The sequence below is a fragment of the Streptomyces sp. NPDC057963 genome, from assembly GCF_042887155.1.
Lineage (GTDB): Bacteria > Actinomycetota > Actinomycetes > Streptomycetales > Streptomycetaceae > Streptomyces.
This window is the reverse complement of sequence record NZ_JBHVPX010000008.1, coordinates 182,943-410,648: the sequence shown is the minus strand read 5'-3', so window position 1 is coordinate 410,648 and position 227,706 is coordinate 182,943. Positions and strand designations below refer to the sequence as shown.

General features: G+C 71.1%; 194 protein-coding genes, 1 tRNA gene and 5 pseudogenes. 81 read left to right on the top strand and 119 right to left on the bottom strand.

Annotated features, from left to right (window positions below; translation table 11 throughout):
• Positions 1-53: 53 nt before the first annotated feature.
• Together ACFVT1_RS21580 and ACFVT1_RS21575 are read right to left on the bottom strand one after the other, a co-directional pair.
• Entirely contained in the window at positions 54-410 is a 357-nt protein-coding gene (locus ACFVT1_RS21580; protein ID WP_389797732.1) for a hypothetical protein, read from the bottom strand.
• 98 nt (positions 411-508) lie between these two features.
• The gene (locus ACFVT1_RS21575; RefSeq protein ID WP_389797730.1) at positions 509-1,462 is read right to left on the bottom strand and encodes a heme o synthase; all 954 of its coding nucleotides are present in this window, start codon (positions 1,460-1,462) and stop codon (positions 509-511) included.
• 445 nt (positions 1,463-1,907) lie between these two features.
• Here ACFVT1_RS21575 and tkt point away from each other — a divergent pair, with 445 nt between their 5' ends.
• The 5 genes from tkt to pgl are packed head-to-tail and all read left to right on the top strand — an operon-like array spanning position 1,908 to position 8,505.
• The gene (gene tkt, locus ACFVT1_RS21570) at positions 1,908-4,010 is read left to right on the top strand and encodes a transketolase (protein WP_389797727.1); all 2,103 of its coding nucleotides are present in this window, start codon (positions 1,908-1,910) and stop codon (positions 4,008-4,010) included.
• 34 nt (positions 4,011-4,044) lie between these two features.
• Positions 4,045-5,163 (top strand): transaldolase, encoded by a 1,119-nt coding sequence (tal, locus tag ACFVT1_RS21565; RefSeq protein WP_362212015.1) that lies wholly within the window; start codon positions 4,045-4,047, stop codon positions 5,161-5,163.
• 5 nt (positions 5,164-5,168) lie between these two features.
• Positions 5,169-6,701, top strand: coding sequence for a glucose-6-phosphate dehydrogenase (gene zwf, locus ACFVT1_RS21560; protein WP_389797724.1), 1,533 nt, complete (start codon positions 5,169-5,171; stop codon positions 6,699-6,701).
• The gene (opcA, locus tag ACFVT1_RS21555; RefSeq protein ID WP_389797721.1) at positions 6,698-7,726 is read left to right on the top strand and encodes a glucose-6-phosphate dehydrogenase assembly protein OpcA; all 1,029 of its coding nucleotides are present in this window, start codon (positions 6,698-6,700) and stop codon (positions 7,724-7,726) included. The genes zwf and opcA overlap by 4 nt, the downstream gene beginning before the upstream one ends.
• Positions 7,723-8,505 carry a 6-phosphogluconolactonase gene (gene pgl / locus ACFVT1_RS21550; RefSeq protein ID WP_389797718.1) on the top strand — a complete coding sequence of 261 codons (783 nt, stop codon included), beginning with the start codon at positions 7,723-7,725 and terminating at the stop codon, positions 8,503-8,505. The genes opcA and pgl overlap by 4 nt, the downstream gene beginning before the upstream one ends.
• Before the next feature lie 187 nt (positions 8,506-8,692).
• Here the strand turns inward: pgl and ACFVT1_RS21545 are convergent, their stop codons facing one another.
• From ACFVT1_RS21545 to ACFVT1_RS21480, 14 genes are all read right to left on the bottom strand, one after another.
• The gene (locus tag ACFVT1_RS21545) at positions 8,693-10,258 is read right to left on the bottom strand and encodes a PH domain-containing protein (protein WP_389797716.1); all 1,566 of its coding nucleotides are present in this window, start codon (positions 10,256-10,258) and stop codon (positions 8,693-8,695) included.
• On the bottom strand, positions 10,255-10,758 hold the full coding sequence (locus ACFVT1_RS21540) for a PH domain-containing protein (RefSeq protein WP_389797714.1): 504 nt from the start codon (positions 10,756-10,758) through the stop codon (positions 10,255-10,257). Before ACFVT1_RS21540 ends, ACFVT1_RS21545 begins: the two co-directional genes overlap by 4 nt.
• 4 nt (positions 10,759-10,762) lie before the next feature.
• On the bottom strand, positions 10,763-12,415 hold the full coding sequence (gene pgi, locus ACFVT1_RS21535; RefSeq protein WP_389797711.1) for a glucose-6-phosphate isomerase: 1,653 nt from the start codon (positions 12,413-12,415) through the stop codon (positions 10,763-10,765).
• A gap of 160 nt (positions 12,416-12,575) precedes the next feature.
• The gene (locus ACFVT1_RS21530) at positions 12,576-12,911 is read right to left on the bottom strand and encodes an RNA polymerase-binding protein RbpA (protein WP_072483070.1); all 336 of its coding nucleotides are present in this window, start codon (positions 12,909-12,911) and stop codon (positions 12,576-12,578) included.
• Between the two features lie 109 nt (positions 12,912-13,020).
• Positions 13,021-13,257: a preprotein translocase subunit SecG gene (gene secG / locus ACFVT1_RS21525; protein ID WP_329816899.1), complete on the bottom strand. Its 237-nt coding sequence runs from the start codon at positions 13,255-13,257 to the stop codon at positions 13,021-13,023.
• A 113-nt stretch (positions 13,258-13,370) separates the two neighbouring features.
• Entirely contained in the window at positions 13,371-14,147 is a 777-nt protein-coding gene (gene tpiA / locus ACFVT1_RS21520) for a triose-phosphate isomerase (RefSeq protein WP_389797708.1), read from the bottom strand.
• Positions 14,148-14,153: 6 nt separating this feature from the next.
• Positions 14,154-15,365: a phosphoglycerate kinase gene (locus tag ACFVT1_RS21515; RefSeq protein ID WP_389797705.1), complete on the bottom strand. Its 1,212-nt coding sequence runs from the start codon at positions 15,363-15,365 to the stop codon at positions 14,154-14,156.
• 108 nt (positions 15,366-15,473) lie between these two features.
• Positions 15,474-16,481: a type I glyceraldehyde-3-phosphate dehydrogenase gene (gap, locus tag ACFVT1_RS21510; RefSeq protein WP_389797702.1), complete on the bottom strand. Its 1,008-nt coding sequence runs from the start codon at positions 16,479-16,481 to the stop codon at positions 15,474-15,476.
• Positions 16,482-16,741: 260 nt separating this feature from the next.
• Positions 16,742-17,731, bottom strand: a complete 990-nt coding sequence (whiA, locus tag ACFVT1_RS21505; RefSeq protein WP_018104603.1) for a DNA-binding protein WhiA — start codon at positions 17,729-17,731, stop codon at positions 16,742-16,744.
• Positions 17,722-18,756: a uridine diphosphate-N-acetylglucosamine-binding protein YvcK gene (gene yvcK, locus ACFVT1_RS21500; protein ID WP_389797700.1), complete on the bottom strand. Its 1,035-nt coding sequence runs from the start codon at positions 18,754-18,756 to the stop codon at positions 17,722-17,724. The genes whiA and yvcK overlap by 10 nt, the downstream gene beginning before the upstream one ends.
• Positions 18,753-19,742: an RNase adapter RapZ gene (gene rapZ / locus ACFVT1_RS21495; protein ID WP_362212047.1), complete on the bottom strand. Its 990-nt coding sequence runs from the start codon at positions 19,740-19,742 to the stop codon at positions 18,753-18,755. The genes yvcK and rapZ overlap by 4 nt, the downstream gene beginning before the upstream one ends.
• A complete protein-coding gene (gene uvrC / locus ACFVT1_RS21490) occupies positions 19,739-21,886 on the bottom strand; it encodes an excinuclease ABC subunit UvrC (RefSeq protein ID WP_389797696.1) in 2,148 nt (715 codons plus the stop codon). Before uvrC ends, rapZ begins: the two co-directional genes overlap by 4 nt.
• 118 nt (positions 21,887-22,004) lie before the next feature.
• Positions 22,005-22,907, bottom strand: coding sequence for a hypothetical protein (locus tag ACFVT1_RS21485; protein ID WP_389797774.1), 903 nt, complete (start codon positions 22,905-22,907; stop codon positions 22,005-22,007).
• A gap of 133 nt (positions 22,908-23,040) precedes the next feature.
• Positions 23,041-23,676 (bottom strand): papain-like cysteine protease family protein, encoded by a 636-nt coding sequence (locus ACFVT1_RS21480; RefSeq protein ID WP_389797694.1) that lies wholly within the window; start codon positions 23,674-23,676, stop codon positions 23,041-23,043.
• 230 nt (positions 23,677-23,906) lie between these two features.
• Between ACFVT1_RS21480 and ACFVT1_RS21475 the strand changes: the two genes are divergently transcribed.
• Positions 23,907-24,833, top strand: a complete 927-nt coding sequence (locus tag ACFVT1_RS21475) for a hypothetical protein (RefSeq protein ID WP_389797692.1) — start codon at positions 23,907-23,909, stop codon at positions 24,831-24,833.
• Positions 24,834-24,851: 18 nt separating this feature from the next.
• On the opposite strand, the gene ACFVT1_RS21470 is transcribed toward ACFVT1_RS21475, so the two are convergent.
• Together ACFVT1_RS21470 and uvrA are read right to left on the bottom strand one after the other, a co-directional pair.
• On the bottom strand, positions 24,852-25,280 hold the full coding sequence (locus ACFVT1_RS21470; protein WP_389797690.1) for a Rieske (2Fe-2S) protein: 429 nt from the start codon (positions 25,278-25,280) through the stop codon (positions 24,852-24,854).
• A gap of 413 nt (positions 25,281-25,693) precedes the next feature.
• Entirely contained in the window at positions 25,694-28,753 is a 3,060-nt protein-coding gene (uvrA, locus tag ACFVT1_RS21465; protein WP_389797688.1) for an excinuclease ABC subunit UvrA, read from the bottom strand.
• A gap of 175 nt (positions 28,754-28,928) precedes the next feature.
• Here uvrA and ACFVT1_RS21460 point away from each other — a divergent pair, with 175 nt between their 5' ends.
• Positions 28,929-29,618: a maleylpyruvate isomerase family mycothiol-dependent enzyme gene (locus ACFVT1_RS21460; protein ID WP_389797686.1), complete on the top strand. Its 690-nt coding sequence runs from the start codon at positions 28,929-28,931 to the stop codon at positions 29,616-29,618.
• A gap of 10 nt (positions 29,619-29,628) precedes the next feature.
• On the top strand, positions 29,629-30,282 hold the full coding sequence (locus ACFVT1_RS21455; protein ID WP_389797684.1) for an MBL fold metallo-hydrolase: 654 nt from the start codon (positions 29,629-29,631) through the stop codon (positions 30,280-30,282).
• Between the two features lie 306 nt (positions 30,283-30,588).
• Here the strand turns inward: ACFVT1_RS21455 and ACFVT1_RS21450 are convergent, their stop codons facing one another.
• Positions 30,589-31,776 carry a serine hydrolase domain-containing protein gene (locus tag ACFVT1_RS21450; protein ID WP_389797682.1) on the bottom strand — a complete coding sequence of 396 codons (1,188 nt, stop codon included), beginning with the start codon at positions 31,774-31,776 and terminating at the stop codon, positions 30,589-30,591.
• Positions 31,777-31,874: 98 nt separating this feature from the next.
• Here ACFVT1_RS21450 and ACFVT1_RS21445 point away from each other — a divergent pair, with 98 nt between their 5' ends.
• Positions 31,875-32,057, top strand: a complete 183-nt coding sequence (locus tag ACFVT1_RS21445; protein ID WP_389797680.1) for a hypothetical protein — start codon at positions 31,875-31,877, stop codon at positions 32,055-32,057.
• 192 nt (positions 32,058-32,249) lie between these two features.
• Here the strand turns inward: ACFVT1_RS21445 and ACFVT1_RS21440 are convergent, their stop codons facing one another.
• The 6 genes from ACFVT1_RS21440 to ACFVT1_RS21415 all read right to left on the bottom strand — a co-directional run bounded on the left by ACFVT1_RS21440 (position 32,250) and on the right by ACFVT1_RS21415 (position 40,157).
• Complete coding sequence (locus tag ACFVT1_RS21440; RefSeq protein ID WP_389797678.1) at positions 32,250-32,768, bottom strand: tyrosine-type recombinase/integrase; 519 nt, start codon at positions 32,766-32,768, stop codon at positions 32,250-32,252.
• A gap of 205 nt (positions 32,769-32,973) precedes the next feature.
• Positions 32,974-33,978 carry a TerC family protein gene (locus ACFVT1_RS21435; RefSeq protein ID WP_389797676.1) on the bottom strand — a complete coding sequence of 335 codons (1,005 nt, stop codon included), beginning with the start codon at positions 33,976-33,978 and terminating at the stop codon, positions 32,974-32,976.
• A gap of 265 nt (positions 33,979-34,243) precedes the next feature.
• Positions 34,244-36,196 (bottom strand): TerD family protein, encoded by a 1,953-nt coding sequence (locus tag ACFVT1_RS21430; protein WP_389797674.1) that lies wholly within the window; start codon positions 36,194-36,196, stop codon positions 34,244-34,246.
• A gap of 160 nt (positions 36,197-36,356) precedes the next feature.
• Positions 36,357-36,935, bottom strand: a complete 579-nt coding sequence (locus tag ACFVT1_RS21425; RefSeq protein WP_362206741.1) for a TerD family protein — start codon at positions 36,933-36,935, stop codon at positions 36,357-36,359.
• 132 nt (positions 36,936-37,067) lie between these two features.
• Complete coding sequence (uvrB, locus tag ACFVT1_RS21420; RefSeq protein ID WP_389797671.1) at positions 37,068-39,203, bottom strand: excinuclease ABC subunit UvrB; 2,136 nt, start codon at positions 39,201-39,203, stop codon at positions 37,068-37,070.
• Positions 39,204-39,266: 63 nt separating this feature from the next.
• Complete coding sequence (locus ACFVT1_RS21415; RefSeq protein ID WP_389797669.1) at positions 39,267-40,157, bottom strand: MHYT domain-containing protein; 891 nt, start codon at positions 40,155-40,157, stop codon at positions 39,267-39,269.
• Positions 40,158-40,371: 214 nt separating this feature from the next.
• Here ACFVT1_RS21415 and ACFVT1_RS21410 point away from each other — a divergent pair, with 214 nt between their 5' ends.
• The 3 genes from ACFVT1_RS21410 (at position 40,372) to ACFVT1_RS21400 (ending at position 43,466) form a co-directional block, all read left to right on the top strand.
• Positions 40,372-41,319 (top strand): glycerophosphodiester phosphodiesterase, encoded by a 948-nt coding sequence (locus tag ACFVT1_RS21410; RefSeq protein ID WP_389797667.1) that lies wholly within the window; start codon positions 40,372-40,374, stop codon positions 41,317-41,319.
• 59 nt (positions 41,320-41,378) lie between these two features.
• The gene (locus ACFVT1_RS21405) at positions 41,379-41,921 is read left to right on the top strand and encodes a methylated-DNA--[protein]-cysteine S-methyltransferase (RefSeq protein WP_389797665.1); all 543 of its coding nucleotides are present in this window, start codon (positions 41,379-41,381) and stop codon (positions 41,919-41,921) included.
• A 141-nt stretch (positions 41,922-42,062) separates the two neighbouring features.
• Complete coding sequence (locus tag ACFVT1_RS21400) at positions 42,063-43,466, top strand: MFS transporter (protein WP_389797663.1); 1,404 nt, start codon at positions 42,063-42,065, stop codon at positions 43,464-43,466.
• A 67-nt stretch (positions 43,467-43,533) separates the two neighbouring features.
• Here ACFVT1_RS21400 and ACFVT1_RS21395 read toward each other — a convergent pair whose 3' ends face one another.
• Positions 43,534-43,896, bottom strand: coding sequence for a cupin domain-containing protein (locus ACFVT1_RS21395; protein WP_362206736.1), 363 nt, complete (start codon positions 43,894-43,896; stop codon positions 43,534-43,536).
• A gap of 154 nt (positions 43,897-44,050) precedes the next feature.
• On the opposite strand from ACFVT1_RS21395, the gene ACFVT1_RS21390 reads away from it, so the two are divergent.
• Positions 44,051-45,031: a pseudouridine-5'-phosphate glycosidase gene (locus tag ACFVT1_RS21390; RefSeq protein WP_389797660.1), complete on the top strand. Its 981-nt coding sequence runs from the start codon at positions 44,051-44,053 to the stop codon at positions 45,029-45,031.
• A 14-nt stretch (positions 45,032-45,045) separates the two neighbouring features.
• Entirely contained in the window at positions 45,046-45,996 is a 951-nt protein-coding gene (locus ACFVT1_RS21385; RefSeq protein ID WP_389797657.1) for a carbohydrate kinase family protein, read from the top strand.
• Positions 45,997-46,406: 410 nt separating this feature from the next.
• On the opposite strand, the gene ACFVT1_RS21380 is transcribed toward ACFVT1_RS21385, so the two are convergent.
• Both ACFVT1_RS21380 and ACFVT1_RS21375 read right to left on the bottom strand, forming a co-directional pair.
• Positions 46,407-47,075: a uridine kinase gene (locus tag ACFVT1_RS21380; RefSeq protein WP_389797656.1), complete on the bottom strand. Its 669-nt coding sequence runs from the start codon at positions 47,073-47,075 to the stop codon at positions 46,407-46,409.
• 10 nt (positions 47,076-47,085) lie between these two features.
• Positions 47,086-47,817 (bottom strand): nucleotidyltransferase domain-containing protein, encoded by a 732-nt coding sequence (locus tag ACFVT1_RS21375; RefSeq protein ID WP_389797654.1) that lies wholly within the window; start codon positions 47,815-47,817, stop codon positions 47,086-47,088.
• A 65-nt stretch (positions 47,818-47,882) separates the two neighbouring features.
• On the opposite strand from ACFVT1_RS21375, the gene ACFVT1_RS21370 reads away from it, so the two are divergent.
• Positions 47,883-48,248 (top strand): nuclear transport factor 2 family protein, encoded by a 366-nt coding sequence (locus ACFVT1_RS21370; RefSeq protein ID WP_389797651.1) that lies wholly within the window; start codon positions 47,883-47,885, stop codon positions 48,246-48,248.
• A 40-nt stretch (positions 48,249-48,288) separates the two neighbouring features.
• Here the strand turns inward: ACFVT1_RS21370 and ACFVT1_RS21365 are convergent, their stop codons facing one another.
• Both ACFVT1_RS21365 and ACFVT1_RS21360 read right to left on the bottom strand, forming a co-directional pair.
• Positions 48,289-48,861, bottom strand: a complete 573-nt coding sequence (locus tag ACFVT1_RS21365; RefSeq protein WP_389797648.1) for a cupin domain-containing protein — start codon at positions 48,859-48,861, stop codon at positions 48,289-48,291.
• 120 nt (positions 48,862-48,981) lie between these two features.
• A complete protein-coding gene (locus tag ACFVT1_RS21360) occupies positions 48,982-49,668 on the bottom strand; it encodes a helix-turn-helix domain-containing protein (RefSeq protein ID WP_362206730.1) in 687 nt (228 codons plus the stop codon).
• Between the two features lie 86 nt (positions 49,669-49,754).
• On the opposite strand from ACFVT1_RS21360, the gene ACFVT1_RS21355 reads away from it, so the two are divergent.
• A complete protein-coding gene (locus tag ACFVT1_RS21355; protein ID WP_389797646.1) occupies positions 49,755-50,966 on the top strand; it encodes a pyridoxal phosphate-dependent aminotransferase in 1,212 nt (403 codons plus the stop codon).
• A gap of 13 nt (positions 50,967-50,979) precedes the next feature.
• Positions 50,980-51,669, top strand: a complete 690-nt coding sequence (locus tag ACFVT1_RS21350; protein WP_389797643.1) for a peptidase — start codon at positions 50,980-50,982, stop codon at positions 51,667-51,669.
• Between the two features lie 320 nt (positions 51,670-51,989).
• On the opposite strand, the pseudogene ACFVT1_RS21345 reads toward ACFVT1_RS21350, so the two are convergent.
• Together ACFVT1_RS21345 and ACFVT1_RS21340 are read right to left on the bottom strand one after the other, a co-directional pair.
• Positions 51,990-52,075, bottom strand: a pseudogene (locus tag ACFVT1_RS21345).
• A 31-nt stretch (positions 52,076-52,106) separates the two neighbouring features.
• Positions 52,107-52,838: a hypothetical protein gene (locus ACFVT1_RS21340; protein WP_389797641.1), complete on the bottom strand. Its 732-nt coding sequence runs from the start codon at positions 52,836-52,838 to the stop codon at positions 52,107-52,109.
• A 151-nt stretch (positions 52,839-52,989) separates the two neighbouring features.
• Here ACFVT1_RS21340 and ACFVT1_RS21335 point away from each other — a divergent pair, with 151 nt between their 5' ends.
• Positions 52,990-53,151 (top strand): hypothetical protein, encoded by a 162-nt coding sequence (locus tag ACFVT1_RS21335; protein WP_389797639.1) that lies wholly within the window; start codon positions 52,990-52,992, stop codon positions 53,149-53,151.
• A gap of 91 nt (positions 53,152-53,242) precedes the next feature.
• Entirely contained in the window at positions 53,243-53,839 is a 597-nt protein-coding gene (locus ACFVT1_RS21330; RefSeq protein WP_389797636.1) for a TetR-like C-terminal domain-containing protein, read from the top strand.
• A 97-nt stretch (positions 53,840-53,936) separates the two neighbouring features.
• Here ACFVT1_RS21330 and ACFVT1_RS21325 read toward each other — a convergent pair whose 3' ends face one another.
• The 3 genes from ACFVT1_RS21325 to ACFVT1_RS21315 all read right to left on the bottom strand — a co-directional run bounded on the left by ACFVT1_RS21325 (position 53,937) and on the right by ACFVT1_RS21315 (position 59,465).
• Positions 53,937-55,277 (bottom strand): SWIM zinc finger family protein, encoded by a 1,341-nt coding sequence (locus ACFVT1_RS21325; RefSeq protein WP_389797634.1) that lies wholly within the window; start codon positions 55,275-55,277, stop codon positions 53,937-53,939.
• Positions 55,274-58,240 carry an SNF2-related protein gene (locus tag ACFVT1_RS21320; protein ID WP_389797631.1) on the bottom strand — a complete coding sequence of 989 codons (2,967 nt, stop codon included), beginning with the start codon at positions 58,238-58,240 and terminating at the stop codon, positions 55,274-55,276. Before ACFVT1_RS21320 ends, ACFVT1_RS21325 begins: the two co-directional genes overlap by 4 nt.
• A gap of 169 nt (positions 58,241-58,409) precedes the next feature.
• Positions 58,410-59,465: an SPFH domain-containing protein gene (locus ACFVT1_RS21315; protein WP_389797628.1), complete on the bottom strand. Its 1,056-nt coding sequence runs from the start codon at positions 59,463-59,465 to the stop codon at positions 58,410-58,412.
• A 275-nt stretch (positions 59,466-59,740) separates the two neighbouring features.
• Here ACFVT1_RS21315 and ACFVT1_RS21310 point away from each other — a divergent pair, with 275 nt between their 5' ends.
• The gene (locus ACFVT1_RS21310) at positions 59,741-60,088 is read left to right on the top strand and encodes a hypothetical protein (protein WP_389797626.1); all 348 of its coding nucleotides are present in this window, start codon (positions 59,741-59,743) and stop codon (positions 60,086-60,088) included.
• Between the two features lie 72 nt (positions 60,089-60,160).
• Here ACFVT1_RS21310 and ACFVT1_RS21305 read toward each other — a convergent pair whose 3' ends face one another.
• A complete protein-coding gene (locus tag ACFVT1_RS21305; protein WP_389797624.1) occupies positions 60,161-60,595 on the bottom strand; it encodes a hypothetical protein in 435 nt (144 codons plus the stop codon).
• A 17-nt stretch (positions 60,596-60,612) separates the two neighbouring features.
• On the opposite strand from ACFVT1_RS21305, the gene ACFVT1_RS21300 reads away from it, so the two are divergent.
• A complete protein-coding gene (locus ACFVT1_RS21300) occupies positions 60,613-61,134 on the top strand; it encodes a tyrosine-protein phosphatase (protein WP_389797621.1) in 522 nt (173 codons plus the stop codon).
• A gap of 61 nt (positions 61,135-61,195) precedes the next feature.
• Here the strand turns inward: ACFVT1_RS21300 and ACFVT1_RS21295 are convergent, their stop codons facing one another.
• Positions 61,196-62,314, bottom strand: a complete 1,119-nt coding sequence (locus ACFVT1_RS21295; RefSeq protein WP_389797618.1) for an ADP-ribosylglycohydrolase family protein — start codon at positions 62,312-62,314, stop codon at positions 61,196-61,198.
• 78 nt (positions 62,315-62,392) lie between these two features.
• Between ACFVT1_RS21295 and ACFVT1_RS21290 the strand changes: the two genes are divergently transcribed.
• Positions 62,393-62,671, top strand: coding sequence for a DUF6343 family protein (locus tag ACFVT1_RS21290; protein WP_389797617.1), 279 nt, complete (start codon positions 62,393-62,395; stop codon positions 62,669-62,671).
• Positions 62,672-62,719: 48 nt separating this feature from the next.
• On the opposite strand, the gene ACFVT1_RS21285 is transcribed toward ACFVT1_RS21290, so the two are convergent.
• The 3 genes from ACFVT1_RS21285 to ACFVT1_RS21275 all read right to left on the bottom strand — a co-directional run bounded on the left by ACFVT1_RS21285 (position 62,720) and on the right by ACFVT1_RS21275 (position 64,737).
• A complete protein-coding gene (locus tag ACFVT1_RS21285) occupies positions 62,720-63,088 on the bottom strand; it encodes a tetratricopeptide repeat protein (protein ID WP_389797614.1) in 369 nt (122 codons plus the stop codon).
• A 68-nt stretch (positions 63,089-63,156) separates the two neighbouring features.
• A complete protein-coding gene (gene coaE / locus ACFVT1_RS21280; RefSeq protein WP_389797611.1) occupies positions 63,157-63,759 on the bottom strand; it encodes a dephospho-CoA kinase in 603 nt (200 codons plus the stop codon).
• A 39-nt stretch (positions 63,760-63,798) separates the two neighbouring features.
• Positions 63,799-64,737 carry a PAC2 family protein gene (locus tag ACFVT1_RS21275; protein WP_362206714.1) on the bottom strand — a complete coding sequence of 313 codons (939 nt, stop codon included), beginning with the start codon at positions 64,735-64,737 and terminating at the stop codon, positions 63,799-63,801.
• 424 nt (positions 64,738-65,161) lie between these two features.
• Between ACFVT1_RS21275 and ACFVT1_RS21270 the strand changes: the two genes are divergently transcribed.
• Positions 65,162-66,127 (top strand): right-handed parallel beta-helix repeat-containing protein, encoded by a 966-nt coding sequence (locus ACFVT1_RS21270; RefSeq protein ID WP_389797609.1) that lies wholly within the window; start codon positions 65,162-65,164, stop codon positions 66,125-66,127.
• A 104-nt stretch (positions 66,128-66,231) separates the two neighbouring features.
• On the opposite strand, the gene rpsA is transcribed toward ACFVT1_RS21270, so the two are convergent.
• The gene (gene rpsA / locus ACFVT1_RS21265; protein ID WP_072483117.1) at positions 66,232-67,743 is read right to left on the bottom strand and encodes a 30S ribosomal protein S1; all 1,512 of its coding nucleotides are present in this window, start codon (positions 67,741-67,743) and stop codon (positions 66,232-66,234) included.
• Positions 67,744-68,142: 399 nt separating this feature from the next.
• Here rpsA and ACFVT1_RS21260 point away from each other — a divergent pair, with 399 nt between their 5' ends.
• Entirely contained in the window at positions 68,143-68,955 is an 813-nt protein-coding gene (locus ACFVT1_RS21260) for a class I SAM-dependent methyltransferase (protein ID WP_389797606.1), read from the top strand.
• Between the two features lie 55 nt (positions 68,956-69,010).
• On the top strand, positions 69,011-71,503 hold the full coding sequence (gene hrpB / locus ACFVT1_RS21255; protein WP_389797603.1) for an ATP-dependent helicase HrpB: 2,493 nt from the start codon (positions 69,011-69,013) through the stop codon (positions 71,501-71,503).
• Positions 71,504-71,660: 157 nt separating this feature from the next.
• Here the strand turns inward: hrpB and ACFVT1_RS21250 are convergent, their stop codons facing one another.
• The 3 genes from ACFVT1_RS21250 to ACFVT1_RS21240 all read right to left on the bottom strand — a co-directional run bounded on the left by ACFVT1_RS21250 (position 71,661) and on the right by ACFVT1_RS21240 (position 74,706).
• The gene (locus ACFVT1_RS21250) at positions 71,661-72,671 is read right to left on the bottom strand and encodes a DUF3068 domain-containing protein (RefSeq protein WP_389797600.1); all 1,011 of its coding nucleotides are present in this window, start codon (positions 72,669-72,671) and stop codon (positions 71,661-71,663) included.
• Positions 72,672-72,708: 37 nt separating this feature from the next.
• The gene (locus ACFVT1_RS21245) at positions 72,709-72,849 is read right to left on the bottom strand and encodes an SPW_0924 family protein (RefSeq protein ID WP_389797598.1); all 141 of its coding nucleotides are present in this window, start codon (positions 72,847-72,849) and stop codon (positions 72,709-72,711) included.
• 162 nt (positions 72,850-73,011) lie between these two features.
• Positions 73,012-74,706 carry a lytic transglycosylase domain-containing protein gene (locus tag ACFVT1_RS21240; protein WP_389797596.1) on the bottom strand — a complete coding sequence of 565 codons (1,695 nt, stop codon included), beginning with the start codon at positions 74,704-74,706 and terminating at the stop codon, positions 73,012-73,014.
• 184 nt (positions 74,707-74,890) lie between these two features.
• On the opposite strand from ACFVT1_RS21240, the gene ACFVT1_RS21235 reads away from it, so the two are divergent.
• Complete coding sequence (locus ACFVT1_RS21235; RefSeq protein WP_389797594.1) at positions 74,891-75,730, top strand: DUF4184 family protein; 840 nt, start codon at positions 74,891-74,893, stop codon at positions 75,728-75,730.
• 57 nt (positions 75,731-75,787) lie between these two features.
• Here ACFVT1_RS21235 and polA read toward each other — a convergent pair whose 3' ends face one another.
• A complete protein-coding gene (gene polA, locus ACFVT1_RS21230; RefSeq protein WP_389797591.1) occupies positions 75,788-78,499 on the bottom strand; it encodes a DNA polymerase I in 2,712 nt (903 codons plus the stop codon).
• A gap of 164 nt (positions 78,500-78,663) precedes the next feature.
• On the opposite strand from polA, the gene ACFVT1_RS21225 reads away from it, so the two are divergent.
• The 7 genes from ACFVT1_RS21225 (at position 78,664) to ACFVT1_RS21195 (ending at position 87,890) form a co-directional block, all read left to right on the top strand.
• Entirely contained in the window at positions 78,664-80,955 is a 2,292-nt protein-coding gene (locus tag ACFVT1_RS21225) for an FdhF/YdeP family oxidoreductase (RefSeq protein WP_389797588.1), read from the top strand.
• 102 nt (positions 80,956-81,057) lie between these two features.
• Complete coding sequence (locus ACFVT1_RS21220; RefSeq protein WP_389797585.1) at positions 81,058-81,528, top strand: PaaI family thioesterase; 471 nt, start codon at positions 81,058-81,060, stop codon at positions 81,526-81,528.
• Positions 81,529-82,197: 669 nt separating this feature from the next.
• A complete protein-coding gene (locus ACFVT1_RS21215; RefSeq protein WP_389797771.1) occupies positions 82,198-83,406 on the top strand; it encodes a branched-chain amino acid ABC transporter substrate-binding protein in 1,209 nt (402 codons plus the stop codon).
• A 104-nt stretch (positions 83,407-83,510) separates the two neighbouring features.
• Positions 83,511-84,440, top strand: coding sequence for a branched-chain amino acid ABC transporter permease (locus ACFVT1_RS21210; protein WP_389797582.1), 930 nt, complete (start codon positions 83,511-83,513; stop codon positions 84,438-84,440).
• Between the two features lie 5 nt (positions 84,441-84,445).
• Complete coding sequence (locus ACFVT1_RS21205; protein ID WP_389797579.1) at positions 84,446-86,242, top strand: branched-chain amino acid ABC transporter permease; 1,797 nt, start codon at positions 84,446-84,448, stop codon at positions 86,240-86,242.
• A gap of 5 nt (positions 86,243-86,247) precedes the next feature.
• Positions 86,248-87,177, top strand: a complete 930-nt coding sequence (locus ACFVT1_RS21200) for an ABC transporter ATP-binding protein (RefSeq protein WP_389797768.1) — start codon at positions 86,248-86,250, stop codon at positions 87,175-87,177.
• Positions 87,174-87,890 (top strand): ABC transporter ATP-binding protein, encoded by a 717-nt coding sequence (locus ACFVT1_RS21195; protein ID WP_389797576.1) that lies wholly within the window; start codon positions 87,174-87,176, stop codon positions 87,888-87,890. Before ACFVT1_RS21200 ends, ACFVT1_RS21195 begins: the two co-directional genes overlap by 4 nt.
• Before the next feature lie 76 nt (positions 87,891-87,966).
• Here the strand turns inward: ACFVT1_RS21195 and ACFVT1_RS21190 are convergent, their stop codons facing one another.
• Entirely contained in the window at positions 87,967-88,626 is a 660-nt protein-coding gene (locus ACFVT1_RS21190) for an ANTAR domain-containing response regulator (RefSeq protein WP_389797573.1), read from the bottom strand.
• A gap of 101 nt (positions 88,627-88,727) precedes the next feature.
• On the opposite strand from ACFVT1_RS21190, the gene ACFVT1_RS21185 reads away from it, so the two are divergent.
• Positions 88,728-88,800 (top strand) — tRNA-Leu (locus tag ACFVT1_RS21185).
• A gap of 111 nt (positions 88,801-88,911) precedes the next feature.
• On the top strand, positions 88,912-89,691 hold the full coding sequence (locus ACFVT1_RS21180; protein WP_389797570.1) for a helix-turn-helix domain-containing protein: 780 nt from the start codon (positions 88,912-88,914) through the stop codon (positions 89,689-89,691).
• A 6-nt stretch (positions 89,692-89,697) separates the two neighbouring features.
• Here the strand turns inward: ACFVT1_RS21180 and pyk are convergent, their stop codons facing one another.
• Positions 89,698-91,131 (bottom strand): pyruvate kinase, encoded by a 1,434-nt coding sequence (gene pyk / locus ACFVT1_RS21175; RefSeq protein ID WP_389797567.1) that lies wholly within the window; start codon positions 91,129-91,131, stop codon positions 89,698-89,700.
• Between the two features lie 125 nt (positions 91,132-91,256).
• Positions 91,257-91,961 carry an SIMPL domain-containing protein gene (locus ACFVT1_RS21170; protein WP_389797564.1) on the bottom strand — a complete coding sequence of 235 codons (705 nt, stop codon included), beginning with the start codon at positions 91,959-91,961 and terminating at the stop codon, positions 91,257-91,259.
• 247 nt (positions 91,962-92,208) lie between these two features.
• Between ACFVT1_RS21170 and ACFVT1_RS21165 the strand changes: the two genes are divergently transcribed.
• Entirely contained in the window at positions 92,209-94,020 is a 1,812-nt protein-coding gene (locus tag ACFVT1_RS21165; RefSeq protein ID WP_389797561.1) for a bifunctional metallophosphatase/5'-nucleotidase, read from the top strand.
• Between the two features lie 290 nt (positions 94,021-94,310).
• Here the strand turns inward: ACFVT1_RS21165 and ACFVT1_RS21160 are convergent, their stop codons facing one another.
• From ACFVT1_RS21160 to pepN, 3 genes are all read right to left on the bottom strand, one after another.
• Entirely contained in the window at positions 94,311-95,729 is a 1,419-nt protein-coding gene (locus ACFVT1_RS21160; protein ID WP_389797559.1) for a lysine N(6)-hydroxylase/L-ornithine N(5)-oxygenase family protein, read from the bottom strand.
• On the bottom strand, positions 95,726-97,123 hold the full coding sequence (locus ACFVT1_RS21155; protein ID WP_389797557.1) for a pyridoxal phosphate-dependent decarboxylase family protein: 1,398 nt from the start codon (positions 97,121-97,123) through the stop codon (positions 95,726-95,728). The genes ACFVT1_RS21160 and ACFVT1_RS21155 overlap by 4 nt, the downstream gene beginning before the upstream one ends.
• Positions 97,124-97,464: 341 nt before the next feature.
• Positions 97,465-99,969 (bottom strand): aminopeptidase N, encoded by a 2,505-nt coding sequence (pepN, locus tag ACFVT1_RS21150; RefSeq protein WP_389797555.1) that lies wholly within the window; start codon positions 99,967-99,969, stop codon positions 97,465-97,467.
• Between the two features lie 369 nt (positions 99,970-100,338).
• Between pepN and ACFVT1_RS21145 the strand changes: the two genes are divergently transcribed.
• Positions 100,339-101,175 carry an alpha/beta fold hydrolase gene (locus tag ACFVT1_RS21145; protein WP_389797553.1) on the top strand — a complete coding sequence of 279 codons (837 nt, stop codon included), beginning with the start codon at positions 100,339-100,341 and terminating at the stop codon, positions 101,173-101,175.
• Positions 101,168-101,722, top strand: coding sequence for a TetR/AcrR family transcriptional regulator (locus tag ACFVT1_RS21140; RefSeq protein WP_389797551.1), 555 nt, complete (start codon positions 101,168-101,170; stop codon positions 101,720-101,722). The genes ACFVT1_RS21145 and ACFVT1_RS21140 overlap by 8 nt, the downstream gene beginning before the upstream one ends.
• Positions 101,723-101,823: 101 nt before the next feature.
• Here ACFVT1_RS21140 and ACFVT1_RS21135 read toward each other — a convergent pair whose 3' ends face one another.
• Both ACFVT1_RS21135 and ACFVT1_RS21130 read right to left on the bottom strand, forming a co-directional pair.
• The gene (locus ACFVT1_RS21135; RefSeq protein ID WP_389797548.1) at positions 101,824-102,153 is read right to left on the bottom strand and encodes a chorismate mutase; all 330 of its coding nucleotides are present in this window, start codon (positions 102,151-102,153) and stop codon (positions 101,824-101,826) included.
• A gap of 77 nt (positions 102,154-102,230) precedes the next feature.
• Complete coding sequence (locus ACFVT1_RS21130; RefSeq protein ID WP_389797544.1) at positions 102,231-103,124, bottom strand: helix-turn-helix domain-containing protein; 894 nt, start codon at positions 103,122-103,124, stop codon at positions 102,231-102,233.
• Between the two features lie 215 nt (positions 103,125-103,339).
• On the opposite strand from ACFVT1_RS21130, the gene ACFVT1_RS21125 reads away from it, so the two are divergent.
• Complete coding sequence (locus ACFVT1_RS21125; RefSeq protein ID WP_389797542.1) at positions 103,340-105,145, top strand: beta-galactosidase family protein; 1,806 nt, start codon at positions 103,340-103,342, stop codon at positions 105,143-105,145.
• A gap of 48 nt (positions 105,146-105,193) precedes the next feature.
• On the opposite strand, the gene ACFVT1_RS21120 is transcribed toward ACFVT1_RS21125, so the two are convergent.
• Positions 105,194-105,970 carry a S1 family peptidase gene (locus ACFVT1_RS21120; RefSeq protein WP_389797539.1) on the bottom strand — a complete coding sequence of 259 codons (777 nt, stop codon included), beginning with the start codon at positions 105,968-105,970 and terminating at the stop codon, positions 105,194-105,196.
• 328 nt (positions 105,971-106,298) lie between these two features.
• Here ACFVT1_RS21120 and ACFVT1_RS21115 point away from each other — a divergent pair, with 328 nt between their 5' ends.
• Positions 106,299-107,180, top strand: coding sequence for a hypothetical protein (locus tag ACFVT1_RS21115; RefSeq protein WP_389797766.1), 882 nt, complete (start codon positions 106,299-106,301; stop codon positions 107,178-107,180).
• A 30-nt stretch (positions 107,181-107,210) separates the two neighbouring features.
• Here ACFVT1_RS21115 and ACFVT1_RS21110 read toward each other — a convergent pair whose 3' ends face one another.
• Positions 107,211-108,188: an SDR family oxidoreductase gene (locus ACFVT1_RS21110; RefSeq protein WP_389797536.1), complete on the bottom strand. Its 978-nt coding sequence runs from the start codon at positions 108,186-108,188 to the stop codon at positions 107,211-107,213.
• Between the two features lie 86 nt (positions 108,189-108,274).
• Here ACFVT1_RS21110 and ACFVT1_RS21105 point away from each other — a divergent pair, with 86 nt between their 5' ends.
• The 4 genes from ACFVT1_RS21105 to ACFVT1_RS21090 all read left to right on the top strand — a co-directional run bounded on the left by ACFVT1_RS21105 (position 108,275) and on the right by ACFVT1_RS21090 (position 111,781).
• Entirely contained in the window at positions 108,275-109,018 is a 744-nt protein-coding gene (locus ACFVT1_RS21105) for an enoyl-CoA hydratase family protein (RefSeq protein WP_389797534.1), read from the top strand.
• A gap of 2 nt (positions 109,019-109,020) precedes the next feature.
• Positions 109,021-109,923, top strand: a complete 903-nt coding sequence (locus tag ACFVT1_RS21100) for a CoA transferase subunit A (RefSeq protein WP_389797531.1) — start codon at positions 109,021-109,023, stop codon at positions 109,921-109,923.
• A gap of 83 nt (positions 109,924-110,006) precedes the next feature.
• A complete protein-coding gene (locus ACFVT1_RS21095) occupies positions 110,007-110,711 on the top strand; it encodes a CoA-transferase subunit beta (protein WP_389797764.1) in 705 nt (234 codons plus the stop codon).
• A complete protein-coding gene (locus tag ACFVT1_RS21090) occupies positions 110,711-111,781 on the top strand; it encodes an NAD(P)H-dependent flavin oxidoreductase (RefSeq protein ID WP_389797528.1) in 1,071 nt (356 codons plus the stop codon). Before ACFVT1_RS21095 ends, ACFVT1_RS21090 begins: the two co-directional genes overlap by 1 nt.
• Before the next feature lie 52 nt (positions 111,782-111,833).
• On the opposite strand, the gene ACFVT1_RS21085 is transcribed toward ACFVT1_RS21090, so the two are convergent.
• From ACFVT1_RS21085 to ACFVT1_RS21065, 5 genes are all read right to left on the bottom strand, one after another.
• Positions 111,834-113,477 (bottom strand): DEAD/DEAH box helicase, encoded by a 1,644-nt coding sequence (locus tag ACFVT1_RS21085; RefSeq protein ID WP_389797525.1) that lies wholly within the window; start codon positions 113,475-113,477, stop codon positions 111,834-111,836.
• Between the two features lie 198 nt (positions 113,478-113,675).
• Positions 113,676-113,879: a cold-shock protein gene (locus ACFVT1_RS21080; protein WP_003969786.1), complete on the bottom strand. Its 204-nt coding sequence runs from the start codon at positions 113,877-113,879 to the stop codon at positions 113,676-113,678.
• Positions 113,880-114,251: 372 nt separating this feature from the next.
• On the bottom strand, positions 114,252-115,409 hold the full coding sequence (locus ACFVT1_RS21075) for an acetyl-CoA C-acetyltransferase (RefSeq protein WP_389797523.1): 1,158 nt from the start codon (positions 115,407-115,409) through the stop codon (positions 114,252-114,254).
• Positions 115,410-115,429: 20 nt separating this feature from the next.
• Positions 115,430-116,041, bottom strand: a complete 612-nt coding sequence (locus ACFVT1_RS21070) for a TetR/AcrR family transcriptional regulator (protein ID WP_389797520.1) — start codon at positions 116,039-116,041, stop codon at positions 115,430-115,432.
• Between the two features lie 123 nt (positions 116,042-116,164).
• Positions 116,165-116,947, bottom strand: a complete 783-nt coding sequence (locus ACFVT1_RS21065) for an SDR family oxidoreductase (protein WP_389797517.1) — start codon at positions 116,945-116,947, stop codon at positions 116,165-116,167.
• Between the two features lie 93 nt (positions 116,948-117,040).
• Between ACFVT1_RS21065 and ACFVT1_RS21060 the strand changes: the two genes are divergently transcribed.
• The 3 genes from ACFVT1_RS21060 to ACFVT1_RS21050 are packed head-to-tail and all read left to right on the top strand — an operon-like array spanning position 117,041 to position 120,095.
• Positions 117,041-117,913: an enoyl-CoA hydratase gene (locus tag ACFVT1_RS21060; protein ID WP_389797515.1), complete on the top strand. Its 873-nt coding sequence runs from the start codon at positions 117,041-117,043 to the stop codon at positions 117,911-117,913.
• Entirely contained in the window at positions 117,913-119,058 is a 1,146-nt protein-coding gene (locus tag ACFVT1_RS21055) for an acyl-CoA dehydrogenase family protein (protein WP_389797762.1), read from the top strand. The genes ACFVT1_RS21060 and ACFVT1_RS21055 overlap by 1 nt, the downstream gene beginning before the upstream one ends.
• Positions 119,058-120,095 (top strand): acyl-CoA dehydrogenase family protein, encoded by a 1,038-nt coding sequence (locus tag ACFVT1_RS21050; RefSeq protein ID WP_389797512.1) that lies wholly within the window; start codon positions 119,058-119,060, stop codon positions 120,093-120,095. Before ACFVT1_RS21055 ends, ACFVT1_RS21050 begins: the two co-directional genes overlap by 1 nt.
• On the opposite strand, the gene ACFVT1_RS21045 is transcribed toward ACFVT1_RS21050, so the two are convergent.
• From ACFVT1_RS21045 to ACFVT1_RS21035, 3 genes are all read right to left on the bottom strand, one after another.
• Positions 120,075-120,581, bottom strand: a complete 507-nt coding sequence (locus ACFVT1_RS21045; RefSeq protein WP_389797510.1) for a pyridoxamine 5'-phosphate oxidase family protein — start codon at positions 120,579-120,581, stop codon at positions 120,075-120,077. The two genes, ACFVT1_RS21050 and ACFVT1_RS21045, sit on opposite strands and share 21 nt — an antisense overlap.
• 64 nt (positions 120,582-120,645) lie before the next feature.
• Positions 120,646-121,209, bottom strand: coding sequence for a HutD family protein (locus ACFVT1_RS21040; RefSeq protein ID WP_389797507.1), 564 nt, complete (start codon positions 121,207-121,209; stop codon positions 120,646-120,648).
• The gene (locus tag ACFVT1_RS21035) at positions 121,206-121,949 is read right to left on the bottom strand and encodes a VWA domain-containing protein (RefSeq protein ID WP_389797505.1); all 744 of its coding nucleotides are present in this window, start codon (positions 121,947-121,949) and stop codon (positions 121,206-121,208) included. The genes ACFVT1_RS21040 and ACFVT1_RS21035 overlap by 4 nt, the downstream gene beginning before the upstream one ends.
• Before the next feature lie 137 nt (positions 121,950-122,086).
• On the opposite strand from ACFVT1_RS21035, the gene ACFVT1_RS21030 reads away from it, so the two are divergent.
• The 4 genes from ACFVT1_RS21030 to ACFVT1_RS21015 all read left to right on the top strand — a co-directional run bounded on the left by ACFVT1_RS21030 (position 122,087) and on the right by ACFVT1_RS21015 (position 129,155).
• Complete coding sequence (locus ACFVT1_RS21030) at positions 122,087-123,022, top strand: rhomboid family intramembrane serine protease (RefSeq protein ID WP_389797502.1); 936 nt, start codon at positions 122,087-122,089, stop codon at positions 123,020-123,022.
• A 76-nt stretch (positions 123,023-123,098) separates the two neighbouring features.
• Positions 123,099-128,366: a caspase family protein gene (locus ACFVT1_RS21025; RefSeq protein ID WP_389797499.1), complete on the top strand. Its 5,268-nt coding sequence runs from the start codon at positions 123,099-123,101 to the stop codon at positions 128,364-128,366.
• A 4-nt stretch (positions 128,367-128,370) separates the two neighbouring features.
• Positions 128,371-128,709, top strand: a complete 339-nt coding sequence (locus ACFVT1_RS21020; RefSeq protein ID WP_389797497.1) for a hypothetical protein — start codon at positions 128,371-128,373, stop codon at positions 128,707-128,709.
• Positions 128,706-129,155, top strand: coding sequence for a hypothetical protein (locus ACFVT1_RS21015; protein ID WP_389797494.1), 450 nt, complete (start codon positions 128,706-128,708; stop codon positions 129,153-129,155). The genes ACFVT1_RS21020 and ACFVT1_RS21015 overlap by 4 nt, the downstream gene beginning before the upstream one ends.
• Before the next feature lie 131 nt (positions 129,156-129,286).
• On the opposite strand, the gene ACFVT1_RS21010 is transcribed toward ACFVT1_RS21015, so the two are convergent.
• The 3 genes from ACFVT1_RS21010 to ACFVT1_RS21000 form a co-directional block, all read right to left on the bottom strand.
• Positions 129,287-130,765, bottom strand: a complete 1,479-nt coding sequence (locus tag ACFVT1_RS21010; protein ID WP_389797491.1) for a glutamate synthase subunit beta — start codon at positions 130,763-130,765, stop codon at positions 129,287-129,289.
• A complete protein-coding gene (gene gltB, locus ACFVT1_RS21005) occupies positions 130,758-135,350 on the bottom strand; it encodes a glutamate synthase large subunit (protein WP_389797489.1) in 4,593 nt (1,530 codons plus the stop codon). The genes ACFVT1_RS21010 and gltB overlap by 8 nt, the downstream gene beginning before the upstream one ends.
• A gap of 413 nt (positions 135,351-135,763) precedes the next feature.
• Positions 135,764-136,498, bottom strand: coding sequence for a VIT1/CCC1 transporter family protein (locus tag ACFVT1_RS21000; protein ID WP_389797486.1), 735 nt, complete (start codon positions 136,496-136,498; stop codon positions 135,764-135,766).
• Positions 136,499-136,845: 347 nt separating this feature from the next.
• On the opposite strand from ACFVT1_RS21000, the pseudogene ACFVT1_RS20995 reads away from it, so the two are divergent.
• The 7 genes and pseudogenes from ACFVT1_RS20995 to ACFVT1_RS20965 all read left to right on the top strand — a co-directional run.
• Positions 136,846-137,952 (top strand): annotated as a pseudogene (locus tag ACFVT1_RS20995) (ADP-ribosylglycohydrolase family protein); the annotation flags it as partial.
• 306 nt (positions 137,953-138,258) lie between these two features.
• Positions 138,259-139,437 carry an ADP-ribosylglycohydrolase family protein gene (locus ACFVT1_RS20990; RefSeq protein WP_389797761.1) on the top strand — a complete coding sequence of 393 codons (1,179 nt, stop codon included), beginning with the start codon at positions 138,259-138,261 and terminating at the stop codon, positions 139,435-139,437.
• Positions 139,379-140,566, top strand: a complete 1,188-nt coding sequence (locus tag ACFVT1_RS20985) for an ADP-ribosylglycohydrolase family protein (RefSeq protein ID WP_389797483.1) — start codon at positions 139,379-139,381, stop codon at positions 140,564-140,566. The genes ACFVT1_RS20990 and ACFVT1_RS20985 overlap by 59 nt, the downstream gene beginning before the upstream one ends.
• The gene (locus ACFVT1_RS20980; protein ID WP_389797480.1) at positions 140,563-141,936 is read left to right on the top strand and encodes an ADP-ribosylglycohydrolase family protein; all 1,374 of its coding nucleotides are present in this window, start codon (positions 140,563-140,565) and stop codon (positions 141,934-141,936) included. The genes ACFVT1_RS20985 and ACFVT1_RS20980 overlap by 4 nt, the downstream gene beginning before the upstream one ends.
• The gene (gene rbsK, locus ACFVT1_RS20975) at positions 141,933-142,817 is read left to right on the top strand and encodes a ribokinase (RefSeq protein ID WP_389797478.1); all 885 of its coding nucleotides are present in this window, start codon (positions 141,933-141,935) and stop codon (positions 142,815-142,817) included. Before ACFVT1_RS20980 ends, rbsK begins: the two co-directional genes overlap by 4 nt.
• Complete coding sequence (locus ACFVT1_RS20970) at positions 142,814-144,013, top strand: CaiB/BaiF CoA transferase family protein (protein WP_389797475.1); 1,200 nt, start codon at positions 142,814-142,816, stop codon at positions 144,011-144,013. The genes rbsK and ACFVT1_RS20970 overlap by 4 nt, the downstream gene beginning before the upstream one ends.
• Positions 144,010-144,822 (top strand): HpcH/HpaI aldolase/citrate lyase family protein, encoded by an 813-nt coding sequence (locus ACFVT1_RS20965; RefSeq protein WP_389797473.1) that lies wholly within the window; start codon positions 144,010-144,012, stop codon positions 144,820-144,822. Before ACFVT1_RS20970 ends, ACFVT1_RS20965 begins: the two co-directional genes overlap by 4 nt.
• A gap of 97 nt (positions 144,823-144,919) precedes the next feature.
• On the opposite strand, the gene lgt is transcribed toward ACFVT1_RS20965, so the two are convergent.
• The 11 genes from lgt to hisI all read right to left on the bottom strand — a co-directional run bounded on the left by lgt (position 144,920) and on the right by hisI (position 153,889).
• On the bottom strand, positions 144,920-145,936 hold the full coding sequence (gene lgt, locus ACFVT1_RS20960; protein ID WP_389797470.1) for a prolipoprotein diacylglyceryl transferase: 1,017 nt from the start codon (positions 145,934-145,936) through the stop codon (positions 144,920-144,922).
• 110 nt (positions 145,937-146,046) lie between these two features.
• Complete coding sequence (locus ACFVT1_RS20955; RefSeq protein ID WP_389797467.1) at positions 146,047-146,874, bottom strand: DsbA family protein; 828 nt, start codon at positions 146,872-146,874, stop codon at positions 146,047-146,049.
• Positions 146,875-146,949: 75 nt separating this feature from the next.
• Positions 146,950-147,762, bottom strand: coding sequence for a tryptophan synthase subunit alpha (gene trpA, locus ACFVT1_RS20950; RefSeq protein ID WP_389797465.1), 813 nt, complete (start codon positions 147,760-147,762; stop codon positions 146,950-146,952).
• Positions 147,759-149,039, bottom strand: coding sequence for a tryptophan synthase subunit beta (gene trpB, locus ACFVT1_RS20945; protein WP_389797462.1), 1,281 nt, complete (start codon positions 149,037-149,039; stop codon positions 147,759-147,761). The genes trpA and trpB overlap by 4 nt, the downstream gene beginning before the upstream one ends.
• Before the next feature lie 129 nt (positions 149,040-149,168).
• Positions 149,169-149,435 (bottom strand): tryptophan biosynthesis modulator TrpM, encoded by a 267-nt coding sequence (gene trpM, locus ACFVT1_RS20940; RefSeq protein WP_389797460.1) that lies wholly within the window; start codon positions 149,433-149,435, stop codon positions 149,169-149,171.
• 8 nt (positions 149,436-149,443) lie between these two features.
• A complete protein-coding gene (gene trpC, locus ACFVT1_RS20935; RefSeq protein WP_389797457.1) occupies positions 149,444-150,253 on the bottom strand; it encodes an indole-3-glycerol phosphate synthase TrpC in 810 nt (269 codons plus the stop codon).
• 115 nt (positions 150,254-150,368) lie between these two features.
• A complete protein-coding gene (locus tag ACFVT1_RS20930; RefSeq protein WP_389797455.1) occupies positions 150,369-150,869 on the bottom strand; it encodes a DUF2752 domain-containing protein in 501 nt (166 codons plus the stop codon).
• Between the two features lie 80 nt (positions 150,870-150,949).
• Positions 150,950-151,198, bottom strand: coding sequence for an HGxxPAAW family protein (locus ACFVT1_RS20925; RefSeq protein ID WP_389797759.1), 249 nt, complete (start codon positions 151,196-151,198; stop codon positions 150,950-150,952).
• Between the two features lie 128 nt (positions 151,199-151,326).
• The gene (locus ACFVT1_RS20920) at positions 151,327-151,986 is read right to left on the bottom strand and encodes a TIGR02234 family membrane protein (protein ID WP_389797453.1); all 660 of its coding nucleotides are present in this window, start codon (positions 151,984-151,986) and stop codon (positions 151,327-151,329) included.
• A 14-nt stretch (positions 151,987-152,000) separates the two neighbouring features.
• The gene (locus tag ACFVT1_RS20915; RefSeq protein WP_389797452.1) at positions 152,001-153,494 is read right to left on the bottom strand and encodes an anthranilate synthase component I; all 1,494 of its coding nucleotides are present in this window, start codon (positions 153,492-153,494) and stop codon (positions 152,001-152,003) included.
• Between the two features lie 11 nt (positions 153,495-153,505).
• Positions 153,506-153,889, bottom strand: coding sequence for a phosphoribosyl-AMP cyclohydrolase (hisI, locus tag ACFVT1_RS20910; RefSeq protein ID WP_389797450.1), 384 nt, complete (start codon positions 153,887-153,889; stop codon positions 153,506-153,508).
• A gap of 84 nt (positions 153,890-153,973) precedes the next feature.
• On the opposite strand from hisI, the gene ACFVT1_RS20905 reads away from it, so the two are divergent.
• On the top strand, positions 153,974-154,606 hold the full coding sequence (locus tag ACFVT1_RS20905) for a TIGR03085 family metal-binding protein (protein WP_389797448.1): 633 nt from the start codon (positions 153,974-153,976) through the stop codon (positions 154,604-154,606).
• Positions 154,607-154,632: 26 nt separating this feature from the next.
• On the opposite strand, the gene ACFVT1_RS20900 is transcribed toward ACFVT1_RS20905, so the two are convergent.
• From ACFVT1_RS20900 to hisD, 10 genes are all read right to left on the bottom strand, one after another.
• On the bottom strand, positions 154,633-155,907 hold the full coding sequence (locus tag ACFVT1_RS20900; protein ID WP_389797446.1) for an MFS transporter: 1,275 nt from the start codon (positions 155,905-155,907) through the stop codon (positions 154,633-154,635).
• A 165-nt stretch (positions 155,908-156,072) separates the two neighbouring features.
• Positions 156,073-156,660, bottom strand: coding sequence for a helix-turn-helix domain-containing protein (locus ACFVT1_RS20895; protein ID WP_362208486.1), 588 nt, complete (start codon positions 156,658-156,660; stop codon positions 156,073-156,075).
• Between the two features lie 212 nt (positions 156,661-156,872).
• Positions 156,873-157,628: an imidazole glycerol phosphate synthase subunit HisF gene (hisF, locus tag ACFVT1_RS20890; RefSeq protein WP_362208483.1), complete on the bottom strand. Its 756-nt coding sequence runs from the start codon at positions 157,626-157,628 to the stop codon at positions 156,873-156,875.
• Positions 157,625-158,023, bottom strand: a complete 399-nt coding sequence (locus ACFVT1_RS20885) for a RidA family protein (RefSeq protein ID WP_389797444.1) — start codon at positions 158,021-158,023, stop codon at positions 157,625-157,627. The genes hisF and ACFVT1_RS20885 overlap by 4 nt, the downstream gene beginning before the upstream one ends.
• Positions 158,020-158,745 (bottom strand): bifunctional 1-(5-phosphoribosyl)-5-((5-phosphoribosylamino)methylideneamino)imidazole-4-carboxamide isomerase/phosphoribosylanthranilate isomerase PriA, encoded by a 726-nt coding sequence (gene priA / locus ACFVT1_RS20880; protein WP_362208477.1) that lies wholly within the window; start codon positions 158,743-158,745, stop codon positions 158,020-158,022. The genes ACFVT1_RS20885 and priA overlap by 4 nt, the downstream gene beginning before the upstream one ends.
• Positions 158,745-159,389 carry an imidazole glycerol phosphate synthase subunit HisH gene (hisH, locus tag ACFVT1_RS20875; RefSeq protein WP_389797757.1) on the bottom strand — a complete coding sequence of 215 codons (645 nt, stop codon included), beginning with the start codon at positions 159,387-159,389 and terminating at the stop codon, positions 158,745-158,747. Before hisH ends, priA begins: the two co-directional genes overlap by 1 nt.
• 37 nt (positions 159,390-159,426) lie before the next feature.
• Positions 159,427-159,594: a hypothetical protein gene (locus tag ACFVT1_RS20870; protein ID WP_176740053.1), complete on the bottom strand. Its 168-nt coding sequence runs from the start codon at positions 159,592-159,594 to the stop codon at positions 159,427-159,429.
• Positions 159,591-160,187, bottom strand: coding sequence for an imidazoleglycerol-phosphate dehydratase HisB (gene hisB, locus ACFVT1_RS20865; protein ID WP_389797441.1), 597 nt, complete (start codon positions 160,185-160,187; stop codon positions 159,591-159,593). Before hisB ends, ACFVT1_RS20870 begins: the two co-directional genes overlap by 4 nt.
• On the bottom strand, positions 160,184-161,332 hold the full coding sequence (locus ACFVT1_RS20860) for a histidinol-phosphate transaminase (RefSeq protein WP_389797439.1): 1,149 nt from the start codon (positions 161,330-161,332) through the stop codon (positions 160,184-160,186). The genes hisB and ACFVT1_RS20860 overlap by 4 nt, the downstream gene beginning before the upstream one ends.
• The gene (gene hisD, locus ACFVT1_RS20855; RefSeq protein WP_389797437.1) at positions 161,329-162,651 is read right to left on the bottom strand and encodes a histidinol dehydrogenase; all 1,323 of its coding nucleotides are present in this window, start codon (positions 162,649-162,651) and stop codon (positions 161,329-161,331) included. The genes ACFVT1_RS20860 and hisD overlap by 4 nt, the downstream gene beginning before the upstream one ends.
• A 139-nt stretch (positions 162,652-162,790) precedes the next feature.
• On the opposite strand from hisD, the gene ACFVT1_RS20850 reads away from it, so the two are divergent.
• From ACFVT1_RS20850 to ybaK, 4 genes are all read left to right on the top strand, one after another.
• Positions 162,791-164,392, top strand: coding sequence for an oxidoreductase (locus ACFVT1_RS20850; protein WP_389797435.1), 1,602 nt, complete (start codon positions 162,791-162,793; stop codon positions 164,390-164,392).
• A 257-nt stretch (positions 164,393-164,649) separates the two neighbouring features.
• Positions 164,650-165,687 (top strand): hypothetical protein, encoded by a 1,038-nt coding sequence (locus ACFVT1_RS20845; RefSeq protein WP_389797433.1) that lies wholly within the window; start codon positions 164,650-164,652, stop codon positions 165,685-165,687.
• A 5-nt stretch (positions 165,688-165,692) separates the two neighbouring features.
• The gene (locus tag ACFVT1_RS20840; protein ID WP_389797431.1) at positions 165,693-166,436 is read left to right on the top strand and encodes an LON peptidase substrate-binding domain-containing protein; all 744 of its coding nucleotides are present in this window, start codon (positions 165,693-165,695) and stop codon (positions 166,434-166,436) included.
• A 48-nt stretch (positions 166,437-166,484) separates the two neighbouring features.
• Positions 166,485-166,988: a Cys-tRNA(Pro) deacylase gene (gene ybaK, locus ACFVT1_RS20835; RefSeq protein ID WP_389797429.1), complete on the top strand. Its 504-nt coding sequence runs from the start codon at positions 166,485-166,487 to the stop codon at positions 166,986-166,988.
• A gap of 156 nt (positions 166,989-167,144) precedes the next feature.
• Here ybaK and ACFVT1_RS20830 read toward each other — a convergent pair.
• Positions 167,145-167,414 (bottom strand): annotated as a pseudogene (locus ACFVT1_RS20830) (FAD-dependent monooxygenase); the annotation flags it as partial.
• Between the two features lie 158 nt (positions 167,415-167,572).
• Here ACFVT1_RS20830 and ACFVT1_RS20825 point away from each other — a divergent pair.
• Positions 167,573-167,796, top strand: a pseudogene (locus ACFVT1_RS20825) (IS5/IS1182 family transposase); the annotation flags it as partial.
• Positions 167,797-167,821: 25 nt separating this feature from the next.
• Here ACFVT1_RS20825 and ACFVT1_RS20820 read toward each other — a convergent pair.
• The 5 genes from ACFVT1_RS20820 to ACFVT1_RS20800 all read right to left on the bottom strand — a co-directional run bounded on the left by ACFVT1_RS20820 (position 167,822) and on the right by ACFVT1_RS20800 (position 173,769).
• On the bottom strand, positions 167,822-169,366 hold the full coding sequence (locus tag ACFVT1_RS20820) for an FMN-binding glutamate synthase family protein (protein ID WP_389797427.1): 1,545 nt from the start codon (positions 169,364-169,366) through the stop codon (positions 167,822-167,824).
• 239 nt (positions 169,367-169,605) lie between these two features.
• Positions 169,606-170,355 (bottom strand): ABC transporter permease, encoded by a 750-nt coding sequence (locus ACFVT1_RS20815; protein ID WP_389797425.1) that lies wholly within the window; start codon positions 170,353-170,355, stop codon positions 169,606-169,608.
• Positions 170,356-170,389: 34 nt separating this feature from the next.
• Entirely contained in the window at positions 170,390-171,118 is a 729-nt protein-coding gene (locus tag ACFVT1_RS20810) for an ABC transporter permease (protein WP_389797754.1), read from the bottom strand.
• 238 nt (positions 171,119-171,356) lie between these two features.
• A complete protein-coding gene (locus ACFVT1_RS20805) occupies positions 171,357-172,331 on the bottom strand; it encodes an ABC transporter ATP-binding protein (RefSeq protein WP_389797752.1) in 975 nt (324 codons plus the stop codon).
• Positions 172,332-172,485: 154 nt separating this feature from the next.
• Complete coding sequence (locus tag ACFVT1_RS20800; protein WP_389797422.1) at positions 172,486-173,769, bottom strand: NYN domain-containing protein; 1,284 nt, start codon at positions 173,767-173,769, stop codon at positions 172,486-172,488.
• 224 nt (positions 173,770-173,993) lie between these two features.
• Between ACFVT1_RS20800 and ACFVT1_RS20795 the strand changes: the two genes are divergently transcribed.
• Positions 173,994-174,173, top strand: coding sequence for a hypothetical protein (locus ACFVT1_RS20795; RefSeq protein WP_362208451.1), 180 nt, complete (start codon positions 173,994-173,996; stop codon positions 174,171-174,173).
• A gap of 100 nt (positions 174,174-174,273) precedes the next feature.
• On the opposite strand, the gene dnaE is transcribed toward ACFVT1_RS20795, so the two are convergent.
• On the bottom strand, positions 174,274-177,813 hold the full coding sequence (gene dnaE, locus ACFVT1_RS20790; protein WP_389797418.1) for a DNA polymerase III subunit alpha: 3,540 nt from the start codon (positions 177,811-177,813) through the stop codon (positions 174,274-174,276).
• Positions 177,814-178,024: 211 nt separating this feature from the next.
• Between dnaE and ACFVT1_RS20785 the strand changes: the two genes are divergently transcribed.
• From ACFVT1_RS20785 to ACFVT1_RS20770, 4 genes and pseudogenes are all read left to right on the top strand, one after another.
• Positions 178,025-179,350, top strand: coding sequence for a DUF2252 domain-containing protein (locus tag ACFVT1_RS20785; RefSeq protein ID WP_389797415.1), 1,326 nt, complete (start codon positions 178,025-178,027; stop codon positions 179,348-179,350).
• Between the two features lie 64 nt (positions 179,351-179,414).
• Positions 179,415-180,137: a hypothetical protein gene (locus ACFVT1_RS20780; protein ID WP_389797413.1), complete on the top strand. Its 723-nt coding sequence runs from the start codon at positions 179,415-179,417 to the stop codon at positions 180,135-180,137.
• 48 nt (positions 180,138-180,185) lie between these two features.
• Complete coding sequence (locus tag ACFVT1_RS20775; protein WP_389797410.1) at positions 180,186-181,001, top strand: DsbA family protein; 816 nt, start codon at positions 180,186-180,188, stop codon at positions 180,999-181,001.
• Between the two features lie 107 nt (positions 181,002-181,108).
• A pseudogene (locus ACFVT1_RS20770) lies at positions 181,109-181,411 on the top strand (PhoD-like phosphatase N-terminal domain-containing protein); the annotation flags it as partial.
• Between the two features lie 301 nt (positions 181,412-181,712).
• Here ACFVT1_RS20770 and ACFVT1_RS20765 read toward each other — a convergent pair.
• On the bottom strand, positions 181,713-182,291 hold the full coding sequence (locus tag ACFVT1_RS20765; RefSeq protein WP_362208435.1) for a dienelactone hydrolase family protein: 579 nt from the start codon (positions 182,289-182,291) through the stop codon (positions 181,713-181,715).
• 37 nt (positions 182,292-182,328) lie between these two features.
• Here ACFVT1_RS20765 and ACFVT1_RS20760 point away from each other — a divergent pair, with 37 nt between their 5' ends.
• A complete protein-coding gene (locus tag ACFVT1_RS20760; RefSeq protein ID WP_389797750.1) occupies positions 182,329-183,468 on the top strand; it encodes a mechanosensitive ion channel family protein in 1,140 nt (379 codons plus the stop codon).
• A gap of 30 nt (positions 183,469-183,498) precedes the next feature.
• On the opposite strand, the gene ACFVT1_RS20755 is transcribed toward ACFVT1_RS20760, so the two are convergent.
• Positions 183,499-185,085, bottom strand: a complete 1,587-nt coding sequence (locus ACFVT1_RS20755; RefSeq protein WP_389797407.1) for a Na+/H+ antiporter — start codon at positions 185,083-185,085, stop codon at positions 183,499-183,501.
• A 241-nt stretch (positions 185,086-185,326) separates the two neighbouring features.
• On the opposite strand from ACFVT1_RS20755, the gene ACFVT1_RS20750 reads away from it, so the two are divergent.
• Positions 185,327-187,642, top strand: a complete 2,316-nt coding sequence (locus ACFVT1_RS20750; protein WP_389797404.1) for a hypothetical protein — start codon at positions 185,327-185,329, stop codon at positions 187,640-187,642.
• A 132-nt stretch (positions 187,643-187,774) separates the two neighbouring features.
• On the opposite strand, the gene ACFVT1_RS20745 is transcribed toward ACFVT1_RS20750, so the two are convergent.
• From ACFVT1_RS20745 to ACFVT1_RS20730, 4 genes are read right to left on the bottom strand one after another with little or no spacing between them, the layout of a single operon-like run.
• Positions 187,775-188,257 carry a GNAT family N-acetyltransferase gene (locus ACFVT1_RS20745; protein ID WP_389797401.1) on the bottom strand — a complete coding sequence of 161 codons (483 nt, stop codon included), beginning with the start codon at positions 188,255-188,257 and terminating at the stop codon, positions 187,775-187,777.
• A complete protein-coding gene (locus tag ACFVT1_RS20740; protein WP_362208424.1) occupies positions 188,254-189,195 on the bottom strand; it encodes an RluA family pseudouridine synthase in 942 nt (313 codons plus the stop codon). Before ACFVT1_RS20740 ends, ACFVT1_RS20745 begins: the two co-directional genes overlap by 4 nt.
• Before the next feature lie 23 nt (positions 189,196-189,218).
• Positions 189,219-189,809: a signal peptidase II gene (gene lspA, locus ACFVT1_RS20735; protein ID WP_389797399.1), complete on the bottom strand. Its 591-nt coding sequence runs from the start codon at positions 189,807-189,809 to the stop codon at positions 189,219-189,221.
• Between the two features lie 58 nt (positions 189,810-189,867).
• Positions 189,868-190,689 (bottom strand): TraR/DksA family transcriptional regulator, encoded by an 822-nt coding sequence (locus ACFVT1_RS20730; RefSeq protein ID WP_389797396.1) that lies wholly within the window; start codon positions 190,687-190,689, stop codon positions 189,868-189,870.
• A 541-nt stretch (positions 190,690-191,230) separates the two neighbouring features.
• Here ACFVT1_RS20730 and ileS point away from each other — a divergent pair.
• The gene (gene ileS / locus ACFVT1_RS20725) at positions 191,231-194,398 is read left to right on the top strand and encodes an isoleucine--tRNA ligase (protein WP_389797394.1); all 3,168 of its coding nucleotides are present in this window, start codon (positions 191,231-191,233) and stop codon (positions 194,396-194,398) included.
• A 272-nt stretch (positions 194,399-194,670) separates the two neighbouring features.
• On the opposite strand, the gene ACFVT1_RS20720 is transcribed toward ileS, so the two are convergent.
• The 16 genes from ACFVT1_RS20720 to rsmH all read right to left on the bottom strand — a co-directional run bounded on the left by ACFVT1_RS20720 (position 194,671) and on the right by rsmH (position 212,662).
• On the bottom strand, positions 194,671-195,816 hold the full coding sequence (locus ACFVT1_RS20720; RefSeq protein ID WP_389797392.1) for a DivIVA domain-containing protein: 1,146 nt from the start codon (positions 195,814-195,816) through the stop codon (positions 194,671-194,673).
• Between the two features lie 49 nt (positions 195,817-195,865).
• Complete coding sequence (locus tag ACFVT1_RS20715; RefSeq protein ID WP_362208410.1) at positions 195,866-196,150, bottom strand: YggT family protein; 285 nt, start codon at positions 196,148-196,150, stop codon at positions 195,866-195,868.
• Between the two features lie 70 nt (positions 196,151-196,220).
• Positions 196,221-196,838: a cell division protein SepF gene (locus ACFVT1_RS20710; protein WP_114244064.1), complete on the bottom strand. Its 618-nt coding sequence runs from the start codon at positions 196,836-196,838 to the stop codon at positions 196,221-196,223.
• 126 nt (positions 196,839-196,964) lie between these two features.
• Entirely contained in the window at positions 196,965-197,684 is a 720-nt protein-coding gene (locus ACFVT1_RS20705; protein WP_389797387.1) for a YggS family pyridoxal phosphate-dependent enzyme, read from the bottom strand.
• Positions 197,685-197,690: 6 nt separating this feature from the next.
• Complete coding sequence (pgeF, locus tag ACFVT1_RS20700; protein ID WP_389797384.1) at positions 197,691-198,443, bottom strand: peptidoglycan editing factor PgeF; 753 nt, start codon at positions 198,441-198,443, stop codon at positions 197,691-197,693.
• On the bottom strand, positions 198,440-199,654 hold the full coding sequence (gene ftsZ / locus ACFVT1_RS20695; RefSeq protein WP_389797382.1) for a cell division protein FtsZ: 1,215 nt from the start codon (positions 199,652-199,654) through the stop codon (positions 198,440-198,442). Before ftsZ ends, pgeF begins: the two co-directional genes overlap by 4 nt.
• 277 nt (positions 199,655-199,931) lie before the next feature.
• Positions 199,932-200,726, bottom strand: coding sequence for a cell division protein FtsQ/DivIB (locus tag ACFVT1_RS20690; RefSeq protein ID WP_389797380.1), 795 nt, complete (start codon positions 200,724-200,726; stop codon positions 199,932-199,934).
• Between the two features lie 50 nt (positions 200,727-200,776).
• A complete protein-coding gene (gene murG, locus ACFVT1_RS20685) occupies positions 200,777-201,871 on the bottom strand; it encodes an undecaprenyldiphospho-muramoylpentapeptide beta-N-acetylglucosaminyltransferase (protein ID WP_389797378.1) in 1,095 nt (364 codons plus the stop codon).
• 6 nt (positions 201,872-201,877) lie between these two features.
• Positions 201,878-203,326 (bottom strand): putative lipid II flippase FtsW, encoded by a 1,449-nt coding sequence (ftsW, locus tag ACFVT1_RS20680; protein ID WP_389797376.1) that lies wholly within the window; start codon positions 203,324-203,326, stop codon positions 201,878-201,880.
• Between the two features lie 113 nt (positions 203,327-203,439).
• Positions 203,440-204,867 (bottom strand): UDP-N-acetylmuramoyl-L-alanine--D-glutamate ligase, encoded by a 1,428-nt coding sequence (gene murD, locus ACFVT1_RS20675; RefSeq protein ID WP_389797748.1) that lies wholly within the window; start codon positions 204,865-204,867, stop codon positions 203,440-203,442.
• Positions 204,864-205,934, bottom strand: a complete 1,071-nt coding sequence (mraY, locus tag ACFVT1_RS20670) for a phospho-N-acetylmuramoyl-pentapeptide-transferase (RefSeq protein WP_362208390.1) — start codon at positions 205,932-205,934, stop codon at positions 204,864-204,866. The genes murD and mraY overlap by 4 nt, the downstream gene beginning before the upstream one ends.
• Positions 205,931-207,337 (bottom strand): UDP-N-acetylmuramoyl-tripeptide--D-alanyl-D-alanine ligase, encoded by a 1,407-nt coding sequence (gene murF / locus ACFVT1_RS20665; RefSeq protein ID WP_389797374.1) that lies wholly within the window; start codon positions 207,335-207,337, stop codon positions 205,931-205,933. Before murF ends, mraY begins: the two co-directional genes overlap by 4 nt.
• A 4-nt stretch (positions 207,338-207,341) precedes the next feature.
• On the bottom strand, positions 207,342-209,066 hold the full coding sequence (locus tag ACFVT1_RS20660) for a UDP-N-acetylmuramoyl-L-alanyl-D-glutamate--2,6-diaminopimelate ligase (protein ID WP_389797371.1): 1,725 nt from the start codon (positions 209,064-209,066) through the stop codon (positions 207,342-207,344).
• A gap of 18 nt (positions 209,067-209,084) precedes the next feature.
• On the bottom strand, positions 209,085-211,067 hold the full coding sequence (locus ACFVT1_RS20655; protein ID WP_389797369.1) for a penicillin-binding transpeptidase domain-containing protein: 1,983 nt from the start codon (positions 211,065-211,067) through the stop codon (positions 209,085-209,087).
• Between the two features lie 4 nt (positions 211,068-211,071).
• On the bottom strand, positions 211,072-211,647 hold the full coding sequence (locus ACFVT1_RS20650; RefSeq protein ID WP_389797366.1) for a septum formation initiator family protein: 576 nt from the start codon (positions 211,645-211,647) through the stop codon (positions 211,072-211,074).
• A 49-nt stretch (positions 211,648-211,696) separates the two neighbouring features.
• Positions 211,697-212,662 (bottom strand): 16S rRNA (cytosine(1402)-N(4))-methyltransferase RsmH, encoded by a 966-nt coding sequence (gene rsmH, locus ACFVT1_RS20645; RefSeq protein WP_389797363.1) that lies wholly within the window; start codon positions 212,660-212,662, stop codon positions 211,697-211,699.
• Between the two features lie 378 nt (positions 212,663-213,040).
• Here rsmH and ACFVT1_RS20640 point away from each other — a divergent pair, with 378 nt between their 5' ends.
• The 4 genes from ACFVT1_RS20640 to ACFVT1_RS20625 all read left to right on the top strand — a co-directional run bounded on the left by ACFVT1_RS20640 (position 213,041) and on the right by ACFVT1_RS20625 (position 218,710).
• Complete coding sequence (locus ACFVT1_RS20640) at positions 213,041-213,610, top strand: beta-class carbonic anhydrase (RefSeq protein ID WP_389797362.1); 570 nt, start codon at positions 213,041-213,043, stop codon at positions 213,608-213,610.
• Positions 213,611-213,852: 242 nt separating this feature from the next.
• Positions 213,853-214,899 (top strand): AAA family ATPase, encoded by a 1,047-nt coding sequence (locus tag ACFVT1_RS20635; RefSeq protein WP_389797360.1) that lies wholly within the window; start codon positions 213,853-213,855, stop codon positions 214,897-214,899.
• A complete protein-coding gene (locus ACFVT1_RS20630) occupies positions 214,899-216,293 on the top strand; it encodes a DUF58 domain-containing protein (protein ID WP_389797357.1) in 1,395 nt (464 codons plus the stop codon). Before ACFVT1_RS20635 ends, ACFVT1_RS20630 begins: the two co-directional genes overlap by 1 nt.
• Positions 216,290-218,710 carry a DUF3488 and DUF4129 domain-containing transglutaminase family protein gene (locus tag ACFVT1_RS20625; RefSeq protein WP_389797355.1) on the top strand — a complete coding sequence of 807 codons (2,421 nt, stop codon included), beginning with the start codon at positions 216,290-216,292 and terminating at the stop codon, positions 218,708-218,710. Before ACFVT1_RS20630 ends, ACFVT1_RS20625 begins: the two co-directional genes overlap by 4 nt.
• A 515-nt stretch (positions 218,711-219,225) precedes the next feature.
• Here the strand turns inward: ACFVT1_RS20625 and ACFVT1_RS20620 are convergent.
• The 3 genes from ACFVT1_RS20620 to ACFVT1_RS20610 form a co-directional block, all read right to left on the bottom strand.
• On the bottom strand, positions 219,226-219,618 hold the full coding sequence (locus ACFVT1_RS20620) for a DUF3040 domain-containing protein (RefSeq protein WP_362204555.1): 393 nt from the start codon (positions 219,616-219,618) through the stop codon (positions 219,226-219,228).
• 321 nt (positions 219,619-219,939) lie between these two features.
• Positions 219,940-220,698, bottom strand: coding sequence for a class I SAM-dependent methyltransferase (locus ACFVT1_RS20615; RefSeq protein WP_389797352.1), 759 nt, complete (start codon positions 220,696-220,698; stop codon positions 219,940-219,942).
• Between the two features lie 102 nt (positions 220,699-220,800).
• Complete coding sequence (locus tag ACFVT1_RS20610) at positions 220,801-221,328, bottom strand: SAV_6107 family HEPN domain-containing protein (protein ID WP_362204549.1); 528 nt, start codon at positions 221,326-221,328, stop codon at positions 220,801-220,803.
• Positions 221,329-221,495: 167 nt separating this feature from the next.
• Here ACFVT1_RS20610 and ACFVT1_RS20605 point away from each other — a divergent pair, with 167 nt between their 5' ends.
• The 5 genes from ACFVT1_RS20605 to ACFVT1_RS20585 all read left to right on the top strand — a co-directional run bounded on the left by ACFVT1_RS20605 (position 221,496) and on the right by ACFVT1_RS20585 (position 227,533).
• Positions 221,496-222,284, top strand: a complete 789-nt coding sequence (locus ACFVT1_RS20605) for an ATP-binding cassette domain-containing protein (RefSeq protein ID WP_389797349.1) — start codon at positions 221,496-221,498, stop codon at positions 222,282-222,284.
• On the top strand, positions 222,256-224,343 hold the full coding sequence (locus ACFVT1_RS20600; protein WP_389797346.1) for a YhgE/Pip family protein: 2,088 nt from the start codon (positions 222,256-222,258) through the stop codon (positions 224,341-224,343). Before ACFVT1_RS20605 ends, ACFVT1_RS20600 begins: the two co-directional genes overlap by 29 nt.
• Positions 224,344-224,372: 29 nt before the next feature.
• Positions 224,373-224,984: a TetR/AcrR family transcriptional regulator gene (locus ACFVT1_RS20595; RefSeq protein ID WP_389797343.1), complete on the top strand. Its 612-nt coding sequence runs from the start codon at positions 224,373-224,375 to the stop codon at positions 224,982-224,984.
• A 383-nt stretch (positions 224,985-225,367) separates the two neighbouring features.
• Positions 225,368-225,985, top strand: a complete 618-nt coding sequence (locus tag ACFVT1_RS20590; RefSeq protein ID WP_389797340.1) for a DUF4126 domain-containing protein — start codon at positions 225,368-225,370, stop codon at positions 225,983-225,985.
• A 30-nt stretch (positions 225,986-226,015) separates the two neighbouring features.
• Positions 226,016-227,533 (top strand): phytoene desaturase family protein, encoded by a 1,518-nt coding sequence (locus tag ACFVT1_RS20585; RefSeq protein WP_389797338.1) that lies wholly within the window; start codon positions 226,016-226,018, stop codon positions 227,531-227,533.
• Positions 227,534-227,706 lie beyond the last annotated feature (173 nt).

Genomic DNA, 227,706 nt, shown 5'->3' with positions numbered 1-227,706 from the left:
GAGTTCGGGGCCGGCCGGCGATCGGCGTATGCGCGGTACGAGGAAGCCTCCGGTCAGGCCTTGTCGGACGGGCCGCCCACCTGGATGCCGGCCATCCGCGTCCATTCGTACGGGCCGGTGCGGACCTTCGCGGCGAAGTCCCCGTCGAAGGACTCGTGCATCGTGATCCCGGCCTTCCGGGTGGCGTTCTCGGCGACCGCGTACGACGGCGCCACCAGATCGCCCCAGCCGCCGTCCTCGCCCACGAGAACGATGCGCGTGCCCATCTGCCCGATGTAGGCGAGCTGTCCCTCCGCACCGCCGTGCGCCTTGGCGAAGGCACCGATCTGCTTGGCGAGCCTCGCCGCCCTGCGCTCCGCGCGGGCCGCCTGCTTGCCGCTCTCCACCTGGGTCTCTGCCGTCTCTGCCATGCCCAGGATGCTACCGACGGGTAGCTCGACGTGCGACGGGCGGGGCACGTGGCGTGGGCCACGTACCCCGCCCGTCGGCGGGAGTCGATGGAGCGGGACTACCTCAGGAAGGGGTCGACCGCCACCGCGACGAAGAGCAGCGAGACATAGGTGATCGACCAGTGGAACAGCCGCATCTCCTTGAGCTTCCCGCCGGTCACCCCGGCCTTGGCCCGGCTGAGCAGGGCGTGTGCCTCCCAGAGCCAGAACCCGCCGGTCAGCAGGGCCACCGCCGTGTAGAACCAGCCCGTGTAGCCGAGCGGGGTCAGCAGCAGCGAGACGGCGACCATCACCCAGCTGTAGATGACGATCTGGCGGGCCACCACGCGGTTGGAGGCGACGACCGGCAGCATCGGGACTCCGACCCGGGCGTAGTCGTCCTTCACCTTCATGGACAGCGGCCAGTAGTGCGGCGGCGTCCAGAAGAACATCACGGCGAAGAGGACGACCGCGGCCCAGGACATCGAGTTGGTCACGGCGGACCAGCCGATGAGGACCGGCATGCAGCCGGCGATGCCGCCCCAGACGATGTTCTGCGAGGTGCGGCGCTTCAGCAGCATCGTGTAGCCGACCACGTAGAACAGCAGCGCGCCGAGCGCGAGCGCGGCCGACAGCCAGTTGACGAGCAGTCCGAACCACACCGTGGAGATCACCGTGAGGGCGAAGCCGAAGGCCAGGCACTCACGCGGGCTCACCATGCCGGTCACCAGCGGACGCTGCGAGGTGCGGTCCATCAGCGCGTCGATGTCGCGGTCGATGTACATGTTCAGCGCGTTGGCACCACCCGCGGAGAGATATCCCCCGATGGTGGTGGTGAGAACGAGCCACAGATCGGGTACACCCTGAGCGGCCAGGAACATCACCGGAACCGTGGTGATCAGCAACAGCTCGATGATCCGAGGCTTGGTCAGCGCCACGAATGCCTTGACACGGGCCCCGAACGGGCGATGGCCCCCTGGGCTGGGAGTCAAGGCGACCCCTGCGGGTCGGGACTCGACGGCCGTCACGCACACCCCTGACAGAGAAATCCCAGCAAGCTCCGGGCGTGAAGGCCCAGTAAAGACTTGCGCGAACCAGACCACTGTAGACGTTGGGGGACAGGCCGCCCTTCGCGGGGGTGGGGTCGTGTTGAAGTGGCGCGGAAGGACGGTTCCCGGTCCATCGGAGTGACCCGGGAACAAGTGATCGCACCCCGGAGTGGCGCGTTCGCGGAAGCGGCACACACGTAAGGAGAGAGGCTCGTCGGCGGGCGCACGAATCGGGCGCAAAAGTAGGGGGCCGCGCTCATCGGAGGGCCCAGAAGTGAGCCGTCGCGCTCATACGGGAGGCGAACTCCGCGAGCCGCCCGCACCCTGGAAAGCAGCCGGAAAATGCTTGTTCCGACGAGGGTAGGCTCGACAACGCCCGGTGCGGTCACAGTCACCGGTTTACAACAGTGGAGAGGAGCCCTGACTCAGGGTGAGCACCAAGCCGACCACCACAGACCTCCAGTGGACCGAATTGGACCAGCGGGCCGTGGACACTGTCCGCGTCCTTGCCGCCGACGCCGTACAGAAGGTCGGAAACGGCCACCCGGGCACGGCGATGAGCCTGGCTCCCGCCGCGTACACCCTCTTCCAGAAGGTGATGCGGCACGACCCCGCCGACGCGGACTGGACCGGTCGTGACCGGTTCGTGCTCTCTGCGGGGCACAGCAGCCTGACCCTCTACATCCAGCTCTACCTGGCCGGGTACGGCCTGGAGCTCGATGACCTCAAGGCTTTCCGCACCTGGGGCTCGAAGACCCCGGGCCACCCGGAGTACGGCCACACCACCGGCGTCGAGACGACCACGGGCCCGCTGGGCCAGGGCGTCGCGAACGCGGTGGGCATGGCGATGGCCGCCCGCTACGAGCGCGGCCTCTTCGACCCGGAGGCGGCCCCCGGCACCTCCCCGTTCGACCACATGGTCTGGGTCGTCGCGGGCGACGGCTGCCTCCAGGAGGGCATCTCCGCGGAGGCGTCCTCGCTGGCCGGACACCAGAAGCTCGGCAACCTGGTCCTGCTGTGGGACGACAACCACATCTCCATCGAGGGCGACACGGAGACCGCGGTCTCCGAGGACACCCTGAAGCGGTACGAGGCGTACGGCTGGCACGTCCAGCGCGTCGACCAGCTGCCCAGCGGCGACCTGGACCCGGCGGGTCTGTACGAGGCGCTGCAGGCCGCCAAGGCCGAGACCGGGCGCCCCTCGTTCATCGCGGCCCGCTCGATCATCGCCTGGCCCGCCCCGCACGCCCAGAACACCGAGGCCTCGCACGGCTCGGCGCTCGGTGACGAAGAGGTCGCCGCGACGAAGAAGGTCCTCGGCTTCGACCCGGAGAAGTCCTTCGAGGTCTCCGACGAGGTCATCTCCCACACCCGCGAGGCGCTGGACCGCGGCCGCGAGGCGAAGGCCGAGTGGGAGAAGTCCCTCGCCGCGTGGCGCACCGCCAACCCGGAGCGCGCCGCCGAGTTCGACCGGATCTCCGCGGGCGAGCTGCCCGCCGGCTGGGAGGACGAGCTCCCGGTCTTCGAGCCGGGCAAGAGCGTCGCCACCCGCGCCGCCTCCGGCAAGGTGCTCCAGGCCCTCGGCGAGACCATCCCCGAGCTGTGGGGCGGCTCCGCCGACCTGGCGGGCTCGAACAACACGACGATCGACAAGACGTCGTCGTTCCTCCCGACGGGCAACCCCCTGCCGGGCGCGGACCCGTACGGCCGCACGATCCATTTCGGCATCCGCGAGCACGCCATGGCCGCGGCCATGAACGGCATCGCGCTGCACGGCAACACCCGCATCTACGGCGGCACCTTCCTGGTGTTCTCCGACTACATGCGCAACGCCGTGCGCCTGTCCGCGCTGATGCACCTCCCGGTGACGTACGTGTGGACGCACGACTCGATCGGTCTCGGCGAGGACGGCCCGACCCACCAGCCGGTGGAGCACCTGGCCTCGCTGCGCGCCATCCCGGGCCTGAACATCGTCCGCCCGGCCGACGCCAACGAGACCGCCATCGCCTGGCGCGAGATCCTGCGCCGCTACACCAAGGTGTTCGGCAAGGGAGCCCCGCACGGTCTGGCGCTGACCCGCCAGGGCGTGCCGACCTACGAGGCGAACGAGGACGCGGCCAAGGGCGGCTACGTGCTCTTCGAGGCCGAAGGGCCCGAGGGGCGGAACGCGGCGCCCGAGGTCCTCCTGATCGGTACGGGCTCCGAGGTGCACCTCGCCGTCGAGGCCCGCGAGGAACTGCAGGCGGCCGGCGTCCCGACCCGAGTGGTCTCGATGCCGTCGGTCGAGTGGTTCGAGGAGCAGGACCAGGCATACAAGGACAGCGTGCTGCCGCCGTCCGTGAAGGCCCGGGTCGCGGTCGAGGCCGGTATCGGTCTGACCTGGCACCGGTACGTCGGAGACGCCGGCCGGATCGTCTCGCTGGAGCACTTCGGTGCCTCGGCCGACGCCAAGGTCCTCTTCCGTGAGTTCGGCTTCACCGGCGAGCACGTCGCCGCCGCCGCGCGGGAATCTCTCGCCGCAGCCACGCGCTGACGCCGTTATACGACTAGTAGGAGATGCAATTCTCATGACAGACGCACTCAAGCGCCTCTCCGACGAGGGCGTGGCGATCTGGCTCGATGACCTGTCGCGCAAGCGGATCACCTCGGGCAACCTCGCCGAGCTGATCGACCAGCAGCACGTCGTGGGCGTCACCACCAACCCGTCGATCTTCCAGAAGGCGATCTCGCACGGTGACGGTTACGAGCAGCAGCTCACCGACCTCGCCACCCGCAAGGTCACCGTCGACGAGGCCATCCGCATGATCACGACGGCCGATGTGCGGGACGCCGCGGACATCCTGCGTCCGGTCTTCGACGCCACGGACGGCCAGGACGGCCGGGTCTCCATCGAGGTCGACCCGCGTCTGGCCCACCACACCGACGCCACCGTCGCCGAGGCCAAGCAGCTGGCCTGGCTGGTGGACCGGCCCAACACGCTCATCAAGATCCCGGCGACGAAGGCCGGCCTCCCGGCGATCACCGAGGTCATCGGCAGGGGCATCAGCGTCAACGTCACGCTGATCTTCTCCCTGGAGCGCTACCGCGAGGTCATGGACGCCTACCTGGCGGGTCTGGAGAAGGCGAAGGCCGCGGGCCTGGACCTGTCCAAGATCCACTCGGTGGCTTCGTTCTTCGTGTCCCGTGTGGACACCGAGATCGACAAGCGGCTCGACGCGGTCGGCACCGACGAGGCCAAGGCGCTCAAGGGCAAGGCGGCTCTCGCCAACGCCCGGCTCGCCTACCAGGCGTACGAGGAGGTCTTCGGCTCGGAGCGCTGGGCCGCCCTGGACAAGGCGCAGGCCAACAAGCAGCGTCCGCTGTGGGCCTCGACCGGCGTCAAGGACCCCGCGTACAAGGACACGCTGTACGTCGTCGACCTGGTCGCCCCCGGCACGGTGAACACCATGCCCGAGGCCACCCTGGACGCCACGGCGGACCACGGGCAGGTCACGGGCAACACCATCGCCGGCACCTACGAGCAGGCCCGCGCCGAGCTCGACGCGGTCGCGAAGCTCGGGATCTCCTACGACGACGTCGTCCAGCTTCTCGAGGACGAGGGCGTCGAGAAGTTCGAGGCGTCCTGGATCGACCTGCTCAACTCGACCGAGGCGGAGCTCAAGCGCCTCGCCCCTTCGGAGGGCTGACCACCTTGTCTGGTGTTCCCGGAGCCAACCCGCTTCGTGACCCCCAGGACCGACGGCTCCCGCGCATCGCGGGACCGTCGGGCCTGGTGATCTTTGGCGTCACGGGCGATTTGTCCCGTAAAAAGCTGATGCCCGCCGTCTACGACCTGGCCAATCGCGGCCTGCTGCCGCCGGGCTTCTCACTCATCGGTTTCGCGCGCCGCGAATGGCAGGACGAGGACTTCGCACAGGAGGTCCACGACGCCGTCAAGCAGCACGCCCGTACCCCGTTCCGCGAAGAGGTCTGGCAGCAGCTCATCCAGGGGATGCGCTTCGTCCAGGGCAACTTCGACGACGACGAGGCCTTCGAGCATCTGAAGGCCACGATCCAGGAACTCGACAAGGCACAGGGCACGGGCGGCAACTTCGCCTTCTACCTGTCCGTGCCGCCGAAGTTCTTCCCCCAGGTCGTCCAGCAGCTCAAGAAGCACGGGCTCGCCGACCAGAAGGAGGGCTCCTGGCGGCGTGCCGTCATCGAGAAGCCCTTCGGCCACGATCTCAAGAGCGCGCAGGAGCTCAACCAGATCGTGCACGACGTGTTCCCGCCCAACGAGGTCTTCCGGATCGACCACTACCTGGGCAAGGAGACGGTCCAGAACATCCTGGCGCTGCGGTTCGCCAACACGATGTTCGAGCCGATCTGGAACAGGTCGTACGTCGACCACGTGCAGATCACGATGGCCGAGGACATCGGCATCGGCGGCCGGGCCGGCTACTACGACGGCATCGGCGCCGCCCGTGACGTCATCCAGAACCACCTGCTCCAGCTGCTGGCGCTGACGGCCATGGAGGAGCCCGGCTCCTTCCACCCGAAGGCCCTGGTCGCCGAGAAGCTCAAGGTGCTCACGGCCGTGGAGCTGCCGGAGGACCTGGGCCAGCACACGGTGCGCGGCCAGTACGCGCACGCGTGGCAGGGCGGCGAGGAGGTCCCCGGCTATCTGGAGGAGGACGGCATCGACCCCAAGTCGACGACCGACACCTTCGCCGCGATCAAGCTGACGATCAACAACCGCCGCTGGGCGGGCGTGCCGTTCTACCTCCGCACCGGAAAGCGGCTCGGCCGCCGGGTCACGGAGATCGCGGTCGTCTTCAAGCGCGCCCCATATCTGCCCTTCGAGTCCGGTGCGACGGAGGAGCTGGGCGGCAACGCCCTGGTCATCCGGGTCCAGCCGGACGAGGGCGTGACCGTGCGGTTCGGCTCCAAGGTGCCCGGCACCTCGATGGAGGTCCGGGACGTCACGATGGACTTCGCGTACGGCGAGTCCTTCACGGAGTCCAGCCCGGAGGCGTACGAGCGGCTCATCCTCGATGTGCTGCTCGGCGACGCCAACCTCTTCCCGCGGCACCAGGAGGTCGAACTCTCCTGGAACATCCTCGACCCGATCGAGGAGTACTGGGACAAGCACGGCAAGCCCGCGCAGTACTCGGCGGGCACCTGGGGCCCGGCCGAGGCGGACGAGATGCTCGCACGAGACGGACGGAGCTGGCGCCGGCCATGAAGATCGATCTCACGGAGACCACTTCCAGCAAGATCAACCAGGCGCTGGTGTCGGCCCGCCGCGCCATCGGCACCCCGGCCATCGGCATGGTGCTGACCCTGGTCATCGTCACCGACGAGGAGAACGCCTACGACGCCCTCAAGTCGGCCGGCGACGCCTCGCGCGAGCACCCCTCGCGGATCATCGCGGTGATCAAGCGGGTCAGCCGCTCGCCGCGCAGCCGCCGGGACGCCCGGCTCGACGCCGAGGTGCGGGTCGGTTCCGACGCGGGCACCGGCGAGACCGTCGTCCTGCGTCTCCACGGCGAGCTGGCCAACCACGCCCAGTCGGTGGTTCTGCCGCTGCTGCTGCCGGACGCCCCGGTCGTGGTCTGGTGGCCCGAGGGCGCCCCCGCCGATCCGGCGAAGGACCCGCTGGGCGCGCTCGCCCAGCGCCGGATCACGGACGCGTACTCGGCGGAGCACCCGGGTGACGAACTCGCGGTGCGTGCCCGGTCGTACGCCCCGGGCGACACGGATCTGGCCTGGACCCGCATCACGCCGTGGCGCTCGATGCTGGCGGCCGCGCTCGACCAGCAGCACGTCGAGGTCGTCTCGGCGACGGTCGAGGGCGAGTCGGAGAACCCGAGCTGTGAGCTGCTCGCCATGTGGCTCGCGGACCGGCTCAAGGTCCCGGTGGAGCGCACCCTGTCCGACGGTCCCGGTCTGACGGCCGTGCGGATGGAGACCAAGAAGGGTGTCATCGTCCTGGACCGGCCCGACGGTTCGCTGGCCACGCTCTCGATGCAGGGCCAGCCGGACCGCGCGGTGGCGCTCAAGCGGCGGGAGACCGCCGAGCTGCTCGCCGAGGAGCTGCGGCGGCTGGATCCGGACAACACCTACGAGGCCACGGTGAAGTTCGGCGTGGAGAAGCTCGGCGGACCGGCGAAGCCGGCCGGCCCCAAGGCTGCCGAGTCCAAGTCGGCCGAGTCCGCCGCCCCGGCCGCCGCGAAGAAGACGGCGACCAAGAAGGCGGCGGCGAAGTGAGTGCCCCTCAGCTTGTCGTGCACCGCGACAAGGAGCTGATGGCGCAGGCCGCCGCGGCCCGGCTGATCACCAGGGTCGTGGACGCCCAGGCCGCGCGCGGCTACGCCTCGGTGGTCCTCACCGGCGGGCGCAACGGCAACGGCCTGCTGGCCGCCCTCGCCGAAGCGCCCGCCCGGGATGCGATCGACTGGTCGCGGCTCGATCTGTGGTGGGGCGACGAGCGGTTCCTGCCGGAGGGCGACCCGGAGCGCAATATCACGCAGGCCCGTGAGGCCCTGCTGGACTCGGTGCCGCTGACCCCGTCCCGGGTGCACGTGATGCCCGCTTCGGACGGTCCCTGCGGCAGCGACGCCGACGCGGCAGCGGCCGCGTACGCCGAGGAACTGGCCGCCGCGGCCGGTCCGGAGGACCACGGTCCGGTGCCGACGTTCGATGTGCTGATGCTGGGCGTCGGCCCGGACACGCATGTGGCGTCGCTCTTCCCGGAACTGCCCGCGGTACGGGAGACCGAGCGCACCGTCGTCGGTGTGCACGGCGCTCCCAAGCCGCCGCCCACCCGCGTCTCGCTCACGCTGCCCGCGATCCGGGCGGCCCGCGAGGTGTGGCTGCTCGCCGCCGGTGAGGACAAGGCGGAGGCCGCGGAGATCGCGCTCTCGGGCGCCGGGGAGATCCAGGCCCCGGCGGCCGGTGCGTACGGACGCAGCCGCACGCTGTGGCTGCTGGACGCGGCGGCGGCCTCGCGGCTGCCGCGCGCGCTGTATCCGCCGGCCTCTCCCTGAGTACTCGTCAGTACCGTGGTGCCCGGGCCCGGTCCGCTCTTCGGAGCGGCCGGGCCCGCGGCGTGCGAGGGCGTGGCGCCGGGCGCGCCGGATCCGCACCCGGACGGCCCGGACGGCGTGGCGGCCGCGGAGACCCGGGGCGCCGGATTCCGCCTCGTCTCCACGGCGGGCGGGCGGCCGCCGCGGCTCACCCGGTCGGCGGGATGCGCTCCAGGAAGGGCTCCAGCAGGCCCGGGACGGCCTGCGAGGCGAAGGCGAGGCCCTCGCTCACGTCCGCGTCGTACACCGTGTACGCGCCTGCTCCGGCGGCCGTCGTCGCGGTGAGGCTCAGCACCCCCGACCGTCGCTGGAAATACGTCTGCCGGACGGTCCAGCCGATGACACCGGCCCGCTCCAGCGCGGCGGTCGAGCGCCGGACCGTGCCCGACCGGACCACCAAGTAGTCACCGCTGATCGTGTGCCCCAGACCGCGGTACGCGTCCCGGGCGAGGAACACCCCGGCGGGCAGCCCGACGACCGCGCAGCCGAGCGCGGTCCAGAGCAGTACGGGTGTCAGCAGCACGCCCAGCGGGACCAGGACGGCCACCGGGACGGCGACCGCCCAGAACGCCCGGCGCAGCCGACGGCCGCGGGCTGCGCGAGGATGCCCGGTCAGCGGGGCACCCGTCGGGGAGGTGGTTTCGCGCAGGACGTCGGCGGCCACCCTGTCGGCGACGGACCGGGGCGCGGCGGGCAGCAGGGTGTTGTGGTCGCCGTGCTGATCCTCGTCGTCCTTGGCCAGTCCGGTGGTGATCGCGTCGACGCGGGCGGCGCCGAACAGCCGGATGCCGAGCGGTTCGACGAGGTCCACGCCGCGCAGCCGCCGCTCCTCGATGGAGACGGACCGGGAGGTCAGAAGGCCGCGCCGGATGCGCAGGGTGCCGCCGGGTTCGCGCTCCAGCCGGTAGCTCCACCACATCTCGATCCACACGCCGAGCGCGCCGACGGCACCGGCGGCCACCGCCGCGGCGGCCAGGATCACGATCATGGCCGTCAGTGAGGTGTCCCGGAACCGGTCGCCGACCCAGTCGATCACCTGCCCCTGCGCCCCGAACCAGTCGCTGACCTGCATCACCGCACCGGCCGCGGCGCCGCCGAGCGCGGGGGCGACGAACGAGACCGGTGCGTAGCGGATCCAGCGCGGGTCGAGGGTCACGAGCTCGCCCTCGCGATGGGTGCCCGGGGTGCCGCGGACCGTGCGCTCCAGCAGTTCGCGGCGGAGCCGCTCGCCCTCGGCCTTGGGGACCGGGTCCAGTTCCAGCGTGGATTCGCCGCCCGCCTGCTCGCCGGTGCCGATGCGGACGGTCACCAGGCCGAGGACCCGTTGCAGCAGATGGGCGGTGAGGTCGACGCTGCGGATGCGTTCACGCGCCAGTGAGCGCTTCTTGACCAGGAGCAGCCCGGTGTGGAGCTCGACCCGTTCGGCGCCGACGCGGTACCGGGTGCGGCGCCACCGAACGTGGTCGCCGACCGCGGCGCAGCCGATCAGCGCGAGCGAGCCCGCCAGTACCCAGGCGACCGCGTGCCCGAGGCCGAACCGGCCGGAGAGTCCGAGCGTGGTGGGAACGGCCGCACCGGCCGCCACCCCGGCCGTGACGAGTGCGCTGACGAGGACCGTACGCCGGTCCAGCCGCCGCCAGTCGGTGGCTGGACCGAGGCCGTCGGCGCTGCCGGCATCCCCGGCGTCCGGCGAGACGGTGGTCCCGGCGCTCATGTGGCGTCCCCGGGGGTGTCCTGGGTGATCCGGGTCAGCCGCTCGGCCAGTTCGGCCGCGAGCTCGTGGCCCAGCCCCTCGATCCGTACCGCGCCCTTGGACGACGCGGTGGTCACAGTGACCGTGGCGAGCCGGAAGAACTGTTCGAGCGGGCCGCGCACGGTGTCCACGGTCTGGATGCGGGACATCGGGGCGATGCGCCACTCCTGACGCAGGACGCCGGTTCTGACGTACACCGCTTCGCCGGTGACCTCCCAGCGGTGGGTACGGAACCACCAGAGGGGGAAGAGGACGGCGCAGCCGATGCCGAGGACCGCGAGGACCGCGGCGGGCAGCAGCAGCCAGAACCGGGCGGGCTCGATGAGCGCGCCCAGCACGGCCAGGACGAGCACCGGCGCCGCGGTCAGCAGCAGCCACTGGGCCCGCCACCAGCCGACCGCCCTCGGGTCCAGTGTGTTGTTCGGCGGCCTCAGCCGCACCGTCCGCTCCCCCGCGGCCATCGGCTCAGCGCCCCCTGCGGACGCGGTACGCCCGGACGAGCGCGGCGGTCGAGCTGTCCAGCGCCTCGCCACCGGCGCCCCGGGTCAGCACCGGCTCGATCTTCTTGGCGAGGACCTTGCCGAGCTCGACGCCCCACTGGTCGAAGGAGTCGATGTTCCAGATGGCGCCCTGGACGAAGACCTTGTGCTCGTACAGCGCGATCAGCTGGCCGAGGACCGACGGCGTCAGCCGGTCGGCGAGGATCGTCGTCGTCGGGTGGTTGCCCTTGAAGGTCTTGTGCGGCACCAGCTCCTCGGGGACGCCCTCGGCACGTACCTCGTCCGGCGTCTTGCCGAAGGCCAGCGCCTGGGTCTGGGCGAAGAAGTTGGCCATCAGCAGATCGTGCTGGGCGACGAGACCGGGCAGCAGGTCGGCGACCGGCTCGGCGAAGCCGATGAAGTCGGCCGGGACGACCTTGGTGCCCTGGTGGATCAGCTGGTAATAGGCGTGCTGCCCGTTGGTGCCGGGGGTGCCCCAGACGACCGGTCCGGTCTGCCAGTCGACCGGACGGCCGTCGCGGTCCACCGACTTGCCGTTGGACTCCATGTCCAACTGCTGCAGGTACGCGGTGAACTTGGACAGGTAGTGGCTGTACGGCAGCACGGCATGCGACTGGGCGTCGAAGAACGCGCCGTACCAGACGCCCAACAGGCCGAGCAGCAGCGGGACGTTGTCCTCGGCGGGGGCGGTACGGAAGTGTTCGTCGACGAGGTGGAAGCCGTCGAGCATCTCGCGGAACCGGTCGGGGCCGATGGCGATCATCAGCGAGAGACCGATGGCGGAGTCGTAGGAGTAGCGGCCGCCGACCCAGTCCCAGAACTCGAACATGTTGGCGGTGTCGATGCCGAAGTCCGCGACCTTCTCGGCGTTGGTGGACAGCGCCACGAAGTGCTTGGCGACGGCGTCCTGATCGGCCTTCAGACCGGTCAGGAGCCAGTTGCGGGCGGAGGTGGCGTTGGTGATCGTCTCGATCGTGGTGAAGGTCTTCGACGCGATGACGAAGAGCGTCTCGGCCGGATCGAGATCGCGCACGGCCTCGTGGAGGTCGGCGCCGTCCACGTTCGACACGAAGCGGACGGTGAGCGAGCGGTCCGTGAAGGAGCGCAGCACCTCGTACGCCATGGCGGGGCCGAGGTCGGAGCCGCCGATGCCGATGTTGACGATGTTCTTGATGCGCTTGCCGGTGTGACCGGTCCACTCCCCCGACCTGACGCGGTCGGAGAAGGCCGCCATCTTGTCGAGCACGGCGTGCACGGCCGGCACCACGTTCTCGCCGTCGACCTCGATCACCGCGTCGCGCGGGGCACGCAGCGCGGTGTGCAGGACGGCGCGGTCCTCGGTGGTGTTGATCTTCTCGCCGCGGAACATCGCGTCCCGCAGCGCCGCCACTCCGGTGGCCGCGGCGAGTTCGCGCAGCAGCCGGAGCGTCTCGTCGGTGACCAGGTGCTTGGAGTAGTCGACGTACAGATCGCCGACCCGGAGGGTGTATCCGGTGCCGCGCTCCGGGTCGTCCGCGAAGAGCTGCCGCAGATGCGTCGTCCCGAGCTGCTCGCGGTGCTTGCCCAGAGCGGTCCACTCGGGCGTCTGGTTGAGCCTGGTTCGGCTTGGTGTGTTCATCCCGGATATCAGCCCACTTCTTCTCGTGCCTGCAGATGCCCCGCTGCCCTTCCAACCTAATTGATCAGCAGGGCCGACGAGGCGAGGGTGGGCTGCGGCACGGCAAAAGCGGTCCGGCCGGACACCTTGTGGGTGCCCGGCCTGATCCAAACGAAAGACCCTAGATCTCGCCCCGGAGTTTCGCCAGGGCCTCGGCGAGAATGGCCTCGCCGTCCGCATCGCTGCGCCGCTCACGCACATACGCGAGATGCGTCTTGTACGGTTCGGTGCGCGGCGGGTCCGGCGGGCTGTCCCGGTCCTGTCCGGCCGGGAAACCACAGCGCGGGCAGTCCCAAGTCTCCGGTACCTGCGCGTCACTGGCGAAGCTCGGCTGCGTCTCGTGCCCGTTCGAGCACCAGAAGGAGATGCGGAGGCGCGGTGCGGACTCGCCCCGCTCGGCCTCCCCCATCGGCCCCGCTCCGACCCGGCTTCCCCGGATCGCGTTGCCACTTGCCACGGTCGTAACTCCCTGCGTGATGGTGCTCGAAGATGCCCCAGTCTACGTAAGGCCCAACGCGCGTCCAGTGAAAGGAGTTACACCCTCACCGGGAATCGCGTACGACGGGTCAGCTGTCCAGCTTGATCAGCAGACCAAGCACAACAATGCACGCGAACCAGGCCAGGCCGACGAAGACCGTGATCCGGTCGAGGTTCCGCTCGGCGACCGAGGAGCCGCCCACGGACGACTGCATCCCGCCACCGAACATGTCGGAGAGGCCGCCGCCCTTTCCCTTGTGCATCAGCACCAGCAGCATCAGCAGCAGGCTGAAGACGATCAGGGCGATCTCGAACGCCAAAATCACGGCTGGTCCCTACTTTCCGGAATTCTCTGGACTGCATGTGCGAACAGCGGGGGCCGGGAGGCTGCCCCTCCTCGGCCCCCGCAAGGGTACGACGGATCCGCGCTACCGCATACTCACTGGTCGCGGAAGCGGACGATCTTGACGAACTCGTCGGCGTCCAGTGCGGCGCCGCCGATCAGCGCGCCGTCCACATCGGGCTTCGACATGATCTCGGCGACGTTCCCGGACTTCACGGAGCCGCCGTACTGGATGCGGACCGCGTCGGCCAGCTCCTGCGAGTACAGCTCGGCGAGGCGGCTGCGGATCGCCCCGCAGACCTCCTGGGCGTCGTCGGCGCCGCAGACCTTGCCGGTCCCGATCGCCCAGACCGGCTCGTACGCGATCACGATCGACTCGGCCAGCTCGGCGGGCACGTCCTTGAGACCGCCGTCGACCTGCGCGAGTGTGTGCGTGACGTGGTTGCCCGCCTCACGGACCTCCAGCTCCTCGCCGACGCAGAGGATCGGGGTCAGGCCGTGCTTGAAGGCGGCCTTCACCTTGGCGTTGCAGATCTCGTCGGTCTCGCCGTGGTACTGGCGGCGCTCGCTGTGGCCGACGGCGACGTAGGTGCACTTCAGCTTGGCGAGCATCGGGCCGGAGATCTCACCGGTGTACGCGCCGGAGTCGTGCGCCGAGATGTCCTGGGCGCCGTACTTGATCTTCAGCTTGTCGCCGTCGACCAGCGTCTGCACGGAGCGCAGGTCGGTGAAGGGCGGCAGGACGGCGACCTCTACGGCGTCGTAGTCCTTGTCGGCCAGGGCGAAGGCGAGCTTCTGGACGTGCGCGATGGCCTCGAGGTGGTTGAGGTTCATCTTCCAGTTGCCCGCCATCAGCGGGGTACGGGTGGTCATGAAAGGTCAGTCCTCCAGTGCGGCGAGGCCGGGAAGCGTCTTGCCCTCAAGGTATTCGAGGCTGGCACCGCCACCGGTCGAGATGTGTCCGAATGCGTTCTCGTCGAAGCCCAGGATGCGGACGGCGGCGGCGGAGTCGCCACCGCCGACGACACTGAAGCCCGAGGAGTCGACGAGGGCCTGGGCGACGGCCCGGGTGCCCTCGGCGTAGTCGGGGTGCTCGAAGACGCCCATCGGGCCGTTCCAGAAGACGGTGGCGGCGTCGGCGAGCTTCGAGGCGTACAGCTTGTTGGTCTCCGGGCCGTTGTCCAGGCCCATGAAACCGGCCGGGATGGCGTCCGCGGGCACGGTGCGGTGCTCGGTCGGTGCCTTCGTCCCGAGGTCCGGGAACCGCTCGGAGACCACGACGTCGACGGGGAGCACGAACTCCACGCCCTTCTCCTCGGCGCGCTTGAGGTACTCCAGCACCGTCGGGATCTGGTCCTCCTGGAGGAGGGAGCCGCCGACCTCGTGGCCCTGGGCCTTGAGGAAGGTGTAGGCCATGCCGCCGCCGATGAGGATGCGGTCGGCGCGCTCCAGCAGGTGGTCGATGACGCCGAGCTTGTCGGAGACCTTCGAGCCGCCGAGCACGACGGCGTAGGGGCGCTCGACGTTCTCGGTGAGCTTCTTCAGGACGCCGACCTCGGTGGCGATCAGGTCGCCGGCGGCGTGCGGCAGCCGGGCCGGGAGGTCGTAGACCGAGGCGTGCTTGCGGTGCACGGCTCCGAAGCCGTCGCCCACGTACACGTCGGCGAGTTCGGCGAGCCGGTCGGCGAACGCGCCGCGCTCGGCGTCGTCCTTCGACGTCTCACCGGGGTTGAAGCGGAGGTTCTCGATGACGGCGACCTTGCCGTCGGTGAGCGCGGCGACCGTGGCCCGTGCGGACTCGCCGACGGTGTCGGTCGCGAAGGCCACGTCGGTGCCGAGGAGTTCACCCAGACGGGCCGCGGCGGGTGCCAGGGAGAAGGCGGGGTCCGGAGCGCCCTTGGGGCGGCCCAGGTGCGAGGCGACGATGACCCGCGCACCGGCCGCGGCGAGTTTCTCCACGGTCGGCTGGACGGCGCGGATGCGGCCGTCGTCGGTGATGGTGGTGCCGCTCAGCGGCACGTTGAGGTCGGCGCGGACGAATACGCGCTTGCCGGTGACCCCTTCGGCGAGAAGTTCGTCGATCGTCTTCATCTTGCTGGACTCCTTGGGAGGGCGGAGAGCATGCAACGGGGCTCGAACGGCGCCGCGTTGCGCTGTTCGAGCCCCGTGCTCACTTCGAAGTTCCTGCCGGTCCGACGGTCAGAGCTGGCTGCCGACGAAGACGGTCAGGTCGACGAGGCGGTTGGAGTAGCCCCACTCGTTGTCGTACCAGCCGATGACCTTGACCTGCGAGCCCTCTGCCATGGTCAGCAGGGAGTCGAAGGTGCAGGAGGCCGGGTCCGAGACGATGTCCGAGGACACGATCGGGTCCTGGGTGTAGGCCAGCTTGCCCTTGAGCGGGCCCTCTTCGGCGGCCTTCTGGAAAGCGGCGTTGACCTCGTCGCGGGTGACCTCGCGGTCCAGCGTGACGACCAGGTCGGTGACCGAACCGGTCGGGACCGGGACGCGCATCGCCATGCCGTCGAGCTTGCCCTTGAGCTGCGGGAGCACCAGGGCGGTGGCCTTGGCGGCACCCGTCGTGGTCGGGATGATGTTCTCCGCGGCGGCGCGGGCGCGGCGCAGGTCGGAGTGGGGGAAGTCCAGGATGCGCTGGTCGTTCGTGTACGCGTGGACCGTCGTCATGAGGCCCTTGACGATGCCGAAGTTCTCGTCGAGGACCTTGGCCATCGGCGCGACACAGTTGGTGGTGCAGGACGCGTTGGAGATGACGTGGTGGTTGGCCGCGTCGTACTTGTCCTCGTTGACACCCATCACGATGGTGATGTCCTCGTTCTTGGCCGGGGCCGAGATGAGGACCTTCTTGGCGCCACCCGCGATGTGCTTCTCGGCGTCGGCCTTCTTGGTGAAGATGCCGGTCGACTCGATGACGATGTCGACGCCCAGCTCACCCCAGGGGATGTCGGCCGGGTTGCGCTCGGAGAGCACCTTGATGGTGTGGCCGTCGACGGTGATGCTGTCGGCGGTGTGACTGACCTCGGCCTTGAGACGGCCCAGGATCGTGTCGTACTTCAGAAGGTGTGCCGTGGTCGCGGTGTCACCCAGGTCGTTGACAGCCACGATCTCGATGTCCGCACCCTGCTCCAGCAGCGCGCGGAAGTAGTTACGACCGATGCGGCCAAAGCCGTTGATGCCTACGCGGATCGTCACGAACCGATCTCCTCGTTAGGTACGCGGGGTTTCCACCCCGGCGAGTTGTATGAGATGTCCCCGACCGCCTCCGACCCTACCTCTCCGAGGGCCCCGGAGTGACATCGAGCGGGGCCGTAGGAACCATCGAGGCCCGTACCCCTCGGTAGGAGTACGGGCCTCCGAACACTCGGCCGTACACGCGGCGACGACTACGGAGAGTCAACAGTCCCGGGAATGCCGCGTGTTCTGGATTCGGCCGATTTCATCGCCTTCGCGGGTCACCCCACCAGACCGTCGGCGAGCTCCTCGCTGAGGGTGGATTCCGTGCCCGGAATGCCCAGGTCCTGGGCCCGCTTGTCGGCCATCGCCAGCAGCCGGCGGATCCGGCCGGCGACCGCGTCCTTGGTCAGCGGCGGATCGGCGAGCGCGCCCAGCTCCTCCAGCGACGCCTGCTTGTGCTCCATGCGCAGCCGCCCCGCGGCCGCCAGGTGCTCGGGCACCTCCTCGCCCAGGATCTCCAGCGCACGCCCCACCCGGGCGCCCGCGGCGACGGCGGCCCGCGCGGAACGGCGCAGGTTGGCGTCGTCGAAGTTGGCGAGCCGGTTGGCGGTGGCGCGGACCTCTCGGCGCATCCGCCGCTCCTCCCAGGCCAGCACCGACTCATGGGCGCCGAGCCGGGTGAGCAGGGCGCCGATGGCGTCGCCGTCGCGGACGACGACCCGGTCGACCCCGCGCACCTCGCGGGCCTTCGCCGCGATGGAGAGCCTGCGGGCCGCCCCTACCAGCGCGAGCGCCGCCTCCGGCCCCGGGCAGGTCACCTCCAGCGAGGAGGAGCGGCCCGGCTCGGTGAGCGAGCCGTGGGCCAGGAAGGCTCCGCGCCAGGCGGCCTCGGCATCGCAGGTGGCCCCCGAGACCACCTGCGGGGGCAGGCCGCGGATGGGACGGCCGCGGCCGTCCACCAGGCCGGTCTGGCGGGCCAGCTGATCGCCGCCCGCCACCACCCGTACGACATAGCGCGAGCCGCGCCGCAGACCGCCGGGAGCCATCACGATCAGCTCCGAGCTGTGCCCGAAGATCTCCAGGATGTCCCGCTTCAGCCGGCGCGCCGCCATCGCGGTGTCCAGCTCCGCCTCGATCACAATCCGACCGCTCACCAGGTGCAACCCACCCGCGAACCGAAGAATCGCCGAGACCTCTGCCTTCCTGCAGCAGGTCCGGGTCACGGGAAGCCGGGAGACTTCGTCCTTCACCGCCGGCGTCATCGCCATGGGCCGATCCTTCCATGCATCCGAAAAATACGGTCGTACGCGGCGGCCAACAGCTCCGGATCATGGATCGGAACGCCGTCGGGTGAGGCCACCGGCGCCAGCTCGACCGCGGCACCGAGCCGCTTGGCGGCATCGGCGAGGGACTCACGATCGGGCACGGCTGCTTCGTCGGCCAGCACCACGTCCATGGCGAGTTTAGGGGCGTGTCGTCCCAAAACCTCCAAATGACGCTGCGGAGAGAAGCCATCAGTTTCACCGGGTTGCGGTGCGAGGTTGAGCGAGAGGACCTTGCGGGCCTTGGTCTCGACGAGCGCGTCGAGCAGTTCCGGCACGAGCAGATGCGGGATCACGGAGGAGAACCAGGACCCCGGGCCGAGCACCACCCAGTCGGCGTCGAGGACGGCGGCGACGGCCTCGGGGACGGCCGGCGGGTCGCGCGGGACGACGTGGACGGACTGCACCTCGCCCGGGGTGAGCGCCACGGTGGCCTGGCCGCGCACCGTGTCCACGTCGTCCGGGCGGGCCGGGTCGTGTCCCCGTACGAGCGCCTGGAGCTCCAGCGGCACGGCGGACATGGGTAGCACCCGGCCGTGCGCACCGAGGAGCCTGCCGACCAGGTCCAGGGCCTGGACGTGGTCGCCGAGCTGCTCCCACAGGGCGACGATCAGCAGATTGCCGACCGCGTGCTCGTGCAGGTCGCCCTTGGACTGGAAACGGTGCTGGATGACCCGGGCCCAGGTCTGGCCCCAGTCGTCGTCACCGCACAGGGCGGCGAGCGCCTTGCGGAGGTCGCCGGGCGGCAGGACGCCGAGCTCCTCCCGGAGCCGGCCGCTGGAGCCGCCGTCGTCGGCCACGGTGACCACGGCCGTGAGGTCGCCGGTGATCCGGCGGAGCGCCGCCAGCGACGCGGACAGCCCCATGCCGCCGCCGAGAGCGACGACCTTGGGCTGCGCGCCGCGCTTACGGGCGGACAGGGCAGAGGTGGCTCTGCGCAGCCGTCGCAGGCGCAGATTACGGCTGGTCACTCGCGCCCCATGTCCCGGTGCACGAGGACGGTCTCGATGCCTTCGGTCGCGAGCCGGGCCGCGAGCTTCTCGGACATGGCGACCGAGCGGTGCTTGCCGCCCGTGCAGCCGACGGCGATCGTCACGTAGCGCTTGCCCTCGCGGCGGTAGCCGGCGGCGATGAGCTGGAGCAGTTCCGTGTACTGGTTGAGGAATTCCTTGGCGCCGGGCTGGTCGAAGACGTAGGCGGAGACCTCTTCGTTGAGCCCGGTGAACGGGCGCAGCTCGGGGACCCAGTGCGGGTTGGGCAGGAAGCGGCAGTCGACCACCAGGTCGGCGTCGACCGGCAGGCCGTACTTGAAGCCGAACGACATCACCGTGGCGCGCAGCTCCGGCTCCTCGTCGCCGGCGAACTGGGCGTCCATCTTGGCGCGCAGTTCGTGCACGTTGAGGCTGGAGGTGTCGATCACCAGGTCGGCGTCGCCGCGCAGCTCGCGCAGCAGGTCGCGCTCGGCGGCGATGCCGTCGACGATCCGGCCGTCGCCCTGGAGGGGGTGCGGACGGCGGACCGACTCGAAGCGGCGGACCAGGGCGTCGTCGGAGGACTCCAGGAAGACGATCCGCCGGGTGACGTGCTTGGCCTCCAGGTCGGCGAGGGACTCGCGGAGGTTGTCGAAGAACCGGCGGCCGCGCACGTCGACGACGACGGCGATCCGGGCCACGTTGCCCTGCGAGCGGGCACCGAGTTCGACCATGGTGGGGATCAGCGCGGGCGGCAGGTTGTCGACGACGAACCAGCCGAGGTCCTCCAGGCACTTGGCCGCGGTGCTGCGCCCGGCGCCCGACATCCCCGAGATGATCACCAGCTCGGGGATGGCCGCGTTCCCGTCGCCCGTGTCGATCGTGGTGCCCGTACTCACGTGTCCCGCTCCGTCTGCTCGGTCGGTGCTGTCGTGCCCGGCTTCGTGTCCGTGCCCGACTTCATGTTCGTGTTCGTGCTCAGTCATGTCGTGCTGCCCCCGTCGTCCTCTTCAATGATCTCTCCTGTCGCCGTGTTCACGGCGGGCGCGGCCGGGGCGGCCGGGGCGGCCGAGGCCAGGGCGGCAACCACTGATTCCGCCGTTCTGCGGCCTATCCCCGGAACTTCGCAGATCTCGTCGATTGTCGCCTGCTTCAGCTTCTTCACGGAGCCGAAATGCTTGATCAACGCCTGCTTCCGGGTCTCGCCGAGACCGGCGACGGCATCCAGGGGGCTGGACCGGATGCGCTTGGCCCGCTTGGCACGCTGGTAGGTGATCGCGAAGCGGTGGGCCTCGTCACGGACGCGCTGGAGGAGGTAGAGGCCCTCGCTGGAGCGGGGCAGGATGACGGGGTCGTCGTCATCGGGCAGCCAGACCTCTTCGAGGCGCTTGGCGAGGCCGCAGACGGCGATGTCGTCGATCCCGAGCTCGTCGAGGGCGCGTTTGGCCGCGGCGACCTGCGGCTGGCCGCCGTCGACCACGACGAGCTGCGGCGGATAGGCGAACCGCTTGGGACGGCCGTCGTCCTCACGGGGCTCGGCCTCCGGATCGGGGGAGCTTTCCGGGACGGAGACGGTGCTCGGGAGGGAAGCAGCGCTCGGGTCGGAGGCGGTGCCTGGGACGGGCAGGGTGTCCTCGCCGGCGGCCGGGCCGGTCGGGGCCGGTGGGGCGGTCTGCGGTGCCGGGACGGGGCCGGTCGGCGCGGGAGTCTCCTCCCACTCCCCCGTCCGCTCCTTCTCCTGGAGGTACCGCTTGAAGCGACGGCCGATCACCTCGTGCATCGACCGGACGTCGTCCTGGCCCTCGAAGCCCTTGATCTGGAAGCGGCGGTACTCGCTCTTGCGGGCCAGGCCGTCCTCGAAGACGACCATGGACGCGACCACGTCGTCGCCCTGGAGATGGGAGATGTCGAAGCACTCGATGCGCAGCGGAGCCGTGTCGAGGCCGAGCGCCTCGGCGATCTCCTCCAGGGCGCGGGAGCGGGTCGTCAGGTCGGAGGCGCGCTTGGTCTTGTGCAGCCCCAGGGCCTGCTGGGCGTTGCGCTGGACCGTCGTCATCAGGTCCTTCTTGTCGCCGCGCTGGGGGATGCGCAGGCTGACCTGGGAGCCCCGGCGGTCGGCGAGCCACTGGGAGACCGCGTCGGGGTGCTCGGGGAGGGCCGGGACGAGGACCTCCTTGGGGACGGAGTCGCCCGTCTCCTCGCCGTACAGCTGTTGCAGGGCGTGCTCGACCAGGCCCGAGGTGTCGACGTTCTCGACCTTGTCGGTGACCCAGCCGCGCTGGCCGCGCACCCGGCCGCCGCGCACGTGGAAGATCTGGACGGCGGCTTCGAGCTCGTCCTCGGCGACCGCGATCAGGTCGGCGTCGGTGGCGTCGGCGAGGACGACGGCGCTCTTCTCCATGGCCCGCTTGAGGGCCTCCACGTCGTCGCGGAGCCGGGCCGCCCGCTCGTACTCCATCTCTTCGGCCGCCGCCATCATCTCCTTCTCCAGGCGGCGGATGTACGTGCCGGTGCGGCCGGCCATGAAGTCGCAGAAGTCGTCCGCCAGTTCGCGGTGTTCCTCGGGGGTGACCCGGCCGACACAGGGGGCCGAGCACTTGCCGATGTAGCCGAGCAGGCACGGGCGGCCGGTCCTGGCGGAGTTCTTGAAGACTCCGGCGGAACAGGTGCGTACCGGAAAGACCCGGAGCATCAGGTCGACCGTCTCCCGGATCGCCCAGGCGTGCCCGTACGGACCGAAGTAGCGCACACCCTTCTTCTTGGCTCCGCGCATGACCTGGACGCGCGGGAACTCCTCGTTGAGCGTGACCGCGAGATACGGATAGCTCTTGTCGTCGCGGTACTTGACGTTGAACCGGGGGTCGAACTCCTTGATCCAGGAGTACTCCAGCTGGAGCGCCTCGACCTCCGTGGAGACGACGGTCCACTCGACCGAGGCGGCCGTGGTGACCATCGTGCGCGTACGCGGGTGGAGCGCGGCCAGGTCCTGGAAGTAGTTGGCCAGGCGCTGGCGCAGGTTCTTGGCCTTTCCGACGTAGATCACCCGGCGGTGTTCGTCGCGGAATTTGTAGACCCCCGGGGAGTCGGGGATCTGTCCCGGCTTGGGGCGGTAGCTGGAGGGGTCTGCCATGTGCCCCACCCTACTTGCGGGCAGTGACAGCGCGGCCTGCCCGGCCGTGGTGCCGTGCTCCGGGGCGCGGGTTGAGGGAGCACGCCCCGGAGCACGGGTCAGGGGGCGCCGCCGCCGGTCACGGGGTCGCCCGGTGGCGGCGGTTGCGCACCGCCGTGACACCGACGACGGCGAGCACGGCGAGGGCGCCCGCTCCGGCGGCGGCGGCGGACGCGGCGGTCGGGGCCGTGCCGGAGGCCGCGTCCGCGGCGGTCACCGGGCGGGGCTCGCCGGCGCCTTCCCGGGGGCCGGGAGCGGTGCCGGAAGGTGCGGACGGTCCGTAGCCGCCCGCCTGGCCGGAGCGGGCGTAGCCGGAGCCGGGGAGCTTGTCGCCGTAGGCCTTCCGCACCCGGGCGCGGTAGGCGGCCAGGGTGGTGCCGCGGGCACCGACCGCGCGGACGGCGTCCCGGTCCAGCGGGAGCACCTCGGTGCCCTTCTGGACGTACCAGGCGTCCGTCTGCGGTTCGCGGAAGACCGTCCCGCCGGGGAGCTTGCGGGCGCCCGCGGCGGCGTACCGCGTCTCGTCGTCGCCGCTGGCGATGTTCACCACCTGCCAGCTCCCGTCCTTCCCTTCCTTCGGAAGGGTCCACAGGGATGCCTTCTGGCCGTCCGAGGAGACGGCCGTGGTGGCGAGGTAGTCCAGCCTGGCGACCGGTGCCCCCGGTTTCCCGGCGACGAAGTCCGGGGCGAGGCTGCGCACGGGGACGGTGGCGCCCTCGACCCGCGGCGCGGCCGCCGACCTCGTGATCGCGCCCTCCCGGGCGAAGAACCGGGACAGGGTGTCCAGGGTCGCGGGGTCGGTGGCCGCTCGACGGGCCGCTGTCAGAGCGGCCGGATCGGCTGCGGGACCGGTGGCGGCGGCCGCCTGCGGGGCTGTGACGGTGAGCAGGGCGGCGCCCGCCAGCACACCGGTGGCGGCCAGGGCGGCAGCCGTGGCACGCGCGGTGCGGCTGGGCCGTGCGGTGTCTGCGGACCGTGCGATGCGGCTGGGCCGTGCGGTGCCTGCGGACCGTGCGATGCGGCTGGGCCGTGCGGTGCCTGCGGACCGTGCGATGCGGCTGGGCCGTGCGGTGCCTGCGGACCGTGCGGTGCGTGCGGTCTTCGAGATCACTGCGTCACGCTCCGATCCGGTAGAGCGAGTGGGTCCAGGAGAACTCGTTGTTGTTCACGTACCAGGCGTGCGAGGCCCAGTTGTAGCGGTTGTTGGAGGGCCAGGGATCGCCCCAGTAGACCCAGCTGTTCGCGTCGTCGTACCCGTACAGGACATGCATGTGGCCGCCGCCCGACGACCACTGGATGCGGGTCTCGACGGGGCGCCCCGCGGCTATCTCGGCCTGCACGGTGGGGTAGCGCAGCCAGCCGGTGACGTACGAGCCGGAGTTGATGCCGGCCCACTGGAGACCGATCTGGACATTGCCGAGCGAGGCCTGCGAGTTGGGGCACTCGTAACCCTGGGCACGGCCGAAGGCGGCGTTGCAGAACTGGTTCTGCGAGTAGGAGCGTCCGAACCAGGTGGCGATGGTGTTGCCGGATGCCGCCCAGCACCAGTTGGTCTTCTGCTGTGCCTGCATGGTGATGTTCAGGCGCTGGGTGGCGGCGATGCTGCTGCCGGTGGTGGTGCTCCGTGCTGCCGAGGCGGTCGTGGTGGGGGTCTGCGCCGCCGAGGCGGTCGCCGTGGGTACGGCGAGCAGTAGGGCGGCGAGGGCGGCCATGACCGGAAGTCGTCCCGGCCGGATTCTTCGGTTGCGCATTGCGTTCCTCCCAATGCAAGGGGGTGTGTGATCGGAGGAGCGCGTCCGGACGCTGTGCGAGGAGCATCGACCGTTGTCGGGGACGGGTCAACACGCTTCAATGCGGGGGAACATCGCGGTGTGAACGGCGTGGCGGATACGTGAACGGATCTCCCCCGGCCACCTGCGACACCGCTCCCGCCGATGCGGTCTCCCCACCCCGCGTCGTGAACGTTCACCTGGAGGACCTCATGCGGCACACGGAGGCCGAACTGGCGCAGGTGCTGCACACCGGCCCGTTCCATCTGGCACTGCGCACCGCGCTCTCGGTGCGTGGGCTTCCGCTCCAGCGGGTGCAGCACCATCTCGCGCACCGCGGCGTCAAGGTCGGGGTGACAAGCCTGAGTTACTGGCAGCAGGGGGCCAGGCGTCCGCAGCGCGCCGAGTCGCTGCGGGCCGTGAAGGCCCTGGAGGAGGTGCTGGAACTGCCCGGGAACTCACTGCTCCGGTTGCTGGGGGCCGCCGGCGGCCGTGCGGACGCCGACCGTCCGGCCGCGCGTTCGTACCGCTCCTTGATGGAGGCGTCCGGCGCTGTGGAACGGCTGCTCGCCACGATGGGCTCGCCGGTGGACGGCGGGCTGCACACGGTGGGGCATCACGAGCGGATACGGATCGGGCCCGGCCGGGAGCTGCGGCAGCGGGAGTCACAGCATGTGGTGCGCGCGCACCGGGACGACGTCGACCGCTATCTCGCCGTCTACCGGGGCGATCCGGGCTGCGATCCGGCGCGAGTGGAGGTGGTGGCCCGGGAGAACTGCCGGACGGGGCGGATCCGCTTCGACCGGGAGACGGGGGTGCTCGTCGCGGAGCTGCTCTTCGACACCCGGCTGCGGGCGGGCGACACCTATCTCTTCGGCTACGGCTTCGACGACGCCACGGGAGGGCCGTGCGGCGAGTACGTGCGCGGCTTCAGTTTCGGCGGCGGACAGTACGTGCTGCAGGTGGGCTTCGACGAGGCCGCGCTGCCGGTACGGTGCCGGAGCTTCGCCCAGGTCTCGGCGGGCGCGCCGCGCGGCACCCGTACGGATCTCACCCTCACCGGCCGGCACCGGACCGTTCACCTGGTGGAGCAGGGGGTGCGGCCCGGCCTGGTCGGCATCGACTGGGACTGGGAGTGATCCGTCGCCGCCGGACGGTCAGGCGTCGGGGCCCGCGATGAGCTTTCCGCCCTTGACCCTGACCGGGACGGAGGGCAGCGGCGCGGTCGCCGGGCCGTGCATCGCCTTGCCGGTCGTCGTGTCGAAGCGGCTGCCGTGGCACGGGCAGTTCCCCACGTTCTCCTCGACCTTGTCCAGCAGGCAGCCCGCGTGGGTGCACTGGGCGCTGAACGCCTTGTACTGGCCCTTGGCCGGGCAGGTGACGATGACCCGCTGGTCGCGGTAGAGCTTCGATCCGCCGACCGGAACCTCCTCCGGCACTCCGAGTTCGACGGGGGCGGTCGGCGTCGGCGTCGCGGCGTGGCCGAGCTTCGACTCGGTCGAACAGGCGGCCGCTCCCAGCCCGGCGACGCCGACGAGAGCGGCGCCCTTCAGCACGGTACGGCGGGGGGCGGGCTGGCCGGGCATGCGGTCTCCACTGGTCAGAGGGCAGGGCGGGGTGCAGAGGGTTGCCGGGGGCGGCTGAGGCACCGCGGGTACCGCGGGTATCAGAGCCATCGGCGACAGAACCGACGATACCGGCGGAGACCGGGAGCCCGGCGGCCGGGCTGCCCAAGGCCCGTTGCCCCTGGTCAGGGGGCAAGGCAGGCCGGGCCGGGGGTGCGGGGGAAGGCGGGGTACGGGTGGGGAGCCCGTCCGGGGCGGGCAAGGCAGGCTTCGGGGCAGGCAGAGCGGGCGCCGGAGCGGGCGGAGCGGGTGAAGCGGGCGCCGGGCGCGCCTTCACCCCCGCATCCGTGCCCGGAGCTCCGGTGGGGGCGGACCCCTGCCGTCGCAGGCGGCGGCCCCCGGGCTTCCGGGGGCCGCCGCCTGGGCGCGGGCCGTCAGGCCTTGCGCGCGCGGGTCGCCTTCTTCGCCGCGGGCTTCTTCGCCGCAGCCGTTTTGGCGGTCCTGGCCGTGGCCGACTTCGCGGCCTGGCCCGCGCTCGTCCTGGCCGTGGCCGTCTTCCTGGCCGGGGCCGACTGGGCGGCGACCGCCTTCTTCGCCACCACCTTCCGGGCCGGCTTGCGGGCGGCCGGCACCGCGGCCTCGCTCACCCGGTCCGGGTCCAGGATGCCTTGGAGGAACTTGCCGGTGTGGCTGGCCGGAACCCCGGCGACCTGCTCCGGGGTTCCCTCGGCAACGACCAGACCGCCGCCGTTGCCCCCTTCGGGGCCCATGTCGATGACCCAGTCCGCGGTCTTGATCACGTCGAGGTTGTGCTCGATGACGATCACCGAGTTGCCCTTCTCGACCAGCCCGGAGAGCACCTTGATGAGCTTGTTGATGTCCTCGAAGTGCAGACCCGTGGTCGGCTCGTCCAGAACGTAGACGGTGCGGCCGGTGGAGCGCTTCTGCAGCTCGCTCGCGAGCTTCACACGCTGAGCCTCACCGCCGGAGAGCGTCGGCGCGGACTGGCCGAGCCTGACGTATCCGAGGCCGACCTCGTGGAGCGTACGGAGGTGGCGGGCGATCGTCGGGACGGCCTCGAAGAACTCCAGGCCCTCCTCGATCGGCATGTCCAGCACCTCGGCGATGGACTTGCCCTTGTAGTGGACCTCCAGGGTCTCCCGGTTGTAGCGCGCTCCGTGGCAGACCTCGCACGGGACGTACACGTCCGGCAGGAAGTTCATCTCGATCTTGATGGTGCCGTCGCCGGAGCAGTTCTCGCACCGGCCCCCCTTGACGTTGAAGGAGAAACGGCCCGGCAGATAGCCGCGCACCTTCGCCTCCATCGTCTCCGCGAACAGCTTGCGTACATGGTCGAAGACGCCGGTGTACGTGGCCGGGTTGGACCGGGGCGTACGGCCGATGGGCGACTGGTCGACGTGCACCACCTTGTCGACCTGGTCGTCCCCGTCGACCCGGGTGTGCCGGCCGGGGACCGACTTGGCGCCGTTCAGTTCGCGTGCCAGGTGGGTGTAGAGGATGTCGTTGACCAGCGTCGACTTCCCGGAACCCGAGACACCCGTGACGGCGGTGAGCACGCCGAGCGGGAAGGAGACGTCGACGTCCTGGAGGTTGTTCTCCCGGGCACCGTGCACCGTGAGGGTGCGCGTCGGGTCGACGGGGCGCCGGATGCCGGGCATCGCGATCGACTTCTTGCCGGTCAGATACTGGCCGGTGATCGACTCGCCGTTGCCCAGCAGCTCCTTGAGCGATCCGGAGTGGACCACCTTGCCACCGTGCTCACCGGCACCGGGGCCGATGTCGACGACCCAGTCGGCGACCTTGATGGTGTCCTCGTCGTGCTCGACGACGATGAGCGTGTTGCCCATGTCACGGAGCCGGACCAGGGTCTCGATCAGCCGGTGGTTGTCCCGCTGGTGCAGGCCGATGGACGGCTCGTCCAGCACGTACAGCACGCCGACCAGGCCGGAGCCGATCTGGGTGGCCAGCCGGATGCGCTGGGCCTCGCCGCCGGACAGGGTGCCTGCCGCACGGTTAAGCGAGAGGTAGTCGAGGCCGACGTCGACCAGGAACCTCAGCCGCTCGTTCACCTCCTTCAGCACCCGCTCGGCGATCTTCTTGTCGCGGGCGTTCAGCTTCATCCGGCCGAGGAATTCGGCGCACTCGCTGATCGACATCGCGGAGACCTCGGCGATGGACTTCTCCATCACCGTGACCGCGAGGACGATCGGCTTGAGCCTGGTGCCCTCACAGGTCGGGCAGGGCACCTCGCGCATGTACCCCTCGAAGCGCTCCCGGCTGGAGTCGCTCTCGGCCTCGGAGTGCCGCCGCTTGACGAACTGCACCGCTCCCTCGAAGGCGGGGGTGGTGTAGGCGCGCTCGCGCCCGTACCGGTTGCGGTAGCGGACCTCGGTCTGGATCTTGTGGCCGAAGAGCAGGGCCTTCTTGGCGCGCTGCGGCAGCCCCGCCCACGGGATGTCCGTACGGAATCCGAGGGCCTCGGCGAGCGCGCCGATCAGCCGGCCGAAGTACTCCTTGGTGTGGCCGTGCGACCAGGGGTGGATCGCTCCCTCGTCGAGCGACTTCTCCTCGTCGGGGACGATCAGCTCGGGGTCGACCTCCATGCGCGTACCGATGCCCGTGCAGTCGGGGCAGGCGCCGAAGGGCGAGTTGAAGGAGAAGGAGCGGGGCTCCAGCTCCTCGAAGGAGAGGTCGTCGTACGGGCAGTAGAGGTGCTCGGAGTACATCCGCTCGCGCTCCGGGTCGTCCTCGGGGAGGTCGACGAAGTCGAGCACGACCATGCCGCCGGAGAGCCCGAGCGCGGTCTCGACCGAGTCGGTCAGCCGGCGCTTGGCACTGTCCTTCACCGTGAGGCGGTCGATGACCACCTCGATGGTGTGCTTCTCCTGCTTCTTCAGCTTGGGCGGCTCGGAGAGCTGGATGGTCTCGCCGTCGACCCGGGCCCTGCTGTAGCCCTTGGTCTGCAGATCGGCGAAGAGGTCGACGAACTCGCCCTTGCGCTCGCGCACCAGCGGCGAGAGCACCTGGAACCGGCTGCCCTCGGGCAGGGCGAGCACCTTGTCGACGATGGCCTGCGGCGACTGGCGCGAGATGGGCCGGCCGCACTCCGGGCAGTGCGGCTTGCCGATCCGGGCGAAGAGCAGCCGGAGGTAGTCGTAGACCTCGGTGATGGTGCCGACCGTCGAGCGCGGGTTGCGCGAGGTCGACTTCTGGTCGATGGAGACGGCCGGCGAGAGACCCTCGATGAAATCGACGTCCGGCTTGTCCATCTGGCCGAGGAACTGGCGGGCGTACGAGGAGAGGGACTCCACGTAGCGCCGCTGGCCCTCGGCGAAAATCGTGTCGAACGCGAGAGACGACTTGCCCGACCCGGAAAGCCCGGTGAAGACGATGAGGGAGTCGCGGGGGAGGTCGAGCGAGACGTTCTTGAGGTTGTGCTCGCGAGCGCCACGGACGATGAGACGGTCGGCCACGCCGGTCCGCACCTTTCTAGAGAGAAATGGGGGAACTGAGCCCCTGTCCCAGGGTATGGGGGGCGCCACAGCGATGTACGAAGCTTTCGACTCCGAGCGTATAGCACGCGCATTCGATTTACGGACGGCCGCTGACTCCTTCACCCGATCGAGTGGCGGGGCTAGGCTCGGCGTCATGATTGATCATGCGCACGACCTGGACGCCGTACGTGAAGCGACCGATCGACTGCTCAGCGCCACCGGGAAACTGGACGATGCCGCGCTCGCCCAGCCCTCGCGATTGCCGGGCTGGAGCCGGGGCCATGTACTTGCGCACCTCTCTCGTAACGCCGACGCGCTCGTAAATGTTCTCCAGGGCCGGCCCATGTACGCAGACAGCGAAACTCGCGACCGCGACATCGAGCACGGCGCGCCCCGGCCGAAGGCCGAGCAGCTGGCGGACCTGGCCGGGAGCGCGGCCGGCTTCGCGGAGGCCGCCTCGGCCCCGGCCGACTGGTCCCGCACGGTCACGATGCGCAACGGTGTGACGGACTCGGCCTCCCGGATCCCCTTCCGCCGCCGCATCGAGGTCGAGCTGCACCATGTCGACCTGGGCATCGGCTACGAGCTGGAGGACCTTCCCGAAGAGTTCGTCACCCGGGAGATCGGCTTCCTCGCCGAACGGTTCGACGGCCACCCCGATGTCGTGTCCACGACCGTGAGCGACGGCCAGGACCGGACCTGGACGACGGGCGGCGGCGCGGCGGGCGCTCCTGTCACGGTCCGCGGGACGGCCCCCGAGCTGCTCGGCTGGCTCTGCGGCCGCCGCGACGGCTCGGCGCTGGCCGCCGAAGGCGGCCCCCTTCCCGCACTGCCCCCGCTATAAGCTGAGTCGTATGACGTACAGCGGAACGGTCAAGGTCGGCGGACGTGCGGACGTACACGAGTTGACGGATCTGATGATCTCCAAGGTCGCCGTCGGCCCGATGGACAACAACGCCTATCTGCTGCGCTGCCGGGCCACCGGCGAGCAGCTCCTGATCGACGCGGCCAACGAGGCCGGGACCCTGCTGCGGCTGATCGGTGCCGACGGCATCGCCTCCGTCGTCACCACCCACCGGCACGGCGACCACTGGCAGGCGCTCGGCGAGGTGGTGGCGGCCACCGGCGCGCGTACCTACGCCGGGCGGTACGACGCGGAGGGCATCCCGGTCCCGACCGATGTCCTGGTCGACGACAACGACACGATCCGGGTGGGCCGGGTCTGCCTGACCGCCCGTCACCTCACCGGTCACACCCCGGGTTCCATCGCCCTGATCTACGACGACCCGCACGGCGCCCCGCACCTGTTCACCGGTGACTGCCTCTTTCCGGGCGGTCCTGGAAGGACAACACTTCCGAAGGACTTCGACTCGCTGATGAACGGCATCGAGGCGAAGCTCTTCGACCAGTTGCCGGACGAGACGTGGGTCTACCCGGGCCACGGCCATGACACTACGCTCGGTGCGGAACGCCCGCACCTAACGGAGTGGAGAGCCCGAGGCTGGTAAACCGGAACGGGTGCAGATCTGATGAGGGTGCTGCCGATCAGGCCGCGAGTGTGAGGCGGTCGCGGTAACGGGCCTGGTGGTTGCGGGCGAACTCCTGCCTCTCGTGCCAGGTCCAGTTAGGTGTCGAACCAACAGGATCCAAGTGTCTCTGGTGTCCAACATCCAGGGCCAAGACCCAGCATGATGTGCACCCGGCCACCGCACGAGGGCAGGCCCTACAGGCGCGGAGCGTGGCCGCGACCACCAGCGCGATCCTGGAACTGGGCGGCGCCAACCACAGCCACTCTCACTACGGAGCGTCGGCCGTCACCTGCACAAGGTGGCGTCGAGGAGAGCCAGGACATCGGAGGGGCCCTGCTTGGCGGGCGCAATGTCGGCGGTGACGGCAACCGTGACGGCGCGGCCGTCATCGGTGACGCCGGTGCGCGTCTGGTAACCGGGGATGTCACCGCCGTGTCCCCACATCAGGCCGCCGCAACTCAGCGCCGTACTGGTCACTCCCAGCCCGTACCGGGCACCGGGCCACATTTCGCCGGCGGGGACCTCGACGGTGGTCCGCATCTGGGTGAGCTGCGCGGGCTCCAGGAGCCTGCCGCCGAACAGGGCGGAGAAAAATCGGTTCAAATCGCTCGGGGTGGAGATCATTTGCCCGGCGGCCCAGGCCCAGGAGGGGTCCAACTCGGTGACGTCCTTCAACGGCCCCCCGGGCTGCGCGTAGTAGCCCTTCGGGTGCGCTTCCCGGATGCCCTCGTCGCCCGCGCCGGGAAAGTAGGTGTGGCGCAGCCCGATGCGCTCGGTGATCCGGTGGGTGATCTCCTCGGCCAGCGGGCGGCCGGTGACCTTCTCGATGATCAGGCCGGCCAGGAGGTAGTTGGTGTTGCTGTACGCCCAGCTGGTCCCGGGAGCGAACAGCGCCTTGTGCGCCAGCGCCAGATCGAGCAGGGTACGGGGCTGGAGGTAGGTGTGGCGCTGCGCGCCGACGAGGTCGCCCACGAATTCGGCGTAGTCAGGCAGTCCGCTGGTGTGCTGCAGCAGCTGACGTACCGTGATGTGGCGGCCGTCGATGCCCTCGCCGCGCACCAGGTTCGGCAGGTACTGCTCGACCGGGGCGTCGAGAGCGACCTTGCCTTCGCCGACCAGTTGCAGGACGACCGTGGCGGTGAACGCCTTGGTGTTGCTCCCCGCCCGTACCTGCCCGTCGACCGGCACCTTCGCCCCGGTGCTCAAGTCTGCGACGCCGGCAGCGTAGTTGTGGGTGCGCCCGTCGCGGCCGAGGTCGGCGGCCAGGGCGGCGGGGTACCCGTCGTCGTGCACCAGGTGGTCCAGGCCTTGCCGCACGACCTGACCGGAGCCGCGGGGCTGCGCCGCGGACACGGGCAGAGCGCCTCCCACGGCCAGACCGGTGGCGGCCATCACCAGCACCGTCGCGATCCCTCGCCGCGGCCCGGACGACGAGGCGCGGGCACGTCGAAACGAGTGAGAACGATCGGTCATGGGGAACCCTCCTTGTGCACCCTGCCGGGTGCATCGGAAATCCGTAGGCCTTCAGCCTGGGCGTTTGAGATCCACCGATCCATCCGGGCAGCGGGCCCATGCGAGATGGGGATAACCCCAGGTCGGGTAGCCGCCGCCCGGATCCCGCGCCCGACCACGATCTGACGGCCACCCCGGAACGCTTCGCGCCGCCCCATGGCCGCCCGGCCGCCGGCATCATCGAGCCGGCCGCGCGGGAGCTCCCCGACCCCGACGACACCGTCATGGAACTCTGCCGCTGAACCCAATCACTCCTCCGTGTTTCGTATTCAACTACCGAGGTGGGCCACCCCGTGCGCGTGGAGGCGCGATCCGTGCTTCTTCCTCGGGAAAAACTCGGCTGACAGTCACAGGCCGATGCCGACGAGCGGGGAGTTCTTCACGCAGTCGACGTCGTCCATGTATCGGGCGAGGACACGGGAGCCGTCGCCCCATCAGCCCGCGCGGGCGATCTCCAGCGGGTCGTGTCCGGCAGCCCGGGCGGCGGTGGCGAAGCCGCGGCGCAGGGAGTGCCCGGACCAGCCGCCGGAAAGTCCGGCGGCGACGGCCAGGCGCTCGATCACCTCGGCGGCGGCCTCCGCCGTCATCCGGCCGGCCGGGTCCCCGATGATGCGGCCGCCCCGGGTGATCGGCGGGGCCAGGCGGTCCCACCGGTCGATGCGGACGAACAGCGGGCCGCCGGTGCGTCCGGCGTCCGCGAGGGCGGCGAGGTAGGCGCGCAGCGCCCGGACGGGGCAGGTGGCCGGGTCGGTGCCGTACAGGACGGCGTTCGTCGTGTGCTTGCGGACCTTCTTGCGGTACACGGTCACGTCGTAGCCGTGCTCCGCCTCCAGGACGGCGGCGAGGTCCAGGGCGACCAGTTCGGAGACGCGGGCCGCCGTGGCGAAGCCGACCAGTACCAGGGCGGCGTTCCGCTTCCCCGCAAGGGTGGTCCGGTCGGCTCCGGCGAGCATGGCACGGATCTGCGCGCACCACGCTCGGCGACGAGCGTCCGCAGCTGCCGCAGTGGCGCGCCCGCGGCTGGTGACGGCGGCCGCGGCCCTTCTCCACCCGTACGGACACCGGCCGGGGCAGCAACGGTCCGTTGCCGCCCCAGCCGGTTTCGGCCTCCGCCCGGCCGGACGGCCACCGGCCGCCCGACGGGGTGAGGAGGCGCGGTCAGGCGCCGATGCTGGAACCCTTGTCCGCGGACTCGTCCGCCTCCGCGGCCGCCTCGGCCCGCTCCCGCTTCTTGTTGGCCACGAGGCTGGTGATCGTGGTGATCACCAGCACGCCGCAGATGACGCCGAGCGAGACCGGGATGGAGATCTCCGGGACGTGCACCCCGGACTCGTGCAGCGCGTGCAGCACCAGCTTCACGCCGATGAAGCCGAGGATGACCGAGAGGCCGTAGCTGAGGTGGACCAGCTTCTTCAGCAGACCGCCGATCAGGAAGTACAGCTGCCGCAGCCCCATCAGGGCGAAGGCGTTGGCGGTGAAGACGATGTACGGATCCTGGGTCAGGCCGAAGATCGCGGGGATGGAGTCCAGGGCGAACAGCACGTCGGTGGTGCCGATGGCGAGCATGACGACCATCAGCGGCGTCAGGACGCGCTTGCCGTTGTTGCGGATGAAGAGCTTGGTGCCGTGGTACCGGTCGGCGACCCCGAAGCGGCGCTCGATGGTCTTGAGGAGGCGGTTCTCCTCGAACTCCTCCTCTTCCTCGTCGGCCCGCGCCTCCTGGACGAGCTTCCAGGCGGTGTAGATCAGGAACGCGCCGAAGATGTAGAAGACCCACGAGAAGTTGGCGATGACCGCGGCACCCGCGGCGATGAAGACCGCTCGCAGCACCAGCGCGATCAGGACGCCGACGAGCAGCACCCGTTGCTGAAGGTGGGAGGGGACCGAGAACTTCGCCATGATCAGGACGAAGACGAAGAGGTTGTCGACACTGAGCGACTTCTCGGTGATGAATCCGGCGAAGAACTCACCCGATGCCTGGCTCTCGCCGAAGACCAGCAGGCCGAGTCCGAAGAGCGCGGCCAGCGCGATCCAGATGATCGTCCAGATTCCGGCTTCCTTGGTCGTCACGTCATGGGGTTTGCGCCCGATGAAGAAGTCGACGGCGATAAGGGCTGACAGACCAAGAATGGTCAGCACCCAGAGGGTCCATGAAACGTCCACTGCGCCTCCGGCAGTTCGCTACGGCTACTGATCAGCGTCGTCGCTGCCGGAGGTCTCTTCCACCCGGGCGCACGGGCTTGTGCGCCACGGGCCGGCGCCCCGGGACCGGTCACAGTCCGTACTGACGGGCACGCCGCGTATGGGAGTACTCCCCTCCGCCCAAAGAACAGTACAGGGAACACCAAGGAAAGGTAAAGAGAAGGGTAAAGATCTTTCAAAAGGGCTGGTCAGGGCGGGGCGGTGCAGCCGTTGGCTGCTTCTCCGCTCAGAGTCGCCGGGGGCGGCGGGCCGCGGCCACCCTGGCGAGCACCTGGTCGAGGATCCGGCTGCCGGGCGGCATCCTCAGCGGCTCGTACGTCCAGGCGTGGCCCACCCAGGGGTCGGCCAGGTGGTTGTCGGCGACGGGGGTCGTCCGCAGGAGCGAGCGCCACAGCGGGTCGAGCACCGGTCCGTACGCGCGGGCGTCCTCGCGGTCCGCGACCATCAGCAGATGGACACCGGCCGAGGGCCCCTCGTCGGCGAGGTACCGCAACTGGGTCACGGCCCGGTCGTCGAAACCGTGCGGGAAGTCGTTGACGATCAGCAGTTGCTCGCCCGTGTCCAGGTCCGGCGGAAGGGAATCGGCGGCGCCGGCCCGGATCGCCATCTGCACCAGGTCGACGCGCCGGGTGAGCCGGGCGAGGACGGAGGCCACTCCCTCGGCTCCGGCGGCGGGCGGCCCGGCGAGGACCCCGGATCCGACCAGGGGGGCGAGCGCCCCGGCCGCCGAGCCCGCGGGGTCGATGACATGGACGGAGAACTCGTCGGCCGGGTAGACGGCCAGCAGCCGGGCCGCGTGCGCGACCGCGTTCTCCATGGCCAGGCGGCGCAGCTGGGCGGTGTCCGTCAGGGCCGCGGCCTCGGAGGCCGTACGACCGCTGTCGACCCAGATCCCGCGCTCCAGGGGGAGCCTGACCAGCAGCGGGATCCGCAGGTCCGGGCTCTCGGGCAGATGGAGGTCGCCGATGCGCAGCGCCATGGGTATCTCCATCGGCACGCGGTAGGCGTGCCAGGCCGGGTTGTCCCATCCCGCGAACGCGGCGGGCAGCGCGGGTTCGACGACGGCGGACTCGGCGGCGAGCTGGGCGAGATCGCGATCGAGGACCTCGCGGGCCCGGGCGGTCAGCTCGTCGCGCTTGGCCCGGGCCTGTTCGCGGGCCCGGTCACCGGCGCCGCCGATCCGGTTGCGCGGGTCGGACAGGGTCCGGTCGAGTTCCTGGTCCATGCGGGACTCGGCGAAGTCGACCGCACTGCGGTACGCGGCGGTGGTGCGGGCCAGGTCCTCGAACATGCCCCAGATCTGGTTGTAGAGGCGCTCCTCCATGGACCAGCCGGTCGCGTCCCCGGCGACGGGCCGGGCGGGGCGGCCCGGCTCGGCGGGCGGCGCGGTGGGAGGGGGCGGCGGGGGCGCCGTGGCCTGGCGGCGTGGGTGCGCGTAGTTGATGGGGCCGCCCGTCGGGGCCGCGGACGGCGGGGCGGTGGACCCGGTGAGCGGTTCCGACGGCTGGGCGGCCGTCGGCGGTGCGACGGGAGGTCCGCCCCCGTCCGAGGTCGGCACGGGGCCCGTGCCGAGCCCTGCCCGGTCCGTCTCCGGGGTGCGCGGCGGGGGTGGTGCGACCGACCGGGCCGTCGCACGGGTGACCGCGTCCTGGATCGTGTGGGCCAGCTCGACCGCCCGGGGCACTCCCTGGTCGGCGAGCATGGCGGCAAGGCCGCCCGCGTAGCCCTGACCGACGGCGCGGACCTTCCAGGCACCCTGGCGGCGGTAGAGCTCCAGTGCGGTGACCGCGGACTCGCTGTCCAGGCCGGTGAGGGTGAAGGTGGCGATCTCGGTGCCTTCGGTCCCGGTGACGGCGACGAACGGTGCGGCGATCGCGCCGAACCGGACCGGGCCGCCGACGCCCGTGGGCAGGGCCAGCAGCACGGTGACCCGGTGCACCGGGGCGGGCAGCGCGTCGAGGTCCACGGCGAGGCGGTGGTCGGCGGCGGCCTGCCGGGACACTTCGAGCCCGGGCAGTCGGGGCGATCCCGGGTGGGCGATCCACTCGGTGCCGTGCACCGTGCCGCTCTCGTCGCCGAGCGTGGCACCGGCCACGACGGGCGTACCGGCCGACACCCGGATCTCCAGACGGGTCTGGGGCAAGGTGTGGTTCTGCCCCCGGACCAGCTCGGCCGTCATTGCCCTGTCCCCTCGATGAGTTGCCGCCGCGTCGTGCGGTGTTGAACGGTGCGGCGCGTGTGGTCCGGCGCCCCGGTCGGGCGCCATGTGGTGCAGCTCCCGGCGGCCGATGCCTCCGGGAGCTGCGCGTGCCGATGCCGAACGGCTGGTCCGGCCGTGCCTACAGGTGCGGCAGGATCGCCGGCATCAGGTCCTGGAAGGTGCGGCCGTTGGCCGGGTTCCCGAGGGCGGTCATCTGCCATCCGTTCCCCGAACGGTGCACCTTCGCCATGATCTGGGCGGTGTACTGACCGCCGCCGTCCAGCGTGTAGCGGGCCATCTCCTGGCCGTTGGTCTCGTCGACGATGCGGCAGAAGGCGTTCTGCACCTCCTGGAACGTCTGGCCGGTGAAGGAGTTCACCGTGAAGACGATCTGGTCGATGTGGACCGGCACCCGCTGCAGGTCCACGAGAATCGCCTCGTCGTCGCCGCCCGAACCTGCACCGCCGACCAGGTTGTCCCCGGTGTGCGTGACCGAGCCGTCGTCACTGACGAGGTGGCGGAAGAAGACCACGTCGACCGGCTGCTTGTCGGCGAACAGCACCGCCGACGCATCGAGGTCGATCTCCCGCGTACGCGAACCGAACAGCCCGCGGCGCGGCGCCGCTTGCCATCCGAGCCCCATCCTTACCGCGGTCAGGGTCCCCCCGTCGCTCTTCTGCAGGCTGATGGCCTGACCCTTGGTCATATTGACCGTCACGCGCTGTCCCCTCTCCGCTTGCCCCGCAACCGTCCGTGCGCGGTTTTCCCAGCACCCTACGCAGTCGCACCGACAGTGCGGCCGCTTGGGGTGATTTCGTGTCGGTCCTGCAACACACCCGATGCGACACCGTCAGGCGAGGCCCGCCTCACGCATCTGGCGCAACTCCTTCTTCAGTTCACCGACCTCGTCGCGCAGCCGGGCCGCCACCTCGAACTGCAGGTCCGCGGCGGCCGCCCGCATGCGATCGGTCATCTCCTCGATGATTCCGGCGAGTTCGGTCGCGGGCCGGTCGGTGACCACCGCACCCTTGCCCCCGGCCTTCTTGGCGCCGGCCGTCTTCGCCCCGGCCGTCTTGACGCCCAGCGCGGGAACGGGGGCCTTGGCACCCTTCGCCTGGCGGTAGCCGCTGCCGAGCAGTTGCTCGGTGTCGACCTCCTCGCGGGCGATCGTGGCGACGATGTCGTTGATCTTCTTGCGCAGCGGCTGCGGGTCGAGGCCGCGCTCGGTGTTGTAGGCGATCTGCTTCTCGCGGCGCCGGTTGGTCTCGTCGATGGCCTGCGCCATCGCCGGGGTGACCTTGTCCGCGTACATATGGACCTGCCCCGAGACGTTGCGCGCCGCGCGTCCGATCGTCTGGATCAAGGACGTCCCCGAGCGCAGGAAGCCCTGCTTGTCCGCGTCGAGGATGGCGACGAGCGACACCTCTGGCAGGTCGAGGCCCTCACGCAGGAGGTTGATGCCGACCAGTACGTCGTACTCGCCGGAGCGCAGCTCGCGCAGCAGCTCGATGCGGCGCAGCGTGTCGACGTCGCTGTGCAGATAGCGGACCTGGATGCCGAGCTCCAGGAAGTAGTCGGTGAGGTCCTCGGCCATCTTCTTGGTGAGGGTGGTGACCAGGACCCGCTCGTCCTTCTCGGCGCGCGTGCGGATCTCGTGCACCAGGTCGTCGATCTGGCCCTCGGTGGGCTTGACGACGACCTCCGGGTCGACGAGGCCGGTGGGGCGGATGATCTGCTCCACGAAGCCGTCGCCCCTGGACAGCTCGTACTTTCCGGGCGTGGCGGAGAGATAGACGGTCTGGTTGATCCGGCCCAGGAACTCCTCCCACTTCAGCGGGCGGTTGTCGAGCGCGGACGGGAGCCGGAAACCGTGGTCGACGAGGGTCCGCTTGCGGGAGGCGTCGCCTTCGTACATGGCGCCGATCTGCGGCACGGTGACGTGCGACTCGTCGAGGACGAGGAGGAAGTCCTCGGGGAAGTAGTCGAGGAGGGTGTTGGGGGCCGTGCCGGGTGAGCGGCCGTCGAAATGCATCGAGTAGTTCTCGACGCCGGAGCAGGTGCCGATCTGCCGGAGCATCTCGATGTCGTACGTGGTGCGCATCCGCAGCCGCTGGGCCTCCAGCAGCTTGCCCTGCTTCTCCAGCTCGGCGAGGCGCTGCTCCAGCTCCTGCTCGATGCCGCCGACCGCCTTCTCCATGCGCTCGGGGCCCGCGACGTAGTGGCTGGCGGGGAAGACATGGAGGGACTGGTCCTCGCTGATGACCTCGCCGGTGAGCGGGTGGAGGGTGGAGAGCGCCTCGATCTCGTCACCGAACATCTCGATGCGGACGGCGAGCTCCTCGTAGACGGGGAAGATCTCGATGGTGTCGCCGCGGACCCGGAAGGTGCCGCGGGTGAAGGCGAGGTCGTTGCGGCTGTACTGGATCTCGACGAAGCGGCGCAGGAGCTGGTCGCGGTCGATCTCGTCACCGACCTTGAGCTGGACCATCCGGTCCACGTACTCCTGGGGCGTACCGAGGCCGTAGATGCAGGAGACGGAGGCGACCACGACCACATCGCGCCGGGTGAGCAGCGAATTCGTCGCGGAGTGGCGCAGCCGCTCGACCTCCTCGTTGATCGAGGAGTCCTTCTCGATGTAGGTGTCCGACTGCGGGACGTACGCCTCGGGTTGGTAGTAGTCGTAGTACGAGACGAAGTACTCGACGGCGTTGTTGGGCAGCAGCTCGCGGAACTCGTTCGCCAGCTGGGCCGCGAGCGTCTTGTTCGGCGCCATCACGAGGGTGGGGCGCTGCAGCTTCTCGATCATCCAGGCGGTGGTCGCCGACTTGCCGGTGCCGGTCGCGCCGAGCAGGACGACATCCTTCTCACCGGCACGGACGCGCCGCTCCAGCTCGGCGATGGCCGCGGGCTGGTCGCCGCTGGGCTGGTAGGGACTGACGACCTCGAAAGGCGCCACCGAACGTTCGATCTTCGAAACGGGCCGCATGCAACCACCGTACGACCCCCCACTGACAACCGGGCCGGACCGGCCGCGGTGCCGGGCCGGGGGTCACCATTCTCCCGGCGGCGGCGCGGGATCGCGCGGCCGGGAGTGGAACGACGCCGGATCGGCATGGGTACCGAACCGCGGGACCTGGCGGGGGGCCGGGATTCCGGGGGGACGGCCGGCCCCGTTCAGGGCCTCGGGGTCGTCCCAGTCCGGGGTGCCCATCACCATCAGGGGGTCGAACATCACGACGACGGCGGCGACGAGCAGGAAGCAGCCGGGGCCGATCAGCAGCGGTACGAGGGGGGCGGTCGGCTCGTCGGCCGGACCGGCGCCGACGACGGCGCCGGGGTGCAGATGGACGCTGAGCGCGGCCATTCCCGTGTAGTGCATGCCGCTCACCGCGACGCCCATCACGACGCTGGCGCCGAGGCTGGGCAGGAATCCGTGGATGGAGACGGCCGCCCAGAGCGCGGTCGTGGCGGCCACCACCGCTATGACGACGGAGAGCGCCACGGTGATCGTGTCGTACTCGAACCGCCCCTCAAGACGCATTGCGGCCATGCCCAGGTAGTGCATGGTGGCCACGCCCAGCCCGGTGATCGTGCCGCCCGTCACCAGGGCCATCCGGGTGGCGCCCCGGTACCCGACGATGAAGATGCCGATGGCGACCATGCCGATCGCGACCGCGAGGCTGGCGAAGGTGAGGGGCTTGTCGTAGTCGATGGCCACTCCTTCGACCGAGAAGCCCAGCATCGCGATGAAGTGCATCGTCCAGATGCCGGAGCCGATGGAGGTCGCGCCGAGGGCCAGCCAGCCGGCCTTGAAGGAACGCTCGGTGCGCAGCGAACGAGTCGTGCAGCGCAAGCCGAGAGCCGCGCCGAGGCAGGCCATGAGGAAGGCCGCTACGGGCGTCACCGCTCCATAGCTGAAACCGTCGGTCGTGCCCTGCATGCTCGTACGCCCTTCGCGGAAGCCCGGGTTCTGGGTGACCCTAAGGCGCGAGGCCCGGCAGACAAACAGATGAGCTGCATTTTATCGACAAGGAAATCGGTCCGTGACCCGGTCTCAGCAGCGGCGTTCACGTTGTGGCCATCCTTCGCCTGTCCTCCGTTGGGGGACAGCTGTCACTCTCGGCCCGTCCGCAACTCTGACGCGAGGAGTACACGTGTACGCACGTACCGCAACTGCCGCCGCCGTCGCCGCCGCCGCTCTCGTGGGTGCCGGCGCGCTGCTGATGCCGGCCACCGATACGCAGACCACGACCACGGCCGGGCACGCGAGCACCACCGCGGTCACGGGAATCCGGACCGTGAGCGCCCGGACGCCGGACACGAAGCCGGGCGCCCCGGTCGTCTTCGCCCACCGGGGCGCCTCCGCGTACGCGCCGGAGAACACCCTGGCCGCGGTCGACAAGGCCGACGCCCTCGGTTTCGACTGGGTGGAGAACGACGTCCAGTTCACCAAGGACGGCGTCCTGGTGGTCGTGCACGACACCGATCTGAAGCGGACCACCGACGTCGAGGAGGTCTTCCCGGACCGTGCGCCGTGGGCGGTCAAGGACTTCACGGCCGCCGAGATCGCCCGGCTGGACGCGGGCAGCTGGTTCGGTCCGCAGTTCGCCGGCGCCCGCGTGCCCACCCTCAAGCAGTACCTGGACCGGATCGAGCGCAACCACCAGAATCTGCTGCTGGAGATCAAGAGCCCGGAGATCTACCCCGGCATCGAGAAGGAGACCCTGCGGGTGCTGCGCCAGAAGGGGTGGCTCGACCGCGAACACGTCAAGCACAGGCTCGTCGTCCAGAGCTTCGGCGCGGACAGCGTGAAGAAGGTGCACCAGCAGCGTCCGGACGTCACGACCGGCTTCCTCGGCACCCCCGCGGTGGCCGACCTCCCCTCGTACGCGGCGTTCACCGACCAGATCAACCCCTCGTACACGTCGGTCTCCGCCGACTACGTGAAGGCGGTGCACGCGCTGAAGGGCGCGCACGGCAAGAAGCTCCGGGTCAACACCTGGACGGTCAACGACGCGGCGAGCGCGGCGAAGGTGGCGGGCTTCGGCGTCGACGGGATCATCACCAACACCCCTGATGTGGTGCGCGGGGCCACCGGCTGACGGCTCGGCGGCCCCGCCGCCGCGACCCGTTGTCAGTGGCCGGTCGTACCGTGGTTTCCATGAACAGCAACGGGGTTGTCGAGTGGGCCGTCGTCGAGAGCGACATCGGCCCGCTGCTGCTGGCCGCGACCGGCGCGGGGCTGGTGAGCGTGGTCTTCCATGCCCGTCCCGAGGTCCGCGAGAAGGCGGTCGGGCAGTTGCGGGCGCGACTGGGTGCGGAGCCGGTCGAGAACCCCGGCTCCGCGCGGCTCGCCGAGCCGATACGCCAGCTCGCGGCGTATTTCGCGGGATCGTTGCGGGAGTTCTCGCTGGAACTGGACTGGTCGCTGACGTCCGGCTTCAACCGCCAGGTGCTCCGCGAGCTGGCGACGGGGGTGCCCTACGGGGCGGTCGCCGGGTACGGGGACCTGGCCGAACGTGTGGGGCAGCCGGGGGCCGCGCAGGCGGTCGGGGTGGCCATGGGGTCCAATCCGCTGCCGGTGGTGGTGCCGTGCCATCGGGTGGTGGAGAGCGGCGGCGGGCTCGGCGGGTTCGGCGGCGGGCTCGAAACCAAGCGGAAGCTGCTGGCTCTGGAGGGTGTGCTGCCCCAGCCGCTGTTCTGATCCGGTCCGGCCGGGGTCGGCCCTCTTCGATGCGGGCCCCGGAGCATCAGCGCCTCCGCCGCCTGCCCCCTTCCCGTGGCCGTACTCTGCTCCGCCCCCGCGCATGGCCGTCGCCGAGCCCGGACGGCCCTGTTTTCGTACATGTGTACTCGCTGGCACACTGCGTCAGTGACCAACACCTTCGACGCACCTGACACCCCCGACGGGCCCGGCCGCCCCGCCCGCCCGGTCACGGCGGCCGAGCTGCCCGGACTGCGGCGCAGGACGTCCGCGGTGCTCATGGCCAGCCAGATACTCGGCGGCCTCGGCGTGCCCATCGGTATCGCCCTGGCCCCGGTCCTGGCCACGGAGGTGAGCGGCTCCGAGGCACTGTCCGGCCTGGCTCCGACCGCGTCGGTGACGGGTACGGCGCTGCTCTCGCTGCCGCTGGCCGCGCTGATGACCTCGCGCGGGCGGCGCCCCGGTCTCGTACTGGCGTATCTGATCGGTGCGCTCGGCGCGGGACTCGTGGTGCTGGCCACCGTCGTGGAGAGCTTCCCGCTGCTGCTGCTCGGCATGGCCGGGTTCGGTGCCGGTTCCTCGGCCAATCTGCAGGCCCGGTTCGCCGCCGCGGATCTGGTCGAGCCCGACCGGCGCGGCCGGGCGATCTCCACCGTCATCTGGGCCACGACGATCGGCTCGGTCCTGGGACCGAACATCGCGGCCCCCGTGGGACGGGTCTTCCGCGGCACCGCGATATCCGAGAAGGCGGGCCCGTTCTTCTTCGCGGCCGGGATCTTTCTGCTGGCCGCCCTGGTGGTCTGGGTGCTGCTGCGGCCGGACCCGCTGCTGACCGCACGGGCGCTGGCGCCGCGGGACGGCGAGCTGCCGGCGGGCCGTTCGCTGCGTGCCGGCATCGCGGCGGTCCGGGCGTCCGCAAGAGCACGGCTGGCACTGGTGACGGTGACCGTCTCGCACACCGCGATGGTCTCGATCATGGTGATGACCCCGGTCGATCTGGGCCATCACGGCGCCGGACTCCAGTTGATCGGCCTGGTCATCAGCGGTCACATCGCGGGCATGTACGCGTTCTCCCCCGTGATGGGCTGGCTGTCCGACCGGTTCGGCCGGCTCACCGTAATCGGCCTTGCGGTCGGGCTGCTCTCCTGCGCCGCGCTTCTGGCCGGCACCGCGGGCGCCGACCACGGGCAGACGGCGGCCGGTCTCTTCGTGCTCGGGCTGGGCTGGTCGGCGGGGCTGGTCTCGGGTTCGGCGCTGCTCACCGACTCGGTGCCGCAGGCCGCCCGCGCCGCCGTGCAGGGTCTGTCGGACCTGACCATGAACACGGCGGCGGGCATCGGCGGCATGATCGCCGGGGTGGTCGTCGCCCGGGCGAGCTACGGCTGGCTGAACGTGGTCGGAGCATGTCTGCTGCTGCCCATGGCGGCACTGGCGCTGCGCCGAGCGCTCGCCCGTCCTGCGGCACGGACCGGGGCGGCAGCCTCCGCAACGGCGCCCGCGCCCACGTCGCCCGGCGCGTCTGCCGCCCCCACCTCCGACGCCTGAGGCGCCAGAGGTTCCTGAGGTGACAGGGGCGTCAAAGGGTCCTGAGGTATCAGAGATTCCGGAGGCGTCAGAGGCTGATGTGGTACGCCTTGCGCAGCGTCTCGTGCACGGTCCACGTCGTACGGTCGCCCTCGCGCAGCACGCAGGCGTCCCCCGGCCCGATCTCCAGCGTCGCGCCGCCCTCGACCACCACGGTCGCGCGTCCGCTGACGACCACGAACAGCTCGTCGGCCTCCGTGTCGGTGACCACGCCGGGCGTGATCTGCCAGATGCCGCGCACCTGCTTGCCGTCGGGCGATTCCCAGAGCACCTTGCCGGTCACCACGGGCTCGCCCGAGACGATCTGTGCCGGATCGAGCGGCTCCGGTTCGAGTTCGGCATCCGGAATGTGCACGGCAAAAGTGGCGGGAGCTTGATCAAGTGTGGTCATGGCCGGTCACCCTAGCGACCGCTTCGAAGCGACTCGGCACCAGGACCGGGAGTGCCCACACCAGGACCGGGAGTGCCCGCGGAGGGGACAGGTGATCCGGCCGGTGTCCCGGCCGCACGTTTGAGGCCGGCGCGCCCGCGACAGGGATGTGGACATGTCATCGAATGCGTCACGCAGCGCGCACTCCTACGCCCCCGTTCTCTCCACCGAGGTGAGGGCGGCCCTCGTCACGCACCACCCCGTCGTGGCTCTGGAGTCGACGATCATCGCCCACGGTCTGCCGCGCCCCCGCAACCTGCGGGTCGCCGAGGAGCTCGAAGGGCTCGTACGGGCCGCGGGCGCGGTGCCCGCCACGATCGCCGTACTCGACGGACGGGCCCGCATCGGCCTGGACAAGGACCAGTTGGAGCGGGTCGCCGCCGATCCGCAGATGCGGAAGCTGGGCCACCGGGACCTCGCACCGGCCCTGGCGACGGGTGCCAGCGGGGCGACGACCGTGTCCGCAACGGCGTTCCTGGCCGCCCACGCGGGCCTGCGCGTCTTCGCGACCGGCGGCCTCGGCGGCGTGCACCGGGGGTGGGCGGAGACCCAGGACGAGTCCGCGGATCTCCGGCTCCTCGCGCGGACCGGCATCACCGTGGTGTGCGCGGGGGTGAAGTCGATCCTGGACGTCCCCGCCACGCTGCAGCGGCTGGAAACCCTCGGTGTCGGGGTGCTCGGTTACGGGACCGGCCGCTTCCCCGGCTTCTATCTGAACAGCTCCGGCGAACCGGTCGACTGGACGGTACGGACGCCCGAGGAGGTCGCGGAGGTGATGCGGGCGCAGGACGCGCTGGGCGGTCCCGGCTCCGCGCTGGTCGTCGCCAACCCCGTTTCCGTTCAGGACCAGTTGGACCCCGCGCTCCACGACCGCGTGCTGACCGAGGCCCTCGCCGCATGCCGGGAGCGCGGCATCGCCGGCCAGGCCGTCACGCCGTTCCTGCTGGAGCGGCTGATGCGGGGAACCGGGGGCGCTTCGCTGGAGGCCAACCTGGCGGCCGTACGCGGCAACGTATCGCTTGCCGCGCGGATCTCCGCCGCCTGGACCGCCGCACAGGACACGGCGTCGCGCCGGAACCCGGCGGCCGGTCGGTGAACGGCGACGGAGCCATGGTCGACGGCCGACCGGCGACCGGCGACGGGGCCACGACCGACAGCGGATCGGTGACCGGCGGCGGCCTTCTCGTCGTCGGCGATGTGGTCACCGATGTGGTGGCCCGGCACGCGACGGCGCTGATCCACGGCACGGACACCTCGGCCCGCATCCGCACCCTCCCCGGCGGCGCGGGCGCCAACGTCGCCTGCTGGGCGGCCCGTTCGGGCTGTCGCGACGTACGGCTGCTGGCCCGCGTCGGCGCCGACAGCGCGGCCTGGCACCGGGACGCGCTCCAGCAGGCGGGAGTCCGCTGCCTGCTGGCCGTGGACGACGACGTGCCGACCGCCACCGTCGTCGCCCTCGTCGATTCCGCCGCCGAGCGCACCTTCCTCACCGACAGCGGTGCTGTGCTCCACCTCTCCCCCGACGACTGGTCGGCGTCGATGCTCGACGGCATCGCCCATCTCCACCTCTCCGGCTACCTCCTCTTCGCCGCGACGAGCAGGGCGACGGCTCTGCTCGCCCTGCGAGAGGCCCGGCGGCGGCGGATCACGGTGAGCGTCGACCCGGCGTCGGCCGGCTTCCTCGCCGATCTGGGCGTCGACCGGTTCCTGACAGCCGTGGAAGGCGCGGATCTGCTGCTGCCCAACGCGGACGAGGCCCGGCTGCTCACCGGACTCCCCGAACCGGCCGACGCCGCAGCGAAGCTGAGCCTCCAGATACCCCGCGTGGTCGTCACCCTCGGCGGCGGCGGAGCCCTGCTGGCCGTCGCGGGCACGGTGACCCGACACGTCCCTGCCGTGCGGGTGCGGGGGGTCGTGGACACGACGGGCGCGGGCGACGCGTTCACCGGCGGCTTCCTCGCGGCGCACCTGTCGGGGGCGGACGACGCCGCGGCCGTCGAGGCGGGCTGCCGCTCGGCGGCGAAGGCGGTCACGACCGTGGGGGGCCGCCCCGGTCCATGACACCCCCGGCGCGCCGGACCGGACCCGGCCCGCCAGGACTTGCCCGGTCGACCATGTGCGGAGCCGGATGGCGAGGGCCGCTGCGGTTGCGGTGCCGAGGCAGACGCAACGCACCTGGGTGGACACCGCGCCCCGGGTGGCTCCGCCAGGGCCTCTCGTTTGGATCAGGCCGGATCAGGGGCGGCGGGCCGACGCCGGCGATCTACAGTGCCTGCGAGGGAAGTGCCTGCGAGGGGCGCAAAGCCGGGCGTTTCGCCCCCCCCTGTACGGACCTTCCCACTCACCTCTGTACGGACCTTCCCACCCGCCGACATCGCCGAGGCGCACCGCGTCGGTGAGGAGGGAGGGCCACGTGCGCGGGAAGCTCGTGCCGCTGGTCGACTGAGCCGGCCGCCGGACCGGCGCGGCTGTCACGGCCGGCCGGACAGCTCCTCACCGCCCTGCCGCCACCCGGTCCAGGCGGGGTGCAGCGGATCGTCGGCCCGTACCACCGCGTCCGCGCGACCGCCGGGCGCCACCTCGTCCTCGTACCGCGCGAAAGCGGGCAGGGTCCAGCGCGCGCCCTCCTCGGTACGCCGCCGCAGCGCGCCCGGCGACAACCGCAGGTGGACACTCAGGTCGAACGGGAACCAGTGCCCCAGCAGCAACGGGCCGTGCACCACCAGCACACCGCCCTCGGGCAGCGGTCGGTACGGACTACGGGTGGCCCGGTCCGTCACCGGATCCCAGAGGTCCGGCAGCACCCGCCCGCTCCCGCCCGCCTCCAACGGCCCGAACACCTCGCGCCACAGCGCGCCCGTGTCGAACCAGCTGTCGTAGTACGAGTCGGGGTCCTCCTTGCCGTACTCGTACCGAAGACTCGCCGGCCGCAGGAACCCCTCGGTGGACACGGTCAGCACCGCACGCCCGCGGACCCGCAGCGCCTGTGCGACCCGCCCGGCCAACTCCCCGGTACGGGCCGCCGGAGGCCCGTCGACGGCGACCTTCAGCCAGGGGCCGGCATCGGCCGGCTCCAGAGCGTCGGCGTGCGCGGCGAAGGCTTCGGCCAGCCGCTCCCAGGTGATCGCTTCGAATCGCACCGGACCATCATCACCCCGGCCCCGTGCGCCGGTTCCGCCCCTCCCGCCGACGGGGCGTCTGCTCACCGCTCCCCGCCAGGTGGCTCCCGGCCAGTCGCACCACGCGCTCGGCCAGCGGGCGCAGGCCCGGCTCCCGGTCGGCGGCCGCCTCGGCGAGACGCCGGATGTCGGCCGGCCACCGCCCGGTGAGACGGTCCGGCGCGCCGATGCGCCGGAAGCCGCGCTCCAGCAGTCCCCGGGCGGTCACCGGCTGCCCGCGCAGTACGGCCTTGGTCGCGGCGACCGCATTGGCCAGGGCACTGGCGGGCCGCGACCAGTCGTCACCGCGCGCCGCGGGGTTGCCCTGGTCGTAGTCGGCCAGGTGGGCGACCGACGAGGCCCTCATCTCCAGGTCGACGCGCCAGAAGAGCGGAAGTCCGCGGAAGGCCGCGAAGATCAGCCGCCGCTTGCGGGAGTTCTGCAACTCGGGGTCCGTACGGAGCGAGTCGAGGGGCCCGACCGCTTCGAGGACGCCCCGGACGGCGGTGGCACAGGTCTCGAAGTGGTCGTCGGGCACCGTCCAGACGATGTCGATGTCGCTGTAGGCATCCGCTGCGCCACGGGCGAGCGAGCCCTTCAGCTCCGCGCGCGAGCCGGGGTGGTGTGCGGTGAGTGCGTCCAGCAGGTCCTGCGCCAACGCGGCGCGGCGCACCGGGTCGAGGTCGTCCTCGCTCCTCCCGCCCTTCGTGCCCTTTCTGTTCACGGCCGATCGCTCCCGTCGTTCATATTGCTCCGTACGCGGCCAGTTCGCCCTCTACGATCTCCTCCATGGATCTCGAATTCGCCCGCGCGTTCGCCGCCGAGTGGCAGGACGACTGGAACTCCCATGATCTCGACCGCGTTCTGGCGCATTACCACGAGGACGTGACGTTCAGTTCACCCGTCATGACGCAGTTCACCGGCGATCCGTCCGGCACGGTGCACGGCAGGGAAGCGCTGCGCAGGTACTGGTCGGCGGCCCTGGAGCGCATCCCCGAGCTGAAGTTCGAGGTGATGGACGTCCGGGTGAGCGTCCACGCCCTGGTGATCGACTATCGCAACCAGATCGGCGGCCGGGTCAGCGAGGTGCTGATCTTCCGGGACGGCCTGGTCGCCTCCGGCTTCGGGGCGTACGGGGAGACGCTCGCCAACTGACGGCCGTCCGGGCTGACGGCCGTCCGGGCGGCGGCGGGCGTCACACACGCGCTGCGCTGCTTCCGCCGCAGTCCACCGCGTCGGCGTCGTCCGAGAGCGCGCTGCCCTCGGGCAGCAGACAGGTCACCCAGAGCACGACGGGCTCGGCTCCCAGATTGCGTCCGATGTGGCGGTGCCCGGTCCCGGACGGCTCGATGAAGGACGAGCCGGCCGACGTCACCTCGACCGAGCAGTCGTCCAGAGTGCGGGTCAGCGTCCCGGACTTGACGACGGCGATCAGCTGGCCGGCATGGGTGTGCCAGCCGGTGGAACCGCCCGGCTCGACGGTGATGGTCCGGAAGACCACGTCGGTGCGGCCGTTCGGGGTCCGCATCTTCAGCTTCCCCGCCGATGTGCCCTTTGCGACCACCGTGCCACCGACGCCGCTGCCGGGTGTGGCGTCGGCCGCCGACGGCACGAGGCCGAGGGCCGCCACGCAGCCGCCGATGACCAGGGCCTTGGCGAGTCGCCCCTGCCGTACCCGCTGCCCCTGCTTCGCCCCCAGCCCCTGCCGTACTTGCTGCCCCGCCCTCACCCCCAGCTCCTGCGGTATCCGCCGGCTTGTGACCCTCATGTGCGGCTCCTCCGCCTCAGCGCCCCGGTAGCGTCCTCGACATCCCAAATGTCCCGACGCTACCCGCGAGCCACCTCCCGGAACCCTCCCGATCCGGCGGTCGCCGGTCGTGGAACACGCTCACTCGCCGCGGAGTTCAGCGGCGAGCGGTCCGTCGCCCGACACCTCGATCCGCCCGTCGGCCACGGCTTCGGCGAGCGTCAGCCCACCCCGTCCGAGCGCCAGGCAGACCTCGACGTCGAGGGCGATACGGGCGTCGGGGCGGGCGGCGGGCCCGTCCCCGTACACCGCCGCACCGGCCGGCGCGCTCTCCGCACCACCCGCACCACCGGCGCGCACATGGAACTCGCCCTCGTCCAGGTGGACTTCGACGACTCCCGCGTGGGTCAGCCCGTCCAGCGCGCGCAGCAGCGGAAGCGCGAACCAGTGGGCCCGTACCGCGTCGGTGGGCCGCCGCTCGGCGAGCGCGGGCGCGCCCCACTCGGCGAGCGCGGTGAGTACGGGCAGCAGCCCGTGACCGCGCTCCGTCAGTTCGTACACCGAGGCGGCGGCGGGCGGCGGGAGCCGGCGGCGGGTGGCCAGGCCCCCCTGCTCCATGTCCTTGAGCCGGGAGGCGAGGACGTCCGTACTGACACCAGGCAGGTCGGCGTGGAGGTCGGTGTAACGGCGGGGGCCCGCCAGCAGTTCACGGACGATCAGCAGGGTCCACCGGTCGCCCACGGAATCGAGGGAGCGCGCGGTGGCACAGAACTGGTCGTAACTCCGGCGGCGGGCCGGGCGGTTTGCGGACTGTTGCTGACGTGGCATGCGACGCAGTCTAGACATGTTGTTGGACTTTCCAAGCCCGAGCTTGGTAAAACCAAGTATCGCAATCAGGTCGGGGAGGCCACCGCATGGAATTCCGGCAGTCCAGCAAGCTCAACGAGGTCTGTTACGAGATCCGGGGCCCGGTCATCGAGCATGCCAACGCCCTGGAGGAGGCGGGCCACAGCGTGCTCCGCCTCAACACCGGCAACCCGGCACTCTTCGGTTTCGAAGCGCCGGAGGAGGTCGTCCAGGACATGATCCGGATGCTTCCGCAGGCCCACGGCTACACCGATTCGCGCGGCATCCTGTCCGCCCGCCGGGCGGTGGCGCAGCGCTACCAGGCGATGGGGCTGACGGATGTCGGGGTCGACGACATCTTCCTCGGCAACGGCGTCTCCGAGCTGATCTCCATGGCCGTCCAGGCGCTGCTGGAGGACGGCGACGAGGTGCTCGTCCCGTCCCCCGACTACCCGCTGTGGACGGCGGTGGTGACCCTCGCGGGCGGCAGGGCCGTGCACTACACCTGCGACGAGGCCTCGGACTGGAACCCGGACCTCGCGGACATGGCGTCGAAGATCACCGACCGCACCCGGGCCGTCGTGATCATCAACCCGAACAACCCGACCGGCGCCGTCTACCCGCGCGAGGTCCTCGAAGGCATCCTCGACCTGGCGCGCAGGCACGGCCTGATGGTGTTCGCGGACGAGATCTACGACCAGATCCTGTACGACGACGCCGAGCACCACAGCGTGGCGTCCCTCGCCCCGGACCTGGTCTGCCTCACCTTCAGCGGCCTGTCGAAGACGTACCGCGTAGCGGGCTTCCGCTCCGGCTGGATGGTGGTCTCCGGCCCGCAGCAGCACGCGCGCAACTATCTGGAGGGGCTGACCACGCTCGCCTCCATGCGCCTGTGCCCCAACGCGCCCGCGCAGTACGCCATCCAGGCGGCGCTCGGCGGCCGGCAGTCGATCCGGGAGCTGGTCGCACCGGGGGGCAGGCTGTACGAGCAGCGCAACCGGGCCTGGGAGAAGCTGAACGAGATCCCCGGGGTGTCGTGCGTGAAGCCGAAGGGCGCGCTGTACGCGTTCCCGCGCATCGACCCGAAGGTGCACCCGATCGTCGACGACGAGAAGTTCGTCCTGGACCTGCTGCTGCGGGAGAAGATCCAGGTCGTGCAGGGCACGGGCTTCAACTGGCCGCGGCCCGACCACTTCCGGATCCTGACACTCCCGTACGCTGACGATCTCGACGCGGCGATCAGCCGCATCGGCCGCTTCCTGACCGGATACCGCCAGTGATCGGATACCCCTGGTGACCTGCTCCGCCTGCCGCGTTCCCGTCCTCACCCAGTTCGCCTCGCCCGAACTCGTCGGCCCGATCGTCGAGGGCGGACTCGATCCGGCCACCGATCCGGCATGGGCGGAGTCGGGCGCGGCGTCACCGGCCGAGTACGCGCGCTGGTCCGGTCATCTGTGCGGTATGACCTGCCTGCGCATGGCGCTCGCCGCCGGAGAGAGCCCGGACGCCCACTCGGCCGAGGCCGCCAGGACTGCCGGAACTGCTGGGGCTGCTGGGGCTGCTGGGGTACCGTCCCTGTTCGCGCTGCGCGACGGGGCGCTCAAGTACGGCGCGTACACGGAGGACGCCGAGGGGGTGATCCGGGGCCTGATCTACGCGCCCTTCGCGGAGTACGTACGGGAGGTGCACGGCCTCGACGCCACAGTCCACCGCCACCTCTCGCCGCAGGAGATCCTCGATCTGCTGGACGGCGGACGGACGGTCATGGCCTCGGTGCACCACGGCATCCGGCACCCGCGGCGGCCCGCTCCGGGACGGGGCGGGCATCTGGTGCTGCTGACATCGCGTACGGCCGACGGCGACGGCGTCCACTTCCACAACCCGTCCGGAACCACGGCCGAAACGCGTGCCGCGGATCTACCACTGCCCGACTTCGAGCGCTTCTTCGCGGGGCGCGGGGTGTCGCTGCCCACAGGCGTGTGAGACGGGGCGCCCCCGGAAACGGGAGCGGGCCCGAGGGCGTAGCCGACCCTCGGGCCCTGAAAATGCCACCCATACAGCACGCCGACGCTTTTAAGGATCCGTGTCAGGTTGATGTCGTCGCGTCCTGCCTTTAGACGACCGCAGATCGAAGCTCTGCGGGCCGGAGTCGAACCGGCATCTCGACGCCCATGGGCACGGGCCCGATCGATTCGGCGATGGGTGGCGAATGCTGAGTCTGGAGCAAGAGTCTGAGATTGATCGCGGTCTGCCTCTGCCAGTTGGGCTACCCCGGCCCGTCCGTGTGCGGGGAACGCACCGAATGCCGGGGGGAGGACTCGAACCTCCGCTGGAACCGCGTCGTCACGACAAGCTTCAGTTTCAGCTTGCGCTCCTCGCGCACCCCGGCCGTAAAGGACGGCCGGGGAATCCATGGTCGGTCACCCGAAGAGGTAACCGAATACCGCATCACCCACCCGCTGGTCGGTGACGTCCGCGCCGTTGGCCTCCTCGCGGGCGAACTTCACGGCCTGCTGGAGCTTCTCCACCCGGTCCAGCAGTTCGTTGACCCGTCGCGCGGGAAGGGCTCCGGAGAACTTCATCGTCGTCCAGTACCCGATCGGAATGTCCTCGTAGTACACCTCGACCTGCGCCGGGTGCTTGTCGGTGGCCTCCGCCTTCACATGGTTGCGGGGCACCTTCTTCGTACGAAGAGTCCTCACCGGCTCGGTCTTCCAGGAGTCCGTCGACGGGTCCTGGGTCCATGCCTCGGAGGCATCGAGGACCGGAAGCTTGCGGACAAAGGTATTGATGTCCGTCAGCTGCTTCTCCAGGAAGAGGAGATACGACACCGGCACCTCGCTCACGAGCACCCGTCCGTCGACCTTCACGTCCGCGCGGGCCGTGCAGTTCGCCCAGTCCTTCGTGGCGGTCACATCGAAGAGCCGGGTCAGGGTCGTCGCGGTCTCCCGCAGCACGTCCTCGGCCTTGATCTGCACCAGCGTCGACTCGGGCGGCAACTGCTCGCCCTCCTCGTCCTTCGGCTGATACGTCCGGGAGATTCCGGCCAGCAGACCGGTCTTCTGGAGGCCGTGGTGCGCCGCCGTCAGGTCCTGGTGAGCCTTGGACTTGACGCCCTTCTCCACTGCGATGATCTGATTGAGTTTCGCCACATCGAGGAAGCTAGCAGCGCCGGACCGACCGGGACCAGGGATTTTCGGCGACTGCGGCCCTTCGACGGATCATCGGGGCCGGCGGGCCCCTCCGGCGCGGGGCCGACCGAGCGGGCACCCTGCGAAGGCCCGGCGTCCACGCCGGGGCCGAGTGCCCACCAGCCCCCGCAGCAGGACGCCCCGCGAAGAAGGCCCGGCGTCCGCGGCACGGGTGCGCGACGTCCAGACCGAGCGGATCCGGGACGCCTACGAGAAGGCGTACGCCCAGGAATCGGCAGCCCGGATCGAAGAGCGCGCGAACGCCGACTTCTGACGCACTCTCCGCCGCCCCACCGCGCCGCTCCCGGTCAGGCCGCCGCGCGGGCCCCGCGCCCGTGCGGCCGGCCGAACCGGCCTGCCAGCACGTGCGCCCCCGCGGCGGCCACCGGGAAGAGCGCGAGCAGCCGGTCTTCGCCCGCGCCGCCGGCCGCGGTGAACTCCCCGAGAACACCGACCCGATGCTGGTGCTGGACCTGATCGCGGGGGCGGTCTGGATGCGCGTACTGCTCCGCCGCGAACCGGTACCGCCGCACTTCGCCCGCGAGATCGTCGATGCGGTGCTGCCTCTCCGACGGGGCGGTGCGGACCACCGGTACGGTGCCCCGACCGGGAACCCGGAACCGATCAGACGCGCGGAACAGGGAGCGATCCACATGGGTGCGCCGATACGCCATTACACAGCGACGACACCGGACGGCGAGGTGTTCACGGTCAATGTGGAACGGGACTTCCGGTACGACCCCTACCGTGACTTCCTGGTCTGCGCGCACTGCGGCTGGTCGCCTTCGCTGCTGACCACGGAGAAGTCCATCGACATGGCCGGGGCGCATCTGGCCTCGGCGCACGGCGCCGTCCGCGGGCTGTCCCAGCAGGAGAACGAGTCGTTCCGGAAAGCCCGGCTGATCGTGCTGCCGATCGTCGCCGTGCTGCTGATCGGCCTCTTCGTCTGTCTGCGGAGCTGAGAGGCGGGCCCAGGTACTGGGGTCCGGGGCTGGGCCCTGGGCACTGGGGTCCGGGGCCCAGCCCCGGGAACCGTCGGGGAACGGCTGCGGAGGGGAGTCAGCCGCCGCGGAGTTCCATGAGCGCGCCCACCGGGTCGGAGCCCGGGGTGGCCCGGGGCCACCAGTCGTCCTCGCCGGGTTCGGATTCGTAGCCGTACCAACGGCCGTCGTGGCCGAAGCGGAGCTGGAGTGTGCCGCTGGGGTGCGTGAGTTGGTTGCGCCAGGGGTGGAAGCGGGGGAAGTCGGCGGCTGCGAGCGCGGGGCGGGCCCGGTCGAACGGTCCGGCCGGAGGATCCCAGGGCGTTTCGAGGACGGACAGCCCTTCGGCGCCGCCCTGGCGCCAGGCCGCGACGGCCCGAGCCAGGTCGGTGGGGGTACGACCGGTGGCGTGGGCCAGCTCGCGATAGAGGGCACGGGTGGTCGCGGTGAGCCCGGCGGTGGGCCGGGACGCGGCCAGCCGCACCGCGTCCTGCCAGGCGGTGAGACCGGCGAGCGGGTCGAGGCCCGTGGTGAGGAGCGTGTGCGCACGGGCCGCCGCGTCCGTGGCCAGGTGGTCGAGGCCCAGCGGATCGCGCGCGCCGGGCAGGCTCGGGTACGAGGGCGGCTGCCCCGGGTGCGGCAGGACCATGAGCGGCGCGGGGAGCGGCGGGAGGTAGCGGTCGGCCAGGGCCTCGCGGGCCGGTACGGAGGGGGAGGCGGGCGCGGCCGGGCGTTCCCTGGCGGAGTGCGCGGCGTTGCGGCGGCCCAGCTCTTCGAGGGTGTCGCGCTCGCCCCGGCCACGCAGCAGCAGAAGGACGAACGGGTCGGCGTCCAGCAACCGGGCCATCTGGCAGCAGAGAGCGGCCACATGCTTGCAGGGCCAGCCGTGGTCGGGACAGGAGCAGCCGGGATCGAGGTCGCCCGCCGCGGGCAGCAGTCCGATGCCGGCCTCGGCCGCCGTGTCGACCAGCGAGTGCGGCATCTCCTTGGCGAGCAGTGCGGCGAGGTGACCGGGGCGGGCGGCCACCGCGTCCAGGAAGGTGTCCCAGTCGGCGTCGGTGAGCGCCCGCAGACGCAGCTCGGCGCGGTAGGGGCGGGGGCGGCTGCCGTGGACGTAGGCGACGACCCGTCCGGGAGTGACGGTGATCGCGGCGACCTTGCCGCTGTCGGCGTACGTACGGCCGCGGGAGAGCCGTCCCTCGTCCATCGACAGGGACTCCAGGGCGGCCACCCAGGCACGGCCCCACCAACTGTCCGCGAAGGGTTCGTCGCCGTCGGAGGTGCGGGGCGGCACGGCCTCGAAGGTGCGCCGCAGATCGTCGGGGCCGGGGCGCGAACGGGCGACCGGCCGGGACTCGGGGCGCGCGGACGAACGGGGCCGGGGCTGCGTGCGGTGGTGGGGCTGCGGTCGGGGGCTCATGACGGCCTCCTGAGCGAGACGAGATCGGCCAGGTCACGGTCGCTGAGCTCGGTCAGCGCGGTCTCACCGGCGCCGAGGACCGTGTCGGCCAGGACCCGCTTGGCCCGCAGCAGCTCACCGATCCGGTCCTCGACCGTGCCCTCCGCGATCAGCCGGTGCACCTGCACGGGCTGTGTCTGGCCGATGCGGTACGCCCGGTCGGTGGCCTGTTCCTCGACGGCCGGATTCCACCAACGGTCGTAGTGGATGACGTGGGCGGCCCTGGTGAGATTCAGTCCGGTGCCCGCCGCCTTGAGGGAGAGCAGGAAGACCGGGACCTCACCGGACTGGAAGCGGTCCACCATCCGTTCGCGCTCGGCCACCGGCGTACCGCCGTGCAGGAGTTGGGAGGGGATGGCGCGCGAGGCGAGGTGGGCGGAGAGGAGCCGGGCCATCGTCACGTACTGGGTGAAGATGAGGACGGAGCCGTCCTCGGCGAGGATCGTGTCGAGGAGTTCGTCGAGCAGGGCGAGCTTCCCCGAACGGCCCGCGAGGCGGGTCGGTTCCTCCTTCAGATACTGCGCGGGGTGGTTGCAGATCTGTTTGAGCGAGGCCAGCAGCTTCATGACCAGACCGCGCCGGGCGATGCCCTCCGAGGCTTCGATGAAGGCCATCGTCTCGCGGACCGCCGCCTCGTAGAGCGTGGCCTGTTCGCGGGTGAGGAAGACGGGGTGGTCGGTCTCCGTCTTGGGCGGCAGCTCGGGGGCGATGCCCGGGTCCGACTTCTTGCGGCGCAGCAGAAAGGGCCGGACCAGCCGCGAGAGCCGTTCGACCGCTTCGTCGTTGGCGAGCCCGGCAGCCGTACCGGTGCTCTCGACGATGCGGGCGTGCCGGGCCCGGAACGCCTTGAGGGGGCCGAGCAGTCCCGGCGTGGTCCAGTCGAGCAGGGCCCACAGCTCGGAGAGGTTGTTCTCCACGGGGGTGCCGGTGAGGGCGACCCTGGCCGGGGCCGGGATGGTCCGCAGCGCCTTCGCCGTGGAGGAGTACGGGTTCTTCACATGCTGGGCCTCGTCGGCGACGATCAGTCCCCAGCTGTGGTCGGCGAGTTGCGCCGCGCTCGACCGCATCGTGCCGTAGGTGGTGAGGACGAACCCGCCGTCGGGTTCGGCCAGTGTGCGGTCGGTGCCGTGGAAGCGGCGTACGGGGACACCGGGAGCGAAGCGGTTGATCTCCCGGTGCCAGTTGCCCAGGAGGGAGGCGGGGCAGATCACCAGGGTGGGTGCGGGGTGGGCGCGGTGCAGATGGAGGGCGATGAGAGTGATCGTCTTGCCCAGGCCCATGTCGTCGGCGAGGCAGCCGCCGAGGCCGAGCGAGGTCATCCTCTCCAGCCAGGCGAGGCCGCGCAGTTGGTAGTCGCGGAGCGTGGCGTCGAGACCGGGCGGCGGGGCGATGGCGGTGTCGTCGGCGGTGATGCGGGCGCGGAGCGCGGCCAGCGCGCCCACCGGCACCGCTTCGACCTGCTCGCCGTCGACCTCGGCGCTGCCGGTCAGGGCAACGGCGAGGGCGTCGACCGGATCGAGGAGGCCGAGCTCCCGCTTGCGTGCCTTGCGTACGAGCGCGGGGTCGACGACGACCCACTGGTCCCGCAGCCGCACCACCGGCCGGTGGGCCTCCGCGAGTACGTCCATCTCCGCCTCGGTCAGCCGCTCGTCGCCCAGCGACAACTGCCAGTTGAAGGAGAAGAGCTGCTCGGCGTCGAAGAACGAGGTTCCGTCGGTCGCCGAGCCGGGCGCGGGTCGCACGACGGCGGCGGCGGTGAGGGAACGGGCGAGCTCCCTGGGCCAGTGGACGCTCACCCCGGCCGCCGCCAGCCGGGCTCCGGCGTGGCCCAGCAGCTCGTACAGCTCGTCCTCGTCGAGAGCGAGCACATCGGGCACCGGCTGCTCCAGCAGCCGCTCCAGCGGTGCCCAGACGCGGGCGGCGCGGCGCAGTGCGAGCACCGCGTCGATCCCGGCCCGCGGGCCGAACGGCTCTCCCGCCCCGCCGTGCCACAGGGCGGCGGCGTCGATGACGTAGGTCGGGTCGGCCAGACTGTGCACCTGGGTGATGGCCGCAGCGGCGTGCCGCGCGGCACCGGGGCGGGCAGCCGCGGCCGCCGCGCCGGAGGCTTCGTCGGGGCGGCCGTCCTCGCTGTTGCTGTCGTGGTGGTCGTCGTCGGGGCCGGAGTAGGTGTCCGCCGAGTCGAAGAGCTCGTACGCCGACAGGTCGAGGCGGAGCGAGACCCGTACGCCCGCGTCGAGCCCCGCCGCGACCTCGACGGCCCAGTCGCGGGCTCCCGGCAGATGCTGGGCCTCACCGGCCGCGAAGGGCGCCCCCATCGCGTATGCCGCGGCGGGTGTACGGGGCAGGGTGTCGGCCACCGCGTCGAGGAACGCGCCGAGCAGCCACTCCGGCTCGGGGACCTGGAGCGGTGCGCGATCCGGGAGCGGGACCGCGTACCCCTCGGCCGGCATGGCGGCGGCGATCGCGCGCAGGTGCGCGACGTCCTCGGCGTCGCGCGGTCCGGCCCGCCAGGCGTCGTGGTCGTCGCCCGTCAGACCGGGCAGCAGTCTGCCGCGCGCCACCAGGTTGAGCGCCTGGAGCGCGGCGGCGCCCCAGGCCCGGGTCGCGGGATGGGCGGACTGCTGGAGCCGGGCGTGGGCCAGCAGGGGCAGCGCATCGCCCACGGGCAGCAGGACCGCCGGCACCGCGCGCCGGCGGACGCCGTCCCGCCCGTGCCGACGGACGACGGTGATCTCGGCGGGGGCCGCACCGGACGCCGCGCCCTCGGGGTCCACCGGGCCGGACGGCTCCGGGAGAGGGCCGCCGTCGGGATCCCAGAAGGCGACGCGCCCGTCCCTCGGCAGCGATGCCGGCAGGAAGACGGCGGCACACCTCATCAGGCGGACGGCGGACTCGTCCGGCCGGTGTCGTGCCGTGGTCATCGGTCCCCTCCCGTCCCGCCCTGATCCTCTTGACCGTCTTGATCCCTATGACTCCTGCGAGTCTAGGCGGGGGGTCTGACATCGATGGTCGCGTACCTGCGTTCCAGCAGGCAGGGGCCACTGCCGACCGAGCCGGCAGTCGCCCCCAGCGCCAGGCTCAGTGCCCGGCTCAGTGCCTGGCGAGTGGCTTCGAACGGGACGACCGCGCGGGTGCGGTGGCTGCGAGGGCGGCGGGCGTGGGTACGGGCCTCCCGGACTGCGACTTCTGCGACTTCTGCGGCTTCGGCTGCGGCTGCGACTCCGCCTCGGCAGGCCGTTCGGGCCGTGCCTGCGCCGGGCGCTCGGGCTGTGCCGGGGCTGCGGGGCGCGGTGTCTGCGCGGGGCGCTGAGGCGGCCGCGCGGCCTGCTGCGGCTGCAGCTCCGTCTGCTGTACGGGCTGCTGCTGTTGCACGGGCTGCTGCGCGGGCTGCTGCGCCCTCTCCAGGAAACGGAGCAGCTCCACCGGGAACGGGAGCACCAGCGTGGAGTTCTTCTCGGCCGCGACCGCCACCACCGTCTGCAGCAGGCGCAGCTGGAGCGCGGCCGGCTGGGCGGACATCTGCTTCGCCGCCTCGGCGAGTTTCTTCGACGCCTGGAACTCGGCGTCCGCGTTGATGACGCGGGCCCGCCGCTCACGGTCTGCCTCGGCCTGCCGGGCCATGGAGCGCTTCATCGTCTCCGGCAGCGAGACGTCCTTGATCTCGACCCGGTCGATCTGCACGCCCCACCCGACCGCCGGGCTGTCGATCATCAGTTCAAGGCCCTGATTCAGCTTCTCCCGGTTGGACAGCAGATCGTCCAGGTCGCTCTTGCCGATGATCGACCGCAGCGAGGTCTGCGCCATCTGCGACACCGCGAACCGGTAGTCCTCCACTTGGACCACCGCGCTCGCCGCGTCGACCACCTTGAAGTAGATCACCGCGTCGACCCGCACCGTCACGTTGTCGCGGGTGATCCCGTCCTGGGCGGGCACCGGCATCGTCACGATCTGCATATTGACCTTGTGCAACCGGTCGACGCCGGGGATCACCATGGTGAATCCGGGCCCCCGCACATCGTCACGGAGCCTGCCGAGCCTCAGCACGACGCCCCGCTCGTACTGCTTGACGACCTTGGCCGCCGCGGACAGGTACAGCCCACCCGCCGAGGCCCCCGCCACTATCGCGATCACGAGCTCCTGGACCATGACGGCCCCCTGAGAACCGGAAACACTGAAACAGTCACTGCTACCACGGTATGCCCAATATCACCCCATATGAACATGGCTCGAAGTGCTCCCTCGGGGCATCCCCGGAGCACTCCTTCCGGGGCGCACGTCCCCCGGCCGGCCGCGCACCGGATGCCGGGGCGCCGGGGAGCGGGCAGGGTGACCAGCGTCAGCGCGTTCCCCGTGGCGTACGCGGTGCTGTGGCGCGTGCGGTGCTGACGGCTGAGCCGGACGAGACAGACGAGGACCCGCCCATGCCCGTGACCGATCACCGACGCCACCGTCTCGCAGCAGCGGCCGGCACCCTGCTCCTGACCCTCACCGTCGCAGGGTGCTCCGGCCTCGGCCGGACCGCGGTCGGGCCGGTCACCTACACGACCGAGCGGAACGCCGTGATCATGGTGAACAGCCCCTCGGTGAGGGGCTGCCACCGGCTCGCTCCTGCGGGTGCCAAGGAAGTGACCAACGGCACCTTGATCGACATCATCCTGTACCGCACGCGTGACTGCACCGGGCCGGGTACGACATACGTCGCGACCACGGTCAGCGACATCACCGGGGCCCGCGGCCTCCCGTGGCGCAGTTTCAGCACCGTCCACTGACCGGCCGCGGGCCGACCACGACCGCCCGCCGCCCGCGCGGCCGGGCGCGGCCCCGAACGGAACGGCGAGCCGCTACCGCTCGGGGCCGAAGCTGATGGACCCGATCTCGGCGGCCTGGATCACCGGGCCACCGATGCTGGCCGCCCCGCCGATGGTGTTGTGCACGCCGCCCGCAGGCCCGCCGCCTGCGGCTTCCAACTCCGCGAGGACGGCGCGGAGTTCGTCCGCCGCCCGCGGATCCGCGGCGAGCCTGCGGCGCAGCCGCGCGCGCCACTCTGCCTCGACGTCCCCGGCCAGCGTGTCGTCGCCCTCGTCCCGTGCGGCGGTCAGCTCACCGCGGGACACCTCCAGCTCACCGGCCAGCGCCGACTCTTCCTCGGGCGTCGCCTCGCCCCGCGCGAAGAAGGCCGCCAGCCGATCGCGTACCTGGCCCCAGGAATCGGCCACCATGTGCTGCACGAGTGCCGTTGCCCCCGATGCCGCCAATGCCACCAACTCGGCTTCCACCGAACCCCCTTCGGCCGTTGTGCACACTTCGTCGGCCTCCACCGTATCCGGCGGCGGCCCGACTCCGCTCCCTGGCCGCACCCGCCCGCGGGCGTACGCGACCGGCTCCGCCGACCCTTGCCGAGGCCATCGCGGCCGGGCTGTTCTCCGGCTCGTCCGACCTCGGCCAGTCCATCGGCCACCCGTTCGTGGTCGACTTCGTCGGTGCCGACTACGCCTTCCGCGATCTGGTCACCGCCGTCGCCGCGAACGCCTCCGGCGCGACCGCCCTCCACTGCAGCGCGGGCAAGGACCGCACCGGCCGGGGCACGGCCGTCCTGCTCACTCCGCTCGGCGTCCCGCGCGACACCGTCGAGGCGGGATTCCTCGCCGGCTACGAGCACACCGGCAACCCGAAGGCCGTCGAACCGAGCCGGCTGCGGGCGGCGTTCGCCGAGGCGGACCTTCTGTACGGCGACTTCGGCACCTACGTACGCGAGGGCCTGAAGCCCGACGACGCGACGGTGGCCGCACTGCGCGCCAAGGTGCTCGACGACTGACCGGCCGTCACCGTCCGGCGCACCGGCGGCCCGTCGGCTCCGAAGGCGTACGGCCGGACCGTCAGTACGCCGGGTAGCGCTCGGCCGGCCACGCGACCGCGTGCTCGAACTCCACGCACAGGTCGTCGGCCAACTCGGTGATCACCGCTCGCCCCTCGGTCGCCACCAGCCAGGACGGCGGAAGGTGTACGTCCCCGTGGCGGGCGCCGAGCAGATTGCCGCAGACCGCGCCGGTGGAGTCGCTGTCCCCCGAGTGGTTGACCGAGAGCAGCAGCGACCGGGCCACCTGGTCGGCGTCCGGCAGCACCAGGGCGCAGTACACGGCGATGGCGAGGGCCTCCTCGGCGACCCAGCCCGCGCCCAGCGTCTCCACCCTCTCGGCGGTCGGTTCACCCCCGGCGGCAAGGTCGACGGCCGCGCGCAGGGCCGCCGTCGTCTCCTCGTGTCCCGGGTGGCGGCGCAGCAGCTCCATGGCGCGCAGCACCGCGCCCGCCATGGAGTCGCCCTCCAGGAGATGGGCGACGATCGCGGCCAACGTCCCGGCGGCGTACGCACCGGTCGGATGGCCGTGGGTGATCTGCGCGCACCAGTGGGCGAGCCGGAAGCCCGCCTCGGCGCTCTGCCCCACCAGTCCGAAGGGGGCGGACCGCATCACCGTGCCGCACCCCTTGGACCCGGTGTTGACCGGACCGGGGTCGCCGAGCCGCTCCGACGGTTCGGGGACATGGCCGGTCGCGAGCCCCGTCAGGCAGGCGTTGCCGGGGGCCCGGCGCGCGTACAGCCAGGGCTGCTGCCGGAGCCAGCCGGTCCGCACCGGGTTGTCGCCGCCGCGGGCCGGCGGAGCGGGGTGGTTCTGGGTGTCCAGCCAGCGCAGGTACGCGTTCCGCACGATGCCGGTCTCGGCGCCGCCGATCCCCTTCGACATCGCCCGGGAGTGGGCCCTGATCAGCGCCTCGGTCGTGAACAGGGTCATCTGCGTATCGTCCGTGACCCGTCCGACGACCCCCTCCTCGTCCGCGAGGAGGCCCTGTACACCGTGTTCACCGTGCGCGCGGCGGATCCCGGCGAGGGAGAGGAACTCCACCGGATTTCCCAGGGCGTCCCCGATGGCCCCGCCCAGCAGACAGCCCCGGACCCTGGCCCTGCGGCCGGTGCGGTCCCCCCACGATGTGCCGTTCACGCACGATCTCCTCGATCCGATGTCGACATGTCCCCAAAATGGTGTCGCGGGTCCATCCTGGTAGGAGAGGCGATTGCCATGCGTACCGGTAATGAACCGACGACTGCCCGCAGTCCTCTGCGGCTGCGGCTCTGCCTGAGTCTATGGGGACTGGCCTGGGCCGTATTCGGCCTGGCGGCCTTCACGCTGACCGACCGCCCGGGGTGGGCCGCAGCCTGCGGCGTGCTGCTCGTGCTGGTCCTTGTGGACATCGCGGTGATCGTCCACCACATCCACCAGGGCCCGCACTACCAGCCGGGCCGCAATATCCCGCCGTACGAACCCGACCACGGCGGACGCGGCAGGTACGGGCACTGACCAGGACGCGATGTCCGCCGGGCGGTCGTGCCGCCCGGCGGTGCCGTGTCAGTCCTCCGTGCGGAAGCGGGCCGCCTTCAGGTACTCCGGGTTCGGGTCGAGGGCCGCGGCCAGCCGGAAGTGACGGGCGGCCCGGTCGGAGCGGCCGGAGCGCTCGAAGGTGCGGGCGAGCGCGAAATGCACGAAGGCGTTGTCCGGTTCGCGCTCCAGGACGAGTTCGAATTCGAGCTCCGCGGGGCGCAGTTGGGCGGCGGCGAAGAAGGCGCGGGCCCGCAGCAGGCGCGCGGCCGTGTTCTCCGGATGGGCCGCGATCACCGAGTCCAGGAGCTTCACCGCGCCCCGGGGGTCGCGCGCCGCCAGCAGGTGTTCGGCCGCGCGGAAGTCGATGACGTCGGTTTCCGGGGTCCTCTCGGGCACGATGGCGTCCTTTCCTTCACTACCGGGTCCTCAACACCCGGTCGGGGCCCGGTATTCCGCCACGGGAGTCAGCCGGCCGCCGCCCGCTTCGTCAGCTCCGACCAGACCTTGCGGACCTGCGGCTCCAGTTCCTCCAGCGGTCCGTCGTTGTCGACGATCAGATCGGCGACGGCCCGCCGCTGCTCCCGGGTGGCCTGCGCGGCCATCCGGGCGCGGGCCTCGGGCTCGGTCATGCCGCGGAGCCGTACGAGCCGGTCGAGCTGGGTCTGCGGACCGGCGTCCACGACGACGACGACGTCGTAGAGGGGGGCGAGCCCGTTCTCGGTGAGGAGGGGGACGTCGTGGACGACGACCGAATCGGGGCCCGCAGCCCGCTCCAGCTCGGCGGAGCGGGCGCCGACCAGCGGGTGGACGATCGCGTTGAGGACGGCGAGCCGGTCGGCGTCGGAGAAGACGATCGAGCCGAGCTTGGGCCGGTCGAGAGTGCCGTCGGCGGTGAGGATGCCGGCGCCGAACGCGTCGACAACGGCCGCAAGCCCGGGTGTCCCCGGCTCGACGACCTCACGGGCGATCCGGTCCGCGTCGATCAGGACGGCTCCGTATCCGACGAGCAGCCGTGACACTTCACTCTTGCCGGCGCCGATCCCACCGGTCAGGCCCACTTTCAGCATGCCGGGCAGCCTAGTACGCCGGACGGCCGGTGGGACCGGTCAGATGTCCCCTTCGCGCTCCGCGAGGAACCGCTCGAATTCGAGACCGATCTCGTCGGCCGACGGCAGGTCGACCGGCTCGGCGACCAGATTGCCCCGGGTCTCGGAACCCGCGACCGCGTCGTACTGGTGCTCAAGGCCCTCCACGAGCGAGACGAGCTCCTCGTCGCCCTGGTCGATCTGCCGGTCGATCTCGGTCTGGGTGCGGTGGGCCTCCGTACGCAGCGCGTGGGCGACGGCCGGCAGGACCAGGCCGGTCGCGGCCGTGATCGACTCCAGGGCGGTGAGCGCCGCATCCGGGTAGGCGGAGCGGGCGACGTAGTGCGGCACATGGGCGGCGACACCGAGGACGTCGTGTCCGGCCTCCATGAGCCGGTACTCCACCAGGGCCTCGGCGGAGCCGGGCACCTGCGCCTCCTCGAACGGGCTCCGGTGGCCGGGCATGAGGTCCGTGCGGTTGCCGTGCGGGGTGACGCCGACGGGGCGGGTGTGCGGGACGCCCATCGGGATGCCGTGGAAGTTCACCGCGAGGCGGACGCCGAGGCGCTCGACGATCTGCTCGACGGCGGCGGCGAAGCGCTCCCACTCCACGTCCGGCTCGGGCCCGGAGAGCAGCAGGAAGGGCGCCCCGGTGGCGTCCTGGACGACCCGTACGTCGATCGTCGGCGTCTCGTAGTCTGCCCAGCGGTCGCGCCGGAAGGTCAGCAGCGGGCGCCGTGCGCGGTAGTCGACGAGCCGGTCGTGGTCGAAGCTGGCGACGACCTGGTGCGGCAGCGTTTCGAGCAGGCCGTCGACGATCTGCTCCCCGGTCTCGCCCGCGTCGATGTACCCGTCGAAGTGGTAGAGCATGACCAGGCCGGCCGACTCCTGGGCGAGCGCCATGTCGACGACGGCCAGTCCCTTCGGCTCCCATTCGTACAAACTCTGCGGATCAGGCACGGTTACCGCTCCTCCTCGTGTTCCCTGAGAAGAACGCCCGCCGGGGCACGGGCATTCCCGGACCGTGCCCGTTCACCCGGCGTTTCATGCCCGAAGCCGTGCGGGAACGCGGACGGGCGCGAGGTTCATGTCGGTGAACACCTCGACCGGAACGCCGAGTTCACAGCAACAGGGGTACGCCATGCCCCCGTCCCCCACGGACGCCGAGATGCGCCGGAATCACGGCCGGAACGCGTTACGGGCCGTCAATTGCCTGCGCTGCCGTCGGTTTCCCCCTCCGCTCCGCCGACCGTCCGCGAACAATGGTCCATACCTTGACACCGTCAGAGCCTGTCCCTACCGTCACTGGGCAGCACGTTCAGAGACTCGCCCCACATTCATGTACGAGAACCTCTCGAACTCCTTCGACGGGAAGGCACCCCCCATGCGCACCCGCACGCTGCTCCCCGCCCTGCTGGCCACCGCGCTCGCCACCGGCGGCCCCGCCCTCGCCTCTTCCGCCACCACCGCGGACGCGGCGGCGGTCATCGACGTGAGCACCGCCGCCCAGCTCAAGTCCGCCCTCACCGCCGCCTCCCCCGGCGACACCATCCGGCTCGCCGACGGCACGTACACCGGCAACTTCAAGGCGGCCGTCCCCGGCACGGCCTCCGCCCGGATCACCCTCACCGGTTCCGCCCAGGCCGTCCTCACCGTCGGCGGCGGCTACGGGCTGCATCTCAACGGTGCCTCCTACTGGACCGTCAAGGGCATCACCGTCACCGGCGGCCAGAAGGGCATCGTGGCCGACACCGCCACCGGCGTCGTGATCGATTCCGTGACCGTGCACGACCTGGACATGGAGGGCGTCCACTTCCGCAAGTCCAGCAAGGACGGCGTCATCAAGAACTCGCGGATCTACGACACCGGGCACGACGGCCGCGGCATGGGCGAGGGCGTCTACGTCGGCACCGCGGGCGACCTCTCCGACCGGAGCGACCGGGTCCAGATCCTGAACAACACGATCGGACCGGGAGTGGGCGGCGAGAACGTCGACATCAAGGAAGGCACCACCGGGACGAAGATCACCGGCAACACCTTCGACGGCAGCGGGCTGACCGGCGCCCACTACGACGACTCCTGGGTCGACGTGAAGGGCAACGACGTCCTGGTCGACGGCAACAAGGGCTCCCGTACGACCAACAACGGCTACGAGACCCACACCCAGCAGAGCGGCTGGGGCTGCGGCACCGTCTTCCGCAACAACACCTCGGACCTGTCCGGCTCCACGGGCGACAAGCGGATCGCGATCAACGTCACCAACTACGGCGCAAGCTGCCCGACCACCGTGTACAGCAGCAACACGGTGACCGGCGGCAAGGGGCTGACCAACATCGGCGTCACGCCGTAGCGGCCCGCGCCCGCGGCCGCGAAAACGAGTGAGGCCCGCCCCCCGAAGGGAGCGGGCCTCACTTTCACCTACTGCGATCGATCACCGACCGGAGGGGCAGAGCGTCAGCTCTGGCCGCCCGCCAGCTTCTCGCGCAGGGCAGCCAGGGCCTCGTCCGACGCCAGGGCGCCGGAGTTGTCCGCGGACTCCGAGGAGTACGAGCCGCCACCGCTGCCGCCGGAGGCAGCCGGGGCGCCACCGGCCGGGGCAGCAGCGCCCTCGGCAGCAGCGGCCTCGTCGGCCTCGCGGGACTTGATGACCTGGGCCTGGTGCTGCTCGAAGCGCTGCTGCGCCTCGGCGTACTGCGTCTCCCACGCCTCGCGCTGGGTCTCGTAGCCCTCGAGCCAGTCGTTGGTCTCGGGGTCGAAGCCCTCGGGGTAGATGTAGTTGCCCTGGTCGTCGTAGGACGCGGCCATGCCGTACAGGGTCGGGTCGAACTCGACCGAGGCCGGGTCGGCACCGAAGGACTCGTTGGCCTGCTTCAGCGAGAGGCTGATGCGGCGACGCTCCAGGTCGATGTCGATGACCTTGACGAAGATCTCGTCGTTGACCTGGACGACCTGCTCCGGGATCTCCACGTGGCGCTCGGCCAGCTCGGAGATGTGGACCAGACCCTCGATGCCCTCGTCGACGCGCACGAACGCACCGAACGGAACGAGCTTGGTGACCTTACCGGGAACGACCTGCCCGATCTGGTGCGTACGGGCGAACTGCTGCCACGGGTCTTCCTGCGTCGCCTTGAGCGACAGCGAGACGCGCTCGCGGTCCATGTCGACGTCGAGGACCTCGACGGTGACTTCCTGGCCGACCTCGACAACCTCGGAGGGGTGGTCGATGTGCTTCCAGGACAGCTCGGAGACGTGCACGAGACCGTCGACGCCGCCGAGGTCCACGAACGCACCGAAGTTGACGATCGAGGAAACGACGCCGGAGCGGACCTGGCCCTTCTGCAGGGTCGTGAGGAAGGTCTGGCGGACCTCGCTCTGGGTCTGCTCCAGCCAGGCACGGCGGGACAGGACCACGTTGTTGCGGTTCTTGTCCAGCTCGATGATCTTGGCCTCGAGCTCCTTGCCCACGTAGGGCTGGAGGTCGCGGACACGGCGCATCTCGACGAGGGAGGCCGGCAGGAAGCCACGGAGGCCGATGTCGAGGATGAGACCACCCTTGACGACCTCGATGACGGTACCGGTGACGATGCCGTCCTCTTCCTTGATCTTCTCGATCGTGCCCCAGGCACGCTCGTACTGAGCGCGCTTCTTGGACAGGATGAGGCGGCCTTCCTTGTCCTCCTTCTGGAGAACCAGGGCCTCGATCTCGTCGCCGACCTTGACGACCTCGTTCGGGTCGACGTCGTGCTTGATCGAAAGCTCGCGGGAGGGGATGACGCCTTCGGTCTTGTAACCGATGTCGAGCAGGACCTCGTCCCGGTCGACCTTCACGATGACGCCGTCGACGATGTCGCCGTCGTTGAAGTACTTGATCGTCTCGTCGATCGCGGCGAGGAAGGCTTCCTCGTTACCGATGTCGTTGACCGCTACCTGCGGGGTGGTGGCGGTGGTCTCGGTGCTGCTCGTCATGTGGGAAAGGGCTCCGGTACGGACAGTGAGTCGTAGGTACTGCTACGCCGGGAGCCCGTATCACCTCTGCCGAAGGCCGGACAGCTCGGGAAACACCTGACCCGTCGAACGGGAGGCGCCTCGTGAACCGAGGGGACATACAACAGATGCGAGCGCGGCCTGCTATGTCTGAAGCGCGCAGGCTCGCAGCGCAACTTGTAGCATACGGGCGGAGCCGGGCACGGTCAATGCGCGAAGGCGCACACCCGGGGCGCAACGCGTCATATCCGGCACAATTCGTGTTCTCCGAGGCCACATCGGCCCCAGGAGATAATCCATGGGTACGGAGCCGTACGGACAGGTACCCCTGCTTGCGTACCGCGTGCGGCCGGGTGAAGGCAAACTACAACGGCGGACACGATGAGCCAAGAGATCTACGCGGCCGAACCCGAGGCGACGCGCCGCGGCGCGTCGGAGGCCGAGAGCAGCCGGGCCAGTCGCGGCTGGTGGGACCGGAACGCCGACGAGTACCAGAGCGACCACGGCGCCTTTCTCGGCGACGACCGCTTCGTCTGGGGTCCGGAGGGGCTGGACGAGGCCGAGGCAGGTCTGCTCGGCCCCACCGCGTCGCTGAACGGCCTGGACGTCCTGGAGATCGGCGCGGGCGCCGCGCAGTGCTCGCGCTGGCTCGCCGCCCAGGGGGCGCGTCCGGTGGCCCTCGATCTCTCGCACCGACAGCTCCAACACGCGCTGCGGATCGGCGGCGGGGTCCCCCTGGTGGAGGCGGACGCCGGGGTGCTGCCGTTCCGGGACGGCTCCTTCGACCTGGCGTGCTCCGCCTACGGCGCGGTGCCGTTCGTCGCCGACCCCGTGCAGGTCTTCCGCGAGGTGCACCGGGTGCTGCGCCCCGGGGGCCGCTGGGTCTTCTCGGTGACGCACCCGATCCGCTGGGCGTTCCCGGACGAGCCGGGGCCCGAGGGGCTCTCGGTCGCGGCCTCGTACTTCGACCGCACCCCCTACGTCGAGCAGGACGAACGGGGCGACGCGGTCTACGTCGAGCACCACCGGACGCTGGGCGACCGGGTGCGGGACGTGGTGGCCGGCGGATTCCGGCTGGCCGATCTCGTCGAACCGGAGTGGCCCGCCTGGAACGACCAGGAGTGGGGCGGCTGGTCCCCGCTGCGCGGGAACCTGATCCCGGGCACGGCGATCTTCGTCTGCGTACGGGACTGACGCCGGGGCGGTCCCGGGGTACGGAGGGCGGGTCTGCCCGTACGAGACTGGGGGCGTGATCCGTACCGACGCCCTGGACCAGTTGCCCGTACGCACCGCTGTGCCCGCCCTGGAGCGGGCGCTCGACGACCGCGGTGCCGCGGTGCTGTGCGCGCCGCCCGGCACCGGCAAGACGACCCTCGTACCGCTGGTCCTGGCCGGTCTGGTCGGGGGCGGCCCGGTGCGCCGGGTGGTGGTCGCCGAGCCGCGGCGGATCGCGGCGCGGGCGGCGGCGCGGCGGATGGCGTGGCTCGTCGGGGAGCGGGCCGGCGGGCGGGTGGGCTTCACGGTCCGCGGGGAGCGGGTGGTGGGGCCCGGCACGGTGGTGGAGGTGGTCACCACCGGGGTGCTGCTCCAGCGGCTGCAGCGCGACCAGGAGCTGGCCGGGGTCGACGCGGTGATCATCGACGAGTGCCACGAGCGGCATCTGGACGCGGACACGGTCGCCGCGTTCCTTCTCGATGTGCGCGAGGCGATCCGGCCCGATCTGCGGCTGGTGGCCGCGTCCGCGACGACCGACGCGGAGGGCTGGGCACGGCTGCTGGGCGACGCCCCGGTGGTGGAGGCACGGGGTGTCTCGCATCCGGTGGAGGTGGTCTGGGCGCCGCCCGCCGGTCCGGTGCGGCCGCCGCACGGGATGAGGGTCGATCCGGCGCTGCTGTCGCATGTCGCCTCGACCGTGCGCCGCGCGCTCGCCGAACGGGACGGCGACGTGCTGTGCTTCCTTCCCGGCGTCGGCGAGATCGGGCGCGTGGCGGGGCAGCTGGCGGGGGTGGCCGCCGAGGTGCTCCAGGTGCACGGGCGGGCTCCGGCAGCGGTGCAGGACGCGGTGCTGGCCGGGTCGTCCGAGGGGCGGCGGGTGGTGCTGGCGACCTCGGTGGCGGAGTCGTCCCTGACGGTGCCCGGGGTGCGGGTCGTGGTCGACTCGGGTCTGGCCAGGGAGCCGCGTACCGATCACGCGCGGGGGCTGAGCGCGCTGACGACCGTACGGGCGTCGCAGGCCGCGGGGAGGCAGCGGGCGGGCCGGGCCGGGCGGGAGGCGCCGGGGACGGTGTACCGGTGCTGGGAGCAGGCGGAGGACGGGCGGCTCGCACGGTTCCCGTCTCCGGAGATCAAGGTCGCCGATCTGACGGCGTTCGCGTTGCAGGCGGCCTGCTGGGGCGATCCGGACGCCTCGGGGCTGGCGCTGCTCGATCCGCCGCCCGCGGGTGCGATGGGCGCGGCGCGCGAGGTGCTGACGGCGGTCGGTGCGGTGGACGCGCGGGGGCGGGTCACCGAGCGGGGTGTACGGATGTCCCGGCTGGGCCTGCATCCGCGGCTGGCGCGCGCCCTGCTGGACGGCGCCGCCGAGGTGGGCGGGCGGCGGGCGGCCGAGGTGGTGGCGCTGCTGAGCGAGGAGCCGCCGCGGGAGTACGGCGACGATCTCGCGGTGGCGCTGCGTACCGCCCGGCGGGGCGGGGACGGGTACGCGGCGCGGTGGCGGCAGGAGGTCCGGCGGCTGTCCTCGTCGGTAGCAGGTGAGGGCGGCGGTTCCGGTCCGGACGACGGGGCCGTCGGGCTGGTGGCCGCGCTGGCGTTCCCGGAGCGGGTGGCGCGGGCCCGGGGCGAGGGTGCGTTCCTGATGGCGTCGGGTACGGGTGCGCAGCTGCGGGACGGGTCGGGGCTGCGCAACGCGCCGTGGCTGGCGGTCGCGGTCGCCGACCGGCCCGCCCATGCCGCGTCCGCGCGGGTGCGGCTCGCCGCCGTCGTCGACGAGGACACGGCGCGGACGGCCGCCGGGCATCTGCGCTTCGCGGGCGAGGAGGTCCGTTGGGCCGACGGCGATGTGGTGGCCCGTCGGGTGGAGCGGCTGGGCGCCGTCGAGCTGTCGGTGCGCCCCCTGAGGGAGCCGGCGCCCGAACTGGTGCGCGGGGCGCTCGTCGAGGGGCTGCGGCGCGAGGGGCTCGGACTGCTGCGCTGGACGCGGGACGCCGGGCAGTTGCGGGAGCGGCTCGCCTTTCTGCACCGGGAGCTGGGGGCGCCCTGGCCGGAGGTGTCGGACGGTGCGCTGCTGGACCGTACCGGGCAGTGGCTGGAGCCCGAGTTGTCACGGGCCCGGCGGCGCTCCGATCTCGCGCGGATCGACGCGGGGCAGGCGTTGCGGCGGCTGCTGCCGTGGGCGACCGGTGAGGCGGCGCGGCTGGACGAGCTGGCACCGGAGCGGATCGAGGTGCCGAGCGGCTCCCGTGTCAGGGTGGAGTACGGCGGGGCGCAGCCCGTGCTCGCGGTGAAGCTCCAGGAGCTGTTCGGCCTGCGGGAGACCCCGCGGGTGGCCGGGGTGCCGGTCCTGGTCCATCTCCTCTCCCCCGCCGGCCGCCCCGCGGCGGTCACCGCCGATCTGGCGTCGTTCTGGCGGGACGGCTACCGGGCCGTACGGGCGGAGCTGCGCGGCCGCTATCCGAAGCACCCGTGGCCGGAGGACCCCACGACCGTGGAGGCGACCCGGTTCACGAAGAGGGCCCGGCGGTAGGCATCACGGGTGAAGGAGCGGGGCTGGGGTGCGTGCCTCGCGAGGCGGAGGAATGAGTCGACGCGGAGCGTCGGTGATCGACGGCAACGCCGCGAGGCGCGTGCCCCGGCCCCGCGACGCCGCGAAGCCCGCCGCAACGGGCCCTCTGGGGCGCGGCTCAGGCGGGAGTGGGTTCCGGGTCCGGGGCGGGCGCCGGTGACCTGTGCGGCAGCTCGTTGTCCGGACGCCGGGAGCGGGCCTCCAGCCACAGGGCGAGCGCGAGCAGCCCGGCGCCGAGGACCAGGAAGCCCCAGGGCAGGTACGAGGTGAGCAGCAGGACCAGCAGGCGCTGGGACTTGACCAGAGCGACGATCGAATCGACGTAGTCCGCGCGCATCTTGACGTGCCCGGCGAACACGGTGACGGTGTCCTGGGGCAGGCCCATCGCCTTGGCGTTGCGCAGCTCCTCCTTGTGGATCTCCTCGCCGTTGACGGGCGCTCCGGTGACCGGGTCCACCCAGAACATCCGCTTGGTGGTGTACCAGCGGGTCATGCCCGTCTTCGCGATCTGTTCCGGGGTGACGCCCTTGATGGGCATCTTCTTCGGCATGGGGACCTTGGTCCACGGGATGGTCTGCTCGAAGTAGTAGACGTCCATGCCGTGGAAGGTGCGGGTGCCCCGGTAGTGGATGGGCGAACTGGTGCGGGCCTGGGCGTCGAAGTACTCGTAGTCGCGTTTCTGGGTGAGGAAGGGCCACTTGAACTCGATGCCCTCGCGCCTGACCGGGTCGCCGTCGACCGATTCCCCGGTGGCGTGGACGGGGGCCTGGCTGTGGGCGTCGAAGATGTAGCGCTCGGGGATCTCGGAGACCATCTTGCCGTCCGGCCCGACCACGTAGCTGAGGGCGTCCCAGACGACGACGTCACGGCCGGCGCTGCGCTCGATCTTCTCGGACTCCTCCACGTTGCCCTTGAGGGTCTGCACGATGGTGACCTTGGGGACCCGCTTCACCTTCATGTTGTCGTTGTAGTCGAGGAGGGTGGCGGGCTTCGCCTCCAGCACCGTCTCCTGGTACTGACTGGGCGGGATCTTCGCCAGCCTCGGGAAGGCGTACCAGCGCAGCAGGGGCGACATGGCGGCGAAGAAGACGGCGAAGGCCAGGAGTACGAGGCTGGCTCGGCGGCGCATGGTGGTGCCCTCCCTCAGCTTCTGTTGCTTCTTGCGGCTACTGGTTCTTGGGTCCCGGGACGGTGGTCAGCAGAGGTTTGGGCGAGGTCTCTCCGGGCGGGGCGCCGATCGCGCTGATGGTGAGGACGAGCGCGAGGGCTGCGGCCAGCCCGATGGCGGCGGCGACGAGGGCACGCATGCCGGTCCTCCCGGAGAGCACGGATCTGACGGGTCGTCAGGGTTGGGGCACCGTAGCAACGCGGGCGCGAGATGAGAACACCGGGCGCGAAACGAGAAGACACGCGACAGCCCCTCTGCCGGGTGGCGGCGGAGGGGCTGTCGCGAGGTGCGGCCGGGCGGATCAGGCGGCGGGGGCCTCCGGGGCCTCGATCGTGAGCTCGATGACGACGGTGGCGCCGCCCTCGGTGGTGAGGCGCAGCCTGTAGGTGCCCGTGGTGTCGTCGGCGTAGATCTTCGGGAGCTTCAGGGTGCCGTCGGCGTCGGTCTTGAGGTCCGTGAGGGTACGGACCGTCTTGCCGTGCGCGTCCTTGAAGTACGGGCCCTTGTCGTTCTCGGCCGGCTCGGCGGCGTCGGTGCCGGGGGCGGCGTCGGTGTCGGTGATCATGGTGGCGGTGACGGCGACACCGGCAGCGACGGCGCCCTTGTAGGTCGCCTTGACCTCGGCGGTGTCGGCGAACTCGGCGCCGGGCGCGGCGGTCAGGGCCTTGTCGTCGGTCCTGGCGATCGCGTCGGCCTGTCGGGCGGTGACGGTCGCGCCGTAGGTGACGGCGGGCAGCGAGCGGCCGGTGGCGGTGGCCCGCACCGTGAACCTGCCCGCCTTCTCGCCCGCCTTCAGGACCGGGGCGGTGACCGTGCCGTCGGCTCCGGTGAAGAGGATGACCGCCTTCTTCCCGCCGCTGAAGGCCGCGTCCGTGTCACCGGAGACGGTGAAGGTCACGGACACCTTGGCGAGCGGGCCGCCGAGGCTGTTCTCGGCCCGCACCTTGATCCGCTCGGCGAACGCGGTGCCCGCGGTGGCGGTCAGCGTGCCGGTGCCGGCGTTCTCCACACCCGCGAGGGTCTGGGACGGCGTGGGGGTGGGGGTGGGCTTCGGGCCGGTCGTGCCGCCGCCCGGCTTCGAGGGGTCCGGAGTGGGCTTCGGCTTGGGCTTGGGCTTGGTGGATCCGGACGGCGAAGGGGTGGTGTCCGGGCTGCTGGGGCTTGGGCCCGTGCCGCCGCCGAGGCCGGGCGGGTTCGCGCCGGTGCCGTCGGGGATCTCGTGGGTGCCGCGCTTGTAGTAGTCGAACCAGGAGCGGACCGTACGGAGGTAGGCGTCCGAGTGGTTGTAGCTCAGGACCGCCCGGTCGAGGTCCGCGGCGAGGGACAGATCGCGGGATCCGGCGCAGAGGTAGCGTCCGGCGGCGAGCGCCGCGTCGTAGATGTTGTTGGGGTCCTTGCGGCCGTCGCCGTTGCCGTCCTGGCCCCAGGTGGCCCAGGTGGACGGGATGAACTGCATCGGGCCGACGGCACGGTCGTGCGTCGCGTCCCCGTCGTACACCCCGTTGTCGGTGTCCTTGATCATCGCGAAGCCCCGGCCGTCGAGGACCGGGCCGAGGATCGGGGAGAACGTGGTGCCGTTCGCGTCGACCCGGCCGCCGCGGGCGTGGCCGGACTCGACCTTGCCGATCGCGGCGAGCAGCTGCCACGGCAGCCGGCAGGCGGCGTCGCTGTCGGCGACGGTCTGCTCGGCCTTCTTGTACGCGGCCAGGATCGAAGCCGGAATGCCGGATTCCGCGCTGCCGGTGACGGGCAGGTTCGTGGTGGTTCCCGGCTTGTTGGGCGTGTTCAGCGGGGGCAGGTCCGTGTAGTACGGGGAGTTGCCGGTGGCCACGCCGCTGTCGGGCGAAGGGGCCGTTCCTGCGGACTGCTGGTCGCCGCTGTCACCGACCAGCGGTGTACCGGGGGCTCCCGAGGCGGAGAGCGCCGCCACGGCGACGGCAGCCACAGCGGTGGTGGTCGCCCCCTTGCGAAGTCGGCGACCGAACTGCGCTGCCATACCTCTGGCCTCCCCTTCGACGACGGTCCGCGCTCCCCAGCGCCTGGACTCAGGCGACCCTACGGCAACTCGTGCTGCCGGAACACCGTGCACTGACCGGTTCTCACCTGTTTTTCACGTTCTCGACAGCAAGTTGTACAGCGGTTGTCCGGCAAGCGACAGCGGCTCGCCCATACTTGCGGCCATGCCGTTCACACTCAGTCATGCCGCCGCCGTGCTGCCGGGGCTGCGGCGGAACGGAACGGCGCGCGGCCCGCTCCTCGCCACCGCCCTCGTCGCGGGCTCGTTCGCCCCCGACATGACGTACTACGCGGACACCGCGATCCCGGGCGCCATGGAGTTCGGGCAGGTGACCCACTCGGTGGGGGGCGTGTTCACGGTCGATGTGCTGATCACCGGGGCCCTGGTGGCACTGTGGCTGCTGCTGCGCGAACCGCTGGTGGCACTGTTGCCGAGGGCCTGGCAGGGACGGGTGCACGCGTTCGTCCGAGGGCGGCTCCACGCATCCGGCCCGGCAGCGTGGAGGGTCCGGGACGGTGGGTGGTTCGTACTGTCGGCGGTCATCGGGGCCGCCACCCATGTCGTCTGGGACGCCTTCACCCATCACGACCGGTGGGGCGTGCGACTGGTGCCGGTGCTGGACGGGAGCGTCGGCGGGTATCCCGTGTTCCAGTTGGTGCAGTACGGCAGTTCGGCGGTGGCCCTGGCCCTGCTCACCTGGTTCACGGCGTCGGGGCTGCGGCGGACGGGGGCGTGCCCGGCCCCGCCGTCCGTGCCGGTGCTGGGCCGTCGGGGACGGTGGGCGGCGGGGGCGCTGCTGGGCGTCTGCGTCCTGCTCGGCACCATCCACCGGTGCGCACGCTGGTACGCGCACTTCGGGCACATCGACACCCCGCTGGACATCATCCCGACCGCCTGCTTCGGCGCCGGGGCGGGGCTGGCGGTGGGCCTGGTGCTGTACGGGGCGTGGATGCGGCTGCGGCGGCCGCACCCTCCCGTGCACGCGGCCGCCGAACGGGCCTAGGGTCTTTCGTCCGGATCACCCCGGGCCCGTCCGACGCCGCCGCGTCGGTGCGCCGCGTCAGTGCGCCGCGGACTCCCAGTCCGTACCGACACCGACCGAGACGTCCAGCGGGGCACGCAACTGCACGGCCGTGGACATCTCGTGGCGCAGGATCTCCTCCACCTGCGCGCGCTCGCCCTCCGCGATCTCCAGCACGATTTCGTCGTGGACCTGGAGCAGCATCCGGGACTTCAGCTTCGCCTCGGTCAACGCCCGGTCGACATGGAGCATGGCGACCTTGACGATGTCCGCCGCCGTGCCCTGGATCGGTGCGTTGAGCGCCATCCGCTCGGCCATCTCGCGGCGCTGGCGGTTGTCGCTGTTGAGGTCGGGGAGGTAGCGGCGGCGGCCGAAGACCGTCTCCGTGTAACCGGTGGCCCTGGCTTCCTCCACCACGCGGTGCAGATAGTCGCGCACTCCGCCGAACCGCTCGAAGTAGGTGTCCATCAGGCCGCGTGCCTCACCCGCCTCGATGTTCAGCTGCTGGGAGAGGCCGAACGCGGAGAGCCCGTACGCGAGTCCGTAGCTCATGGCCTTGATCTTGCGGCGCATCTCCGGGTCGACGGCGGACTTGCCGACGCCGAAGACCTGCGAGGCGACCGTGGTGTGCAGGTCCTCCCCGGAGGTGAACGCCTCGATGAGGCCGGCGTCCTCGGAGAGGTGGGCCATCACCCGCAGTTCGATCTGGCTGTAGTCGGCCGTCATCAGCGTCTCGAAACCCTCACCGACGACGAAGCCCCGGCGGATGGCCCGGCCCTCGTCCGTACGGACCGGGATGTTCTGCAGATTGGGGTCGGTGGAGGAGAGCCGGCCGGTCGCCGCCACCGTCTGGTTGAACGTGGTGTGGATACGGCCGTCGGCCGCGACCGTCTTGATCAGGCCCTCGACCGTGACCCGCAGCTTCGCCTGTTCGCGGTGGCGCAGCATGATGACCGGCAGCTCGTGCTCGGTCTGCGCGGCGAGCCAGGCCAGGGCGTCGGCGTCCGTCGTGTAACCGGTCTTCGTCTTCTTCGTCTTGGGCAGGCCCAGCTCGCCGAAGAGGACTTCCTGGAGCTGCTTGGGCGAACCGAGGTTGAACTCGTGGCCGACCGCGGCGTGGGCCTCCTTCACCGCCTGCTGCACCGCACCGGCGAACTGCTGCTCCATGCCTTCCAGATGGGCCCGGTCCGCGGCGATGCCGTGCCGCTCCAGACGGGCCAGCAGCGCGGACGTCGGCAGCTCCATGTCGTGCAGCAGCCCGGCCGCGCCGACCTCCGCCAGCCTGGTGGTGAACGCGTCACCCAGATCCAGGACCGCGCGGGCCTGTGCCATCAGGGCGTCGGCCTCGGCCCGGTCGTCCGCGCCGAAGGCCAGCTGCCCGTCCGACGCCGCCGCGGGGGCCAGCTCCCGGCCCAGATACTCCACCGCCAGCGCGTCCAGCGCGAAGGAACGGCGGCCCGGCTTGACCAGATAGGCGGCCAGCGCGGTGTCCATCGTGACGCCGTCGACCTGCCAGCCGTGCTCCGGGAAGACCCGCATGGCGCTCTTCGCGTTGTGCATGACCTTCGGCCGCCGCGCGTCGGCGATCCAGGCGGCGAACGCCCGCTCGTCGCCCTCGTCGAGCTCCGCGGGGTCGAACCAGGCCGCCGCCCCGCCGGCCGCGGCGAGCGCGACCTCGGTGACCGTGCCCGCGCCGAGAGACCAGGTGTCGACGGTGACGACCCCGAGCGGCTGCCCGCCGTGCTCGGCGAGCCAGGGCGCCAGCCCGCCCGCCTCCAGCACCGCGCCGTCCAGTTCGACGCCCGCGGCGGGTGCCGGGGCCTCCTCCTCGGCCGCGCCCGGGTCGACGGCCAGCAGCCGCTCGCGCAGGCTCGGGTTGCGGATCTCCAGGACGTCCAGCACGCCCGTCACCGCGGTGCGGTCGTACGGCGCGCGCTCCAGCTCCTGCGGGGTCTTCGGCAGCTCCACGTCGCGGACCATCTCGGTCAGCCTGCGGTTCAGCCGCACCGCGTCCAGGTGGTCCCGGAAATTCTGCCCGGCCTTGCCCTTGACCTCCTCGGCGCGCTCCACCAGCTCGTCGAACGAACCGAACTGGTTGATCCACTTCGCGGCGGTCTTCTCGCCGACGCCGGGAATGCCCGGAAGGTTGTCCGACGGGTCACCGCGCAGCGCCGCGAAGTCCGGGTACTGCCGCGGCGTGAGCCCGTACTTCTCCTCGACCTTCGCCGGGGTGAAGCGCGTCAGCTCCGAGACGCCCTTCGTCGGATACAGCACGGTGACATCGTCCGTGATCAGCTGGAACGAATCCCGGTCACCGGTGACGATCAGCACCTCGAAACCGGCCGCCTCGGCCTGCGTGGCCAGCGTGGCGATGACATCGTCCGCCTCGAAACCGTCGATCGCGAAACGGTCGGCGTGCATCGCGTCGAGCAGCTCGCCGATCAGCTCCACCTGGCCCCGGAACTCGTCCGGGGTCTTCGACCGGTTCGCCTTGTACTCGGGGAACTCCTCCGACCGCCAGGTCTTGCGCGAGACGTCGAACGCCACCGCGAAATGCGTCGGCGCCTCGTCACGCAGCGTGTTCGCCAGCATCGAGGCGAAGCCGTACACCGCGTTCGTCGGCTGGCCCGACCCTGTCGTGAAATTCTCCGCAGGCAGCGCAAAGAACGCCCGGTACGCCAGGGAGTGCCCGTCCATCAGGAGCAGGCGCGGTCGGTTGTCTGCCGTCTTCTTCGATGCCGTCTCAGCCACGCCCCCGATCCTGCCACGGACCACTGACAATCCCGACCGCGCACGGCTCCCGGGACGCTCTGTCGGTGCCGCGTGACAGGATCGGCCCCGGTAGGCGTACGCATCGGCACATACAGCGCACCGCGCCCGTGCGCGGCCGGCTCGAACTCGAAGAGGAGTGCACCATGGCCACGAAACCGCCCGCAGGTGACCCGGTCCAGGACGCACCGAGGGTCGAACCGGCGCAGCACGCCGCCGCCGGGCTGCCGGCCGTGGCCCACAGCCTGCTCATCGCCCAGCAGCAGATGGGCGTGCGGCGCACCGCGCAGACCCTCCTCAAGGTCAACCAGAAGGACGGCTTCGACTGCCCCGGCTGCGCCTGGCCCGAGGGCGACAAGCGGCACACGGCGGAATTCTGCGAGAACGGCGCCAAGGCCGTCGCCGAGGAGGCGACGCTGCGCCGCGTCACCCCCGGCTTCTTCGCCGCGCACCCCGTCGCCGACCTCGCCTCGCGCAGCGGGTACTGGCTGGGCCAGCAGGGCCGGATCACCCAGCCCATGTACCTCCCGGAAGGCGCCGAGCGGTACGAGGCGGTGACCTGGGAGCGGGCCTTCGGCATCATCGCCGAGGAGCTGCGCGCGCTCGGCTCCCCCGACGAGGCCCTCTTCTACACCTCGGGGCGCACCAGCAACGAGGCCGCGTTCCTGCTCCAGCTCTTCGCCCGCGAATTCGGCACCAACAACCTCCCCGACTGCTCCAACATGTGCCACGAGTCCTCCGGCTCGGCACTGACGGAGACCATCGGCATCGGCAAGGGCAGCGTCTCGCTCGAAGACCTCCACCGAGCGGACCTGATCGTCGTCGCCGGGCAGAACCCCGGCACCAACCATCCCCGGATGCTCTCCGCCCTGGAGAAGGCCAAGTCCGCGGGCGCGAAGATCATTTCGGTGAATCCGCTGCCCGAGGCCGGCCTGGAGCGGTTCAAGAACCCGCAGACCCCGCTCGGCATGATCAGGGGCGCCGCGCTCAACGACCTCTTCCTGCAGATCCGCATCGGCGGCGACCAGGCACTCTTCCGGCTCCTCAACAAAATGATCCTGGAGACCGCGGGCGCCGTCGACGAGACCTTCGTACGGGAACACACCCATGGTTACGAGGAGTTCGCGGCCGCGGCCCGCGAAGCCGACTGGGAGCAGACCCTCACCGCCACCGGCCTCACCCGCGGCGCCATCGAGGAGGCCGTCGCGATGGTCCTCGCCTCGAAGCGCACCATCGTGTGCTGGGCCATGGGCCTCACCCAGCACAAGCACTCCGTTCCGACCATCCGCGAAGTCGTCAACCTCCTCCTGCTGCGCGGCAGCATCGGCCGTCCCGGCGCCGGAGTCTGCCCCGTCCGCGGCCACTCCAACGTCCAGGGCGACCGCACCATGGGCATCTTCGAGCGGCCCGCTCCCGCCTTCCTCGACGCCCTCGACAAGGAATTCGGGATCACCTCACCCCGCCACCACGGCTACGACGTCGTCCGCTCCATCCAGGCCCTGCGCGACGGCGACGCCAAGGTCTTCTTCGCCATGGGCGGAAACTTCGTCGCGGCCACCCCCGACACGCAGGTCACCGAGGCCGCGATGCGCCGCGCCCGCCTCACCGTCCACGTCTCCACCAAACTCAACCGCTCGCACGCCGTGACCGGCACCCGCGCGCTGATCCTGCCGACGCTGGGCCGCACCGACAAGGACGTCCAGGCGAGCGGCAAGCAGTTCGTCACCGTCGAGGACTCCATGAGCATGGTCCACGCCTCACGCGGCAACCTCACCCCCGCGAGCCCCCACCTGCTCTCCGAGCCCGCCATCGTCGCCCGCCTCGCCCGCGCCGTCCTCGGCCCCGGATCGGCCACCCCCTGGGAGGAGTTCGAGAAGGACTACGCGACGATCCGCGACCGCATCTCCCGCGTCGTCCCCGGCTTCGAGGACTTCAACGCCCGCGCCGCCCTGCCCGGCGGTTTCACCCTCCCGCACGCCCCGCGCGACGAGCGCCGCTTCCCCACCGCGACCGGCAGGGCCAACTTCACCGCCGCACCCGTCGAGTACCCCGAACTCCCCGAAGGCAGACTGCTGCTGCAGACCCTGCGCTCGCACGACCAGTACAACACCACGATCTACGGCCTCGACGACCGCTACCGCGGCATCAGGGGCGGCCGCCGCGTCGTCCTGGTCAACCCCGACGACGCCCGGACCCTCGGCCTGGCCGACGGCGCGTACACCGACCTGGTCGGCGAATGGAAGGACGGGGTGGAGCGCCGCGCACCCGGCTTCCGCGTCGTCCACTACCCGACGGCCCGGGGCTGCGCCGCCGCCTACTACCCGGAGACCAATGTGCTGGTCCCCCTCGGCGCCACGGCCGACACCAGCAACACCCCCGCCAGCAAGTCCGTCGTCGTGCGCTTCGAGAACGTCCGGGCGCAGAACGCCCGGGGCTGATCCGCGCACACAATCCACTAAGCGTTCGCTCAGTCGTCTGATAAGAACGATGCACACAGCAATAAAGCTATGAACCACCGCAGACGATCGGAGCCGGACCCCATGGGCGAGCACACCACACCCAAGTTCCCCCAGGAGATCATCGACGAATACGCCGCACTCGGCGTCGACCTGCCCGCCCTGTTCTCCGCCGGCCACCTCGGCGAGCGGATGGGCGTCACGATCATCGAGGCCTCCGCGGACCGCGTCGTCGGCACCATGCCCGTCGAGGGCAACACCCAGCCCTACGGACTGCTCCACGGCGGCGCCTCCGCCGTCCTCGCCGAAACCCTCGGCTCGATCGGCTCCATGCTCCACGGCGGCGCCTCCAAGTTCGCCGTGGGCGTCGATCTGAACTGCACCCACCACCGAGGGGTACGCAGCGGCCTCGTCACCGGCGTCGCCACCCCCGTACACCGCGGCCGCTCCACCGCCACGTACGAGATCACCATCACCGACGAACACGACAAACGGGTCTGCACCGCCCGCCTCACCTGCATGCTCCGCGACGCGTCCGGCCCCGGCACCGCCTGACCGACCGAAACACAACACAACGCACCCTCGACACCACTGCCCAGCCGGATCCCAAACCGGCCGGGCAGCGGCATTCCCACCCACAACCACCCACGAACACAGCGCAGTTGAGCAAACAAACCGGCCAACACCCTTGACCACAGCTCCCGTTGCGTGGCTCACTCGGCACCCCGGCCACACTCGACGCACAACCCCGCACACACAACACCGCGTCGACCACACCCCACCCAATGTGACACTGCGTAACCGGCGCGCCCTGCGCGAACACCCCCGCGCCACACCCCGGCCCCGACCCCGCAGCCGCCGGGCGACTCCGCACGCCCCCGCGAACCCCTCCACACCCCGCACCGCGCGACAGCAGCAAGATCGACCCAAGCCCCTTAGCAGAGCTGGGCGTTCTCACCATGCGGTCAATTCGCCGACCGGTAAAAAACCGTACATGTCAGCACAGCCACCTCAAGCCTTGCTCAAGGGCATAACAAGACAGTCACATCCTGCGGCGGACCCATCCCGGACCACCACACCTGCGCCTAGAGTCACCGCCAGTCACCGCGCCGCCGGGCGCGTCCAGCACGGCCCTGTACCAACCAGTACGGCCCGGCGAACGACACGGCACCTCAAGCAGAGGAGGCCGCGCCAGGGAAAGGACCTTTCGTGCGACACCGTTCTTTGCTCATACTCACCACAGTGCTCACCACCGGAGCACTGACACTCACCGCCTGCGGGTCGCGCGACGACAGCAACAACAGCAGCAGCGGCGACACCAAGACCGTCGTCATCGGCGTCGACGCGCCCATCACCGGCGACCTGTCCGCCCTCGGCCTCGGCATCAAGAACTCCGCGGACCTCGCCGCCAAGACGGCGAACAAGGAAAAGACCGTCCCCGGCATCAAGTTCGAGGTCAAGCCGCTCGACGACCAGGCACAACCCTCCGTCGGCCAGCAGAACGCCCAGAAGTTCATCGACGACGACACCGTCGTCGGCGTCGTCGGACCGCTCAACTCCGGCGTCTCCCAGTCGATGCAGAAGCCGCTCAACGACGCCGGCCTCACCCAGATCTCCCCCGCCAACACCGGCACCGAGCTCACCCAGGGCGAGAACTGGAAGACCGGCGACAAGAAGCGCCCCTTCAAGACCTACTTCCGCACCGCCACCACGGACCAGATCCAGGGCGCCTTCGCCGCGAAGTACCTCTTCAACGACGCGAAGATCAAGCAGGTCTACCTCATCGACGACCAGAAGCCCTACGGCGCCGGCCTCGCCGCCTCCTTCAAGAACACCTTCACCACCCTCGGCGGCAAGATCGTCGGCACCGACCACGTCAACCCCGACGACCGCGACTTCAACGCCGTCGTCACGAAGGTCAAGAAGTCCGGCGCCAAAGCCGTCTACTACGGCGGCGAATACCCCGCCGGCGCACCCCTGAGCCAGCAGCTCAAGGACAGCGTCCAAATCCCCCTCATGGGCGGCGACGGCATGTACAGCGCCGACTTCATCAAGCTCAACAAGAAGGCCCAGGGCGACATCGCCACCTCCGTCGGCAAGCCCGTCGAAGAACTCGACTCCGCCAAGAAGTTCATCGCGGACTACAAGACAGCCGGCTACAAGGACGCCTACGAGGCCTACGGCGGCGGCACCTACGACGCCACCTGGTCGATCATCGAAGCCGTCAAGCTCGCCGTCTCCGAGAACGACGGCAAGCTCCCCGACAACGCCCGCGCCAAGGTCCTCGAAGCCATGAGCAAGGTCAAGTTCGACGGCGTCACCGGCCCGGTCTCCTTCGACGAATACGGCGACACCACCAACACCATGATGACCGCCTACCAGGTCGACGGCGGCAAGTGGACCTCCAAGCTCAGCGAGGCCTACAAGCCCTGATCCACGCCCTCCCGGCCCCACACCGAACGACACCAGACCGCGCGGGAGCGCCACCAGCGCTCCCGCGCGGTGCCATATCCGAACCACTCCACGGAGGCCCTGCGGTGAACGAACTGCCGCAACAGCTGGCCAATGGACTCATCCTCGGCGCGATGTACGGTCTCATCGCGATCGGCTACACGATGGTCTACGGAATCATCCAGCTCATCAACTTCGCCCACGGCGAGATCTTCATGATCGGAGGCTTCGGAGCTCTCACCGTGTACCTCTGGATGCCGGCCGGTGTCTCCCTCCTCGCAATCATCCCACTCATGATCATCGGCGGCGTCATATGCTCCGTCGCCGTCAGCACAGCCGCCGAACGCTTCGCCTACCGGCCCCTGCGCAACGCCCCCCGACTCGCCCCCCTCATCACCGCGATCGGACTCTCCCTCGCACTCCAGCAAGCCATCTGGAAGTGGTACCCCGACGCGAAGAAGGACCGCTCCTTCCCCCAGTTCAAGGGCGAAGCGATCGACATCTTCGGCGCCCACATCCAACGCGGTGACCTCTTCGTCCTCATCACCGCACCCATCTGCATGCTCGCCCTCGGACTCTTCGTCTCCAAGACCCGCTCCGGCCGCGGCATGCAAGCCACCAGCCAAGACCCCGACACCGCAAAGCTCATGGGCATCAACACCGACCGCATCATCGTCATGGCCTTCGCCATCGGTGCCGCGTTCGCCGCCGTCGCCGCCGTCGCCTACGGACTCAAAAACGGCCAGATCGGCTTCAAAATGGGCTTCATCATGGGCCTCAAAGCCTTCACCGCAGCCGTACTCGGCGGCATCGGCAACATCTACGGCGCCATGCTCGGCGGCGTCGTACTCGGAGTCGCCGAATCCCTCGCCACCGGCTACATGAGCAACGTCCCCGGCATGGAACTCTTCGGCGGCGGCGCCTGGAAGGACGTATGGGCCTTCGTCCTCCTCATCGTCGTCCTCCTGCTCCGCCCCCAGGGCCTGCTCGGCGAACGCGTCGCGGATCGGGCGTGATACGGATGACCACCAACCCCACCACCCCCGACACCGCCCCCTTCCTCCCCCTCCCCGCAGCCGCGGCCCGCATCGGCACCCTCACAGGCGCCGCCGTCGCACTCGCCGGCACCTTCCTCGCCTGGACCTGGACCAGCGAATTCCCCGGCGACCTCACCGTCACCGGCTACCCCGGCGGCCTCCAAGTCCTCACCCTCATCAGCGCCGCACTCACCCTGCTCTTCGCCCTCTCCGGGTACGGCATCCGAGGCCTCGGCTGGCTCACCCCCGGCGGCACCAACAGCCCCACCCGCCTACTGGCCCTCGGCACCTTCGGCACCACCGGCTACACCATCGGCGCCATCGCCTACGACCTCGGCGGCATCGTCAACCTGGAACCCGGCGCCTGGGTCAGCGGCACCGGCGCCCTCATCGCCGCCATCGCCGCCCTCGGACTCCCCGGCGACCAACCACACACCCTCCCCGGCACCACGACCACCGCCTGGCAGCGCTTCCGCAACAGCCTCAGCGCCCCACCGGCCCGCCGCGCCAACCCACTCCCCGACTGGGCCGAGATCCTCATCATCGTCGTGTCCTTCGGCATCGGCCTCCAGGTCTTCGCCTACGGCATCGACACCGACTACACCGAACTCTTCATCGGCTTCCTCATCACCGTCGGCTTCGCCTTCACCGCACTCCACCGGGCGGGACTCGTCACCCGCCTCACCGCGCTGACCACGAAGCACCGCAACATCACCCTCGCCGCCGCCCTCGTCGCCGCCGTCTGCTTCCCATTCACACAGCAGAAGGAGGAATACGCGCTCATCGGCGCCAACATCCTCATCTTCGGCACCGTGGCACTCGGCCTCAACGTCGTCGTCGGCCTCGCCGGCCTCCTCGACCTCGGATACGTCGCCTTCCTCGGCGTCGGCGCCTACGCCGCCGCCCTGGTCTCCGGCTCCACCATGTCGGCCATCGGCGTCGAATTCCCCTTCTGGGCCGCCGTCCTGACCGGCGCCGGCGCCTCGCTCGTCTTCGGCGTCCTCATCGGCGCCCCCACCCTGCGACTACGCGGCGACTACCTGGCCATCGTCACCCTCGGCTTCGGCGAGATCTTCCGCCTCACCGTGAACAACCTCAACGGCAACAGCGGCCCCGACCTCACCAACGGCTCCCAAGGCATCCCAAGCATCCCCGACCTCAAATTCTTCGGATTCGACTTCGGGCTCAAACACGACATCCTCGGCTTCAACCTCGGCAGGTCCGCCAACTACTACCTGCTGATGCTCGTCTTCACCGCCGTCGTCGTACTCGTCTTCCGCCGCTCCGGAGAATCCCGCATCGGCCGCGCCTGGGTCGCCATCCGCGAAGACGAAACCGCCGCCACCGCCATGGGCATCAACGCCTTCCGGCTCAAACTGCTGGCCTTCGCCCTCGGCGCCACCCTCGCCGGCCTCGCCGGAACCGTCCAGGCCCACGTCAACTACACCGTGACACCCGAGCAATACCAATTCGCCGGCTCCGTACCACCCAACTCCGCGTTCCTCCTCGCCGCCGTCATCCTCGGCGGCATGGGAACCCTCAGCGGACCCCTCGTCGGCGCCGCACTGCTCTACCTCATCCCGGCCAAGCTCCAGTTCATGCAGGACTACCAACTCTTCCTCTTCGGCGTCGCACTCATCCTCCTGATGCGCCTGCGCCCCGAAGGCCTGGTCGCCGACCGCAGGAAGCAGCTCGAATTCCACGAGACCGACCAGCCCGACGTACCGGAGCCACGGCAGCCCGACGACACCGGCGCCGGCATCGCCAAGGCGGGGGCGTGACCACCATGACCACCACCACGAAGACCGCCACCACCGTCCTCGACGCCAACGGCGTCACGATGCGCTTCGGCGGCCTCACCGCCGTACGCAACGTCGACCTCACCGTCAACACAGGCGAAATCGTCGGCCTCATCGGCCCCAACGGCGCCGGCAAGACCACCTTCTTCAACTGCCTCACCGGCCTGTACGTCCCCACCGAGGGCACGGTCAGCTACCAAGGCACCGTCCTGCCCCCCAAGCCCCACCTCGTCACCCAGGCAGGCATCGCCCGCACCTTCCAGAACATCCGGCTCTTCGCCAACATGACCGTCCTGGAAAACGTCCTCGTCGGACGCCACACCAGGACCAAGGAAGGCCTCTGGTCCGCCCTCCTGCGCCTCCCCGGCTTCACCAAAGCCGAGCACGCCAGCCGCGAACGAGCAAGAGAACTCCTGGAGTTCATCGGCCTCCAGGACAAGGCCGACCACCTCGCGCGCAACCTCCCCTACGGAGACCAGCGCAAACTGGAGATCGCCCGCGCACTCGCCAGCGACCCCGGACTCCTGCTCCTCGACGAACCCACCGCCGGCATGAACCCGCAGGAAACCCGCGTCACCGAAGAACTCATCTTCGCCATCCGCGACCAGGGAATCGCCGTCCTCGTCATCGAGCACGACATGCGGTTCATCTTCAACCTCTGCGACCGCGTCGCCGTCCTCGTCCAGGGCGAGAAACTCGTCGAAGGCACCTCCGACGTCGTCCAGAGCGACGAACGCGTCGTCGCCGCCTACCTCGGCACCCCCTTCGAAGGCGCCCCCGGCGCCGACGAGGTCGCCGAGGTCGAAGCCGCCGAAGCAGGCGCCACCAAAACAGCCGGCACCACCAGCACCCCCAGTGCCCCTGACACCACCGGCACCACCGGCACCACCAGCGCCGACGAGGAGGACACCCGATGACCGCACTGCTGGAGGTCGAGGACCTCCGTGTCGCCTACGGCAAGATCGAAGCCGTCAAGGGCATCTCCTTCACCGTCGAAGCCGGCCAGGTCGTCACCCTCATCGGCACCAACGGTGCGGGCAAGACCACCACCCTGCGCACCCTCTCCGGACTGCTCAAGCCGGCCGGCGGCCGCATCGTCTTCGACGGCAGACCACTCACCGACATCCCCGCCCACAAGATCGTCGCCCTGGGCCTCGCCCACTCCCCCGAGGGACGCCACATCTTCCCCCGGCTGACGATCACCGAGAACCTCCAACTCGGCGCCTACCTCCGCAACGACAAAGCAGGCATCGAAAAGGACATCCAGCGCGCCTACGACCTCTTCCCCATCCTCGGGGAACGCCGGAAGCAGGCCGCCGGAACCCTCTCGGGCGGCGAACAGCAGATGCTCGCCATGGGCAGGGCCCTCATGTGCCAGCCCAAACTCCTCATGCTCGACGAACCCTCCATGGGCCTCTCCCCGATCATGATGCAAAAGATCATGGAGACCATCGTCGAACTCAAGGCCCAGGGCACCACCATCCTGCTCGTCGAGCAGAACGCCCAAGCCGCACTCTCCCTCGCGGACCACGGCCACGTCATGGAAGTCGGCAAGATCGTCCTCTCCGGCACCGGCGCGGACCTCCTCCACGACGAGTCCGTCCGCAAGGCCTACCTCGGCGAGGACTGACCCCCTCCCCTACGCACGACAGAGGCCCGCACCCCGATCGAACCGGGGCGCGGGCCTCTCTCACGGCCTCACACGACTACTGATCGCCGTCCTTCGCCGCCCTCTTCTTCTCCTCGGCGTCCTCGATCAACGCCTCCGCAAGCTGCTGCATGGACAGCCGACGGTCCATCGACGTCTTCTGGATCCACCGGAACGCGGCCGGCTCCGACAGCCCGTAATCCGTCTGCAGAATGCTCTTCGCCCGGTCCACCAGCTTCCGCGTCTCCAACCGCTGCGCGAGGTCGGCGACCTCACCCTCCAGCGCCTTCAGCTCCGCGAACCGCGACACCGCCATCTCGATGGCCGGCACCACATCGCTCTTGCTGAACGGCTTCACGAGGTACGCCATCGCCCCGGCGTCCCTGGCCCGCTCGACGAGATCACGCTGCGAGAACGCGGTGAGCATCAGGACGGGCGCGATGGACTCCTCCGCGATCTTCTCCGCAGCGGAGATCCCGTCGAGGACCGGCATCTTCACATCGAGGATGACCAGATCCGGCCGGTGCTCCCGGGCCAGCTCGACAGCCCTCTGCCCGTCGCCGGCCTCGCCGACGACCGCATAGCCCTCTTCCTCCAGCATCTCTTTGAGGTCGAGACGGATGAGCGCCTCGTCCTCGGCGATGACGACGCGGGTCGTCAGCGGCGGAACGTGCGACTTGTCGTCGTCGGCGGGCTGGGGCGACTCGGGGGCGGTCACGGGGGCTCCTTGATCAAGTCAGGGGTACTGCTGCCAAGAGCCTACCTAGTTACGGTATGTTTGAGGCACGGAGGTTCTCCGATATCCTTCGTTTCGAAGGGGCCCCGGTAGCCCAGCGGTAGAGGCCATGGATTCAAAACCCATCCAGCGTCGGTTCGAATCCGACTCGGGGCACTCCTCCTTCGATTGCAAGGTCGGGATGCCTGCTGGCGATCTTCACTCTTGCTGATGAACGCACCTTCGAATCTGGCACACGTCAGCCGAGGTCGCGCGAGACTCCACCGCATGGAACAGCACAATCCATCGATACGTGACGAAGCACTCTCCCTCTTGCGGAGCGGCTCCACTAATCGAGCGGTTGCACAGCTCCTCAACGTACCTCGCGGAACAATCGGCTGGTGGCTGCACCAGGATCGCAAGCAACGCGGGGTGCAGTACGAGCAGCCCACCGACTGTCTGACATGTACTGGGCGAGACTTCGATCGCGTCGCGTACGCGTATCTCCTGGGGCTCTACCTCGGCGACGGCCACATCATCTCCAAGCCCAAACAACACCACCTGTCGATCTTCTGCGGCGACGCGTGGCCCGGCCTGATCGATGAAGCAGAGTCGGCAATGCGCAGAGTGATGCCCATGCCGCGCACCGGTCGACGCCACAGAAACGGCTGCGTCGAGGTCAAGTCCTACACAAAGCACTGGACATGTGTCTTCCCTCAACACGGTCTCGGCAAGAAGCATGAACGCCCCATCGTCCTCGAACCCTGGCAGCAGGATGTCGTCGACGCTCACCCTTGGGACTTCATCCGCGGACTCATCCACTCCGACGGCTGCCGGAACATGAACTGGACGACCCGGATGGTCGGTGGTGTACGGAAACGCTACGAGTATCCGCGGTACTGGTTCACAAACGTCTCGGACGACATCCGGCAGCTCTACACCGACACCCTGGACAAGCTCGGCATCGAGTGGACGCACTGCACGCGCGCGGGCAAGAAGTACAACATCTCCGTCGCCCGACGGGCATCCGTCGCACTCATGGATGCTCACGTCGGGCCGAAATACTGAGAGGCCCTACTTCGGGCTGTCGTCCTCGCCGATGCGGTGCACCCGGACCAGGTTCGTCGATCCTGGAACCCCCGGCGGGGAGCCGGCCGTGATGACCACGACGTCGCCCTTCTCGCAGCGGCCGATCTTCAGCAGCTCCTCGTCGACCTGGGCCACCATCGCGTCCGTCGATTCCACGTGCGGGCCGAGGAAGGTCTCGACGCCCCAGGTCAGGTTCAGCTGGGAGCGGGTGGCCGGGTCCGGGGTGAAGGCCAGGAGCGGGATGGGCGAGCGGTAGCGGGAGAGGCGTCGGACCGTGTCGCCGCTCTGGGTGAAGGCGACCAGGAACTTGGCGCCCAGGAAGTCGCCCATCTCGGCCGCCGCGCGGGCCACCGCGCCGCCCTGGGTACGGGGCTTGTTGCGATCGGTCAGGGGCGGGAGGCCCTTGTCGAGGATGTCCTCCTCGGCGGCCTCGACGATGCGGGCCATCGTGCGGACCGTCTCGACGGGGTACTTGCCCACGCTGGTCTCGCCGGAGAGCATCACCGCGTCCGTGCCGTCGATGACCGCGTTGGCGACGTCGGAGGCCTCGGCGCGGGTGGGGCGGGAGTTGTCGATCATCGAGTCGAGCATCTGGGTGGCGACGATGACCGGCTTGGCGTTGCGCTTGGCGAGTTTGATCGCGCGCTTCTGGACGATCGGCACCTGTTCCAGGGGCATTTCGACGCCGAGGTCGCCGCGGGCGACCATGATGCCGTCGAAGGCTGCGACGATGCCGTCGATGTTCTCGACGGCCTGGGGCTTCTCCACCTTGGCGATGACGGGGAGGCGGCGGCCCTCTTCGTCCATGATGCGGTGGACGTCCTCGATGTCGCGTCCGCTGCGGACGAAGGAGAGGGCGATGATGTCGGCGCCGGTGCGCAGGGCCCAGCGGAGGTCTTCGATGTCTTTTTCGGAGAGCGCGGGGACGGAGACGGCGACGCCGGGGAGGTTGAGGCCCTTGTGGTCGGAGACCATGCCTCCCTCGATGACGGTGGTGTGGACGCGGGGGCCGTCCACTTCGGTGACTTCGAGGGTGACGCGGCCGTCGTCGACGAGGATGCGTTCGCCTGCGGTGACGTCGGCGGCCAGGCCGTCGTAGGTGGTGCCGCAGGTGTGGCGGTCGCCTTCCATGGGTTCGACGGTGATGGTGAAGGTGTCGCCGCGTTCAAGGAGTACGGGGCCTTCGCGGAAGCGTCCGAGGCGGATCTTCGGGCCTTGAAGGTCGGCGAGGATGCCGACGCTGCGGCCGCTCTCGCCGGAGGCCTTGCGTACGCGGTGGTACCGCTCTTCGTGTTCGGCGTAGGTGCCGTGGCTGAGGTTGAGGCGGGCGATGTCCATTCCCGCTTCGACCAGTGCCTTGATCTGGTCGTATGAGTCGGTGGCGGGGCCCAGGGTGCAAACGATTTTTGCTCGGCGCATGGTTCGAGCCTAAGCCTTACCTACGGGTAGTTAGTTGGCCGTACATGACTGCTCAACAACCTTTGAATGAAGGGTTGTTGACAAGTGTTGAATTGTGCGCCGGGGTGCTCGGATGAGCATTCTCTTTATAGTTTTGGCGGTGACATGACGAAGCGGGCGTTCACCTGTGCGTAGACGGTCTGGCGTTGTGGTTCGAGGTCGAGGGCGGGGGCGGGTTCGGCTGCCGCTCCTCCGTAGGCGGCGCGGCTGTGGATGCCGCCGGGGGCGACGGGCATGGGGGCGGTGAGGGGGGCGTTCTCCGCGCCGAGGTCGGCGAGTTCCACCAGGGCGGTGAGGTGGGCGCCGAGGGCGTCGGCGTATTCGCGGGCTCGCTGGACGGCTTCGCGTACGGCGTGGCGGCGGGCGTTGGCGTGGGCGGGGGAGTCGGGGCGCAGGGACCACCAGGGGCCGTTGACGCGTGTCATGTCGAGGTCGGCGGTGCGGGTGGTGAATTCGCCGAGTGCGGTGAAGTCGTTGAGGACGGCGGTGACGTGGACGCGGCCGTGGTAGGCGCGGATTTTTTCGTCGCGGCCGCGTTGGGTGAGTTCGGGGGTGATGGAGAATGCGCCGGTTTCGAGTTTTTCGATCGCTTGTCCGTAGGTTCGGGCTAGTTCGAGGACGTGGTTGTTGCGTCGGGTGAGGTCTTCGAGGGCGGCGCGGCGGTCTTTTCCGCGGGTGCTGATGGTGATGGCGATGGTGGCGGTTTCGGGGTCGACTTCGAGGCGGGCTTCGCCCCGGACGGCGACGCGGGGGTGGTCGGGGGTGCCGTAGGGCGGCGGGGTGTCGGTCATGTGTCCACTGTCGCATCCGGGTGCGACGGCGGGTGGTCATCAGATCGAAACCCGCAGGGGGTGTTGCGGGGTGTGGCTCCTGGGTCATTATCTACGCGCGTTGTGTACGGCGGGAGCTGAGCTGTGCGAGGGCTGAGCTGTACGGGAACCGGGCTGTTCGGGTACGGGGCCGTACGAGAACCGAGCTGTACGGGAACTGAGCTGTACGAGTACTGAGCTGTATGAGAACTGAGATGTGGGAGACGAAATGCCGCTGAACCGTAGGACGTTCCTGGGCACATCGGCGGCTGCCGGTGCCGGTGTGGCGATCGCGGGTGGCTCCGCCGTTCCTGCCGCCGCCCACGGTGGTGGCCATGGGCATGGTCATGGGCGTCCGCCGAAGCGGTACTCGTTCACCGTGATGGGGACTACCGATCTGCACGGGAACGTCTTCAACTGGGACTATTTCACCGACGGCGAGTTCGACGACAAGGCCCACAACGATGTCGGTCTGGCGAAGATCTCGACCCTGGTGGAGCAGGTGCGTCGCGAGAAGGGCCGTCACAACACCCTGATGATCGATGCGGGTGACACGATCCAGGGCACCCAGTTGTCGTACTACTACGCGAAGATCGATCCGATCACGGCGAAGCGTGGCCCGGTGCATCCGATGGCGCAGGCGATGAATGCGATCGGGTACGACGCCGCGGCGCTCGGCAACCACGAGTTCAACTACGGCATCCCGGTGCTGCGGAAGTTCGAGGAGCAGTGTCACTTCCCGCTGCTGGGTGCGAACGCGCTGGATGCGAAGACGCTGCGGCCGGCGTTCGCGCCGTATGTCATCAAGCGGATGCGTACCCCGCACGGTCGGGATGTGAAGGTGGCGATTCTGGGTCTGACCAACCCGGGTATCGCGATCTGGGACAAGGCGAACGTCGGCGGGAAGATGGTGTTTCCGGGGCTGGAGGAGCAGGCGGCGAAGTTCGTGCCGCGGCTGCGTTCCATGGGTGCCGATGTCGTGATCGTTTCGGCGCACTCGGGCAACAGTGGTACGTCGTCGTACGGTGATCAGATCCCGTATGTCGAGAACGCGGCGGGTCTGGTGGCCGAGCAGGTTCCGGGTATTGACGCGATCCTGGTGGGGCACGCGCATCTGGAGATTCCCGAGTATTTCGTGGAGAACAAGCAGACCGGTAAGAAGGTGGTGCTCTCCGAGCCGTTGAAGTGGGGGCAGCGGTTGACGCTGTTCGACTTCGACCTGGTGTGGGAGAAGGGCCGCTGGGTGGTGGAGAAGGCGGGTTCGCAGGTGTTGAACTCCAACACGGTGGATGAGGACCCGAAGATCACGAAGATGCTTTTGGACGAGCACAGGAAGGTCGTGGCGTACGTCAACCAGGTCATCGGCACGTCGACGGCGGCGATGACGACGGCGGAGGCGGCGTGGAAGGACGAGCCGATCATCGATCTGATCAATGTCGTCCAGGCGGAGACGGTGAAGGCGGCGCTGGCGGGTGGTGAGTACGCGGCGCTTCCCGTGCTCTCGCAGGCGTCCTGTTTCTCGCGTACGGCGCAGATTCCGGCCGGGAAGGTGACGATCAAGGATGCGGCGGGGTTGTATCCGTTCGAGAACACGCTTGAGGCGCGGTTGCTGACGGGTGCGCAGATCAAGGACTATCTGGAGTTCTCGGCGCGGTACTACGTGCAGACCGCGGCGGGTGCTCCGGTGGACACGGCGAAGCTGACGAACGCGGACAACACTCCGGATTACAACTATGACGCGGTGTCGGGTCTGACGTATGACATCGACATCGCGAAGCCGAATGGTGCGCGGATCGTGAATCTGGCGTTCGAGGGCAAGCCGATCGATCCGGCTGCGCGGTTCGTGCTGGCGGTGAACAACTATCGGGCGAGCGGTGGGGGCAATTTCCCGCATGTGGCGGGTGCCAAGCAGTTGTGGGCGAACTCGGAGGAGATCCGTAACACGATCATTTCGTGGGTGCAGGCGAAGGGTTCGGTGGACGGTGCGCAGTTCGCTTCGGTGGACTGGCGGCTGACGCGGGACGGTACGCCGGTGTTCTAGGGTCTTTCGTTTGGATCAGGCCGGATCAGGGAGCGGGGTCTGGTGCGTGCGATCGCAAGGCGGAGGAGGGAGTCGGATGAGGCCTCCCCTGCTCGAGCGGAGCCGAGAGCTTGGGGAAGGAGCGTCGGCGACCGGCGGCAACGCGGCGAGCGTGCGTGCCGGAACCCGCGAGCCCGGCGTGATCCGAGCGAAAGATCCTAGGCGGTTGTTGCCGGGGTGTGCGGGTGTGGGTGGGCGGCCGTCCTCTCTTTTTGGAGGGGGCGGCCGCTTTCTGTCGGTGTGTTCTGGGGTCAGTTGCCCTGGACGAGGGGGATGAGGTCGGGGCTGCGGGTGGGGGCGGGTGGGGTGCGGGGGGTGAGGCCGAAGGTGGTGAAGGCGGTGCGTTCGGGGAGGGGGTAGGGGTTGGTGCCGGTGAGGTCGTTGAGGATGGTGGCGCTGCGCCAGGCGGCGAGTCCGAGGTCGGGGGCGCCGACGCCGTGGGTGTGGCGTTCGGCGTTCTGTACGTAGACGTTGCCGGTGACGGCGGGGTCGAGGACGAGGCGGAACCGGTTGTCGATGCGGGGGCGTGCGGAGGCGTCGCGGCGCATGTAGGGGTCGAGGCCGGTGAGGATGCGGTCGAGGGAGCGTTCGCGGTAGCCGGTGGCGAGGACGACGGCGTCGGTGGTCAGGCGGGAGCGGGTGTTCTGCTGGGTGTGTTCGAGGTGGAGTTCGATGCGGGTGTTGGCGATGCGTCCTGCGGTGCGTACGGAGACGCCGGGGGTGAGGGTGGTGTCGGGCCAGCGGCCGTGGAGGGTGCGGCGGTAGAGCTCGTCGTGGATGGCGGCGATGGTGTCGGCGTCGATGCCTTTGTGGAGTTGCCATTGGTGGGGGACGAGTTCGTCGCGTACGGATTCGGGGAGGGCGTGGAAGTAGCGGCTGTAGTCGGGGGTGAAGTGTTCCAGGCCGAGTTTGGAGTACTCCATGGGGGCGAAGGCCTGGGTGCGGGCGAGCCAGTGGAGTTTTTCGCGGCCGGTGGGGCGGGCGCGGAGGAGGTCGAGGTAGATCTCGGCGCCGGACTGTCCGGATCCGATGACGGTGATGTGTGTGGCGTCGAGGAGCTTTTCGCGGTGGTGGAGGTAGTCGGCGGAGTGGATGACGGGTACGGCTTCGGCTTCGGCGAGGGGTTTGAGGGGGTCGGGGATGTGGGGTTCGGTGCCGATTCCGAGGACGATGTGGCGGGTGTGGGCGCGGCCGAGTGCTTCGGCTTCGCCGTGGGTGCCGAGTTGGGTGAAGTCGACTTCGAAGAGGTGTCGTTCGTTGTTCCAGCGGACGGCGTCGACCTGGTGGCTGAAGTGCAGGTCGGGGAGGTGGTCGCTGACCCAGCGGCAGTAGGCGTCGTATTCGGCGCGTTGGATGTGGAAGCGTTCGGCGAAGTAGAAGGGGAAGAGCCGGTCGCGGCTGCGGAGGTGGTTGAGGAAGGTCCAGGGGCTTGCGGGGTCGGCGAGGGTGACGAGGTCGGCGAGGAAGGGGACTTGGAGGCTGGCTCCGTCGATGAGGAGGCCGGGGTGCCAGTGGAAGGCGGGGCGTTGTTCGTAGAAGGTGGTGGCGAGGGGGTGGGGGGTGCCGGGGATGCCGTGGGCGAGGGCGGCGAGGGAGAGGTTGAAGGGGCCGATGCCGATGCCGACGAGGTCGAGTGGTCGGTCGGTCTCGGGGGTGGGCAGGTCGGTCATCGGGGGGTGTTGCCTTCCGCGAGGTCGTGGGCGAGGTGGTCGACGAGGTCGAGGAGTGTGCGGAGGTCGTCGGGGGTGGTGTGGGGGTTGAGGAGGGTGGCTTTGAGCCAGAGGCGGTCGTGGGTGTGGGCGCGGCCGAGTACGGCGTGGCCGCGGGTGAGGAGGGTGCGGCGGATGGTGGCGACGGTGTGGTCGTCGGCGTTGGTGGGGCGGAAGAGGACGGTGCTGATGGTGGGGCGGTCGTAGAGGTCGAGGGTGGGGGTTTTGGTGATGAGGTCGGCGAGGTGGTGGGCGGTGGCGATGGTGCGGTCGATGAGGTCGGCTAGGCCGGTGCGGCCGAGGGCTTTGAGGGTGACGGCGATCTTGAGGGCGTCGGGGCGGCGTGTGGTGCGCAGGGAGCGGCCGAGGAGGTCGGGGAGGCCGGCTTCGGTGTCGTCGTCGGCGTTGAGGTAGGAGGCGTGGTGGTGGAGTGGGTCGAGGTGGGTGCGGTGGGGGACGGCGAGGATGCCTGCGGAGGCGGGTTGCCAGCCGAGTTTGTGCAGGTCGAGGGTGACGCTGTGGGCGCGGTCGAGGCCGTGGACCTTGGGGCGGTGGGTGGGGCTGAAGAGGAGGGGGCCGCCGTAGGCGGCGTCGATGTGGAGTTCGGCGCCGTGGGTGGTGCAGAGGTCGGCGATGTCGGTGAGGGGGTCGATCTGGCCGGTGTCGGTGGTGCCGGCGGTGGCGGTGACGAGCAGGGGGCGGTGGAGTTCGGTGAGTGCTTCGTCGAGTGCGGCGAGGTCCATGGTGCCTGCGGGGGCGGGGATGACGACGGGTTCGGGGAGTCCGAGGAGCCAGGTGGCGCGGGTGATGCTGTGGTGGGCGTTGGCGGCGCAGATGGTCTGTACGGGGCCGTTGCGTTCGCGGGCGAGGAGGAGGGCGAGTTGGTTGGCTTCGGTGCCGCCGGTGGTGACGAGTGCGTCGGGTGAGGGTTGGTGGGGGTAGATCTCGGCGGCGAGTGCGGTGGTGATGTCGGCTTCGAGGGCGGAGGCTGCCGGGGCTTGGTCCCAGGAGTCCATGGAGGGGTTGAGTGCGGAGGCGGCGAGGTCTGCGGCGGTGGCGAGGGCGAGGGGCGGGGTGTGGAGGTGGGCTGCGCAGAGTGGGTGCGCGGGGTCTGCGGCGCCTTCGGCGAGGGCGCCGACGAGGGTGCGCAGGGCGTCGTGGGGGTCGGTGCCGTGGTCGGGGATGACGGGGTGGGTGGTGGTGCGCATCCGGGGGGTGACGGCGTCGGGTCCGCCGGCGGGGAGGGGGCCGTTGCGTCGGCGGGCGCCGTCGTGGAGTGCGGTGAGGACGGTGTCGATGAGGGGGCGCAGGGCGGTGGGGCCGGTGGTCGATCCGGCGAGGGGTGGGGTGGGCATGGTGGCGGGGCCCTTCGGGTGCGCGCGGTGGGCATGGGTGGACGTGCCAGCTTGTCCGGGTTTTCGTGGGCGCGGTTGCGGAGCCCGGTGATCTGAACTCGAAAGGGGGATGTGGATGGGGTGGGGGGTCGTTGTGGGGGGTTCTGGTGGTATGGGTGTGGCGTCCGGACATGGGTGTGCCCGGCGTCTCCCTGTGTGGTGGGGGTGGCGCCGGGCACGGGTGGTGCGGGCTTTGAGGCCGTGGTGCGGGTGGTGCGGGCCTTGAGGCGGGCACGGGTGGTGCGGGCCTCAGGGCCGGCACGGGTGGTGCGGGCCCGGTGGAATCAGCGGGGTCGGTGCGGTCAGTGGGCGTTGCGTACGGCGAGCGCGCGGCGCAGGTCGTCGACCTGGTCGATGAGCTTGCGGCGCAGGGCCGGGATGAGGTCCTTCTCGTTCAGGGCCTGTTCGCCGAGGTGGAGGTTTTCCGCGTCGACGGCGTGTCCGGGGAAGGCGTAGCGGCCGGCGGCTTCGGCGATGGCGGGGCCGCGGCGGCCGGCGAGCCGGGTCGCGTCGGGGTAGTAGCGGGGCACGTAGTCCCGTACGAGGTCGGCCTGTTCGGGCTGCCAGAAGCCCTGGGCGGTGGCGGTGAAGAGGTAGTTGGAGAGGGTGTCGTCGTTGAACAGGGCGTCCCAGGCGGCGGCCTTGGCCTGGGGGGTGGGGAGGGCGGCGCGGCAGCGGGCGGCGCCTTCCTGTCCGGTGGCGCTGGGGTCCTGTTCGAGTTCGGCGGCGATGGTGGTCTCGTCGGTGGCGCCGAGGACGGAGAGGCGGGTGAGGATGCGCCAGCGCAGTTCGGGGTCGAGTTCGGGTCCGCCGGGGACGGTGCCGTTGGTGAGCCAGTCCTGGATGGTGTCGGGCTGGGTGGCGGCTTCGATGAGGTGGCGTACGGCGATGAGGCGCAGGCCGGGGTTGTGTCCGTCCTCGGTGCGGCGGATGAGGTCGCGGCACAGCGCGGTGAGGGTGCCGAGGGCGGCGGGGCGGTTCTCGGGGGTGAGGTAGCGGCCGGCGATGTGGGTGTCGGCGAAGGCGAGTACGCCTTGGACGAGGGCGAGGTCGGTCTCGTGCGGGAGGTGTGCGCGGGCTGCTTCGAGGTAGGTGGTGGGGGCCAGTTCGCCGTCGCGGACCATGTCGCGGGCGGTGTTCCAGACGACGGCGCGGGTCAGTGCGTCGGGGATGCCGGACAGGTCGCGTACGGCGGTGTCCCAGGATGTGCTGTCGAGGCGGACCTTGGCGTAGCTGAGGTCGCCGTCGTTGAGGACGACGAGGGCGGGGCGGCGGCCGGGGAGGGCCTTGGCCGTGCCGTTCTGGGGGACGTCGATCTCGAACCGGTCGCGCAGGACGAGGCGGTCGGGGCCGGAGTGGGTGTCGGGGGCGTGGTCGTAGGCGCCGACGGCGATGCGGTGGGGGCGGCTGCCGTCGTGGTCGACGGTGAGGGACCACGTGCCGTCGGATTCCTCGACGTGGGGGGTGAGGGTGTCGACTCCGGTGGTGCGCAGCCAGGAGTCGGCCCAGGCGTGGACGTCGCGGTCGGTGGCCGAGGCGAGGTTGTCGATGAAGTCGGCGAGGGTGGCGTTGGCGAACTTGTGGCGGGCGAAGTGGGCGTTGATGCCGGCGAGGAAGTCCTTCTCGCCGAGCCAGGCGACGAGTTGGCGCAGGGCGGATGCGCCCTTGGCGTAGGAGATGCCGTCGAAGTTGAGCATCGCGGACGCGGTGTCGGGGACGGCGGCGGGGTCGGGGGCGACGGGGTGGGTGGAGGGGCGCTGGTCGGCGTCGTATCCCCAGCCCTTGCGGGCGACGCCGAAGTCGACCCAGGTGTCGGTGAAGCGGGTGGCCTCGGCGAGGGTCTGGTAGCCCATGTACTCGGCGAAGGACTCGTTGAGCCAGATGTCGTCCCACCAGGCGAGGGTGACGAGGTCGCCGAACCACATGTGGGCCATCTCGTGGGCGATGACCATGCCTCGGGTCTGGCGTTCGGTGTCGGTGACGGCGGAGCGGTAGACGAATTCGTCGCGGAAGGTGACGAGTCCGGGGTTCTCCATGGCGCCGGCGTTGAACTCCGGTACGAAGGCCTGGTCGTAGGAGTCGAAGGGGTAGGGCTCGTCGAACTTCTCGTGGAAGCGGTCGAAGCAGGCGCGAGTGATGTCGAGGATCTCGTCGGCGTCGGCGTCGAGGTACGGGGCGAGTGAGCGGCGGCAGTGGATGCCGAAGGGCAGTCCGGCGTGCTCGGTGGTCACGGAGTGCCAGGGGCCGGCGGCGACGGCGACGAGGTAGGTGGAGATCAGGGGGGTGGCGGCCAGGGTCCAGCGGCCGTCGCCGCGGTGTTCGGCGATGCCGTTGCCGAGGACGGTCCAGCCGTCGGGGGCGGTGATGGCGAGCTCGAAGACGGACTTGAGGTCGGGCTGGTCGAAGGCGGCGAAGACGCGCTGGACGTCCTCCATGAAGAGCTGGGTGTAGACGTATGTCTCGCCGTCGGTCGGGTCGGTGAAGCGGTGCATGCCTTCGCCGGTGCGGGAGTAGCGCATGGCGGCGTCGATGCGCAGTTCGTGCGCGCCGGCGGTGAGCGCGGTGAGCGGGAAGCGGTTCTCGACGAGGTGGGCGGGGTCGAGGGGCTGTCCGTCGAGGCTGATCGAGCGCAGGGTGGCCGGCTTGAGCTCGACGAACGTGTCACCGGCCTCCGCCGCGGTGAACTGGATGGCGGTGCGGGAGTCGAAGGTCTCCTCCCCTCCGGTCAGATCGAGGTCGATCGAGTACCGGTGTACGTCGAGGAACTGGGCTCGGGTCTGCGCTTCGTCGCGCGTCAGTACGGACATGTGTCCATGCTGCCGTACGGGGTGGGCCGGGCGCAGGCGGGTTCCGCCAACGGCTGATCGGCGTCGGACGGGGCCCCGCGGGGTCCGTCCGGGGTTCCGGGCGGTACCGGTTCGGGGTTCCGGGCGGTACCGGTCCGGGGTTCCGGGCGGTACCGGTCCGGGGTGTTGGACGCTCATGGCGTTGTACGTGCGTGGGACGGGCTGGTCGCGTCCTCGGCGGTCTCCGGTGCGGCGGCGGTGCGGTGGGAGGTCGGGGGCGCACCGACCAGGAGGGTGCGGTTCCCGGTACGGCACGCCCCCGAGCGCCGGTTGACGCGAGTGGCTAATGCCATTAGCTTAGGAGCTACATTCATTAGCCGGAGGGTGGACATGACCGAATTCCTGACGATCGACGGCGGGCAGCTGGCGTACGACGTGACCGGCGAGGGCCCGCTGATCGTGCTCGCCCACGGCATGGGCGACAACAGAACGGCCTACCGGGACACGGCCGCCCGGTTCGTGGCGGCCGGATGGCGGGTCGCCTGCGTGGACCAGCGCGGCCACGGTGAGTCCAGCACCGGCTGGGCGTCCTACACCCGCACCGACGCGGCGGCCGACCTCCTCGCCGTGATCCGGCACCTGGGCGGCCCCGCCGTGATCGTGGGCCACTCCTTCGCCGGCGGCGCTGCCACCATCGCGGCGGCCCAGGAGCCCGAACTGGTCAGCGCGGTCGTGGAGATCAGCCCGTTCACCCGCGCGCAGAAGATCAGCCCGCGCTCCCTGCTGTCCCACGCCCGCTACCGCAAAGGCATGAGCCTGCTGATGGGCGCCGGCCTGCTGCGCAGCGTCGGGTTGTGGAAGCGTTACCTCGACCACGCCTGCCCGGGCGTCAAGCCCACTGGATACGCCGACCGTGTCGCCGCCCTGGAGACCGACCTGCGCAGGCCGGGCCGGATGGCCGTCGTCAGCAGGATGGGCATGTCCGCGCCCACGGACGCTGGTGCGTGTCTCGGCGCCGTCCGGTGCCCCGCCCTGGTCATCGAGGGCACGCTCGACCCCGACTGGGCCGACCCCGGGGCCGAGGGCGAGGGCATCGTGGCCGAGATGCCCGCAGGGCTCGGCCGGCTCGTGATGATCGAGGGAGCCGGTCACTACGCGCACGTCCAGTTCCCGGACGAGGTCGCCTCGGCCGTCCTGGCCTTCCTCAAGGTGGGCGCGCGTGGCTAGGGCGGCGCTCACCACGGATGCCGTCGTCGATGTCGCGCTGCTGGCCATCGACGAGAAGGGCCCCGCCGCGCTGACCCTGTCGGCGGTGGCCGACCGGGCGGGCGTCGCCACCCCGTCCCTCTACAAGCACGTGCGCAACCTGGCCGAACTGCGCGACCTGATGTCGGCGCGCATCATGAACGAGATCGCGGCCCAGGTCGGCGAGGCCGTGCTGGGGCGCTCCGCCGACGAGGCGATCCGCGCGCTCATGGTGGCCTGGCGGCACTACGCGCTGCACCACCCGCACCGCTACTCGGCACTCGTCCAGACACCCGAGCCGCACACGGCCGAGGCCGGGGCGCGACTGATCAACATCATGCTCGCCACCTTCCGCGCCTATGGAATGGCCGACTCCGCGGCGATTCACGCGGCCCGCTGCCTGCGAGCGGCCGTCCACGGCTTCGCGGTTCTGGAGACCGAGGGCGCCTTCGGACTGCCGGAGAAACTGGACGAGAGCTACGACCTGCTGATCCACATGATGATCACGGGCCTGCGCGCACCTCGCTGATCAGCCGGTGACGAGGGACCACCGGCCGACCGCGCGGGGCCGCTTCGTCCGCGGCGACCGAGGTCGGCAGGGGGTGATTCCCCGGGCCCGCCCCACGGCGCTCACGGCGTCTCCCCGTTCGTCGCCGACTCCTCCGCGATCCGCTCGTGATGGCGGATGACCTCCGCCACGACGAAGTTCAGCAGCTTCTCCGCGAAGGCCGGATCCAGATGCGCGCTCTCCGCCAGTTGCCTCAGCCGGGCGATCTGCCGGCTCTCACGGGCCGGGTCGGCCGGGGGCAGATGGTGGGCGGCCTTGAGGTGGCCGACCTGCTGGGTGCACTTGAAGCGCTCGGCGAGCATATGGACAACAGCGGCGTCAATGTTGTCGATGCTCTCGCGCAGCCGGTTCAGTTCCGCGCGCACGGACTCGTCGATGTCCCTCGTGGTCATGGTCAGCGAGCTTACGGCCTCCCCCACGAGGGGGAACGCGCTCCCTGTCGCGCGGGAGGGCGTGAGCCCGGCCCGGCTCAGAGGGCCGGGCCCTGGGGGGCGATCGTGGGCGGGTGGTCCGGGTCCGGGACCTGGTCGCTCCAGCCGCCCGGCACGTTGCGGCCCTGCTGTTCGCGGAAGCGGACCGGGGCCGCGCCGACCCGGCGGGCGAAGAGGCGGGAGAAGTACGCCGGGTCGTCGTACCCCACGCGCCGGGCGACGGCGGCGACCGGCAGGTCCGTGGCGGCGAGGAGGTCCTTGGCGTGGCCGAGCCGGATGCCGAGGAGGTAGTCCTTGGGGCTGCAGCCCGCGCCCCGGCGTACCGCGGTGCGCAGCTCGGCGGGTGTCATGCCGTGCCGTGCGGCGTGCTCGGCGACGGACAGTGGCTGGAAGGCGTCGCGGGCGAGGGCCTGGAGGACGGGGTCGCCGTCGGGGCTGACATCGGCGCGGGCCCGGCGCAGGGCGACGAGGAGTTCGTGGACGGCGGCGCCGGTCTCCACCTCCAGCAGCGGGTTGCCGCGCCTGGCCGCCCGTACCATCCGGCCCACCGCGGCGCGGGGGCCCGCCGTGTCGGCGAGCGGGACGAGCGGGCGGTCGGGCTCGATGTAGCCGAGTTCGGTGTACGTGGCGGTGGCGGGGCCGGTGAAGTCGACGAAGCTCTCGTCCCAGCCGGTGCCCGGATCGGCGCCGTAGTGGTGCGGGGTGCCGGGGGTCAGCCAGATGAGGCTGGGCGCGACGACGGGCACGCGGCGGCCGTCGGAGCCGCTGAACCAGCCGCTGCCGGAGTTGATGACGACGGCGACGTGGTGGTCCAGGGTGCGCGGGCCGACCGTCGGCAGGGCGCCGTGCTGCAGGCCCACGCCCAGGCAGACGAGGCCCAGCCGGTGGTGGAGCGGGCTGGGAGTGAAGAAGCGCATCCAGGTGTGGTACATCGGCCTTCCTTCCTCCCCTTTCGCTTTCTTTGCGCTGGTCCGAACAATTGTGTCCAAACAGCAGTGATCTTTGTCCATGGACCGGCGGCACGCCAGGGGGCGAGGGTTGGTTGCAACATTCCTCCCGGGTTCGCCCGCTCCGTGGTGCGTGCCGTCGTGCGACTCCGGGTGCGCGCGGCTCCGGGGGACCGCGCGCACAGGAGAGTACGAGCACGATGGCTGACTTCACCGTGGGGGACGACCACTTCCGGCTCGACGGGAAGCCCGTACGGCTGCTGTCGGGGGCCCTGCACTATTTCCGGGTCCATGAGGCGCAGTGGGACCACCGGCTGTCGATGCTGCGCGCCATGGGCCTCAACTGCGTCGAGACGTATGTGCCGTGGAATCTCCATGAGCCGCGGCCCGGCCGGTTCCGGGACGTGGCGGCGCTGGGCCGCTTCCTGGACGCGGCGCAGCGGGCCGGGCTGTGGGCGATCGTTCGCCCGGGTCCGTACATCTGCGCCGAGTGGGAGAACGGCGGTCTGCCGGCCTGGGTGACGGGGCGGTTCGGACGGCGGGCGCGGACCCGTGACGAGGAGTACCTGGGCACCGTGGAGCGGTGGTTCGCGGTGCTGCTGCCGCAGGTGGTGCAGCGGCAGATCGGGCGCGGCGGTCCGGTGATCATGGTTCAGGCGGAGAACGAGTACGGAAGCTACGGCACCGACCAGGTCTACCTCCGGCGGGTGGCCGGGATGCTCCGGGAGCACGGGGTGACCGTGCCGCTGTTCACCTCCGACGGACCGGAGGACCACATGCTCACGGGCGGCTCCGTGCCGGGGCTGCTCGCCACGGCGAACTTCGGCTCGGGTGCGCGGGAGGCGTTCGAGGTGCTGCGCCGCCATCAGCCGAGGGGACCGCTGATGTGCATGGAGTTCTGGTGCGGGTGGTTCGAGCACTGGGGGGCCGAGCCGGTCGTGCGTGATCCCGGGCAGGCCGCCGACGCGCTGCGGGAGATCCTGGAGTGCGGGGCCTCGGTGAACATCTACATGGCGCACGGGGGCACGAACTTCGCCGGATGGGCGGGGGCCAACCGGTCCGGTCCGCTCCAGGACCAGGACTTCCTGCCGACGGTGACCTCGTACGACTACGACGCGCCGATCGACGAGTACGGCCGTCCCACGGAGAAGTTCCGGCAGTTCCGCGCGGTGCTCGCCGCGTACGCGGACGGGCCGCTTCCGGAGCTGCCGCCCGAGCCTGCCGGCCTGGCCGCTGCGGTGCGGGTGGAGCTGACGAACCATGCGGCGCTGGGCGCCGTCCTGGAGGCGCTGGGCGACGAGGAAGCGGCGCCGTGCGGCGTTCCGCCGACCTTCGAGGAGCTGGGTGTCGACCGGGGCCTGGTGCGCTACCGGGTCGATGTCCCCGGCCCGCGCCGTCCGTACACCTTGGGGGTGACGGGGCTCCGGGACCGGGCCGTGGTGTATGTGAACGGTGTCCGCGAGGGTGTGCTGAGCAACGAGAACGGCACTCTGGACGAGCCGGTGGCCGGGCCCGCGGAGGTGGAGCTGTGGGTGGAGTCGCTGGGCCGTGTCAACTACGGGCCGCGGCTCGGTGAGCCCAAGGGGATCACGGGCGGGGTGCTGCACGAGCGGCAGTTCCTGCACGGTGTACGGGCCCGTGCGCTGCGGCTGGAGGCGTTCGAGGAGCCGGACGCGCTGGCCGCGGTGTCCTTCGGGAGCGTCGACGGGGCCGGGCGCACGGGGCTGTTCCGGGGCGCCTTCGACATCGCGGGGGTGGACGGCACCGGACACGCGGGGCTCGAACTGCCGGGCTGGACGCGCGGGTTCGTGTGGGTGAACGGTTTCTGCCTGGGGCGCTACTGGTCGGCGGGTCCGCAGCGGACGCTGTACGTGCCGGGGCCGGTGCTGCGGGAGGGCGCCAACGAGGTGTGGGTGCTGGAGCTGGAGGACGCGGGCGCGCCCTGTGTGGAGCTGGGCCCGGGGGTGCCCGTCCGGACGGGCACCCCCGGGGATGTTCAGGTGTGAGTCAGATGCCGGCCGCGGCAGGGACGGCGGCCGGAATCAGGACCGGGGTCAGAGCGTCGCGGCCGCGGAGGCGATGTCGGCGGCGAACGTCGACACCTCGCTGTACACACCCGGGTAGCCGGGCTCGGCGCAGCCCTGGCCCCAGCTGACGATGCCCACCTGGATCCAGGCTCCGGCGTTGTCCTTGCGGAACATGGGACCGCCGGAGTCGCCCTGGCAGGTGTCCACGCCGCCCGTGTCGATCAGCCCGGCGCAGATCTCGTCACCGGGGACGAGATCGCTGCCGTACGCGGCCTGGCAGTCGGCGTCGGAGACGAACGGCACGGTGGCCTTGAGCAGGTAGCGCTGCTGGGGGCCGCCCTCGGTGGCCGCGCCCCAGCCGGCGATGGTGAAGTCGCCGTTGTTGTACGCGGTGGTGGTGGCGATCTTCAGGGTCGGCTGGTTGATGGGCTTGGCGAGCTTGATCAGCGCCCAGTCCTTGCCCTGGCCCGTGTAGCCGGGGGCCTGGAGGACCTTGGTGGACTTGACCTTGACCGCGCTGGAGGACTGCAGGTCGACAACGCCTCCGGTGGCCGTGATGGAGGTGTTGTTGCCCGAGCCGTCCACGCAGTGCGCGGCGGTGAGGACGACGTCCTTGGCGTAGAGGGCGCCGCCGCAGCCCATCGACAGCCGGACCATGAAGGGGAATTCGCCCTGGGCGGCGCGGGTTCCGCCGACGACCGGGGTGGGGGCCGCGGAGGCTCCGGCGGGCTGAAGGCTGACGGCCGCGAGGACCACGGCGGCTATGACGGAGCATCTCTTCACTGCGCGCAGAAGCTGCTTCAACGGACTGCCTTCTTTCGTGGGGGGTTCTTGTGGGGGTGCACGCGCCTTCGCCCGGGGCCCGCCACGGGCGGAACAACCCGATGGTCATGCTCCCGACAAAGGCACGATTCGGATTATCGGGAAATGATCACCGCCCCCACAAGATTCACTTTTCGGCCAAGATCATCCGGAGTGTTCCGGCTACAGTGGAGGCCCGGTCGAGCGTCGCGGATGGGGTGGGGACGTGACGGAGAGCAGTCGCTGGAACAGCCGGGGCAATGGCCAGGACAACGGCCGGGGGAACAGCCGGAGCAGCGGTCAGGACAACGGCCGGGGCGGTGGCGGTCCGGTGGTCCACGGCTTCCCCCACCTCGACACCGTCCGGTCCGCGATCACGGCCCTGTACCGGAGACTGTCGTACGAGGGTGTCCACGGCTACGCCACGAGCCTCGCCCCCGCCGACGCCGCCTTCTCCGACCAGGACGATCTGCATCTCGGCGCCCAGCGGGTGGCGCGGGCCGTGGTCCAGCACCTGCGTCTGCCGGAGGCCCGGATGATCGTCGGCTTCCGGACGATGGAGCACGCCGCCGGTGTCGAACTCGCCGCGGGGCCCGAGTACTTCATCGAACTCAACGACCGCTTCCGCACCCACCGCAGGGACATCGGCGCCGCACTCTCGCACGAGGTCATGCATGTGCTGCTGCACCGCCTCGGCCTGGAGTTCCCCGGCACGCGCGACAACGAGATCCTCACCGACACCGCGACGACGTACCTGGGCGCGGGCTGGCTGCTGCTGGACGCCTTCCGCGAGGACGCCGTCTCCAGCCAGAAACTCGGCTACCTCACCCCGGAGGAGTTCGGATACGTCCTCGCCAAACGGGCGTTCGCCTTCGACGAGGACCCCTCACCGTGGTTCACGAGCCCGCAGGCGTACACGGCCTACACGAAGGGCCGCGCACGGGCCGTCCACGACACCCGGCAGCCGCCCCTCACGGCCGCGGGCTGGGCGGGCCGTCACCGCTACGCCAAGGACCGGCGGTACGCCCAGGACCACCCGGGCGCGCGGACACCCCCGGGCTCCGACGCCCCGTACGCCTTCGAGAACGGCCCGCAGGGATTCCGGGTCTCCTTCGCCTGCCCCACCTGCCTCCAGCGCATCCGCGTCCCGGTGCGCGGCCGGGTGCGGGCCCGGTGCGGGTTGTGCCGGACGGTGCTGGACTGCAGCACCTGAAGCACCCCGGGCCCCGGGCCCCGCTCCCCCTCAGCCGCCCAAGGGGCCGGGCGCCGCCCCGTACACCGGCTGCGGCGCCCCCGCTTCCGCCAGCAGCTTCCGTGCCGCCTCCCCCGCCTGGGCCGGCGTCCACCGCGCCCCCCGGTCCGCGGTGGGGCCGGGCCGCCAGCCCTCCATGACGGTGATCCGGCCGGCCTCCGCCTCGAAGACCCTCCCGGTCACCCCGTCGCTCGCGGCCGAGCCGAGCCACACCACCAGCGGCGAGACGTTCCCGGGGGCCATCGCGTCGAACTCCCCCTCCCCCGGTGCCGCCATCGTCTCCGCGAACGTCCGCTCGGTCATCCGGGTCCGGGCCGCCGGGGCGATCGCGTTGACCTGGATCCCGTACCGCCCCAACTCCTCGGCGGCGACGAGCGTCAGACCCACGATGCCTGCCTTCGCCGCGGAGTAGTTGCCCTGCCCGACACTCCCCAGCAGGCCCGCGCCGGAGCTGGTACTGATCACCCGGGCGACCGGCGCACGGCCCGCCTTCGCCTCCGCCCGCCAGTGCGCGGCCGCGTGCTTCAGGGGCAGGAAATGGCCCTTCAGATGGACCCGCACGACCGCGTCCCAGTCGTCCTCGTCCAGATTCACCAGCATCCGGTCCCGCAGGAATCCGGCGTTGTTGACCAGCGTGTCCAGCCGCCCGAACGTCTCCAGCGCGGCGTCGACCAGCGACGCCGCCCCCTGCGTCGTGGCGATGTCGCCCCCGTGGGCGACCGCCTCACCGCCCGCCGCCACGATCTCGTCGACGACCCGCCGGGCCGGACCGTCCGAGCCCCCGCCGCCGTCGGGGCCGACCCCCAGATCGTTGACGACGACCTTCGCCCCCTCGGCGGCGAACGCGAGCGCGTGGGCCCGGCCGAGGCCGCGCCCGGCACCGGTCACGATGACCACGCGCCCCCCGCACAGCCCCGCGGCACCGCCCTTCTCCCGTCCCCCGTCCCGTCCGTCACTGCTTGCGCTCATCAGACATCTCCTTGTTGGCGATGCGGGGGCAGGCTGCTACCTTCCACACCTAACAAATGTTTGGTGGAAAGGTAGCTGATTCGCCCATGGGTGTCTCCACCGCACGTCCCGGCAACGGCATCTGCCTCGTCACGGTCGCCTACCCGCCCGTCAACGCACTGCCCGTACAGGGCTGGTACGACCTCGCCGAGGCCCTGCGCACCGCGGGCCGCGATCCCGAGGTCCGGTGCGTCGTGCTGGCCGCAGCCGGGCGCGGGTTCAACGCGGGCGTCGACATCAAGGAGATGCAGCGCGACACCGGGCACGACGCCCTGATCGGTGCCAACCGGGGCTGCTACGAGGCGTTCTCGGCCGTGTACGACTGCGAGGTCCCGGTCGTCGCCGCGGTGAACGGCTTCTGCCTCGGCGGCGGCATCGGTCTCGTCGGCAACGCGGACGCGATCGTGGCGAGCGACGACGCGACCTTCGGCCTGCCCGAGCTGGACCGGGGAGCGCTCGGCGCCGCGACCCATCTCGCCAGACTCGTGCCGCACCATCTGATGCGCGCGCTCTACTACACCTCGCGCACCGCCACCGCGGCAGAACTGCTGGCCCACGGCTCGGTCTGGAAGGTCGTACCGCGTGAGGAACTCCGGGACGCCGCACTGGAGTTGGCGGGCGAGATCGCCCGCAAGGACGGGTATCTGATCCGGCTGGCCAAGGCCGCCATCAACGGCATCGACCCGGTGGACGTACACCGCAGCTACCGCTTCGAGCAGGGCTTCACCTTCGAGGCCAACCTCAGCGGTGTCGCCGACCGCGTCCGCGACACCTTCGGCAAGGAGGCTTGATCATGACCGAGATCGCCGGTGCCGGTACCGGCAGGCGGACCGACAAGACCATGACCGTCCAGGAGGTCGTCTCCCGGCTCAGCAGCGGGATGACGCTCGGCATCGGCGGCTGGGGCTCGCGCCGAAAGCCCATGGCACTGGTCCGGGCACTGCTCCGTTCCGAGATCACCGATCTCACCGTGGTGGCGTACGGCGGCCCCGACGTCGGCCTGCTCGCCGCCGCAGGCAAGATCCGCAAGCTGGTCGCGGCCTTCACCACGCTCGACTCGATCCCGCTCGAACCGCACTTCAGGGCGGCCCGCCAGCGCGGCGCGTTCGCATTGATGGAGGTCGACGAGGCGATGTTCATGTGGGGGCTGCACGCCGCCGCGAACCGGCTGCCCTTCCTCCCCGTCCGCGCCGGTATCGGCTCGGACGTGATGCGGGTCAACCCGGGCCTGCGTACGGTCGCCTCGCCGTACGCCGACGGCGAGGAGTTCGTCGCGATGCCCGCCCTGCGGATGGACGCCGCGCTGGTCCACCTGAACCGCGCCGACCGGTTCGGGAACGGCCAGTACCTCGGACCCGACCCCTACTTCGACGACCTGTTCTGCGAGGCCGCCGACAGCGCCTACGTCTCCTGCGAACGCCTCGTGGACACCGCCGAGTTGACCGCGAAGGCCGCACCGCAGACCCTCCTCGTCACACGGCACTCCGTGACCGGCGTCGTCGAGACCCCGAACGGCGCGCACTTCACCTCCTGCGTCCCCGACCACCCGCGCGACGAGGCGTTCCAGAAGGCCTACGCGACCGCGGCCGCCGACCCCGACGCCTGGGCGGCCTTCAGCGAACGCTTCCTGCCCGCGCGGGGCGACGAGAAGAGCTACTGGGCGGCCGTCCGAACCTGGCACGAGGAGCAGAAGTGACCACGGAGAACACGACTGCGACCGGCACCGGCACGGGTTCCGACACCCGTACCGCCCCCGCCCCCACCCGGGCCGAGTACTGCGTGATCGCCTGCGCCGACGCCTGGCGCGACAACGGCGAGGTGCTCGCCAGCCCGATGGGACTCATCCCGTCCATCGGCGCCCGGCTCGCCAGGCGGACCTTCTCGCCCGATCTGCTGCTCACCGACGGCGAGGCGCTGATCGTCGGGGTGGACGGCACGCCGGAGGGCTGGCTGCCGTACCGCCGGCACCTCACCATGGTCACGGGCGGCAGGCGCCACGTGATGATGGGGGCGAGCCAGATCGACCGGTTCGGCAACCAGAACATCTCCTGCATCGGCGACTGGGAACAGCCCGCCCGCCAACTGCTCGGCGTACGCGGCGCACCGGTCAACACCCTGAACAATCCGGTGAGTTACTGGGTGCCCAGACACTCCCCCCGGGTCTTCGTCGAGCGCGTCGACATGATCTGCGGGGTCGGCTACGACAGTGCCGCGGCGGCCGGTCCGTCGGCGACCCGCTACCACCGCATCCCACGCGTCGTCACCGATCTCGGCGTCCTCGACTTCGCCACCCCGGACCGCTCGATGCGCCTCGCCTCGCTGCACCCCGGCGTCACCGCCGACGAGGTTCGCGAGGCCACCGGCTTCGCGCTCACGATCGCGCAGGACGTCCCGCACACCCGGGAGCCGACCGTCGAGGAGCTGGCCCTGATCCGCGAGGTCATCGACCCGAAGGGCACCCGGAATCGTGAGGTCGGGGCCTGATGCGGACCGCGCTCACGGACCTCGTCGGCGTCCGCCACCCCCTCGTCCAGACCGGCATGGGCTGGGTCGCGGGCCCCCGGCTGGTCTCCGCCACGGCCCGAGCGGGCGCACTCGGAATCCTGGCCTCCGCGACCATGGCCCCGGAGCGGCTGCGGGAGGCGGTGCGGGAGGTCAAGTCCCGTACCGGCGAGCCGTTCGGCGTCAATCTGCGCGCCGACGCCGGTGACGCGCGCGAGCGGGTACGGATCATCATCGACGAGGGCGTGCGGGTGGCGTCCTTCGCGCTGGCACCCTCGAAGGAGCTCATCGCCGAGCTGAAGGACGCGGGCGTGGTCGTGATCCCGTCGATCGGCGCCCGGCGCCACGCCGAGAAGGTCGCGGCCTGGGGCGCGGACGCGGTGATCGTGCAGGGCGGCGAGGGCGGCGGGCACACCGGCGAGGTGGCCACGACCGTACTGCTGCCCCAGGTGGTCGACGCGGTGGACATCCCGGTGATCGCGGCGGGCGGCTTCCACGACGGCCGGGGCCTGGTCGCGGCGCTGGCGTACGGGGCGGCGGGCATCGCGATGGGGACCCGGTTCCTGCTGACAGCGGACTCGACCGTGCCGGACGCGGTGAAGGCCCGCTATCTGGCGGCGGGCGTGAAGGACGTCACGGTCACCACGGCGGTGGATGGGCTCCCGCACCGGATGCTGCGGACGGAGATGGTCGCCGCACTGGAGAACGCGGGCCGGGTCCGGGCACTGGCCCAGGCGGTGCGCCGGGCGGCGGGCTTCAAACGGATCTCCGGGACCGGCTGGTCCCGGATGGTGCGCGACGGTCTCGCGATGAAACACGGCAAGGACCTGACCTGGAGCCAGGTCCTGCTGGCCGCCAACACCCCGATGCTTCTGAAGGCGTCCATGGTGGACGGCCGCACGGATCTGGGTGTGATGGCATCGGGCCAGGTGGCGGGCCTGATCGAGGACCTGCCCAGCTGCGCGGAGCTGGTGGACCGTGTGATGGCCGAGGCCCACGCGGCGCTGAGCGCGGTGACCCGCGCGCAGGGGGCGGAGGGCGCGGACGCGTAGGCGGCGCCCGGATCTCTCCGGGCGCCGCCCTGTCCGCTACGTGCCCGTACGGCTACGCGGCCCTGCGGCCGCGTCCCGCCGCCGCGCCGCCGCGTCCGGCCCCGGAGCGCCCGGCACCCGCGCCGCGCGACTCGCCGTTCCCACGGCCGCCGCCCGTACCCGCAGTGCGGGAAGAACCGCCCGTGCTCCGGCCCTCACCGCCGCCGCCCTGTCCGGCGGCACCACCGCGCCGGCCCCGGCCGCGGCTGCCCGAGCGGAATCCGGCACCGCCGGACGCCGCCCCGCCCGACCGGGTACGCGGCTTCGGCGGGGTCGGCTGCGGGACCTCGATGACGATCGCGACGCCGGACGGCTCGCGGGCCCCGGTGATCCGGGTGAGCTCCTCGTCGCCGGACCTGACCCGGGTGGTCCGCGGGGCGATGCCCGCGTCGGCCATCAGCCGGGTCATCTCCCGCTTCTCCTCGGGCAGCACCAGGGTGACGACGCTGCCGGACTCCCCGGCCCGCGCCGTGCGCCCGCCGCGGTGGAGGTAGTCCTTGTGATCGGTCGGCGGGTCCACGTTCACGACCAGGTCGAGGTCGTCGACGTGGATGCCACGCGCCGCCACGTTCGTCGCGACGAGCGCGGTGACCTGGCCGTTCTTGAACTGGTCCAGCGTCCGGTTGCGCTGCGGCTGCGAGCGCCCGCCGTGCAGGGCGGCAGCCCGTACACCGCTGGCCAGCAGCCGCTTGGCGAAGCGGTCGGCGGCGCGCTTGGTGTCCACGAACATGATCACCCGGCCGTCGCGGGCGGCGATCCGGGTGGCGACGGCCTTCTTGTCGGTCTCGTCGGCCACGTGCAGCACATGGTGCTCCATGGTGGTGACCGCGCCCGCGGACGGGTCGACCGAGTGCACGACGGGGTCGGTCAGGAACATCTTGACCAGCCGGTCGATGTTCTTGTCGAGCGTCGCGGAGAACAGCATCCGCTGACCGTCCGGCTCGACCTGCTTGAGCAGCGCGACGACCTGCGGCATGAAGCCCATGTCGGCCATCTGGTCGGCCTCGTCGAGGACGGTGATGGCGACCTGGTCGAGGCGGCAGTCGCCGCGCTCGATGAGGTCCTTCAGCCGGCCCGGCGTGGCGACGAGCACCTCGGCGCCGCGGCGCAGGGTGCCGGACTGCTTGCTGATCGACATGCCCCCGACGACGGTGGCCAGGCGCAGGTTCACGGACGTGGCGTACGGCGTCAGCGCGTCGGTGACCTGCTGGGCCAGCTCGCGGGTCGGCACGAGGACGAGCGCGAGCGGGGCGCGCGGCTCGGCGCGCCGTCCGCCGGTGCGGGCCAGCAGCGCGAGGCCGAAGGCGAGGGTCTTGCCGGAGCCGGTGCGGCCGCGGCCGAGGATGTCCCGGCCGGCGAGCGAGTTCGGCAGGGTGGCGCCCTGGATCGGGAACGGATCGGTGACGCCCTGCGCGGCAAGGGTTTTCAGCAGGGCTGCGGGCATGTCCAGCTCGGCGAACGCCTCGACGGCGGGCAGTGCGGGGGTCATGGTTTCGGGCAGGGCGAATTCGCCCTGCGGCGGCGTGGCCCTGCGACGGGGCGACGCCTTGCCGGATCCCTTGCCGGAACCCTTAGCGGTTGCCTTTGCCGGGGCCGTGCCGCGCCCCCTCGACGGGCGGTTGCGGGCGGGTCGGTCCTGGCGTTCGGAGCGGGTCATACGGAATTGCCCTCCTGGGGGATTCCTGAGGATTCCTAGGGGATTCCTGGGAACTGCTGGGGACTGCTGGAAACTGCTGAGAAGTGCCGGAGACCTCTGCGGGACGGCGGTGCTTCTTCGCCATGTCCTGAGGACAGCACAAGCCGGGACCCGCACCTTCACGGTGCGGGCCCCGGCTGCGAGGTACGCGTCCGGCGATTAGGCCGGGACGATGTTCTCCGCCTGCGGGCCCTTCTGGCCCTGCGTGACGTCGAAGGAGACCTTCTGGCCTTCCTGGAGCTCACGGAAGCCCGAGGTGGCAATGTTGGAGTAGTGGGCGAAGACGTCGGCGCCGCCGCCGTCCTGCTCGATGAAGCCGAAGCCCTTTTCCGAGTTGAACCACTTCACGGTTCCAGTAGCCATGTCATTCTCCTAAAAGAGGTGCAGTGCCGGAAATTCGCACTTTACGAATTCCAAGTCGCCGCATTGAGCCCCATCCGGAGAAAGCCGGAAAACAATAATGCGCCTGAGGAAGCATTCCCGTCAGGCGCACATAATGTTCATGGGTACCAAAACTGCAACACGGCAACCGTAGCACGATCTGCCGGACAGCGGTGGGACACGCCGCGCCGCCGGTCGGTGAGTTTTCGCCCGGACCCTTGGGGCAACTGGCCCGGAGCGGGCTCGGAACGCCGCCGAAATCTTTCCCGCGGCCCGACGCCCGGGGCGGTTCGGCCGCTGCCCTGAGCTGCGCGGCAGCCGTGTCCCGGGCCGGGCCGGGGCCGAGCGGAGGGGTCAGAGCCGTTCGATGATCGTCACGTTCGCCTGGCCGCCGCCCTCGCACATGGTCTGCAGGCCGTAGCGGCCATCCGTGCGCTCCAGCTCGTGCAGCAGTGTCGTCATCAATTTCGCACCGGTTGCGCCGAGCGGGTGGCCCAGGGCGATCGCACCGCCGTTGACGTTCACCTTGTCCGGGTCGGCTCCGGTCTCTTTCAGCCAGGCCAGGACGACCGGGGCGAATGCCTCGTTGATCTCGACCAGGTCGATGTCGCCGATGGCCATTCCGGTCTTCTTCAGCGCGTACGCCGTGGCCGGGATCGGCGCCGACAGCATGCGGATCGGGTCCTCGCCGCGCACCGAGAGGTGGTGGATGCGGGCGCGCGGGGTGAGGCCGTGCTCGGCCACGGCGCGCTCGGAGGCGATGAGCAGGGCAGCGGCCCCGTCGGAGACCTGCGAGGAGCAGGCGGCGGTGATCGTGCCGCCGTCCAGGACCGGCTTGAGCGCCGCCATCTTCTCCAGCGTGGTGTCGCGGCGCGGCCCCTCGTCGGTGGTGACGCCACCGACGGCGACGGTCTCGCGCCGGAAGCGGCCCTCGTCGATGGCGCGGATCGCACGCCGGTGGGAGCGGAGGGCGAACTCCTCCATGTCGAGGCGGCTGATGCCCCACTTCCCGGCGATCAGCTGGGCGCCGTGGAACTGGTTGACCGGCGCGTCGCCGTACCGGGCGCGCCAGCCCTCGCTGCCCGCGTACGGGCCGTCCGTCAGGCCGAGCGGTTCGGCGGCCTGACGGGAGGCGAAGGCGATCGGGATCTGCGTCATGTTCTGGGTGCCGCCCGCGACGACGAGGTCCTGGGTGCCGGAGAGGACGCCCTGGGCGGCGAAGTGCACGGCCTGCTGGGAGGAGCCGCACTGGCGGTCGACGGTGACGCCGGGGACCTCCTCGGGCAGTCCGGCCGCCAGCCAGCAGGTACGGGCGATGTCGCCGGCCTGCGGCCCGACGGTGTCGAGGCAGCCGAAGACCACGTCCTCGACGGCCGCCGGGTCGATTCCGCTCCGCGCGACGAGCGCCTTGAGGACATGGGCGCCGAGGTCGGCGGGGTGGACTGCGCCCAGTCCGCCCTTGCGCCGGCCGACCGGGGTGCGTACCGCTTCGACGATGTATGCCTCGGCCATGACTGCTGCTCCTTGGTGGTCTAGGTGTCCAGAGCGATGCCGTCCAGGACCATCGAGAGGTACTGGCGGGCGATCTCCTCGGGGCTGTGCTGTCCGCCGGGCCGGTACCAGGACGCCGCGACCCAGACGGTGTCGCGGACGAAGCGGTAGGTGAGGCGGATGTCGAGGTCGGCGCGGAAGGTCCTGTCGGCGACACCGCGTTCGAGCGTGCCGAGCCAGGCCTTCTCGAACTTCTGCTGGGAGTCGGCGAGGTACTGGAAGCGCGGCTGGGTGGCCAGGTGCTTGGACTCCTTCTGGTAGATGGCGACGGCGGCACGGTGCCGGTCGATCTCCCGGAAGGACTCGGTGACGAGGGCCTCGATCGTCTCCCGGGGGCCGAGTCCGGCGGCGAGCACCGCGTCGTACCCGTCCCAGAGTTCGGTGAGGAAGGTCGAGAGGATCTCGTCGATCATCGATTCCTTGGAATCGAAGTGGTAGTAGAGGCTGCCCGCGAGCATCCCGGCCTCGTCCGCGATCCTGCGGACGGTGGTGGCGTTGTAGCCCTGCGCGGCGAACACCTCGGCGGCGGTGTCGAGCAGTTCGCGGCGGCGCTCGGGTGTGGGGGTCACCTGGGGCTTCTTCTTGGTAGGCACCCGCCCATTCTCCGCCCGCGGGACACCCGCGCGGATGCCCGGCCGGATGCCCCTGCGGTTGTCCCGCCGGATGCCCGTGCGGATGCCCCCGCGGACGCCGCGGACGCTGCGGCGGGTGTCCGCTCAGGCATGCTGGCTGCTGACCGCGACGACTTCCCCCGTCATGTATGAGGAGTAGCCGCTGGCGAGGAAGACGATGACGTTGGCGACCTCCCACGGCTCGGCGTAGCGGCCGAAGGCCTCCTTTCCGGTCAGTTCGTCGAGGAGTTCCGCGGAGGTGACCTTCACCAGGTGCGGGTGCATGGCGAGGCTGGGGGCGACGGCGTTGACGCGTACGCCGTACTCGGCGGCCTCGATCGCGGCGCACCGGGTGAGGGCCATGACCCCCGCCTTGGCGGCGGCGTAGTGGGCCTGGCCGCTCTGGGCGCGCCAGCCGACGACGGAGGCGTTGTTGACGACGACGCCGCCGCGTCCGGCCGCCCTGAGCGAGCGCAGGGCGGCCCGGGTGCAGCGGAAGGTGCCGTTCAGGGTGACGTCGAGGACCTTGGTCCACTGCTCGTCGGTCATCCGGGTGAGTTCCGCGGTGCCGCCGAGGCCGGCGTTGTTGACGACGATGTCGAGGCCGCCGTGGGTCTGTTCGGCGAGTGCGAAGAGCGCCTGGACCTGGGTCTCGTCGGTGACGTCGCAGGGCAGGGCGGCGACGCGGTCGGCCCCGAACTCCTCGGCGAAGGCCCGCGCGGTCTCCTTCAGCCGGCGGGCGTGCGCGTCGCCGATGACGACACGGGCCCCCTCCTCCAGGAACTTGCGGGCGGTGGCTCCGCCGATTCCGGCGCCCGCGGCCGCGGTGACGACGGCGCCGCGGCCGGCCAGCAGCCCGTGCCCGGGTACGTACTGCGGTGCGTTCACGCCCGCGCCTCCTCGGTCTCGGCCCGCGGATCCTCGACGGTGCTCGTGCCCGTACGTTAATCTACCAAACACTTGTTAGGGAAGGATGAGCCGATGCCCGCTGCCCACGACGCCTCCGCCGGCCGCTCCCAGGACGACCCCGTGCTGTACGAGCGCCGGGGCCCGGTCGCGTACGTCACGCTGAACCGCCCCCGCTACCGCAACGCCCAGAACTCGGCGATGACCTACGCCCTGGACACCGCGTTCTACCGGGCCGCCGAGGACGCCGAGATCAAGGTGGTCGTACTCGCGGGCGCCGGGGAGCACTTCTCGGCGGGCCACGACATCGGCACGCCCGGACGCGACGCCCATCTGCCCTTCGAGCGCAGGGCCGGCCTGTGGTGGGACCACTCCGACAAGGCCGGTGCGGAGAGCCGCTTCGCCCGTGAGTCGGAGGTCTACCTCGGCATGTGCAGGCGCTGGCGCGAGCTGCCGAAGCCGGTCGTCGCCTCCGTGCAGGGGGCGTGTGTGGCCGGCGGGCTGATGCTCGCCTGGATCTGCGATCTGATCGTGGCGAGCGAGGACGCCTTCTTCGCCGATCCGGTGGTCCGGATGGGCATCCCCGGCGTCGAGTACTTCGCACACCCGTGGGTGATGCCGCCCCGGATCGCGAAGGAGTTCCTGTTCACCGGCGACCGGATGAGCGCCCGCCGGGCGTACGAGGTCGGCATGGTGAACAAGGTGGTGGAACGCGGCGAACTCGCCGACCGCACCCATGAGCTGGCGTTGCGGATCGCCGGCATGCCACGGCTGGGGCTGGCCCTGACCAAGCGCGCCGTCAACCAGGCCGAGGACCTTCAGGGGCTGCACACCGGCATGGACTCGGTCTTCGGGCTGCACCACCTCGCCCACGCGCACAACGCGGAGACGGCGGCGGACCCGCTCGGCGGCATGGACATCGCCTCGATGAAGAAGGCGGGTGCGTGATGGATCTGTCGTGCACGGCCGAGGAGGAGTCGTTCCGGGCCGAGGCACGCCGGTGGCTGCGGGCCAACGTGCCCGCCGTGCCACTGCCGTCCCTGGAGACCGCCGAGGGATTCGCCGCGCACCGGGAATGGGAGGCGCGGCTGCACGCCGACCGCTGGTCGGTCGTCTCCTGGCCGAGCGAGTACGGCGGCCGGGGCGTCGACATCTTCGGGTGGCTGGCGTTCGAGGAGGAGTACTACGCGGCGGGCGGCCCCGGCCGGGTCTCGCAGAACGGCATCAGCCTCCTCGCCCCGACGCTCTTCGACCACGCCACGGACGAGCAGCGGGCCCGGGTCCTGCCGTCGATGGCGAGCGGCGAGGTGATCTGGGCACAGGCCTGGTCCGAACCGGAGTCGGGCTCGGACCTGGCGTCGCTGCGCTCGCGGGCGGTGCGCACGGACGGCGGCTGGCTGCTGACGGGGCAGAAGACCTGGTCCTCGCGGGCCGCGTTCGCGGACCGGGCGTTCGGCATCTTCCGTACGGACCCGGGAGCCGCGAAGCCGCACCACGGGCTGACGTATCTGATGTTCGACCTGGCGGCGCCGGGGGTGTCGGTCCGGCCGATCGGACGGCTCGACGGCAAGCCCGCCTTCGCCGAGCTGTTCCTGGACGAGGTGTTCGTACCGGACGAGGACGTGATCGGGGAACCCGGGCAGGGCTGGCGTATCGCCATGTCGGCAACGGGCAACGAGCGCGGGCTGACGCTCCGCTCCCCCGGCCGGTTCCTGGCCTCGGCGGACCGGCTGGCCGGGCTGTGGCGCGCCCACGGCGACCCGTCGGACACGGCACTGCGCGACCGGGTGGCGGACGCGGTGATCGGGGCGCGCGCGTACCAGCTCTTCACCTGCGCCAACGCCTCACGGTTCGCGGCGGGGACGGCCATCGGCGCCGAGTCGAGTCTCAACAAGGTCTTCTGGTCCGAGTACGACATCGCGCTGCACGAGACGGCGCTCGACCTGCTGGGCCCGGACGCGGAGACGGCGCAGTCCGCCTGGGCGGAGGGGTACGTCTTCTCCCTCGCGGGCCCCATCTACGCCGGCACGAACGAGATCCAGCGCGACATCATCGCCGAACGGCTGCTCGGCCTGCCGAAGGGACGGCGCTGATGCGTTTCCTCCTGGACGAGGAGCAGCGGGAGTTCGCCCGCTCGCTGGACGCGATGCTGACGGCCGCGGACACACCTGCCGCGGTGCGCGCCTGGGCCGCCGGGGACCACGGGCCGGGCAGGGATCTGTGGGGGCGGCTGGCGCGGGCGGGGGTGTTCGCCCTGGCGGTACCGGAGGCGTACGAGGGCGTCGGGCCGCTTCCGGTCGACATCGCGGTCGCCTTCACCGAGTTGGGGCGGCACGCGGTGCCGGGGCCGGTGGTGGAGACGGTCGCGGCCGGGGTCCTGCTGGGGGGTGTGGGCGGCGCGGCGGCGAAGGAGTGGCTGCCGCGGCTGGCGTCGGGCGCGGCGTCGGCGACGCTCCGGATGGACGGGTACGGGCCCTACGCGCTGGACGCGGACGCCGTGGACGCCGTGTTCACGGTGACCGGTGGTGAACTGCGGCTCGCGTCCGGGCCCGGCGCGCTCAGCGTGTCGTCCGACCCGGCCCGGCGGCTGTGGCGCCCCGAGCCGGGCGGGGAGCTGCTGGCGGCCGGGCCCGGGGTGGCCGAGGCGGCGGCGCGGGCCGCTCGGTGGGCGGCGTTCGCGACGGCCGCGCAGGCGCTCGGTGCGGGCGAGGCGCTGTTGCGGGCCACGGTCGGGTACGTGAAGCAGCGCACCCAGTTCGGAACGGCCATCGGCTCCTTCCAGGCGGTGAAGCACCGGCTCGCGGACGTACTGATCGGGCTGGAGTTCGCCCGCCCGCTGCTGTACGGGGCGGCTCTCGCGCTCGCCGGTGAGGCGCCGGACGCCGAGGCGCGGGTGGCGGCGGCGAAGGTGACGGCGGGTGAGGCGGGGTACGCGGCGGCGCGGGCGGCGCTCCAGCTGCACGGTGCGGTGGGGTACACGCAGGAGCTGGATCTGGCGCTCTGGCTGCGGAAGGCGCGTCCGCTGCGGGACGCGTGGGGGACGCCGGGGGCCTGCCGGGCGCGGGTGCTGGCCGACGGGCCGGCCGCGCCCGCCGCCCGGCCCCCCGCGTCAGGAGATTTCGCTCAGTGAGCCGTCGTCGTTGCCCCTTCGGAAGGTGCGCAGCGGGTGACCGGGGCGCCATACCTGGATGACCAGGGTGTCGCCGCCTTCGAGACCGGTGCGTACCACCTCGGTCAGCTCCACCCGGAAGAGGTGGAAGGGTTCCGGCGGCTTCACCTCCTCGACGAAGCGGGCCAGGGTCGCGGGGTCGGTCATCTCCACCGCGCGGCCGGAGAGCCGGACGTCCCCGTCGGCCATCTCGGCGTCCGGTCCCGGATTGGCCTGCACCGCGCACCGCGGGTCGCGGTGCAGGTCCAGTGCCTTGCGCGAGTTCGGCATCATGCCGAGCCACAGCTCGCCGAACCGGAAATCCACCTCCAGGCCGGTCACGCGCGGCGACCCGTCCTTGCGCAGGGTCGCCAGCACGTGGTGCCTGTACTGCCCGAAACGGGCCTGGACGGTGTCGGCGAAGGCCGGCTGCGCGGACCGGAACTCTTTCCAGGAACTCGATGTCATGGGGTCATGGAACCCCGGAAACCCGACATCTTCTGTCCGGATTCCCGGATCGTTCTCCGTCGGCTCAGCCGCGGGACAGGGTGACCACCAGGGCCCACCCCAGGGTCCGGAGCACCCCCGGCGATTCGCCCCGTGCCAGCAGCGCGTCGTAGCGGTCGAGTCCGATGTCCCGGCCGTCGAGCACGGCACCGTCCTCCAGCGCGAGGGCCAGGACCGCCCCGCCCCGGGGCGGCGACAGCCGGACGGTGCCGCGTACCACCGCGGCCTCCGCGCTCGTGCTCTCCCTGCGGTACATCACGTTGACGTTCACGACCGGGCCGCCGAGCAGCCGCCCGTACGTCTCCTGGTCACCGGGGAAGTCGTGCGGCCAGTGCGGTTCGTCGACGATGTGGTGCTCGCCGCCCACCACGAGGTCCATCCCGGCCCCCTCGACCACGGTCAGCGTGCGGTCGATCCCGGGGAACGAGGAGAACGGCCCGTCCCGGGACACGTCGGCGAGGCTGACCCGCCAGTCGAAGGCGTCCAGCGGCGCCCCTTCGGGGAACGCCGCGATCTCCCGGGTGACTCCCCCGCCGTTCTTCCAGGGCGTGGCCGTACGGTCGGCCGCCTGCAGCACCCGGAGCGTCATCGGACGATCCCCCGCTCCCGGGCCGCGGCCAGCCACTGCGGGAATTCGGCGACCAGCCGGTCGTACAGCTCGGCGTCCGGGACCGTGCGCGGGTCGGGCCCGGCGTGGAAGAAACCGGCGTTGTCGACGGGGCGCTTGGCGGGGACGGCCAGTTCGTCGAGCCTGTGCAGGAAGTCGAACTGCGTACTGCGCTTGTTGCCGAAGCCGACGAACTGCCAGAACAGCGGCAGGCTGGCCGCCTTGCAGAGGTAGCGTTCCGCCGCGTGCTTGCTGATCGGGCCGCCGTCCGTCTGGAAGACGACGAGCGCGGGGGCGGTCGAGCCGCTGTCGATGTAGTGGTCGATGACCGCGTCCATGGCCAGGTGGTAGCTGGTCTTCCCCATGTGTCCGAGGCCCGCCACGATCGCGTCGACCCGGCCGCGATGGTTGTCCAGGGCTATCTCGGTGACGGCGTCGACGTCGGTGGAGAAGAAGACGACGGGTACGCGGCCGTCGTCGTCCAGGTGCGCCGAAAGGCCCAGCACCCGGTCCGCCAGGGCCTGGACGCTGCCGTCCTTGTAGTACTCCCTCATGGAGCCGGAGTAGTCGAGCACCAGGTAGACCGCAGCCCGCTCGCCGCTCATGCCGCGCTTATCCAGCGAGACCGACGCGCTCTTGTAGAGGCTCACCAGCGCGGGCGCGGTCTCCTCGATCTCGCGCAGGCCGATGGCCGGACCTGTTGCGGCGGACGGGCCGACCATGCGGATGCTCCGATCCTCGACGTGTCAGGACTCCGAGCGTAAGGCACCCGCATATGCCCCGGGCTGCGGTGTTCGCTATCTTGATCGCCGCCGTCCCCACCGGCCTCTCGTGTCCGCCCACCGTGAAGGAGCCCGCCGTGGAGGCCGCAGTCACCACCTGCTACCGCCATCCGTCGTACGAGACGTATGTGAGCTGCACCCGCTGCGAACGCTTCATCTGCCCCGACTGCATGCGCGAGGCCGCCGTCGGCCACCACTGCGTGGACTGCGTGAAGGAGGGGCGGCGTTCGGTCCGGCAGGCGCGCACGGTGTTCGGCGGCACGGTGCCGAGGACCGCGGTACCGCTCGTCACGTACGCGCTGATGGGCCTCAACGTCCTGGCGTATCTGGGCGAGTTGGTCCGCCCCGGGATCGTCGACCGGTTCGCGATGCTCGGCGCGGGACTGAACGGCCCCGACGGAGGCCAGTACGTCTACCAGGCGGGGGACTTCCCCGGCTTCGACGTGATCGGTGTGGTGGGCGGCGAGTGGTACCGGCTGCTGACCGGCGCCTTCCTGCATCTCCCGCCGAGCGGATCGTCCTTCGGCTCGCTGCCGTTCGGAGTGCTGCACATCCTCTTCAACATGTACGCGCTGTGGAATCTGGGCCGCGTCGTCGAGGAGCAGCTGGGCCGGGCCCGCTACCTCGCGCTGTATCTGCTGTCCGCGCTGGGTGGTTCGGTCCTGGTGTATCTGATCGCGCCGTCCGACGGCACGGTGGGCGCCTCCGGGGCGGTCTTCGGTCTCGGCGCGGCGTTCTACGTCATCAACCAGCGCCTGGGCCGGGACATGCAGGCGGTGAACCGGTTCATGGCCGGGTTCCTGCTCTGGATGCTGATCTCGGCCGGATTCACCTCGTGGCAGGGCCACTTGGGCGGACTGCTGACAGGCGGCGCCGTCACGCTCGCGTACGCGTACGCCCCGGCGAAGCGGCGCGCCCTCGCGCAGTCCGCCGCGTGCGGTGTGCTGCTGGTGGTGCTGGTCGCCCTGGTGGTCCTCAGGACGTCGCAGCTGACCGGCGGCGGAGCGGCTTGAGCGCTCCGCCAACGCCCGTCTACGGTGGGTCACTTCTGGAATGATGAGGCCGGGGACGAGAGGGCTGGGGGCGCGCGTGGCGCGGGAACGGGGCGAAGCTGCGGCGGGACGGCGGCGCGCGCTGCTGATCGGTGTGAAGGACACCCCGTATCTGGCCAAGGACCCTGATCTCGCGGCCCGGTACCACCCGCTCGACTTCGTCGGACGCGATGTGTCGCTGATCGCCGCCGCGTTGAAGCAGTCCGACTACTCGGTCGCCGTGGAGCACGAGGACACCGGTCTCAATCCGGTCTTCGGCGCGGTCGCCGGCTTCCTGGGGTCCTGCGAACCGGGCGACACGGCATTCCTCTACGTCTCCTGCCACGGCGAGACCCTCGACGACAAGGACCATCTGGTCCTGGCCGACGCCCAGCCCGGACCGGAGCTCCCGGACGGCAGCCGCGGCCTGCTCCCCGGCAGCCTGCTCCGCGCCGACGAGAGCGGGCTGCTGAGCTCTCTGCCCGCCGGGGTCACCGCCGTCGTCTGCCTCGACATCTGCCGTACGACCGGCGCGGCGGTGCCCGCGCAGACGGCGGGCGGGTGGAGTTCCGGCAGCCACGACGCCTACTGGCTCTACAGCTGCGGCGCCGGACAACGGGCCTTCGCGGATGAGGTGGAGGGCAGTTGGTTCGCCCGGGCACTGGCCGGCGCGCTGTCCTCCGCGAACCCGCCGACGACGTTCCTCGACGTGGCCCGGCACGCGGCGACCGAGCTGCGCCGGACCGCGGACCAGCACCCGGAGGTCGAGCCCCCGAGGGTCGAGACCCGGCTGCCCATCCCGCCGTCCGGTGCCGCGCAGTCCGACCCGGTCCTCTGCGAGGGTTCGCGGCAGACCCTGCACTGGACCCGGACGATCCGCGAGTCCGGGCTGTGGTCGCACACCTCCGGCACCGAGGCCGCCCACGACCGGGTCAAGGACAAGCTGACCGATCTGGTGCACTGCGTGGTCGACAGCTGCGCGGGATTCGGCGCCCACCGCGAGGACCCCTGGTCCGACCCGCTCTACCCGGCGCGCGTCGAGGCCCGGCTCACCTCCCTGGTGGCACGGGCGAAACTGACGCACGTGGAGCGGCTGACCCCCGCCGAGACGGCGTGTCTGCTGGCCGCGGCCGTCGTCCATGAGGGGGTCGTCGCCATCGCCCTGGGCGAACTGCGCGGACTCCTGCCCGAACAGTTCGACCCGGGCCCGCGCCACCGGACCGAGGCGGCGGGTGACCACCGCCGGCTGGTGCGTGACGCCGCCCGCGATGTCTGCCGCGCCCATTCCATGGTGCTGCGGACGGCCGAGACGCTGCGGGGGCGCGGGCCCGGACTCCGGTCCGCGACGACCGCCGCGGACCACTGGCTGCGCCACCGGTTCATCGCCGACTGGGACCGGCTGTGGGAGCGGACCGGGGACTACGGTCTCGTCGACCGGCTCATCGCAATGACGGTCGCGGCGATCGAGGCGGCGGCGGACACCCCCCTCTCGGGGACGGTCACGGCGGAGACCCGACAGGAGATCGACAGCAAGGTCCGCCAGGTCCTCGGTCATCTCACGGTCAAACCCGGCCGGAGCCCCCGGATCAATCTGGACCACGCGGACGACACCTGGGACGAGAACTGGCGGCCGGTCCCCGGCAACCGGCTGCGCGGGCTGCAACTGGCCCGGCTGCTGTGGACGGCGGGGCTGCTCGCCGCGGATCCGCGCAGGCTCTCCAGCGTGCTCGTCGACCACCTGAGCGCTCACGATCCCCTGCTGCCCAACGAGGTCGTGGAGGCGCTCGGCACCGGCTTCGACTACGAGGAGGCCGAGGGCCGCACCGTCGACACCTACGGTCTCACCGTCTGGTTCCGCTGCCCGCACCCTGCGCTGCACGCCGCGGTGGAGGAGCTCGCCCTCGACGCGGACGCCACCGTACAGGCGTTCCGCGGCGACATCGGATCGCAGCCGCTGCTGCGCGGACTGCCCGACCAGGTGACGGCACAGCAGTTGCGGGCTCTGGCGGGGCGCTATCAGGAGCCGCTGGAACGGTTCCGCCTCGCGGAGGACGAGATCCGGCCGCTGCTGATGGGCACCCAGCTGTACGGGGACCGGATGCTGGCGGTCCGGGAGCTGTACCAGAACGCGCTGGACGCCTGCCGGTACCGCGACATGCGACGGCAGTACGGCCTCACCCGGACTCCGTGGGACGGCGAGACGACCGCCGCTCGGGGCTGGGCGGGCGAGATCACGTTCACCCAGGGCTGGGACGGCGACCGTCCGTACATCGAGTGCCTGGACACGGGCGCGGGCATGACCCGTTCCAAGCTCACCTCGATGTTCGCGCGGGCCGGCAAACGGTACGAGCAGGACCCGGACTTCGTCCTGGAGCGACGCAACTGGCGGCGCCACGGCATTGCCGACCGGGCCATGAACTCCCGTTTCGGCATCGGGGTGTTCAGCTATTTCATGCTCGCCGAGGAGGTCGTCGTCTGGACCCACGCGGTGGACTCCGTCGGGCGGCCGGGCAAGGAGAAGCCGCTGCGCGCGGACATCCAGTCCGGCTCCGGCCTGCTCCAGATCAACCGCACGACCGACCCACTGGTCCCGGCGAACGGCGGCACCCGGGTCCGCCTCTATCTGGCCGAACCCCGCGAGGGCGAGAAGCGGCCCTCCCTGGTGGAGACGTTGCACTCGCTGCTGTGGGTGACCGAGCACCGGGTGACGGCGCAGGAGCTGACGGAGGACGGGGAGCAGGCCCGCAGGATCGGCTGGGATCCCGGTCTCCTGGCGCACCGGGACGGCTGGTACGGCAGCCCGCTGCCGGTCCGGGGGCAGGAGGCCACGGAGGCGTTCGCCTGGCTGGTGCAGGGGCCGGGACAGCTGCTGCTGGACGGGGTGGTCGTGCGGGACGCGCCCGCCGTCGAGGGGCGGGTGATCAATCTGCGCGAGCGGCACAGCCCGGTGCCCAGCGTGGACCGCAATCAACTGCTGTCGTACGACAAGGACCTGGTGCTGGAGGAGTTGCTGGCGGGGGTCGCGGACGCGGTGGCCGACAGCAAGGAGGTGTCGATGCGGTGGCTGTGGAAGCTGGCCGCCGACGCGCCCCGCGTCGCCGTCGCCGTACTCGACGGGCTCCCCCGGGACACGGTGGCCGTGCTGAACTCCGCGGAGGGCGAGCGACTGGTGCCGGGGAGGCTGCAGCTCGCCACGGCGGGCTGCTTCCCCTTCGACGAGAGTGCCGTGCGCAACACCTACAGCGGTGCGCGGCTCGACTCCGAACGTCCCCACGAGAACGTGCTGTTCAGGGACTGGCAGTTCACTCGCCTGGGCATCCTCACGTCCCAGGAGCACTTCGCCCCGGCGGGCTACCCCACGCCCACCAGCCTTGATGCCTTGCTCTTCCAGAAGGACATGCCTCCACCGTGGGTGTCGGTGCTCCACGCGACTGCCCGGGCCCAGGTGCCGGTGCGCGAGGCGCTGAAGGCATTGCGCCGCTATGCCGTCACGGGGGTCGAGGTCCCGGCCGTGGACGACCTGAGGCAGCTGGGGGACCGCGGGGTGGAGCAGCCTGCCGCCGACCTCTACTCCGGCTATGTTTCCATGGCAAGGCAATTGCACCCCCCGGAGGTGACGAGCTTCCCGTTCTTCCGGCAGCAGTCCGAGACGCTGCGCAGATCGAAGCCCCCTGCGGTGCATGCCCCGATCCTGGCGGTGTCGGCACTCCACGACCTCCCCCTGGGCGCGGTGGCGGATCTGCTCCAGGAGCTGTCCCTCCTCGACCCCACGCTGCCCAAGCCTCCCGAAATCGACGCGGTACTCGCCCAGGAGCGCGTGACCGGGGACGAGGTCTGCCGCCTCGCGATCGATGGGGACCTCCCTCCCAGCCCCTGGCTGAAGCCGACGGGCTGGCTGCCCGGGGAAGTAGGGCCCGTCGACCTGCTGAGCCGCGCGGAGCCCCCGTTGGCTCTCAGCGAACTCGCCCGTCGTATCGAGCAGTTCACCGCGCTGGGTTTCTCCCTCGTCCGCGCACCCACCGCCGCCGCGCTCGAATCCGGCGTACTCCCGCCCGACCAGCGCCTCCTGCTGTCGGCGGAGTTCGACGGCACACCGCCGTGGCGCGAAGGTGCGCTTCCGCTGCACCATCTGCTGAGGGCGACCTCGGAACTCGGAGCCCGCCTGGGAGAGGTGGTCCGACGGGTCAACGTCGCGACTCCGATCACCGGTGCCCATGCCCAGGACATTCCCGAAGAGGTGGCCGACTGGATCGTCCCGTACCCGCTCACCGTCCTGCTGTTCAAAGGGAAGTCGGGATCGGCCCCACCCGCGCTGCGGCCGTGGGAGCTGACCGGCGTCTTTCTCCAGCGGAGCAGAGACCTGACAGAACTCCGCAAGGCGATCAGCGCCCTGGACGCCTTGGGAGCGATCGACTGGAGAGGGACCGACAGGGTCGCCCTGGAGCGGCAGGTGTCCACCCGCAGCAATCTCCTGGTCCCCTATCCGGCGACCAGCAGCATTTCCAACTCCGATTACATCAGTGTCGGGGGCGACTTCGACGAGGACGGCGTCAGCCTGGCCTACGCCCTGGCCCTTTCGGTCCAGCAGGACAGCGAACTCGGGACGATGGTGGACCTGCTGAACGACGTACGCACGGATCTGCCTCTGAAGGTCGAACCGCTCCCGCCGGGCGCCCGTGGGCTGCGCGCCACCGCCGGCGACGTACGCAGTCTGGTTTCCGGATCGGTCGACTCCCACGCCACCCGGTTCCGTGACCGGCTGACCGTTCCGGCCCTGCTGAGGCATGCGGAGGACAGCCTCTGCTCGCTGGGAGCGTCCGTCAGCCATCTGCGGACCTTCGCCCCGCTGGGCGCGCCGACCCCGCCGGGCGACCCGGCGGACCCCGGCGTGCGGGACCTGGACGACTTCGCGCCGGACCGGTTCGACCATGCCGCGTTCGACAAGGGGCTCCTCGGTCCCGGCGTCCTCGGGCCGCTCGAACTCGTCCTGGTGGCAGGCCGGTTCGGCTGGGACCTCGGCCGGACGTACGCGCGCTACGCGCCCCTGCGCTGCCTGGGCCTCGATGTCACCGTCCGCGAACCCGACTCCCGCGAGGCGTCCCTGTCGCCGGACTGGCGCGACGTCCTCCTTCTCACCTCTCAGCTCACCGGCCGTCTGCCGGCGCTGGCCGGCGAGGTCTCCCGGGACCACATCGCCCTGTGCGCGCAGGAGACGGATCTCGACGAGGCCGCGGTCGCCGGGCGGCTGAGGCAGTATGCCCGCCTCTTCGGCCTCGACCTGCCGTCTCCCGCACCGACCACCGAAGAGAGCGAAGAGAGCCAGTGATCCCATGGAATACGACGCCGCCGTCACCCGGACCGAAGTCCTCACCTTCGCCTGGACGCTGCGCGAGTCCGACGGCCGTGCGCTCTACACGGCGACGGGCACCTGCGTCCAGTGCGGCTGCCCGATGACCCGCACCTTCCCCGCCGTCCAGCCGCCGGTCCCGAAGGGGGGCGGCTTCCTGGGCCGCCGCGAGGACCCGGGGCCGGGGACGTGGCGCACCACCTGCCGCTGCGCGTCGCTCCACATGCCCCGGCCGGCGAACGAGCCGCACGGCTGCGGGGCCCTGCTGACGCTCGCCCCGCCGCCCGCCGGGCTGGTCGCGCAGAGCGGGCCGACGCCATGACGGACTTCACCCCGCAGCAGGTGCGGGACGCCGAACGCCGGCTGGACGCTTTCGCGGATCCGCACGAGCAGCTCCGGCTCGCCGTGCAACAGGCCGAGGGCTACCGCACGTTCCTGTCCACGCTGACCGCGGTACTGACCGCAGTCTTCGTCCTCAAGGGGCAGGAGGATCTCAGCAAGCTGGCCTCCGGCCCCCGCTGGACGGTCGTCGCCCTGCTGATCACGGGTTTCCTGACGCTCGTCGTCGCGTCCTGGCTGAGTGTCGTCGCCGTGCACGACCGGCCCGGACGGGAGATCTTCGGCGAGCCGGAGCGGCTGCTGCGCGACGAGGTGCGGCGGACGCACCGGATCTGGCGGCTGGTCGAGTGGGCGCGGTGGCTGGCGCTGACCGGGGTGCTGGGGGTGGCGGCGGCGGTGATCGTCACCTGGGTCGCTCCGGCCGCGTAGCGGGTTCGGGGCAGGGATCGGACCGGCCCCGGACGCGCCACGGCGCCTGCCGAGATCGTCCGGTCGGGGACGGGCAGGCGCCGCGTTCAGTTCCGTACGCCGTTGTACGGGACGTCTTGTGTGCCGTGGAATCAGACCGCCAGGGCGCGGTCCGTCGGGCGGATCGGGGCCGGCAGGGCGCTGGCTCCGGTCAGGAAGCGGTCCACGCCGCGCGCCGCGGAGCGGCCCTCGGCGATGGCCCACACGATGAGGGACTGGCCGCGGCCCGCGTCACCGGCGACGAAGACTCCGTCGACGTTGGTGGCGTAGTCCGCGTCGCGCGCGATGTTGCCGCGCTCGTCGAGCTCCAGGCCGAACTGCTGGACCAGGCCGTTGGACTGGTCGGTGCCCGTGAAGCCCATGGCCAGGGTGACCAGCTGGGCGGGGATCCTCCGCTCGGTGCCGGGCTTCTGCGTCGGCTTGCCGTCCTTGAACTCCACCTCGGTCAGGTGCAGGGCCTGGACGTTGCCGACGGTCTGCCCCTCCTCGGGGGCGGAGCCCTCGAAGTGGGTGGTGGAGACGGAGTAGACCCGCTCGCCGCCCTCCTCGTGCGCGGAGGTGACCTTGTAAAGCATCGGGAAGGTCGGCCAGGGCTGGTTGGCGTTCCGGTCCTCGCCCGGCCGGGGCATGATCTCCAGCTGGGTGACGGAGAGCGCGCCTTGGCGGTGGGCGGTGCCGACGCAGTCGGCGCCGGTGTCGCCGCCGCCGATGACGACGACGTGCTTGCCCTCGGCGGTGATCGGGGAGACCGTCAGGTCGCCCTCCTGCACCTTGTTGGCGAGCGGCAGGTACTCCATGGCGAAGTGCACGCCGTTCAGCTCACGGCCCGGGACGGGCAGATCGCGGGAGACGGTGGCGCCGGCGGCGATGACGACCGCGTCGTAGCGGCGGCGGAGCTTGGCGGCGTCGATGTCCTTGCCGATCTCCGTCTCCGTACGGAACTTGGTGCCTTCCGCACGCATCTGCTCGATGCGGCGGTTGATGTGCGACTTCTCCATCTTGAACTCGGGGATGCCGTACCGGAGGAGGCCCCCGATGCGGTCCGCGCGCTCGAAGACGGCGACCGTGTGGCCGGCCCGGGTGAGCTGCTGGGCCGCGGCGAGACCCGCCGGGCCCGAGCCGATGACGGCCACGGTCTTGCCGGAGAGCCGCTCGGGCGGCTGCGGGGTGACGTCGCCGTTGTCCCACGCCTTGTCGATGACGGAGACTTCGACGTTCTTGATGGTGACGGCCGGCTGGTTGATGCCGAGTACGCACGCCGACTCGCAGGGGGCCGGGCAGAGCCGCCCGGTGAACTCCGGGAAGTTGTTCGTGGCGTGCAGGCGCTCGGACGCGGCCGTCCAGTCCTCGCGGTAGGCGTAGTCGTTCCACTCGGGGATGAGGTTTCCGAGCGGGCAGCCGTTGTGGCAGAACGGGATGCCGCAGTCCATGCAGCGGCCCGCCTGCTTGCTGATGATCGGGAGCAGCGAGCCCGGAACGTAGACCTCGTTCCAGTCCTTGACGCGCTCGCCGACGGGGCGGGTCTCGGCGACCTCGCGCCCGGTGGTCAGGAAGCCCTTGGGGTCAGCCATGGGTCGCCGCCTCCATCATCTTCTCGGTGGTCTCCTGTTCGGAGAGACCGGCGAGCTCAGCGGCGTCCTTGGCGGCGAGCACTGCCTTGTACGTGGACGGGATGATCTTGCTGAAGCGGGAGACACCGCCGTCGGCACTGTCCCACTCGGCAAGCAGCTTCTCGGCGACCGTGGAGCCGGTCTCCTCCTGGTGGCGGCGCACCACGTCGTGCAGCCACTGCCGGTCGGTGCCGGAGAGTTCCTCGATCGCGCCGAGGTTGCCGACGTTGACGTTGTCGCGGTCCAGGTCGACGACGTACGCGACGCCGCCCGACATGCCCGCGGCGAAGTTGCGTCCGGTCTCGCCGAGCACGACCGCGTGACCGCCGGTCATGTACTCGCAGCCGTGGTCGCCCACGCCTTCCGAGACGACCGTCGCGCCGGAGTTGCGGACGCAGAACCGCTCACCGGTCCGGCCGCGCAGGAACAGTTCGCCGCCGGTGGCGCCGTAGGCGATGGTGTTGCCCGCGATGGTGGAGTACTCGGCGAGGTGGTCGGCACCGCGGTCCGGGCGGACAATGACGCGGCCGCCGGAGAGGCCCTTGCCGACGTAGTCGTTGGCGTCGCCCTCCAGCCGCAGCGTCACCCCGCTGGGTACGAACGCGCCGAAGGACTGGCCGGCGGAGCCGGTGAACGTGATGTCGATGGTGTCCTGCGGCAGACCCGCGCCGCCGAACTTCTTCGTCACCTCGTGGCCGAGCATGGTGCCGACGGTCCGGTTGATGTTCCGGATCGCGATCTGGGCCCGGACCGGCTGGGCGGCCTCGGCGCTCTCCGCGTTCAGGGCGTCGGCGGCGAGCTCGATCAGCTCGTTGTCGAGGGCCTTGGCGAGACCGTGGTCCTGCTCGACCCGCTGGTGGCGGACGGCGCCCTCGGGCAGCTCGGGGACGTGGAACAGCGGCTCCAGTTCGAGGCCCTGCGCCTTCCAGTGGGTGATCGCACGGTCGGTGTCGAGCAGCTCGGCGTGACCGACGGCCTCCTCGATCGTGCGGAAGCCCAGCTCGGCGAGGAGCTCGCGGACCTCCTGGGCGATGAACTCGAAGAAGTTGACGACGTACTCGGCCTTGCCGGAGAACCTGCTCCGCAGGACCGGGTTCTGGGTGGCGATGCCGACCGGGCAGGTGTCCAGGTGGCAGACGCGCATCATGACGCAGCCGGAGACGACGAGCGGCGCGGTCGCGAAACCGAACTCCTCGGCGCCCAGCAGCGCGGCGATGACGACGTCGCGGCCGGTCTTCAGCTGGCCGTCGGTCTGCACGACGATGCGGTCGCGCAGGCCGTTGAGCAGCAGGGTCTGCTGGGTCTCGGCGAGGCCGAGCTCCCAGGGGCCGCCCGCGTGCTTCAGCGAGGTGAGCGGGGAGGCACCCGTTCCGCCGTCGTGGCCGGAGATCAGGACGACGTCCGCGTGCGCCTTGGAGACACCCGCGGCGACCGTGCCGACACCGACCTCGGAGACCAGCTTCACGTGGATGCGGGCCGCCGGGTTGGCGTTCTTGAGGTCGTGGATCAGCTGAGCCAGGTCCTCGATGGAGTAGATGTCGTGGTGCGGCGGCGGCGAGATCAGGCCGACACCCGGGGTGGAGTGCCGGGTCTTGGCGACCCACGGGTAGACCTTGTGGCCGGGCAGCTGGCCGCCCTCGCCGGGCTTGGCGCCCTGCGCCATCTTGATCTGGATGTCGTCCGCGTTGACCAGGTACTCGCTGGTCACTCCGAAGCGGCCGGAGGCGACCTGCTTGATGGCCGAGCGGCGCACCGGGTCGTGGAGCCGGTCGGCGTCCTCGCCGCCCTCACCGGTGTTGGACTTGCCGCCCAGCTGGTTCATGGCGATGGCGAGGGTCTCGTGCGCCTCGCGGGAGATGGAGCCGTACGACATGGCGCCGGTGGAGAACCGCTTGACGATGTCGGAGACGGACTCGACCTCGTCGAGCGGGATCGCCTCGCGGTCGCTCCTGAAGCCGAACAGACCACGGAGCGTCATCAGGCGCTCGGACTGCTCGTTCACCCGGTCGGTGTACTTCTTGAAGATGTCGTAGCGCTTGTTGCGCGTGGCGTGCTGGAGGCGGAAGACCGTCTCCGGGTCGAAGAGGTGCGGTTCGCCCTCGCGGCGCCACTGGTACTCGCCGCCGATCTCCAGCGCGCGGTGCGAGGCCGAGATGCCGGACGCCGGGTAGCCCTTGGCGTGGCGGGCGGCCACTTCCCGGGCGATGACGTCGAGGCCCGCGCCGCCGATCTTGGTGGCCGTGCCGTTGAAGTACTTCTCGACGAAGCCCTCGTCCAGGCCGACGGCCTCGAAGACCTGGGCGCCGCGGTAGGAGGCGACCGTCGAGATGCCCATCTTGGACATGACCTTGAGGACGCCCTTGCCGAGCGCGTAGATCAGGTTCCGGATGGCCTGCTCGGCCTCGATGCCCTCGATGAACGTGCCGGCGCGGACCAGGTCCTCGACGGACTCCATCGCCAGGTACGGGTTGACCGCGGCGGCGCCGTAGCCGATCAGCAGCGCGACGTGGTGGACCTCGCGGACGTCTCCGGCCTCGACCAGCAGCCCCACCTGGGTGCGCTGCTTGGTGCGGATGAGGTGGTGGTGGACGGCGGAGGTGAGCAGCAGCGACGGGATCGGGGCGTGCTCGGCGTCGGAGTGGCGGTCGGACAGGACGACGAGGCGGGCGCCGTCCTCGATGGCGGCGTCGACCTCGGCGCGGATCTGCTCGATCCGCTCCGCGAGGGCGTCGTCGCCGCCGCCGACCCGGTAGAGCCCGGAGAGCGTGGCGGCCTTCATGCCCGGCATGTCGCCGTCGGCATTGATGTGTATCAGCTTGGCCAGCTCGTCGTTGTCGATCACCGGGAACGGCAGCGTGACGCTGCGGCACGACGCGGCGGTCGGCTCCAGCAGGTTGCCCTGCGGGCCGAGCGTGGAGCGCAGCGAGGTGACGAGCTCCTCGCGGATGGCGTCCAGCGGCGGGTTGGTGACCTGCGCGAACAGCTGGGTGAAGTAGTCGAAGAGCAGCCGGGGGCGCTCGGACAGGGCGGCGATCGGCGAGTCCGTGCCCATGGAGCCGAGCGGCTCGCCGGCGGTGCGGGCCATCGGCGCGAGGATGACGCGGAGCTCTTCCTCGGTGTAGCCGAAGGTCTGCTGGCGGCGGGTGACGGAGGCGTGCGTGTGCACGATGTGCTCCCGCTCGGGGAGGTCCTCCAGCTCGATCTCGCCGGTCTCCAGCCACTCCTCGTACGGCTGCTCGGCGGCGAGGGCGGCCTTGATCTCGTCGTCCTCGATGATGCGGTGCTCGGCGGTGTCGACCAGGAACATCCGGCCGGGCTGGAGGCGGCCCTTGCGGACGACCTTCGCGGGGTCGATGTCCAGGACACCGACCTCGGAGGAGAGCACGACGAGGCCGTCGTCGGTGACCCAGTAGCGGCCGGGGCGCAGACCGTTGCGGTCCAGGACCGCGCCGACCTGGGTGCCGTCGGTGAAGGTGACGCAGGCCGGGCCGTCCCAGGGCTCCATCATCGTGGAGTGGTACTGGTAGAAGGCGCGGCGGGCCGGGTCCATGGAGGCGTGGTTCTCCCACGCCTCGGGGACCATCATCAGCACCGAGTGGGGCAGCGAGCGGCCGCCGAGGTGGAGCAGCTCCAGGACCTCGTCGAAGGAGGCCGAGTCGGAGGCGTCCGGGGTGCAGACGGGGAAGATCCGGTCCAGCCGCTCCGTACCGCCGTGTCCGTTGCCGGCGGAGCCGAACGCGCTGGAGGCGAGCTGGGACTCGCGGGCCTTCATCCAGTTGCGGTTGCCCTTGACCGTGTTGATCTCGCCGTTGTGCGCGACGAAGCGGTACGGGTGGGCGAGCGGCCAGCTCGGGAAGGTGTTCGTGGAGAAGCGCGAGTGGACCAGGGCGACGGCGGTGGCGAAGCGGCGGTCGGAGAGGTCCGGGAAGAACGGCTCCAGCTGCCCCGTGGTGAGCATGCCCTTGTAGACGATCGTGCGGGCGGAGAGCGAGGAAAAGTACACCCCGGCCTCCCGCTCGGCGCGCTTGCGGAGCACGAAGGCCTTGCGGTCGAGCGCGATGCCGGTGCTCTCGCCGTCCGCGACGAAGAGCTGGCGGAACTCGGGCATGGTGGCGCGGGCGCCGTTGCCGAGGATGTCCGGGGTGACCGGGACCCGGCGCCAGCCGAGGACCTCAAGGCCCTCCTCGGTGGAGATCTTCTCCAGCTTCCCGACGGCCTCGGCGGAGTCGTCCGCGGGCAGGAAGGCGATTCCGACGGCGTAGGCACCGGCTTCGGGCAGGTCGAAGGCGACCTCGTCGCGGAGGAAGGCGTCCGGCACCTGGAGGAGGATTCCGGCGCCGTCGCCGGAGTCGGGCTCCGATCCGGTGGCACCGCGGTGTTCGAGGTTGCGCAGTACGGTCAGCGCCTGCTCGACCAGCTCATGGCTGGCCACACCGGTCAGAGTGGCCACGAACCCGACACCGCAGGCGTCGTGCTCGTTGCGGGGGTCGTACATCCCCTGCTGGGCGGGGCGACCGTCCATGGGCGACCAGGCGTCGGTACGCATCGGCTCTCCCGTCGTCGTCGTGGCATGTTCAGTGCCGAGGGACGACGTTGGCCCTCTGCGAAATTCTACGTGGATTACATGATGGGGCGCTTCTCAAAAAGCGGATAGTCCGTTCCAACATGCGGACACCGTGCGAAGCGGTGAGGGTGGGTCGCAGTCGGAGGATGGGCGCCCCGGGACCGCAGAGAGCAGGCGTCGTTGCCCGCGGTGTCTACGCCTCATGCCCGGCGGCAGAGGAAATGAAACCGCCGGATAATGGCTACTTATGTGCAGCTCCGTATAGAGACTCATTTTACGTGCGGGGATGCCGTTCCGCCCAGAGGCGGTCGCCAGGACGTACATCACACGAATGGCGGACAGGCCGGGGAAGCGGTGCTCCGCCCGGCCCGTCAGGAGCTGTCCGGGGGCAGCCCTCAGTTTCCGACCGCCACACCGAACAGCGTGCCCAGCCCGTAGGTGATCGCCGCGGCGGCCCCGCCCAGCAGCAGCTGCCGCAGCCCGCTGTACAGCCAGCTGCGCGCCGTCACCCTGGCCACCACGGCACCGCAGGCGAACAGCCCGACCAGCGCGAGCAGCACGGCCGGCCACAGCGCACTCGCACCGAGCAGAAACGGGAGTACGGGCAGCAGGGCCCCCAGCGCGAACGCGCCGAACGACGACACGGCGGCGACGAGCGGCGAGGGCAGGTCGCCCGGGTCGATCCCGAGCTCCTCGCGGGCGTGGATCTCCAGCGCCTGCTCCGGGTCGCGCGACAGCTGCCGTGCGACCTCGCGGGCGAGGCCGGGCTCGACCCCGCGGGACTCGTAGAGCGCGGCGAGCTCCCGCTCCTCGTCCTTGGGGTGCTTGCGCAACTCGCGCCGCTCGACGTCGAGTTCGGCTTCGACGAGCTCGCGCTGCGAGGCGACCGAGGTGTATTCGCCGGCCGCCATGGAGAACGCACCGGCGGCCAGGCCCGCCAGTCCGGTGATCACGATCGTCTGCTGGGAGACCGAACCACCCGCGACGCCGGTCATCAGCGCGAGGTTGGAGACCAGCCCGTCCATGGCGCCGAACACCGCCGGGCGCAGCCAGCCGCCGTTCACATCGCGGTGGGTGTGGTTGTCGCGGTGCGCCTCGTGCAGTACGGCGTCGGTCTCGATGATGGACACAGCTCTCCCCTTCTCCGGCAGCGGGTTTCACGCGCTCCGCCCCCGCTCAACACCATCGAAAGTACGCACGAAAAAGGGCCCCCGCCAGCAAGGCAGGCCGTACTTACCCGCCCCTGCGACCAGGTGAGTACGGCCTTACCCGGCACATCCGGGCCGTCGTCCGGACCGTCATCCGAGCCGTCGTCCGAGCCGTCGTCCGGACCGTCATCCGGACCTCGTCCGAGCCGTCGTCCGGGCCGTCATCCGACTGGCCCTTTTGTTGTGATGATCGGCCTCTGTCGTAGCTCCGCGTGGGACAGATCGAGGAGGCAGGAGAACTGGCTCGGCGCGAGCGAAGGGTCGACGCGATGGAGTTGATCGCAGGAAATCAGGCAGAGCCGCGGACAGGCGGTACGGCAGCGGTTGGAGACGGCGCACCGGCGGCGGGCGGCGGCGCGGACCGGAGCGAGGCGCCCCGGGGGGACCTGGGCGACCGGGCCAGGGGGTCCCTGCTCGGTCTCGCGGTCGGTGACGCGCTGGGCGCACCGGCGGAGAACCTGCGGCCGTCCGAGATCCGTCGCCGCTGGGGCCGGATCGAAGGCTTCGTGAGCGACGACCCGGCGGGCACGGACGACACGGAGTACGCGATCTTCTCCGGGCTGCTGCTCGCCCGGCACGGTTCGGCGCTCACCGTCACCCAGGTGGAGCGGGCCTGGCATCTGTGGATCGCCGATCTGGACGAGGGGCCGTTCCGCGGTGCCGGGTTCAGCGAGCGGGGCACGCTGGAGAATCTGCGCCGGGGCCTCGCCGCCCCGATCTCCGCCCAGCACCGGCATGCCTGGAGCGACGGCCTGGCGATGCGGGCGGCACCGTTCGGCGTCTTCGCGGCGGGCCGGCCGTACGAGGCGGCACGCCTGGTCGCGGTGGACGGGCGGGTCAGCCATGACGGGGAGGGCATCTACGGCGGTCAGGCGGTGGCGGCCGGGGTGGCCGCCGCGATGGTGGGGTCCGGGGTCACGTCGGTGATCGCCGCCGCGCTGTCCGTCGTCCCCATGGACTCCTGGACGGCGCGCTCGCTGCGGCGCGCGGTGGCGGCCGCGCAGCGCACGTACCCCGACCGGCTGACCATGGAGCGCGCGGTGCGTTCCGCGGTGGTCGTCGGCGGCTACCCGTGGACGGATCTGGCGCCGGAGGCGGTCGGCCTGGCGTTCGGCGCGTTCGCGGCGGCGCGCGGCGACTTCCGTACGGCGGTGCTGACCGCGGTCAACATGGGCCGCGACGCGGACACCACGGCCGCGGTGGCGGGGGCCCTGGCCGGCGCCCTGCACGGGGCGTCCGCGATCCCGCGCACCTGGGGGGAGGCGATCGGCCCGGTCCGGGGCAGCTGCCTGCCGTCGATGCGGGGCTACCACGTCCTGGACATCGCGGAATTGCTCACGCCGGACGAGGCGGACGAGGCCTGCGCGGGGCCGGGTGCGGGGGCGGGGGCGGGTGCAGGGCCAGGGCCAGGGCCGAGTGCGGGTGCAGGGCCGGGTGCGAGGCCAGGGCCGGGTGCGAGGCCAGGGCCGGGTGCGAGGCCAGGGCCGGGTGCGACGGGCGAAGCCCGTAGGCCGCAGGGCGCCCCGCCCGCGGCCGACGACGGGGACCGGTCCCGGCACCAGGCGCGTACGGACGCCGGACCGGACCGGACCGGCGCGGGGCCGGACCCCGCCCCCCGCGCCGCCGTCTCCCCCGCCGCCGCCCGGCTCCGCACCCGTCCCGCGCCGGGGCATCGGGCCCGGATCGAGGGGCTGTTGCTCGGGCTCGCCGCCGGGGACGCCGCCGGGTGGCCGGCCGCGCGGCACCGGGCCACCCGGATGCCCGAGTGGACCCGGCGCCTCACCCGGGAGCTCGACACCTTCGCCGAGCAGAACGCCACGACCACGCTGCCCGTCCCGATCGCACTCAACCAGCCGCCCGAACCCCTGCGGCTCGGGCCCTCCGACGACGCCGAATGGGCGGCGTTCGCCGCCGGGACGGTGCTCGCCTCGGCGGCCGGTCCGCTGCACGGGCTGTCCCCCGAACGCCGCATGCGGGCCGCCATCGACGCCGCCTGGAACGCGCTGGCGGCCGAGGTCGCCGCGGCCTCCGCCCGCGCCCCCGAGATCGAGTCCGCGGTGCTCCCCCTGCGCGCCCGGATCTCGGTGCGGGCCGGGCTCGGCAACCTGGCCGCCGGGCTGCGCCCGCCCGCCACCGGGCACGACAACCCGCACTACTTCGACGACGCGGCCTGCGTACGGGCCGCCGTGCTCGCCGTCGCCCACCCCGCCGACCCCGCCGCGGCCGCCGACCTCGCGGAGTTCGACGCCCGCTACACCCAGGACGGCGACGGCGTGCACGGCGCACGGGCGATGGCGTCCGCGATCGCCGAGGCGCTGGGCGGCGCGGACGTGGACACCGCGGTGAACGCCGCCCTCGCCCAGCTCCCCGACGGCACGGAGATCGCCCGCAACGCCGCCCACGCCGTCCGGATCGCCCGCGACTTCGTCGGTGAGGCGGCGGGTGCGTTCGCCCTCGTCCCGGTGCTGGAGCATCAGATCGTCGACCACGTCTACAGCTACGGAATCGCGGCCGCCGAGACCGTCCCGGTCGCCCTCGCGCTGGCCACGGCGGCGCGCGGGCAGATCGCCCAGGCCGTTCCCGCGGCGGCGTGCCTGTCCCGGGTGGCCGACTCGGCGCCCGCCCTGGCCGGTGCGCTGACCGGTGCGCTCGGCGGCGCCGGCGCCGTCCCGAACGGCTGGCGCGAGGCCTGCCGCACCCTGGCCGGGTGCGCGCTCCCCCGCCTCGCGGGGACCGATCTCATCGAACTCGCCGGGCTGCTGGCAGACACGGAACCGAAGCCCCCTGGTGGACAATTCGGACATGACATTCACAGCGCCCCTGCGCTCCGAGGCGAGGGCCACGGCACTCGCGCTCGATGAACGGATCACCGGAGCACTCGTCGGCGCGGCGGTCGGCGACGCGCTCGGCGGTCCGGTCGAGGGCCGGTCCCCCGAGCAGATCACGGCCCGCCACGGCGGGCGGATCAGCGGCATCGTCGGCCCGTGGGACGGCGACGACTGGCGTACCGCCCGCCCCATCGCCCCGTACCACAAGGGCGACGGCCACGTCACCGACGACACCTTGATGACCCATGCGCTGGTACGCGTGTACGGGGCGGTGCGCGACCATCTCGACGCGTACGCGGTCGCCGGACACCTGGTGCCCGAGCTGATCTCGACCCCGCGCTGGATCCCGGAGCTGGAGGCGGACGCACTGCCGCTCCAGCGCGTCTTCCTCGCCGAGAAGTGGATCGTCGCGCGGCTGCACTACGGCCACGTCGACCCGCGCGAGGCGGGTTCCGGAAACATCGTCAACTGCGGGGCGGCGATGTACATGGCACCCGTCGGCCTGGTCAACGCCGCCCACCCGCATGCCGCCTACGCGGAGGCGCTGGACGTCGCCGGCGCCCACCAGTCCTCGTACGGCAGGGAGGCGGCCGGAGTCTTCGCCGCGGCCGTCGCCGCCGCCTGCGCCCCGGACGCGACGCCCGCCGGCGTCGTCGACACCTGTCTGTCGCTCGCCAAGGACGGCACCCGGTCCGCGATCGAGGCGGTGTGCGAAGTGGCCGCCCGGTACGGCGACTTCGAGTCGGCGCTGGCCCCGCTGCGTACCGCCGTCGCCCCCTTCGACACCGTCGGCCCCGACTACCGCTCCCCCTCGCTCGGCGCCCGCCGGCCGTCCCGGCTGCACGCCATCGAGGAACTCCCGATCGCGCTCGGCATGCTGCTCGTCGCGGACGGCGACTACCGGCACACGGTCCTCGGCTCGGTCAACTACGGCCGGGACTGCGACTCGATCGCCACCATGAGCGGCGCGATCGCGGGCGCGCTCCACGGCGAACGGCCGATCCCCGCCACCTGGGTGAACACGGTCGGCGAGGCAAGCCGGCTCGATCTGCACGCCCCCGCGCGGACGCTGGCGGACGTCGCCCGCGAGGTGTTCGCACGGGACACGGCCCGGCGCCGCGCACACGAGTCGGCGTTCACCGCGCTGGCGGGCACACCATGACGGTACGGGTGACCTGGGTGCAGCCCGAGGACCTGGTCGGGCACGAGCTGCGCCAGGCGGCCGAGGACGGCCGGGACGCGCGGGCGATCGCGCGCCGGTGGTACGAGGCGGGCGGCGCCCCCGCACCGGAGCGCGCGGGCGCGTCGACCGCTCCGGCACCCGAGCTGCGCGCCCTCGCCGAACGGCTGCTGGACGAACTCGCCCTGCTGGACTCGCCGTTGGACGGCGACGAGCCGACGGACCTGCCCGCGATCCGGGCCGCCTGCCCCGACTGGCCCGCCCCCCGCACGGACCTGCCCGCGGTGAGCCACGACCGGCTGCACGCCGCCTGGCTGGGCCGGGCCGCCGGCTGCCTGCTCGGCAAGCCCGTCGAGAAACTTCCGCTGGCCGGCATCCGCGCACTGGCCCGCGCCACCGGGAACTGGCCGCTCACCACCTGGTTCACCGCCAAGGGGCTGCCCGCCGAGCTGGCCGCCACCTACCCCTGGAACCGCCGCTCCGCGTCCACCTCCCTGGCCGAGAACATCGACGGCATGCCGGAGGACGACGACCTCAACCACCCTCTGCTCACGGTGCTGTTGCTCCAGCGGCACGGCCCGTCCTTCACCACCGCCGACCTCGCCCGGCTCTGGCTCGACGAGCTTCCGGCGGGCCGGACGTTCACCGCCGAGCGGATCGCGTACCGCAATCTGCTCGACGGCATCGAGCCCCCGCACACCGCCCGGTACCGCAACCCGTTCCGGGAGTGGATCGGTGCGCAGATCCGGGCCGACGTGCATGGCTGGACGCATCCCGGTGACCCGTCGGCCGCGGCGGAGCAGGCGCATCGGGACGCCGTCCTCACCCATACCGCCAACGGGGTGTACGGGGCGATGTTCACCGCCGCGGCGCTCGCCGAGGCGGCCGGCGGCGAAACCGGTGTACACGGCTGCCTGGCCGCCGGGCTGCGCGTCGTACCGCCTCGTTCCCGGTTCGCGCACGCGGTGCGATTCGGTGTCGCGGCGGCCCGCGGCCACGGCGATTTCGACGCCGTGGCCGACCGGCTGCACGCCGAGTACGGCGGCCACCACTGGGTCCATGTGCTGCCCAATGCCACACTGCTCGCCGCCGCCCTGACCCACGCCGACGGCGACTTCTCCGGCTCCGTCTGCCGTGCGGTGTCGGGTGGCTGGGACACCGACTCCAACGGCGCGACCGCCGGTTCGCTCGCCGGCCTGCTGGCCGGCAGCCCCGGCGCGCTGCCCGACCGCTGGACCGCCCCGCTGAAGAACCGCCTGGCCACGTCCGTGCCCGGCTTCGACTCCATCGGCTTCGACGCACTCGCCGAACAGACCCACCGGCTCACCCATGAGGAGGCACTCCGCCCATGACCGGCATCGCGGTGCTCGGCAGCACCCATATGGACCTTGTCGCATACACCGCACGGGCCCCGGAACTCGGAGAGACCGTCACCGGGCGGGAGTTCCGCACCGTGCCCGGCGGCAAGGGCGCCAACCAGGCGGTGGCCGCCGCCCGTGCGGGCGGCGAGGTGACCATGATCGGCGCGGTCGGCGACGACGCGTACGGCACCCTGCTGCGGTTCACCCTGGAGCACGCGGGCGTCGACACCGATCTGCTGCACACCGCCGAAGGCCCCAGCGGCACCGCGCACATCGTCGTGGACGACATGGGCTCCAACTCCATCGTGGTGATCCCCGGCGCCAATGGCACCGTCACCGCGCTCGGCCCCGGCGAAATGGCCGCCATCGCCGGCGCCGATCTGCTGCTCCTCCAGCTGGAGCTGCCGCTGTCCGCCGTGGCGGAGGGCGCGCGCGTGGCCCACGCCCAGGGCGTACGGACCATCCTCACCCCGTCCCCCGTGCAGCCGCTGCCCGCCGAGCTCCTCGACTGCGTCGACCTGCTGATCCCCAACGAGCACGAGGCGGCCGCGCTCACCGGCGCCTCGGATCCCCGTGCGGCGGCGCAGATCCTGCTCAGCCAGGTCCCGGCCGTCGTCCTCACACTCGGCCCGAAGGGCTGCCTGTACGCGGCCCGGGGCGGCGAACCCGTCCTCTTCCCCGCCCCCGAGGTCACCGCCGTCGACACCACCGGGGCCGGGGACACCTTCGTCGGCACGCTGGCCGTGGCGCTCGGCGAGCGGCGGCCCGTTCCCGAGTCACTGGCCTGGGCCTCGTCCGCCGCCGCGCTCTGTGTGCAGAGGCCGGGCGCCTCGGCCTCCATGCCGTACCGCGGCGAGATCGACGCCGCATGAACGCGCCCGCGCAGGCACCCCTGACCGGACTACGGGTCATCGACCTCGCCACGCTCTTCGCGGGCCCCCTCTCCGCCACCATGCTCGGCGACTTCGGTGCGGAGGTGATCAAGGTGGAGCATCCGCGCAGGCCCGATCCGTCGCGCGGGCACGGCCCGACGAAGGACGGTGTCGGCCTGTGGTGGAAGCTGCTCGGCCGCAACAAGCGCAATCTGACCCTCGATCTGTCCAGCCCCGGCGGCCGCGACATCCTGCTCCGGCTGGCCGCCGGGACCGATGTGATCATCGAGAACTTCCGGCCCGGGACGCTGGAGCGCTGGGGCCTGGGCTGGGATGAGCTGCACGCGGTCAATCCGCGGCTGGTGCTGGCCAGGGTCACCGGCTTCGGCCAGTTCGGCCCGTACGCGCACCGCCCCGGCTTCGGCACCCTGGCCGAGGCGATGAGCGGGTTCGCCGCGATCACCGGGGAACCGGACGGACCGCCCACGCTCCCGCCGTTCGGGCTCGCCGACTCGATCGCGGCGCTGGCCACCGCGTACGCCGTGATGGCCGCTCTCGCCGGACGCGACAGGACCGGGGAGGGGCAGATCGTCGACATGGCGATCATCGAGCCGATCCTGACGGTGCTGGGGCCGCAGCCCGTCTGGTACGACCAGCTCGGTTACGTGCAGCCGCGCACCGGCAACCGCTCCCGCAACAACGCGCCGCGCAACACGTACCGCACCTCCGACGGGCACTGGGTCGCGGTCTCCACCTCCGCCCAGTCGATCGCCGAGCGGGTGATGCGCCTGGTCGGCCGGCCCGAGCTGATCGACGAACCCTGGTTCGGCTCCGGCACCACCCGCGCCGAGCACGCCGACGAACTCGACGGGGCGGTCGGGAACTGGGTCGCCCGGCACACCCGTGAGGAGGCGGTCGCCGCCTTCGAGAAGGCGGAGGCGGCCATCGCGCCGATCCACGGCATCCAGGACGTGATGGAGGACCCGCAGTACCGGGCCCTGGGCTCCATCGCCGAGATCGACGACCCCGAGCTGGGACCGCTGAGAATGCAGAACGTCCTGTTCCGTCTCTCCGGGACACCCGGCGCGATCCGCTGGGCGGGCCGGCCGCACGGCGCGGACACCGAGGAGATCCTGACCGGGCTGGGGCTGTCGGGCCCGGAGATCGCCGCGCTGCGTGCGGAGAACGTCCTGTGACGGCGGCGGTCCCGCTCACCCTGCTCTACGTCCCCGGCGACCGGCCGGAGGTGGTGCGCAAGGCACGCGACGCGGGCGCGGACGTGGTGATCGTCGACCTGGAGGACGCGGTCGCACCGGACCGCAAGGAGTACGCGCGGTCGGCCACCGCCGAGCTCCTGTCCGAACCGGCCGCGGACCCGGCCGTACCGATCCACGTCCGGGTCCACACCGAGGCGGACATCCTCGCCCTGGCCGGGCTGCCGGGCCTCGCCGAACTCCGGCTGCCCAAGATCACACACGCGGCGTCCGTCCATCACATCGCGGCTGTGGCACCGGGGGTCGCACTCTGTCCGCTGCTGGAATCGGCGCTCGGCATCGAGCACGCGTACACCGTCGCCGCCTCCCATCCCCAGGTGCGCTCCATCGCCCTGGGCGAGGCGGACCTCCGGGCGGATCTGGGGCTGCGGGAGGACGCCGGGCTCGACTGGTCGCGCAGTCGGGTCGTGGTCGCCGCCCGCGCGGCCGGAATCGCGCCCCCCACCCAGTCGGTGTTCACGGACGTACGGGACCTGGACGGACTGGCCAGGTCCTGCGCGCACGGCCGGACACTGGGGTTCCTGGGCCGGTCCGCGATCCATCCCCGCCAGCTCCCGGTCATCGAGCGGGCGTTCCGCCCGACGGCACAGGAGGTCGAGGCGGCGGCGGAGATCCTGGAGGCGGCCACGGCGGACGAGGGCGCGCTCGCCCTCCCGGACGGCCGGTTCGTCGACGCGGCGGTAGTGGCCTCGGCCCGCCGCACACTGGCGCTGGCACGGAGGGCCGGGTGACGGTGAGGCGCCGGACGGGGGACGCGGCCGCGGGCCGACACAGAGCGTGGGGCCCCGAACCGTCCGGTTCGGGGCCCCACGCACCAGCGCATACGGCTCAGCCGTTCTTCGCCGCCTCCGCGGTGCCGCTCTTCGCCGCCCCGGTGCCTTCCTTCTCCGGCACCTCCGCGGCGCTGTCCTCGGCCCGCTCGACGCCACCGTCCGCATCCGCGTCGGCGGTCGCGTCCGCGGTCACGTCCGCCGTGGCGGCAGCGTCCTTCTTCGCGTCCTCGGCGCCTTCGGCGTCCGCCTCGTCCTCGGCGGCGCCCGGCTCCACGATCTCCTCGCGCCCCGGCCGCACCTTCGCCGAGATCACCATGTACAGCACCGCCAGCACGAAGACGATCAACGCGGTCCACACATTGAGCCGCAGGCCCAGGATGTGGTGGGCCTCGTCGACCCGCATGTACTCGATCCAGGCCCGCCCGGCGCAGTACGAGGCGACGTACAGCGCGAACGCCCGGCCGTGTCCGAGCTTGAAGCGGCGGTCCGCCCAGATCACCAGCAGGGCGACGCCGACGCACCACAGCGACTCGTACAGAAACGTCGGGTGGTACGTACCGGCGACCCGGTTGGGGCCCTCGCTGATCTTCAGCGCCCACGGCACATCGGTCGGCCTGCCGTACAGCTCCTGGTTGAACCAGTTGCCCCAGCGGCCGCAGGCCTGGGCGAGGGCGATGCCGGGCGCGAGCGCGTCGGCCCAGGCCGGCAGCGGGATGCCGCGGCGGCGGCAGCCGATCCAGGCACCGACGGCGCCGAGGGCGATCGCGCCCCAGATGCCGAGGCCGCCCTGCCAGATCTTGAAGGCGTCGACCCAGTTCTCACCCTCGCTGAAGTACAGCTGGTAGTCGGTGATCACGTGGTAGAGCCGGCCTCCGACGAGGCCGAAGGGCACGGCCCAGACGGCGATGTCGGCAACAGTGCCGGCTCTGCCGCCCCGGGCGATCCAGCGCTTGTTGCCGAACCAGACGGCGACGAAGACACCGATGATGATGCAGAACGCGTAGCCGCGGAGCGGGATCGGGCCGAGATTGATCACGCCGGTCGACGGACTGGGAATGTAGGCAAGGTCCATGGCAAGGTCGACGCTACCTTGCCGGGTGGGGCGTTCGGCAACACACCCGGCAACGTCTGGGTAACGGGCAGGTCATCGGTTCCTCCGGCGTTTCCCCTGCCGGACACCGGTCAGGAGCCCGGCGGCGCCGGGGTGACCGTGCCCGGCTTCTTGCCCTTGTTGGCCTCGGCGACCCACTTCTTCAGGTTCGCCGCGGTGATGGGTTCGGTCCCCTTCTTGGGGAAGATCGGCTCCCCGTTGAGCAGCGCGGTCGGCGTGCCCTGGAATCCGCCCTTCTGGAACGCCGTGTTGGACTTCTTCACCCAGCTGTCGTGCTTGCCGTCGTCCACACAGCTGCGGAAGACGGGGGTGTCGAGCCCCGGGACCTTTCCGGCGAGCTCGACCAGCTTGGCGTTGTCGGCGAAGGCGTCGTCGGACTCCGGCGGCTGGTTGCGGTAGAGGATGTCGTGGTAGGCGGGGAATTTGCCGGCGCCCTGTGCGCAGGCCGCCGCGTTGGCCGCCCGCAGCGAACCGCTGCCGCCGAGATTGCCGTCGATGATCGTGGCGAGGTGGTACTCGACCTTGATCTGTCCGCTGTTCTCCAGCTGGTGGACCGTGTCCCTGAACACGTTCTCGAACTGGGCGCAGACCGGGCAGCGGAAGTCCTCCCAGATGGTGAGCGTCGACGGGGCGTTGTCCGCGCCCACCCGGATGGCCAGGCTGTCCTTGCCGGTCGCGCCGGACGGTGCGACGACGGGACCGGCCGTCTTGCTCTTGCCGCCCTTGCCGCCTGTGTTCGCGGCGATCACGCCGACGACGGCGGCCAGTGCCAGCACACCCACCACGGCGCTGCTGACGATCAGCGTGCGCCTGCGGCGCTCGTGCGCCTTGTCGCGCTCACGCCGCTGGACGAGCCGGTCTCGCGCGGCCCTTTTTCCCTGTTCGTTCTTCTCGCTCACACCCGCAGCAACGACCCGGGGAGGCACGTGCGTGCCTCCCCGGGACCAGGTCCACCCGTTCGGGTGACGCCCGATTCAGCGCTTTCGAACGCCTTCGGCGAGTTCGCCCGCCAGGGAGCGGACCGCCGCCAGGCCCGCCTCCTCGTCGGGGGCGTCGAGCATGCCCTTGACGAAGGCGGAGCCGACGATCACTCCGTCGGCGAAGCCCGCGACCTCGGCGGCCTGCCGGGCGTTGGAGACCCCGAGGCCGACGCAGACCGGGAGGGACGTGGTGGCGCGGGTGCGCCGGACCAGGTCCTGCGCCTGCTCGCCGACGGACTCACGGGTGCCGGTGACACCCATCAGCGAGGCCGCGTAGACGAAGCCGGAGCCGGCCGCGGTGATGGTGGCGAGGCGCTCGTCCCTGCTGCTCGGCGCGACGACGAAGACGGTCGCGAGACCGTGCTTGCCCGCGTGCTCGCGCCACAGCTCGGACTCCTGGACCGGCAGGTCCGGCAGGATGCACCCGGCGCCGCCGGCCTCGGCGAGCTCGGCCGTGAAGCGCTCGACGCCGTACCGGTCGATCGGGTTCCAGTACGTCATGACGAGGATCGGGACCCCGGTCGCCTCGTACGCCTCACGGACCGTGCGCATCACGTCGGCGATCTTCACACCGCCGCGCAGGGCGATGTCGTCGGCGGTCTGGATGACCGGGCCGTCGAGCACCGGGTCGCTGTGCGGCAGTCCGACCTCGACGATGTCCGCGCCGCCCGCCACGACCGCCTTCACGGCGGCGATCGCGCCGTCGACGGTCGGGAAGCCGGCCGGGAGGTACGCGATGAGCGCGGCCCGGTTCTCCGCCTTCGCCCGGGCGAGGGAGGAACTCAGCAATTCGACGTTGCCGCTCATGTGGTGATCTCCTCTTCCCCGTCGGCCGCGTCGGCCTCGACGATCCCGTCGGCGCCGCCGTACAGCCCGAAGTAGCGGGCCGCCGTGTCCATGTCCTTGTCGCCGCGGCCGGACAGATTGACCACGAGCAGTCCGTCCTTGCCGAGCTCCCGGCCGACCTCCAGGGCTCCGGCCAGCGCGTGGGCGCTCTCGATGGCCGGAATGATCCCCTCGGTGCGGGAGAGGAGGCGCAGCGACTGCATGGCGGCGTCGTCGGTGACCGCGCGGTACTCGCCGCGGCCGACGTCCTTGAGGTACGCGTGCTCCGGGCCGATGCCCGGGTAGTCGAGCCCGGCCGAGATGGAGTACGGCTCGGTGATCTGGCCCTCGTCGTCCTGGAGGACGTAGCTGCGCGAGCCGTGCAGGATGCCGGGCTCGCCCGCGGTCAGGGTCGCCGCGTGTTCGCCGGTCTCCACCCCGTGTCCGGCGGGCTCGCAGCCGATCAGCCGGACGTGGGCGTCCGGGATGAAGGCGTGGAAGAGCCCGATGGCGTTGGAGCCGCCGCCGACGCAGGCGATCGCGGCGTCCGGCAGCCGGCCGGTCCGCTCCAGGATCTGGCGGCGGGCCTCGACGCCGATGACGCGGTGGAAGTCGCGGACCATGGCGGGGAAGGGGTGCGGCCCCGCGACGGTGCCGAAGAGGTAGTGCGTGCGGTCCACGTTGGCGACCCAGTCGCGGAACGCCTCGTTGATGGCGTCCTTCAGGGTCCTGGAGCCGGACTTCACGGCAATGACCTCGGCGCCGAGCATCCGCATCCGCGCCACGTTCAGCGCCTGCCGCTCGGTGTCGATCTCACCCATGTAGATGGTGCATTCGAGGCCGAAGAGCGCGCAGGCGGTCGCGGTGGCGACGCCGTGCTGGCCGGCGCCGGTCTCGGCGATGACCCGTGTCTTGCCCATGCGCTTCGTGAGCAGCGCCTGGCCCAGCACGTTGTTGATCTTGTGCGAGCCGGTGTGGTTCAGGTCCTCGCGCTTGAGGAAGATCCGGGCGCCGCCCGCGTGCTCGGCGAAGCGCGGGACCTCGGTCAGCGCGCTGGGGCGGCCGGTGTAGTTGACCATGAGCTCGTTGAGCTCGGCGGCGAAGGCGGGGTCGGCCTTCGCCTTGTCGTACTCGACGGCGACCTCGTCCACGGCGGCGACGAGCGCCTCCGGGATGAACTTGCCGCCGAAGGCACCGAAGTACCCCTCGGCGCTGGGGATCAGACCCTCCGGGTCCGGGATGAAGAAGTCAGATGACATCCGACGTGCTCCTCGACATTGCAATGGGTGGGTTCACCGTATGCGCCGCGAGCGGAGCGCCGCCCGACCGGTCGGGCGGCGCGGTCGTACGTACGACAGCAGTGGTGCGGGTACGTCGGCCGGGGCTCGCTACAGCGCGGACCCCGTGCGCCATCGCATGCCGTTGACCTGGCCGGGCTCGTCGCCGATCACGTAGCGCACCCGTCGGCCGTGCACGCGCCGGGCCGGGGCGCGGCAGCCGCGATGCCAGAAGGGCGGCGCGCACCGCCTCGCCCGGGGGTGGTGGGAGACGAGCGGGCGCCGCCCGCGTGCCGACGGCACGTACGCGTCCCGGGCCGTCGTACCGGCGGGGCGCAGGCCCGGCCGGAGACGGGACGCGGGACGGTCGGCGGACACGGTCGCGCTCAGCTCCGACCGTGGCGGAGCGCCGGGTGGGCGCCCGCGGCGACCAGGTCGGCGACGGCCGCGCGCGGGTCGCGGCCGGTGACCAGCGATTCGCCCACGAGCACCGCGTCGGCGCCCGCGTTGGCGTACGCGATCAGGTCGTGCGGACCGCGGACGCCGGACTCGGCGACCTTGACGATGTGGTTCGGGATCTCGGGAGCGACGCGCTCGAAGGTGGAGCGGTCGACCTTGAGGTCCTTCAGGTTGCGCGCGTTGACACCGATGATCTTCGCTCCGGCGTCCACGGCGCGCTCCGCCTCCTCCTCGTCGTGCGCCTCGACCAGCGGCGTCAGACCGATGGACTCGGCGCGCTCGATCAGGGAGACCAGGGCCTCCTGGTCGAGGGCCGCGACGATCAGCAGGGCGAGGTCGGCGCCGTGGGCGCGGGCCTCCCAGAGCTGGTACGAGGTGACGATGAAGTCCTTGCGCAGGACCGGGATGTCGACTTTGGCACGGACGGCCTCCAGGTCGGCGAGCGAGCCGCCGAAGCGGCGCTCCTCCGTGAGGACCGAGATGACGGACGCACCGCCGGCCTCGTAGTCCGCGGCGAGCGCGGCCGGGTCGGCGATCGCGGCAAGGGCCCCCTTGGAGGGGCTTGAGCGCTTGACCTCGCAGATGACGGTCACGCCCTCGCCGCGCAGGACGGCGACTCCGTCCTTGGCCGCCGGAGCGCGCGCCGCGCGTTCCTTCAGCTCGTCGAGGCTGACACGCGCCTGCCGCTCTGCGAGGTCGGCGCGTACGCCGTCGATGATCTCGTCGAGCACACTCACGCGAGCGGCCCCCTTCCGGGACGGTGATGAGGGAACAGGATCAGCCATGTCAATGCTATCCGCAGGAGGCCAAAGGGCCCGAATCCAGTGGGTGAATGTCCCACTACCTGGGCATTCAAGGCGCCAATACCGAGCCGAACGGCAGATTCCGGACGACCGAGAAGACCAGCAGCACCGCCCCGGTCCCCCACCAGACGGCGGGCTTCGCGGCCAGGCTCATGGGCCTTCCCCGGGCGGCGCGGGCCATCCAGACCACCCAGAGGACGGCGAAAATCCCGTAGCCGGCGACGGCGAGCGCGTTGGAGCCGAGGGCGGCGGCGATGTCGCCGTGCGCGACGGCGTGCGCGCTGCGCAGCCCGCCGCAGCCCGGACAGTACAGGCCGGTGAACCGGAGCAGCGGGCAGACCGGGTAGTGGCCCGGTTCGTTGGGGTCGACGGAGCCCACGTAGCCGAAGGCGCCGACGACAGCCGCCATGACGCCCACCGGGACGGCGAGCCGCCGCACGCGCGAGGCGGGGGCGGGAGCCGGCGGGAAGACCGGCGGGTACGGACGGCCGGGCGCCGGCGGGGGGCCGGGGGCGGGCGGTGCGGCGGCTGGAGTAGGCGTTGCGTCCACCCGGTGATTGTCCCCGCTGACGCGGAGAGGCGCAGCCCGGACCGGGCTGCGCCTCGCACGCGTACGGGGTACCGCGTGCGTCAGGAGATCTGGGCCTGCGCGGCAGCGGCCCTGGCACGGGCCATCTCCTCCGACTCCTTCGGCATGCCGAGACCCGCGGCCTTCATCACGAGGCCGACGATCCCGCCGAGGAGGATGACGGCGATACCGGCCCAGAAGCCGATCGGGTTGGCCGCGACCATGAAGACGCCTGCGGCACAGAATCCGATGAAGGAGATGATGACACCGGTCCAGGCGGCCGGGGTGTGTCCGTGGCTGCTGCCCGCCATGAGTTGCTCCTTGTTGGTGATGCGCTGTTGGTATCGCTGTACGCAAAGCTGGTGCCGCTGTTGGTGCCGCTGTGCTGAAAGCTCGGCCTCATTGTCCCGTACGCGCAGGTAGGACGTGAGCTCGGGGGTCATGCCTCGCGCGTCAGGTCCTCGCCGCGGTCCAGGGCCTTCCACAGGTCCTCGGGCCGGTCCGGGTCCGGGGCGGTCCGGGCGGCCTTGCGGGGGCGGGGGGTGCCGTCCCGTTCGTACCGCCCCGACATGGTCGGCCAGAGCTTCCCGTACCGCAGGGCGAGCAGTCCGGCGAGGAGGATCAGCAGGCCGCCGCCCGCGGTGACGTAGGGCCACACGGTGTGGCTGAGGGCCTCGATGGTCGCCGAGGCGTCGCCGGTGGTCCGGGCGGCCTTCTCGTCGAGCGCCGTGCTGTCGGAGGCGCCGAGGTAGGCGCTCAGTCCGGCGCCGAGGCCGCTGAGGGCGAGGAGCCCCGAGACGATCAGCCGCCCGCCGCTGCGGACGGCGAAGACGGCGACGAGGGCGGCCAGGCCGACGATGGCGAGGGCGGCCGGGAGGCCGGTGACGTCCTGGCCGTCGGCGGTCAGCGGCAGGGAGCCGCCGCCGACGGCCGCCCGGCCCTCGGCCCACGTCTGGCCGGAGGCGAGGAGGACGACGGTGGCACCGGCCGCCCCGAGGAGCAGGCCGGCGGCCAGGCTGCGGCGGCTTCCTGCGGCGTCGGACGCGGTTGCCGCTCGGGCACGGGGCTGGGGTACGGGGACAGCACTCACGTACCCCACTATCCCTTACCGCCTCACGCTCCGCGGAGCCGGTTGGCCGTATGCACCGCCCGGAGCACGGCCGCGGCCTTGTTGCGGCACTCGGTGTCCTCGGCCACCGGGTCGGAGTCGGCGACGACACCCGCTCCGGCCTGGACGTACGCCGTGCCGTCGCGGAGCAGGGCGGTGCGGATCGCGATGGCGGTGTCGGAGTCCCCGGCGAAGTCGAGGTAGCCGACGCAGCCTCCGTACAGCCCGCGGCGGGTCGGTTCGAGCTCCTCGATGATCTGCATCGCACGCGGTTTGGGGGCGCCGGAGAGCGTGCCCGCGGGGAAGCACGCGGTGAGGACGTCGAAGGCGGTGCGGCCCTCGGCGACGCGGCCGGTGACGGTGGAGACGATGTGCATCACGTGCGAGTACCGCTCGATCGACATGAAGTCGACGACCTCGACGGTGCCGGGTTCGCAGACCCGTCCCAGGTCGTTGCGGCCGAGGTCCACGAGCATCAGGTGCTCGGCGCGTTCCTTGGGGTCGGCGAGGAGCTCCTCGGCGAGGGCCTGGTCCTCCTGCGGGGTGGCGCCGCGGTGCCTGGTCCCGGCGATCGGGTGGACCATGGCGCGCCCGTCCTCGACCTTGACGAGGGCTTCCGGACTGGAGCCGGCGACGTCGAAGCCGTCGAAGCGGAAGAGGTACATGTACGGCGACGGGTTGGTGGCGCGCAGCACCCGGTAGACGTCCAGCGCGCTCGCCGTGCACGGGGTCTCGAAGCGCTGGGAGGGAACGACCTGGAAGGCCTCGCCGGCCCTGATGCGTTCCTTCACGTCCTCGACGGCGCCCTGGTACGCCTCGCCGCCCCACAGCGCGGTGTACGGGGGGAGCTCGGACGGCGGGAGGACGGCGGGGGCGTTCTCGACGGGGCGCGAGAGGTCCCGCTCCATGGCGTCGAGACGGGCGACGGCGTCCGCGTACGCCTCGTCGACGCCGGTCGCGAGGTCGTTGTGGTTGATCGCGTTGGCGATCAGCAGGACGCTGCCGTCCCAGTGGTCGAGTACGGCCAGGTCCGAGGTGAGCAGCATCGTCAGCTCGGGGAGGTGGAGGTCGTCCTCCACGCTGTCGCCGATCTTCTCCAGGCGGCGCACGATGTCGTAGCCCAGGTAGCCGACCATGCCGCCGGTGAACGGGGGCAGTCCGTCGTCGACGACCAGGTCGTGCGGGGTGTGCAGGGTCTCGATGGTGGCGCGCAGGGCCCGCAGCGGGTCCCCGTCGACGGGGACGCCGACGGGCGGGGTGCCCAGCCAGTGCGCCTGCCCGTCGTGTGTGGTGAGGGTGGCGGCGCTGCGTACCCCGATGAAGGAGTAGCGCGACCAGGTGCGGCCGTTCTCCGCGGATTCGAGGAGGAAGGTCCCGGTGCGCTCGCCCGCGAGTTTGCGGTAGAGGCCGACCGGGGTGTCGCCGTCGGCCAGGAGCCGGCGGCTGACGGGGATGACGCGCCGGTCGACGGCCAGCTTGCGGAAGGTGTCGAGATCCATGGCGGCTGACCCTACTGGGCGAGCGGGAGGACGTCGGCGTCGAAGCAGGTGCGGTCGCCGGTGTGGCAGGCGGCCCCCGTCTGGTCGACCTGGACGAGAACGGTGTCGGCGTCGCAGTCGAGGGCGACGGACTTGACCTGCTGGATGTGGCCCGAGGTGTCGCCCTTGACCCAGTATTCCTGGCGGCTGCGGGACCAGTAGGTGCAGCGGCCGGTGGTGAGGGTGCGGTGCAGCGCCTCGTCGTCCATCCAGCCGAGCATCAGTACCTCGCCGGTGTCGTACTGCTGGGCGATCGCCGGGACGAGGCCGTCGGCGCCGCGCTTGAGGCGGGCGGCGACGGCCGGGTCGAGGTTGCCGGACGGCGGCGGGGTGCTGGACGTGGGCGCGCTGGTCATGTGCCCATTGTGCCGTGGGCGGGGCAGCGGTCCGGTACGGCGTCCACTGGGCGGACCGCGTGCGGCGGTCGTACGCTGGCGACCATGTCGACCCATGCGAAGCGCGAACGACTTCTGCTCGCCGACCTGTTGGAGGCGGCGGGCCCAGAGGCCCCGACCCTGTGCCACGGCTGGACCACCCGGGACCTGGCGGCCCATGTGGTGGTCCGCGAGCGCCGGCCGGACGCGGCGGGAGGGGCCGTGCTGGGGGTGCTCAAGAACCGCCTCGAACGGGTGCAGGCGGAGTACACGGCGAAGCCGTACGAGGAGCTGATCCAGCTGATCCGTACCGGGCCGCCGCGGATGTCCCCGTTCGGCCTCAAGCAGATCGACGAGGCCGCCAACACCGTCGAGTTCTACGTCCACGCGGAGGATGTGCGCCGGGCCCAGCCGGACTGGTCGCGGCGTGAGCTGGACCCGGTCTTCGCCGATGTGCTGTGGTCGCGCGCCGAGAGGACGGCCCGGCTGCTGGGGCGCAAGTCCCCGGTGGGGCTGGTGCTGCGCCGCCCGGACGGCCAGACGGTGGTGGCGCACAAGGGCACCCCGGTGGTGACGGTCACCGGCGAGCCGGGCGAGCTGCTGCTCTTCGTGTTCGGGCGGCAGGACGAGGCGGCGGTGGGCCTCGACGGCGACAAGGAGGCGGTGGCCCGGCTGCACACGGCGGAGCTGGGCATGTAGGGGGCCGGCCGCGCGCACTCCCCGGGTCAGCGGGGGAGTTCCGCGCGGCGCAGCCGGGTGAAGAACAGACCGGCCGTCGCCCCTGCCGCGCACACCGCTGCGCTGGTGACGAAGACCGGGCCCGTCCCCCAGGCGGCGACGGCGGCTCCCGTGACCGGATAGCTGAGCGGGGCGATCGCGTGGGTGAAGAGCGTCGAGACGGAGGTGACCCGGCCCAGGTAGGCGGGTTCGGCGGTGGTCTGGGTCAGGGCGCCGCACAGGGAGCCGCCGAGTCCGGCGAAGAGCCCGATGCAGACGGCGACGGCGACGGCGAGGCCCAACGAGGGCGCGTAGGCCAGGGCCGCGATGGCGACCGCGCTGATCAGCACCATCAGGCACATCACCAGGCCGGCCCGCGGCACCCGGCCGCGCACGGCGAGCAGCAGGGCCGACGCACCGGCACCGATGCCGAACCCGGCGACCACCCAGCCCATGCCGGACGCCCCCCAGCCGCGCTCCCCCGCGAGCAGGATCAGGCCGAGGTTGAGCGGCCCGGTGAAGCCCAGCTCGCCGACGGCGGTGACGAGCATCAGCGGCCCGAGCACCGGGTGGCGGCGGATGTGGCGCAGCCCGTCGGCCAGTTCGCGCCAGGCGCTGCCGGACGGTTCGGCGCTCTCCCGGGCGGGCAGCGGGCTGATCCGCAGGGACAGGAGCAGCGGCAGCGACACGGCGAAGAGCGCCCCGGCCGCCGCGAACGCGAGCGCCGGGCCGCCGACGGCCACCGCGACGCCTCCGAGCGGGGCTCCGACGACATTGGCGGTGCGGGCGGCGAGTCCGCGCAGCCCCTGCACGCGGGCCAGCTGCCCGGCGGCGGTGATCCGGGGCGGCAGGGCGCCGACGGCGGGCAGGAAGAGGGCGTCGACCACGCCGAAGACGAGCGCGACGGCGATCAGCATCCACACGGCGGGCGAGGTGAGCAGCAGCGCGCCCGCCAGGCCCAGGACGACCAGACAGCGGGCGGCGTCGCTGCCGATGACGACGCGGCGCGGTCCGATCCGGTCGGCGAGCACTCCCCCGCCGAGCATCAGCAGGGCTCGGGGTATGGAGCCGACGGCGAGCACGAGCCCGGTCTGGGAGGCGCTGCCGGTGCGGGCGGCGGCCCAGGCGAGCGCCATGTAGTAGACGCTGTCGCCGATCATCGACGCGGTGTAGGCGCCGAGCCAGCGCAGGATGTTGCCGTCGCGGTGGGCGGGGCGTTCGGGAGCTTTCGCGGTAGTGCCGGTTCCGGTGTCGCTGCCGGTTCCGGTGTCGGTGTCGGTCATGAAGGTGTCCTCTCGGGGCGCCGGCTCAGGTGCGGAACGGGAATGCGTACAGGTGCAGGGCGACGTTCCCGCGCCCTTCCGTTCGGGGCGCCGGGTCAGGTGCGGAACGGGAACGCGTACAGGTGCAGGGCGACGTTCTCGCGCCCTTCCGTTCAGGGCGCCGGGTCAGGTGCGGAACGGGAACGCGTACAGGTGCAGGGCGACGTTCTCGCGCCCTTCCGTGTCTCCTGCCTCGTCACGGGCGCGGCCGAGGTCCTCGTACCGGTTGATCAGCTGGTGCACCTCGCGGCTGAGCGCGGCGAGCTCCTCGGAGGTGAGCCGGGCCAGGTACTCGGAGCCGGAGGCGGCGCTGCGCCACTCCTGTGGCCAGCTCGGGGCCGAGTCGATGTAGCGGCGGTACAGCTCGACGTGCTGGTCGAACGAGAGCCGGCCGACAGCGGCGTGCGTGGCGGCCTTCTCGGGCGCGTCACTGAAGTCCTCGGTGTGGAAGTTCACCCCCTTCGAGGCGGGCTGCCACCAGCGCTCGCGGCCGTCCTTGCCCTGCTGCTCGGCCTCCTCGATCAGGCCGTGGTCGGCGAGTTTGCGCAGGTGGTAGCTGACCAGTGAGACCGCCTCGTCGACCTGCTCGGCGAGCTGGGAGGCGGTGGCCTTCCGGGAGATGTAGAGCGCCCGGTAGAGCTTCATTCGCAGGGGGTGTCCGAACGCCTTGAGGGTCTCCAGGTCCGAGATCCGGCGCGGTTCGTTGCTTGCCATGCCCCTCACCGTAGATAGAAAAGAAAAATTGCGCAAGCTTTGTTGCGCAATAAAAGTTGCAGGATTCGGCTGCGGTGCCCGGCGGCCGGAGGGACGGAGAGACCGGCGGCCGGAGGCAGGAGAGAGGGGGAACGGCCCTCGAAACGCCGATCGCCGGGCGGAGCCGAAAAATCGGCTCCGCCCGGCGATCGATGAGCGCTTGGGCGCTGCGGTCAGCGGACCGGGTGTCCGGCCTCCCTGAGCGCGCCCTTGACCTCGGAGATCCGCAGGTCGCCGAAGTGGAAGACGGACGCGGCGAGCACCGCGTCGGCCCCCGCCGCGATGGCCGGGGCGAAGTCCGCGAGCCGGCCCGCGCCGCCGGAGGCGATGACGGGGACGGTCACGTGCTCCCGTACCGCCGTGATCATCTCGGTGTCGTAGCCGTCCTTCGTGCCGTCGGCGTCCATCGAGTTGAGCAGGATCTCGCCCGCGCCCAGTTCGGCGGCCCGGTGCGCCCACTCGACGGCGTCGATGCCGGTGCCCTTGCGGCCGCCGTGCGTGGTGACCTCGAAGGTGCCCGCGGGCGTGCGCCGGGCGTCCACGGAGAGCACCAGGACCTGGCGGCCGAAGCGCTCGGCGATCTCCCGGAGGAGGTCGGGGCGGGCGATGGCCGCGGTGTTGACGCCGACCTTGTCGGCGCCGGCCCGCAGCAGCTTGTCGACATCGTCGGCGGTGCGGACTCCGCCGCCGACCGTGAGCGGGATGAAGACCTGCTCGGCGGTGCGGCGCACCACGTCGTAGGTGGTCTCGCGGTCGCCGCTGGACGCGGTGATGTCCAGGAAGGTCAGCTCGTCGGCACCCTCGGCGTCGTACAGCTTCGCCATCTCGACGGGGTCGCCCGCGTCGCGCAGGTTCTGGAAGTTGACGCCCTTGACGACCCGGCCGTTGTCGACGTCCAGGCACGGGATGACGCGTACCGCGAGAGTCACCGCACACCTGCCCGGTAGGCCTCGACCTCGACCTCGACGACCAGGCTCGGGTCCACGAAACCGGACACGATGATCATCGAAGCGGCGGGGCGGACGTCGTCGAAGAGCTCCTTGTGGGCGCGGCCGACCTCGTCCACGTCCCGGGCGTGCGTGAGGTACATCCGGGTGCGGACGACGTCCTCGCGGCCCAGTCCGGCCTGCTTCAGCGCGTCGAAGGCGACCTTGAAGGCGGTGACGGTCTGCTCGTACGGGCCGCCCGCGGAGATCTGCCCGTTCTCCACCGACGTGCAGCCGGCGACCAGGACCAGGCCGTTCGGCAGCTGCACCGCGCGGGAGTAGCCGAACTTCTCCTCCCAGGGGGCGTCGGAGGAGATGCGGTTGACGGAGCCGGTCATCCGGAGACCACCCGCAGCGCCTCTTCGAGGGTGAACGCCTTCGCGTACAGCGCCTTGCCGACGATCGCGCCCTCGACGCCGTCCGGGACGAGCGCGGCGATGGCCCGCAGGTCGTCCAGCGAGGAGACACCGCCGGAGGCGACGACGGGCTTGTCGGTGGCGGCGCAGACGTTCTTCAGGAGCTCCAGGTTGGGGCCCTGGAGCGTGCCGTCCTTGGCGATGTCGGTGACGACGTAGCGGGCGCAGCCCTCGGAGTCGAGGCGGGCGAGCGTCTCGTAGAGGTCGCCGCCGTCGCGGGTCCAGCCGCGGCCGCGCAGCGTCGTGCCGCGGACATCCAGACCGACGGCGATCTGGTCACCGTGCTCGGCGATGACCTTGGCGACCCACTCCGGGCTCTCCAGGGCGGCGGTGCCGAGGTTGACCCGGGTGCAGCCGGTGGCGAGGGCGGCGGCCAGCGAGGCGTCGTCGCGGATGCCGCCGGAGAGCTCGACCTTGATGTCCATGGAGCGGGCGACCTCGGCGATCCGCTCCCGGTTGTCGCCGGTGCCGAACGCGGCGTCCAGGTCGACGAGGTGCAGCCATTCGGCGCCCGCCTGCTGCCAGGCGAGGGCGGCCTGCAGGGGGTCACCGTAGGAGGTCTCGGAGCCGGACTCGCCGTGGACGAGGCGGACGGCCTGGCCGTCGCGGACGTCGACGGCGGGAAGGAGTTCAAGCTTCGGCATTACAGCGTCTCGATCCAGTTGGTCAGCAGCTGGGCGCCGGCATCGCCGGACTTCTCGGGGTGGAACTGGGTGGCCCACAGGGCGCCGTTCTCCACGGCCGCGACGAACGGCTCGCCGTGGGTGGCCCAGGTGACCCGGGGCGCGCGGATCTTGGCGTTGGTGACCTCCAGGCTCCAGTCGTGCACCGCGTAGGAGTGCACGAAGTAGAACCGGGCCTCGGGGTCGAGACCCGCGAAGAGCTGGGAGTCCTCGGGGGACCGCACGGTGTTCCAGCCCATGTGCGGGACGATCGGGGCCTTCAGCGGGGCGACGGTGCCGGGCCATTCGTCCAGCCCCTCCGTCTCCACACCGTGCTCGATGCCGCGTTCGAAGAGGATCTGCATGCCGACGCAGATGCCCATGACGGGACGGCCGCCCGCCAGCCTGCGGCCGATGACCCATTCACCGCGGGCCTTCTTCAGCCCCTCCATGCAGGCGGAGAAGGCGCCGACGCCGGGCACCAGCAGCCCGTCGGCGTTCATCGCCCTCTCGTAGTCGCGGGTGATCTCGACCTCCGCGCCGACGCGGGCGAGGGCCCGCTCGGCGGAACGGACGTTGCCGAAGCCGTAGTCGAAGACGACGACCTTCTTCTTGCCGCTCTTCACCTGGTCGCTCTTGTTCCGGTCGCTCACAAGTCGTACCTCAGTCCCAGAGTCCCTGGATCCGCATGACGCCTGCGACCAGGCACATCACGGAAGCGAGCCCGAGCAGGACGATGACTCCCTTGGGCATCTTCTGCTTCGAGAAGGAGTAGACCCCGCCGGCCAGGAAGAGGCCGACCAGGATCAGGATGGTGTTGAGGCCGGTCACAGCGCGCCCTTCGTGGAAGGAAGGATTCCGGCAGCGCGCGGGTCGTGCTCACTGGCGTAGCGCAGGGCGCGGGCGAGCGCCTTGAACTGGCACTCCACGATGTGGTGGGCGTTGCGCCCGTACGGCACGTGGACGTGCAGGGCGATCTGCGCCTGAGCGACGAAGGACTCCAGGATGTGCCGGGTCATCGTCGTGTCGTACGCGCCGATCATGGGCGCCATGTTCTCGGGCTCGGTGTGCACCAGGTACGGGCGGCCCGACAGGTCGACGGTGACCTGGGCCAGCGACTCGTCCAGCGGGACGGTGCAGTTGCCGAAGCGGTGGATGCCGACCTTGTCGCCGAGGGCCTGCTTGAACGCGGCGCCGAGCGCGAGGGCGGTGTCCTCGATGGTGTGGTGCGAGTCGATGTGCAGGTCGCCGTCGGTCTTGACCGTGAGGTCGAAGAGACCGTGCCGGCCGAGCTGGTCGAGCATGTGGTCGTAGAAGCCGACCCCGGTCGACACATCGACCTTGCCGGTGCCGTCCAGATTTATCTCGACGAGTACCGAGGTTTCCTTGGTGGTGCGTTCCACGCGGCCTACGCGGGGGCTCATGCGTCGTGCTCCTTCTTGGCGATCTCATGTGCAAGCGTGCGTACCGCATCGAGGAACGCGTCGTTCTCCGCCGGGGTGCCCGCGGAGACCCGCAGCCATCCCGGTACGCCGTTGTCCCGGACCAGGACGCCCCGGTCGAGGATTCGCTGCCAGGCGGTGTGGCTGTCGGCGAAGCGGCCGAACTGGACGAAGTTGGCGTCCGAGTCGGTGACGTCGTAGCCGAGCGCGCGCAGCTCCGTGACGATCCGGTCGCGCTCGCTCTTGAGCTGCGCGACGTATCCGAGCAGCGTATCGGTGTGCTCCAGGGCGGCGAGCGCGGTGGCCTGCGTGATGGAGGACAGGTGGTAAGGCAGCCGCACCAGCTGGACCGCGTCGACGACGGCCGGGTCGGCGGCGAGGTAGCCGAGGCGCAGTCCGGCGGCGCCGAACGCCTTGGACATGGTGCGCGAGAGCACCAGGTGCGGCCGGCCCTCGATCAGCGGGAGCAGCGAGGCGTGGTGGCTGAACTCGCCGTACGCCTCGTCGACGACGACCATCGACGGCCCGGCCGCCTGGGCCGCCTCGTACAGCGCGAGGACGGTGCCGGCGTCGACGGCGGTGCCGGTGGGGTTGTTGGGCGAGGTGATGAAGACGACGTCGGGCCGGTGCTCGGCGATGGCCCGCCGGGCGGCCTCGACGTCGATGGTGAAGTCCTCGTTGCGCGGTCCGGAGATCCAGCGGGTGCCGGTCCCGCGGGCGATGAGGGCGTGCATGGAGTACGAGGGCTCGAAGCCGATCGCGGTGCGCCCCGGGCCGCCGAAGGTCTGCAGCAGCTGCTGGAGCACCTCGTTGGAGCCGTTGGCGGCCCAGACGTTGGCGAGGGCGACGTCGTGTCCGGCGGTGCGGCTGAGGTAGCGGGCCAGTTCCGTACGGAGCTCGACGGCGTCCCGGTCGGGGTAGCGGTTGAGGTCGCGGGCGGCCTCGCGGACGCGCTCGGCGATCCGGTCGACGAGCGCCTCCGGCAGCGGGTAGGGGTTCTCGTTGGTGTTCAGCCGCACGGGTACGTCGAGCTGCGGCGCCCCGTAGGGGGACTTGCCGCGCAGTTCGTCGCGGATCGGCAGATCGTCGATGCGGGTGGCCCTGCGGGGGGTGTTGCTGTGCGTCACTGCTGCGGAACCTTCCAGCCGAACCTGGCCTTGAGCGCGGCGCCGTGGGCGGGGAGGTCCTCCGCCTCGGCGAGGGTCACGACGTGGTGGGTGACCTCGGCGAGCGCGTCGCGGGTGTAGTCGACGATGTGGATGCCGCGCAGGAAGGACTGCACCGACAGGCCCGAGGAGTGGCAGGCGCAGCCGCCGGTGGGCAGGACGTGGTTGGAGCCGGCGCAGTAGTCGCCGAGCGAGACCGGCGCCCACGGGCCGACGAAGACCGCTCCGGCGTTGCGGACCCGGTCGGCGACGGCCGCGGCGTCGGCGGTCTGGATCTCCAGGTGCTCGGCGGCGTACGCGTCGACGACCTTGAGTCCGTCCTCCAGGTCATTGACCAGGACGATCGCGGACTGGCGGCCGGCCAGCGCGGGCTCGATCCGGTCGGTGACGTGCTTGGTCGCGGCGACCTGCGGCTTCAGCTCGGCCTCGGTGGCGGCGGCCAGCTCCTCGGAGTCGGTGACCAGGACCGCGGCGGCCATCGGGTCGTGCTCGGCCTGGCTGATCAGGTCGGCGGCGACGTGGACCGGGTCGGCGGTGGAGTCGGCGAGGATCGCGATCTCCGTGGGGCCGGCCTCGGCGTCGATGCCGATCCGGCCCTTGAGGAGGCGCTTGGCGGCGGCGACATAGATGTTGCCGGGGCCGGTGACGAGGTTCACCGGAGGGCACTCGGCCGTTCCGTACGCGAACATCGCGACGGCCTGGGCGCCGCCGGCCGCGTACACCTCGTCGACGCCGAGCAGGGCGCAGGCGGCGAGGATGGTGGGGTGCGGCAGACCGCCGAAGTCCTTCTGCGGCGGGGACGCGACGGCGATGCCCTCGACGCCCGCCTCCTGGGCCGGTACGACGTTCATGACGACGGACGACGGGTAGACGGAGCGTCCGCCCGGTACGTACAGCCCGACGCGCTCGACCGGCACCCACTTCTCGGTGACGGTGCCGCCGGGGACGACCTGGGTGGTGTGCGTGGTGCGGCGCTGCTCGCCGTGGACGAGGCGGGCCCGGCGGATCGACTCCTCCAGGGCGGCCCGCACGGCGGGATCGAGCCCCTCCAGCGCCTCGGCGACCGCCGCGGCGGGAACGCGGATCGACTCGATCCGTACACCGTCGAATTTCTCTCCCCACTCGATCACTGCCGCCGAGCCGCGATGGCGTACGTCCTCGCAGATGGGCCGCACCGTCTCCAGGGCGGCTTCCACGTCGAACTCGGCACGGGGCAGCAGGTCGCGCAGGGCTCCGCCCTCGGGGAGGGCCTCGCCGCGCAGATCGATTCGAGAGATCACACCGCAATTCTCGCAGACCGCCTGCGGCGTCCGGTCGCCCGTATCACTGGCTGATACATCTCTCGGCGGTATCCGCTGACCAATTGCGTTCACACCGTCACCCAGCGGGAAGAACAGCTCCGAGCGGAAGGGGCACCCCGTGACCGAACCGCACGACGGCGATTTTCCGGACGGCCTCAGCGCGGCCGAGCTGGGCATGTGGCAGGCCTTCCGGAACGGCAGCACCTACGATCTGCGCGCCCGCGACCCGGCGCGGGACGATCCGTTCGCGCCGCGCGTCTGGGGACCGGAACGCAGTGTGGACGGGCGCGTCGTCGCCCGGCTGCTGCTGTCCGGGCCGCCGCCGCGGCCCGGCCGGGTCGCGGCGCTGAAGCTCCGGGGGGTACGGATCACCGGAACGCTCGATCTCGCGGGCGGGCGCGTCGCGCCGTACGTCGAGCTGACCGGCTGCCGTTTCGAGAACGAGGTGGTGCTGCCCGAATGCCATTTCACGACCTTGCGGATCGTCGGCTGTGCGATGCCCCGGCTGGAGGCGGCCCGGCTGCGCACCGAGGGCGATCTGCATCTGCCGCGCTGCCGCGTCAAGCGCGGGATCCGGCTCACCGACGCCCAGATCGGCACCGATCTGCTGATCAACCAGATCGAGATCGGCCCCGACCGGGGCGGGCGCGCCCTGGCCGGTGACGGTCTGGCGGTCGCCCAGGACCTCCAGGCGGAGCTGGTCGAGGCGCACGGCGAGCTGAGCCTGCGCGGGGCGAAGGTCGGCGGTTCGCTGAGCCTGCGCGGCAGCAGGCTGCGGGGCAGGGAGGGCCGGCGCGCGCTGAACGCCCCGCAGCTGACGGTGGAGCGGACGCTGTACATGAGCGAGGCGTGGGTGAGCGTCGACACCGGGAACCAGGGCACCACTCCCCCGTACGGCATCGTCATGGCCCCGACCCCGGCGCGCGGTACGCGTTCGCAGATCTTCGAGTGCCGCGGCGGGGTGCGCCTGGACGACGGGCGGTTCGGCGACGCCGTGGATCTGCACAAGGCGCGGTTCGTGCTGGCCCGGCACGAGGAGCTGTCGCTGCGCCGGATCGTCACTCCGGAGCTGCGGTTCAACGCGGAGCGGCCGGAGGAGGGCCGGGTCGTGCTGAACGGCGCGAGGGTGGTCACCCTGATCGACGTGTCGACCAGCTGGCCGGGGCCCGGTGGTCTGGCGATGGGCGGTTTCGTGTACGAGAACCTCGTCCCGTACGGCCACTTCCCGCTCTCCCGGCGCCTGGAGTGGGTGGCGGCGGCGACCCCGGAGTACGTGCCGGAGCCCTACGAACGCCTCGCGACCGTGCTGCGCAGCTGCGGGGAGGACGCGGACGCCCGCGAGGTGCTGCTGGCCAAGCAGCGCAGGCGCCGCGAGACGCTGCCGGCCGCCGCGAAGCTCTGGGGCTTCCTGCAGGACTGGACGGTGGCGTACGGCTACCGGCCGGGGCGGGCCGCGGTGTGGATGGCGGTGCTGTGGGCGGCGGGCACGCTGGCCTTCTCCCAGCACGTCCCGGCGGCGATCAAACAGGACGAGCATCCGGACTGGAACCCCGCTCTGTACGCACTCGACCTGCTGGTGCCGGTGATCAACCTCGGCCAGGACGGTTACTGGCGGATGCAGGGCGGCTGGCAGTGGACGGCCGCCGTGCTCGTCCTGCTGGGTTGGATACTGGCCACGACGGTCGCGGCCGGCGCCTCCCGGCTGCTGCGCCGGGGCTGACCGGGAACCGGCCGCGCCGGGCCTCCGGTGACCGTCCGGAGGCCCGGCACCGGGCGGTCACCGCGGTCGCGGAGGCCATGGCCGACGACCGGCCGAGCCACGACGGGAGGGCCGGGCACGGCCCGCCGGAGCAACAGGAACAAGCCAGATTCCCCACTTTCCTTTACCTTTTATTGACCGCGCCCGGTACAACCCATCCACTCGGCACCAAAGCTTCACAGCAACCCCCTTGGCGCCGCCCGGACCAGCGCTTTTCAATGGTCTGCACCATGTCATTCCTTCGCGCTCTGCTCCGTACCGCGGGCATGATCCGGCGCTCCCCCCTGGGGCCCGCGGGACTGCCGGCGGACGACGCGGTGCTGCTCGACGCCCCCGACGAGCGGCTCTCCCCGGCACTCGTCGCCGCCGCCCTCGGGGAGTACGAACCGGCCGCGAAGCTCCTCGCCACCACCCGGGACGGCGCCGAGTGGGAGAACCGGGACCGCTACCTCGGCCGGCTCGTCGCCTTCGCCCGCAGCCGCGACGGCTGGCTGTCCGGCTGGCTCGCCGCCGCGCCGCACGACCCGGACGCGCTGCTCGTCAAGGCGGAGCTGGCGGTCCGCCGGGCCTGGGAGTCGCCCGTCCGGGCCGAGCAGCTGCGCGAGGTGGGGCCGCTGATCACCGCGGCGGCGGAGAGCGATCCGCGCGACCCGGTGCCCTGGCGGCTGGCGCTCGACCACGCGCGCGGCACCCACGCCACGCACACCACCTTCGAGGCGCTGTGGGAGCAGGCGATCCAGCGCTCCTCGCACCACTACGGCTGCCATGTCGCGGCCCTGCGGTACCTCTCCGCCGCCTGGTACGGCTCGCACCGCGAATGCTTCGACTTCGCCGAGCGGGCGGCCGAGGACTCGCTGCCCGGCTCGCTGGTGCAGGCGCTGCCGCTACGGGCCGCCTTCGCCCTGCTGATCGAGGGACCGGATGCACGGACCACCTCGGTGCAGGTGGAGCGGATCGACGCGGCGGCGGATCTGGCGATCACACTGTCCGCCTCGTTCCCGCCCGGCGATCCCTGGCCCGCCGAGGTCCGCAACCTGCTGGCGTTCGTGCTGGTCGCCCGGGGCCGCTGGGACGAGGCGCTGGAGCAGTTCGGCCGGATCGGGCCCCACGCGGCGTCGTTCCCGTGGTCGTCGGTCTCCGACGATCCGCTCGGCCGGTTCCTCGACGCGAGGAACGACGCACGGCTCCGGGTGGCCTGTGTGACACCTTTGCCGGGCCGGGCCGACCGGGGCCGGGCCCGCGGCCATTACGCTTGACCGTTGTGACCACCGCTCGCCTGCCTCTGTTCCCGCTGAACGCGGTGCTGTTCCCCGGCCTCGTGCTGCCGCTGAACGTCTTCGAGGAGCGTTATCGCGCCATGATGCGCGAACTGCTGAAGACCGACGGCGACGAGCCCCGCCGCTTCGCCGTGGTCGCGATCCGCGACGGCCACGAGACCGCCCCGACGTCCACCGGAATGCCGGACACGACGAGCACCCCCGTCGAGCGCGGTCCCGCGGACGGCTTCGGTCCCGACCCGATCCAGACCTTCCACCGGGTCGGCTGCATCGCCGACGCGGCGAAGGTCCGGGAACGGCCGGACGGCAGCTTCGAGGTCCTCGCGACCGGCACCACCCGGGCCCGGCTGCTCTCCGTCGACGCGAGCGGCCCCTATCTGACGGCCGAACTCGAAGAGCTGGTCGAGGAACCCGGCGAGGAGGCGGGCGCACTCGCCGAAGGCGTCCTGCGGGCCTTCCGCAGCTACCAGAAGCGACTGGCCGGGGCGAGCGAACGGTCGCTGACGACGGGCGCGGACCTGCCCGACGACCCCTCCGTCGTCTCCTACCTGGTCGCGGCGGCCGCCGTACTCGACATCCCGTCGAAGCAGCGGCTGCTCCAGGCACCCGACACCGCCACCCGGCTGCGCGAAGAGCTGACGCTGCTGCGTTCCGAGACCGCCGTCATCCGGCATCTTCCGTCGCTGCCCGCGGCGGACCTGACGCGTCCCCCCATCCACCCCAACTGACCCACCGGCCCGACAGCCGGCAGCCGACCGACCCGAGGACCCTCCCCCGTGGCGAAGAAGCCGAAGAAGCAGCAGCAGTCCGGCGGCACTCCGGCGACGGTCGCGCTGACCGCGGCCGGCACGGTGTTCACCGTCCACGCCTACGACCACGACCCGGCGTCGGCCTCCTACGGCGAGGAGGCGGCCGAGGCGCTGGGCGTCTCCCCCGACCGGGTCTTCAAGACCCTGGTCGCGGAGGTCGACGGCGCCCTCACCGTGGCGGTCGTCCCGGTGGCCGGCTCCCTCGACCTCAAGGCGCTGGCCTCCGCGGTGGGCGGCAAACGAGCCGCGATGGCCGACCCGGCGGCGGCGGAACGCACCACCGGTTACGTACGGGGCGGCATCTCCCCCCTGGGCCAGCGGAAGCGGCTGCGTACGGTGCTGGACGCGTCGGCACGGTCCCACGAGACCATCTGCGTCTCGGCGGGCCGCCGCGGCCTGGAGGTCGAACTCTCCCCCGCGGACCTGGCGTCGCTGACGGAAGCGGTGTTCGCGGAGATCGGCCGGGGGTAGGCCCGGGGCCCGGCACTCCTCGGCCCGCCCGGCGTTCGAGGACCCGGCGCATCCCAGCCCGCCCGTCACGGATTGGTCCTCGTGCATACCGAGGGACCCGAACCGCAGGTGATCACACCGGCTGGGCCCCCGGTTGCCTGGTCGCATCCGGTTACATCAGCCAGGTTGGAAGAACGCGAGCATTTTCTGGCCGGCGTCGGGCGACGTCAGGATCTCCTGGAGGCGCGCGGACTGCCGGCCGACGGCGCCGGTGCGTTCGAACATCTCACGTTCGTATTCTTTGACGGCGGTGGGAAATTCGTCCGGGTGCGCGGCCAGCGCGAGACCGAGCAGGGCGCCGTCGAGGAGTGCCATGTTGGCTCCCTCTCCCACCGGCGGCATCAGGTGCGCGGCATCGCCGAGCAGCGTGACGCCCGGTGTCGACGGCCCTGCACCGTGGCGCGAGCCAGGCCGGCGGGCGTCCCCCGAGCGGGAACACCTTGGAGCTCGCGCAGACAGGCGTGGTGGAGCGCCTTGGGAGCAGAACAGGCACAGGGCCCCTAGCGATCACGGAGTTGCGACGCTCTGTGATCACCGGGAGACCTGTGCCTGTACTGCCGTCGTGGCCGACCGCCCCCCAGGACCCATTCGCCGCGCTGCTGCCCCAGCGACTGGTCCATGGACCGGCCCACCCACTGGGCTGCCACCGCCTGCGGATCAGGGACCGGATCGGCCTCGTCCTGGACCAGATCGCCGGCGTCGGGCGATCGCCGAAGCACCCGGAGGCGGAGAAGCCGCCGGACGCTCACCGGTCGACCGAGGAAGTGAGCGCGGTGCTTGTCGCTGTCGGCGCGTCAGACAATCGGCCTCTGAACGGAGGTCGGCTTGGTGGCGAGCAGTGCAGTGATCTCATCGGCGAGGTGCGGGCCGAGCTCGCCCCAGCCGTCCTTGTAGCCGTAGACGCCGGCCAGGGTGCGGGCTTCGTAGTCGCCGTTCATGATCTCGATGTCGGTGGCTGTGATGAGTGCCGGGTGGGCGACGCCGACGGCCGCCGAGACCTTCATCAGCTCCTTGCGCAGGGCACGCAGGTAGACAGCGGCCCTGGTGGCCTTCGAGGTCGGGTCGAGGCCGCGGGCCAGCCGCGGGTTCTGGGTGGCGATGCCGGTGGGGCACTTGTCGGTGTGGCACTTCTGCGACTGGATGCAGCCGATCGACAGCATCGCCTCACGGGCCACGTTGATCATGTCGACGCCCAGAGCGAAGGCGACCGCGGCGTTCTCGGGCAGGCCGAGCTTGCCGGAGCCGATGAAGGTCACGTCGTCGGTCAACCCCAGCTCGGCGAAGGTGCCGTAGACCCGGGAGAAGCCCATCCGGAAGGGCAGCGACATCGAGTCGGTGAAGATCAGCGGCGCCGCTCCGGTGCCGCCCTCGCCGCCGTCGATGGTCACGAAGTCGACGCCACGGTCGCCACGCGCCATCAGCGTGGCCAGCTCCTGCCAGAAGCCCATCTCTCCCACCGCGCTCTTGATCCCGACCGGCAGACCGGTCTCGGTGGCGAGCAGTTCGACGAAGTCGAGCATCGAGTCGACGTCGTGGAACGCGGTGTGCCGCGACGGGGAGGCGCAGTCCTTGCCGAGCGGGATGCCGCGGATCTCGGCTATCTCCGGGGTCACCTTCGCGGCCGGCAGCATCCCGCCCAGCCCTGGCTTGGCTCCCTGAGAGAGCTTGATCTCTATCGCCTTGACCGGGGCGCCGGCGACCACGTCCTTGAGCTTGTCGATGTTGAAGCTGCCGTCCTCGTTGCGGCAGCCGAAGTACGCCGTACCGATTTGAAGGACGAGGTCGCCGCCGTTGCGGTGGTACGGCGAGAGGCCGCCCTCTCCCGTGTTCTGCATCGTGCCCGCCAGCGCCGCCCCTTTGTTGAGCGCCGTGATGGCCGCGCCGGAGAGAGATCCGAAGCTCATCGCCGAGATGTTCACCATGCTCGCCGGTCGGAACGCCTTGGCGCGCCCGCGCGGCCCGCCCAGCACCTTGGCCGAGGGCAGTGGGGCCTGCGGGTCGTGCATGTCGGGCAGCGTGCCGGCGAACGTGCGCTGCTTCAGGTATGCGTGCCCCTGCATGTGCTCGACGTCGTTGTCGGTTCCGAACCCGAAGTAGCTGTTCTCCTCCTTCGCCGTTGCATAGATCCAGGTGCGCTGGTCACGACTGAACGGGCGCTCCTCGTCGTTGGAGGTCACGATGTACTGCCGAAGCTCCGGCCCGATCGTCTCCAACAAGTACCGGGCGTGCCCGATCACCGGGTAGTTCCGGAGCAACGCGTGCTTCTTCTGGACAAGGTCACGGGCGGCCACCAGTGCCAATGCTGTTGCGGTGGCCGCGGCGATGCTCCGGGGGCGCATGAACGTTCCTCTCCTCGATGCTCGACTCCATCGCCATGCGGTGGACGTCGTCGTGTCGGGCGTTGGGCGGCGGGCACGGCCAAGCGGGAGTCAGCGCCCGCCGGAGAACGCGAAATGATATTAGAGGCCCCGCACGGACAGGTGTGGGGTCGGGGTCGTCGGGTGGGGCGGGCATCCCAGCAGTGAGTTGTCCAGGCGCATCGGATCAGGCTGCGCACCGCGCCTGTCTGCGCGACCTCTCAAGCGCCGGCCGGCGGCACCGGCGGCACACCCGCTCCCGGAGCGCCCGGCCCCGCATCCGCACCGGGCCCCGCCCCCGGCACCGGCCCACCTGCGGCCCACCCGGGAAACATCCCCCACTCCGGCTCCGGATCCCGCGGCCCGAACAACGCGGTCAGCCCGAGATGAACCGCCATCGCGCCCATCGACCACACCAGCAACGCGGCCCCCTTCGCCCGCAGCTGAAGCGGTGCGTCGAAGACCACGCCCTTGCCGACGGCCCGCGCGTGCGCGACCACGTCCTGGTCCGGCCCGAGCCACACCCCCAGCCGCCAGGCGACCAGCGAACCGAGCAGCCCGCCCAGCGCGAGTCCCACCACGAGGGCGATGCCGCCACGCCGCTGGAACCAGAAGACCAGGGCCGCGGAGAGCGCGCCGAATGCCAGGGCGAGCAGCACGAACGTGCCGTCGGCTCCGATCGCCTCCTCGCCCTCGCTGTCGTTGAGGAAGACGGCCGTGCTGTCGGAGATCAGCGGAACCCGCGGAGCCAGCCACACCCAGAGAAGTCCGAGCGCGATGCCCGCGACGGTCACGAGAACGGTGACCACGGCGGCCCGCCGCAGATCCGACCGGCGGTCGTTCTCCCCCTCGGACTCCAGCAGGGACCCGGAACCGGGCCCACCGGGGCCGCCGGGCCCGCCCCAGGTCGGCGGGGTCTGCCAGGGGTCGTTGGACGAGGGCTGGTGAGGCGGCGTCAGAGGTGCGGTCACCGTGCCATCGTGCCAGGCGTACCTGTGCCGCGCCTCATCGGACCGCTGCCCTGCGGTACGCCCAGGTGGCCACGGCCAGCGAGAGGACGCCGACAACGGCGCAGACCGCGCAGTCCAGCGCGACGACCGCCCAGTCGGGACGGGCGTCGAAGGACCGTGAGAGCGCCTCGACACCGTACGTCGAGGGGAGCAGGTCGCGGGCCCAGCCGATCGGCGCGGGCAGCCGGTCGGCCGGCAGGACGCCGAGCAGCAGCGCCGCCGACATGCCCAGCTGCCCGAGCAGCGTGGCCAGCTCCTGCCGGGGCGCGAGCAGCCCCAGCGCCGCGCCGAGCCCGGAGAGCGCCGCCCCGGAGAGCGGGATGACGGCGACGAGCACCCACAGATGCGTCAGCGGCAGCCCGAACAGCACGCTTCCCGCCACGGCCGTGACGATGGTGCCGGGCACGGTGAAGGAGGCGTACGCCCCGGCGGCACCGAGCACCACCGCGGCGGGCGGCACCGGCAGGGTCGCGTAGTGGTCGAGCCCGCCGCCGGCCCGCAGCTGCCCGAAGTACTGGGCGAGCAGGTTGAGCGCGACGAAGGCCACCACGAGGACGCTGGATCCGGCGACGACGGCCCGTGCCTCGGCGCCGCCGTCGACGACCCCGCGCATCAGCACCATGATCCCGACGGACTGGAAGGTCGCGACGAAGAGCAGCGGGATACGGGCGACCCGGGCCCGGGACAGCTGGGCGCGGTAGACGGCCGCGAGCGAGGGGAACAACCGGGCGCGCGGCGCGAGCGGCGCGGGGGCCGCCCCGTGCCGGCCGTCGTCCTCGCGGCCGGCACGGCCGTCCTCGGCGGTCCGGACGGGTCCGGCCACCGCCTGGGCGGGAACGATGCTCGTCACCTGGCGCTGCTCCTCTTCGCTCCCTGTCCGGCCGCGCACACGCACCCGGCCGCCCCGCTCACCCCGGTCGTCCCGCGCACCCCGGCCGCCCCGTTCATCCCGCCCGCCCCGTTCATGACTTCACCAGCCCCTTGGTCGCGTCCCCGCCGAGCGCCAGATAGACGTCCTCCAGGCTGGGCGTCGCCAGAGTGAAGTCGTCGAGTGCGGAGAAGGCCGCGCCGCCGGTCACGGCGGCCACCGCCGCCCGTGCCTCGTCGGGGCCGAGCCGCAGCACCCAGCGCCGTCCGGACTCCTGGGCCGAGCCGCGCAGCGCGGCGACTTCGGGCACGTCCAGCGGCGCCCGTTCGCGCCACACCAGCTCGACCCGGACCTCGCCCGCGACACGTTCCTTGAGGCCGGCCGGCGTGTCGCAGGCGATGACCCGGCCGCGTTCGATCACGGCGACCCGGTCGAGGACCGTCTCGGCCTCGATGACGTTGTGGGTGACGAGCAGCACCGTCGTGCCGTGTTCGGCCCGGCGCCGGTCCACCGCGGCCCAGACGGCGCGCCGCGCGACGGGATCCATCCCGGTCGTCGGCTCGTCCAGCACCAGCACCGGCCGCTCGCCGACCAGCGCGGCGGCGAAGCAGGCGAGCCGCCGCTGTCCGCCGGAGAGCTTCTTCAGGGGGCGTCCCGCGATCTCGGTGAGGCCGAGTTCACCGAGTACGGCGTCGCGCTCGGCGCGCGCGTCCCGGGCCGGAAGGCCGCGCAGCCGTCCGGTGGTCTCGGCGGCGAGCGACACCGTCAGTTCGTCGAGGGCGGTGGACTCCTGGCCGAGGTATCCGATCAGCCGGGAGGCCCGCTCGGGGTGGCGTACGAGATCGTGGCCCAGCACGGTGACGCCGCCGGAGTCGGGCCGCATCAGCCCGGTGAGCTGACGTACCAGGGTGGACTTCCCGGCGCCGTTGGGGCCGAGGAGACCGAAGATCTCGCCGCGCCGCACCTCCAGGCTGATCCCGTCGGTGGCGCGCACCTCGGGTGTGGCGGGCGCGCCGCGGCGGCCGCGGGCGGCGGGATAGGTCTTGACCAGATCACGCACCGCGCACACGGTCCCGGTTGCCGTCTGCGCCTGTGCTGTGCCCGTACTCACGAGGTACGAGAGTACGGGGTCGGACGCCCCGGATTGCGCCCGGGGCCGTGCCGGTCGGGCCCGGACGCGGCCATCGCCGACCGGGTTGCCCGCCTGCGGGCCCGCTGTGCCGTCAGTCGGCGGACGGGCCCGTCCGCTCCGCCGCGGGGGCGTGTTCCGCCGCGGCCCGTACATCGATCTCCCGCCAGAATCCCGCTCGGATCGCATAGCGGTCGTGCTCGTCGATCTGGTCGTCCTTGTGGGCGAGCAGGCCGAACCGTGCCGCGTACCGCAGCAGCTCGCCGTCGATGCGGTGCGGGATGCGCGGGTACATGGTCGACAGCTTCTGCAGATGAACGGTCTCCGGCAGCCGCTCCATCCAGCGGCGGGCGAAGACCTGGCCCACCTCGAAGGGGTCGCCGCCGACGGTGGTGATGTCCTCCTCGCGGTCCGCCCAGCGCTGCTCGGCGCTGGTGAGCTGGGCCAGTGTCGGGAGGGACGCGGTTTCGGCGGGCTCGCCCAGCGGTCCGCCGCGGTCCATCCAGCCCTTGTCGGAGGACCAGCGCAGGGTCGCGTTGGCGGGCGAGGGCTGGGTGGGGTGCTGGGCCGGCTGGGTGCCAGGGCCGCGCAGGCTGCCCGCCAGATCCTTGGGGGTGGGGACGCCCTTTCCGCCGGGGCCGGGCCGGTCGGCGCCGGTGCTCTCCTCGGGCGGCGGGGCGGCGCCGTTGGCGGCGGCCTGCTCCTGGGCCTCCGGCGCCCGCTCGGCGGACGCGGCGAGGGCCGCCTCGGGCAGCGGGGCGGCGAGGATCGCGGCGATCTCCGGCCGGGGTGCGGGCGGCGGGGCACAGACACCGCCGGTCTCCTTGGCCCGTACGGCCCCGGTGATCCAGGCCCGGTCGAGCACCCTTCGCTCGTCGGCCTCGGCGACCAGGTCCTCGGACTGGTTGTAGTCGCCGTCGGCGGCCTGGACGGCCCACAGGTGGACGGCGACGCCGTGTTCCTTGGCGGACATCAGGCCGGGCAGCAGATCGCCGTCGCCGGTCACCAGCACCACGTCGGAGCACGCCCGGTTCCTGGCCAGCTCCGTGAGCTCGGCGTGCATCGCGGCGTCGACGCCCTTCTGCGCCCAGCGCCCGTCACTGCGGGTGAGGGCGCCGAGCCGGACGGTCACCCGGGGCATCACCCGCAGTCTGCGGTGCTCGGGCTGCGGTACGCGGTCGGGGGCGCCGTCGAACCAGTAGATCCGCAGCAGCGGCTGCCGCGTATCGGCCTCTGCCAGCTCCCGCAGGCCCCGGATGAGGGCCGCGTGGTCGACGGTGATGCGGGAACGGGCGGGCTCTCCGGCCAGCAGACTCGCGGCTGCACCCAGCAAGTAGCCGGCGTCCACCAGGACGACGCAACGGTCCACGCGTTCCACCCTCTTCCAGAAATTCGGGTGTGGTCTTTGCCAAGGATTTCCTTCGAGTCTGCCCGACCGCGCAGGGGTTGACGGCCGGAACTCGATCATCGGCGTGGCGGATCGGGAAAACGGCGCATGATACCCCCTCGCTACGCACGGTAATGATCCAACATGCACCCTTTACACCACTATGTGAATCTGAACGCGGTCCTGGCCCCGAGAGTCCCCACAGGAGGAACACCATGGCCAAGAACAAGAACCGCAAGCAGGGCAGCCGGCAGACCCGCACGTCCGGTCCGGAGCACGGTGCGGAGGAGTCCAAGTCGAACACGTACGAGTCGCAGATACAGCCTCAGTCGCAGGCCCAGGGCAGTCCTGCCGATGTCGCCCGCAAGCACCAGCGGCGCTTCGGCCACAACTGACCGGCCGGATCTCCGGTCCGGCCGCGGGCCGGGAGATACGAGAGGGGCGCCCCCGCTTCCGCGGAGGCGCCCCTCTCGTATCCATAGGTCGTGAAGCGGCTCAGCCGGCCAGGCAGGACGGCCCGAGCAGCACCTTCAGGTCACCGAAGAGCGCCGGATCGGGCTTCACCCGGTGCCGGTCGAGCCGGAGCACCGTGGTCTTGCGGGGGCCCTGGAGCCTGATCCGCACCTCGGTGTCGCCCCGGTGGTTGCTGAGGACCTCGCCGAGGCGGCTGACCATCGGCGGCGTGATCTTGACCGTGGGGATGGTCAGGACCACGGGGGCGTTGGTGCCCGCCGACGAGACGTCGGGGACCTGCATCTCCATGGCGACGAGCCGGGGCACGTCCTCGCGCTTGTCGAGGCGTCCCTTGACGAAGACGACGGTGTCCTCGACGAGCTGGGTGGAGACCAGCTGGTACGTGGCGGGGAAGAACATGCACTCGATGGAACCGGCCAGGTCCTCGACGGTGGCGATGGCCCAGGCGTTGCCCTGCTTGGTCATCTTCCGCTGGAGCCCGGAGATGATGCCGCCGACGGTGACGATGGCGCCGTCGGAGTGCTCTCCGCCGGTCAGCTGGGAGATGGAGGCGTCGGCCTTGTCGGACAGCACGTGCTCCAGGCCGAAGAGCGGGTGGTCGGAGACGTACAGCCCGAGCATCTCGCGCTCCTGGGCCAGCAGGTAGGACTTCTCCCACTCGATGTCGGAGAACTCCACGTCGAGCCCGAAGCCCGGCTCGTCGCTCTCCTCCTCTCCCATGCCGCCGAAGAGGTCGAACTGCCCCTCGGCCTCCTTGCGCTTGACCTGCACCACGTTGTCGATCATCGGTTCGTGGTGCGCGACCAGGCCCTTGCGGGTGTGGCCCATCTCGTCGAACGCGCCGGCCTTGATCAGCGATTCGACGGTGCGCTTGTTGCAGACGACCGCCTCGACCTTGTCCAGGAAGTCGGGGAAGCTGCCGTACTTCCCCTTCGCCTTGCGGCTCCGGATGATCGAGTCGACGACGTTCTGCCCCACGTTGCGGACGGCGGTCAGGCCGAAGAGGATCACGTCGTCGCCCTGCGCCGCGAAGTTCGACAGCGACTCGTTCACATTGGGCGGCAGCACCTTGATGCCCATGCGGCGGCACTCGTTGAGGTAGACCGCCGACTTGTCCTTGTCGTCCTTGACCGAGGTCAGCAGCGCCGCCATGTACTCGGCGGGGTAGTTCGCCTTGAGGTACGCGGTCCAGTAGGTGACCAGGCCGTACGCGGAGGAGTGCGCCTTGTTGAACGCGTATCCGGCGAACGGGACCAGCACGTCCCACAGGGCCTTGATCGCGGCGTCGGAGAAGCCCTTCTCCTTGGCCCCCGCCTCGAAGAGGACGAAGTTCTTCGCCAGCTCCTCGGGCTTCTTCTTGCCCATCACGCGGCGCAGGATGTCGGCCTCGCCGAGCGAGTAGCCGGCGACGATCTGGGCGGCCTTCTGCACCTGCTCCTGGTACACGATCAGGCCGTAGGTGAGGCCGAGGACCTCCTTGAGGGGCTCCTCCAGCTCCGGGTGGATCGGGGTGATCTCCTGGCGGCCGTTCTTGCGCTCGGCGTAGTTCGTGTGCGAGTTCATGCCCATCGGGCCCGGCCGGTACAGGGCCGAGACGGCGGAAATGTCCTCGAAGTTGTCGGGCTGCATCTGGCGCAGCAGGGAGCGCATCGGACCGCCGTCGAACTGGAACACACCGAGCGTGTCACCGCGGCAGAGCATCTCGTACGTCTTGGGGTCGTTCAGCGGGAGGCCGAGCAGGTCCAGCTTGACGCCCTTGTTGGACTCCACCATCTTCACGGCGTCGTCCATGATGGTGAGGTTGCGCAGGCCCAGGAAGTCCATCTTCAGCAGGCCGAGCGACTCGCACTGCGGGTAGTCCCACTGCGTGATGGTGACGCCGTCGGTGTGCCGCACCCAGATCGGGGCGTGGTCGACGATCGGCTCGCTGGACATGATGACGCCGGCGGCGTGCACGCCCATCTGCCGGACCAGGCCCTCGACGCCCTTCGCGGTGTCGATGACCTTCTTGACGTCCGGCTCGTTCTCGTACATCCCCCGGATCTCGCCCGCCTCGCTGTAGCGCGGGTGCTTGGGGTCGGTGATGCCGTTGAGGTCGATGCCCTTGCCGAGGACGTCGGCGGGCATGGCCTTGGTGAGCCGGTCGCCCATCGCGTACGGGTAGCCGAGGACCCGGGCGGAGTCCTTGATGGCGTTCTTCGCCTTGATCTTTCCGTAGGTGCCGATCATGGCGACCTTGTCGGCGCCGTACTTCTCCGTCACGTACCTGATCACTTCGACGCGCCGGCGCTCGTCGAAGTCGATGTCGACATCGGGCATGGAGACGCGCTCGGGGTTGAGGAACCGCTCGAAGATCAGCCCGTGCTCGATCGGGTCGAGGTCGGTGATGCCCATCGCGTACGCCACGATCGAACCGGCCGCGGAGCCTCGGCCGGGGCCGACCGCGATGCCGTTGTTCTTCGCCCACATGATGAAGTCGGCGACGACCAGGAAGTACCCCGGGAACCCCATCTGGATGATGATGTCCATCTCGTACTCGACCTGCTTCTGCCGGTCCTCGGGGACGCCGCCCGGGAAGCGCCGGTTCATGCCGACGCGGACCTCTTCCTGGAACCAGGTGATCTCCGTGTAGCCGTCCGGGATGTCGAACTTCGGCATCAGGTCGCGCTTCTCGAACATGCCGGCGGTGTCGATCTGCTGCGCGACCAGCAGGGTGTTGGCGCAGCCCTCCTGCCAGGCGTCGGAGGAGTCGACGGCGTACATCTCGTCGGTGGTCTTGAGGTAGTAGCCGGTGCCGTCGAAGCGGAAGCGGTCCGGGTCGGAGAGGTTCTTGCCCGTCTGGATGCACAGCAGCGCGTCGTGCGCCGTGGCCTCGTGCGCGTAGGTGTAGTGCGAGTCGTTGGTCACCAGCGGCGGGATGTCCAGCTTCTTGCCGATTTCGAGGAGCCCGTCACGGACCCGGCGCTCGATCTCGATGCCGTGGTCCATCAGCTCCAGGAAGTACTTGCCCTCGCCGAAGATGTCCTTGTAGTCGGAGGCCGCCTGGACCGCCTCGTCGAACTGGCCGAGCCGCAGCCGGGTCTGCACCTCGCCCGAGGGGCAGCCGGTGGAGGCGATCAGTCCCTCGGACCACTGGGAGATGGTCTCCTTGTCCATGCGCGGCCACTTCTGCAGCCAGCCCTCGGCATACGCGTCCGAGGAGAGCCGGAAGAGGTTGTGCAGCCCCGTCGCGTTCGACGCCCAGATCGTCTTGTGGGTGTAACCGCCCGAACCCGAGACGTCGTCGCGCTTCTGGTGCGGCTGGCCCCACTGGATCTTCCGCTTGTGCTTGCGCGACTCCGGGGCGACGTACGCCTCGATCCCGATGATCGGCGTCACGCCCGCCTTCTGCGCCGAATGGAAGAAGTCGTAGGCGCCGTGCAGGTTGCCGTGGTCGGTCATCGCGATATGGGACATGCCCATTTCATTGCACGCGTTGAACATGTCCTTGAGCCGCGCGGCACCGTCCAGCAGCGAGTACTGGGTGTGGACGTGAAGGTGCGTGAAGGGCGGCTTGGTCACGGCGGTGGGCCTCCGATGTGCAGGCGCGGCGCGGAGCGCCTCGATGAGGGGCGGCGGTCGGGCGACGGGCGGGCGGACTGGGGGGACAGCGTGGAAGTCTACGTCTCCGAGGTGACGGGCGAGGGGCACTCCCGGGTACGGTCGCGCGTTGGACGGGCTGAGAAACCCGTCCCGTTTGTCATGTACGTCAGGTACCAGGAGGCACCCAGAGATGTCGGAAGCGCAGACCGGCGCAGCGCAGCGCGGGGAGCAGATTCTTGAGGTCTTCGACACCGCGTTCGGGGAGCTGCTGGCCGCCGATCCGGCTGCCTTCCGGGTCAAGTTCCGCAAGATGGCGGGCTCGGCGTTCGCCTTCTACCGGGGCACGGCGTGCCTGTTCTACAGCGACCTGGAGCGGGAGCGGCACGGCGGCCCGTATCTGGACGAGCGGACCGGGCGGGTGTGGATCCACGGCGATCTGCACGCGGAGAACTTCGGCACGTACATGGATGCCAACGGCCGGCTGATCTTCAATGTGAACGACTTCGACGAGGCGTACGTCGGCCCGTTCACCTGGGACCTCAAGCGGTTCGCCGCCTCCGTCGCGCTGATCGGGTATGCGAAGGCGCTGGGTGACAACCAGATCGCCGAGCTGGTCCGGATCTACGCGGCGGCCTACCGCGAGCGGATCCACGCACTGGCGACGGGCGCGAAGAACGACGAGCTGCCGCCCTTCTCACTGGACACGGCGGAGGGCCCGCTGCTGGACGCGCTGCGCGACGCCCGGTCGCTGACCCGGTTCTCGCTGCTGGACTCGATGACCGAGATCCGGGACTTCGAGCGCAGGTTCGCGGCGGGCGGCGGCTCGATCGACCTGGACGCGGCGACGCGCTACAAGGTGCTGGCCGCCTTCGACGGCTATCTGGAGACGCTGCCGGAGTCCAGCCTGACCCGCCCCGACTCCTACCGGGTGAAGGATGTCGTCGGCCGTCGCGGCATCGGCATCGGTTCGGCCGGGCTGCCCTCGTACAACATCCTCCTCGAGGGCAACAGCGACGCCCTGGAGAACGATGTGGTGATCTACCTCAAGCAGGCGCAGACCCCCGCGGTCTCCCGGCACATCACCGACGCCGCCGTGCGCGAGTACTTCCAGCACGAGGGGCACCGCACGGTCATCTCGCAGCGCGCCCTGCAGGCGCACGCCGACCCGTGGCTCGGCTGGACCGAGCTGGACGGGGCCGGGCAGCTGGTCGCCGAGGTCTCTCCGTACGCGGTCGATCTGGACTGGTCCGACATCGACGAGCCGGAGGAGATCGCCGCGGTCGTCGCCGACCTCGGCCGGGCGACGGCGACGATGCACTCTGCGGCGGACGACGAGAGCGGCCACTCGCTGGTGCCGTTCTCCACGGAGCGGGCGATCGACGCGGCGATCGCGGCGGACGAGGAGGGCTTCGCCGGTCTGCTGGTGGACTTCGCGCACAGCTACGGCGCCCGCGCCCGCGCCGACCACCAGATCTTCGTGGACCTCTTCCGCAACGGCCGGATCCCCGGACTGTAGGAATCCGCACGCGACCGCCCCCTTCGGGGGGCGCCGACAGGTTCGCATGCGACACTCCTCGACGATGGACATATCCGGGACGCAGCTCAGAGTCGTTCGCGCCGCGCTTTTCACAGCGCTCGTCGTGACGCTCTCGGCCGGGTCCCATGTGCTGCTCTCCCGGGTCTCGCTGCCGCTGACCGCCGTCGCCCTGCTGGCCGGCGCGGTCTTCGCGGTGGCGTACGCGCTGGCCGGCCGGGAGCGCGGCTTCGGGGCGATCGCCGGGCTGCTGGTCCCGCTGGAACTGGCCGCCGACACCGTCTTCACCACCGGCCAGCACCTCTGCTACGGCGCGGCGGGCGGCCCGATAGCGGGGCCGCTGCGCTCGGTCGGCGTCGATGTGCTGTGCGGCGGCGGTGACATCGGCGCCGGTGCGGCACCACACGGCGACGTCGGTACCCCGCTCGCCTCGGTGACCGGCGCCGGGCACACGGCGGCCGCGCTGCTGGCCTCCCCCGGCCCCGCGGTGCCGTGGCTGCTGCTCGCCGCCCATGTATCGGTCGGGCTGGTCGCCGCGGCCTGGCTCCGGCGCGGCGAGTCCGCGCTCGTCGGCCTGCTGGGCGCGGTCGCCGTCCTGGCGTTCCGGCCGCTGCTGATCGCGGTCGCCGTGGCCGGTACGGCCCGCCACTGCGTACACCGCAGGGTGCGCCCCGCCGGACACGGCCCGCACCTGCTCGTACACACCCGTCTGCTCGTGCACTCCGTGGGACGGAGGGGACCGCCGCGCTCGGCCTGCGTCATCGCCTGAGCACGCACACCCCCGACGGCATACCACCCCCACCATGGAGAGACGAACATGAGCAACCGCAACAGCCAGGCCAACAAGGCGGCGGCCCGCGAGCGACTGCGCGCCGAGCGCGAGCGCCAGGCCAAGAAGGACAAGGTCCGCCGGCAGGTCATCGTCGGCGTCTCGATCGTCGGCGTGCTGGCGGTCGTCGGCGTCGGCACCTGGGGCGTCATGCAGCTGAACAAGCCGTCCCACTGGGAAGCCGCCAAGGACGCGAAGAACGTCACGGCGCCCAAGAACACCACCGGCAAGAACGGCACGACCGTCGTCATCGGCAAGTCGACCGCCAAGAAGACCCTGGAACTGTACGAGGACTCGCGCTGCCCGATCTGCGCCACGCTCGAACAGGCCATCGGCGAGACGGTGCACAAGGACGTCGACGCCGGAAAGTACAAGATCAAGTACATCGGTGCCACGTTCATCGACGACGCCTCCAACGGCGAGGGTTCGAAGAACGCGCTGAGCGCGCTCGGCGCGGCGCTCAATGTCAGCCCGGAGGCGTTCCTCGACTACAAGTACGCGCTCTACTCCGCGAAGTACCACCCGGAGGAGACCGACGACAAGTTCAAGGACGACGCCTATCTGATCAAGATCGCCGACTCGGTGGACGCGCTGAAGGGCAACAAGGCGTTCCAGAAGGACGTCGAGGACGGTACGTACGACAACTGGGCGATGAAGATGTCCGCGGCGTTCGACAAGAGCGGCGTGAGGGGCACTCCGACGCTGAAAATGGACGGCAAGGCGCTCACCGACGGGAAGAGCGAGAACGCTCCGATGACGGTGGAGGACTTCAACACCGCGATCACCGCCGCGCTGAAGGGCTAGGGTCTTTCGTCTGGATCGGGCCGGGCGGCGAACCCGCGGCGGCGATCCTCCGACGGGCAGGCGAACTTCCTTGGTCCGCCTGCCCGTCGGCTTGACCGGTCAGTGGGGTGCTGCCCCGTGACCGGTCGACACCTTTCCACGCCGCTCTCCGCGCCCAGCCGCCACGCGGTCGTCACGCCGCCGCCACCGCCGTCGCGGCCCCCGTGCTGGGCGCCGCCACCACCGCGCATGCCGCGGACGGGCCCGCCTTCCTGCACGGCGTCGCCTCCGGCGTCCCCCTCCCCGACGGCATACTCCTGTGGACCCGTGTCACCCCGGCCCCCGACGCCGCGCCCGGTTCCGGCCGTCGCGCCGACACGGCGGTCCGCTGGGAGGTCGCCGAGGACAAGGGGTTCACCCGGGTCGTCGCGGTGCGCTGAGATCCACGTCGGGGAGGCGCGCACGGGAGGCGGCCGGACGCACCCGCTGAGCCTTCCGGCGGTGTGGCGGCCGAGTCGCGTCGCCCAGGGCGGGCGAGCCCCTCGACACCGGCCTCTCCCGTCCGTGCCGGCCGGTGGAGCCGGCGCACGGCCTGCACGGAGCGTTCCGGGCGGGCGTCCGGCGACGACGCGGGAAACCCGCGGGGCGGCCGGCGGACGTGCCTCTCGTCGGGGGTCCGCCAACCGGGGACCACGGCTCCGGCCGCCGCCCGCGAGCGACCCGCGGCCCCGTCTACAGCGTGGCGAGGAAGCCGAGCGCGACCTTCCAGGCCAGCTCGGCCGAGGCCGCGTCGTGGTCCGGCAGTTCGGGATCCGTGAAGAGATGGCCCGCGCCGGGGTAGCGGTAGATCTCGACATCGGCACCGGTCCGCTGCATCTGGAGGTACCAGGAGTTCAGCCAGTCGTGCGTCTCGAACGGGTCCGGGTCCGCGACGTGCAGCTGTACGGGCAGCTCGTCCACCGAGGCGTTCTCGGCGATGTCCGAGGTGCCGTGGAACATCAGCAGACCGCGCGCCTTCTCGTCGCCGAGCGCCAGGGTCTGCGCGGTGGAGGCCCCGAAGGAGAATCCGGAGTAGACCAGACCCCGCTCCGAGTAGGGGGCGGCGGCCAGCACGGCCCGCCTGAGAAGTTCGTCCTTGCCCACCTCGTCCTTGAATGCCAGGCCCTCCTCCACGGTTTCGAAGGTGTGCCCCTCGAAAAGATCGGGCACGTGCACCTCGTGCCCGGCGGCGCGCAGCCGGTCGGCGGCCGCGTGCACCGCGGGGCGCAGACCGTACGTCGAGTGGAAAAGCATGATGTTCATGACGCCCATGGTGCCAGTTGCGGCCGAGAGCCTGGAGGACGACGGGATGGAGAGCGTGCTGCGTCCGCTGGTCGTCGTCGGCGGCTCGGTCGTGATCACGCTGCTGGTCGGCTGGCTCGTCGACCTGCTGCTCAGACGGACCGACGGCCGCCACCACGAGACACCGCTGTGGGGTCTGCTGCGGCGCTGCCGCGTCCCGCTCCAGCCGACCCTGGGCACGGCGCTGCTGCGGGGCTCGTACACCCGCACCGGGCTCGACGTGGTCGGGGACCACCGGGAGGGAATCGGCCGGTTCCTGACACTGGCGCTGATCGGGACATCGGCCTGGCTGGTGGTGCGGATCGCGACGGCCGTCGTCGACTCCGTCTACGCCCGGTACGCCGCGAGCACCCGCGATCCGGCGCGGGTGCGGCGGGTCCGTACGCAGGTGACGCTGATCCAGCGGGTGGTCACCGCCGTCGTGGCGACGGTGGCCGTCGGCGCGATGCTGCTGACGTTCCCGGCGATGCGGACGTTCGGCGCCTCGATGCTGGCCTCGGCCGGTGTGCTGGGCATCGTCGCGGGCATCGCCGCCCAGTCGACGCTCGGCAATCTCTTCGCGGGACTGCAGATCGCGTTCGGCGACATGGTGCGGATAGGCGACACGGTGGTGGTGGACGGCGAATGGGGCACGATCGAGGAGATCACGCTGACCTTCCTCACGGTACGGACCTGGGACGAGCGGCGGATCACGATGCCGGTCTCGTACTTCACCGGCAAGCCGTTCGAGAACTGGTCGCGCGGCGGCGCCCAGATGACCGGCTCCGTCTTCCTCCACCTCGACCACTCGGCCCCGGTCGCCGCGATGCGCGAGCAACTGCGCGCCATCCTGGGCGAGTGCGCGGCGTGGGACGGACGTGACTGGTCCCTGGCGGTCACGGACACCACGCCGTCGACGATCCAGGTCCGCGCGATGGTCACGGCGAAGGACGCCGACGACATCTGGACGGTGCGCTGCGCGGTACGGGAGCAGCTCATCGGCTGGCTGCGCGACCACCATCCGTACGCGCTGCCGCGGATCGCGACGGCTCCCGCGGCGCCTCCGCCGGGCGACGAGTGGCCGAGCCCGCCCGGCACGGCGGCCGGGGGACCGGCGGACAGGACACCGGCGGGCCGGGTCAGGTCGCCCCGCACGGGGCGCGGCTGACCGGCGCGGGCGCCGCCCGGCGGGCCCGCCTCATTTCAGGCTGCGTACGTCCAGCTGCCGCAGGACCCGGTCGACGACCTCCGGGTCCGTACCCGCCTCGTTGCGGGCCGAGAGCACCGCGTGCCGGGCGGCCGACATCATTTCGCGCTGGACGCGGCTGATCGCCTTGAAGCGCTCGACGCGTTGCGCGTACGCCTCGCGGCGCTCGTCGTCGACCATGTCGGGGCTGATCCGGGCCCCCACGTCGTACGCGAGCCGCTGGAGCCGCTCCGCGACCTCCTCCGGGAACTCCTCGACCTCCTCGATCTCCTTGAGCCGCTGCTTCGCGGCCTTCGCGGCGCGGATCGCGAGGTCCTTCTCCAGCGCCTCCTCGGCGTCCGTGTCCGCCTTGACCCTGAGCTTGCGGACCAGCCACGGCAGGGTGAGTCCCTGGACGACGAGCGTGGCCATGATCACGGCGAAAGCGATGAAGACGATCTCGTCACGCCCCGGGAACGGCTTCCCGTCGTCCGTCTTCAGCGGGATCGCGAGCGCCAGCGCCACCGAGGCGACTCCGCGCATCCCGGACCACCACATGACGACGGTCTCCCGCCAACTGGTGGGGATCTCCTCGCTGACGTCGCGCCGGGTGTGCAGCCGCTTGGCGAGCCAGGTGGCGGGCAGCAGATACAGCAGCCGCACGCCGACGACGACCGCGACGATGGCCAGCCCCCAGCCGAGCATCTGGAGCTCGCGGCCGTTGGCCGTGCCGAAGACGTTGTGCAGTTCGAGGCCGATCAGCCCGAAGGCGACCCCGGTGACGAGGGTGTCGACGATCTCCCAGAAGGAGCGGCCGGTGAGCCGGCCGAGGACGTCGTCGGCGTCGGCGGTGTGCTCGGCCAGGTAGAGCGCGGTGGTGAGGACGGCGAGGACGCCCGACCCCATCAGCTCCTCCGCGAGCACATAACTCACGAACGGCACCAGCAGGGTGAGGCCGACCTGGAGCGTGGCATCGCCGAGAAGGCCCATGAGCTTGATGGTGATCCAGCCGAGCACGAGGCCCACCGCCACGGCGACGACCGCGGAGAGGATCAGCAGCCCGAACGCCTCCGGCAGCGAGAACGTACCGCTCACCGCGGCGGCGATCGCCACGTGGTACAGCACGATCGCGGTCACGTCGTTGAACAGCCCCTCGCCCTCCAGGATGGAGACGAGCCTGCGCGGCAGCCCGACCGAGCCCGCGACGGCCGTCGCCGCAACCGGGTCGGGCGGGGCGACGAGCGCGCCGAGCGCCACGGCGGCGGCGATGGGCAGCCCGGGGACGATCGCGTTGGCCACCGCCGCGACGGCGGCCGTCGTGATGAAGACCAGCGCCACGGCCAGCAGAAAGATCGGTCGTTTATTGGCGGCGAACTGCCGCCAGGAGGTGCGCTGCACAGAGGCGTAGAGCAGCGGAGGCAGCAGCGCGGGAAGGATGATCTCGGGCGGGATGTCCACGTTCGGCACGAAGCTGAGGAACGCCATGCCCACCCCGGCGAGCGTCATCAGCACCGGCGCGGGCAGTCCGAGACGCTCCCCCAGTGGCACCGTGACCACAGCTCCGAGCAACAGCAGGAGGAGCAGTGCCATTTGATCCACGAGGTGCCTTCCGAAACGCGGTGAGCCGACCTCTTTGGCCGGCCGATCTGGATCTAAAGCCTGCCACGCAAGGCCCGCAATTCAGACAACACCCCCCTTCGCATCGCACTCCGACCGATCATTCCTCCGATGTCTATGCGGTCGCCCCCCTTCCGCAACCTCCTCCGGGCGGGCAGTATGCGGCGTGCGTCATTCAGGGACAGGAACCTCCACCACATACATGACTGGCAGGAGAAACCACGTGACCGCGTTCTCCCGAAGGCATTTCGTCGGCGCCGCCGCAGCCGGAACCTCCGCCCTCTGGCTCGCCGGCTCCCGTACCGCGTGGGCCGCGGCCTCCCCCGTACCCCCGGGACGGCCCGGCGCCGACCTGTACGAGAAGACCGTCCGTGCCGCCGCCATGACCTGGCGCACGCTCCCCACGGGCTGGCAGCAGGCCCCGTTCCTCGCCAACGGCCGCCTCGGCGCCCAGCTGTACGCGGGAAAGAACGCCAACACCCTGAAACTGATGCTCAGTCACAGCCAGGTGCAGGACCAGCGCGGCCAGTGGCGCGGCGGCATCGGCTTCTCCCGCCTGCCCGTCGGGTACTTCACCCTGACCCTCGCCGGAGAGATCACCGCCGTCGACTGGACCCTGGACCCGTACGACGCCGAGCTGCGCGGCACCGTCACCACCACCCGCGGGTCCCTGGTCTTCTCCGCCCTCGTCCAGAACGACACCGGCGCTCTGCTGGTCTCCACCCGGCCCACCCCCGGCGAGGAGCCGGCGGCCTGGTCCTTCCAGTGGCTGCAGGCCGCCACCACCCGTAGCAGCGGCAGGCCCGAGGACTACACGCCCAACCCGGATCCGCGCGTCGGCGACGGCTTCGTCGAGCAGCCGCTCCTCGCGGGCGGCGGCTGGACCACCGCCTGGCGCGAACGGCGCGAAGGCACCGGCCGGCTGCTGGCCGCGCACCTCGTGTACCGCTTCCCCGGTCCGGTGGCGGAGGCGACGACCGCCGCGCTGCGCGCCGTGGACCGCACCCTCGCCGCCGGCCCCGACCGGCTGGTGGAGCGCCACCGCGACTGGTGGCACGCGTACTACCGGCGCAGCTTCCTCTCCGTACCGGACAAGCGGCTGCAGAGCTTCTACCTCATCCAGCTCTACAAACTCGCCGCGTCGACCAGGGCCGAGGGGCCGACGATCTCCGAATGGGGCCCGTGGTTCCCCGAGGTCGGCAACAACTGGACCGCGGTCTGGTGGAATCTCAACGTCCAGATAGGCATGGCACCCGTCCACGGCTCCAACCACCCCGAACTCGACTCGGTGACGGGTGCCTTCCGCCGCTTCGAGCACAACCTCCCGGCCTCGGTCCCGGCCGACTACCGCGACGGCGAGAGCTACGCGCTTGGCCACCCCTCCGACTGGCAGCTGCGCGCGGGCGACACGTACGACGTCGGTGCCCCGGGCTCGGACCACGTCTCCGACAACTTCGGCAACCTCACCTGGGCCCTGCACAACGTCTGGCAGTCCTACCGGCACTCGATGGACCTGTCCGTCCTGCGCGACGTGGTGCACCCGATCCTCGCCAAGGCCATCAACTTCTACGCGCACTTCCTGCGCGAGGGCCCGGACGGCAGGCTGCACCTGCCGGAGACCCGCTCCCCCGAGTACGCCAACGCCGCGGACTGCACCTACGACCTCTCGCTGATCCGCTGGGGCGTGCGCACCCTGATCGCGTCGGCGAAGCTGCTGCGCACCGACGATCCGCGCCTCGCACGCTGGCAGGACATCGACCGGAGGCTCACCCCCTACGCCGAGGACCCGGTGGCCGGCGTCATGATCGGCAAGGACGTACCGCTGGCCGACTCGCACCGGCACCACTCGCATCTGCTCTGGCTGTACCCGCTGCGCGAACGGAACTGGGACCGGCCCGCGGACCGCGAGGTGATGCGGCGCTCCATGGACCACTGGGTCTCCATGCAGCAGCTGTGGCACGGCTACAGCTACGCCACCGCCTCGTCCATGTACTCGGTGAGGGACGAACCGGAGAAGGCCCTCGACTTCCTGACCTTCTTCACCGACCTCAACGTGGTCGCGGACTGCCAGATGACGGTCAACACGATGTACCGGGAGGGCAAGAACCTCGCCCTGGAGAGCCCGCTGTCCGCCGCCCAGTCGATGCTCGACATGGTGGTGCAGGGCCACGAGGGGGTGGTGAAGGTCTTCCCGTCCGTCTCGGACCGCTGGGCGGACGCCTCGATCGCGTCACTGCGCACCCCGGGCGCCTTCCTCGTGGACGCGGACCGCTCCGGCGGTGCCACCCGCTGGGTGCGGGTGCACAGCGAGGCGGGCTCCCCGCTGACCCTGGAGCACTCCCTCACGGGCCGGATCGACGTACGGGACGCCCACGGGCGCCCGCTGCGCTGGCGGGAGACCGGACCCGGCCGGATCACGGTCGCCCTGCCGCGCGGTGGCACGGCGGTGGTCACCCCGCACGGCACGCGCCCCTCCGGGACGGGTCCGCGCGACGTGCCGTCGAACGGAGCGTGGACACGCTGGGGCCTGCCGGACTGACCGCCCGCACCGTCCGCCGGTGTGCCGTCCCGTCCGTACGACCGGGGCGGTGCTCCTGCACTGGGCCCTGTGGTGAAAGTGCCATGCGGTGAAAGTGGCGCCGTCGCGGGACAGGCGGGACCTTCACAGCCCTCAGTCCCGCAGAGAGCGCCGCATCGCCCGGTGCGCGATCCCCGCGTCCGGGAATTCGGGGCCGTACGCGACGTACCCGAGCCGCTCGTAGAAGCCGAGCGCGTGGGTCTGGGCGTGCAGATCGACGGCTGTCAGGCCGAGCTCGCGGGCCGCGGCCTCGATGGCCCGGACCAGCGCCACGCCGACGCCGAGACCACGCGCCCGCCCGGTCACCGCCAGCCGGCCGAGCGAGCCGACGGTGGGGTCGCCGCCGGTCCGGTCGGCGGCGGCCGGACCGTGCAGCAGCCGCCCGGTACCGAGCGCCGAGCCGTCCGCCGCGACGGCGATCACATGCACCGCGTCCGCGTCGTGGGCGTCGTACTCGATCTCCTCGGGCACGTTCTGCTCACCGACGAAGACATCCTTGCGGACCTGGAAACAGGCGGTGAGATCCTGCTCGTCGACGACGGTACGGGTGGTGTACGCAGCGGGCGTGCCGGTCATTCGCTCTCCGCCGCGATCGTGTCCAGGGCCTGCTGGAGATCGTCGGGGTACGTGCTGGCGAACTCCACCCAGCTGCCGTCGGACGGGTGCTCGAAGCCGAGCCGGACGGCGTGCAGCCACTGCCGCGTCAGACCGAGGCGCTTGGCCATCGTCGGGTCGGCGCCGTAGGTGAGGTCGCCGACGCAGGGGTGGTGGTGGGCGGACATGTGCACCCGGATCTGGTGCGTGCGGCCCGTCTCCAGCTTGATGTCCAGGAGGCTGGCGGCGCGGTAGGCCTCGATGAGGTCGTAGTGGGTCACGGAGGGCTTGCCCTCGGCCGTGACCGCCCACTTGTAGTCGTGCTGGGGGTGGCGACCGATGGGGGCGTCGATGGTGCCGCTCATCGGGTCCGGGTGGCCCTGCACCAGCGCGTGGTACTTCTTCTCGACGACCCGGTCGCGGAACTGCGCCTTCAGCAGGGTGTAGGCCCGCTCGGACTTGGCGACGACCATCAGCCCGGAGGTGCCGACGTCGAGGCGGTGGACGATGCCCTGGCGCTCGGCGGCACCGGACGTCGAGATCCGGTACCCGGCCGCGGCGAGACCGCCGATGACGGTCGTGCCGGTCCAGCCGGGGCTCGGGTGGGCGGCGACCCCGACCGGCTTCACGATCACGACGATGTCGTCGTCGTCGTGCACGATCTCCATGCCCTCGACGGGCTCGGCGACGATCTGCACCGGAGCGGGCGCCTGGGGCATCTCCACTTCCAGCCACGCGCCGCCCTGCACCCGCTCGGACTTCCCGACCACCGCACCGTCCACCTGCACCTTCCCGGCGGCGGCCAGGTCGGCGGCCTTGGTGCGGGAGAAACCGAACATCCGGGAGATGGCGGCGTCGACACGCTCGCCCTCCAGACCGTCGGGTACGGGCAGGGTGCGGACCTCGGGATACGTACTCACCTGTCGAGTATGCCTTGCGCCCGCTAGTCCTTGTGCACGGTGCCGTCGGGGTCCAGGCCCTTGAAGGAAAGGATCACGATCAGGATGCCGCCGCAGACGATCGCGGAGTCGGCGAGGTTGAACACCGCGAAGTGCGCGGGCGCGATGAAGTCCACCACCGCGCCCTGGAAGGTGCCGGGGGCGCGGAAGATGCGGTCGGTGAGGTTGCCGAGGGCGCCGCCGAGGAGCAGACCGAGCGCGATGGCCCACGGCAGGCTGTGGAGCTTGCGGGCCAGGCGGGCGATCACCACGATCACGCTCGCCGCGATGAAGGTGAAGATGACCGTGTACGCCTCGCCGAAGCTGAACGCGGCGCCCGAGTTCCGGATCACCTCGAACTTCAGCCAGCCGTCGACGACCTCGACCGGCGCGCGGTGCTCCAGCTTCGCGACCACGATCACCTTGCTGATCAGGTCGAGCAGATAGGCGAAGACGGCCACGGCGAAGAGCACCGCGATCTTCCGCCCGCTCCTGCCCGGTACGGTCTCCTCGACCCGGCCCTCGGCCTCGCCCCCTTCAGTCCCCTCAGCATCGGGGATGTCCGGCGTACCGATGATGCGCTCCGCCTCTGCCACGTGAATCCCTCAACCTAGGTTCCTGACTGAGGACGAGAGTACGACACACGGCCCCGGATCAACCGCGCCGCTCCTGCTTCTGTTTGTCCTCGACGCAGAGCGTGGCGCGCGGGAACGCCTGCATCCGCGCCTTGCCGATCGGATTGCCGCAGACCTCGCACAGTCCGTACGTCCCGGCGTCGAGCCGGGCCAGGGCCCGCTCGGTCTGGTCGAGCATCTCCTGGGCGTTGGCGGCGAGCGAGATCTCGTGCTCGCGGGTGATGTTCTTGGTGCCGGTGTCCGCCTCGTCGTCACCCGCCCCGTCGCCGGAGTCGCGCATCAGCCCGGCGAGTGCGGCGGAAGCGGCCTCCAGCTCGCTGCGCAGCCGCATGATCTCGCTGCTCAGCACGGCCCGCGCCTCCTCGACCTCGTCCGGTGTCCAGGGATCCTCGCCCGGCCGGACCGCCAGCTCGCCGGGGGCCGTCGTGGTGATCCCGCGGGCCGGGGGCACGGGCGCGGCGCCCCTGCCGGCCGTGCGGGTCCGGGCCGCGCTCTTCTTGGCTACCACCGTGTGGGCTCCCGTCTGCTCGGCGGCCTCGGCCGCCACCGTGGCCGCTGCGGCGGCCTTCTTCGAAGCCTTCTCGGCCGCGGTCTTCTTCGCGGCTGCCTTCCTGACCGGCGCCGCGTGCTCGGCACCCGCGCTTTCGGCGGGCACCGTCTTCTTCCGGGCCGCCGTCTTCTTCACCGCGGCTTTCCCTGCCGGGGCCTTCTCGGCCGCGGCCTTCTTCACGGCCGCTTCCTTCACGGCCGCCTTCTTATTACCGGCCGCCTTCCTGCCGGCCGCCGCACCCGTGGTTCTCGCTGACGCCGACTTCTTTGCGGCGGTCTTCTTCACCACCATGGCCGCGGCCCCTTCACATATTGTGATCTTGCACGCGAATCGTGCTGGGACGATAAATCGACCCCAGCGCCGCGGCAACGGGGAACGCCGCCGAATCGCCCCTCCCCGCGCTCGGACACCGACACGTCTGAATCGGTTGTGCCCAGCTCACCGCCGGGTAATCCGCCGCCCGGCCGCCCACCCGGAGTCCGTGCGTCCGCCTCTGCCCATTCGGGTCACGCCCCGCCCCGCGGGTTAAACCGGTCGGCCGTCGCCCGTACGGGCCCGTACACTGGCCTGAGCGAGAGGCGTGGATGGGACGAGTAGCGTCGTACGCAGCCAGGAGCGACCCGGGGACGGTGGAAGCCCGGGGGCGAGCGCGTCGTGAAGATCACCCGGAGCCGTCGGAAGAACGCCGCAAGGCCAGTAGAACCGGCATCGCGACCCCAATGAGGGGGCCACGGGCACACACCCGGGGCCAAGGAGGGTGGTACCGCGGGAGTCGATGAGGCTCTCGTCCCTCCGACGGAAGTGGAAAACGTCCGCCGGAGGAAGTCCGCCCATGACATCGCCGCAGTACCGCCAGGTACCCGCCCAGGTCGACCTTTCCGCGCTGGAGCACGCCGTGCTCGATTTCTGGCGCGAGAGCAAGGTCTTCGCCAAGAGCCTCGAACAGTCCGAGGGCCGCCCCGAGTGGGTCTTCTACGAGGGCCCGCCCACCGCCAACGGCATGCCCGGTGCCCACCACATCGAGGCCCGCGTCTTCAAGGACGTCTTCCCCCGCTTCCGCACCATGCAGGGCTACCACGTCGGCCGCAAGGCCGGCTGGGACTGCCACGGTCTGCCGGTCGAGCTCGCGGTCGAGAAGGAGCTGGGCTTCAACGGCAAGAAGGACATCGAGGCGTACGGCATCGCCGAGTTCAACGCCAGGTGCCGTGAGTCGGTGACCCGCCACACCGACGCGTTCACCGAGCTCACGACCCGAATGGGCTACTGGGTCGACCTCGACGACGCGTACCGCACGATGGACCCCGAGTACGTCGACTCGGTGTGGTGGTCGCTGAAGGAGATCTTCAACAAGGGCCTGCTGGTCCAGGACCACCGCGTCGCCCCCTGGTGCCCCCGCTGCGGCACCGGCCTCTCCGACCACGAGCTCGCGCAGGGGTACGAGACGGTCGTCGACCCGTCGGTCTTCGTCCGCTTCCCCCTCACCTCCGGCCCGCTGGCCGGCGCCGCCTCGCTCCTCGTCTGGACGACCACGCCCTGGACCCTGGTCTCCAACACCGCCGTCGCCGCGCACCCCGACGTCACCTACGTCGTCGCGACCAACGGCGAGGAGAAGCTCGTCGTCGCGCAGCCGCTCGTCGAGAAGGCACTGGGCGAGGGCTGGGAGACCACCGGCCAGACCTTCACCGGCCGTGAGATGGAGCGCTGGACGTACGAGCGCCCGTTCGCCCTGGTCGAGTTCCCCTCCGAGGCGCACTACGTCGTCAACGCGGAGTACGTGACGACCGAGGACGGTACGGGTCTGGTCCACCAGTCCCCCGCCTTCGGCGCCGACGACCTCCTCGTCTGCAAGGCCTACGGCCTCCCGGTCGTGAACCCGGTCCGCCCCGACGGCACCTTCGAGGAGGATCTGCCGCTGGTGGGCGGCGTCTTCTTCAAGAAGGCCGACGAGGCGCTCACCGAGGACCTGGCCGCCCGCGGCAAGCTCTTCCGGCACGTCCCGTACGAGCACAGCTACCCGCACTGCTGGCGCTGCCACACCGCGCTGCTCTACTACGCGCAGCCGTCCTGGTACATCCGTACGACCGCCATCAAGGACCGGCTCCTCGAAGAGAACGAGAAGACCAACTGGTTCCCGGACTCGGTCAAGAACGGCCGCTTCGGGGACTGGCTGAACAACAACGTCGACTGGGCGCTGTCCCGCAACCGCTACTGGGGCACCCCGCTGCCGGTCTGGCGCTGCGAGGACAGCCACCTCACCTGCGTCGGCTCACGCGCCGAGCTGAGTGAGCTCACCGGCACCGACCTCTCCGGCCTCGACCCGCACCGCCCGTTCATCGACGAGATCACGTTCACCTGCTCGCACGAGAACTGCCAGCTGGAGGCGTACCGCGTCCCGGAGGTCATCGACGCCTGGTACGACTCGGGCTCGATGCCGTTCGCCCAGTGGGGCTACCCGTACAAGAACAAGGAGATCTTCGAGAGCCGCTACCCGGCGCAGTTCATCTCGGAGGCCATCGACCAGACCCGCGGCTGGTTCTACACACTGATGGCGGTCGGCACGCTGGTCTTCGACAAGTCGTCGTACGAGAACGTGGTCTGCCTGGGCCACATCCTCGCCGAGGACGGCCGCAAGATGTCCAAGCACCTCGGGAACATCCTTCAGCCCATCCCGCTCATGGACCAGCACGGCGCGGACGCGGTGCGCTGGTTCATGGCGGCGGGCGGCTCCCCGTGGGCGGCACGCCGCGTCGGCCACACGACGATCCAGGAGGTCGTCCGTAAGACCCTCCTGACGTACTGGAACACGGTCGCCTTCCAGGCCCTGTACGCCCGTACGTCCGGCTGGGCGCCGTCCGCGGCCGACCCGGCCCCGGCGGACCGCACGGTCCTGGACCGCTGGCTGCTGAGCGAGCTGAACGCGCTGGTGGACCAGGTCACGCAGGCTCTTGAGGGGTACGACACCCAGCGCGCCGGCAAGCTCTTGTCCGCTTTCGTCGACGACCTGTCCAACTGGTACGTGCGCCGCTCGCGCCGCCGCTTCTGGCAGGGCGACAAGGCGGCGCTGCGCACCCTGCACGAGGTCGTCGAGACGGTGACCCGGCTGATGGCCCCGCTGACCCCGTTCATCACCGAGCGGGTCTGGCAGGACCTGGTCGTTCCGGTCGCCCCGGACGCCCCCGAGTCGGTCCACCTCGCCACCTGGCCGAAGGCCGACCTCGCGGCGATCGACCCCACGCTGTCCAGCCAGATGGCGCTGGTGCGCCGCCTGGTCGAGCTGGGCCGGGCCACCCGCGCCGAGTCGGGCGTCAAGACCCGCCAGCCGCTGTCCCGGGCCCTGGTCGCGGCGGCCGGCTTCGAGGCACTCTCCACCGAGCTGCACGCCCAGATCACGGAGGAGCTGAACATCTCCTCGCTGGCCTCCCTCACCGATTCCGCCGCTGGTCCGGCGGGCGGCGGCTCGCTCGTCGACACCACCGCGAAGGCGAACTTCCGGGCGCTCGGCAAGCGGTTCGGCAAGGGTGTCCAGGCGGTGGCCAAGGCGGTCGCGAACGCCGACGCGGCGGCCCTGTCGCTGGCCCTGCGCGAGGGCACGGCCTCCGTCGAGGTGGACGGCGAGACGGTCACCCTCTCCCCCGACGAGGTGATCATCACCGAGACGCCGCGCGAGGGCTGGTCGGTCGCGTCCGACTCGGGCGCGACGGTCGCCCTGGACCTGGAGATCACCCCGGAACTGCGGCGCGCGGGCCTGGCCCGTGACGCGATCCGCCTCATCCAGGAGGCCCGCAAGAACAGCGGCCTGGACGTCGCGGACCGCATCGCCGTCCGCTGGACGTCGGCCTCCCCCGCCACGGTGGAGGCCCTGACCGAGCACGCGGCCCTGATCGCGGACGAGGTCCTGGCCCTGGACTACGCGCAGGGCGAGGCGGACACGGCGTACGGCGCCCCGTTCGAGGACGAGGGCCTGTCCCTGACGTTCCGCCTCCGCAAGACGGAGCAGTAGAACCCCAGCGCATCGAGGCCCGCCCGGAACAGGCGTTCCGGGCGGGCCTCCTGCATGCTCCCGGCCGTGTCCGGCCCCTCCGGTCTTTTGAGAGCGGGGTTCTGGGGCGAAACCCCCCGGTTGTCCGAAGGGGCAGCAGCGGACGAGCCCGCCGCAGGCCGCCCCACCCGCACCTTTCTCACGCCCACGGCAAAAGGGCCGGGCCCCGGGGAAACCCCCGGGGCCCGGCCCTCAGCCTGCCGACGGCTACGCGCTCACCGCGCGCACCCGGCTCAGTTGTCGTCCTCGTCGATCAGGAACCCGCGCATCGGCGAAGGAGCCTGCTGCATCGGCTGCGGCGCCTGCGGCCGCACCGGCGCCATCGGCTGGGTCATCGCCGGCGACATCTGCTGCTGACCACCGTACGAGGGCCCACCGCCCATGGACGGGTTGCCGCCCATCTGCGGGTTGCCGTGACCGCCGTGGTTGCCGCCGGCCATGGAGTGGCCCATGGCACCCGCACCGGCCGGGGCCAGCGAGGGCGACGGCGGCAGCGAAGCGGTCGCCGGGGTCCGCGGCGGCGCCAGCGAGTCGTCGGCCTGGGTCTCCAGCTGACGCAGCTGGCTCTCCAGGTAGGACTTCAGCCGGGTCCGGTACTCGCGCTCGAAGCCCCGCAGGTCCTCGACCTTGCGCTCCAGCGTCGCGCGGGCCGACTCCAGCGAGCCCATCGCCACGCGGTGCTTCTCCTGCGCGTCCCGCTCCAGCGCGTCCGCCTTGGCGCGCGCGTCGCGCTCCAGGCCCTCGGCACGGCTGCGCGCCTCGCCGACGATCTTGTTGGCCTCGGAACGGGCCTCCGCGATCGCCTGGTCGGCGGTCTGCTGCGCGAGCGAGAGGACACGGGCGGCGCTGTCGCCGCCGGGGGCCTGACCGGGCTGCTGCATCTGCGGCGGCTGCTGCATCTGCTGCATCTGCTGCTGCGGGGCGTGACCGCCCATGGGGCCGCCCATCGGGCCGCCCATGGGACCGCCCTGCATCGGACCGGGGCCGTGCGGGCCCTGCGGGCCGGGGCCGTGCGGGCCCTGGGGACCAGGACCGTGACCGCTGGGACCGGCGGGCAGCTGCGGAGCACCACCGGGCAGCTGGGGGGGACCCATCTGCGGGGGCTGCTGCTGGACCGGCGGACCCGATATGGCGGCGGGCACCGGTGCCCCGGGCCGGTCCTGCGGCTCCGGCTTGCGCATCCCCTGCTGCTGGTTCTGCGCGGCGGCACGCGTGGCGGCGGCCAGCTTCGCGCGCAGGTCCTCGTTCTCACGGAGCAGGCGGGTCAGCTCGGACTCGACCTCGTCGAGGAAGGCATCGACCTCGTCCTCGTCATAGCCTTCTCGGAGGCGGACGGTCGTGAACTGCTTGTTCCGCACGTCCTCAGGAGTCAGCGGCATCTCTTCTTCACCTCTACGTAGTCGTCGGCAGTCGGCAAGACCGTATCGCTCACAGCCTGATCACGATGTTGATCAAGATGTAGACGATGATCATCAGAACGAAGAAGGACAGGTCGAGTGCCACGCCCCCGAGACGCAGCGGCGGGATGAACCGCCGCAGAAGCTTGAGCGGTGGATCGGTGATCGTGTAGGTGGCCTCAAGTATGACCACCATCGGCTTGCCGGGCTGCCATGAACGCGCGAACTGGAAGACGTAGTCCATGACCAGCCGGAAGATCAGCACGATGAGGAAACACATCAGCGCGATATAGACAACCTGCAGTGCGACGCCCATTTCGCGCTTCCCTCTCCCCTGGCTCTCGTAGCTCCGGCCCTACGGCCGGGTTGTTCCCGGTGTCGTGTTCTCAGCTCTGGTTGAAGAATCCGCCCTCAGCAATGCGGGCCTTGTCCTCCGCCGTGACATCGACGTTAGCAGGCGACAACAGGAACACCTTCTGCGTCACGCGCTCAATGCTGCCATGGAGACCGAAGACGAGTCCTGCGGCAAAGTCGACAAGTCGCTTCGCGTCCGTATCGTCCATCTCTGTGAGATTCATGATCACCGGAGTGCCCTCACGGAAGTGTTCCCCGATGGTACGGGCCTCGTTGTAGGTCCTGGGGTGCAGCGTGGTGATGCGGTAGGGCTCCCGCTCGGACACGACCTTGGGCATGATCACCGGTGCGTTCTTCTCCATGTTCGGACGTTCAGGTGTGATGGATGCCACGGGTGCGATTCGGGCGGGTCGCTCCCTTTCCGCCGGGATCTGGACCGGCTCCCGCTGCGCGGGAGGCTGCACCACTCGCACCGGTTCGTCCCGTTCCCGGTCGCGCTCCACCTGATGCGCGGGCTGGTGCCGCCGCCGGTCGCGCTCGGGCTCCGGCTCGGGTTCGAATTCGTCGTCGGGGTCGAACCCCGGACCGTCGTACCCATCGTCCTCCACGAGGCCGAGGTAGACCGCCATCTTGCGCATCGCGCCGGCCATGCTCTGAGTCCTCCGCTCTGTGGTGGATCGGCATCTGTCACCAAGTGCCCCGCGATCCACTGAGGCCTGCCCGCCATAGGCGGGAATGACCATATTTTCTGCTGTGGTCCGACCTGCTTGGCGACGTTACCCGAGCCTCGGTCGGACTCCGAGTACCGCCGTACCGACGCGCACATGTGTCGCTCCGGCCGCGACGGCGTCCTCGAGGTCCGCGCTCATCCCTGCGGAGACCATGTTCGCAGCAGGATGGTTCCCGCGCAGGCGGGATGAGAATTCCATCAGCCGGTCGAAGGCGGCGCGTTGCCGTCCCGCGTACGGTCCGGCGAGCGGCGCGACGGTCATCAGACCGCCGAGCCGCAGCCCGGGCGCGGCTTCGACCGCCGCGGCCAACTCCTCGATCCCGTCCGGCGCGACGCCGCCCCGGTCGCCCCGCTCACCGCTCTCCGCGTCGAGTGCGACCTGGATGAGGCAGCCGAGTTCACGCCCCTCGCGCACGGCTGCCGCCGAGAGGCCCGTGACCAATTTGGTCCGATCCACCGACTGTACGACATCGGCATAACTCGCCACAGAACGAACCTTATTCGTCTGCAATTGACCGACAAAGTGCCATGTGAGCGACAGATCCGCACATTCGGCTGCCTTCGGCGCTGCGTCCTGGTCACGATTCTCCGCGACATGACGCACACCGAGTTCATGCAGAATCCGCACATCGCTCGCGGGGTAGGTCTTGGTGACCACGATGAGGGTCACTTCTTCCCGCTTGCGGCCGGCGGCGATACAGGCGGAAGCAATGCGTTCCTCCACCCGTGCCAGATTTTCGGCGAGTTGAGTCTTACGGTCCGTCATGCCCTATCAGTCCAACCAGACATATCCGGCGAGCCGCCCGGTGGTGCGGTCGCGGCGGTACGAGAAATGGTCGCCCGATTCGAGAGTGCAGACCGGCGACGCCTGACGGTCCTTCACCCCGAGGGCTTCGAGCTGGGCGTGGACCCCCGCCGTGACATCCACGGCCGGGGTGCCCCAACTGGTCTCGGACCAGGAGGCCGGGACGCTCTCGGCGACCTCGGCACGCATCCCGGACGGGACCTCGTAGCACCGCCCGCAGACCGCCGGTCCGGTACGGGCGATGATCCGGGAGGTCTCGGCGCCGAGTCCGGCCATGGCCTCGACCACGGCGGGGACGATTCCGGCGACCAGACCGGGACGGCCCGCGTGCGCCGCCGCCGCGATCCCGGCGACCGGGTCGGCGAGCAGTACGGGGGTGCAGTCGGCAGTGAGCACGGCGAGCGGAAGTCCGCGCCGGGCCGTCACCACCGCGTCCACCGCGGGGATGTCCGAAGCGTCTCCCCACGAGCCGTCGACGACCGCGACGTCCCGCCCGTGCACCTGGTTCATCCAGACGACCTGCGCCGGGTCCAGGCCGAGAGCCCGCGCGGCGCGCTCCCGATTGGCCAGAACGGCGGCGGGGTCGTCTCCGACCGCGCCGCCGAGGTTGAGCTCCTCGTACGGAGCGGCGCTCACCCCGCCCCACCTGTCGGTGAAGGCGAAGTGCGCGCCGCGGCCCCCCGAGGTTTCCGAGGACACTGCGTGATGCGGGCCTATCACTTCAAGAAGTCCGGAACATCCAGCTCTTCGGCCTGGGAGTCCTGGTAGGGACGGGCCGGCGGGATGTGCGGCGGAGTGACCGGCGGCAGGTGGCTCTCGCCGACCGCCGGTACGGGCTCGGCCTGGACCGGAGACTCCTCGCGCGGGAGCACCGAGCCCAGTCCGCCGGTCTGGCGCAAGGGCTCGGCGGCCCGGACCGGCGGAGCCGGCTCTTCGCGCTTGGTGGAGTTCGCGCCCAGGACGTTCTCCCGCCGGGCCGGCGGCTGTCCGCCGTCGAAGCCCGCCGCGATCACGGTGACACGGACCTCGTCGCCCAGTGCGTCGTCGATGACCGCGCCGAAGATGATGTTCGCCTCGGGGTGCGCCGCCTCGCTCACCAGCTGAGCGGCCTCGTTGATCTCGAAGAGACCGAGGTCGCTGCCGCCGGAGATGGAGAGCAGGACGCCGCGGGCGCCGTCGATGGACGCCTCCAGGAGGGGCGAGGAGATCGCCATCTCCGCGGCGGCCACCGCGCGGTCGTCGCCGCGGGCCGAACCGATGCCCATGAGCGCCGATCCGGCCTCGGACATCACCGACTTGACGTCGGCGAAGTCGAGGTTGATCAGGCCGGGGGTCGTGATGAGGTCGGTGATTCCCTGGACGCCCGAGAGCAGCACCTGGTCGGCCGACTTGAAGGCGTCGAGCACGCTGACCTGGCGGTCCGAGATGGACAGCAGCCGGTCGTTGGGAATGACGATGAGGGTGTCGACCTCTTCGCGGAGCTCGGCGATGCCGTCCTCCGCCTGGTTCGCGCGGCGCCGGCCCTCGAAGGTGAACGGGCGGGTGACCACGCCGATCGTGAGGGCGCCGAGCGAGCGCGCGATGTTGGCAACGACGGGTGCGCCGCCGGTGCCGGTGCCGCCGCCCTCTCCGGCGGTGACGAAGACCATGTCGGCCCCCTTGAGGACCTCCTCGATCTCCTCACGGTGGTCCTCTGCCGCCTTGCGGCCGACGGCCGGGTTGGCCCCGGCGCCGAGTCCGCGGGTGAGTTCGCGGCCGACGTCGAGCTTGACGTCGGCGTCGCTCATCAACAGGGCTTGCGCGTCCGTGTTGATCGCGATGAACTCGACGCCCTTGAGGCCGACCTCGATCATTCGGTTGATGGCATTGACACCACCGCCGCCGACACCGATGACCTTGATGACTGCGAGGTAGTTCTGCGGTGCTGCCACGTCGAAGGCCTCTCGCCTCGAGTTACGTGTCGTCGCTCTGCGGTAGTCCCGCCGCGACGACGGATGCCGATTGGGACGGTCCGAAACGCCGACCCGAACCCTAACGTTGAAGTTTAGGGTTACCAGTGTGTCTGCTTCATGGACTCTTCCGAACAGGACACTAAGTCGACAAGTGGCGCACGTTCAACGAACACGCCGAACCTCCCGTCTTTCTTTTCACCCTATGTGATCACCCGTAGCGAAGACCAACCAGGGTGCTGGCCAGGCCAAATGTCCGTCAACTACCCGATACGACAGGCGCGGTGGGTGCACTCACGTCGAAGTGTCCCGCTTTGGGGGCGGCTTTCATGAGAGCCGTGAGGACTTTCACCTTGACCGGACCGTCCTCGCCACTGCCCCAGATCACCGTGCGGCCCCGGGTGAGCCGCAGGGAGATCGAGTCGTACGAGGTGACCCGTACGACCTTGGTCTCCTCGGCGATTCCGCCCGGGAGCCCGCCCGCGACCCGGACCGCTTCCCGCACCAGCCGGGCGCTGCCGAAGCGGCGCAGACTCGCGGACTGATCAGGCGTCAATTCCAGCAGGGGTACCTGTCCGGGCGATTTGTCCAATGTTGCGAAGCGCACGCCTTTCGCGTCCACTTCAATGAACTTCGTGTCCTTTTTCATCAACAGGACCGGCTGTCGTTCGGTCACCTTAAGTCCGATTCCGTGCGGCCATGACCGTACGACATCCACCGAGTCGATACGCGGCAGCTTCTGGCGCAACCGGTCGGCGATGGCGTCGGTGTCCACGGAGATCAGCGGGGCCCCGATCGGTACCGCCGCGGCGGCCTCCACCTCGGCCGGTGTCAGCACGTCGACACCGGTGGTCCTGACCTGTTCGGCCCGGAACCAGGAGGAGCCGTAGAGCGCCCAGACGGCACCGGCGCCGAGCAGCAGCACCAGCACGCCGATGACGACCAGTCGTCTGCGACCGGTCAGGCTGCGCCCCTCGGGACGCGGGCGCGGCGGGCGGGCCGAGGAGTCCTCCTGCTGCGCTGCGCCACGCTGGGCGGTCGTCGGTCCGGCCACGCTCGCTCCTTATGCCGGGTCCGGGGGCACCACCCCCGGACCCGCCCGCCTCACGCGTTGCGGCGTGCGGCGATCGCCTCGTACACCATGCCGACGAGCAGGTCGTCGGCGTCCCTGCGGCCGAACTCGGCGGCGGCGCGGGACATCTCGTACAGCCGGTGCGGATCCGCGAGCACCGGCAGGACGTTGCCCTGCACCCACTCGGGGGAGAGCGCCGCGTCGTCCACCAGCAGACCGCCGCCGGCGTTGACCACCGGCTGGGCGTTGAGCCGCTGTTCGCCGTTGCCGATGGGCAGCGGTACGTAGGCGGCGGGAAGCCCGACGGCGGAGAGTTCGGCGACGGTCATCGCACCCGCGCGGCAGAGCATCATGTCGGCCGCAGCGTACGCGAGGTCCATCCGGTCCACGTACGGTACCGGGATGTAGGGCGGCATACCGGGCATGTTGTCGACGCGCGGCAATTCGTTCTTCGGGCCGACCACGTGCAGGATCTGGATCCCGGAGCGCTGCAGCAGCGGGGCGACCCGCTGGACCACCTCGTTGAGGTGGCGGGCGCCCTGCGAGCCGCCGGAGACCAGCAGCGTCGGCAGGTTGGGGTCGAGGCCGAAGGCCGCACGCGCCTCGGGACGAACCCGGGCCCGGTCCAGGGTGGCGATGGTCCGGCGCAGCGGGATGCCGATGTAGCGGGCACCGCGCAGCTTGCTGTCGGGGGTGGAGACGGCGACCCCGTGGGCGTACCGGGAGCCGATCTTGTTGGCCAGGCCCGGCCGGGCGTTGGCCTCGTGGACGACGATCGGCACACCGGCCCGCTTGGCGGCGAGGTAGCCGGGCAGGGCGACATAGCCGCCGAAGCCGACCACGCAGTCCGCCCTGGTCCGCTCCAGGATCTGCTCGGCGGCCTTGATGGTGCCGCGCAGCCGTCCGGGGACGGTGATCAGTTCCGGGGTGGGCTTGCGCGGCAGCGGCACGGCCGGGATCAGGGCGAGTTCGTACCCCCGCTCGGGTACGAGCCTGGTCTCGAGTCCGCGCTCCGTGCCGAGGGCAGTGATTCCCACGGTCGGGTCCTGCCTGCGCAGGGCGTCCGCGAGGGCAAGCGCGGGCTCGATGTGGCCGGCGGTCCCCCCACCGGCGAGTACGACATGCACCGAAATTCACCGCTCTCCGGACGGACGCTTCTTGACGCGCCGTCTCATCGTCTTCCATCTCACCCCGGGCCTCCGCATGGCCAGGGCCGCCTTCGCGGCGGGCTCCTCTCGCGCGAACGCGATCAGCAGCCCGACAGCGAACATGGTCGGCAGCAGGGCCGATCCTCCGTAGGAGAACAGCGGGAGCGGGACACCGGCGATCGGCAGCAGGCCGAGCACCGCACCAATGTTGATCACGGCCTGCGCCGTGATCCAGGTGGTCACACCTCCCGCGGCGTACCTCACGAAGGGGTCCTCCGTGCGTCCGGCCACGCGGATACCCGCATAGCCTAGAGCCGCGAAGAGGGCGAGCACCGACAGTGTCCCCGCCAACCCCAGTTCCTCCCCGGTGATGGCGAAGATGAAGTCGGTGTGCGGTTCAGGTAGTTGACCCCATTTTTCCACACTCGCACCGAGCCCGGAACCGAACCATCCGCCGGACGCCAGAGCATAGATGCCGTGCACGGCCTGCCAGCAGGAGTCCCCGGGGCCGGGTTCGCTGGCGCCGATGCAGGCGAGCCTGGACATCCGGTTCGGGCTGGTCTTGATCAGTACGAAGGCGATCACTCCGGCAAAGCCGAGCACCCCGGCGAAGAGCCTGGTGGGTGCCCCGGCCAGCCAGAGCAGCCCGAACAGGATCGCCGTGAGAATGATCGCAGTGCCCATGTCACCGCCGAGCATGATCAGCCCGAGGAGCATGAAGGCGACCGGGACGAGCGGGACGAGCATGTGTTTCCACTGCGCCAGCAGCCGTTTGTCCTGTTTGCGCGCGAGCAGGTCCGCACCCCACAGGACCAGGGCGAGCTTGCCGAACTCGCTGGGCTGGAGCTGGAAGGGGCCGCCCAGGTAGAGCCAGTTCCGGTTGCCGTTGACCGACATCCCTATCCCCGGCACCTGGACCAGCATCATCAGGAAGACGGCGCCCAGGAGCAGCGGATAGGCGAACGCCCGGTGCAGCTTGGCGGGCATCCGGGCGGCCAGCGCCATCAGTCCGGCGCCGATGACGGCGGCGAGGAACTGTTTGCGGAAGAAATAGGTGCCGGGCTTGTCCAGCTCCAGGGCCTTGATCATCGAGGCGGAGTAGACCATCACGAGGCCGAGCACGGTGATCAGCAGGCCGGCGCCCAGGATCAGGTAGTACGCCGTCAGAGGGCGGTCCCAGGCCCGCCGCGCCTGCTCGTACAGCCGTCGTACCCCGCCGCCTCGCGGGGCGCGGGGGGTGCGGGGGGAACGCCCCTTGGAACGGGGTACCGGGGGGCGCCGGGATCCGTTGGCCGACCGGACCCGCAGGGCGGGGCCGAGCAGCGCCGGAGCGGCCGCGCCGGCGAGGAGCGGCGGGGCGAACGCCCGGCTGATCGCCGCGGTGGCCCGTGAGCGGTCCCCACGGGGCGCGGCGGAGCTCTCTTCGGCCGGCATTGTCGCTGTCCCCTCCACTGCTCGTGCCCGGGGCCGCCGCCGCGGGCCGCGGCCCGTGGCGCGGCCGACCGCACCCGGTCGTCCGGGGCAGTACGGCGCGGAGGCCGGGCCCGTCAGGCGCTCTCTGCGGCGAGTGCGCGGACCGCGTCCGCGAACGCCTCGCCCCGCTTGTTGTAATTGACGAACATGTCCATCGAGGCGCAGGCCGGGGCCATCAGTACGGTGTCTCCCGGCCGGGCGAGCCGTGCCGCCTCGCGGACCGCCTCGGACATCGCCCCAGTGTCGGTCCGGTCGAGGTCGACCACCGGGACCTCGGGGGCGTGTCGCGCGAGGGCTTCGCGGATCAGGGCCCGGTCCCGGCCGAACAGTACGACGCCCCGCAGCCGCCCCGCGGCCCCGGTCACCAACCCGTCGAACGTGGCGCCCTTGCCCAGGCCGCCGGCGATCCAGACGATCGGGTCGTAGGCCGCGAGGGACGCCTCGGCGGCGTGGGTGTTGGTGGCCTTGGAGTCGTCGATGTACGCGACCCCGGCGACATCCGCGACGTGCTCGATGCGGTGCGGGTCGGGGCGGAAGGCCCGCAGCCCGTCCCGTACGGCCGCGGGCTCGACGCCGAAGGCGCGGGCCAGGGCCGCGGCCGCCAGGGCGTTGGCGATGTTGTGCGGGGCCGGCGGGTTGACGTCGGTGACCTCGGCGAGCTCCTGGGCCTGCTTCTGCCGGTTCGTCACGAAGGCGCGGTCGACGAGGATGCCCTCGACGACACCCAGTTGGGACGGGCCCGGTGTGCCCAGGGTGAAACCGATGGCGCGGCAGCCCTCCTCCACGTCGGCCCCGCGGACCAGGTCCTCGGTCGCCTTCTCGGCCGCGTTGTAGACGCAGGCGACGCGGTTGCCCTCGTAGATCCGGCCCTTGTCCGCGACGTACGCCTCCATGGAGCCGTGCCAGTCGAGGTGGTCGGGGGCCAGATTGAGGACGGCCGCGGAGTGGGCGCGCAGCGAGGGCGCCCAGTGCAGCTGGTAGCTGGACAGCTCGACGGCGAGTACGTCGTACTCCTCGTCGCCGAGGACGGCGTCGAGGAGGGAGACGCCGATGTTGCCGACCGCGGCGGTGCGCAGCCCGGCCGCCTCCAGGATCGAGGCGAGCATCCGTACGGTCGTGGTCTTGCCGTTGGTACCGGTGACCGCGAGCCAGGGTGCCGGCTCCCTGCCGCCTTCGCCGCGCAGCCGCCAGGCGAGTTCGACGTCGCCCCAGACCGGGACGCCCGCCTCGGCGGCTGCGGTGAAGAGCGGCTTGCCGGGGTGCCAGCCGGGGGTGGTGACGATGAGCTCGGTGGACTCGGGCAGGGTCGCCCCGTCGCCGAGGCGCACGGTGATGCCCTGCGCCTCCAGCTCCGCGGCCTGCGCACGGGAACGCTCGTCGTCCCCGTCGTTGACCACCGTGACGACGGCCCCGAGGCCGTGCAGCACGGTGGCCGCCGGGATTCCGGAGACGCCGAGTCCCGCGACGGTGACGTGCTTGCCCTGCCAGTCCTGGTTGCTCACTTCTCGGCTGCCCATCCCGCGTAGAAGAGACCGAGTCCGACGATCACGCACATGCCCTGGATGATCCAGAAGCGGACCACGACAAGGACTTCGGACCACCCCTTGAGTTCGAAGTGGTGCTGGAGCGGCGCCATCCGGAAGACCCGCTTGCCGGTCATCTTGAAGGAGCCGACCTGGATGACCACGGACATGGTGATCATCACGAAGAGGCCGCCGAGGACGGCCATCAGGAACTCCGTACGGGAGCAGATCGCCAGACCGGACAGGGCGCCGCCGAGGGCGAGCGAGCCGGTGTCGCCCATGAAGATCTTGGCGGGCGAGGTGTTCCACCACAGGAAGCCGAAACAGGCGCCCATCAGCGCGGAGGCGACGACCGCGAGGTCGAGTGGATCGCGTACCTCGAAGCAGGCGTTGGGGTTGGTCAGGGTCGTCGCGTTGGCGCACGACTCCTGGAACTGCCACAGCCCGATGAAGGTGTACGCGCCGAAGACCATCACCGACGCGCCGGTGGCCAGGCCGTCCAGACCGTCCGTCAGGTTCACGCCGTTGGACATGGCGAGGATCATGAACAGCGCCCAGACGACGAACAGCACCGGGCCGATCGACCAGCCGAAGTCCGCGACGAACGACAGCTTGGTGGAGGCCGGGGTGTTGCCCCGGGCGTCGGCGAACTGGAGCGAGAGCACCGCGAAGGCGATACCGACGATCAGCTGGCCCGCCATCTTCGCCTTGGCCCGCAGACCCAGCGAACGCTGCTTGACGATCTTGATGTAGTCGTCGAGGAAGCCGACGAGACCCATGCCGGCCATCAGGAAGAGCACCAGCACACCGGAGAAGCGCATCTCCTCGCCGGTGATCACCTTCGCCAGGACGTACGCGATGATCGTCGCCAGGATGAAGGCAATACCGCCCATGGTGGGCGTGCCCTTCTTGGAGCCGTGGGTGCGCGGGCCGTCGTCCCGGATGAACTGCCCGTATCCCTTGCGGGCCAGCAGCTTGATCAGCAGCGGAGTCCCGACCAGGGTCAGGAAGAGCCCGATGGCCCCCGCGAAGAGGATCTGCCTCATCGGCCGGTGACCTCGCCCTCGGACGCGTTCTCCAGCAGTGCCATGGCGACCTGCTCCAGGCCGACCGACCGGGACGCCTTCACCAGCACGACGTCTCCCGGGCGCAGTTCACTGCGCAACAGGTCGACGGCAGCCTGTGCGTCGGACACGTGCACCGACTCCTCACCCCACGAACCCTCGTTGTATGCGCCCAGTTGCAGCCAGGAGGCCTCTCTGCCCCCGACTGCGACGAGCTTGCTGACGTTGAGCCGGACGGCGAGCCGTCCGACCGCGTCGTGCTCGGCGAGCGAGGCGTCGCCCAGCTCGGCCATGGGGCCGAGCACCGCCCACGTACGCCGGCCCTTCCCCATGGCGGCCAGCGCGCGCAGCGCTGCTTTCATGGATTCGGGGTTCGCGTTGTAGGCGTCATTGACGAACGTCACGCCGTCCGGACGCTCGGTGACCTCCATGCGCCAGCGGGAGAGGGTGCCCGCCTCGGAGAGCCCTTCGGCGATCTCGTCTGCGGACAGGCCCAACTCATGGGCGACGGCGGCCGCGGCGAGCGCGTTCGACACGTGGTGCTCACCGTACAGGCGCATGGTCACGTCGCTGCACCCGGTGGGTGTGTGGAGCTTGAAAGCGGGACGGCCGTCGTCGGTGAGACGGACGTTCTCTCCCCGTACGTCCGCATCCGCGGCTTCGCCGAAGAGCAGCACCCGGGCTTTCGTACGGGAGGTCATGGCGCGCACGAGCGGGTCGTCGGCGTTGAGCACGGCGAGGCCGTCCTCGGGCAGCGACTCGACCATCTCGCCCTTGGCCTGGGCGATCTGCTCGCGGCCGCCGAACTCGCCGATGTGGGCGGTGCCCACATTGAGGACGAGACCGATCCGGGGCGGGACGAGGCCGGTGAGGTAGCGGATGTCGCCGACGTAGCGTGCGCCCATTTCGAGGACGAGGTGCTGGGTGTCCCCGGTGGCGCGCAGAGCGGTGAGCGGCAGGCCGATCTCGTTGTTGAGGTTGCCCGCCGGGTAGACCGTGGGCCCCTTGCGTTCGAGGAGTTGGGCGATGAGATCCTTGGTGGAGGTCTTGCCCGCGGAGCCGGTGAGGGCGACGACGGTGGTGCCGAGGCGGCCGACGACGGCGCGGGCCAGCGCACCGAGGGCGGCCACGACGTCATCGACGACGATCGCCGGAACACCGACGGGGCGGGCGGCCAGCACGGCTGCCGCGCCCGCCTCGACGGCGCGCTGCGCATAGTCGTGGCCGTCGACCCGCTCGCCGGCGAAGGCGACGAACAGGCTGCCTTGCTTCACCTCTCGCGAGTCGATGACGACGGGCCCGCTGACGATTGCTGCCGGATCGGGTATGTCGTGCGACTGCCCGCCGACGATTTCGGCGATCTCGGCGAGGGAAAGGGCGATCACTTGGTCATCCCTGACTGTTCTCGTGGGTGTGGGCGCGGTGGGCGGTGCTCTCGGCGCCGCTGTGCCCCAGGGAGCGTTCGACGGCCGCGCGCAGGACCACGCGGTCGTCGAAGGGGCGTACCACGCCGTGGATGTCCTGGCCCTGCTCGTGGCCCTTGCCGGCGATCAGCACGGTGTCACCGGGCTCGGCGCGGGCGACCGCGGTGGCGATGGCGGCGGCCCGGTCGGCGTCGACCAGGACGTCGCCCCGCTCGTGGACGGGCACCTCGGCGGCGCCCGCGAGCATTGCGGCCAGGATTCCGAGGGGGTCCTCGGAACGGGGGTTGTCGGACGTCAGTACGGCGGTGTCGGCCAGGCGGGCCGCGGCGGCGCCCATCGGCCCGCGCTTGGTGGTGTCGCGGTCGCCGCCGCAGCCGAGGACGACGTGCAGCCTGCCCTCGGTGACCTTCCGCAGGGAGCGCAGCACGGATTCGACGGCGTCGGTCTTGTGCGCGTAGTCGACGACCGCGAGGTACGGCTGTCCGGCGTCGACGCGTTCCAGCCGGCCGGGGACGCCCGGAACGGCGGCGACACCGTCGGCCGCGGTCTGCGGGTCCAGCCCCGCGACGGCGAGCGTGACGATCGCGGCGAGGGTGTTGGCGACGTTGAACGGGCCGGGCAGCGGGGCCCTGGCGGCGATCCGCTCGTCCTTGGGGCCGACGACGGTGAAGGTGGAGCCCAGCGGCCCGACTTCGACGTCCTCGGCACGCCAGTCGGCGTCCGGGTGGCCCTCGGCGGAGAAGGTGACGACGGGGACGGACGCCTCGCTGATCAGCCTGCGGCCGTAGTCGTCGTCGAAGTTGACGACGCCCTGCCGGCTGCGCCGCGGGGTGAAGAGCTGCGCCTTGGCCTGGAAGTAGTCCTCCATCCCGGAGTGGAACTCCATGTGCTCCGGGCTGAGGTTGTTGAAGACCGCGACGTCGAAGACACAGCCGTCGACCCTTCCGAGCACCAGGGCGTGGCTGGAGACCTCCATCGTCACCGAGTCGACCCCGCGTTCGCGCATGACGGCGAACAGGGCCTGCAGGTCGGTGGCTTCGGGGGTGGTGCGCTCGGACTTGATGCGCTCGTCGCCGATCCGCGTCTCCACGGTGCCGATCAGCCCGGTGGCGCGCCCGGCGCCGCGGAAACCGCCCTCGATGAGGTACGCGGTGGTGGTCTTTCCCGAGGTTCCGGTGATGCCGATCTGGAGGAGGCCGGCACCGGGCCGTCCGTAGATCTCGGCGGCGAGTTCGCCCATCCGGCCGCGGGGGTCCTCGGTGACCAGCACCGGCAGCCCGGTGGCGGCGGCGCGCTCGGCGCCGGCCGGGTCGGTGAGGACCGCCGCCGCGCCGAGGCCGGCCGCCTGGGCGGCGAAGTCGGCACCGTGGAAGCGGGCGCCCGGCAGGGCGGCGTACAGATCGCCGGGGCGGACCGCTCGCGAGTCGTGGGTGATGCCGGTGACCTCGCCGGTTCCCGGCGGTTCGACTCCCAGCCGGGCTGCCAGCTCGCCGAGGGGCGTCGGCCCGATCCGGTCAGGACGAGGCGCTCCCGGGTAGTTCACAGGGGCGTTTTTCTGGGTGGTTTGGAACTGATCAGCGTGGGGCACGGCGGTGAGCGTACCGGGCGCACCCGGCCTCTCGCGAAGTGAGGGGGCGGCGTTCCGGTGGTTCCCGTTCCGGTTCCCGGGATCGGGGGTGATGGTTGTCACTGGTCGGTCTCCCCGTGTTCACTGGCCGGGCTGGAAGGACACCGGCAGCCGGGCTGGCTCGGTGCCGGACGGTGGGGTCTGGAGGGTCTTCAGCGCGAATTCCATGACCTGCTTGTAGATCGGTCCGCAGATCTGGCCGCCGAAGTAGCTGCCCTTGGTCGGGTTCTGGATCGCGCAGTAGACGGTGATCTGCGGGTTGTCGGCGGGTGCGAAGCCCGCGAAGGACGCGGTGTAGCCGTGGTAGCCGCCGCGCACCGGGTCGACCCGGTTGGCCGTACCGGTCTTTCCGGCCACCCGGTATCCGGGGATCTTGGCCTTCGTTCCGGTGCCCTCCTCGTCTCCGACCACCGACTCCAGCATGGCGGCGACCGTCTTGGCGGTCTTCTCGCTGACCACCCGGCTCCGTTCGGGAGCCGGAGCGGCCTCGAAGTGGCCGTCGGGGCCCTTGGTGCCGCGGACCAGTGTGGGCTCGACGCGGACCCCGCCGTTGGCGATCGTCGAGTAGATGGAGGCGGCCTGCATGGCGTTGAGCGAGAGGCCCTGGCCGAACGGGATCGTGTACTGCTGCGAGGTCGACCAGTCCCCGGGCTTGGCGAGGATGCCGGGGGTCTCGCCCGGGTAGTCGAGACCGGTCGGCGAGCCGATCCCGAACTTGCGCAGGTAGGAGTAGAGAACGCGGTTGGCCTCGGCCTGGGTCCTGCCGAGCTCTCCGGTGGCCAGGATGGTGCCGATGTTGCTGGACTTGGCGAGTACGCCGTTGAGCGTCAGGTACCAGGTGGGGTGGTCGATGTCGTCCTTGAAGAGCCGGTCGCCGCGGTGCAGCCGGTTGGGGACGGTGACGTGGGTGCGGGGGGTGGCTACACCCTCCTCCAGCACGGCGGCCATGGACATGACCTTGCTGGTGGAGCCGGGCTCGTACACGTCCTGGAGTGCCGCGTTGCCCAGCGACGCCGCGTCGGCCTGTGAGAGGTCGTTGGGGTCGAAGCCGGGGGCGTTGGCCATGGCGAGGACCTCGCCGGTCCTGGTGTTCTGCACGACGACGTAGCCGCGGTCCGCCTTGGACTTCTTCACCTGGTCGGTGATGGCCTGCTGGGCGGCCCACTGGATGTCGCGGTCGATGGTCAGCTCGATGTCGGACCCGGCGACGGCCGGAACCTCCTGGGTGCCCGCGGTGGGCACCCGCCGGCCGCCGGACTGGGCATACTTGATCTTGCCGTCCTCGCCCGCCAGCTTCTTGTCCAGCTGCGATTCGAGGCCGCCCGCGCCCTTGCCGTCGGCGTTGACATAACCCAGTATTCCGGCGGCGAGCCCTCCGTTGGGATAGACGCGCCTGGTGGTCGACTCCTGGAAGACCCCGGCCAGCACGTTGGCCCCGGGACCGCCGGCCGCCTTCTCCTTCGCAGCCTTTTCGGCAAAGACGGACTTGAGATCCTTGATCTGATTCCAGACCTGCGGGGTCTGGCGGCGGGCCAGCACGGTGTACCGGCCCTTCTTGGACAGTTTCGCGGTCAGTTCGGCGGCGTCAACACCGAGGATCGGGGCGAGGAGCGCCGCCGCCTGCCGGGGAGCGTCCGGCGCCTTGCTGAATTCGGGCGTGAACATCGACGGGTCGGCGGTGATGTCGTACGCGTCGACGCTCGTGGCCAGCGCGATACCGCTGCGGTCGGTGATCTGGCCGCGCTCGGCGGAGATCGTGTAGCTGAGGTAGCGGTTCTCCTTGGCCTTGGCCGCGTATGCGGGGGCGTCGACGGCCTGGACCTGGAGAAGCCGGACGACGAACACCAGCATGACGAGGGTCAGAGCAATGCTGACCAGGCGGAGCCGGGGGCGCGGGCTGCCGAGGCGGAGGACGCGCGCGGGGCGGTTGCGGGGCGCGCGGGCGCGGGGCGCCGGGGAGGAGGGGCGGCGGGCGGCGGGCCGGGGGCGGCTCTGGCCGCCGGCGGCGCCGCGGGGGCGCGCGGGGCCGGGGACCCGGCGGCGCGGTGGTTCCTTGGGAGACACTGCGTCACCTGCCGGGGCTCGTCGGGGGCTGGTCTGCCGGGGTACGCGGCCCGGCGGGCGGGACCGCGGAGGTGCTGGGCCTCACGGCCCCGCCCGAAGAGGTGGCGGGTACCGAGGGGGAGTGCAAGGGCGAGCCGGTGGCCGGAGCGGGTGCGCCGGCGGGCGGTGCGGTCGCGGGGGTACTGGGCTTCCGCGGCGGCGGGGACGGCTCGGCGCTGGACTCCGCCGGTTCGCCGCGGACCGTACCGTCCGGATCGAGGAAGGCGGGACTGCCGCCGGGCACCATGCCCAGTTGGCGGGCGCGCCGTTCCAGGGCATCCGGCTTGGAGTAGCTGTCGACGTCGTTCTGGAGGGCCTGCTGCTCGTCGGTGAGCTCGGTGGTCCGCTTCTTCAGCTCGCTCAGCCTGAACGATCCTTCGTTGAGGGCCGAGTTGAGCACCAGAAGCGTGATCAGACCGCCGCCGAGGAGCAGCACGACCAGCAGCACGAAGGGGGTACGGGCCGCGTTGCTGGGCCCGGACGGCATCAGCCGGACGAGCCGCGCCGCCCGCCCTTTCAACTGCCCGGCCGCTCTGCTCACCGCGCCGCCCCGGGCGTCACCGGTGTCCGGCCTCCCGGACGCCGGACGCTCATCGTTCCTCCTCGCGGATCCGCTGGGCGCCACGCAGCCGGGCGGGAGCGGCTCGCCGGTTCTCGGCGACCTCCTCCTCGGTGGGCAGCTCCGCGCCGCGGGTCAGCAGCTTCAGCCGGGGCTGATAGCGCTCGGGGACCACCGGCAGTCCGGGCGGCGCGGTCGTGGCGGCGCCCGCCGCGAAGACCTGCTTGACCAGCCGGTCCTCCAGCGAGTGGTAGGAGAGGACGGCGATGCGGCCGCCGACCGCGAGACTCTGCACGGCGGCCGGAATGGCCCGTTCCAGGACGGTGAGCTCGCCGTTGACCTCGATGCGCAGCGCCTGGAAGGTGCGCTTGGCAGGGTTGCCGCCGGTGCGTTTGGCGGCCTGCGGCAGCGAGTCGCGGATCAGCTCGACGAGCCGGGCGCTGTTGCTGAACGGCTCCTTCTCGCGCTCGCGCACGATCGCGGAGACGATCCGCTTGGCCTGCTTCTCCTCGCCGTACGCCCGCAGGATCCGCACCAGTTCGCCCGGCGGGTAGGTGTTGAGCACCTCGGCCGCGCTGATGCCGGCTGTCTGGTCCATGCGCATGTCGAGCGGGGCGTCCTGGGCGTACGCGAATCCGCGGTCGGCCTCGTCCAGCTGCATGGAGGAGACACCGAGGTCGAAGAGGATGCCCTGAACCTTCGGGACACCGAGCCGGGCGAGCACCTCGGGCAGTTCGTCGTAGACCGCGTGCACCAGGGTGGCCCGGTCCCCGTACGGGGCGAGCCGCTCGCCGGAGAGCCGCAGCGCCTCCTTGTCCCGGTCCAGCGCGATCAGGCGCGCGGAGGGGAAGGAGGAGAGCAGCGCCTCGCTGTGTCCGCCGAGGCCGAGGGTGCAGTCGATGACCACGGGCTGCTGCGGGCCCGGCGCCTCCAGAGCCGGGGCCAACAGGTCCAGGCACCGCTGGAGCATCACCGGGACGTGTCGGGTCTGGCTCATGCGCCCTCTCAGGCTCAGGTCCCGGGCGGTGGCACGTACGGCCTGGTCCCCGCCCGCTCGGAAGGGGAGGACGGCCGGCGCCGGGGAAGAGGCATCGGCCGACCGGCGAGCGGGAGAGGGCCGGACCGTACGTACGCCGCACCCGGGGGAAATCTACGGAATGTGCAGGGTGTCGGTAACTTCCCGTCACTTTAGTCCACCCTGCCATTCGATCGATTCCCGATCAATCAGCCGGACAGCGCGTCGCCCCTCCCCCGCTTCACTCGGCCGGACGAACAACTGCGAGGCTTGTGGGTTACCTCACAACAAGCCTCGTTGACGTTCTTTGTCCCTTCCCACAGCACGACGCGGCCACCGGTGGGAGCTAACGTCATATCCATGTCGACTTCCGCACACTCCTCCGCCGGGCCTTCCGCGCCCACCGCCGACCGGCCCCGCACCGGAGGCACGGTCACCGACCGCCTCGTCGAGGCGAATGTCCGGTACGCCGCCGGATTCGAGGACCCCGGCATGGACGCCAAGCCGGTGCTGCGCGTCGCCGTGGTCGCCTGCATGGATGCCCGGCTCGACCTGCACGACGCGCTCGGCCTGTCGCTCGGCGACTGCCACACCATCCGCAACGCGGGCGGCGTGGTCACCGATGACGTGATCCGTTCACTGACCATCAGCCAGCGGGCCCTGGGCACCCGCAGCGTCATACTGATCCATCACACGAACTGCGGCCTGGAGTCGATCACCGAGGAATTCCGCCAGGAGCTGGAGGTGGAGGTCGGTCAGCGTCCGGTCTGGGCCGTCGAGGCGTACAAGGACGCGGACCAGGACGTACGGCAGTCGATGCAGCGCGTACGCACCTCGCCGTTCCTGCTGCACACCGACGACGTCCGCGGCTTCGTCTTCGATGTGACCAGCGGCTTGCTGCGCGAGATCCTTCCCGCCTCCGCCTCCTGACCGCCCGGGCGCCCCACGAGGAGTCGACAACCCCACCGAACCCGACATACCGCCCCGACTTGTCCACAGGCGAGTGACACGAAGCGGTAACGGCAACAAGAATGCGCGTGTGGCATTTCGCCGGGACGTTCCCGGAGGGGTGTCCGTGTTTCGGGGTGGGCCGGGCCGCTGCACGCGCGTCGGTCCGTGACTGGGGAATCCCCTGCTCCTGGTGAGCGTGGGGCAGGGCCGAGGAGGGCCGGGTGACGACCTATGACGATCGAGCGAGCCTCACAGATCTGACCACGACTGCGGAGCGGGTGCGCAGGTCGGTGGAGAGCGTGATCGAGGGCAAGCCCGAGGTCGTACGGCTTTCGCTGACCGTACTGCTGGCGGAGGGGCATCTCCTCATCGAGGACGTGCCCGGCGTCGGCAAGACCATGCTGGCGAAGGCCCTGGCACGGTCCATCGACTGCTCGGTGCGGCGCATCCAGTTCACACCGGACCTGCTGCCCTCGGACATCACCGGTGTGTCCATCTTCGACCAGCAGCGACGCGACTTCGAGTTCAAACCGGGCGCGATCTTCGCCCAGATCGTGATCGGCGACGAGATCAACCGGGCGTCGCCGAAGACCCAGTCGGCGCTGCTGGAGTCGATGGAGGAGCGCCAGGTCACCATCGACGGGCACACGTACGAGCTGCCCGACCCGTTCATGGTGGTGGCCACCCAGAACCCGGTGGAGATGGAGGGCACCTATCCGCTGCCCGAGGCCCAGCGCGACCGGTTCATGGCGCGGGTGTCGATCGGCTATCCGAGTGCGGACGCCGAGCTGCGGATGCTCGATGTGCACGGCGGGATCCCGCCGCTCGACGATCTGCAGCCGGTGGCCCACGCCCACGACATCGTGAAGCTGATCGACGCGGTACGGACGGTCCATGTGGCCGAAGCCGTGCGGCGGTACGCGGTGGAGCTCGTCGCGGCCACCCGCAGCCACCCCGATCTCAGGCTCGGCGCCTCACCGCGGGCCACCCTTCATCTGCTGCGCGCGGCGAAGGCCTCTGCGGCGCTGAGCGGCCGGGACTACTGCCTGCCGGACGATGTGCAGGCGCTGGCGGTCCCGGTGCTCGCACACCGGCTGCTGCCGACGGCACAGGCCCAGCTGAACCGCCGTACCGCCGAGCAGGTCGTGCTGGAGATCCTCCAGCAGACACCGGTGCCGACCGCCAACGGCGGCGCCCAGGTGCAGCCCCAGCACCACCCGGGCCGGCCGGTGTACGGCCGGCCGCAGTCCGGCGTACGGCGGGTGTGATGGCCGCCGGGGGGCCGGCCGCGATGAACGACGGCGACGGCAGGGGCGGTCTGCGGGCCGCTCTGAGCGGGCTGACCACGCGTGGGCGGTCCTTCCTCGCGGCCGGTGCCGCCGCGGCGGTCTGCGCCTACGTGCTGGGCCAGGCGGACCTGCTGCGGGTCGGGCTGCTGCTCGCCGCCTTGCCGCTGGTCTGCGTGGTGGTGCTCGTCCGTACCCGCTACCGGGTCACGGGCACCAGGCGGCTCTCGCCGTCCCGGGTTCCGGCGGGCACGGAGGCACGGGTCCATCTGCGGATGGAGAACGTGTCCCGGCTGCCGACCGGGCTGCTGATGCTGCAGGACCGGGTGCCCTACGTGCTCGGGCCGCGGCCCCGGTTCGTGCTGGACCGGGTGGAGGCGGGCGGCCGTCGCGAGGTGTCCTACCGGGTGCGGTCGGATCTGCGCGGGCGCTATCCGCTGGGACCGCTGCAGCTGCGGCTGAGCGATCCGTTCGGGATGTGCGAGCTGACCCGTTCGTTCAGCGCGTACGACACCCTCGTCGTCATTCCGCGGACCGAGCCGCTGCCCCCGGTGCGGCTGGCGGGCGAGGCCTCGGGGTACGGCGAGGGACGGCAGCGTTCCCTGGCGCTGGCCGGTGACGACGACGTGATTCCGCGCGGATACCGGCACGGCGACGACCTGCGCCGCGTCCACTGGCGATCCACCGCGCGCTACGGCGAGCTGATGGTGCGCCGCGAGGAGCAGCCGCAGCGGGCCCGGTGCACGGTGCTGCTGGACACCCGGCGGATCGCCCATCAGGGGGCGGGGCCCGACTCCGCCTTCGAGTGGGCGGTGTCCGGGGCCGCGTCCACGCTGGTGCACATGCTGGAGCGCGGCTTCGCCGTCCGGCTGCTGACCGACGAAGGGAACGCCGTTCCGGGCGAGGGCGAGGGGGGCTTCGCCGGGTCGACGCAGGAGTCGGCCGACTCCGCGGGGCTGATGATGGACACCCTGGCCGTGGTCGACCACTCCGACGGGGGCGGCCTGTCGCGCGCGTACGACGTGCTGCGCGGCGGCAACGAGGGGCTGCTGATCGCCTTCTTCGGCGATCTGGACGAGGAGCAGGCGGCGGTGGCGGCCAGGATGCGGCAGCGCAGCGGCGGCGCCGTCGCGTTCGTACTGGACAGCTCGGCCTGGGTGCATGACGACGTCCCGCCCGCAGGGGCGGACACGGCGTTCGAGCAGCGGCTTCGGATGCTGCGCGAATCGGGCTGGACAGCGGTGGCGGTGACACCCGGGACGGGGCTCGCCCACTACTGGCAGCAGGCTGCGGGGCATCCGGGCGTGACGGCTCGGTCCGGCGGCGCCACAGGCGGCGCAGGTGGCACGACGGGTTTCTCCGGGGGATGGTCATGAGCGGTCGCGGTCGGCTGACGCTGTGCGCCTTCGCGGCGACGTTGATGGCGGCGGGCTCGATGCTGCCGCTGGTCGAACCGGCCGGGTGGATCCTGCAGACGGCGTTCCTGCTGGGGGTCCAGAGCGGGATGGGCGCGCTCGCCCGCCGGGTGCCCGTGCCCCGGATGCTGATCGTCGCGGCGCAGGCGGTGGCCACGCTGGTCCTGCTGACCGTGGTCTTCGCCAGGGAGCAGGCGCTGATCGGCATCCTGCCCGGTCCGGAGGCCGTGCAGCGGCTCGCGCATCTGCTGGCGTCGGGCGCCGACGATGTCAGCCGGTACGCGGCTCCGGCACCCGTGACGGACGGCATCCGGCTGATACTGATCGGCGGTGTCCTGCTGGTCGGCCTGGTCGTGGACGCCCTCGCTGTGACGTTCCGCAGCGCGGCCCCGGCCGGTCTGCCGCTGCTCGCCCTGTACTCCGTCGCCGCGGGACTCTCCGAGGGCGGAGCGGACTGGCTCTGGTTCCTGCTCGCGGCCGGCGGCTATCTGCTGCTCCTGCTGGCCGAGGGCCGGGACCGGCTCTCCCAGTGGGGGCGGGTCTTCAGCGGCGCGGCCGGCTCCCGGGGCGGTCCGGCGGTCGGTGCGGCGATTTCCGGCGGCCGCCCGACGGCCCCGGTCCGCACCGGACGCCGCATCAGTGCGCTGGCGCTGGGGATCTCGCTGTTCGTACCGGCGGCGCTGCCCGCACTCGACAGCGGTCTGCTGGCCGGTACGGGCGGCGGGGGCGGCAAGGGGGGTGGCGGCACCATCTCCGCGGTGAACCCCCTGGTCTCGTTGCAGAACAATCTGAACCAGCCGGAGAACCGGGAGGTGATGTCCTACCGCACCAATTCCGCCGACCCGCAGGACTTCTATCTGCGGATCCTGGCCCTGGACCAGTTCAACGGGAACGAGTGGCGGCCCTCCACGCGTCGGCTGAAGGAAGTGCCGAAGCGGCTCCCGGCCCCGGAGGGGCTCGGCCCCGACGTCATGGTCACGGAGATCAGCTCGAACATCTCCGCGTCCCGCTCCTACCAGCAGACCTATCTGCCGCTCCCCTACCCCGCGACCGAGGTCAGGATCGGCGGACGCTGGCGGTACGAGTCGACGGGGCGGACCCTCGTCGGTGACGGCGGGGAGACGACCCGCGGTGCGCAGTACCAGGTCTCCAGTCTGGTGGTCCGGCCGACCGCCGATCAGCTCGCCGCGGCGGGTGCCGCGCCGGCCGCTCTGCAGCGCGAGTACACCCGCGTTCCCGACTCCCTGCCGAAGGTGGTCGGACAGACCGCGGACCGGGTGACAGAGGGGGCGAGCAACGATTACGAGCGAGCGGTGAAGCTGCAGAACTTCTTCGCCTCGGAGGGCGGTTTCAGCTACGACACGTCGGTGAACTCGGGCACCGGGAGCGCGGCGATCGGCCGGTTCCTGAAGGAGAAGCGGGGCTTCTGTGTCCACTTCTCCTTCACGATGGCCGCGATGGCGCGGACGCTGGGCATTCCGGCCCGGGTGGCGGTGGGCTTCACTCCCGGCACCCAGCAGTCGAACGGTTCGATGTCGGTGGGGCTGCGCGACGCGCACGCCTGGCCTGAGCTGTACTTCGAGGGTGTCGGATGGACTCGTTTCGAGCCGACCCCGACGCGGGGTACCACCCCGTCCTACACCCAGCCCGACGCTCCGACGGGCGACACTGCCGATCCGGCACAGCCGGAGAAGGGCCCCTCGGCCGCTCCCACGGTCGCCCCGTCCGCCGCGGACGACTGCCCGGCCCAGATGCGCAAGCAGGGCGAGTGCGGCAGCTCGGCGGCGCCGGGAGTGGTGGCCCCGACGGATTCCGGGACGCCCACGGGCGCCGTTCTCGGGGTGGTTCTGGGAGCGCTGGTAATCCTGATACTGCCGCTGCTGCCACTGCTCTGGCGACTTCGGGTACGCAAGCACAGGCTGGGCTTCTCCGCAGGGCGGACACCGGCGGATGCTACGGCGAGAACACTGGCGGCCTGGGGGGAGATCATCGACACGGCGTGGGACCACGGCATCGGGCCGGACGACTCCCTGACGCCACGGAAGGCGGCGGTCCGGGTGGTGCGGCTGGGGCAGCTCGAATCCGACGGGGCCGCCGCGGTGCACCGGGTGGCGGGGGCGGTGGAGCAGGTGCTCTACGCCCCGGTGCCCCGGTCGGGTACCGGGCTCGCGGAGGACGTGGAGGCGGTACGGGCGGGTCTGCGGGCATCGGCCAGCCGGTTCGCCCGGGTTCGCGCGGTCGTGGCACCGCGCTCGACCATTCGAGTGGCCTGGGCGGCGGCCGACCGCTGGACGGCGTTCACCGGCAGGTGGGCAGTGCGGTGGGGCCGGGAACGGTGGACGGGTTGGCTGCGACGGCCGTCCCGTCAGCAGGGGTGAGAGGGAGAAACCTGAGCGGGATGCCCGCAAGCAGGGTGCGGCTCTCCCGTCGGCAGGGGCGACGGGAGGGCACGGGCCTGCGGCCCGCCTCCGTCCTCGATCCCCGAGCGGACCGGCCGGCCGACGGGCAGGCAGACAGGCAGACAGGCAGACAGGCAATCGGATCGCCCGGCACCCGCTCGCCTTCCGTCCACCGGCGCGCCGACGGGCCGACGGGCGTTTCCCGTGCCTCGTCGGCAGCCTCTCGCGGGCCCGTCGGCCGCTCGCCGGGACAGCTGAGAGGACCGCTTTCCCTCGCCGGGACCGCCGAAGGACTAATGACCGGGGGGACCGTCTGCGAGCGGCAGACGGGCCCGGCCTTCCCCTGGGACCGACCGGACAGCTGGGATCGGCCGGACAGCTGGGATCGGCCGGACAGCTGGGATCGGCCGGACGGCCGGTCCGGCCTGTCCCGGGCATGCGTGAGGGGCGGCCGCGAAACCACGGCCGCCCCTCACGCAAAGATTCTCCGGGGCCTATTGGCCCTGCTCGTCACGGCGGCGCTGCCACCGCTGCTCGATCCGGTTCATCACGGTCCGGCGCTGCCTGGGCCGACGGCTGTCGCCGCCGCCTCCGGCTGCCTGTCGCTCGCCCGGCTTGGGCGCCTTGCGCCAACCGGTGACCGCAAGGACCGCACAGCCGAGCATGACGAGGAACCCCACCACGCTGATCCAGATCTGCTGGGCGACCATTCCGGCCATGAGGAGCGCGATACCCACCAGGAAGCCTGCGACCGCCTGGTAGACCCGTCGCCGGGTGTACGTACGCAGTCCGCTTCCCTCGAGCGCTGTCGCGAACTTGGGATCTTCGGCGTACAGCGCTCGCTCCATTTGCTCGAGCATTCGCTGCTCGTGCTCCGAGAGCGGCACGGAGTCCTCCTCGTCGTCGGCCGCGGGGGGCGGCCGGTATGCGGCCCTTCCAGGATAGGCAGGGAATCGCCCCCGTGAAACCCGCCCTCTTTTGCCAATCAGCCAGTCCGGGCCGCCACGACGGCTCAGCTGCTGAGGCGTAGATTCCCCAACCTCCGATCCGTCATGCCGGATGGTGTCCCCCGATCATACGGGGCGAAGCCCCCGATCGGGGGTCCCGGGCCGTACTCCGTCTGCGGCTGCGCCCCTGATCAACCGTGCTACAGCCGCGCTACCGGTCGCCCGCTGCCGTGCTCGGTCACGCTTCGCGCCCGGAACGCCTCAGACGCGCTTCGTGCCCAGTACGTGCAGCTGCGTCGCGACGGAGTGGAAGGCGGGCAGCTCGGCCGCGGCCGCCTCCAGCTTGAGCAGGGCGTCCACGGCGCCGGGCTCGGTGTCGACCAGGACCCCGGGGACGAGGTCGGCGAAGACCCGTACGCCGTGGACCGCGCCGACTTCCACGTCGGCGGCGGAGACCAGCTCGGTGAGCTGCTCCGCGGTGTAGCGCCGGGGTACCGGGTCACCCGCGCCCCAGCGGCCCGCCGGGTCGCCGAGCGCCTGCCGGGCCTCGGTGAAGTGTCCGGCGAGCGCCCGGGCCAGGACGGCTCCGCCGAGCCCGGCGGCGAGCAGGCTGAGCGCACCCGCCGGGCGGAGCGCCTCGACCGCGTTGCGCACACCCTCGGCGGGGTCGTCCACGTACTCCAGGACTCCGTGGCACAGCACCGCGTCGTAACCACCGCGCTCGACCACGTCGAACAGGCCGTGGATGTCGCCCTGGACGCCGCGGACCCGATCGGCCACCCCGGCCTCGGCGGCGCGGCGCTCCAGGGCGAAGAGCGCGTTCGGGCTGGGGTCGACGACGGTGACCCGGTGGCCGAGACGGGCCACCGGGACCGCGAAGTTGCCGGTGCCGCCGCCGGTGTCCAGAACATCCAGGGCGTCCCTGCCGGTCGCCTTGACCTGATGGTCGAGGGCGTCCTTCAGGACCTCCCAGACCACGGCGGTACGGAGGGAGGCGCGGGGGCGCAGCTGGTCCGACACGGCAGATGACTCCTCGGCACGGTGCCGCCACTGACGGCGGAGCGTGAACAGTGCAGGTGGTACAGGTGCTGTCCACCTTATTGCCTCGCGCCGCCGTCGCCGTCATCCCGCGTCGGGCCGCTCCTTCCGGGCCTGTGGGAGCACCGGCTGAAGCATCAGCAGCCGCTCGACCAGGCGCAGGAACATCCCCGCGTCGCGCAGCAGGTCGTCGGCGTCCCGCCGACTGGCCGCGCCCGGTATGCCGGCTTCCGCGCGGGCCCTGCGGCGGGCGCCGGAGGCGAACAGCGCGCTCCATTCGGTCAGTTCGGGAGCTATTTCCGGGAGGACCTCCCAGGCGCTGCGGATCCGCTCACGGCGGCGCCTGGAGGTTTCGGGGCGGCCCCGCGCGGCGAGCACGGCGGCGGCGGTGCGCAGCGCGGCGAGGTGGGCGGTGGCATACCGCTCGTTCGGAACGTCGAGAACGGCGGCCTCGTCGAGGCCGGTGCGGGCCTGGGCGAGCAGATCGAGTGCGGCGGGCGGCGCCGTGGTGCGGCGCGGAACGGGATGGACATCGCTTGCCGGGCCGGTCAGTGAGGGAGCAGGGCCGTCTGCGCGGCGCCGCGGTGCGGCTGCTGCGGACGAGTGGGCCATGACGAAACCTCCTGTCTCGTGCAACGGCTCCGTGGCCGTATGTATCCATCGTGGCGGGCACCACTGACAATCGATCCCGTCCCTCCCCTGGCCTGCTCTTTTGCTTCGATCGCGAGTTCGGGCTACATTTTTGGACTGACTAGTCAGTTCAAAACGAGGGGGAGTCTGTGGAGAGCCCGCACGGGGCAGCTGTCACCGCCGAGGATTTCGGGCTCAAGGGACCGCGCGGCTGGGCCTTCCGGGGCGTGGACATCAAGGCCGCGCCCGGAGCGCTGGTGGCCGTCGAGGGCCCGTCCGGCTCCGGCCGCACCTGCCTGCTGCTCGCCCTCACCGGCCGGATGCGCCCCACCGAGGGCCGGGCGGAGATCGGCGGACTGCGCCTGCCGCGCAAGATGGCCGCCGTACGCCGCATCAGCGCACTGGGCCCGGTGACCGGGGTCAGCGAGCTCGACCCGGCCTTCACCGTCGCCGAGCACCTGCGCGAGCGGGCCCTGCTGCAGCACCGCTTCGACGGTTCGCTGCGTGCTCTGCTACGTCCCCGCGCCGAGCGCGTCGCCGCCGCACGGGGACGGATCGACACGGCGCTGGAAGCCGCCGGACTCGACCCCGCCACCCTGCCCAAGGCCGAGCGGACCTCCGTACGGGATCTGGAACGGCTGGAGGCGCTGCGGCTGTCCATCGCCCTCGCCCTGATCGGCCGGCCCCGGCTGCTCGCGGTGGACGACACCGATCTCAAGCTCTCCGACGCCGAACGCGCCGAGGCATGGGAGCTGCTGCGGTCCATCGCCGACGGCGGCACGACGGTACTGGCCGTGTGCAGCCAGGCACCCGAGGACGCCATCACCGTACGTACCGACACCACGGCCTCGCCGGCGCACCCGCAGGATGCCGCGGCCGAGGAGACCACGACCGAGGAGGGACCGGCCGATGCGTTCGCCGAGACTGGCCGCGCTTGAGCTGAGGCGTTTCGGCAGGGGGAAACTGCCGGTCGCCGCACTGATCGCGCTCCTGCTGCTGCCGCTGCTCTACGGCGCCCTGTACCTGTGTTCCTTCTGGGACCCGTACGGCCGCCTCGACAAGATCCCGGTCGCACTCGTCAACAACGACAAGGGCGCCACCGCCGCCGGCAAGCACATCACGGCCGGTGACGAGATCACCGGCAAGCTCCTCGACTCCAAGACCTTCGAGTGGCACGAGGTGAGTTCCGCCGAGGCCCACAAGGGCGTCGAGGACGGTACGTACTACCTCTCGCTCACCATGCCGTCGGACTTCAGCCAGCGGATCGCCTCCAGTTCGGGCGACTCCCCCGAGACCGGCGCGCTCCAGGTGCGGACCAACGACGCCAACAACTACATCGTCGGGCAGATCTCCCGGTCGGTGTTCTCCGAAGTGCGCACCGCCGCGTCGACCAACGCCTCACGCGGCTTCCTCGACCGGATCTTCATCAACTTCTCCGACCTCCACGACGCCACGGCGAAGGCGGCCAAGGGCGCCGACGACCTCAAGGGCGGCATCGGCAAGGCGAAGAAGGGGTCGCAGGATCTCGCGGACGGGCTGAAGAACGCCAAGAACGGCAGCAGCAATCTGGCCGGCGGGATCGTCAAACTGAACAAGGGCGCCGGCGACCTGGAATCCGGCTCCCGGCAGGTCGCCGACGGCACCCAGCTGCTCGCCGACAAGGTCAACGGCGTGGCGGCCGACGTCCGTCCGTTCCTGAAGGGCAACGGCAAGTCCATCGGCGACACCGCCCGGCTGGTCGCGGACTCCTCGCAGACCGTACGGGACAACCTCGACCTGCTGGTGAAGGCGGCCCCCACCGCGGCCACCGCCGCCCACACGGCCTCCGACGAACTGACCGAGGTCTACCGCACCAGCTGCACCGGGCAGTCGCCGGCCGACCCCACCACCTGCCCGCCGCTGAAGCGCGCGAAGACAGCGGCGGCCGACGTCGCGAAGGTCGCCGACGATGTGAATGTGCTGGTCACGAACCAGAACGGCGACCTGAAGAAGCTGCGCACCCGGCTGACCGCGCTGCAGCAGCAGGCCAACGACCTGGCCGGGAGCGCACCGCACCTGGACGAGGACCTGAAGTCCGCCGTGGAGAAGGTCAACGCGCTCAACACCGGTGCCCACAAGGTCGCCAAGGGAGCGAACGAACTGCACACCGGCCTGGCCACGGCCAGGACGGGCTCCGCCGACCTGGACAACGGCGTGAGCAACCTCCGGAAGGGCGCGACCGATCTGGACGGCGGGCTGATCCGGCTCGGTGACGGCTCGGCCACCCTCGCCGAGGGGCTCAACGACGGCGTCGGCAAGATCCCCGACTACGACAAGAAGGACCGCGACGCGCGCACGGAGGTCATGGCCGATCCGGTGCAGCTGGCCTCCAAGTCGCTGCACGCGGCCCCCAACTACGGCACCGGCTTCGCCCCTTACTTCATCCCGCTCTCCCTCTGGGTCGGCGCGATGGTGGCGTACATGCTGATCCAGCCGCTCAACCGGCGCGCACTCGCCGCCGGGGCGTCCGCCTGGCGGATCGCCTTCGCGGGATGGCTGCCGGTGGCCGCGATCGGACTGCTGCAGGTGGCCGCCCTGATGGCCGTACTGCACTGGGGGCTCGGGCTGCAGATGGCCCGTGCCGCCGGGACGATCGGCTTCCTCGCGCTGGTGACCTGCTGCTTCGCGGCAATCGTGCAGTGGCTCAACGCCCGGTTCGGGGCTGCCGGACGCATCCTCGTGCTGGCGGTGCTGATGCTCCAGCTGACCTCGGCCGGAGGTACGTATCCCGTCCAGACCAGCCCCGGATTCTTCAACGCGATCCACCCCTACCTGCCGATGAGTTACGTCGTCGAGGGGCTGCGACGGCTGATCACGGGCGGCGGCCTCGGCCCCGTCTGGCAGGGCAGCGCGGTGCTGCTGGCCTTCACCGCCGGGGCGCTCGCCCTGACCGCCGTCGCCGCACGCCGCAAGCAGGTGTGGACCCTGGACCGGCTCCATCCGGAGCTGAGCCTGTGAGCGGGTCCGGACCTGTGAGAATCAGGGGCATGGAAAGCAGTAGCACCACGCGCCGCCAGGCCACCCGGCAGAAGCTCTACGAGGCCGCCGTGACTCTCATCGCCGAGAAGGGCTTCTCCGCGACCACGGTGGACGAGATCGCCGAGCGCGCCGGGGTCGCCAAGGGCACGGTCTACTACAACTTCAAGAGCAAGACCGAGCTCTTCGAGGAGCTGCTGCGCCATGGCGTCGGGCTGCTCACGGCATCGCTGCGCTCCGCGGCCGAGGAGACCGGGGAGCACGGCGGCAGCAGGGTCGAGGCCCTGGACGCGATGATCAGGGCCGGTCTGGCCTTCATCGACCGCTACCCGGCCTTCACCCAGCTGTACGTCGCCGAGCTGTGGCGCACCAACCGGGCCTGGCAGGGCACCCTCCTGGTGGTGCGTCAGGAGGCCGTCGCCGTGGTCGAGGGGGTGCTGCGCGAGGCGGTGGAGAGCGGCGAGCTCAGCGAGGAGATCGACATCCCGCTGACGGCAGCCGCGCTGGTCGGCATGGTGCTGGTGGCCGCCCTGGACTGGCAGGCGTTCCAGCCGGAGCGGTCGATCGACGATGTGCACTCGGCGCTGTCGCTGCTGCTGCACGGGCGGGTCAGCGGACGCTGATCCCGGCGGCGGGGCCGCTCCCGCGGCCCGTCGCACGGACGCGCGAAGACGCCGGTCCGGCGCAGGCTCGATCCCCCCGAGCCTGCGCCGGACCGGCGTCCCCCGTGCTGCCGAAGAGCGTTTCCCCGCGACCCCCCGTTTCCCCCCGTGTGGTCCTCGGGCTCTCCGTCGTGCTCCCCCGCTCAGGAGAAGGGCCGCATCCGTTCCGCCGCCCCGTGCCGGCGGTGCCGGTGCCGCGCCCCTCTCCGTGGGTTCCACTCTCCCGTCCGCGCAGCCCGGAGCCCATCCGCGCAGCTACTCATCTCGCCGCCTAGGTACGGATACTCAGGGCTGCGCACCGATCCCCGCCCCGCGCCGCGCGCCGTCTGGTTACGATCGCGTGCGTGTCCGTACTCCCTCTGGTGTTCACAAGCGGCTGGGCGAGCGGGATCAACGCCTACGCGGTGGTCCTGCTGCTCGGTGTCTTCGGCGCGACCGGTCTGAGCGACGAGGTGCCCGCGTCGTTGCAGCGCACCGATGTCCTCGTCGTGGCCGGTGTGCTCTTCCTGTGCGAGGTGGTGGCGGACAAGATCCCGTACGTGGACTCGGTCTGGGACTCGGCGCACACGGTCATCAGGCCGGTCGCCGGGGCCGTCGTGGCGGCGCTGCTGGCCGGGGAGAGCGGTCCGCTGCCGGAGCTCGCGGCCGGGGCCGTCGGTGGTTCCACCGCGCTGATGAGCCACCTGGTGAAGGCGGGCACCAGGATGGCGGTCAACACCTCCCCCGAGCCGTTCAGCAACGTCGCGATGAGCACGGCCGAGGACCTGGGCGTCGCGGGGATCGTCACCTTCGCGATGTTCCATCCGCTGGTGGCAGCGGCCGTGGCCGGGACGCTGTTGCTGCTCGGCATGGTGATACTGGTCTTCCTGGCCTCCCGGATCCGCCGCTTCCTGCGCCGCAGGGCGCAGCGCCGCGAGAAGAAACGCCTGGCCGGGGCCGGTTCGCACTGGCCACTGGACTGAGTGTCGGCGGTGGCCGTTAAGGTCACTGACATGGCACGTATTGCGGTGATCGGCGCCGGGATGGGCGCGATGGCGGCGGCCGCCCGGCTCGCCGTGGCAGGCCACCGGGTGACGGTGTACGAGCGCTCCGGGACCTTCGGCGGCTCGGTCGGGCGGTACGCCCATGAGGGCTTCGCCTTCGACACCGGCCCCACACTGCTGCATCTGCCCGCGGTCTACCGGGACCTGTTCGTGAAGACGGGCAAGGAACCGCTGGAACGGTGCGTCACCATGACCCAGGTCGATCCGGCGAGCCGCCACGTCTTCGCGGACGGCACGGCGGTCTCGCTGCCGAACGCGTCGCGGGCCGGGGTGGTCTCCGCCCTGGACAGCGCGCTCGGGGGCGGGGCGGGCGCGGCCTGGGGCGACTTCCTCGACCGGGCTCGCGACGCCTGGGACCGGTCCCGTCGTCCGCTGCTCGAAGAGCCGCTGCGCTCCGACTGGCAGGTGCTCGGCCGTGATCCGTACCCGGCGCTCCGCCAGCGCCGCCTGCTGCGCTCCGCCCGGCAGGCGGACACGGTCGCGGAGATCGGCGCGTGGGAGCTGCCGGACCCCCGGCTGGCCGCGCTTCTCGACGGATACGCCCTGTCGTACGGGCTCGACCCGCTGCGCGCGCCGGCGGCGGCCGCCCTGCTGCCGTACATGGAGGAGACCTTCGGCAGCTGGTACGTCCGGGGCGGGACCAGGGCCCTGGCGCAGGCCGTGTACGAGCGGTGCCTGGCCAGGAAGGTGGAGTTCGTCTTCGGCGGCGAAGTGGCCCGGGTCGTCGAGAAGGACGGCCGGGCGGCGGGCGTCGAGCTCGTGGACGGGACGGTCGCGGAGGCCGGCCATGTGGTGCTGGGAGCGCGACCGCATCCGGGCCTGGTACCCGGTCAGGAGCTGCGGCGGGACGGTGACGTGGCGGTGCAGCCGCGGCCGGGGCAGGGGGTGGTGCCGGGTCGGTTCCTGGTCCTGCTGTCGCTGCGCGGCGCCCGGCCGGCGGATGCCGTGCACCGGACCCTGGTGCACCCGGCGGACGGCGCGGCGGAGCGCGAGGCGGTGTTCGGCGGCAGGCTCGCCGACCGCCCCACGGTGACGGTACTGCGCCCGGACGACCCGTCGACCCGCCCCGACGACGCGCACGAGGCGGTGACACTGAGCGCGACGGTCGCCCCGCACGGTGCGGTCGACTGGACGGACACGGCGTTGCGCGAGCGGTGCGCCGACGCGCTGATCGAGGCGGCCGACGCGGTCGTGCCGGGCATACGGGAGCGGCTGCTCCACGCCGAGGTGCGGACCCCGGCCGAGACGGCGGCGGACACCGGAGCCGAGGGCGGCTCGGTGCCCGCCCCCGCGCTCGCCGGGGCTCAGGGCGCCTATCTGCACCCGGGCAACCGCACCCGGCTGCCGGGGCTCTACACCGCGGGCGGCTGGTCGCACCCGGGAGGCGGGCTCGCCCATGCGGGAATGTCGGGAGCGCTGGTCGCCGGGCTGATCGTCGAGGGGGACGGGTTCCGGGGCTCCCAGTGAGGGAGAAGCTGCCGGGCGGGGCCCCCCCCCGGGGCGCGGGGGCCCCCGCCCCCGGCCCCCCCCCCCGTTACATTGCGGTGGTTAACCCCGACCAATGCCCCCCCCCCCCCGCCCCCCCCGCCCCCCCCCCCCCCCCCCCCCCCCCCCCCCCCCCCCGCCCCCCCCGTACCCCC

Bases quoted from the DNA above. Each gene is read 5' to 3' on its own strand.
- ACFVT1_RS21580 (WP_389797732.1), bottom strand. From the start codon at position 410: ATGGCAGAGACGGCAGAGACCCAGGTGGAGAGCGGCAAGCAGGCGGCC.
- tal (WP_362212015.1), top strand. From the start codon at position 4,045: ATGACAGACGCACTCAAGCGCCTCTCCGACGAGGGCGTGGCGATCTGG.
- opcA (WP_389797721.1), top strand. From the start codon at position 6,698: ATGAAGATCGATCTCACGGAGACCACTTCCAGCAAGATCAACCAGGCG.
- ACFVT1_RS21545 (WP_389797716.1), bottom strand. From the start codon at position 10,258: ATGAGCGCCGGGACCACCGTCTCGCCGGACGCCGGGGATGCCGGCAGC.
- ACFVT1_RS21540 (WP_389797714.1), bottom strand. From the start codon at position 10,758: ATGGCCGCGGGGGAGCGGACGGTGCGGCTGAGGCCGCCGAACAACACA.
- pgi (WP_389797711.1), bottom strand. From the start codon at position 12,415: ATGAACACACCAAGCCGAACCAGGCTCAACCAGACGCCCGAGTGGACC.
- tpiA (WP_389797708.1), bottom strand. From the start codon at position 14,147: ATGACCACCCGTACCCCGCTGATGGCGGGCAACTGGAAGATGAACCTC.
- ACFVT1_RS21515 (WP_389797705.1), bottom strand. From the start codon at position 15,365: ATGAAGACGATCGACGAACTTCTCGCCGAAGGGGTCACCGGCAAGCGC.
- whiA (WP_018104603.1), bottom strand. From the start codon at position 17,731: ATGGCGATGACGCCGGCGGTGAAGGACGAAGTCTCCCGGCTTCCCGTG.
- rapZ (WP_362212047.1), bottom strand. From the start codon at position 19,742: ATGACTGAGCACGAACACGAACATGAAGTCGGGCACGGACACGAAGCC.
- uvrC (WP_389797696.1), bottom strand. From the start codon at position 21,886: ATGGCAGACCCCTCCAGCTACCGCCCCAAGCCGGGACAGATCCCCGAC.
- ACFVT1_RS21480 (WP_389797694.1), bottom strand. From the start codon at position 23,676: ATGCGCAACCGAAGAATCCGGCCGGGACGACTTCCGGTCATGGCCGCC.
- ACFVT1_RS21475 (WP_389797692.1), top strand. From the start codon at position 23,907: ATGCGGCACACGGAGGCCGAACTGGCGCAGGTGCTGCACACCGGCCCG.
- ACFVT1_RS21470 (WP_389797690.1), bottom strand. From the start codon at position 25,280: ATGCCCGGCCAGCCCGCCCCCCGCCGTACCGTGCTGAAGGGCGCCGCT.
- ACFVT1_RS21460 (WP_389797686.1), top strand. From the start codon at position 28,929: ATGATTGATCATGCGCACGACCTGGACGCCGTACGTGAAGCGACCGAT.
- ACFVT1_RS21455 (WP_389797684.1), top strand. From the start codon at position 29,629: ATGACGTACAGCGGAACGGTCAAGGTCGGCGGACGTGCGGACGTACAC.
- ACFVT1_RS21450 (WP_389797682.1), bottom strand. From the start codon at position 31,776: ATGACCGATCGTTCTCACTCGTTTCGACGTGCCCGCGCCTCGTCGTCC.
- ACFVT1_RS21445 (WP_389797680.1), top strand. From the start codon at position 31,875: ATGCGAGATGGGGATAACCCCAGGTCGGGTAGCCGCCGCCCGGATCCC.
- ACFVT1_RS21440 (WP_389797678.1), bottom strand. From the start codon at position 32,768: ATGCTCGCCGGAGCCGACCGGACCACCCTTGCGGGGAAGCGGAACGCC.
- ACFVT1_RS21430 (WP_389797674.1), bottom strand. From the start codon at position 36,196: ATGACGGCCGAGCTGGTCCGGGGGCAGAACCACACCTTGCCCCAGACC.
- uvrB (WP_389797671.1), bottom strand. From the start codon at position 39,203: ATGCGGCCCGTTTCGAAGATCGAACGTTCGGTGGCGCCTTTCGAGGTC.
- ACFVT1_RS21415 (WP_389797669.1), bottom strand. From the start codon at position 40,157: ATGCAGGGCACGACCGACGGTTTCAGCTATGGAGCGGTGACGCCCGTA.
- ACFVT1_RS21405 (WP_389797665.1), top strand. From the start codon at position 41,379: ATGAACAGCAACGGGGTTGTCGAGTGGGCCGTCGTCGAGAGCGACATC.
- ACFVT1_RS21400 (WP_389797663.1), top strand. From the start codon at position 42,063: ATGTGTACTCGCTGGCACACTGCGTCAGTGACCAACACCTTCGACGCA.
- ACFVT1_RS21395 (WP_362206736.1), bottom strand. From the start codon at position 43,896: ATGACCACACTTGATCAAGCTCCCGCCACTTTTGCCGTGCACATTCCG.
- ACFVT1_RS21390 (WP_389797660.1), top strand. From the start codon at position 44,051: ATGTCATCGAATGCGTCACGCAGCGCGCACTCCTACGCCCCCGTTCTC.
- ACFVT1_RS21385 (WP_389797657.1), top strand. From the start codon at position 45,046: ATGGTCGACGGCCGACCGGCGACCGGCGACGGGGCCACGACCGACAGC.
- ACFVT1_RS21370 (WP_389797651.1), top strand. From the start codon at position 47,883: ATGGATCTCGAATTCGCCCGCGCGTTCGCCGCCGAGTGGCAGGACGAC.
- ACFVT1_RS21365 (WP_389797648.1), bottom strand. From the start codon at position 48,861: ATGAGGGTCACAAGCCGGCGGATACCGCAGGAGCTGGGGGTGAGGGCG.
- ACFVT1_RS21360 (WP_362206730.1), bottom strand. From the start codon at position 49,668: ATGCCACGTCAGCAACAGTCCGCAAACCGCCCGGCCCGCCGCCGGAGT.
- ACFVT1_RS21355 (WP_389797646.1), top strand. From the start codon at position 49,755: ATGGAATTCCGGCAGTCCAGCAAGCTCAACGAGGTCTGTTACGAGATC.
- ACFVT1_RS21325 (WP_389797634.1), bottom strand. From the start codon at position 55,277: ATGAGCCCCCGACCGCAGCCCCACCACCGCACGCAGCCCCGGCCCCGT.
- ACFVT1_RS21320 (WP_389797631.1), bottom strand. From the start codon at position 58,240: ATGACCACGGCACGACACCGGCCGGACGAGTCCGCCGTCCGCCTGATG.
- ACFVT1_RS21315 (WP_389797628.1), bottom strand. From the start codon at position 59,465: ATGGTCCAGGAGCTCGTGATCGCGATAGTGGCGGGGGCCTCGGCGGGT.
- ACFVT1_RS21310 (WP_389797626.1), top strand. From the start codon at position 59,741: ATGCCCGTGACCGATCACCGACGCCACCGTCTCGCAGCAGCGGCCGGC.
- ACFVT1_RS21290 (WP_389797617.1), top strand. From the start codon at position 62,393: ATGCGTACCGGTAATGAACCGACGACTGCCCGCAGTCCTCTGCGGCTG.
- coaE (WP_389797611.1), bottom strand. From the start codon at position 63,759: ATGCTGAAAGTGGGCCTGACCGGTGGGATCGGCGCCGGCAAGAGTGAA.
- ACFVT1_RS21270 (WP_389797609.1), top strand. From the start codon at position 65,162: ATGCGCACCCGCACGCTGCTCCCCGCCCTGCTGGCCACCGCGCTCGCC.
- rpsA (WP_072483117.1), bottom strand. From the start codon at position 67,743: ATGACGAGCAGCACCGAGACCACCGCCACCACCCCGCAGGTAGCGGTC.
- ACFVT1_RS21260 (WP_389797606.1), top strand. From the start codon at position 68,143: ATGAGCCAAGAGATCTACGCGGCCGAACCCGAGGCGACGCGCCGCGGC.
- ACFVT1_RS21250 (WP_389797600.1), bottom strand. From the start codon at position 72,671: ATGCGCCGCCGAGCCAGCCTCGTACTCCTGGCCTTCGCCGTCTTCTTC.
- ACFVT1_RS21245 (WP_389797598.1), bottom strand. From the start codon at position 72,849: ATGCGTGCCCTCGTCGCCGCCGCCATCGGGCTGGCCGCAGCCCTCGCG.
- ACFVT1_RS21240 (WP_389797596.1), bottom strand. From the start codon at position 74,706: ATGGCAGCGCAGTTCGGTCGCCGACTTCGCAAGGGGGCGACCACCACC.
- ACFVT1_RS21235 (WP_389797594.1), top strand. From the start codon at position 74,891: ATGCCGTTCACACTCAGTCATGCCGCCGCCGTGCTGCCGGGGCTGCGG.
- ACFVT1_RS21225 (WP_389797588.1), top strand. From the start codon at position 78,664: ATGGCCACGAAACCGCCCGCAGGTGACCCGGTCCAGGACGCACCGAGG.
- ACFVT1_RS21220 (WP_389797585.1), top strand. From the start codon at position 81,058: ATGGGCGAGCACACCACACCCAAGTTCCCCCAGGAGATCATCGACGAA.
- ACFVT1_RS21205 (WP_389797579.1), top strand. From the start codon at position 84,446: ATGACCACCAACCCCACCACCCCCGACACCGCCCCCTTCCTCCCCCTC.
- ACFVT1_RS21200 (WP_389797768.1), top strand. From the start codon at position 86,248: ATGACCACCACCACGAAGACCGCCACCACCGTCCTCGACGCCAACGGC.
- ACFVT1_RS21195 (WP_389797576.1), top strand. From the start codon at position 87,174: ATGACCGCACTGCTGGAGGTCGAGGACCTCCGTGTCGCCTACGGCAAG.
- ACFVT1_RS21180 (WP_389797570.1), top strand. From the start codon at position 88,912: ATGGAACAGCACAATCCATCGATACGTGACGAAGCACTCTCCCTCTTG.
- pyk (WP_389797567.1), bottom strand. From the start codon at position 91,131: ATGCGCCGAGCAAAAATCGTTTGCACCCTGGGCCCCGCCACCGACTCA.
- ACFVT1_RS21170 (WP_389797564.1), bottom strand. From the start codon at position 91,961: ATGACCGACACCCCGCCGCCCTACGGCACCCCCGACCACCCCCGCGTC.
- ACFVT1_RS21165 (WP_389797561.1), top strand. From the start codon at position 92,209: ATGCCGCTGAACCGTAGGACGTTCCTGGGCACATCGGCGGCTGCCGGT.
- ACFVT1_RS21160 (WP_389797559.1), bottom strand. From the start codon at position 95,729: ATGACCGACCTGCCCACCCCCGAGACCGACCGACCACTCGACCTCGTC.
- ACFVT1_RS21155 (WP_389797557.1), bottom strand. From the start codon at position 97,123: ATGCCCACCCCACCCCTCGCCGGATCGACCACCGGCCCCACCGCCCTG.
- pepN (WP_389797555.1), bottom strand. From the start codon at position 99,969: ATGTCCGTACTGACGCGCGACGAAGCGCAGACCCGAGCCCAGTTCCTC.
- ACFVT1_RS21145 (WP_389797553.1), top strand. From the start codon at position 100,339: ATGACCGAATTCCTGACGATCGACGGCGGGCAGCTGGCGTACGACGTG.
- ACFVT1_RS21135 (WP_389797548.1), bottom strand. From the start codon at position 102,153: ATGACCACGAGGGACATCGACGAGTCCGTGCGCGCGGAACTGAACCGG.
- ACFVT1_RS21130 (WP_389797544.1), bottom strand. From the start codon at position 103,124: ATGTACCACACCTGGATGCGCTTCTTCACTCCCAGCCCGCTCCACCAC.
- ACFVT1_RS21125 (WP_389797542.1), top strand. From the start codon at position 103,340: ATGGCTGACTTCACCGTGGGGGACGACCACTTCCGGCTCGACGGGAAG.
- ACFVT1_RS21110 (WP_389797536.1), bottom strand. From the start codon at position 108,188: ATGAGCGCAAGCAGTGACGGACGGGACGGGGGACGGGAGAAGGGCGGT.
- ACFVT1_RS21105 (WP_389797534.1), top strand. From the start codon at position 108,275: ATGGGTGTCTCCACCGCACGTCCCGGCAACGGCATCTGCCTCGTCACG.
- ACFVT1_RS21100 (WP_389797531.1), top strand. From the start codon at position 109,021: ATGACCGAGATCGCCGGTGCCGGTACCGGCAGGCGGACCGACAAGACC.
- ACFVT1_RS21090 (WP_389797528.1), top strand. From the start codon at position 110,711: ATGCGGACCGCGCTCACGGACCTCGTCGGCGTCCGCCACCCCCTCGTC.
- ACFVT1_RS21085 (WP_389797525.1), bottom strand. From the start codon at position 113,477: ATGACCCGCTCCGAACGCCAGGACCGACCCGCCCGCAACCGCCCGTCG.
- ACFVT1_RS21080 (WP_003969786.1), bottom strand. From the start codon at position 113,879: ATGGCTACTGGAACCGTGAAGTGGTTCAACTCGGAAAAGGGCTTCGGC.
- ACFVT1_RS21075 (WP_389797523.1), bottom strand. From the start codon at position 115,409: ATGGCCGAGGCATACATCGTCGAAGCGGTACGCACCCCGGTCGGCCGG.
- ACFVT1_RS21060 (WP_389797515.1), top strand. From the start codon at position 117,041: ATGCCCGCTGCCCACGACGCCTCCGCCGGCCGCTCCCAGGACGACCCC.
- ACFVT1_RS21055 (WP_389797762.1), top strand. From the start codon at position 117,913: ATGGATCTGTCGTGCACGGCCGAGGAGGAGTCGTTCCGGGCCGAGGCA.
- ACFVT1_RS21050 (WP_389797512.1), top strand. From the start codon at position 119,058: ATGCGTTTCCTCCTGGACGAGGAGCAGCGGGAGTTCGCCCGCTCGCTG.
- ACFVT1_RS21045 (WP_389797510.1), bottom strand. From the start codon at position 120,581: ATGACATCGAGTTCCTGGAAAGAGTTCCGGTCCGCGCAGCCGGCCTTC.
- ACFVT1_RS21040 (WP_389797507.1), bottom strand. From the start codon at position 121,209: ATGACGCTCCGGGTGCTGCAGGCGGCCGACCGTACGGCCACGCCCTGG.
- ACFVT1_RS21035 (WP_389797505.1), bottom strand. From the start codon at position 121,949: ATGGTCGGCCCGTCCGCCGCAACAGGTCCGGCCATCGGCCTGCGCGAG.
- ACFVT1_RS21020 (WP_389797497.1), top strand. From the start codon at position 128,371: ATGGAATACGACGCCGCCGTCACCCGGACCGAAGTCCTCACCTTCGCC.
- ACFVT1_RS21015 (WP_389797494.1), top strand. From the start codon at position 128,706: ATGACGGACTTCACCCCGCAGCAGGTGCGGGACGCCGAACGCCGGCTG.
- ACFVT1_RS21010 (WP_389797491.1), bottom strand. From the start codon at position 130,765: ATGGCTGACCCCAAGGGCTTCCTGACCACCGGGCGCGAGGTCGCCGAG.
- gltB (WP_389797489.1), bottom strand. From the start codon at position 135,350: ATGCGTACCGACGCCTGGTCGCCCATGGACGGTCGCCCCGCCCAGCAG.
- ACFVT1_RS20985 (WP_389797483.1), top strand. From the start codon at position 139,379: ATGACATTCACAGCGCCCCTGCGCTCCGAGGCGAGGGCCACGGCACTC.
- ACFVT1_RS20980 (WP_389797480.1), top strand. From the start codon at position 140,563: ATGACGGTACGGGTGACCTGGGTGCAGCCCGAGGACCTGGTCGGGCAC.
- rbsK (WP_389797478.1), top strand. From the start codon at position 141,933: ATGACCGGCATCGCGGTGCTCGGCAGCACCCATATGGACCTTGTCGCA.
- ACFVT1_RS20970 (WP_389797475.1), top strand. From the start codon at position 142,814: ATGAACGCGCCCGCGCAGGCACCCCTGACCGGACTACGGGTCATCGAC.
- lgt (WP_389797470.1), bottom strand. From the start codon at position 145,936: ATGGACCTTGCCTACATTCCCAGTCCGTCGACCGGCGTGATCAATCTC.
- trpA (WP_389797465.1), bottom strand. From the start codon at position 147,762: ATGAGCGGCAACGTCGAATTGCTGAGTTCCTCCCTCGCCCGGGCGAAG.
- trpB (WP_389797462.1), bottom strand. From the start codon at position 149,039: ATGTCATCTGACTTCTTCATCCCGGACCCGGAGGGTCTGATCCCCAGC.
- ACFVT1_RS20925 (WP_389797759.1), bottom strand. From the start codon at position 151,198: ATGGCGGGCAGCAGCCACGGACACACCCCGGCCGCCTGGACCGGTGTC.
- ACFVT1_RS20915 (WP_389797452.1), bottom strand. From the start codon at position 153,494: ATGGATCTCGACACCTTCCGCAAGCTGGCCGTCGACCGGCGCGTCATC.
- hisI (WP_389797450.1), bottom strand. From the start codon at position 153,889: ATGACCAGCGCGCCCACGTCCAGCACCCCGCCGCCGTCCGGCAACCTC.
- ACFVT1_RS20905 (WP_389797448.1), top strand. From the start codon at position 153,974: ATGTCGACCCATGCGAAGCGCGAACGACTTCTGCTCGCCGACCTGTTG.
- ACFVT1_RS20900 (WP_389797446.1), bottom strand. From the start codon at position 155,907: ATGACCGACACCGACACCGGAACCGGCAGCGACACCGGAACCGGCACT.
- ACFVT1_RS20895 (WP_362208486.1), bottom strand. From the start codon at position 156,660: ATGGCAAGCAACGAACCGCGCCGGATCTCGGACCTGGAGACCCTCAAG.
- ACFVT1_RS20885 (WP_389797444.1), bottom strand. From the start codon at position 158,023: ATGACCGGCTCCGTCAACCGCATCTCCTCCGACGCCCCCTGGGAGGAG.
- priA (WP_362208477.1), bottom strand. From the start codon at position 158,745: ATGCCGAAGCTTGAACTCCTTCCCGCCGTCGACGTCCGCGACGGCCAG.
- hisB (WP_389797441.1), bottom strand. From the start codon at position 160,187: ATGAGCCCCCGCGTAGGCCGCGTGGAACGCACCACCAAGGAAACCTCG.
- ACFVT1_RS20845 (WP_389797433.1), top strand. From the start codon at position 164,650: ATGGTCTGCACCATGTCATTCCTTCGCGCTCTGCTCCGTACCGCGGGC.
- ACFVT1_RS20820 (WP_389797427.1), bottom strand. From the start codon at position 169,366: ATGCGCCCCCGGAGCATCGCCGCGGCCACCGCAACAGCATTGGCACTG.
- ACFVT1_RS20795 (WP_362208451.1), top strand. From the start codon at position 173,994: ATGGCCAAGAACAAGAACCGCAAGCAGGGCAGCCGGCAGACCCGCACG.
- ACFVT1_RS20785 (WP_389797415.1), top strand. From the start codon at position 178,025: ATGTCGGAAGCGCAGACCGGCGCAGCGCAGCGCGGGGAGCAGATTCTT.
- ACFVT1_RS20780 (WP_389797413.1), top strand. From the start codon at position 179,415: ATGGACATATCCGGGACGCAGCTCAGAGTCGTTCGCGCCGCGCTTTTC.
- ACFVT1_RS20775 (WP_389797410.1), top strand. From the start codon at position 180,186: ATGAGCAACCGCAACAGCCAGGCCAACAAGGCGGCGGCCCGCGAGCGA.
- ACFVT1_RS20765 (WP_362208435.1), bottom strand. From the start codon at position 182,291: ATGGGCGTCATGAACATCATGCTTTTCCACTCGACGTACGGTCTGCGC.
- ACFVT1_RS20760 (WP_389797750.1), top strand. From the start codon at position 182,329: ATGGAGAGCGTGCTGCGTCCGCTGGTCGTCGTCGGCGGCTCGGTCGTG.
- ACFVT1_RS20745 (WP_389797401.1), bottom strand. From the start codon at position 188,257: ATGACCGGCACGCCCGCTGCGTACACCACCCGTACCGTCGTCGACGAG.
- ACFVT1_RS20730 (WP_389797396.1), bottom strand. From the start codon at position 190,689: ATGGTGGTGAAGAAGACCGCCGCAAAGAAGTCGGCGTCAGCGAGAACC.
- ileS (WP_389797394.1), top strand. From the start codon at position 191,231: ATGACATCGCCGCAGTACCGCCAGGTACCCGCCCAGGTCGACCTTTCC.
- ACFVT1_RS20720 (WP_389797392.1), bottom strand. From the start codon at position 195,816: ATGCCGCTGACTCCTGAGGACGTGCGGAACAAGCAGTTCACGACCGTC.
- ACFVT1_RS20715 (WP_362208410.1), bottom strand. From the start codon at position 196,150: ATGGGCGTCGCACTGCAGGTTGTCTATATCGCGCTGATGTGTTTCCTC.
- ACFVT1_RS20710 (WP_114244064.1), bottom strand. From the start codon at position 196,838: ATGGCCGGCGCGATGCGCAAGATGGCGGTCTACCTCGGCCTCGTGGAG.
- ACFVT1_RS20705 (WP_389797387.1), bottom strand. From the start codon at position 197,684: ATGACGGACCGTAAGACTCAACTCGCCGAAAATCTGGCACGGGTGGAG.
- ftsW (WP_389797376.1), bottom strand. From the start codon at position 203,326: ATGCCGGCCGAAGAGAGCTCCGCCGCGCCCCGTGGGGACCGCTCACGG.
- mraY (WP_362208390.1), bottom strand. From the start codon at position 205,934: ATGAGGCAGATCCTCTTCGCGGGGGCCATCGGGCTCTTCCTGACCCTG.
- rsmH (WP_389797363.1), bottom strand. From the start codon at position 212,662: ATGAGCCAGACCCGACACGTCCCGGTGATGCTCCAGCGGTGCCTGGAC.
- ACFVT1_RS20640 (WP_389797362.1), top strand. From the start codon at position 213,041: ATGTCGACTTCCGCACACTCCTCCGCCGGGCCTTCCGCGCCCACCGCC.
- ACFVT1_RS20630 (WP_389797357.1), top strand. From the start codon at position 214,899: ATGGCCGCCGGGGGGCCGGCCGCGATGAACGACGGCGACGGCAGGGGC.
- ACFVT1_RS20625 (WP_389797355.1), top strand. From the start codon at position 216,290: ATGAGCGGTCGCGGTCGGCTGACGCTGTGCGCCTTCGCGGCGACGTTG.
- ACFVT1_RS20610 (WP_362204549.1), bottom strand. From the start codon at position 221,328: ATGGCCCACTCGTCCGCAGCAGCCGCACCGCGGCGCCGCGCAGACGGC.
- ACFVT1_RS20600 (WP_389797346.1), top strand. From the start codon at position 222,256: ATGCGTTCGCCGAGACTGGCCGCGCTTGAGCTGAGGCGTTTCGGCAGG.
- ACFVT1_RS20595 (WP_389797343.1), top strand. From the start codon at position 224,373: ATGGAAAGCAGTAGCACCACGCGCCGCCAGGCCACCCGGCAGAAGCTC.
- ACFVT1_RS20585 (WP_389797338.1), top strand. From the start codon at position 226,016: ATGGCACGTATTGCGGTGATCGGCGCCGGGATGGGCGCGATGGCGGCG.